Below are 230,686 nucleotides of genomic sequence, written 5' to 3'. Positions count from 1 at the left end.
GAATGGGTAACTTTTCCGCACAACCGGCAATTGCCCTCCGCTTTTCACCATCTGCCCCAGGCTGCCTGAGGGCTAACTTAGCGTTATTTGGGTGCAGAATATGCTATAATATCAGGCGCCATTAAAAATAGCATGGCCGGATAGATATCATCTGGCTTTATATTCACTATTCTGGGATAAGAAAATGAACTATCAGGCTGTTGTAGCCCAATTACTCAATGTAGAAGGTGCGCTGGCAGCTGCAGTGGTTGATTATGATAACGGTATGCTGATGGCTGGTAGTGCTATTAATAAAATTGATCTGGAAATTGCCGCTGCCAGCAGTACCGAAGTTATCCGGTCAAAGATCAAAACCATGCAGATGCTGGAGCTGAACGATGAAATCGAAGATATACTGATTACCCTTGGTCATCAATATCATCTTATCCGGCCACTGAAAAAGCTTGGCAGTCTGTTTTTGTATTCTGTACTTGACAGCAACAGAGCCAATCTGGCTCTGTCCCGCCGAGCGCTCATTGATGTTGAAAAACAGATGGCGCAGTAATGGTATGTGCTGTATCTGTTATTAAGCTGGCCGAAAATTTATTGATTTACAGACAGGCCTGATCCGTATGCTATCTGTTTTGACAGTATATTCATACGGCAATATATTTGCATATTAATCATAGCAGAATTCATGCCTGACTAAACGAATTGATAATTATTCTGATCCGGATTAACCGGCACAATTTTTTTATATGCTTCAAAACAGACAGATAGGCATTCAGTTTACGGCGTTTGGCAGATTGAATAAAAATAGTCGGATAGGGTACAAACCAGCTACTTTTTATACTGTGGTAAATTGTATTATTGCTTAGCTATAAGCAGAATAGACATTATAATATTCATTTAAAGCTGTTTTCAAAGTATAGCTGATACCATATTAGCCGGTTTTAAATAAAATTTGAATATTCATTTGTGTTATTAAATTTTATTATCATGCAGAACAATAAATGATTTCCTGCTGCGATTTAAATATATGTCAACCTGTGAATGATTCTTTTATCAGCATAAACATTCATTAATCGGGTAATTGTGGCGTTAATAAGACAATAATAATATCTAAACAATGTAGTTAATAAACATATATATACGTAAACCTAAAAAAACAAATCTTAAAAAATATATATATTTCAAATGTTTGTAATTGTATAAAAAGGTTAGTTATTAACCATGATAATTATTGGCTGGTTTATTTACTACATCCAAACAAATATTTATGTTATATTACCAAAAGATTTAAATTAAAATAATTTAACATTTAACTAAATATCTTTATATAGTTATCTAGAATTTTGTTTGACAGCATGATTTCTAATCAGGAGTAACCAATTGAATAAAATATATCGTGCTATATGGAATGAAACAACCCAGACATGGGTAGCAGCTTCCGAATTAGCGAAAAGCAGAACCAAGTCTGATACCGTTTCCTCTTTGCCCGCTGCTGCCTCGGTAAGCAGCAAATCCAAATTGGGTGCGCTTTTTAAACTGGGTCTTATAGCTTCATTTCTGAATATGTCGTTACTGTCATCACATGTATATGCTGCCAATGCAGCGATTATTGGTGGTAGTAATGTGGGTGATAATAGCCCACATCAAAACAACTACAAAGACCAGCAGGGAAATTTGCTGGCAAGTCATGGTTCCATTATTCTTAATGGAGCAAACGATTTTGCAGGTACAACTAAAACTTGTGGTGCAGATGAAGTTCAGGGCAGAGGCGTTACTGGCCGTACTATTACCGGTACTGAAATAACGGCACTAGACGAATATTTACGATTTGCTAAAAACCAAGCTTTTGAGGGCAAAAATCCCTACGGTACAACGAGTAACGCGACAAATGCTAATAATGCAGCCATGCAGGGGAACAAAACTGGCGGAGCTGAAAGTAAAATGCCTGTAGCTTATGGCGTGTATTCTTTTGCCTCTGGTTGTGGTTCTTTTACAACCGGTAACTATTCAATGGCTTTCGGCACCAATGCTACAGCTCTGGCGGGTGGCGCGATGGCTATTGGAACGGCGGCCTTAGCTTCTGGGCGTGCTTCGATTGCTTTTGGTGTTGGTGCCGAGGCTACTGGTGTTTCCAGTGTGGCTTTGGGTTCGGTAGCTTCGTCTAATGGAGTGGGCAGTGTGGCAGCTGGTCTGCTGTCGCAGGCCAAGGCAGATGGTACTGTCGCACTGGGTGTACAGGCGCAGGCTCTACAGCATTCAGCTGTGGCTATCGGTAATGCAGCACAGGCAACAGGCGAGCAGAGTATCAGTATTGGTTCGGCCAATCAGGTTAGCGGCAAGGCATCTGGTGCTATTGGCGGCTCTGTTGAAACTACTAGCTATGATAAGGATAATGGTACTCAGAAAACTGCTGCTACCGGTGTAACAATAGTAACAGGTGATGGAAGCTATTCTTTCGGTAATCAGAACGGCACCATCGCAGCTAATAATACTGGCGTATTTGGTAATTACAATACCATAGAAACTGATTCAACAGGTACAGATAAAGCCGACAATATCAGAATATTGGGTAACCACAACACCGTTTCTGCCAAAGCTAGCGGTGCCATGATAGTGGGTAATCGTGCTAATGTCAGTGCTGCCAATGGTCTGGCACTGGGTAACAATACCAAGGTTAGCGCCACTAATGGTGTGGCCTTGGGTGAAGGTGCAATGGCCAGCGTTGACGGCGGTGTCGCTCTGGGCAGCGGTTCTGTGGCTTCTACAGGGAGTGGTGTGGCTGGATTTAATCCTGACGTCAGTGCCGAAACAGCAGCAACACCCGTCTGGAAAAGCACAGCCAATGCAGTGGCTATTGGCGATGCTGCTAACGGCCACACCCGGCAGATTACCGGACTGGCAGCCGGTACGCAGGATACTGATGCTGTAAACGTGGCGCAGCTAAAAAGCTTAAGTAATGCCACATCAAATAGTATTGCTTCTCTGTCTACTTCCGCAGAATCCAGTTTAGGTACGGTCAACGAAAGATTAACTGAGCTAAGTAATTCTGCTTCTTCAAGTATTCTTTCAACTAGTAATAAGCTGGATTCTCTTTCAACTTCTGTAGATACACACATTAATGATACTCAAATTGCTTTAGATGAGTTACAAAGGTCAACCTCTACCAGCATTCAGCATCTGCAAGAAGATGCATTACAATGGAATGCAGGCGAAAATGCTTACGATGCAGCTCATCTTGCATCTGGCGCAAAAACCGCAAAGATTATTAATGTTACTGCTGGGGATATTAGCTCAGCAGCATCCACAGATGCTGTGAATGGTGGCCAGCTGTATACAACTAATGTGAGTCTGTCCACTTTAGACACCAAAGTTTCTGACGGACTACAGACTCTGCGAGAGCAGATGAACAATTTAAATATAGCAGATATTGGCAGTCTGTCTACAGTGGCCAGTAATATCAGTACTGATGTTGCTAGCCTGCAAAGTAATGCCCTGCTGTGGAAAAACGGCGCATATGATGCCAGCCATAATGATGCGCCACAAAAAATTACCAATGTTGAGGCTGGTAGTATTGCTCAAGGATCAACCGATGCGATTAACGGTGGCCAGTTATACAGTCTTTCTACAGCTACTGTAACCAACCTGGCTGAAATTACTGCTAAGCTGGATGACAATGACAATAAAATAACTGAAGTAAAAAATCAGGCACTGTTATGGAATCAAAGTCTAAATAATGGTGAAGGTGCATATGATGCTCGTGATCGGAAAATTACCGGTGTTGCCAGCGGCGCGTTAGATGCAACTTCTTCTGATGTGGTTATTGGTGCGCAGCTACATGAGACCAATACTGCTGTGAGCGCATTGTCTACATCAACTTCAACTGGTTTGCATAGCTTGAGCACGGCTTTACAGGATTCTTCCACATCAATTATCAACAGCCTGTCTTCACTTGTGGATGGTAGTAACGGCGATATCGCAGCCCTGCAAAAAACTGCTTTGCAATGGAGTAGTGCTGATCAGGCATACAGCGCCAAATATGAAAATGAAAATCAGCGCATTACCAATGTACTGGAGACAGAGCTTGCATCCAACTCAACCGATGTTGCAACGGGTAATCAGTTGTATACTCTTTCCACCGCGACACAAGAAAGTCTGACTAGCTTATCTTCTTCGCTAAATGGGATTTCTGCAGACGGGGTCAAAAGTTTATCTACTGGTTTGAGTACTGCTAATAGCAATATTACAACCTTGCAGCAGGATGCTTTACAATGGAATGGCCAAGCCTATGATGCCAGTCATGGTGTGACAGACGGGCGGGGAAAAATTACCAATGTAGCTGATGCCGATTTATTATCAACCTCAAGTGATGTAGTTACTGGTGGCCAGTTGTTTACCACCAATAGCAACTTGAGCAGTTTGTCCAGCACAGTTAATACCGAGCTGAATAATCTTTCCCAATCAACATCAACTAGTATTAATAGTCTATCCACTGCTCTGAATGATTTTGCCGATAACGCAGTAGGCAGTCTGTCTACAGTTTTTGATAACAAGCTGGCTGCAACCCACTCCAGCCTTTCGTCTCTGCAACAGAATGCATTGTTATGGAATGCTGACCTAGGAGCATATGATGCTACCCACAATGGGCAGGCTCAGCGCATTACCAATGTGCAGGCTGGAGATGCAACTGCCGGATCCAGTGATGTAGTTACCGGTGGCCAGTTGTTTACCACCAATAGCCAGCTTAGCTATTTGTCTGGCAGTGTAAGTACTACTCTCAATTCGTTGTCAAGTTCACTGCAGAACATTAGCGATACTAGTCTGGCCGGTTTGACCAATGAGTTGAGCGATACTAACAGGAAGCTGGCTGATCTGAGTTTGTCAACATCAATGTCTTTCATCAGTACCAATGCCAATATTGAGTCATTGCAGCAGAATGCACTGTTGTGGAATGAAGACTTAAATAATGGTAGTGGTGCCTATGATGCCGGCCATGGCGGTAGTAGTGCTCAGCTTATTACTCATGTCCGCGCTGGTGCTGTGGCTGAAGATTCTACTGATGCCATTAACGGCAGCCAGCTCTTTAGCCTGTCCAGCTCTACTTCAACAGGTTTGAGCAGTCTGTCGACCAGTCTGCAAACCTTTACCGATGCCCAGATGGGCGATCTGGGTAAGGTAACTAACAAGCTGAACACAGTTGAGAGCAATGTGGTTGCATTGCAGGGCAATGCATTGCAATGGAACAGTAACAGTGGTACTGAGGGTGCCTTTGATGCAACCCGTGGAGGCAAATCTCAGCAACTAACCGGTATTGCCAATGGCGCAATCAGTGAAACTTCAACTGATGCCATCAACGGTATGCAGATGCACAGCTTGTCAACGGCGACCTCATCTAGTCTGAGCAGTCTGTCGTCCAATCTGAATGACAGTCTGGGTAGTACTAATCAGAACCTGACGGCATTACAGCAGAATGCAATGCAGTGGAATAATTCGCTGAAGGCTTATGATGCCAGCCATAATATTAATGGTGAAGCTGTGGCACAGCGGATTACCAATGTGGCTGCCGGCCAGGAAGCTACCGATGCGGTTAATTTTGGCCAGCTCTCAACTCTGTCCAGCTCTACCTCATCCAGCGTCAACAGTTTGTCGACAGCAGTTTCAACGGCAATGACTGCTGAAATCGGTAACATCACTAACATCACTAACTCCCTGTCTAGCGGATACTCAGGTCTGTTAGAGAGCCTGAGTACAACAAATGATAGTCTGAATAATCTGGTGAGCGATACCAATACCCGCATAGACAGTCTGTCTACCGGTTATGTGGAAATGCACAACAATGTGGCTAAATTGCAAGAGGACAGCCAGAACAGCCTGAGATGGAATAGTGAGTATAATGGAGGTGAAGGCGCATTTGATGCCAGCAAACCAGGCAGCCTCACTCGTGCTTCTGAGCCTGGCAAGATTATTAATGTGGCCGATGGCGATATTAGTGAGCATTCGCATGATGCAGTAACAGGTGGACAGTTGTTTACTGTGAAAAGTGATCTGGCTAGTTTGTCTACCGCAACTTCAAGCAGTTTGTCTTCGATAAACAATGTGCTGCAAATAGGTGGGATTAGTAGCAGTATTTCTAGCCTGCAGGTAAATGCATTGCAGTGGAATAATTCGCTGCAAGCTTATGATGCCAGCCGTAATATTAATGGTGAAGTGGTGGCACAGCGGATTACCAATGTGGGGGATGGTCAGGAAACTACCGATGCAGTCAATTTTGGTCAGTTGTCATCTGTGAAAAACGATCTGGCTAATCTGTCTACAAGAGTAGATAACTTGCCCACAGACAGCGGTATTTCACAAGAGGCGCTGAACAGTCTGTCAACTGCACTGAGCAACCAAATTTCCTCCATAACATCAGGTCTGGGTGCTTCGTACAATCCGTCTGAAAACAAAGTTGCTTTGCATGACTATGAAATTACTAAGCCAGATGGTAGCAAAGAGATAGTAAATGATGTGGCTAAAGTACTGGAAAATATGCAGAATAATGGTACGATGTATGCCCGCTTCGGTTCGACAGATAGAGCCCCGGCAATGGCATCGCATGCTAATTCGATAGCAGTAGGCGGAGGAGCGGCTGCCGTTAGTACTTCGGCGATTGCGATAGGTGCAGGTGCAACCGCATCGGTGGAAAATGGTATAGCACTGGGTAGCGGCGCACAGGTAACGGAGACTGGAGGTATTGCTCTGGGAGCGGGTTCAATAGCGGACAAGAAAGCCGGAATAGTAGGTTATATACCGGGAACGGCAACCGAGGAGCAGGAAGATGCCATCCGTAAAACGACAAGTACTGCTGGCGCGGTATCTGTGGGTGATCCAAATGGTGATAAGCCAAAATATCGTCAGATAACCGGTGTTGCTGCGGGTTTTGACGATTCGGATGCTGTGAATGTGGCTCAGCTTAAAGGTGTTAATAATAAGATTGATAACATCAATAAGTATGTGAATAGAGTAAATGAACGTTTACAGCGTACGGAACGTCGTGCTTATTCAGGTACTGCTCTGGCCATGGCATTATCCGGTGCTTATCTGCCATCTCTGAATGCTGGTGAACAGGCTGTTGGTGTAGGTGTAGGTACTTACCGTGGCTATACTGCTGTAGGTGCCAACTATAAGGCAATCAGCAATAGCGGTAATATTGGCTGGGGTGCAGGTGTTTCCACCACCGGCAAAGAAGTTGGCTTTAATGGTGGTGTAGGCTTCAAATGGAGCAGTAACTAAACCATTTTGCTGCATAGCTAAAGTAACTTCCGGATTTCTTCTGAATCCGGAAGTTTTTTATGGCTTGGCAATACGCTAAAGTGCGAATGATTTTGGTGTGAAATATTTGCTTTAGCTAATTTGCACCTGCGTAGTCTGGCTGAATTAATGGCTTGAGCATATTGGGTTGCTGCGGCTAGTGAAGAGAAGAGTTAACCGGCTTGGCTGATTTTTACCTGCTAGACTGCTGTTTTAGCCGGTTGCGGGGGGTAGCTGTCCTGTCTGCTATAAGTATCCCAGATAACAATCTTATTAACTGGATAACAGCAGAATTGTTTACAGGCTTTGCTCGGTTTGTACTTGATATGCTGGGCTGTTCTGACTGTGGCGCTGGAAATTTTCAGTTAACTGTGCCGGTTTTCTTCAATCAAAGGGCTTGTGACGATATACAAGCTATTGTCTTTATTTTTTACTACTTATGGCAGAACAGTTTTGCTTGTACCGTGGAGGCTGTATAAAAATGCAGCTAATCTGGTGCAGGCTGTCATTATTGTGGGTGTTTACTCGCCGGATAGACAGAATAATGCTGCCAGAGGAGTATGTTTAAATGGTATGCTGATTGTTTTACTGGCAGATGTGTAAACGGGCAGGCTTAGGTGCTTGCAGGCAGCAGAACGCTGAGGTGAAACTACCTGCTGGAAGCTTCATTGATTTAATGCGGCTAGTATTATATATTTAATAATATTAATTTAACATTACATAAGAATGGAAATGGTAAATAATGCCTGATACTGAGCAGGAACCAGCCAGAACGCAGACTGCGCTGGTTGTGGAAGGCGGAGGGATGCGCGCTGCATTCAGTAGCGGGGTTACTGATGCTTTTTTGCAGGCAGAATTTAATCCATTTACTTTGCTGGTTGGGGTGTCTTCCGGAGCCAGTACCATTGCCAGCTATCTGGCCGGACAAGAGGGTCGCAATCTGGCTGTTCTGCTGGATCAGTCGTGCCGGCCGGAATTTATTCGCTGGTCACGCTTTATCCGCGGTGGTGATCTGATGGATATCGACTGGTTATGGCGGGTTGTACAGCAGGAAAATCCGCTGGATTGTGAGCGCATGTTTGCACAGCAGCGTGATTTCCGGATTGTGCTGAGTAATGCAGTTAGTGGTCTGCCACAATATGCTGTCGCCCAACCCGAATCTTTTCTGGACGTGTTGCGTGCTTCCAGCTCAATTCCCTTTATTATCCGCAAGCCAGTACAAATCGGTAGTGAATGTTATTATGACGGCGGCGTGGCAGATGCCCTGCCGGTACAGTGGGCGCTGTCGCAGCCGAATATCGGCCGTGTGGTGGTTATTCGCACCCGTACGTATGATTATATTAAGAATGGTGGCCTGAGTGATGCTTTGCTGGCACGGCGCTTACCTGCCGGTGGGTTTGCACAGGCGTTACGTCAGCGGGTAAAACATTATAATGCTACGCTGGCATGGATGCGGCAGCCTGAAAACTGTCGCTATATTATTGAAATTAATCCCCCAAATGATAGCAAAATGGCCGGACGCCTGTGTCGCGATGCCGGTCGTTTGCGTTATAGTTATGCAGCGGGTCTGGAATGCGGCCATGCCTTATTGCAACGATGGCCGCAAAATTAAATGGTTTCTTCAGTCTTAATCTGTAGGATTAAGGGTAACGGTAATTTGGTGAAGTAATGAAAACAGATTCGGCTGTATCGAAAACACAGCATCTACTAAGTCTTTTTGTGGCGATTCTGGCGCTGGCCTTGGTTTTGCGTGGGCCTCTGACTGGTGTGGGGCCTTTGTTGCAGAATATTCAGCTCCAGCTCCAGATTAGCAGTACGCTGGCCGGGCTGCTGACTACAGTACCGTTGCTGACATTTGGTCTGTTTTCTATTTTTATCCCCAGAATGGCAGCACGGCTGGGCGCGGAGCAAATGATATTTTTTGCTCTGTGGGTCTTAACTCTGGGGCTGGTGCTGCGTTGTGGCGGGGGGCTGTTTCTACTGCTCACCGGTACGGCTTTGCTTAGCTGTGCCATTGCGGTAGGGAATGTGCTGATTCCCAGCATGGTAAAACAGTATTTTCCATTAAAAATGGGGCTGGTTACGGCCTTATATGCACTGGCTATGAATGTTGGCGGGGCAGCAGGCTCTGCTTTGAGTGCGCCGCTGGCTCACGATAATCTGTGGGGCTGGCGCGGTGCGCTGGTAATCTGGGTGCTGCCGGCACTGGTGGCAATGGTTATCTGGTGGCTGCCGTTTAAGGCCGCCAATGCCATTCCCAGAGCTGCTGTCCGTTCGCGGCCGGTAACGGTACATTTGTGGCGTAATCCGCTGGCCTGGCAGGTAACCCTGTTTATGGGGTTTCAGTCATTTCTATTTTATTCAACGGTTAGCTGGCTGCCGCAGATTGTGGCCAAAGCCGGGGTGTCTGCAACAGAAGCCGGTGGCTGGCTTGGATTGATGCAGCTGGTGATGGTACCAACTAATTTGCTGATACCGATTTATGCAGCCAGATTAAAACAGCAGCACTGGATTGGTGCGATGTGCGGGGTGGCGTTGATATTGTCGGTATTATTGCTGATGTCGCCGTGGCGCAGTTGCTATTTACCAGCGGTATTGCTGCTGGGGCTGGGAATCAGTGGGGCTTTTTGTCTGAGTATGATGTTTTTCAGTCTGCGCAGCGGTAGTGTTACTGAGGGAGTACTGTTATCCGGAATGGCACAAACCTGTGGTTATCTGTTTGCGTCGGTGGGGCCGGTATTAATGGGTGCTTTGCACGATATCATTCATTCATGGTTTCCTGCATTATGGTTAATGCTGTTTGCCGCACTGGTGATTACTGTATCCGGCTGGAAAGCTGGACAGGATCGCAAGCTGTCTGATTTTCAGAAATAATACAGATATACACAACCTTATCCACAGGATTTTGTGGATAAGGCTGTTTGTCCACATACAGGGCAGTCCGGATTGGCCGCTAGCTGCAAACGTTGCCACTGAAAGCGATGAGCGTCAAAACAGTGTAACCAGCAGCCTACAGGATGAATACCAGCGATTACCTGCAATGCTTCACTTGCCTGTGCCGCACCCATTATGCCCAGTAACGGAGCAAAAACGCCGTTTTTGGCACAACTGGCGCCTTCATCATTCATTTCTTCTTCAAACAGACACTGATAACAGGGGCCGTGGCCGTTGCGGAAATCATATACGGCCAATTGGCCGGCAAATACTAAGGCTGAGGCTGAAACCAGTGGTTTGCGCGCATTGAAGCAGGCCTGATTAATCAGACGGCGGCTGGCAAAATTGTCGGTACAATCCAGAATAATGTCGGCATGTTGCACCAGTTGTTGTAACAGGCTGGCATCTGCTCTGGCCACAACCGACTGTAATTGAGCCTGCGGGTGATGTGCCTGTAGTAGCTGGCACAATACACGGGCTTTTGCCTCACCGATATCCCGATCACTAAACCAGTACTGGCGTTGTAAGTTGCTGATTTCGATGCTGTCGTTATCCACAACGGTGATGTGCCCTACTCCGCTGGACACCAGATACGTGAGTGCCGGATGTGCCAGGCCGCCGGCACCAATCACCAGTGCCCGCGCGGCAAGAATGGCTTCCTGTCCGGCAATATCCAGTTTATCCAGTAAAATATGACGGCTGTAACGCAATAGTTGTTCATCAGTAATCATGGTAGCCTCTGGCGATTGAATGCAGTATCTGGGGGCATGAGTAGTCTGGTTGATTCTGCACTGCTATTATAATAGTTTGGTTTATTTCTCTGAATATCTATGCGCCATCCTGTCCGGCCGGCCGGCCGGTTTTTACATCGTCTGCGCGCCCATCTGCATCGTGGCGGCCTGATTGCTTATCCGGCGGAAGGCAGTTATGGACTTGGTTGTCTGCCCGCTTATGCGCCGGCGCTGCGTAAGCTGATTGCGCTGAAGAAACGGCCGCAACATAAAGGCCTGATTGTTATTGCTGCTGATTTTGCGCAACTGCAATCTTTGCTGGCACCATTGTCTGCCACCGAAGTGGCGGCCGTCAGTCAGCAATGGCCGGCTGCTAAAACCTTGCTGTTACCGGTACGGCAGCGGGTGTTGCCAGTGTTACGCGGGCGAGGCCGGCAAACGCTGGCGGTACGCATTCCTGATCTGGCAACAGCGCGCTTTTTGTGCCGGGCTGTCGGTACGGCGCTAGTGTCTACTTCATGTAATCGAGCCGGAAAAAAAGCCTGTGGTACAGAACGGGAAGTCAGACGCCAGTTCGGGCGTCAGGTGATGATTGTAGGTGGGCGCACTGGCGGGCGCAAACAGCCCAGCCAGATTATTGACTGGGTATCCGGTAAGCGGCTGCGTTAGTTATTCCGGCTACTGGCTGATATCTGAATATCCGTACTGGTAGCTGCAACAGCAGAACGGGTATTGCACTGCTATGGTTGTTCACATCACGCATGGTGCGACTTTAGTGATTGCGGGCAACAACAAATTGGGCGAGTGCACGCAGATGAGCTGCACGCTGGTCAAAATCAGCCAGCGCATCAATGGCTTTTTGTACCAGATTTTCGGCATACCGGCGTGCGGTAGCCAGCCCCATCAGGCTAACGTAGGTGGGTTTGTTGGCCTGAGCATCTTTACCGGCGGTTTTGCCCAGGATGTCACTATCCTGTTCATAATCCAGAACATCATCAATAACCTGAAAGGCCAGTCCCAGATGGGTGGCATAACTGTCGAGTGCTGTCAGTGCCTGCTGGTTGATGTCCGGACAGCAAAGACCGCCCAGTGTGACGGCTGCCCGAATCAGTGCGCTGGTTTTCAACTGGTGCATGTGCTCGAGTTCGGTTTGATTCAGGCTGAGACCCACATGAGCCAGATCAATGGCCTGTCCGCCAGCCATGCCATTACAGCCAGCGGCCTGCGCCAGTGTCTGTATCATGCGTAGCTGGCGGGTGGCTTCAAGGCTGGTTGGCCGGCTCAGCAGGCTGAAAGCCATGCTTTGCAGGGCGTCGCCAACCAGTAAGGCTGTTGCCGGTGTGTATTGTATGTGGCAGGCGGCTTTGCCGTGGCGTAGGCTGTCGTTATCCATTTCCGGCATGTCGTCGTGCACGAGTGAATAAATATGAATGCATTCGACTGCGGCCAGAGCATAATCCACTGCTTCTGTGATGGCATTGCCCAGCTCGGCAGCAGCCAATACCAGCATCGGGCGCAAACGTTTGCCGCCATCCAGTGTGGCATAGCGCATGGCTTCAATCAGTGGGGCAGGAAGCTGTGTGGCTGGTGGTAATAGTCGGGTTAGGGTTTGTTCGGCATGTGTTTGTGCCTGTTTTTGCCAGCCGGTAAAATCACTCCTCTGCTTCAAGTTTAAGCTCCTTTAATTCACCGTGATCCAGTAGCTGTAGTTTTTGTTCTACTTCAGCCAGTTTCTGTTGGCAGTATTGCACCAGTTCCTGACCATATTCATAGGCTGCCAGTGATTCTTCTAAAGGCAAGTCGTTGTTTTGCATGGATTCGGTAATTTTTTCCAGTTGCTGGATGGCTTCTTCATAGCTTTTGGGCGTTATTTTCTTCATATCGTGGCTCTTTACGCGAATTTATGGCTATTGTAACACTCACGCTGTTGCTGTTGCTGTTGCTGTGGATATCTGTGAGATGAGATGGTAGCTTATCGGTTTAGGTAAGCTGCTGGCTGGTATGTTATCGGACTGTTTCTGCGGAAATAGGGCTGGTGTCTATATGCATGAGTATAAACATTAAGAATCCTAATGATACTTTTGTTAATGGTTTTCAGATGTATAACTAAATTGGCACAGGTATTTTCTTCAGAAGCTTTGCTTATTTAAATGATTAATTTTATTTAATTAATATTTTATTTTTTGAATATTAATAGTTTTATTTAAAATACTATTGTAATATTGAAGTTTATTTCAATGTAATTAATTTTTTCAGATGCTGATTGCGGATGATGCGATGGTTGTGGAAATATCAAACAGGCCTGATAGCTAAAAGCTGGTAAAATTTGGTTCTCTACAGCTTATATTAACAGCATAAATTTAGCACAATGGTCTGGTTTGCGGACATGTCTGCTTGTGTACTTTATCATTTTATTGATGATGTTTGGTTGGTTATTTGTTTGGCATGGTATAAATTTTTGCTTACTATTATGAATGGTATCAGATAAGAAGAGTTTTTACTGTTTATTTATCTGGTTTTAAAGCATAATATTGTTTAAAGCATAATTATGTTGTGCTAACTTTGAGTGATAGTTTTATTAAAAAATTAAAACATAGAATTATTTAATTTGTATGTTTTAATGGTTGACATATGGAGAACAGAAAAACCAGAGGGGAAGTAATAGTGAACTATTTGTACTGGCATGGCTGTATGGAAGCACAATGGTAGTTCCAGCGTAAAACTTGAAATGCTGTACATTCGTTTATAATCGAATAATTGGTGGTTTTTCAAACTGTTTTACAGGTTACTTGGGTAGTTTCTTTGGTTTAAGTAGGCGTTATGGGTAAACATATTTTTTATGAGGAGTCAGGTCAGTTTAAAGTAGCAGAGGTAGTGCAGAAAAACGATGCTACTTTTCTGGTTAATACACAGCACGGTAAACGGGCAAAAATCAAGGCCAGTCATGTTTTTCTGGCATTTGACAGCGATGCTGCACAGTTTTTACAGCAGGCCGCCGATGCTGCTGCGGGTATTGATATCAGTCTTCTGTGGGAAGCGGTGGGTAGTGAAGCTGAATTTACCGCAGCCAGTGCAGCTACGGAATATTTTGGCAGCAACAGCGGGAATGTTGAGCTGGCGGCCACATTAATGGCTCTGTATGCCGCACCCATGTATTTTTACAAGAAAAATAAAGGGGTATTTAAGGCTGCACCGGCAGAAACCTTACAGCAGGCTCTGGCGGCGATTGAACGGCGTAAACAGCAGGAAGCGCAAATGAATAGCTGGATACAGGAGTTGCTGGCTGGCAGCCTGCCTGCCGCTATTGCTGCTGATGCCAAAATGATTCTGCATGCGCCAGACAAACAGAGCCAGAGCTACAAGGCGGTGATAAAAGCTGCTGAACAGAAAAAAACATCACGCTTTGCCCTGCTCCAGAGTGTTGGCGCTGTGCCACCCCTGCCTGAATATTTTCTTGATGGCTTTTTGCTAACCCAGTTTCCTAAGGGCGTGGACTGTGGCGATTATGCAGTGCCAATTATCCACAACCTGCCTGCTGCTGATACAGCAGTGCAGGCATTTTCTATTGATGATATTGAAACCAGTGAGGTAGATGATGCATTCAGTGTGCGCGACCTGCCCAATGGTAACAAACTGGTCGGTATTCATATTGCTGCTCCTGCGCTGGCTATTACTGCTGAATCTCCGCTGGAGAAGCTGATATTTGAACGCCAGAGTACGGTGTATTATCCCGGTGGTAAAATCACGATGCTGCCGGATAATTGGATAGCTGCTTTCAGTCTGGATGAAGGTGCTGCACGGCCGGCAGTGAGTCTGTATGCTGAAGTTAATCCGCAGTTTGAGATTGTGCACTGTGAATCGCGGATTGAATCGGTTTATATAGACTGTAATTTACGTATTGAAAATATTGAGCAGGCATTTCAGCCCCAGCAGGCGCGCGGTGACACCGAAGTTTTTGCTCATCAGCATGAAATGAACTGGTTGTATGATTTTGCCATAGCCAGAATGCAGGCACGGGGTAAATATGATCCCGAACGCTTACCCCAATACGATTATGGGATTAAGCTGGAAACAGAAAACAAAGTGCGCATCAGTGTACGGGAACGTGGTGCCCCGATTGATACGCTGGTAAGTGAGCTGATGATTTTTGCCAACAGTACCTGGGCACAAATGCTGGATGAGGCGGGTATGGCTGGTCTGTTCCGGGTGCAGCCAACCGGCAGGGTGCGTATGAGTACCCAGTCTGAGCCACATATTGGTTTGGGTCTGAAACATTATGCCTGGTTTACTTCGCCGTTACGGCGTGCTACTGATTATATCAACCAGAAGCAATTAATCAGTTTACTTGACCAGGACGCCCCATCCCGCTTTGAACCACAGGATGCCATGCTGTTTGCGGTGCTGCGTGATTTTGAATCGGCTTACACTGCTTATAATGATTTCCAGCGTCATATGGAAGCGTACTGGAGCCTGATATATATCCAGCAGGAACAGTTGCAGGAACTGACTGCCCAGTTAATACGTGATGATTTGGTACGCATTGAGGGGCTGCCTCTGGTTAGCCGTGTTACTGGCGTGCCGATTGATGCCATGCCCAAATGCCAGATGAAGGTGGCGATAACCGGAATTGATCTGGAGCAGGTAAATGTCGGGCTTAATTATGTCAATGTTCTGGTGCCGGTAGCTGGTGGCTGATTGTGTGGGTGAATTATTAGGAAAGATTTTACGATTGGCGGCTGGCTGGTTATGAATTGATGCGCTGTTTTGCTGGCCGGATAAATATACTGTTGTATCCTTTGTGTTGTTTGTCTGTGTATTAAGTAAGTTGGCCGGTTGCCCGTGTTGCTACATTTAGAAATAAGTTTCGCTTAAAACCTTGTTTTTATACATGCAGCCCATATATGGGTTGCATTTCTATTATCCGGTTTTGCTTTTCAGGCAGCCTGCTGTACAGGAACAGGTTGCCTGCAAACATTTGGAATAAAATTATGACTGAAGTAGATTTTTATGAAGTGCTGGGTGTAACCCGTACTGCAGGGGATGAGGAAATCAAAAAAGCTTATCGCAAGCTGGCCATGAAATACCATCCCGACCGTAATCAGGGCGATAAGGGCGCTGAAGAGAAATTCAAGGAAATTCAGCGTGCTTATGAAGTATTGTCTGATGCGCAAAAACGTGCTGCGTATGACCAGTTTGGCCATGCCGGCGTAGATGGCAATATGGGCGCTGGTGGCGGTGGTTTTTCCGGTGGCTTTGATTTTGGTGATATTTTCAGCCAGATGTTTGGCGGCAGTGCTGGCGGACGGCAGCAGAATCATCAGGGTGCTGATTTACAATATCATGTGGAAATCAGTCTGGAAGAAGCGGCACGCGGTATCAAGAAAAAAATCACTATTCCTACGCATGAAGAATGTGATGTCTGTCATGGCAGTGGTGCCAAGGCCGGTACTTCTGCCACTACCTGTGGCATGTGTGGCGGTAGCGGGGTGGTGCATGTACGACAGGCCATTTTCCAGTTGCAGCAAACCTGCCCTACCTGTCGCGGCAGTGGCAAGCAGATTAAAGACCCGTGTGTTAAATGTCATGGCGAAGGGCTGGTAAAAACACGCAAGACGGTTGAGGTTTCCATTCCGGCCGGTATTGATGATGGCCAGCGTATCCGGCTAAGCGGCGAAGGTGAGCCGGGTAAGCATGGTGCACCGGCAGGTGATTTATATGTGATGGTGAATGTACGTCCGCATCAGGTATTTGAGCGTGACGGCATGGATTTGCACTGTGAATTGCCCATCAGCTTTACCACAGCAGCACTTGGCGGTGAGGTTGAAGTGCCAACGTTGGATGGTAAGGTAAAACTGAATATTCCGAAGGAAACACAAACCGGCCGCCGTATGCGCGTGCGGGGTAAAGGAATTAAATCCGTGCGTTCTGCTGCGGTAGGCGATTTATATTGTCATATTGTGGTAGAAACACCGGTAAATCTGACCGAGCGTCAGCGCGAACTGCTGGAAGAGTTTGAAAAAATCTCTACTGGTATGGATCGGGCGCAAACGCCGCGACAGAAATCCTTCATGGACAAGCTGCGCGACTTGTTTGAATAAATACTTGAAACAGCATAATTCAGGCGTGTTTATTCCAGATATGTAACACGTTAATACTGGTTATGCTGTGTAAATCCCGCTGATTGTAGGTAATCAGCGGGATTTTGTTATGCACAGAAAAGACATAAGCAGTTTAACGCTCAAGCTTGATGGTACTGGCTACTGAGGATGGTTTGTCGCTTTATTGTTGAGGAAAAGGGTAAGCCCAAGTTTGGACTGTTTAAAGTTTGCTAAATACGCAGGATGTGGCTGGTATGAAATAGCAAAGCTATTTAAGCTGCAATCTACTGATGAGCATAGCCCGATATAGATTGGGAAATAAATTATCGCTCCTCTACCTGAGTGGTACAGGAGCGATGTGGATGATTTGGCACAATAGATAATTTGTTGTGGACAAATTTAATGTTTTTGGCTGAATAAAATTCAGCATGTATGCTTAATCCCTTATAAAACAATGGGTATAGCGTAGAGGGTACTGTTTATTTTATTGCTTATCTGTGGATAAGGCTGTGGATAAATTATCAGTCAAAGTGGTAGCTCAGGCCAGCTCGGCGCGTAATTGTGCTGCCAGCTGTGCCAGTTCTGCCTGATCAGCAGCCACACTCTCGTGTTTTCCTAATTCATGAATATGACCGGGAATTAAATGGATATGATAATGAAATACAGATTGGCCAGCCTGCTCACCAGATAGCTGTAATTGAACAACGCCATCGCGGTGTAAAACTTTACGCTGTGCACCAATGATTTTCTTGGCTGCACTGAATACCGCAATGAGATAGTCTTGCGGCATATCGGTTAACTCGACTGCTTCGCATTTCGGAATCACCAGTACATGGCCGCGTGCCTGTGGCATCACGTCCATAAAGGCCAGTGTCTGTGTGTCTTCATAGACTTTATGGCAGGGAATTTCGCCGCGGATAATCCGCGCAAATATATTGTTACGGTCATATTGTTGCATTATCTGTCTCCTCTCAGGCCTGTTTGCTTACCAGCTGTTACCTGAGCAACGGTTTAAGAAATAATGGTTAGTTTGCTTTTGGCAAATACGGTATCCAGCTCTTTAATCCCCTGTTTGCCGAAGTTAATGGTCAGACGTGCGCCTTCAGCCTTGTGGGTAGCGTCTATAATCACGCCAGTACCAAAACGTTCATGGTGAACATTCTGTCCGAGCTGGAAGCCGTCAAAATCAGTACTGGCTGGTGTTTCTGCCAGTTTACTGCGACTGTGAAACGGATTGGTGCGCTGTGTCGTCTGTTGTCTGCTTACCAGAGAATTTTTATGTGCTGACAGATATTGCAGCACTGCCTCAGGTATTTCATCCACAAAGCGTGATGGCAGGGCAAAGTGAGTTTGCCCGTGTAACAGGCGCTGTTCCGCCATGGTTAAATACAGGCGTTTGCGTGCTCTGGTAATGGCTACATACATCAGGCGGCGTTCTTCTTCCAGCCCGTCCCGCTCAGCCATGCTGTATTCACTCGGGAACAAACCTTCTTCCAGCCCCGTGAGAAATACACCATCGAATTCCAGCCCTTTGGCCGCATGCACCGTCATTAACTGCAAGGCATCTTCGCCCTGCCCGGCCTGATGTTCACCTGCTTCCAGTGAGGCTGTGCTTAAAAAGGACAGTACGGCGAATAACGGGTCGTTTTCATCATATTCTGGCTCAAGATTAAAACCGGATTCCTGCGGCTTGAATGCTACGGCAGCATTCAGTAATTCTTCCAGATTATTGATACGCTCCTGCTGCTCGCCTTTCTGGGTGCGGTAATGTTCCATCAGGCCGCTATCATAAATGGCTGCGGCCATCAGTTCCGGCAGGGAAACTTGCGCAGCCTGTGCCTGCAAATTTTCAATCAGGTGCACAAAAGCAGCAATTTTACTGTTCTTGGCGGCCAGACTGGTGGCGGCCTGCCACAGTGAAATACCGGTTTCATTAGCTGCTGCCTGTATATTTTCAATGCTGCGTGCGCCGATACCGCGTGCGGGTACATTGATTACCCGCAATAATGCATTATCATCATTGGGATTGACCGCCAGCCGCAGATAAGCCAGTGCATGCTTGATTTCCTGACGCTCATAAAAGCGTAAACCGCCATAAATTTTGTAGGGTATGCCGGCGCGAAACAGAGCCTGTTCCAGCACACGGGATTGGGCATTACTGCGATAGAGCACCGCCATCTGCATGTAATTCAGCCCTTCACGGTGCAAAGCCCTGACTTCATCAACCACAAACTGAGCTTCTTCTATATCATTGATTGCCTGAAGTACGCGGATTTTTTCACCACTACCTGCTTCTGTACGCAGATTTTTACCCAGACGGCTGGCATTATGCGCAATCACGGCATTGGCTGCGGTAAGGATATTGCCTACGGAGCGGTAATTCTGCTCCAGCCGGATAGGTTCGCTTACACCGAATTCGTGCAGAAAACGCGTCATATTCGCGACTTCGGCGCCGCGAAAGCGGTAAATACTCTGATCATCGTCGCCGACGGCAAAAACCGCCGCATGTTCTCCGGCAAGCAGTTTTAACCAGGCATACTGTAATTTGTTTGTATCCTGAAATTCATCAATCAGAACATGATTAAAGCGGTTCTGGTAGTGGCTGCGCAGCACTTCATTGCTTTGCAGAATTTCATAACTGCGCAACATCAGCTCAGCAAAATCCACTACGCCTTCATTCTGGCACAGGCTATCGTAAGCAGCATAGCATTCAATCATCAGCCGTTCATGCGGGTCGCCTGCCGTCAACTGGGAAGCACGCAGGCCATTTTCTTTTTGTGCATTAATAAATCCCTGCAAACTGCGTGGCGCAATGACTTCATCGGCAATATTCAGCTGTTTGAGCAAACGCTTTACTACAGCCAGCTGGTCGCCAATATCAAGTATCTGGAATGTTTTCGGCAGGCCGGCTTCCTGATAGTGCAGGCGCAAAAAGCGATGGCACAGGCCATGAAAAGTACCCAGCCACATTGCGCGTACTGAAAATGGCAATAGCGCACTCAGGCGCAATTGCATTTCCTTGGCCGCTTTATTGGTAAAGGTTACGGCCAGAATACTGTGTACACTGGCCTGACCAGTATGCAACAACCAAGCAATACGGGTAGTCAAAACCCGGGTTTTACCACTTCCAGCCCCTGCCAGCACCAGCGCAGGTTGCGCGGGCCAAGTTACGGCAGCTAACTGTTCACTATTAAGGCCGGCCAGCAGACCGGCAGAAGATAAAATTTCCATAGTGCTTATTGTAGCTGATTAAGGCTGAAAAATCGCTGTGAAAAATATGCCTATAGCCTATGGTGTGAATATTTAAATAACTGAATAATAAAGTTTACTCTGCTGTTTGAGCGTACTAAGCCGAATCAGGGCAATACATGCAGGGTTAAACTCTGGTTGATAGCGCCAGTAAAATGAGCACTGTATTCCCCTGCCACCAGCTTATGGGTCAGAAAAAAGGCACCGGAAGATACCACCTCGCCTGCATGTAAACTCAGGCCATGCTCAGCCAGCTTTTTCAGTAACCATTGCAAAGCATACAATGGATTGTCCATTACCGCGCTGGCCTGAGCAGTGATCACTGTCTGGTTATCCAGAGTGAGCTCAACCTGAATATTGCTCAGTGCATCTACCTGTAAATCATGGCCGTCGATACGGTCACCATAGACAATATAACCACCTACTGCACCATCAGCTACAATCAGATATTTATTCAGCGCCGGAAACCAGTGTGCAAAGCGAGAGTCGGGAATCTCCATACAGCCGGTTACCCAGACACGCTTTAACAAATCCGCGTCGCTTATGCCGTAGCTTAAATCAGTTTTGGCAATAAAACCCAGCTCAGCTTCAATCAGTGGCGCATTCATCTGTGTCAGCGACAGCGTGGCCGGTGCACGCAATATCTGGCGCTGTTCTAGCTGCCCATACAATGGTTCCTCCATGCGGAGCAGCATCTGGGTAATTTTATTGGTCAGAGAAATTTTATAGCCGCCCAAAGGCGTAGTCTTGCCAGCAGTAAACATATGCTGTATCTGATAGGCATCATTTATATCACGTACACTTTCGGTATAGTTGAGCATGCTTAATGGCTGCTGCTGTTCGTACGCCTGTAGCAACGATGCAGCCAGTTTCTGATAATCCATCCTGCTCCTTTTTGTACCAGCCAGAGTTGCCAGTACAGATTAATCTGGTGTACTGAGCGGGCTAAGCCCCGGTAAATCGGCAAAACTGCGTTCGCGTACAATCTGGCAGAAATTATCCAGATAGCTTTTATTACCATCAGATTCGCGTATGGCTGCATATAGCTCACTTTGCAGCGGTTTATCGCCAATCTGCCGCGCAACCACATAGCCCTTTTCCAGATAGGGCATTACCGTCCAGTAAGGCAAGGCGGCAATACCACGCCGGCTTGATACCAGTTGGATAATGGCAATGGTTAACTCACTATTGCGGCGCGCGGGCTGCACACCAGCGGGTTTTAATACCTTGCGCAGTAAATCCAGCATATCGTCTGGTACCGGATAAGTGATAAGTGTTTCATCTACAAAATCCTGTGCTTGCCATACGCTTTTAGCGGCCAGCGGATGATCCTTGGCACAAATACCCACCATTTCATAAGCAAACAGCGGTTGAAAAATAATTCCCGGCTGCGGCGCATATTCAGACACAATCGCCAGATCAGCCCGATGAGTCAGCAACAGCCCCACTGGGTCTGCCTGAAAGCCGGACACAATATCCAGCTCCACTTTTGGCCACAGCGGCCGGAAAGCATCCATGGCCGGCATCAGCCAGTCAAAACAGGTGTGACATTCCACTGCCACGCGCAGCTCCCCTGCTTCCCCCTCAATAATCTGCGCCATATCCAGCTCGGCTACCGTTACCAGTGGCGTAATTTCGCGTGCCAGCTGCAACAGACGCACACCAACCGGCGTAAAGTGAATTGGGTTGGACTTACGTTCAAACAGCGGTGTACCATAAAATTGTTCCAGAACACGAATTTGATGTGACAGCGCAGACTGGGTCAAAAAAACCCGTTTGGCAGCCATTGATACACTACCGGTTTCTTCCAGAGCCAGCAAAGTGCGTAAATGACGCAGTTCAATAATCGACTCCATATTTTCCACCCTTGATTAGCATTTTAACTACGGACACAAGTTAAAAAATTCATAAACAGCCGCGCTGTTTATAAACAAAAATTATATGGCTAACATAATTATCATCTTGCTGGTAGCCACTTATCTGTTTCCAGACTAAACACCTACGTACCATATCATACTCTCGCATTGCATTGTACTGAAATACAGTATTAAAAATATTCATACGTAACCGCAAAATTTATCGCTTGTCGTCATGTTATAACTCACGCACACTGATAATTATTGAAATTCATCATCGCATAGGGAGAAATAAATATGAATACATTCCATCTGTCTGGTTACCCACGTGTTGGCGCCAAACGCGAACTAAAATTTGCGGTTGAAGCCTTCTGGAAAGGTAATAAAAGTGAAGCCGAGCTGCGCCAGACTGCCGCCGATATCCGCCAGAAAAACTGGGCTACCCAGATTGCTGCCGGCGCAGACTTGCTGCCTGTAGGTGATTTTTCCTATTACGACCACGTACTGGATACCCTGTGTGCACTCGGAGCCATTCCCGCACGCTTCGGTTTTGATGCAGCCAAGCTCACACTAAGCCAGTATTTCGAACTGGCACGCGGTAATGCCACTCAGGTAGCCATGGAAATGACCAAATGGTTTGATACCAACTACCATTACATCGTGCCAGAATGGCATCAGGATACCAGCTTCAAAGCCAACGCAGCCAACCTGATTGCCCAGATAGAAGAAGCCAAAGCCACCGGTCACGATATCAAACCCACTCTGGTAGGCCCGCTTACCCTATTATGGCTGGGTAAAGAAAAAGATGCCGGCCATAACCGGCTGCAATTATTGCCGCGCCTGTTGCCTGAATACCAGAAACTTTTACGTGAACTGGCCAATGCTGGTGTTGACTGGATTCAGATTGACGAACCGATTCTTGCCGTTGATATTGCCCGCGAATGGCTGGATGCTTTCGCACCTACCTATCAGGAGCTGGCCATCACCGGTACACGTATCATTATCGGCACTTATTTTGGCAGTGTTGCCGAACACCTTAATTTACTCAAAAGTCTGCCAGTAAACGGCGTACATATCGATTGCGTACGCGCACCGGAACAACTAGCCGAATTTGCCAACGCATGGCCGGAAAACAAAGTACTGTCTGTGGGCCTGATTGACGGACGCAACGTCTGGCGTGCCAATCTGCGTGAAGTGATTGATTTACTCGCACCAGTTGCTACCCAGCTAGGCAACAATTTGTGGATTGCCCCGAGCTGTTCATTGTTACACAGTCCGCAGGATTTAAGCGTAGAAGAGAAACTTAACCCCGAAATCAGAAACTGGCTTGCCTTTGCTGCCCAGAAATTGCAGGAACTGGGCATCATCAAACAGGCACTGGCACACGGTAAAGACACCGTACAGGAAGCACTTGCTGCTTCCGATGCGGCGGCTGCCGGACGCAAAACCAGCAAACTGATTCATAATGACAAGGTTGCAGAGCGCGTAGCCAGCCTGCGCGCTCATGCCGACCAACGCCACAGCCCGTTTGCACAGCGGATTGAAAAACAGCAGGCATGGATGAATCTACCTTTGCTGCCAACCACAACCATCGGTTCCTTCCCACAAACTCAAGAAATCCGTCAGGCACGTGCCGCCTTTAAAAAGGGCGAGCTGAGCGCGGCTGATTACGAAGCCGCCATGAAAAAAGACATTGCCTACTGTGTTAAACAGCAAGAACAACTGGATATCGATGTACTGGTGCATGGTGAAGCCGAGCGCAACGATATGGTGGAATACTTTGGTGAGCAACTGGATGGCTACTGCTTCACCCAGTATGGCTGGGTGCAAAGCTACGGTTCCCGCTGCGTTAAACCGCCGATTATTTTTGGTGATGTTGCACGCCCCAAAGCCATGACCGTTGCCTGGTCTGCCTATGCACAGTCTCTGACCAAACGGCCGATGAAAGGTATGTTAACTGGCCCCGTAACCATGATGAAATGGAGCTTTGTGCGTAACGACGTACCATTGAGTCTGGTATGCAAACAAATTGCGCTGGCACTGAACGACGAAGTGCTGGATCTGGAAAAAGCCGGCATCCGCGTTATCCAGATTGATGAGCCAGCCATTCGTGAAGCCTTGCCGCTGAAACGTGCACAATGGGATGAGTATCTGGCCTGGGCATGTGAATCATTCCGCCTTACCTCAACTGATGCCGACGACAGCACCCAGATTCACACCCATATGTGCTATTCCGAATTCAACGACATACTGCCCGCCATTGCCAGCATGGATGCCGATGTAATTACTATTGAAACCTCACGTTCCGATATGGAATTACTGGATGCCTTTGTGAAATTCAGCTATCCGAATGATATCGGCCCCGGCGTTTACGATATCCACAGTCCGCGTGTACCTACCGAAGCAGAAGTAGAACATCTGCTGCGTAAAGCACTAAAAGTAATCGACCAGCGCCGTTTATGGGTAAATCCGGATTGCGGCCTGAAAACCCGAGGCTGGCCAGAAACCACCGCAGCACTGGAAGTGATGGTGAAAGTAACCAAAAAACTGCGCGACGAATTAAGCGCCTAAACCCCGCTTAGCCCTGCACAACCCAGCCGCTCCGGCACAACCGGAGCGGTTTTCTGTATCCGCTTGCTAAATTAACGCTCAGGAAAATACAATAAATAATTAATTTAATAATTCCATAGGAATAAAATGCACATATAAAAGCCTCTATATTATTCAGGCACATTTCCTCAATAAATATGCAGTCATGCTACATGATGGCTATAAAGCCGTAACAAAAATGTAATGTAAGCCACCACTTTAATTTAATGCAAGCCACTTTCGCTATACTGGTAAACAGACCAGCATACACACCGCCAGTCTTGGGTACAGGATTATATTGTTGCAAGCTGAAAATATTGCAGCTCTTTAATAAAGCATCCTGTTATAGCCGATATCAGGCATAGTGCAAATGCAAATTTACTTAATATCAGTCAGATAAATATTAAACGCTTGCGGTTTAGCATCTGAAGCAACTGTATCGCTGAATAGTAACAGATTGATTGACATGCTACTTATTGCAAATTAATATTTTGGTATTGTAGCTATATTTATTCCAGACAAGAGACAGCAGGCAATAGCAGTAGTCAAGGAATAACAGGCAATCAATACGAAGCACATATTGCAGTCATAAAGAATTAATTTATCTGATTACCTTACAAAACCATAGCTTATATGGTCAAATTTTATACTTAACTATTATTAGAGGGAAGAAGTGGCTAAAGGATATTTTTTAAGGGTTGGGGATCGCACTACTTGTGGTGGCGAAATAATCAGTGGCGACAGTATGATTTTATGGCATGGTATTGCCGCAGCCTGGGAAGGAGATAAGGTTACCTGTGGACAACATAGCGGAACCTATCGCATATCAGGTGGTGTAAGCAATATGTTTAGTCCCGCTAGAAAATTAGCCGGCTCAATCAGCAGCATCAGTACCTGCCCATGTAATGCACGTTTTATTCCAACAGTTACCGACAGTTATATTGATGAAACAATGTCCAAACCTGTTGTTGAGAGCATGCCGCATTCACGCAGCTTTTATATTCAATCGCCAGAAAATATTAAAACCTATGGTGTGGCTTATGCCATCAAAACCTCTTCACGTCTGGTAGAAGGTGAATCAAGCCGGGATGGCTATCTGGAGTCGATACAAACCCCACAGCCCGAGTCGGTGGAAGTAAGCTATTTTATTCAGACTAAATTAGGAATTTAACTATGCCGGAATTGATTACCCATACCATGAAATCTGCGCCCAGAATTACCCTGAATGCAGATATTTTTTCCATAGATCAGATACCAGCCGCGATGGACAATATGGGTTGGAAAGTAGCACCGCAACTAATGCGGCACTGGTTTAGCGGAAAGCCGGCCAAAGGTTTTACTGAAGCCACAAAAAATACCTATATGACGGGATCGGCAATAAATATTCCATTACAGCATGTAAATGATTCTATTGTGAAAATGGAATGGGCGTTGAGATATAAACCTGTGCAAAAAGGGTTTGTAAAATTAAAAGAAAACTGGGCAAGTGAAAAGGGACGTGAAGAGTTACGCAAGCAGCTTGTAAAAAATAATGGTATTCTCAGGCATTATAAAGATGTTAGAGAGATTGATGCATTTACTGTAGTAAATTCAACTAAGATAGGCGATTATCTATGGGGTTTGGGTGAAACCATTGATGATTATTTCGGAGCATTAGGCAAGGCAAATTTAAAAGTTGCACCACAAGGGTATCAGGATAAATTTCAGGGCAAAGATGTTTTTATTACCGAAGCCATCGGGTTTTATATCAAAGACAGCTATGATTTTTTCGGTGATGAATTTCTCGGTATCTGGAATAAAAGAGGCATACTCAGCAAAAAACAGGCATTTCAATATATGAGTGCCTATGAGCTGAAAAAGTGGAAACTTTTATATGATATGGGAATGCAATGGACAGTGCCAGTATATAATAAGGATTTCAGGCAATGGCAGCAAATAAGGAATACGGGTATTGATTTTATTGTTTTTTCAGATATTCTCTGGATGCCTCCTTTATCTGGGGATAGAATTGTTAAATTATGAAGAAATAATCTTAAATATTCTTTGGTTTTATTGCTGGTTTTAGCTCTTTGGGTTGTTTGTTATTTTCTGCACTGCCCCTTAGACCAGCAGAATTATGGTTTTATCCATGTAATTCCTAAAGACAAATATGATTATATTGATTTAACAGAAAAACCAGACAAGGCAAAATTATTAATATGATGGTAATAATTGTGCTGATAGGTCTGAAAATGAAATCAAACCATAGGAAAGAAAAAGTGAAAGGCAATGCTTTTGCTGTATTTATTACAACTGTCTTGCAGAAAAATAGCAAATTTATTAAAAAATTAATATTTATAATTTTAACCATAGTTATGCTGATATGGTTGTTTTTTTTCTCCTCATCCAGCTTTTATGGTGATTTTAATCTGTGTTACACAGAAGAAGGCGATGATGGTGAGTATTACTTAAATATGTATCAACATCTGCCCACAACACCGATTGCGGTCTATAAGCTGATAGATGGATACAACAAATATTTTTGGGTTTTATATAATAAAGAGGGCAAGGAGATATGGCATTCACCTCATTATGCCTATTTAAGTGATATGGTAGGTGGTTTGGTTGTTCCTACTAAAAAAAACAATTTCTTAAGATATAAAAGTAATGAAGGATGGGAAACCGTCGATTTAACAGATAAAATTAATCAAGTAAACGGTAAAAAATAAGGAAATCAGCATAGATGGTTAGCAGTGAATTTAGCCAGCCTATCATCAGGTAGTGGAGTTTTAGATAATGAAAAAATTGATAAAAATCATAAAAGGGATATGCTATTTTGCATTTTTTTACTGGTTATGCCTGTTTTCGTCATCCAGTTTTTACGGAGATTTTAATCTTTACACAACAGTAAGGAGTGACGATGGCGAATATTATGCCAATATATATAAACATTTGCCCACATCACCTATTTCTATAGTGCAAATACTGGGAGGCAATAAATACTTCACTGTTTTATATAATAAAAAAGGAGAAGAGCTGTGGAGGGTATCCTACTTTGACTATATTGGTGAGGAATCACTGGTTGATATGATGGCTTTTCCTGATGAAAGTAGTAATACTTTCTTTTGTCCAACAAATCATGGACTGGATGGGTATAATTTTTCTAAAACCATACGTAATCATAAATTACAGTAAATCATTTTATATAGGTGGTTTATGAAAAAGATATTGCTAAAGCTCATTATCTTATCTTCGTCTTGCCTGGCTATTACATGGTTACTGCTATTTTCCTCATCCAGCTTTTATGGTGATTTCAATCTAAATTACACACAAGAAGGTCATGATGGTGAGTATTACCTGAATATGTATCGGCATCTGCCAACAACTCCCATTGCAGTATACAAACTGATAGAGGGAAAGAGATATTTTTGGGTTTTATATAATAAACAGGGTAAGGAGATATGGCATTCGCCTTATTATGCATATTTAAGTGATGATTTAGGTGGTCTGGTTATTCCCACGAAAAAAAGTAATTTGTTAAGATATTCAAGTAATGAAGGCTGGGAAGCCATCGATTTAACAGATGAAATAAATCAAGTAAACGGTAATAAATAAGAAAATCAGCATTGATTATTATCAGTGAATTTAACCAGTCTATAATAAAGTATCGGAGTGATTGCTAATGAAAAAAATTATAAATATCATAAAAGTGCTAGTTTATTCTGCATTTTCTTATTGGCTATGCCTGTTTTCGTCATCCAGTTTTTACGGAGATTTTAATCTTTATAAAACAATAAAAAGTGACAGTGGAGAATACTATGCCAATATATATAAACATTTGCCCACATCACCTATTTCTATAGTGCAAATACTGGGAGGCAATAAATACTTCACAGTTTTATATAATAAAAAGGGAGAAGAGCTGTGGAGGGTATCCTACTTTGACTATATTGATGAGGAATCAGTATTTGATATGATGTCTTTTCCAGATGATGTTGGAATGGACGGAAATTTTATTTGCCTAACAAATCATGGACTAGTTGGGTCTGATATTTCCAAAACCATACGTAATCATAAATTACAGTAAAGCATTTTATATAAGCTGCTTATGAAAAAGATATTGCTAAAGCTCATTATCTTATCTTCGTCTTGTCTGGCTATTACATGGTTACTGCTGTTTTCCTCATCCAGCTTTTATGGTGATTTTAATTTGCATTACACCAAAGAGGGAGATGATGGTGAGTATTACTTAAATATGTATAAACATCTGCCCACAACACCGATTGCGGTCTATAAGCTAATAGATGGATACGACAAATATTTTTGGGTTTTATATAATAAAGAGGGCAAGGAGATATGGCATTCACCTTATTATGCCTATTTAAGTGATACGATAGGTGGTCTGGTTATTCCTACTAAAAAAAGCAATTTATTAAGATATTCCGGTAATAAAGGGCGGGAAAACATCGATTTAACAGATGAGATAAATCGAGTAAACGGTAATAAACAAGAAAATCAGCATTGATTGTTATCAGTGGATTTAACCAGTCTATAATAAAGTATCGGAGCGATTGCTAATGAAAAAAATTATAAATATCATAAAAGTGCTAGTTTATCCTGTATTTTCTTATTGGCTATGCCTGTTTTCGTCATCCAGTTTTTTTATATAATAAAAAGGGCGAGGAATTATGGAGATGTTCTTATTTTGAATATGTTAGCGAACAGGCATTATTTGAAAAAATGTCTTTTCCTGATAAACAAGATAATGGTTTTACGTTTCCAACCAATCATGGTTATGACGGCCCTGATATTTCCAAAACCATACGTAATCATAAATTTCAGTAAAGCATTTGATATAAACAGCTTATGAAAAAAATATTGCTAAAGCTTATTATTTTATCTTCGTCTTGTCTGGCTATTACATGGTTACTGCTATTTTCATCATCCAGTTTTTGTTGTTTTACTTCTGACTGCATTGAGAAAATTATTATCTGAATCAATATCAATTGTGACCTTAATATTGATTCATCAATGTAACCGAATAATAGACCCTAAGACATAGAATCAAGCACAAACTCAATAAAAATATTAAGTTTTGATGGCCGTTGCCTGTCGGCAGGATAAAGTAAATGTACTTCTCTTGCTGGTGGTAAAAAATTTTGCAATATGGGTAGTAATTTATTTTGTGTGATAGCCTCTCTAAGCATTGATTCAGGAAGCATGGTGATACCTAATCCTTCGACTGCTGCGGTTGCTAACGCCAAAGTATCATTGCTTGTCAACGAACCTGATATGGGGAGGTGAACTAACTTTCCATTAATCGTGAAAGGCCAAAGATAATCTTTTTTACTTGGATTAACATATTGATAAATCAGGCACTGATGTTTTTTTATATCATTGGGAACAGATGGCACACCATATTGAGCCAGATAACTGGGCGAAGCCGCAAAAATGAGTTGATAAGGATTTAGTTTACGAGCAATTAAACCTGAATCAGTTAATTCACCAACGCGAAACACAATATCAAAATTTTCCTGAACTAAATCAACATAGCGATCATTCAATTGGATATCCACACTCATTTTTGGATAGCGTTTCATAAAATGGCTTATTACTGGTATTACATTAAAATGTCCGTAGCTTACCGGAGCACTAATTTTTAAATTTCCCCTCGGTTCATCACTATATTGTTGTGCAAGCGTTTTAGTTGCTTTAATTTCTCCTAAAATAAACAAACATCTTTCATAATATTGTTTGCCAAACTCGGTAAGATTTTGCGACCGAGTTGTTCTATTTAATAGCTTTAAGCCCAGATAATTTTCTAAAAATGCAATATATTTAGCGATCATTTGTGGCGATGTATTTAATGAAATAGACGTTGCCGCAAAAGAACCGGTTTTCACGGTCAAGACAAATGCCTCCATACATCTAAATAAATCCATATTGCCAACTCTAAGTTGTTAGTAAATCAATTATAACAATATTTATTATGTTTCAATTTGTAATGATAATACGAATAACTGTCCAAAAAAGGAAATATTATGCTGAAAAAGATTGGTATTATTGGTGCAGGATTTGTCGGCCAAGCCTGTGCGACCATATTTATGCGGGCAGGCTATCAGATTATGTTAAGTAACTCACGAGATAAAAATACACTATTTAGTGCGGGCAGTAACATAGGTTGTCAAATTGGCAGTCGAGATGAAGCCATTGAATTTGGAAATGTTATTTTGATCGCGATTCCATTTATTAATTATTCACAACTACCCGCTGATTTAATGGATAATAAAATAGTGCTTGATGCAATGAACTATTATCCTAATCGTGACGGGCACTTTCAGCAATTAGATAACTATGAAATCACAACCAGTGAATTGGTTGCTCAGCATCTTTCTAAATCCAAAATTGTTAAAGTCTTTAATGCAATTCTGGCAAAAGATATTGTTAAAGATGCCAAACCAGATGATAAGTTGAATAGAAGAGCAATTCCTGTGGCTGGCAATGATTTAGCAGCCAAACAAACTGTTTTTAATTTACTCGAACATGTCGGCTATGATTATGTTGATGTTGGTCTTTTATCTGATAGCTGGAAATTTGAACGGGCTAAGCCTGCGTATTGCTTCCCATTAAATGTTCAACAGTTACATGATGCACTAAAGCAAGCACAAAGAGACATCGAATTACCAGAAAATTCATGGAAATAAGTGATTAAAAATTTGAATATTACTAATCAGTAATCATAAATTATTATAAAAAGGTAAATAAGATATGAAAAGCAAAGATAATAAATATACTGTTATCACCGGTGCCAGCTCTGGAATAGGCTATGCAACAGCCATGGCTTTTGCCAAGCGAGATAAAAACCTTATTGTGATCGCCAGACGGAAAGAAAAACTGGAAGCATTAAAGCAAGAAATAGCAAGCATTAATGCTAATGTAGAGGTTGTGATTAAAGTATGCGATTTATCCAGCGCGACAAATACTCATTCGCTGTTTGATGATTTAGAAAACTATTTTATCGAAACGTGGATAAATAATGCCGGATTCGGACATTATGGAAGCGTTAAAGATCAGGATTTAGATAAAATAGAAACCATGCTTCATCTCAACATTGAAGCATTAACAATTCTCTCTACCCGTTATGTCAGTAAATATCAAAATGAGCCAGGCACTCAAATTATTAATATTTCATCGCGTGGAGGATATACAATCGTACCCAATGCGGTTACCTATTGTGCCACTAAATTTTATGTTAATGCCTTTACTGAGGGATTGGCACATGAATTAAAGCAGGCTAAAGCCAAATTGGTGGCAAAAGTACTTGCACCTGCTGCAACAGAAACAGAATTTGGTCACGTAGCAAATAACACATTTAAATATGATTATAAAAAACAGTTTAATCAGTTTCATACAGCCGATCAAATGGCGGGCTTTTTAATAGCACTTTATGATAGCGATAAAACGATTGGTGAAATCAGTACCAAAGACTTTTCATTTAGTCTAAAAGATGGCGTCTTGCCTTATTCTGATAATCCTTTGCAGAATCAAAAATTACCAAATCCGTATACATGCCCAAACAGCATTAGGTGGTGATAGCAGATAAACACCATCACTATTATTTTGAATACTTACACAAAGCACCATACTTTCTGCAATCTCAAAACACATTCTACGTGATAGCAAGTTGGTAATCACAATGATTAATTATCCAGTTAATACGTCTTGATTAGGATAATATTATGTGATGTCGGAAATTACATTACGGGTTGATTACCCATATCTAACATCAATTGTAATCATTTATAAGCTCATGACAAAAGTTGGTGGCTTTAATTATTGCCATAAACATATTAATATTGCTGCGTCTTTTTCTTCAGTTTTACTGGTTATTAGTATTTTGCTGACCGGCTTCTTCGTTATTCGAGTCTGTTTGTACTTTAAATTTTTTGACATTTTTAGGTGCAGCTGAAGCCATTCTGCCCATGGTTTCCCTGAGGATTTTTCCATCATCTAAGCTTATTATATGAAAAGAATAACCAAATTAAAATCAGGACAAGGGTGAAATTCATTAGCAAAAATTGAAAAAATTATTTATAATCAAATTTTTATAATTGAAACGTTTGATACCTGCCATTATTAAGCGTGCAAAAGAACACAGTGCAAATTAGCTTGTTATGAATTTGACTTTAATAAATCATTTTCCATAAACTCTTAATATTAATATATATATTTCACTTTTTATAATCTAGCTGAACTATCCGTTGATATACAGTTAAAAAGTAGAAAAATTTCTAGCATAAAAACATAAAAGAGGATCAAATATGAAAAATGACTGAGTGCCAAAGCGTATCCATATTAGAAGCATAAGCTGTATTTCCCATAATAAAATCTACTCTAAAAATGGCATGGATAATTCACTTTTTTATCCATAATGAAAAAATATGAGGTATGAAGACACTGATATTAGATTATGAATGGTTTTTAGGAACCAAAAGCGGAAACTTAAATAGATATTTGCGAAACTCATTTTAAAACCAAAGCCTCATGAAGGAATCGTAAAAATTTAACGGCTTCACCATAAGTATCGCATTGAGTGCTAGATTGGTTTTTTAATCATCTGTTCAAAGCTCAATCGAAACTAAACTATTAGTTGCTATATGCCATACTAATGTAACGATAAGATTTTCATGTTTATCGTGTCAGATTTAAAAATTTAACCATTATGTTTTATACCCGTTTCTTGGTTAAATACAGCGGTTAGATTTTTAGAAGTACCAACAGATATTGCTGAGTATGGGTAATAATTAATTGTGCTGCTTAATTAGCATTAAATTTCAGCTATTGATTTTACCCTGTTTTTAACAAAATTAACCTGAATAAAAACGCAGACTACCACATAGGCAGTCTGCGCCAGCTGTTTTTAATTTATATACCTAGTTAACCTGATATTTGGCCAGTACCGCGCGAATCTGTGGTAAAGCAGCACGTGCCGCCTGTTCACCTAGCTGGATAGCCTGAGTTTTCTGGTCAAAGCCGCCAACGGTACCCAGCTTCTGTACCTGCGGACTGATAATCACCTGTGCTTTGCCCAGCTCGCTGCTTAGCGCTGATGCACTCATGATGTTAAGGCTCTGGTCGAGGTAAGAGAAAAAACCTTCGCTGGTCAGGCGTGCGGGCTTGGCCGAAATATCTACAGCAATCACCACATTGGCGCCAAGCTGTCTGGCAGCACTAACGGGCACGGGGGCAACCAGACCGCCATCGACAAAACGTTTATTACCGATAACAGCAGGCTGAAAAATATTGGGAATACTGGCAGAAGCCCGTACCGCCTGCCCAGCATTGCCACTGGTGAAAACCGCCATGCGCCCAGTACCAAATTCAGTGGCTACTGCGCCAAAGCGGATAGGAAATTGCTGAATCGGTTTATTACGTACTTTGGCATTGATGTAATCTTGCAGTTTCTGCCCTTTGATAAAGCCGGAAGTAGACAGTACCGGATCGACCAGATCGGATTTATTCAGTATTTCGGCTTCCAGCTCCAGCCGGTCGGGGCTCATACCGGAAGCGTACATGCTGCCCACAAGCGCTCCGGCGCTGGTACCGGTAACAACACGTACCGGAATGTGATTTTCCTGTAACACCTTAATGACGCCAATATGGGCAAACCCTTTGGAAACGCCCCCACCAAGTGCCAGCCCGATAACGGCGCGAGGCTTGGCCGGTGCCGGTGGTGTGGCCGGAGCAGTGCTTTTGCAGGCAGTAATGGTAATAAATGTGGTAATAATCAGTACGCTATTGCGCAGCAACGCTGTGAATTTCATATGATATTAAGGTTCGGATGTTTTGGTTGCAGATGATGGATAAAATTGTATAGGTGCAGCATTCTCTGGCAGTACCTGTTTTTTAACGCCATGTCCATACACGAGCTCAAGCGTAACGTTATGGATATCATTGTTTTTCCAGGCCTGAGCCAGAATGCGCACCGCATCAATTTCGTTATCAAATTGCAGGCTCTGCCACAGGCCGGCCGTGCGCATATCATCAATAAAGCGCTCTGCCCTGGTGTATTGCAGGGTAAGCATGTTCATGTCCATCACTGGATCGTAAAAGCCGTGCTGGTACAGCATATCCCCAAGGTCGTGCATGTCAAGCAGGCGCGGAGTTTTGACAACTATACCCTCTGCGCGCCACAGTGTCAGAACTTCTTTCAGGGTATCCGGACCAAAATGGCTGAAAAACAACAAACCATCCGGCTGTAAAGCTTCTGCCCAGTTTTTTATCACCGCTATTGGATCCGCCTGATGAATCAGGCCGAGATTACTCCATACCATATCGGCAGTCTGATTGCCGGGAAGCTGGTCGGAAACAGTTTGTGCAGGCAGGCTGCCATTGAGTTTCTGCCACCAGCTCAGTTTGGCCTTGCGAATAGCCTGAGCCGCCTGTAAATAGGTATTGCGGCTGTCAAACTCCTGAAATTGAGCCTGAGGATAACGCATTTTGAGCAGCCGGTAGCTTTCATTGCCATCTGCGGCGGCCAGCAGGATGTGCTGCGGTGGTTGTCTCAGAATACTCAGGCGTTCGTCCAGAGTAGCGGCCAGATGTGCATGGAGAAACCAGTCTGGCTGGTGTGGCAGGGTTGTCATGAATGTTGTTCCCAAAACTGGCCCAGTACCCGGGCAAATTCATCAGGATGGCTTAAAAATGGTGTGTGTGCCGCCTGCGGCAGGAGACACCATTCGCTTTGCGGTAGCTGCTGATGCAGATATTCACCCATGCGTGGCGGGGTAATGGCATCGCGGCCGCCATAAATCAGTAATACCGGACAGTTTATGCTACTGAGTAACGGGCGTAAATCAGCCTGTTCCAGCGCATGCAAAGCAGCGTTAAGAGCAGTAGGCGGCCCATACTGGCAGATGGCGGCTACCAGACTGTCGAGACATGCATGTGCACAAGTATCTGCATACAGCATCTGCAATTGTAGAAACTGTTGCATGTATTTGGGATAATCTTCACTGAATTTGTTGGCCATCATATTAAGGCTAACGCGTTGCAGACCTTGCGGATAGTCGCTGCTGGCCATCAGTTTGGCCAGACTGGCCGTCAGGCACAGCGAGGCTACTTTGTCTGGATAGCGTGCCGCCAGACTTAATGCCACCATGCCACCCAGCGACCAGCCAAGTAAATGGGTACGGGCGGTTAGTTGCGCGGCCAGTTGGTCGGCAATGCTGTCTATATTAAAAGTACCATCAAATGGTGCACAGCCATGGCCGGGCAAATCTGGGATACACCAGTGTTTTTGCCATGTGGCCGGCAGATGTGCCAGCAAAGGGTCGAATATATGGTGATTGGCGCCCCAGCCGTGAATTAATAAAGTTTGGGAAGGTGTAGTCATGGGTATGATTTCATTACTCACTTCATTCTGGCACGCATGTATCGGTATGCCACATTGCTTATTATGCCACGATTATGCACATGTCTCAGGTTTGTGCCGGACGTGCTGGCATGATATGGTTGCTTTGCAGCGTACCGATACAGATATATGTCCGCGTTGCCGTGGTGGCCGACTATTGGCCGGACTTTGCGAGAAGTGTCAGCAGCAATGGCCGTTTACCACCTTGTATGCCAGTTACCGCTATGCAGCGCCATTGCAGCAGATGCTGAGCGCATTCAAGCATCAGCGGCAGCTCGCCTTGCTGGATACACTGGCGGCACTGATGCTGGCACAGCCGCCGCAATGGCTGGAGCAAGTAAAGATAGATGCTGTACTGGCCATGCCACTAAGCCGCAAACGTTTGTTTGAACGAGGTTTTAATCAGAGCCAGCTGCTTGCCGCAATCATTGCCCGGCATTACGCGCTGCCAGTGCTGCGGCCAGACTGCGTACAACGTTGTTACCGGCCGCCACAATCCACTTTGAAAAAATCGGCACGCCAGCGCAATGTACGCGGTGTATTTCGTCTTAATCATGCAGTAAAAAAACGTAACCTGTTGTTAATCGATGATGTTGTGACCACAGGCGCAACAATTACTGAATTGGCTCAAACCCTTAAGAAATCGGGCGCTTCACGGATTTATGTCTGGACACTGGCACATCCGGAATGAAAAATCTTTGACAGACAAAGGGCTATTTGGCATAGTGTCGCCCTGTTAAATAACTGATTCAATTATTAACTGCGTTACAATTTTGGCATTTTGCCAATTAGTAAGCAACTTTCTGAACCCGCCAATGTGCTGTAATAAATAACAGCCGGTGTTTGTTCTTGCCAATTGAGGTTACAGCCTCTCCCGCCACATTTTAAAGTGGCCGCCGCTGTTTTTTGCTGTCTTAGTATAAATTCAGTTTTTACCGGACAAAGTATTGTTGTGAACAACAATGGTTGTGCGTCTGGTTTTTGCGTCTTTTACTCAAAGAAACGGAAATACGGTTTGATCAGGATTAAAGTATTATTTGTTAGTGTGGCAATGATGTTTGGTTTCAGTATGGCTTATGCCAAACAAACCAGTAATTTGTCAGCGCCGGTTTATCATGCTAAAAAATCAGTATCTAATCTTACAGTAGTACCAGCAGAACATCTGCACAAAACAGCTAATCTTAGCTATCAGGTAGCGGGCAAACGTTATTACCCGCTGCAAAAAGTGGCCAGTTTCAGTCAGATAGGCCGAGCCTCCTACTATGGTCAGAATTTTCAAGGGCGCCGCACTTCATCTGGTGAACGTTTTAACAGCCAGATGCTTACTGCCGCTCACCCAACCTTGCCTATCCCCAGTTATGCCCGGGTAACCAATCTGTCCAATGGCAAGACAGTGGTCGTACGTGTTAACGATCGTGGCCCGTTTCACGCTAACCGGGTAATGGATTTATCCTATGCCGCAGCGCAGCAGTTAGGTTTCGTCCGTGCCGGTACCGCTCAGGTACGGGTAGAACAGATTGTGCCTGGGGAACGTATCCAGCCGGCTGGCACAGGTGGCAATATTTATGTAGACCTACAGCGGTTTGGCAGCAAAGAAAAAGCCCAGCAATATCTGAAAGCAACCTCACAGCATTTGCTGGCGGCCGGAAGCCAACATCAGGCCAAGCTGGTAAAAGTTAAAGACAGCTATGTTGTCCGCATGGGACCTTTTCAGCAACAGCAACGTGCTGATGAAGCGAAAAAATCAATGCTAACCGCATTGTAAACCCTGCTATCAGGTCGGAAAAAAGCCCGTGGTATCATGCACGGGCTTTTGTTTATTTGCTAGTTGGAAAAGGAATATAATGATTGGTCGTTTACGTGGAATTGTATTGGAAAAAAATCCGCCTGTAGTCGTACTCGATGTTCATGGCGTGGGCTACGAGGCTCAAGTATCCATGCAAACCTTTTACACCTTGCCGGCAGTGGGAGAAGAGACGGCACTGTATACACAGCTAGTGGTACGTGAAGACGCCCACCTGCTATTTGGCTTTGGCTCCCGCGAAGAACGGGAAACATTCCGGGCTCTGGTAAAAGTAAGCGGTATTGGAGCCAAAAGTGCTTTGGGTATTTTATCCACCCTTACCAGCGATGAACTGGCTAAGGCAGTTGCCTCCGAAGACATTAAACGCCTGACAGCCGCGCCTGGTATCGGTAAAAAAACTGCCGAACGCATGGTACTGGAATTACGTGGCAAGCTCGCCGGTAATGGCAATGCCGCTGGTCTGTTTACCCCGGAAGCCACTGATAGTAACGAAGATATTATCAATACACTGCTTGCCTTAGGCTATACCGACAAAGAAGCCCGTACTGCCTGCAAAAATATACCGGCGGGCACTGATATCAGTGAGGGCGTACGGCTGGCCTTAAAAAACATGCTATAACTATTTGTTTGATAATGACACAAGCCACCATAGGAATTTGTATGGCCTCTAAATTGATTTTGCTGGATCAGGATGGCGTTTTAGCCGACTTTGAACAGGGAGTACGGCAACTATGGCAGCAGACTTATGAACAACCACTGCCACTGGCTGAACGCAGGCATTTTTACCTGTGTGATGATATGGCACCCCAGTATCACCAACAGCTAGCCCGGATTTACAGCAGCAAAGGCTTTTTCGCCTCCTTACCACCCATGCTAGATGGTATTGCCGCGGCCAGACGCTTACTCGAAGCCGGTCATGATGTGCGTATCTGTACCTCACCCATTCAGGCTTATCATTACTGTGTAGCTGAAAAATTTGACTGGGTATGCCAGCATCTGGGCGAAGACTGGCTACAGCGCATTATTTTAGCCAAAGACAAAACATGGGTACGTGGCGATATTCTGATTGATGACAAACCACAGATAAGCGGCAGCCTGATACCGCAGTGGCAGCACTGGATTTACGATCAGCCTTACAATCGAACCCAGACCAGGCTGCACCGAGTAAACTGGGCGCAGCCGGAAACCTGGTCTGAATTATTGCAATAAAGACCATACAGGATAAATAGAAAGGTTGGAGACTAGCGGTGAAAACAATATTTTTAACCTCCTATATTGCCGGAATAACCCAGCAGCTTGCAGATTTTATTCAAAAAAATCGAATAAACAGTAAAAGTGTCCTGTTTATTCCCACTGCTGGCAATGTTGAAAGTTACACCGGATATATAGATGAAGGCAAAGCAGCACTGCAACAACTTGGATTTCAGCTTGAATTACTGGATATAGCCAGTGCCGATACCCAGCAGTGCCACCAGGCCTTTGCTGCCGCAGAAATAATCTGCATAGCCGGCGGCAATACATTTTATTTATTGCAGCAACTGAAAAGAAAAAATCTTGATCAGTTACTTGTACACAGAATTGCACAGGGCTGCATTTATATCGGCGAGTCGGCAGGCGCAATTATTCTGGCCGCAGACATTGAATATAGCAGTATGATGGACGACAGCAGTCTGGCTCCTCAACTGGAGAACTATGCCGGTTTAAATGTCATCGATTTCTATCCATTACCGCATTATATAGAAGAACCTTTTGCAGATTCAGTACAGCAAATCTATGCGAAGTATAGCAATCATTTAAAGCTAATACCTTTTAATAATCAGCAGGCTATTATTATAAGTAATCACGATTATACGGTGGTATAAATATCCATGAATATAAACAGCCAAAAGGATTGCGCGGATAAGCAAAACCGCCGGAATAACATGGCAATCATGTCATGATGTATTATCAAACAAGCATCTGCTTAGGCTACAATAGCACAATTAATTCATTACCAAAGACTAGTGTTTATTGAACTTTGGTTTACCCTAGTATCAGGAATACCCCATGTTTCGATTTTTTAAAAGAAAAAAAAATACTGAGCCAGCAGTGGAACAACCCGCGTCCACGCCCAGCCAGCCAGAGAATGTACAACAGCCACAGGAGGTAATTGTTGAATCAGCTCCGGCTGAAACAACTGTTAAAACTGAAGCGGAATCCAACCACCCTACCACAGCCGAAGCAGCACCAGCTGACGAAGCAACTGCCCAACCGGCCGCCGAGACAGCCGAAGAAATCATTGTACCGACAGTGGTGGATGAACCGGCCGCCATTGCCACAACCACAGAACCAGCACCAGCTCAGACACCGGCAGGCGAAAATGCCATGGTTATCCCGGTTGCACCAGCAGAAACCAGCAGCGAGGCAGATAAACCAGCCAAGCTGGGCTGGGCAGCACGCTTAAAACAGGGGCTGAGCAAATCGCGTAACCACATGGCCAAATCGCTGGCTTCCGTGTTTGGCGGCGGCAAAATCGACGAAGACCTGTACGAGGAGCTGGAAACCGTACTGCTCACCAGCGATATGGGTATCGAAGCCACCGAAAAACTACTGGCACAGGTACGCCAGCGTGTGACCCTGAAAGGGCTGAAAAACGGTAACGAACTGCGCAGTGCCCTGAAAGAAGCATTGTATGAATTACTACAGCCCCTACAGCAACCCCTGATTTTACCCACAGATAAAAAGCCGTTTGTTATCATGATGGCTGGTGTGAATGGCGCAGGCAAAACCACCAGCATCGGTAAACTGGCCAAATATTTCCAGAGCCAGGGTAAAAGCGTACTATTGGCCGCTGGTGACACTTTCCGAGCTGCTGCGCGCGAACAATTGCAGCAATGGGGTGAGCGCAATAACGTTACTGTAATCGCACAGGCTTCCGGCGATTCGGCTGCCGTTTGCTTTGATGCACTGGAAGCCGCCAAAGCACGCAGTATTGATGTGGTACTGGCCGATACCGCCGGCAGATTACCTACCCAGCTGCATCTGATGGAAGAAATCAAAAAAGTAAAACGCGTACTACAAAAATCCCTGCCCGAAGCGCCGCATGAAGTGATGCTGGTACTGGACGCCAACGTTGGCCAGAATGCCATTAATCAGGTAGTCGCATTCGATGACGCCCTTGGTTTAACCGGCCTGATTGTTTCCAAACTCGATGGCACCGCCAAAGGCGGTATTCTCGCCGCACTGGCGGCCAAACGCCCTATTCCGGTACGTTTTATTGGTGTAGGTGAAGGCATCGATGATTTACGCCCGTTTGATGCACGCGCGTTTGTGGATGCGTTGATTGAGGATGAGTAATCAAATCATACCAAATAAAAAAGCTGGCTATTAATATGAAATAGCCAGCTTTTTTATTGTTTCAGTATAAATTTAATATTCAGATAGCAAGACTTAATCATGTCCGCGAGCATATTGGAATAGCCGGGTAATCATGTAAATAAATACTATTGAAATTAAAAAATTTTACTTTAACTGTTTAATTTATATTAAAATAAATAATAAAAGAGGTTAATTCAAACAATAGAGATATTTATGACTCAGAATAATGACAATGTGCCACTGAGTAAATTGTTTTTACAGTACCAGCTATTTGGCTACAACATAATGGCGTATCTGAGTAAATCTCTTGCCAATGCTACATTAGGAGAGATTGATCATCATGCTGTAAACAATATAGATGGTTGTTACCAGAAAATAATCTTTCCTGACCAGACTTCGATTCGTTATACCACATGGAGAAATGGACGGCCGTTTTATATTATTTTATTTAACCCACAGAATGAATACCTATTTGAACTGGATTTATCCAGACTGGTTTGTATTGAAAACCGCTTTACCTGGTATCTGGGTATACCGACTAATCCCGATTCAAAAAAAATTTTGACAGATACACTGGAGCAGGTGCAACTGCCATTTGAGTATATGGCATGGGTAGAGGCTCAGAAGATAATGTTAAAACAGGGAAAAGTGGTTTTTAAAGAAGGATTTCTATTTCTTGAAGATAATAGTTGGGATGAACTGCTGGAAAAGCTCGCTGTACTTGTTCAGGCTGTGATGAGAAAACATAATATTGCCAACTACGGGTAAATTGTAAAATTAATAGTTTGCTACAGATAATGGTTTGATTAGTCAAACACTGTTTTGCGTAAACTGGATAAGATAATAGAAAAACTATTAGTAATAATTTTTATGTCATAATTTTAATTTATTATCAGAATAGCCGGGATGGAATGATGGATTCAGACATACAGAAATCTTATTCAGCCACATCGACAATGGCATAATAAATTCAGCAGATTTTTTCTGATCAGGCTGGATTCCTGACTTAAATCAATGGTACAAAATCTGAATTGATGGTTTTGAATAGTGACATATTCATTAATTGTGTCATTTATCACCGGATATAACAGCATTCCAGTTGCATTGCAGGATGGCGGATCGGCTGCATTTTCCTGACTTCTCAGATAAGCATATAGCTGATAGATATGGCTGCTTTTAAAAACCTTGTTTTTGTAGCGAGACTGATGATGAATGGATGTGCATTTGGTATCAATAATCAGACGATGATTGCAGTTGCGATGCTCAATAATCAGATCTGTTTGCATATTAGGCAAAAAATTTTTTATGCCAGAGCTAGCCTGTTCCTGCTGCCAGTATAACCGTTTGCCTGTGCTTGTTTTCCAGTCGTTGCTATTCAGGTTTACCCGGCAAAACCCAACCACTGCTTTTTCAAATAAACGCCGTAACCAGTGATCGGTTTTCTTTACCTGTTCGACCTGATGTACACCTGCCAGCTCAGTAGGAATGGCCAGATTAAAAATAAGCCGGCACAGGGTGAGCAGGGTTTTATCCTGTTTGCCTGATTGATCGAAATAGTCGGTTAAATAGTTATAGTGGGTTGACTGGCCTATTTTCAGCTCCTTAAAACGGCTGATGATTTTCTGGCATTGTCGAGTTAGTATTTTATCCTGTAACTGCGGCAGCAAGGCATGTGCAGCCGCATGGATATAACGGTTTTTAGGTGTATCAATGGTTAAAATATCAAAATGGCATTGAATTCGGCCTTTTTCCAGTAATTGCTGTCGTGCTGTGATAAGCATATCTATTTTTCCCCTGACACGATTCAGTACCTGAGTATGTTGCTGATAGCCACAGGATAATGAGCGCATCAGCCTTTTACCTACGGCCTGACAATACAGTTTGGCCACCAGCTTGATCAGATCCTCCGGATTATTTTCTAGCTGCACCCGTTGCTGTTTGCCAAGTGTCTGGTACAGGTCAGAAGCATAGAGTAAAAGCAGCCAAATGTTTCTAATAGGTACAGTGGCTACGGTAGTTTTTACTGTTGATTGATTAGACAGATTCATAACAGCTAGCTGACATCAGACAATAATAATTCTATGGCATCTTTAATTTTAGCCGGCTCATCAAACCAGTATTCCGCCAGTAAGGGCTGGATTTCAGTTTGAATGATATGCCTAAACCAGTTGTCAGCGTCCGCTATCGGCTTATTGCTGGTCAGGTAGCTGTGCCCGATCGTAAATGCAGCTCCCAGCATGGGATCGTCACTGATTAGCTGGTTCAGTTGGTGCATACGTTGCTGCCAATCCTGTAGTTTTTCTGGTGAAATATTAGTTTTTTCAGCCATGTATTTCCGCCACACATCACCAAAATTTGGGTGCAGACTGAAAAATGCAAAGCGGCGCCGCAAGGCAAAATCAACCATCGCCAGTGAACGATCGGCAATATTCATGGTACCGATTACATACAGATTATCTGGAATAAAAAAGCCCTTTTCATGTTCGCGTTTATAGGTTAATTCCAGTGCTTCTTGAGCAGTACGCTTATTAGCTTCCAGCAGGGTTAGCATTTCTCCAAAAATCTGTGCCGGATTACCACGGTTGATTTCCTCAATTACCATTACATAATTTGTATTAACATCGTTTCTTGCCTGATTGGCTATTTCGATAAAGGGGCCATCAATTAACTCAAGCTTGCCATTACTGGATGGGCGATAGCCACGGATAAAATCCTCGTATGACATATTCGGATGAAACTGGATCGCTTTAATATTATCAAAATCGCGATAGCCGACTATCACATGGGCTAGACGTTTGGCCAGCCAGGTTTTTCCTGTGCCGGGTGGCCCCTGTAAAATCAGGTTTTTCTTTTCAGTTAATCTTGCCTGAATGATTGCTAACTGATCCGGGTCGGTAAAGCAGCCTTCTGCTATTAAGTCGTTCAGGGTGTAAGGTTCTCTGATTACTGGCTGGTCAATACTTTTCATAATATCAGTATCTTTTTCATCAGTAGTATCAGAATTATAATCTGATAGTTTGTATTGCCCATTTCCCTTAAAAAACAAAATTTTTTTATCACGTAATTCCTGCAAGGTTCGGCTCACGGATTGGCCTATTGTATTATTATTTGGGAATAGTATTTGCAGCTGCTGCTGATACTGATTCAGAAATTGTTGCCGGGTAAAAATACCGCTATCATTTTGCTGACAAAGCTCCTGAATGAAACCCAGTACTGTTTGTTGCCATTCATTATTTTCCTGTACCTGATTTACAATGTCATTTAATTGTTGTTTGGCAAGATTGATATCACCAAAACGTTCCCGCCAATAGGGTGCGTTGCAAAATCTGTTGATATCCTGTGGCTGATTATGAAAGGTGAAATTAACCAATTGCTCAGATTGCCAGCTGGAAATATTTACCTGCCAGATGGTTTTTAAGCTGGTATAAAAATACCATTTTTTTTCAGGAGTGCATTTTTGCCACTCTATTTTCAGGGATTTACCATCGCCCGGATTGTCGATAACAGTACCGATGGCTTTAATTTTCATTACCGAAACAGGGTAGCCCTGAGTATCGAAAGGCAAATCATCCGTTTGTACGTAAGTAGTCTTGATTGCAACCTGATCACCGGCGCTAATTAAACGAACCAGCTCTATATCCCTGCTATTATTGCCGTTGTATAGCCACTCGCCTTTGTTGATGAAATTTTCACTCTGGTCATCATTATCATTAAAACAAGCCCCTAAAAACCAGTAGTTTTTATTTGTATTAACCATTTTCTTCATCTGTGCAAATTGTCACAAGCAGTAGCCAAATCATAGCATGTTAATTATTTTTTATTAATATGGCTAAGTTTTTAGCATGCTCAGGTTAAGGGTTAATAAGCTGGTTTTTAAGAATAGATTGTTTTTAAAATAAATTTTAATATATTGGCATGGATTTAATCGTTATCATTCTAAATACTGGCAGAGTTTCTGTCTGGTTCTAAATGGCTAACACAATATCTGCCCCAAACTCTGGTCAAATAAAAACGCGGTGTGATACACCGCGTTGTCTGTATTGAGCCTAAATTCAGGCTGCTTCATTAAAACCACAATGACGTAACAGCGCATCAATATTTGGCTCGCGGCCGCGGAAAGCTTTGAATGACGCCATGGCCGGGCGAGAGCCGCCTACCGCGAGGACTTCACGCCAGAAGCGCTTACCTGTGGTGGCTGCATCAGCTTCTTCCTCAAACGCAGCATAGATATCAGCAGAAAGCACTTCAGCCCAGCTATAGCTGTAGTAACCGGCAGAATAACCACCGGCAAAGATATGGCTGAAGGAATGGGCAAAACGGTTAAAGTCTGGCTGTGGCATCACCGCTACCCTGCGGCGCACTTCCTGCAAGGTTTGTTGCCAGTCGCAGCCCGGATGGCTGTAGATTTCCATATCAAACTGAGCAAATTCCATCTGGCGCAGCATAAACAGGCCGGTCTGGAAGTTTTTGGCCGCCAGCATTTTGTCGTAAAGCTCTTTTGGTAAAGGCGCGCCGGTATCCTGATGGCTACTCATGCCAGCCAGCACATCGTATTCCCAGACAAAGTTTTCCATAAACTGGCTGGGCATTTCTACAGCATCCCACTCCACGCCATTAATGCCGGATACACCCAGCTCATCTACCTGAGTAAGCAGATGATGCAGGCCGTGACCAGTTTCGTGGAACAGAGTCAGGATTTCATCATGGCTCAGGCGTGCAGTATTACCGGCTACGGGCGGGGTAAAGTTGCATACCAGATAGGCGATCGGTGTCTGGAGCTGGCCGGTATGATTTCCGGTGGTGAAACGGCGGCGGCCGCGGTAGTCATTCATCCATGCGCCACCGCGCTTACCGGCACGTGCATACAGATCCATGTATACACCACCAATGATGGCTCCGCCCTGTTCCAGCTCATAGTAGCGCACATCCGGGTGCCATACTGGTACCTGTTTTTCAATAAAATGCACGCCGTAGAGTTTGTCAATCTGGGCAAACAGGCCGGCCAGTACGCGGTCGGCGGGGAAATATTTTTTTACCTCAGTCTGGCTGAATGCATACTTGGCCTGACGCAGTTTTTCGCTGGCATAGGTAACATCCCATGGCTGTAAATCATCCAGTCCGAGCTGTTCGTGGGCAAATGCTTTAACTTCTGCCAAATCTTTTTCAGCAAATGGTTTGGCGCGACTGGCCAAGTCTTGCAGGAATGCCAGTACCTGCTGCGGCGTATCGGCCATTTTGGTGGCCAGAGACAGTTCGGCATAATTCTGAAAACCCAGTAATTGTGCTTCACGTGCAGCGATTTGCAGGATACGGTTGATATTGGCGGTATTATCCCATTTGGCTTCACCCAGCTCGCTGGCACGGGTTGAGTAGGCATGATAGAGTTGTTGGCGCAGTTCACGGTTGTGAGCGTATTGCATTACGGCCAGATAATGCGGCATTTGCAGGCCGATTTTATAGCCGGTTTTACCTTCGGCTTCGGCTGCGGCGGCAAACATGGCCAGTGCTTCTTCTGTCAGCCCGCTGATTTCGCTGTCGTGGGCAAAATCGGCAGTGCTGCTACTGTGGCTGGATGCATTCTCTTTACCGGCCAGTGCTTCACCATTGGCAAAATACAATGCAAACGCGTCGGTGGCATCAAGTACATTCTGGCTGAATGCCGCAGAAAGTTGCGCGCCTTCGGCCTGCAAGGCTGCAAATTCGGCCTGTTCCTGTGCCGGCAATTCGGCGCCACTCAGGACGAAATCGCGTAAATCATGATTCAGTTTGGTTTGCTGTGCTGCGCTCAATTGTGCATATTCTGCACTGGCCTTGATATTCTTGAAGCGCTCATATAAAGCGATATCCTGACTGATGGCAGTGAAAAATTCGCTTACTTTCGGCATCAGGGCATTATAGGCTGCGCGTAATTCAGGCGTATCGGCCACGCTGTTCAAATGGGCAACCACCCCCCAGATGCGGCCGACACGTTCGGTGATATTGGTTAATGCTTCTACCGTGTTATTCCAGTTTACGCCAGATTCTGCTTTCAGCGCGGTAATGGCGGCATTGGCCTGATTCATGGCTTCAGTCATGGCCGGTTCAATATCAGTGGCGCTGATGGCATCAAAGCGCGGTTCGCTATCCAGATTCAACAAAACATTTTCAGACATAGTATTCTCATGAGAAAAATACCTGTAAATTTGCGGTTTTTCAGGTAAATCGGGTGGAAAAGGCAGGAGCTGCTGTTTATCTTCTGCTCTAAATGATGTGTATAATGCAATAGGATAAGGTCAAAAACATGAAAAACAATATTCGTTCTTATTTGGATACGCAACCACAAATTGCTGATAGTTGTTATATAGATGATATGGCAGTGGTTATCGGGGATGTGGTGTTGCACGAACAGGTATCTGTGTGGCCGTTTGCGGTGATTCGTGCCGATGTGAACAGGATGCAGATTGGCGCCAGAAGCAATATTCAGGATCACTGTATGCTGCATGTAAGCCATAAAACAGCGGCAAAGCCAGATGGTTCACCCCTGCTGATTGGTGAAGATGTGACCATTGGTCATCATGTTAATCTGCATGGCTGCACCATTGGTAATCGCGTTCTGGTGGGTATCAATTCAATCGTGCTGGATGACGCTATTATTGAAGATGAGGTGATGATTGGTGCCGGCAGTTTGGTTCCGCCACGCAAACGGCTGGCCAGTGGCTATCTGTATATGGGTTCTCCCGTGCAGCAAATTCGCCCGTTAACAGAAAAAGAACGCGAGTTTTTGCCGTATTCTGCGGCGCATTATGTTAAATTGATGCAAAATTACCAAGTTAACCTTTAATGTAAGGATGATGGAATGAAGAAATTTTTGTCTTTAGGCTTGTTGTGCAGTGTACTGGTATTAGCTGGATGTGCCAGCCATGGCACAGGCGGTGGCCAGACTGAAGTATATGGCCAGCTCAAAGGTGGGGTGGAATCATCTCATACGGGTCATTAAACTTACTGCTTAAGTAACTTGGCAGTATAAACTATTGTCCTATATGAATTAATTAGTGTCGTAAATTGGGTATATTATGCGGTTGGAAAGTGCAAAATTTGTATGGACTGATTGTTATAGTGGTAGAGTTAAACTGGATTAGCAAAGCAGTTTTTCAAACCAATCACAAAGGACACTATGATGAAAAAATTATTAGGAATCGGCGCTTTATTGGCTGCTATGGCACTGTCAGCCTGTGCAACAACACATTCTGGTACTAAAGAAGCTCCGTATAGCGATGTACAGGCCGCAGTAGAATCTAATTAATTGTTGTATTGATTAAAAGTGGTTGTGTTTGCCAGAAATATTTATCTGGCGAATGCAACCACTTTTTTGTTTTTATATTATTGATTTTTGAATAATAAATAACAGTTATACAGTCTGGCAAACATTGTGATAATGGTTATAGATGACCAGTTAAGAAGCATATAGAACAATATGACAGCAGGTATTGGTTTAGCTTTAATGTCACGCTAATTATATAAATATAATCAGAATTGTGTGGCTTGAACTAGTAGCAGAAATATATCGCTGCTGACTATTTTGCTTAAATGCAGGGAAGCTTGAAATTTCATTCAGAAGTATCGGAGCACGCCTTCTTTTCCCGCTGCTATCCGCAAAATGTCTGACTGGCAGGTTTTTGTGAAGAGGGATAGATGGCTGCGGGTATTTTATTTACCCAGATAATTTCAAATTTTATATAAACGTTTAATTTTACCAGCCAGTGGCAATATAGCCAGTTGGCTGGCTTAAATCATTATGGCTATAGCCATCTTAAATCTGTGACTATGAACGTAATCTTGAATAAGGCAGCACTAGTTTGTAATTTTAGTGGTCAGCAGATTCTTCTACGTTAACCAATGGTGTCGTTGAACCATCTGCATTTACTTCCTGTAGAATCACGCCACACTGGGCAGATGTGGAAGCAGCAATAGCTTCGTAATCTCTACCTGGTCTGGCCACAAATGTGAGCTTGTTACTCTGGCATGATGGCTGGTAAGTAATTATTTTTCCATCATGATGGGTATCGTTAACATTAGTTAGGCCAATAATGGCGTTGGATATGGTAATGGGTACGTTGGCCGGGATAGTGAATTCACGGTAGTACAGCTTCGACAAATTGTGATTATGCTGCCTCATGGTATCCAGAGTGGTAGTGTCTGGTATGCCGATAGTGCTGTTACGGGCTACACCCAATAATGAAGCAAATGCACCGCCCATATTGCCACCGGTTGATTCTTTTACCACATGTCCCTGAAAGCTGTATTTCATATTAGTAGGCTTGCCGTTTTGCCCGAATATACGTATCCGCGCCTGTGGTGCTGCATCGTTCGGTATATCCTGCGCCATGGCAAGATTAAAGTTTAAACTTAATAAAGTGCTGACTATCAGGAACTTTATCAGGCTGGGCTTGGATTTGATTTTTCGGGTAACAAACATATGGCGGCTCACAGAATAGCTTAGGTTAAAGAAACAGCTTAAAAAAGGTGTTATGGAAACAATTAATAAATATTACTATTATGTCCCTGCAAACGAAACAAAATTTTGCTATATCAAAAATTTACTTGCAGAATATTTACCCGCATCGAAAATTGACCAGTTAAGGGGAGATACCAAATTGGTGTCGATAAATTTATGTACAAGCAGTAAGCCGGATAGTGCTGCTGTTGGCATTGGAACCACCTGCTCATTGTGACATAACGATAACCGATGACTATATCCAGCCGTATCGTGGTTATTGCGACAGTATTGCGGATAAAAAATTTGTTTGTGGTTTGTTGTGCCGAGAAAGCAAAGTATGTGTAGAAATCATTCCCAAGCATTACCGGCTGATGTTATGTGGTGGACGAGACATCAGTACAGTTCAGCCAGCACACTGCTGAAATCTGTATACTATGCTGATTGATGCGGGAAAAATAAACGTGTACACCTGCATCACAGTAATAAAAGCTTAATACAGCGTAAAGAAAAAAATCATCAGACTGCTTGTTCTGGTCATTAGCAACGCGAGTATTACTGTAGACAAATATTATCTGCATCAGAAAGAATGCGAATTTTACTTTAATAACCGCGATAAAAACCTGAATACGATTCTGCTCAGGCAATTTAAGCACAGGCCATGATAAAGTCACACCCATGACTAGATTAAAAACAAAAACGGGCGCAGAAATGCTCGCCCGTTTTTTACTGGTTTTGGTGCTGATTAGGTTTGGCTGCCGCCAACGGTAAGGCCCGCATCAATACGCAAAGTGGGCTGTCCCACACCTACCGGAACGCTCTGGCCGTCTTTACCACATACGCCTACACCACTGTCCAGACTGGTGTTATTGCCAATCATACTGACATGTTTTAATACCTCAGGGCCGCTGCCGATGATGGTGGCTCCTTTAACTGGGTACTGTAGCTTGCCGTTTTCAACCCACCATGCTTCCGAAGCACTGAATACAAACTTGCCGCTGGTAATGTCTACCTGTCCGCCACCAAAATTCACCGCATATAAGCCTTTATCGACAGAAGCAATAATTTCTTCAGGATTAAGCTGGCCGTTTTCCATATAGGTATTAGTCATACGCGGCATCGGTGCTGAAGCATAGTTTTCACGGCGGCCATTACCGGTAACCGGTACCCCCATCAGGCGGGCATTGGTTTCGTCCTGCAAATAACCACATAAAATACCGTCTTCAATAAGCACAGTGCGTCTGGTGGCGTTACCCTCATCATCGATGTTCAGAGAACCACGGCGTTCAGCAATATTCCCCTGATCCACCACTGTCACCCCTTTCGCGGCAACACGCTCACCCAGCCGGCCGGCAAATGCACTGGTACCCTTGCGGTTAAAATCACCTTCCAGACCATGGCCAACAGCTTCATGCAGCAATACACCCGGCCAGCCGTTACCCAAAACTACCGTCATCGAACCTGCTGGTGCCGGACGCGCCTCCAGATTAGTCAGCGCCTGTGCCACGGCCGTATCCACATACGATTTAAGCATGGCATCATCAAAATAGCCCAAGTCAAAGCGGCCGCCACCGCCACTGCTGCCCTGTTCACGCCGCTCACCCTGTTTGGCAATTACCGTCACCGACAAGCGTACCAGCGGGCGAATATCAGTATGTATCCGTCCATCCAGCCGTGCCAGATAAATCAGCTCGTGTTCGCATACCAGCCCGGCCATTACCTGCACAATGCGCGGATCTGCTGCTTTTGCCAGTGTTTCCACCCGCTGCAATAAAGCCACTTTGGCTGCCGCATCCAGACTCAGCATCGGATTAGCCATACCATACAGTAGCTTGGCCAGCGGTGGCGTACTCAGGCCAACTGAACGCTGCTGCCCGGCCTGACCAATCGCCCGTACCGCCTGCGCAGCATTGGTTAATGCCTGTACATTCAGATTATCGGCATAGGCAAACGCCGTTTTTTCCCCACTTACCGCGCGTACCCCCACGCCCTGCTCAATCTGGAAACTGCCTGATTTCACCATGCCCTCTTCCAGATGCCAGCTTTCATAGGTACTGCGCTGGCAGTAGATATCAGCATAATCAATGTGGTGAGCACCCATCAGTGACAATGCATGAGTAAAATCAGCCACGGCCAGCTCGTTATCGGCCAGTAGCTGTTGGTGAACAAGTTGAGCGGTTTGGGTAGAGATAGGCATGAGCAGTAAAAGGTTGAGTTGTGACAAAAGCACAAACAGGGAAATGGTTTAACCAGAATACAATTGTGGGCAATTATACCGAAAACAAGCTGTCTCTGTGTGACAGCCATCTGTCGCATCAAAAGCAGAAGCAGAATTGTTTTAGTGACAGGAAAAAACATTATGTAAAAATCACTACAATGATATTGATAATTATTATCATTATATTATAATGTGTCTTACCAGTTAGTTAGCGATAGTTAACCGGTAACGATCTCAAGTATCTTTAAACCTATTTTTCAGGAGCGGCTTAGCGATTAGCGTTAAATTTTGCATCAAAACTCAAAAACCGAAAACATCAAAGCCACTGATATCCTCAGTGGCTTTGATGTTTAAGCACAGGAATTGCAGCAATCAGGCCAAATCATCACAGCCATAACCTTGCGGATTGAGCTCTTGCCAGCGCCATGCATCGGCCATCATACAGGCCAGATCACGCTGTGCCTGCCAGCCCAGTTCCTGTGCAGCGCGCTCAGGATTGGCATAGCAGCTAGCTATGTCGCCGGCGCGGCGCGGAACAATCTGATAAGGAATTTTCTGGCCGCTGGCTGCTTCAAAAGCGCGCACAATTTCCAGTACCGAATAGCCCTGACCCGTACCCAGATTGTAAATATGTACACCCGGCCGATTGCCCGTAGCGCGCATAGCACTTAAATGCCCATCGGCCAAATCCATCACATGAATATAATCACGTACACCCGTACCATCGGCAGTAGGATAATCATCACCAAATACCGATAATTGTGCCAGCTTGCCTACCGCTACCTGACAGATATACGGCAGCAGATTATTCGGAATACCATTCGGGTCTTCACCAATCAGGCCGGATTCATGCGCACCAACCGGATTGAAATAACGCAGTAAGGTGATACTCCAGCGCGCATCTGCCGCCTGTATATCCATTAACATCCGCTCTACCATATATTTGGATGTACCATATGGATTGGTTGTGCCACCTGTCGCAGCGCTTTCATCAATCGGAACTGTATCCGGCGTACCATACACCGTGGCGGAAGAGCTGAACACCAGATTAAATACCCCGGCTTTCGCCATTTCTTCCACCAAAATCAAACTACCACTGACATTATTATCATAATATTTCAGTGGCTCGCGCACACTTTCACCTACCGCTTTCAAACCGGCAAAATGTAGCACATGCTCAATGCAGTGACGGGCAAAAATATCTTGCAGCAAACCGCGATCACGAATATCTCCCTGATAAAACGTTACTTCTTTACCAGTAATCCGGCTTAAACGCGGTAATACCGCAGGTGAAGCATTGCACAGATTATCAATAATAACCACATCGTGGCCGGCATTGAGTAACTGTACAGAGGTATGGGAGCCGATAAAGCCGGCGCCGCCTGTTACCAGAATGGCCATAAACTATCCGTAATGCCTTTTTGAACAAAACAAAGTAATAACCAGAAATCAGGCAGCAGTGTGCCACCTGTATAGTCTGACTATATCAATTAAAAACTCATGTGTGAGCAGCATCCTGTAATTATAGCGAGATTGAATTAATAAAAAGTGACTAATTTATAGCGGCAAAGGATGCTAGCCAGCATCGAAACGTAACAACATAATTTACCTGAATAAGCTCCGGCAGCAGTGTATGGATGACTATTCAAGATGTTTTTAACCAACACTTCGTAAATAGTGGCCCTTTATCATCAGAAGATTATTTACACATATTATTCTTTGGTGTACATTTGCGGAACCTCACTACTGCTAGAGCTAGCAGTTAAACAACTTTCAGCAATGTATTATTTCTATATTGTAGCTGTATTAATTTTCTTTCTTTCAACAACCACAAAAGCAGCCCGATTCCGGGTAATCTGCACGTGTTTATCTCTTTCTCAAATAAATAAAAATTATTTTTTTGAAGAAAAACACACAAAATTGTGTGCTATCTGATTACAGATTATATGTATTTAACATACTTATCAAATTAGTTTTGCATAAATATCATTGACTCAATGCATATTACATATGCATAACCAATCTGAATAAGTCCCTATATCATATTTTATTAATGTTTATAACTACACAGATTTAGACAAATGGAAAAATTTATAAAAATATTGGATGAAAAAGGCATTAGATATACGGTTGTAAGTGACGCTATCAGCGTACATCAAAACCTAGATTTTTTTCAAACCAATCTTAAAAATTTGCCTGATAATTTAACAATTTATGGTGGTCTAGTCTTATCTTCTACTAAAATAAAAAAGCTGCCTGATAATTTGACTGTTCAAGGTGAGCTATGCTTAGGACGTACACAAATTAAAGAACTACCGGCAGATTTAAAGGTTGGCGGTAATCTGTATTTGAATTATACGGATATTACAATATTGCCAGAAGATTTAACAGTGAATGGTGATTTGAGTATATGTTGCACTAAAATTGAGAAATTGCCAGAAAATTTAACTGTAGTCGGTAATTTTGACGCTTCAGAAACCGCCATTACCAAATTACCAGACAAATTCAATATAAAAGGTAGTATATGTCTGAAAGATAGCCAAATCAATATTTTACCTGATAATTTACAGGTAAATGGTGATCTGGATTTAAGCAATACACAAATTAATAAACTTCCGGCAAATCTCAATGTGGCCGGCAGCCTGAATCTGCATAATACTAGAATAAACAAACTCCCTGATGATTTGGTTGTAGGGGGAAGTCTGTATTTAAGTGGTACTGATATTAAAAAATTGCCGCCTAATTTAACTATTAATAGAAACTTGAGTCTGGATGGCACAAAAATAAAAAAATTACCGGCAAATCTTACAGTAAACGGCTGGCTGTCCTTGGCAGACACAAAAATCTATCAACTATTGAAAAATTATAATGGCACATTTAATAATCTGAATTTAACCTTTTACAGCATAAAGAAACTTCCAGATAATATAAGAATAAGAAATGATTTAAATCTGGAATTTTCCGATATCAAAAAATTGCCAGACAATCTAAACATAAATGGTGATTTAATTCTGGCGGAGTCGAGGATTGAGAAATTGCCAAAAAATTTAAGTGTAGGCGGGGCACTATATCTTGAATACACAGATATTAAAAAGCTGCCCAAAAACCTTAGCGTTGGTGGTACCCTAGACTTGCGAGGTACCAAAGTTAAAAAATTACCCAAAAATTTCAATGTTAAAAATGGACTGAATGTCAGTTTTACCGCAATTGACAGGCTACCGGAAAATCTGCAAGAAATAAATGAACTGGTTTTAACTGGTACCAAAATCAGAAATTTACCTGATAATCTGCGCATAGAAACTGATTTAAGAATAAGTGAAAGCAAAATAAAAAAACTGCCAGACAATCTATATGTAGGTGATACACTGGATATAAGCAAAACCAAAATTAAATCTTTGCCAGCAGGTTTGAAAGTAGGAAAATGCATGTTGCTGAATGACACTAGAATCAATAAATTGCCGAATAATTTGAAACTTAGTCATGGCATAAATCTAAAAAATACCGCCATCAGATATCTGCCTGAAAATCTGGATGTCAGATGGCTACGTCTGAGCCTTAACAAGATAAAAAACATTGCCTATCGAAAAAACTGTACTTCCAAAAAGAAAACGATTTTTGCTACCTATCTACATGAAGAATTTAAAATTTTTATGAATGAATTCCTCATTGGCAATCTGGAACAATTCGAACAGTATGCCGACAAAGAATTTTACAAGCCAGAAGCCAGTGAACTTAAACAGGCAGCAAGAGATTGTGTCGCGCAGTTGCAGCAAAAACTATCTGTTAAATAATATCTGCTGGTCTATGTGATTGTTTGATTCAGGTAATCATCAATTGATGGTTGCCTGAATTTAGCCAAATAGTAAACCACTAAATTCAGGCTGGCAAAGATTGTATATCGTAATATTGATGTTGTTAACAGCATAGATAAACAGCCTGAAAATATACATAAATATCTAATTAGCATTGTTATGTATTATTTATTTTAGAATTCAATCATTCAGCTTGATATAAGCTTTAGTAGCCGAAAAATAATCATCCATAAATACCCCGGATTTTAGTGCATTAAATCGGCTTAATTTTTTATTAACAACCTAAGTTAAAAACACAGAAAACTAAGTTATGGAACAATTTATCGCACTTCTCGACACACGTGAGATTAAATATTCTATTGAAGATGATACAGTAACAATATTTGAAAATCTTGATCTAACTGGGATGAGAATTGAAGTCTTACCGGATAATCTCATTGTTAATGGCGATCTCGATCTAAAAGTAACAAAGATAAAAAAATTGCCAGATAATTTAACAGTAAATGGTAGATTATGCGTGCGCGGTACCAAAATCAAGGCATTACCTGCTAATTTAAATGTAAAAGGCTCTATAGATTTACTGAAGACTAGAATTGCCTCATTACCGGATAACCTAACTGTAAATGGCGATTTGAATTTAGAGGGAACCCATATTAAATCCTTACCAGCCAATCTTATTGTAAAAGGAAATCTGGATTTGGGCGATTCGCATCTTTTATATTTACCGGAAAAATTACATATCGCTGGTAAACTGGATCTGTCAGATACTAAGATAGACAGATTGCCTGACAATTTAAACGTGCAGGGGGATCTGAATCTTGCGCGTACCCGAATTAAAAAATTACCTAAAAATCTAAATGTAGGGGGTAGTCTCAGACTGAATGATTCTAAAATTAAAATATTACCAGATAATCTGGATATTGCTGGCAATTTGGATTTGAGTAAGACACGAATTAAAAAATTGCCAAGCGGCTTAAAAGTAGGCGGTGAATTAGAACTATACGGTACCAGAATAAAAAAATTACCAAATGATTTAACTGTGACAAATGGCATTGCTTTAGGCGGTTCTAAAATTAGAAAGCTACCTGATAATTTAACCGTCAACAGCTATCTGGATTTAGGTTTTTCAAAAATAAAAAAGTTGCCAGATAATTTAATTGTAAACGGATATTTGGGATTACGCGGCACTAATGTCAAAAAATTATTAAAGCATTCAAATGTGCAATGCACCAGCCTAGGTTTAGAATACGCTAAGATAAAGCAATTGCCAGCTAATACAGAAGAAAAAAACAGTTTATATCTGGATTATTCCAAATTAAAAAAACTGCCGGATAATCTCTGTCTGAAAGGGGATTTAACATTACGCTATGCAGCTATTAAAAAATTACCGGATAATTTGATGGTAGGTGGTGATCTAGATATGAGCCGCACCAGAATTAAAAAATTGCCTGAAAATTTAAAAGTTGAGGGTAAGCTCAACTTTAGCTCAACCAAACTTGAAAAGTTACCGGATAATTTACATATTAGTAGCGATTTAGACTTACATAATAGCAAGGTTAGAAAAATCCCGGATAATTTAAAAGTAAATGGAACGCTGGATTTATATAACACAAAAATTAAAAAGCTTCCCAAAAATCTATTTGTAAAAAATAAATTGTACTTAAGCAATACCAGCATCAAAACTTTGCCGTCTGATTTAAAAGTAGAAGGTGATCTTTGGCTTAGTTATTCCAATATTAAAAAATTACCGGATAATTTAAAGTTAAATGGCGATTTAATTTTAAATAATACAAAAATTAAAAGACTTCCTAAAAATTTATCTGTGAAGAATACTTTAGATATCCGGCATACTAAAATCATTACTTTGCCTGAAGATTTGGCGTTTGGCCGTATCGAATTGAATCCTAAAAAAATAAAAAACATAGTTTATAAAAATTGTCCTTCAGTAAAAGCAACAATTTTTGCAGTCTATTTACAAGGAGAAATCAAAATTGTAGGCGGAAATACTCTGGTAGGTAATTTAGCGGAATTTGAACAGCGTACAGATAAATTATTTTTACAAGCAGAAGCTGATGAATGTAAACAGATTGCTCGAGATTGTGCAGCGCAATTGCAGCAAAAACTATCCCTTAACTAATCTGCTGGTTTATGTGGTGGATTGATTCAGGTAATCCTCAACCGATGATTGCCTGAATTTAGCCAAATAGCAAACCACTAAATTCAGGCCGGCAGTGGTTTTGTCTCGTAATAGCAAATGATATCAGCAGTATAGATAATCAGCCCAGAAACAATTACACTGCTCCTCGTACTGCTTGATTTTAAAACCCTAGCGCTAGTTTTATTAGTCAAACTACCAGCTACAGGAATTTAGTATTCTCTGCCAGAGAAACATTATTTATTAGCCTAAGTAGCAGATGCCATATACAACGACAGGGTACAAAATATATTTATAGCCTGTTGGTATTGAATCGAACTGTTTTTATCGCTACCTGAAAATTTCGGGGTTGAGGGAAATAATATTTATTATGGCTTAGCATCAGCTATCTTTATCCACAATAAAAAGCCTGCAAATATAATTTGCAGGCTTGTCTATACTACATACTTTTTGCTTAACCGCAGTTGGCCGCAAGAATATTCGGCGGGGCAAACTGCTTCACCTCATCCGCCGCCCATATCCGGCCTTCACTGCTGCCACTGGAGAAAGTAGCCATTGCTCCTACCAATTGCTGTACCTGTGCGGCTGTATAGTGCATACCATCCGCAGTATGAATCTGATACTGCCGGTATGACGCATCCGCAAACCAGTTATCCAGCCGTACCTGATCATGTGAACCAACATGGCCGATAAGCAGGTCATCCCCATTGCGGCTTAGCCGCAACTCATCACTACGGTAGTCAACAAAATCCAGAATATCGCCCTGCGATTCATTCGCCGCCTGATCAATCACCTCATCGTGTCCATAACCAGCTCGGAATACATAACGATCCCGCTGCCAGCTACCGCCAACCAGCAAATCATTACCGCTGCCACCTTCCAGAATATCCTCGCCGGCGCCACCAAATAACTGATCATCTCCGGCACCGCCATACAGAATATCATTGCCGTCGCCGCCATCAAGCAAATCATTGCCGCCATAGCCATGTAAAATATCATTACCGCCATAGCCATACATCAAATCCTTGCCGGCTGTACCAAAAAGCTCATTATCCCTATCATTGCCTTCAATAATGCGGTCATACTTGGCGGCATTATGATGCTGTAGGTTATCAGTCAGCTGCTGTAAAGAGCGCGTTATATAAGAATTACCACCATTAGGCTGGGCAAATAATAAATTATTCATATCCAGGCTGTTGGCACGTCCATCCAGATAATAGCCAACCAGATAGATTACATCCCCATTAACTCCATTGGTTACCTTAATGCCTTTTTCGTAAGCACTGATGGACAGATTATCCAGTGGCACATCCACAATCACTATCGACTGCCCACTGTAATCCTCAATTGTGGTAACACCGTCACCACTCTTGAACACAAAGTAATCATCACCTGTACCACCATTCAGATAATCATTGCCTTTGCCGCCCAGCAGCCAGTCACGCCCGTCGCCGCCGTAAAGCCGGTCGTTACCATTACCGCCACTGAGGTAATCATTTCCTTCATCGCCTTGCAGCAGATCATTGCCTTCGCCGCCAAGTATCGTATCATTGCCGGCGCCGCCATAAATCACATCATTACCACCGGCCGTATCCGTATCATTCATATTCATCGCATTACCGCCGCTGAGGAAATCATTGCCCTCCCCGCCATAGAGCACATCATTGCCGCCACCGCCAAAAACGGTGTCGTTGCCGGTACCACCATCAAGGTAATCATTGCCATAGCCACCATCTATATAATCATCACCTTCTTCGCCATAGATGGTGTCATTACCATTATCCTGCGGCCGGTTTTCTTTCGGATTCTTCCAGCCCAGATCGCCGAATAATTTATCATTACCCGCACCACCATAAATCAGGTCATCACCCAGCTGCCCCACCACCAGATCATTACCGTTACCAGCGTAAATAGTATCGTTATAGCTATTGTCTGTAGCCACAATATCCATACCGACACCAGAATTGAAATCACCGAATATCTGGTCATCACCATCGCCACCATAAATGGTATCGCGGCCACCACCACCAAAGAGAATGTCATCGTCGATGCCACCATCCAGTGTATCATCGCCATAGCCGCCAAAAATCATGTCATTGCCAGCGCCGCCGGAAAGATAATCATTCCCCGCCATGGTGGTATTTAGCTCATGGCCTTCACGACCATCATCACCCCATAGTATATCATCGCCATCACCACCGATAATCCAGTCATCACCACCACCGCCAGCCAGCTTATCATTGCCGGTGCCGCCGTCGATGAAATCATTACCATGTTCGGTAATATCTTTATCTAACCAGTCACCATAAATTTCGTCATCGCCAGCGTCGCCATACAGTTCATCATTGCCGGCGCCACCATAAATTTTGTCATTATCATCACCGCCATGAATCACATCATCGCCATAGCCACCATCGAGAATATCATTGCCGGCATCTCCCCAAATATGATCGTTGCCATTAAGCTCGGGATGGGGGCCTTTGGGGTCTGAATCATCACCCCAGATTATATCGTCGTCATCACCACCATAGAGATAATCATCACCACCACCGCCAATAATTTTGTCATTACCGGCACCGCCATAAATAGTGTCATTGCCATGATATTTAGCGTCCAGCATTTTTCCTGTTTCATAAATGCCATCATCGCCAAACAGGCGGTCATCTCCATCGCCGCCAATAATCACATCATTACCACCACCGCCAACTATCTCATCATTGCCGTCGCCGCCATCAATATAGTCATCCCCATGTAAGGCACCCGCCAGCGAGGTTAGGTAGCCTGGCGTTGTAATACCATCGCCATATAAAAAATCATTTCCTTTGCCTCCTACAATATAATCATTGCCAGCCATACCATAGATGATATCGTCACCCTGTTCCGTGCTGCCCGGAGCCACTGAATCACCTTCAATATAGTCATTCAGATTACCACCTACAATATAGTCACTGCCATCACCACCATATAAAAAGTCTCCGCCCACATCCGCAGCATCATCAACCGCTTTGCTGACACCATCAAATATCATAACGTCTCGCTGATCAATATATATGCCCCAGTTCGGGCCGGCATAAATCAGTTTTTTACCGGAAGCCGGCATCGTCCAGCGCTCATCCGGGCGGACACGATTACCCATGGTTAAATGATGATTAGCCCAGATAAAATCATCACCAGCACCACCTTTGATGATGTCGGAGCCGCCACCTCCAGCAAGCAAATCCGTGCCATCGCCGCCCAGAATAATATCGTTGCCGGCCATGCCGTCAATCGCATCTCCTCCATCAAGGCCACTAATCTCATCGGCGCCGTCTGTGCCCTTAATCACATCTTCAAAGCCTTTTTCTTCCACACCACCAATAATCGCACCTTTGGCATTGCGATTTTTCCAATCCCAGTAATATTGGCCGGCTAAACTCTGATCCTGTTCAAAGTGGCCTTCTTTATGAATAATTTTGGTGCGCCAGTCGCCAACAATTTTATTGATTTTATTGTTATTACTATCCTTGAATTTGGGCAGCCTGATACCAAGCTTGCCACCGCCCATATCATTCCAGCCGACAATGGTTAAAACATCATCTTTATTTTCCAGCGACTGAATCACCAGATTGCCGGTGATATTATCCAGATGTATACGCCATTTATTGTCGGCTGAAATCCAGACATTATTTTCTTTTGCTGTCCATTTTATTCTTGAAAATTGTTGATTATCAATAAAAATACTGCCCTTGCCGTCGGAGTCATAAATCTCATCTTTGCCATCGCCGCTATTGAAATAATACTTGTCTGCGCCATCACCGCCCACCAGAACATCATTGCCCTTACCGCCCCTGAGCGTATCATTGCCGGCACCCCCAAACAGATAATCATCACCCTCTCCGCCAGAGATATCATCACTGCCCTTGCCGCCAAAAATCACATCCGCCAGCTTGCCGCCCTCTATCTTGGTATTGCCATTGCCCAGCATCACCACCTGATGGGCGTCATCACCAGCCTTGGCAACCGTACTCCAGCTTTGCCCGGTTTGCTCATCACGAAATACAATCGCATCTTCGGCGCCGAAGCCGTATTGCTTACGAATCGATTCTATTATCGATTTTTGTTGCACATGACTGTAAGACTGAGTAATTTTTAAAGCCTTAGTTTCATGAGTTGACGGTCTATCCTCTAGGGCTTGTTTATATTCATTTGCCTGAGCAAAACGCATTTCCTGAATCATCCAGGTGCGTACCTTAATCCATTCTTCGCCTACATCATCAATTTTGCGTACCGCCGGCGTTTTGTCCGGATTGAGTATCACCACCGGATTAAGCTGCATCAGCGCATTCAGGTACAGCGATACCAGTTGTTGATTGCCTTTTTCTTCCCATGTCTGCAACTGCAATAATAATTTTTCTGGCAGCTCATCAATAAACGCCAGCTGATATTTAAATTCAAACTTGCCTGGCTGGCCGGCAAGTTCCTGGCGATGACCATTCACCGGATCAAAGACAAAACCCGCCCCTTTTTCTGCAAAGTTATCATCCTTAATGCTATTTATCCGCGGATTAGTAGGTTTAAAACAATTGGTATTTAATACCGCCGCCATAACCCATTGTGTTACTGCCTTGCCTCCAGCTACAGACCAGTTATATCTGAATTGTTGTCGTGCACCATCGGTATTTTTCTGATTGTTAAAATAGCTGCCGGTATGTTGGTAAGATGCAGCAGTATATTCCTTATACCATGAGTTTCGTGAACCCTCGTATCCTTTTTCTGCAAGAAAATCTTTAAATGTAGCAAGCATTTTTGTATTTTTTATCCAGCTTGCAGCCAGAGCCTGATCGGAGCCTGGAATAGCAATTTTTGTATAGCCATCATGTTGCGGATTTGGCGGAATATTGTCTGTACCTAAATTCTCATGATTCCAATACATAGTTATAGCAGTAGTTGATGTTGGCATTCCCGAAATTTTATCAATATAGATATTACCATTTTTAATATCTTTCATAATATTGAATAGTTCGTAACTAGCGACCGGACCACTTATTCCAGTTCCGCAGGTTTTCCACATCCTCTCCCACATTAATTCAACAATATCTTCGCCCGTTAATACCTTGCCATTGGGAAGCTTAGCCTTAGCATAGCGTTCGATAATGTTCATCGGCTCATACAGCGTCCAGTAATTAATATCAACATGATTATTTTCAAATACCTTAATATGGAATTTCTTCATTTCTTTATAACTGATATCATTACTTACGCTACCTGATCCGGCTTTCTCTTCTAACATATCCAGATAACCCAAGGCCATACCGCGGCGAATCTTATTGGTTTCGTCGTCCGTTAAAATATGGTGATGCTCTTTCGCCACTGCCTGCATAAATTCCAATGCGCCATTGCCGGTAATGGTATCCGCCGATGCTACCCCATACGCCCATTGAGCATAATGATAGCCACGTTTGGCCAGTTGCTGATACACTTCGCCAACATCGTTCAAATCTCCATTTTCAATCTGTTTACGCCATGCTCTGATTTCAGCTGCCGATACTTTTTGTGCTTCTAACATAGTGTTTTCCTTGAGATAATCAATAGGTTGTACCACTGCTAAAAACTAGGCCTTACCAATCTGTTTACCCAGCAGTTTGCCTTCCCGGCTTACCCGCCAGCTATTCAGTATATTGATAATATTGCCTTCCATCTCCTGCCACTGCGGCAGATAAGTCCGGTTATAACTAATCGATACTCTGATATGCCAGTCATCGTTATAAAACATATGGCTACAAAAATTTTTATACTGGGTGAATTCACACTTAATATAGGTTTTAATATTGCCTGCCTGATCTTTTTTGAGCAAAATATCCTTGGCATTGGCATCCGATTTCCACGGTTCGCCGGTTTCCGGATTAATACCATTATTTGCCCGATATACAGTTAAGTCATACAGCGGTCGTTCCTGCTGAATATAATCAAAATAGGTGATTTCTTTCGCCAATTTGAATTCATTCTGAACAGTGAAGTTAAAATTCAACGGCGCAGCAGCATCATATTCGCCATAGATAATGACATCAGCCCACGGAAAAGGTTTGCCATATGGGATTAAGGTTTCATTATCGCGACGATAATCCACTTCTGTTTGCCGGAATGAAGTATAGACATCACCATCAGTGATGCGATACAGAAAGCCAAACGATTCAATCGGTAAATCATAGGTTTTAGGTGGATGCTGGTATTTGGCTTTGATTTTAGGATCGGCAAAATCGCCCGGATCGCCCATATAACGTGCCCAGCCATCAATCACGCCCGCGGGGATGCTGATGGATTGAGTACCTAGTTTGCCAATGGTGTCATAACGTCCACGACTATCCTGATTGCGGAATGGTTCCGACACTTGCTCAACAATTTGTGTTTCCGGTTGTTTGCCAAAATCTTGGTCACAGCCGGCAAGCAGCAATATCTGCCACAGCAGCACCATGATAAGCACAATCTTTTTATATCCAGACTTCATAAGCAGCCCTGTTGCTCTATTTTATAGAGTAAAAATTAACAGAAATTTTACCAAAAGAAAAGAAAAATAATGCGATTTTAAAATTTTTATTGTTCTAAATTAAACGTTAAGCAACAGTTTAGTATTTATGTAAATGGAATATATTAATAAATATTTACATTGCACTAAACTCAACCAGCGCAGCGAATCATATTGGTTTCATCGGCCGTTAAAATATGATGATGTTCTTTCGCCACCGCCTGCATAAATTCCAGTGCGCCATTACCAGTAATGGTATCCGCGGATGCTACCCCATAAGCCCATTTGGCATAATGATAGCCACGTTTGGCCAGTTGCTGATACACCGCGCCAACATCGGATAAATCGCCATTTTCAATCTGCTTACGCCATGCTCTGATTTCAGCTGCCGATACTTTTTGTGCTTCTAACATGCTGTTCTCCCTAAGATAATCAATAGGTTGTACCACTATTAAAAACTAGGCCTTACCAATCTGTTTGCCCAGCAGTTTACCTTCCCGTGTTACCCGCCAGCTTTCCAGTATCTGCATAATCCTGTCCTCCATTTCCTGCCACTGCGGCAGATAACTACGGCTGTAACTAATCCATACTTGGATATGCCAGTTATCGTTATAAAACATATGGTCACAGGAATCTATATGATGGGTAAATTCACACTTGATATAGGTTTTAATATTGCCGACCTGATCTTTTTTGATAAAAATATCCTTGGCATTGTCATCCCATTTCCACGGCTCGCCGGTTTTTGGATCAATACCATTATTTGCCCGATATACGGTTAGGCCATACAGCGGTTGTGGCTGCTGGATATAATCAAAATAGGTGATTTCTTTCGCCAATTTGAATTCATTCTGAACTGTGAAGTTAAAATTCAACGGCGCAGTAGCATCATATTGACCATAGACACTTATGCTCGCCCACGGAAAGGGTTTGCCATATGGGATTAAGGTTTCATTATCGCGACGATAATCCTCTTCTGTTTGCCGGAATGAAGTATAGACATCGCCATCGCTAATGCGATACAGAAAGCCAAATGATTCAATTGGTAAATCATAGGTTTTAGGTGGGCGCTGGTATTTGGCTTTGATTTTCGGATCGGCAAAATCGCCCGGATCGCCCATATAACGCGCCCAGCCATCAATCACTCCCGCGGGGATGCTGATGGATTGAGTACCCAGCTTACCAATGGTGTCATAACGCCCACGACTATCCTGATTGCGGAATGGTTCCGGTACCTGCTGCGCTGGTTGTTTTTCCGGCTGTTCGCTCAAATAATAGTCACAGCCGGTAAGTAGCAATATCTGCCACAGCAGCACCACGATAAGCACAATCTTTTTGTATCCAGACTTCATAAGCAGCCCTTTTTCTCTATTTTATAAAGATAAATTAACATATTATTTACATTCAGGGAATGGCTGAATGTTGTTTGGTGTTTAAGTTTTCTGTTATTTGATAATTGTTAATGACTAAATAAGGTTTGTGAAATAATTATATTGTTAGGATATGTTATATATGGGGAATAAATATTTATATATGAATAATCTTGGGTTTTGATAATTGGTTATGCATAGATTTAGTTGAGGCATGTTATGCGCTAATTGCTATAGATTGATGTTGGATTCGGCAATGGATGTGATTATTATTTTTTGATACGTGTATATGGATGCGCAGTGCAGGCAGATTTCGATTGGTATGTAATTAAAGGAATTGAATAGATTATAGAAAATGGTGGTAAACAGAAGATTAAGCGATGTTATGAGTATTACTGCTTGGCTGTTTTGATGTTCGTGGTTTGCTTTTTGTTGGATTTATGGGTTTCTGTTTGTGTGTTGCAACGCTACCGGTAAGGTTTTACTGGTAGCGTTTTGTATGGGGATGGCTGGCTTAGCGTGCGCCGAAGCCGGTGAGCATGGTTTTGAGGGTTTTGAAGAATATGAGGATGTCGAGTGAGAAGGAGAAGTGTTTGATGTAGTAAAAATCGTGTTCAATTTTTATCTGGGTTTGTTCGGTGTCGGCGGCGTAGCCTTGGGTAACCTGCGCCCAGCCGGAGATGCCGGGTTTGACGATGTGGCGGTAGTCGTAGAAGGGGATTTCCTGAATAAACTGGTCGACAAAGATTTTTTGTTCGGGGCGAGGGCCGATAAGGCTCATGTCGCCTTTGAGGATATTCCAGAACTGGGGCAGTTCGTCGATGCGGGTTTTGCGGATGATGTGGCCGATGCGGGTGACGCGGGCGTCGCCCAGTTGCGCCATCTGGGCGCCGTTTTTTTCGGAGTCGCTGCACATGCTGCGGAATTTGTAGATGCAGAATTCGCGGCCGCCGCGGCCGACGCGGTTTTGGCGGAACAGGATGTCACCGGGGCTTTCGAGTTTGATGGCGATGGCGGTGATGAGCATTACCGGCAGGGTAAGGGGGGCAGACAGCAGGATAAGCAGGATGTCGGTAAGGCGTTTGATGAGGACATAGGTAGGCGATGGCAGGAGGGAGCCGAGGTCGTTTTCGTACAGGTGATGGATTTTTACGCGGCCGGTCAGGAATTCTTCTACCTGACGGATGTTGTAAACGGGCATGCCGTCGAGAGTTTGGCGGGCAAGGAATTTCTGCCAGTGGTGGTCGAGCTCGGGTTCGTGCAGGTCGGCTACGATGCCGTTGATGGTGGTGGCTGCGGGCAGACCGGGACTGGTGAGTTTTATCCAGTTGACGTTGGGTAGCTGGTCGGCATTGAGGGCGCGGCCATAGGGCAGGTAGGCGTAGGTAGTGATGAATTTGTTGCGGTAGTAGATGTAGGCTACGCACAAAAAGAGAGACAGGCAGCCGGCCATAAACAGGAACCACACGGTATAGGGCAGGTTGAAGAATTTGGCGGCCATCCACATGCCGAAAAACCAGAAGAAGGTATGCGGCAGGGCGATGACGGCGGATTTTCTGCCGGGAAAGTTGCTGAATACGGACAGGGATTTGGTGTTGAGCAGGTGGGCGATGCCAGCAAGGATAGTGCTGGTGATGAAGGCGGCACGCCCCTGCGAGAAGCCTTTGATGGGTTCCATGATGGCCAGTGGCAATAGCATAACCAGCAGGGTTCCGAAGAAGAGGCGGCTTTTATAGGACAGTAATTTTCGCATGATGTGTGGTTTATTTGTTCAGGCGCAAATGTTGGTAGAGGTGCCCCAGCAGACTGGTGGGCAGCAGGCGGCTGCTGCCGCGCAAGGCAAAGCAGCTTAGGGCAGCTAGCAGGGGCTGGCTGCGGAGGCGGCGTTTGAGCCGCAGTAGCTGCCATTCGCTACTGAGGTAGCGCAATCCGCGCCGGCGTGCATGCATATTGTGGCCGGCACGGGCGTAGACGAGGGTTTCGGGCAGGTTGGCAACCGAATAGCCGGCAGCCAGCAGACGCAGCCACAGGTTGTAGTCTTCCATCCACTGGTGGTGCTGATAGCCGCCTACTGCCTGTACGGCGCTTTTGCGGTAGGCCACAGCCATGTGGTTGATAGGGTTGCGCCACTGGGCATAGTGGCGGATGGCGCTGTCGGTAAGGGGTACTTGTCTGACGGCGCTGGTGTGTTCCGGAGTGGTGCTGAATTCGGCTATCTGGCCGCTGAACAGGGCAATTTCTGGATGTTGCTGGATATATGCCCATTGGTGCGCAAAGCGCTCAGGTGCGCAGATGTCGTCGGTATCCATGCGCATGATCCATTCGTGCCGGCAATGCTGCAAGCCGGCATTGAGGGCGTTGCCAAGGCCAACGTGCTGTGGCAGGGGGATGATTTTCAGCGGCAGGCGGGTTTGGTAGTGGCTAAGTACGTGCTGTAGTTCGGTGCCGATGGTGCCATCCAGTACCATGATGATTTCTTCGGCCTGTATGCTCTGGACACACAGGCTGTCCAGACAGGCGCTGAGCCAGCCGGGCTGTTCCTGTGCATACAGGGAAAGCAAAACGGAAAAAGGACGGGTTGTCATGATGTTGGCCGCAGTAGATGTGTATGCACGGGGTTTGTGAAGATTTGTTTATTATATCGCAACAATGTTGGCTGGTGCCGCCTGGCTGGCTGGCGCGGTGGGTTTGTGTAGTTAAATTAAGGCTAGGTGCTGATTTTTTTACATTTATGCACGCTGTTGTGGTGGCTGGCTGCTGTTTTGTTCAAATGAGGCTGGGTTGGGCAGGTAGTGTTCGTAGAATGCGCTCTGGGCGGCGTTGAGCTGTGCCAGTTCGTTGCTGTTGTTGCAGGTATCGTTGAGGCAGACGAAGCGGATTCCGGGGTGCTGGTGCAGGTGGTCGATGGCGCGGTTGAGTTCGGTTAGATTGCTGATATTGCGTACGAAGCCGTCGTTGTGTTTGTGGGGGATGAAGGCGCCGCTGGCCAGATGCCAGTAGCGGTTGAGGTAGATGGTGAGGTCGTTGCGGGCACGGAAGCGGTTGGTGGTGCAGGCGAGGATTTCGGGCTGGAAATGCTGGTAAACCTGTTGCAGGGTGCTGCGGGTATAGGGCTGGGGCTGGTGCCAGTGGGCAAACCAGAAGTAGTGGCGGTGGAGGTATTTAAGCAGGGCGTTGCTGAGTTTTTCGCGCAGGCTGTAGCTGGGGGCGAAAAGGTGCTGTGTGTTCAGGGTAGCGGGCTTATATACGCGGTTAATCAGGGCGATGTTGTTGTTGAGGGCGTCTACCCAGCTATTCTGGCCGCGCAGGCGGCGAAACAGGGCGTTGCGCTTTAGCCAGCCGTGACAGAGGAAGTCGACGGGCAGGCCGTGCTGGAACAGGCGTTCGCGTGGGGTGGGGCGCAGGATAACGGTGTCGTCGTTGAGGTAGACGAAGTGTTCGCTCAGGCCTTGAAGGTTGACCAGATTCATTTCGATGGCGGATGAGTTGAATACGGGCAGGTTCTGCGGCTGGATAAACAGTTGTGTGTGGTTGATGATTTCGATTCTGGGATGGTTGGTTTGCAGCCAGTGCGGGCGCTGGTTGGCGGTAATCAGGTAGATTTTGTGATACCACGGGCAGTTTTGTTCGATGGAACGCAGTACGTAGCGCAGGGTGCCGAAGTCCTGATAGCGGTTGCTGCTGGTGGCATCGCTGCGCCCATCATGCTGGGGCAGGTAGTGGTTTTTTTCGGCCTGCCATGCTGGATCGCTGCCATCTACCCATGGCAGGACGAAGTCAATCGGGGCATTGTCGGTGTTGGTGTTCATTAATGTTTCCGTTTGAGCAGGGCGATGAGTTTCTGGCTGTTGCGGGCGCCGAGGGTGGTACGCAGGAGGTTTAGCAGCCGGCGTTTGAGCTGGTCGATGCATTTGCTGTCGTTGAGCCATGTGCCATCGTAGTGATGAATGCAGACGGTGTTGGCGGTGCGGTTCAGTTCGTGGGTATAGGCGTTTTTGGCCATGAAGTAGTCGCTGGGGTAGACACAGACGTAGCCGGGGATTTCCTGCTGCTGGTTGTTGAGGATAATGCCGTGCTGCTGGTAGAGCTGTTTGAATAGCTGGTTGATGGTGATGAGCTGCTGTGGGTTGAATTCGAGGTTCTGGTATTGCTGCCAGATATCGTGCATCAGGGTGCTGCCGGCTTCGCAGCCCATGACGCCGGCCTGTGGGTTACAGGTGAGCTGGCGGGTGTAGGGATTCATGCCCTGTTCGAAACCGGTAAAGCAGTGATGGTGCAGGAAGGGGTCGAATGAGGCCACCATCTGTACGTCGGTGTCCAGATAGATGCCACCGTGCTGATACAGTGCCTGAATGCGGCAGACGTCGGCAACAAAGGCGTATTTGCCGGCGGCGTAGGCGGCGCGGGCGTAGGGGTTGGCCTGATAGTCGAAGTTGTGTTCGTTCCACAGCTGGATTTGGTAGTCGGGCAGAAACTGGCGCCAGCTATCCAGATAGCGCTGGGTGGTGGCAGGCAGTGGCTGGGGGCCAAACCAGCAGTAGTGAATCAGTTTGGGTATCATTGGGCAGGCCGGCGATAGATGAGAAATAGCAGGAGGCTGAAAGGTATGGCAGCGCTCAGGCCGGTAATGCAGCTGAGTTTAATCCAGTCCAGATAGTTGTGTACGCTGATGTTGCTGACGGGTTGCCAGCCGATGCTGATGCTGATGGTGATGGTGGCAAATACCACCAGCCATAACAGGTAGGGGCGTGCGCAGGACAGGGACAGGATATGCTTACAGGTGTAATGTACCATTTCGCTGCTGCGGTAAAGGAAAGATACCAGTGCAGCCAGCAGGATGCCGGCGCTGCCCCATAGCTGGATAAAGCACAGGGAGCAGGCGATATTGAGGCCTGCTTCAAGCAGTGCCTGTGGTTTGGTGGCCTTGTAGCGGCCGGCGGCCATGATGATGGTCATGCTGGGGATGCGGCTGTTTTCGATGATGCCTACCAGTAAAAACAGGATGGCCAGTAGTGGCTGGTGGTAGTTGGCATCGGTCATGTTGTGGGTGTAGAGCTGAATAAAGGGTGCCAGCAGCAGGCCGGTGCAGGTGTAAACCCAGCCGAGAAAGCACATGAAGAGGCGGTTATAGCGGCAGAAGTTGTGCCGGGTACGCTCGGGGTTGGTGGTGAGGCTGTGGCCGAATATGGCCTGCATACCCTGCGACAGGGACTGCAAGGCCATTTTGATGGCGCCAAAAATCAGGGCATAGACGGCGTAAATGCTGGCGTCTTTCAGTGACAGGAAAAGGGTAATCAGTACCAGCGGGGAGCTGAATATAAGCAGGCCGGTGAGCTGGTGGGTGAGTGCATCCCAGGTTTGTTGCAGCTGGTAGGCGTTGTGTTTGTTGTAGTGCTGGTTCAGGTTGCGGTAGTGGTGTTTGACATAGTGGCGGTACAGCAGGAATTTGCTCGCCTGTATCAGGGTGGAGGCTATTTGTACGGTGAGGATGTTGTAGCCGGCGCTGATCAGCCAGTAGCAGACGGTAATGTTGGCGAGGATGCTGCCGGCCTGTATGGTGGATATGATGTAGGTTTTCTGATCGGCGGTGAGCAGGGCGCGGTAGCTGCCGAAAAAGAAGAAGTCGAGGATGTTGACCGCACCCATTATCAGTACCATGTAGAAGGTGAGGCTGGCGCTGATTTCGTTGTGGGTAAGCCAGGCAAACAGGATGGCCAGTACCAGTAGTGCGATGGCAAACAGGCTGCCGGAAATGCGGTAAAAGTGATGGGTGGCGGCGAGAATGCGGTTGCGCAGCTGGTTGTCGCGGGCAGTTAGTGCCTGATAGAGGGCAACGATGGCAGCGGCGCCAATGCCAGCCTCAAGCAGGGTGAGGTAGGCAATGAACTGTTTGATGGAGGCGAGCATGCCGTTGGTAGCCGAACCATAGGTTACGACGATCAGTGGTGGCAGGATAAACCCGCCCAGTGCAGTTATCAGTTGCAGCAACAGATTGGCGGATATGTTTTTCAGGATAACTGCACGGGTGCTCATGAAGCCTCAAGAGGATTTGCTGACTGGCTTAGTGACAGTTACCGCTGCGCTGCATGCGGCCATAACGGCCGGTAATGGCGTTGATATCATGCATGGCAGAGTTGTCTACACCGCTGAATACAACGCGCATTTTGGCAATGCTGGTGGCGGCGTGGCCAGAATGGCTGTCACTTTCACTATCGCTGTCGCTACTGCTACCGCCTAAAGTGGTGATAAAGGCATCGCTGAATCCCTGCATTTTAGCGCGTGCCATTAGGCTTTCTGCGTCGTCACGCCGGTTGAATACACCGAGGCTAACTTTGCCCTGATTGATGCCGTAGTCAAAGCCATGTTCTTGCAGACGGGCACGGGTGTCGCTGTCGCCACTTGAAGAAAGTGCCACCATGTAACGGGTAGGTGTGGGCGCACGATGTGGTTTGGCTGGGCTGCTAACCTGCTCGATGAAGCGGCTGGTGGTAAACGGCCAGTGGTTAAGCAGGCCTTTGATGCGGTGAAAATCATCTTCTGGCAGGGTAACTGTGGCGGTACAGGTATTGGTTGTAGGTGTAGATGTAGGTGTAGCCGGTTTGTCGGCGTTGGCGGGCGCGTCAGTTTTTGGTTTGTTGGCCGCGGCGGTATCGGTTTTACTGGCGGGTTTGATGGCAGGCACGCTGCTGCTGGCGGCTGTTTCAGCTGCTTCAGTTGTATGGCGCACGCTGATGTCCGGGGTGGCTGGTGCGGCAGCTTCAACCACTTCCGCAGCAGGGCTGGCGGCGCTGGCGGCAGCGGGTGAGGCAGACACGCCATGTACCAGTTTACCAGCTATCATGCTGCCGAAAACAATAATATTTAATGCTACCAAGATTGCAAACAGCCATTTCATGCGTATTCAACCCAATTGAGTAAACCATAAATCACTAAATTATCCACAATTTCAATGCGGTTGTCTAAGACAAATGTATTAGGTAGTGCCTGAGCTACTTTATTGGCTCCGCCGCCGGTAATAATGATGTCGACAGGCTTGCCGTCGCCGACTTTCTGTTGCAGTCGTGCATGCATCAGGATGATGGCACCACAGACTGCATCCATGATGCCGCTGGCCATAGCATTCGGGGTGGTGGTGGCAAATGCATAGGGTTTGCCCAGCGGGCGGTTGAGGTTGGCTGTGCGTTTGGATAATGCTTCTTTCATTAAATGAAATCCTGGCAAGATGCTGCCACCCAGATAATGATTGTTATCGGTAAGTGCATCCACGGTGACGGCTGTACCACAGCTGACCACAACGCAGGCCTGACGGCTGTAGCGCCGGCTACCAATGACGTTAAACCAGCGGTCGGCGCCATGTTCGGCCGGCTTGCGGTAATGATTGTAGATGCCAAGCGCTTCTGGCATGGAAGGCAGCCACGTTACCGGGCTGGGCAGAATGCTGGCGATTTGCTGCTGGCGTGTTTTGCCACAAACAGCGCAGCCGATAATGCGCTGTACACCGGTACCATGTTGTGCCCAGTCCTGTATTAATGGTTGCAGGTCGTAATAGGCTGCTTTGCCATAGCTGAGTATACAGCCGTTTTCTACCCAGGCCCATTTGAGTTTGCTGTTGCCGGCGTCCAGCAGCAGGTAACGTTTTCTGCCGGCCTCTTCAGACTGGCTTTGTGCCGTACCGGGACGCAGGCTGATTTCGCCGGTGACAAAGCTGCGTTCACCGCTGGCGGTTTGCAGCAGCAGGGCACCGGAAGCGGCGATACCGCTGACTGTGCCTTCGGCAATGCTGCTGCCATTGGCTAACAGGTGTACCAGTTGTCCCTGATCGCGGTGCAGCTGGTTGTAATCGGCCAGAAAGGGGCTGAGTCCATCCTGATTGAAACGTGGCAGGTATTGTGCCAGTCGGGACAGAATGCCCTGAAAAATCTGTGTTACCTGCGCTTGTGGCAGCAGCGACAGGATAGCGGTGGCTGTGCCCACCTGATCGGGGATGCTGAAGTTTAAGCCGATGCCGATGATGGCGGTGGTTTGTTTCTGTTGTGGTACGGTTTCAATCAGAATGCCGCCAAGTTTGCTGTTATCCAGCATCAGGTCATTCGGCCATTTGATTTGTGCTGTTATGCCGAGTTCGCGCAGGGTTTGGGCTACGGCCAGTGCCACGACCAGTGCCAGACCGCCCAGTTGAGCCTGTGAGCGCTGAAATGACCAGCTCAGGCTAAACATCAGGCATTCGCCAATGCGGTTTTGCCATGTTTTGCCTTGTCGGCCGCGGCCGGCAGTCTGTTCATAGGCCAGACAGATTTGTGGTGGGGCGTCAGTAGGTGCGCGGCGCACTTGTTCCAGCAGGATGGTGTTGGTGGAAGTGGTTTGTACCAGCAGACGGGGATTAAACCCATACTGGCGGGCACAATTGTTGAAGATGTGTTCTGGTATCAGTGCCAGGGTTTTGGTGAGCTGCCAGACGTCATTGTGCTGGCGCAATAGATTCTGGATGTGGGCAGGCATCTCCTGCCAGGCTGCATTGAGCTGGGGAATTTTTTTATTCAGGGTATTTGCCAGTGTCTGGACATTATGTGCCAGACCATCGGCAAGTAGAGCCAGTAAAGGCCAAAACGGGGTGTTCATAAAATGGCATCACCATAGTTATTATCGATAACAATGGGTTAATTCGGTGTTGCTGCTTCTGCTATATGACCGGATACGGGTAGGCTGTGTCAACGGTTGTGCGGTCACAACCGTTGTGAATGTTATCGCATGGTTGGGGAATTGTCTCTGTTTGTTCGGGCTTACTCAACCACAATTTTGGGGAAACGCTGGCTATAGTCTTTGCCCTGATCCGCTAGTGCCTGTACCAGCTTCCATGCTGCCTGTTCATACAGGCTGGCGATTTGGGGCTGCTGTTGTGCCAGTATGCAGGCGCTGCCATTATCCATGGCTTCACGTACTGCCAGTGTTAACGGTAGCTGCCCCAGCAGGGGAACGCCGAGTCTGTCCGCCAGTTCTTTACCGCCATTGTGCCCGAAAATCGATTCGGCATGGCCGCATTGAGAACAGATATGCATGGACATGTTTTCGAGCACGCCGAAAATGGGAATATTCACTTTCTGGAACATATTCACAGCTTTGCGGGCATCAATCAGAGCCACATCTTGCGGTGTGGTGACCACTACTGCACCGGTAACCGGAATTTTCTGTGCCAGTGTGAGCTGGATATCGCCGGTACCGGGGGGTAAGTCGATAATCAGGTAATCCACATCGTCCCACTGGCTTTGAAACAATAGCTGCTGTAAAGCCTGACTTACCATCGGGCCGCGCCAGATAACTGCCTGATCGGTATCAACCAGAAAGCCCACTGACATCACCTGAATTTCACCGGCAGCCATCACGGGAATCATTTTGCCGTCATGCTGGCGTGGTTCCTGTGCGGCTACGCCAAGCATGGTAGGCTGGCTGGGGCCGTAAATATCGGCATCAAGTACGCCTACGCGTGCGCCCATACGGCTTAAAGCAACGGCCAGATTGGCGCTGGTGGTGGATTTGCCCACACCGCCTTTGCCTGAAGCTACGGCGATGATGTTTTTAACGCCGGCAATGGTTTGTACGCCGGGCTGTACTTTGTGTTTGCCTATAGCCAGCTGTACCTGTACAAATAAGGGGGTATCGCCAAATTCGGCAGTGATGGCCTGATCGATACGCTGTTGCAGTTCATCAATTAGGTGTGCAACGGGATAGGGAAAGGTGAGGTCAAGATGAATGCCATCGTTGGCGATGGTAACGTTACTCACGGCTTTTTCACTACCCAGGGTACGGCTACTGGCTGGAATGGTGATGCTGTTGAGTAAGGTGGTAATGGATTGTGTGTTCATGTAAGTTTAATCCGCAGCTGTATTTCTGGCGCATATTTTATCCTATATTGGCTTGCGGCCAGCATTTGCTTGAGGCAGTGCCGGGTAATCAGTATGGTGGCTGGGTACCGGCAGGCTGGATGAAATTGTCGGAATCATCTATGTTTTTGTGCTGCCGATGCCGAATCCAGAGTAAACGCAGGCACAGGCAGGCCGGATACAGTAACAGTATCGAAACGATGAGATAACGCAGATTGTGCCATTCGACTACCATCTGGCCATGAGCCAGTGCCCATAATGCCCATAGCCATTGCCACCAGGCGGGCAGACTGAAAGCCAGCACAATCAGCAGGGCGGAGATTCTTACTGGTGTCATTGGCCACAACTGATGCTGCTGCACGGCACGATTCAGTTGTAGCAGGATAGAGAAAGCAAAGCTAAGGGTAAGCACCATGCCGCCATTAGCGATTACCTGTAACCAGCTGAAAGCAATGTCTGGTGATACCGGTAAATTGTTTTGCGACGCTGGCGTTTGTTCTAGTGAGATGCTGGCAACAATATTCAGGATGAAACTGTAAATCAGATCCAGCCATAATAGTAATAGCGGCCAGGTGCGTTTCAGTCGTTGAAACATTGTTGTATAACCATGTAAACCGATAATAATGTGACAGTGTAACCATTGGTGCTGGCTGCTGTAAATGGCTGTCAGGCAGATGATTATGGTAAAAATGGCCGATATTGCGGTTGGGTTGTTGTGCTTGCGGTCTGCAACTGGGAAATATGCATGTATGCATGCCGGAATAGTTTATTGTATTTGTTGTTATAAAATGCCAAAGTGGCTGTATAAAAAATAATTAATGATTGCAAAGTCGGGCAAATACAGGGTTGGTGCGGTGATGAGGTTTTGATGTATGGCTGTACTTAGCTTTTGTGCCATTATTTTCTGGCTGTATTTATGTTTTGGGTATTTATGCCCTGTCTGTTGATTGGCAGTTGCTGCTGGCAAAGAATATCTGAGCTGCAATTTGTGCTGGGCAGATATGTTTCATGTTCGGGCTGGAAAAATCAGTTTATTGTTATTTGATTTTATATGTTTTTGAGTTGCAGGGCATTGTGCTGGTCTTAATCTTTTGAGTATAATTTGATGCTTGTGTATATTGTTGAAAATTATTGATTTTTATTTATGCTGGTGCGGTTGTAAACTGAATTTTTATGCTCTTTGGGTGAAAAATAATTGTATTTAGATATGGCGAATTTAATTTAATTGAAAAATTGTAAGGATGCTAAACGGCAATTTTGTTATTTTTGAGTTAGAATAAACACTCAAATTTAGCTGATTTTCAGTTTTTCTGAATATTTTTATTTATTTTCAGACCTTTAATTAAGGTCTTTTTTTATTTTCTGCCTTTGAGAAAAAACACAATGACAAGACGTTTGCCAGCTGTGATGAAAATAAGCGCTGTATTTATCAGTGCTGCAACGATTATTTCTCCTGTATATGCTTCTGGATATCATTTGGGTTTACAGTCTGTAACCGCGGTAGCTGCCGGTAATGCTGCGGCCGCTGAGGCTGCGGATGCGGCAACTATTGTGAATAACCCGGCCGGACTGGTGAATCTGGATGGTACACAGATTGAGACTAATTTATTTGTAATTAAACCCGATATTGAATATCGTCATGCCCGTGGTACGTTTGCGGATGGCTCTGCTGTGCAGGGGCCTGAGCGTGACAATATTGCTAATACGGCACAATTGGTGCCGCAATTGTATTTTTCCCATCGTCTGAATGATAAATGGGGCATGGGGCTGGGGGTGTATATTCCGTATGCGGCCAGAACCAATGACAGTTCCGATTCGGTGCTGCGCTATAACGTGAATAAAACCAATGTGAAGGCGCTGGATATTAATCCGGCTATTGCCTATAAAATCAATGACCGACACTCGGTTGGTGTCGGGCTGATTGCGCAGTACCTGCATGCGGAAGTACAGAAATATGCCGATTTTGCGCCGGTGGGCAGTGCACAGTCTGGCATTCCGCAGGCTGTATTACATCAGAAAGCACCGGGCGCATTTGATGCGCGTGCCACGGTGAAAGGCAATGACTGGGGCTATGGCTTCAATGCTGGCTGGCTGTGGGATATTAATGATGATGTGCGAGTAGGTGTTAGCTATCGTTCCAAGATTAAGCAGCATCTGCACGGTACCGCACGCTGGAAGCCAATGGGCAGCTATGCGCAAAACTATGCACCGCTGTTTGAGCAGTTTGGCTTTAAGGCTCTGGAAGGTGCGCAGGTACAAATTACCACGCCGGAAGTGATGTCGCTACATGGTATGTGGAAAGTGAATCCGCAGTGGAATGTGTTTGGTAATGTGAGCTGGACGCGTTCTTCGCGTCTGCATCAGCTGGATATTAATTTTGAGCACGACAAAGCGATTGATCCGGTACATGGGGCTACTTCGAATACCACGCATATTACTACTAATTGGCGTGATACCTATGCGGTGGGTGTAGGGGCTTCTTATCAGCAGAATCCGCGTCTACAGTGGCGCTTCGGGGTAAATTATGACCAGTCACCGGTGCGCAGCTCGGCTACGCGGCTGTCTACTATTCCTGACGGGAATCGCTGGCTGTTTGGTGCTGGTGCCAAATATGATGTAAATAAAAACGATACTGTGGCCGTGTCGTATGCTTATCTGCATATTCAGCAGACGCATATGAACCAGCAGGATCAAGGTATGCATGTTTCAAGCAATGTACGCGGTGAGGCGGATTACCGTTCACATGCACATATTGCTGGTATTTCGTATACGCATCGTTTCTGAGGTTTGTCCGGGCGGGCTGCTTATGCTGGATATGGATAATTATGTTTAGTATTCAGCCTGCTCTGGTTATTTTTTGTCATAATTTGTATAAAAATATCCAAGCCATTGAGATTAATAAATTTTAACTACAATATTGACATAAATTACAGGGGATTTTCTTTGCTCGCATCATAATCTGTCGTATGATGGTTTTGCTGTTCCATCTGGATAAAGCATTGTTAAACATGGAGATGTATTATGAATCATCAAGAAGGTTTACAAGATCCAAGAACCAAGTACTACCATCAGGATTTTTCTAAACAGTATCAGCCTGCCCCGGGCCTGCAAAGCAGGATGGATCCGGTACCGGATTGTGGCGAAAAAAGCTATGAAGGTCATGGCCGTTTGAGCGGACGCAAGATTCTGGTCACCGGTGCCGATTCGGGTATTGGGCGCGCTACAGCGATTGCCTACGCCCGCGAAGGCGCGGATCTGGCAATTAATTATTTGCCGGCTGAAGAGGAAGACGCTAAACAGGTTGCAGCTCTGATACAGGAAGCTGGCCGTAAAGTGGTGTGTATTCCCGGTGATTTGAGTGATGAGCATTTCTGCAAACAGCTAGTTGAAAAAGCGCATACCGAGCTGGGCGGACTGGATGGTTTGACTTTGGTTGCCGGCAAACAGACCGCAGTAGAGCGTTTCTGTGATATCAGTACGGAACAGTTGAAAAAAACATTTGAGATTAATGTATTTTCCTTGTTCTGGGTAATTCAGGCTGCTATGCCTCATTTACCTGCTGGTGCGACCATTGTTACCACCAGTTCTGTACAAGCCTTTGAGCCTAGTCCTAATCTGGTGGATTATGCTGCAACTAAAGCCGCGATTGTGGCCTTTACTCAGGCACTGGCCAAACAGGTGGCCGAAAAAGGTATCCGGGTAAATTCTGTGGCACCGGGCCCCGTCTGGACTCCACTGGAAATTACCGGTGGCCAGCCTACTGAAGCCATTCCGAAATTTGGCCAGAGTGAATCTGTACTTGGTCGCGCTGGTCAGCCTGCTGAACTTGCACCTACCTATGTTTTCTTGATGTCTAATGAAGCCAGCTATGTGACAGCTCAGGTATACGGGGTTACTGGCGGTATCGTGCTGTAAGGCAATAACTCGTCTGTAATCTAAATCAATCCGTACTGGAACTTTCTTTCCGTACTGGCTGTGTGCCAGCCGGAGAAATAAGTTCCAGTGCGGATTTTTTGATTTCTAATGACTAATGTAACTGGTTATTTTTATCCATGAATTAATTTATATGTAAACCCCTGTTTGAGATAGGTGTTATATAGGTTAATTTATGTTTCATGTTGTTAATTTGATACACATATTATTGTAGTTAAAGATAATTTTTTCAGAAAATTATTTCTTTGAAATATATTTTATTCAGGTTTGTCATAAAGTGCTGACTGACTAAAGATGCCGGATAGTGTGAAGTTTAGCTTAAAATTAAAAATGCCAATGGGTTTATTTATCTGTATGGGATTAAATTTGCTGTGATGAATTGATTAGAATAATCAGCTTCTTGGTTGATACTTGTGCTATATCAAAGTTTGTGCAAAAAATTATGTATACGCTAAATAATGTTGATTTTTATTATTTATTTTCAAGATGACTGTTAATGTACAGGAGAAGCGGATGGCGGCACAAAATTCAGTACGCGCAATTACACCATTAAAAATTCTTTCTACAGGTGCTGCTGTACCGGCACGATGTGTAACATCTGCTGAGATGGACAAGCGTTTTAACAAGCCTGATGGTTATGTACAGCGACGTTCCGGTATCGAGCACCGTTTTCATATTACTGACGATGTCGGTCAGGCACAGTTGGCTGTCGAGGCATTGAACGATGCGCTGCAACGCCAGCAGATTGCGCCGGAATCTATTGATTTGCTGATTTCTGCTTCGGCAATTGGTATTCAGGTATTACCGTATACTGCCGCGCATATTCTGAAAGTGAGCAACTTACCGCAGAATATTGCCTGTTTCGATATCAATAATACTTGTGTTAGTTTTATGACTGCGCTGGAAATGGCGGCCTGTCTGCTTAATCAGGGTGTGTACCGGCGCATTGCTATTGTTTCTGCCGATCTGCCTTCGCGCGGTCTTAACTGGGATGATGAGGAGTCTGCACTGATTTTTGGTGATGGTGCAGCTTGTGCAATTGTGGAAAAAGGCGATGGCAGCAGTGGTATTCTGTCGTTTTTGCTGGAAACCTATCCTGAGGGGCTCGAGTTGTGTGAGGTGCGTTGTGGTGGCACGCGACGCAATCTGCGAGTAGGGATGGACGACAGTGATTTTCTGTTTGATATGAAAGGCAAGCAATTATTCAGACTAGCCACCACGCTGATTGAGAGCTTTGCCGAGCGTCTGTTGCAGCAAGCCGGTTTGACTATGCCACAAGTAGATTGTGTGCTGATGCATCAGGCCAGCCATTTGGCGATTAAACACATTTGCAAGCAGCTACGTATCAGGCCGGATCAGTATGTGAATATTTACCGTTATCGCGGTAATCAGGTGGCGGCCTCTATTCCTACGGTAATGCATGAAGCATGGACAACAGGAAGGGTACATGCGGGCAAACCGTTGATGTTGTTTGGTACTGCTGCCGGACTGACACTTGGGGGTATGGTGCTGTTGCCATGAAAATACTGGTCACTGGTGCCACCAGTGGACTAGGGCGCAATGCGGCGGAATATCTATTACAGCAGGGACATCAAGTTCATGCCACCGGCCGCAATCAGGCGGCTGCGCAATGGCTGCACCAGTATCAGGCGCCATTTACTGCGCTTGATCTGGAGCAGGCCGGTGTCGAACAGTGTGTACAGTTAATGCAGGGCTGTGACGCCGTCTGGCATTGTGCTGCCAAGTCCTCTGCATGGGGGAGCTGGGCGGAATTCTATCAGGCCAACGTACTGGCCACACGCAAGTTGGCACAGGCTGCCGGAACAGCAGGAGTGGCGCGCTTTGTGCATATTTCCACACCATCGGTGTATTTTGATTACCGACCGCTTTATCAGCTTACCGAAGAACATCGTGCCAAGCGCTTTGCGAACTTCTATGCCGCCACTAAATATGCTGCCGAGCAGGAAATATTAGAATTATTACCCCGTTTTCCGGCAACAAGCTATATCATTCTGCGTCCGCGTGCCCTGTTTGGGCCGCATGACCGCGTGATTATGCCGTGGTTTCTGACCCAGTTGCAGGCCGGACGACAGCAATTACGTCTGCCCGGGGGCGGCAAAGTACTGTTAGACCTGACCTTTGTGCTGAATGTGGTGCAAGCGATGATGCTGGCTACTACTACAGCCGGGCTGGCTTCGGGGCGAATTTACAATATTACCAATCAGCAGCCACGGCAGCTGGTGGATGTGTTACACCAGTTGCTGACGGAGCAGTTGGGCTGGCATTATCAGATACGTTCTGTGCCCTATCCGCTTGTTTATGGTGTGGCCACGCTGTTGGAAAAAGTAGCGAAACTGACGGGCAAAGAGCCCTTATGGACGCGTTATGGAGTCGGTGCGCTGTATTACGATATGACGCTGGATAACAGCCGTGCCATTAGCGAACTGGGTTATCAGCCACAGTACAACCTAACGCAAGCAGTTGAGATAACAGCGCAGTGGCTGCGTCAGCAGGGCATGGCGGCCAAACATGGCTGAAATTCTGAGTCTTGATAGCGGGTACTGTACCCATTTGGGTTGCGTTGTTCTGCGTGGCGCACCTGTACGCAAATGTAAATTCCCGTCCCGCGCCTATCTGTTGAGCGCACATGGGCGGCACTGGTTGTGGGATACTGGCTATGCCAGCTATTTTGATGACTATACCAGAAAGGGCATATATCACCTCTACCGCTGGGTAACGCCTACCTATTTCAGCCCGCAGCAGACGATACTGGCGCAGTTGCAGCAGTTGGGTTTGGGGGCAGCAGATATAACGGCGATACTGATATCACATTTTCATGCCGACCATATTGCCGGTTTACGCGATTTCAGCAATTGTCGCATGATTTGTTCGGGTGAAGGCTGGCAGCAGTTGCGGCAGTTGCGCGGAATAGCGGCGTTAAGGCAGGCTTTTGTGCCCGGGCTGATACCAGATGGTTTTGAAAGCCAAATTCAGTTTGTGGAAACATTTCCGGTGCAGGCACTACCCGCCCAACTGGCGCCATTTCAATATGGCTATGCCTTGCCGGAAAGTGAGGGGGAAATTGTGATTGTGCCGCTGCCCGGTCATGCCGCCGGCCAGCTTGGCGCTTTTGTGGCCACAGATAATGGCTGGGCGCTGCTGGCCAGTGATGCAGCCTGGTCGCACCTGAATTATCAGCAGATGCGGCTACCGCTGAAACTGGCTAATCTGATTATGGATAATCCGCGTGCCTATGTAACTACCCTGCAAGCCTTACAACAATTACATCAGGGTGGTGCAGCCACCATTCACTTGAGTCATGAAGGGGAGGTATGAGTGCATTAATAACTTTGTGGTATTACTGGCGCCTCCGCGTATTTTGTCAGCCAGCAGCAGTACGCATACGCGACTAAATCTGCTCCCCTAAGCTGGGTAAGCTGAAGCATATCGTTGCAGAATATATTTTATTGGCCTATTTGCAGGCACCAGTTGTAGCTATCTGTACCACTGGTGCCCATTACATTTATACCAACAATAAATACCACAAAAAATATATGCATTGGCGGATATGGCATGAACAGGCAATAAATGCAAATGGTTATATTTTCTCTGGCATAACTTCATTATGACTATGTAATAATTTGGTTGTACAAGTATCTGTATAATAGTTAAATAAAGTTAATTTATATAAATGTTTTCTAATTTGGCTGGCTCAGGCAGGCCTGCTGATAGATTTTAATAAATGATGAGAACCATTATTATTCTAATGCTATGTTTTTGTTGAATATTTAAGTTAATTTTTGAATTTTTAGATGAATAATTATGAAAATTAGTTTTATTTAGATTAAAAATAGTGATGAAATTTAATGTTATGATAAGTTCAAATGGTTGTATTGATTATTGTACTGAAAATATTGCGTAATTAATACAACTGTTTAGCGGGGGATGGGATGGCAGATTAATTTAAGCCTGCAATTGACGGCTGCACAAAATACAGCGGCAAACTATTTATCCCCATTGGATACAGTACGGTGATGCAAATGTATGCTTAATCTACTGATAGGCTTAGTATACGCAGCACAGGTACGAAAACAACAGCATAAATTAATGCTATTTAAATGGTTTATCTGGTGATGACGGTTTCAGGGTCAGGCTGGATTGTTGATGACTGTTTAATAATTAATCAAAGCTGTCTGGCTATGCCAACAGAACAGCTTTGAGCAAAAAGGAAGCAAATATGGAAGGTAAAAAAGTTGTACTGGATTGTTTAAACCGCTTACTGGCAGGAGAGCTAGCCGCACGTGACCAGTATTTTGCGCACTCACGTATGTATGAAGATATGGGCTATATGCAGCTTTTTCAGCGCATAGACCATGAGATGCAGGAAGAAACCGACCACGCACACCAGTTTATCCACCGTATTCTGATGCTCAACGGCAAGCCAAACATGGTGCCGGATGCAGTCAATGTTGGTACCGATGTAGTGAGCATGTTGCAAAATGATCTGGCTACCGAGCTGAGTGTGCGCCAGAACCTGAAAGATGCAATTAAACTATGTGAACAGGAACAAGACTATGTCACCCGGCAATTTCTGGTGGCGCAGTTGAAAGATACCGAAGAAGACCATGCCCACTGGCTGGAACAGCAATTACGCCAGATTGAAGTAATGGGTTTGCCAAACTATCTGCAAAACCAGTTGTAAGGAGAAAAATATGCAGGGTGACCGTTTGGCCTTACAGGCACTGAATAAAAATCTGGGTTTGCTACTGGTATCCATCAATCAGTATTTTTTACATGCAAGAATTTTACGCAACTGGGGCTTTGCCGAGCTAGGCGAAGTGCTGTACAAACATTCCATTCGCGACATGAAAAGTGCCGATGCACTGATTGAACGCATACTGCTGCTGGAAGGACTGCCCAACTTGCAGGAATATGGCAAGATTCTGGTGGGTGAAAACATCACCGAGATTTTACAGTGTGACCAGCAGGCGGAACAGGCCAAGCATATCGCGCTGGCCGATGCGATTGCCGTGTGTGAAAACCAGCTTGATTTTGTGTCACGCGATTTGCTTGAACAGCAAAAAGCAGTAAATGAAGAATATCTCGACTGGCTGGGCACACAGCTAGACCTGATTGAAGAAATTGGCTTGGCCAATTATGCCCAGACAGCAGCACGGGCAGACTGATACAGATTATGCAGAAAACAACAACAGCACGTCTGCGCACGTGCTGTTTTTTTATGGCAGCAAGCACATCATGGCTAAGCTGCTGCCTCGTCGGCGACAGAATCGCCCTGTGGCTGAAACCACGCCAGTTGCTGCCGCAACCGTACCACCTCCCCAATAACCATCAGCGCCGGTGTGGCCGCCTGTTGAGCCAGTACCGCCAGTTGATGCAGTTCACCGGTTAATACACATTGATTGGCCTGAGTGCCATGCGAAATAATCGCTACCGGCGTACTGCCCGCCCGCCCGTGGGCAATTAACTGCCGGCTGATTTCCGCCGCTTGCAGCGTTCCCATATAAATCACCAGTGTTTGCCGTGCACAGGCCAGCGTCTGCCAGCCGTATGTCTGGCTGCCCAATTGCTGGTGGCCGGTAACGAACAAAACACTCTGGGCATAATCGCGATGCGTGAGTGGAATACCGGCATAGGCAGTGGCTCCCAAACCGGCACTGATGCCGGGAATAATACGAAAAGGAATGCCAGCCGCTTGCAATACCGCGCATTCCTCACCGCCACGGCCAAAGACAAACGGATCACCGCCTTTGAGGCGTACCACACGTTTACCCTGCTGTGCCCACTCTACCAGCAGCTCATTGGTTTGCTGCTGTTGCACCTGATGGCGTCCGCAGCGTTTGCCCACACTGATTTTTAAAGCATCGCGACGCACCAGCGCCAGCACTTCTGCCGATACCAGTGCATCGTATAACACCACATCCGCTGCCTGCATGGCTTGCAAAGCATGTAAAGTTAGCAGGCCGGCATCGCCTGGGCCGGCACCCACCAACGCCACTTCACCCTGCGGCAGCGGCTGGTGCTGAGTCAACTGTTGCTGCAACAGCGTTTCTGCCACAGCTTCATCGCCGCTGGCAATATACTGGCTAAAGCGGCTGTGCTGAAACAACTGCTCCCAGAAACGCCGCCGCTCACTGAGGCTGCGTAAGGCAGTTTTCACCTGTTTGCGCCAGCGTCCGGCTACCGCAGCCACCCGTCCCAGAGAGAAAGGCAGCAACACTTCAATCTGCTGGCGAATCAGGCGCGCCAGCACCGGCGCGTGGCCGCCGCTGCTCACCGCTACCTGTATCGGGCTGCGGTCAATCAGTGCCGGCACAATAAAAGAACAGCAGGCCGGCTGGTCGACACAGTTGCAAAATGTTGCCGCCGCTTCGGCCGCCTGAAAAATACGCCGATTCAGCGCATGGTCACTGGTGGCTGCAACCACCAGAAACACACCATTCAATAAATCGGGGCTGAACTCCGTACCAATGTATTCGGCCTGTTGTGCCGCAAACCACTCTGCAAACTGAGCAGTGGTTTGCTGCGCAACCACCTGTAGCCGTGCGCCGGCCTGTAACAGCGCGCTGGCCTTGCGTTCGGCCACCAGACCGCCGCCTACCAGTAATACCTTGCGCTGGTGTAAATGAGTAAATATCGGGTAGTGATTCATACTGGCTTATCGTTGTATTTAGCATGCCATCTTATAAGCACCAGTGCCCGCCTGAAAAAGAAGCAATTTTTCTAACCAAAGCGTTGGCAGTTATATCTGCCATCGCCATGCACAGACTGGGGATTTGGTTATAAAGAAAGAAATTTTTATTCTTTCCTTGCCGCTGCCTGCGCTTGCTACTATCCGTGTGATTCAGACAGTAATCTGCTTAAACAGTTGCAGTCATTAACAAATTATACATTCAGGATAGTCATAACCATGTTGCGCCCCCGCCTGTGGACACCACCGCATGATGCGGCCGCCACCAAACGCCTGCCGGCCTTAACCGCCCAGTTGCAGACACGTTTACAGCAGATTGTACGGCAGCATCAGCATATTAAATTTGCCTCCAGTCTGGCGGTTGAAGACATGGTCATCACCGATGTCATTGTGCGCGAGCAGCTACCAATTGAAGTATTTACCCTCAATACCGGCGCACTCAATAACGAAACACAGAACCTGCTGCGTGCCGCCTATGAGCATTGGGGTATCCGCATTGCCGAATACCGGCCGGATGAAGACGCTGTTGATGCCTATGTAGCCGCCCATGGCAAACAGGCTTTTTATGACAGCGTTGCCCTGCGGCGTGAATGCTGCCATATCCGCAAAATCGAACCGCTTGGCCGCGCCCTGAACAAGGCCGATGCATGGATAACCGGACAGCGGCGGGAGCAATCAACTACGCGCACAGCGTTAGCACTGGCGGAGCAGGATAAAGCGCATGGCATCGCCAAATACAATCCACTGGCCGACTGGCTGGAAACCGAAGTATGGGCGTATGCCCGGATGCAGCAGTTGCCAGTAAACCAGCTGTACCAGCAAGGCTATCCAAGCATTGGCTGTGAGCCCTGTACCCGTCCCGTAAAAGCCGGAGAAGACATTCGTGCCGGACGCTGGTGGTGGGAAAGTCAGGATAGCAAAGAATGTGGTTTGCACAAATAGGCAGAAATCAACCCAGCGTTGCAGGCATGGCCGACATGCTTGGCAGCCATAACGGAAACATCATGAGTATTCAAGACAAACATCTGGACTGGCTGGAAGCCGAATCGATTTACATCATCCGCGAAGTAGTGGCCGAAGCGCGCAATCCGGCGTTACTGTTTTCCGGCGGCAAAGATTCAGTAGTACTGCTGGCACTGGCCGTCAAAGCATTTCAGATTCCCGGACACAGCCTGCAATTACCGCTGACACTGGTACATATAGATACCGGACACAACTACCCAGAAGTCATCGCTTTTCGCGATGCCACCGTACAACAGTTGGGCGCACGGCTGATTGTTGGCAGCGTAGAAGATTCTATCCGCCGCGGCAGCGTTACCCTGCGCCGTGCTACCGATTCACGCAATGCCGCACAGGCCATCACCCTGCTGGAAACCATCGAAGCCAATGGCTTTGATGCACTAATGGGCGGCGCGCGGCGGGATGAGGAAAAAGCCCGCGCCAAAGAACGGATTTTCTCCTTTCGCGATGAATTTGGGCAGTGGGATCCCAAAAACCAGCGGCCGGAATTATGGGATTTATACAATACCCACCTGCACCCAGGCGAGAACATGCGCGTATTCCCGATTTCCAACTGGACAGAACTCGATATCTGGCAATACATCGCGCGCGAACAGCTTGCCTTGCCACCGATTTACTATGCACACCAGCGAGAAGTCGTAGAACGCGGCAATATGCTGGTACCAGTAACCGAGCTGACACCCAAAAAAGAAAACGAAGTGAGCGTAATCCGCAGCGTACGCTTCCGTACCGTAGGCGATATTTCCTGCACCTGCCCCGTAGCCAGCGTAGCGGCCACCGCAGCAGAAATCATAGCCGAAACCGCACAAACCACCATCTCCGAGCGCAACGCCACCCGCATGGATGATCAAGTATCAGAAGCAGCGATGGAAGAACGCAAGAAAGCAGGTTATTTCTGATGGCCAATACACCCACCACAGCACCGCCACACATATTTATCGTACACGGCTTTCAAAGTAGCCCGCATGATAACTGGTTTGACTGGCTGGCCACACAGGCACGCGCCGCCGGTAACACCGTAACCCAGCCGGCCATGCCCACACCAGACTATCCACAGGCCGCAGAGTGGCAGCAGACACTGGATGAAATTATCGGCCAGCCCCAAGCAAACACCTTTCTGATTGGCCACAGCCTTGGCGTCATCACCTTGCTGCACTTTCTCAGCCGGCACCGGCCGGCACAGCTGGGCGGGCTCATACTGGCGGCCGGCTTTGCCACCCAACTGCCCGAATTAAAAATACTGGATGACTATATCCATGCCAGCCAGCCCGATTTCACCGTTTTGCAGCACATCAGCATGAAGGTACACAGCATTATTTCCACCAATGACCCCTATGTTCCCGAAGCCGCCAGCAGCACCATCGCCCATGCATTGCATAGCAGCATCGATTATGTACCGTCTGGCGGCCACCTAATGGCCGAAGACGGATTCAGCGAATTACCACCCGTCTGGCAGAGCCTGCAACAGATGCTGGCGCAGGCAGCAACCCCACAGAAGTGAGACACCGATGAGCACCGATTCCGTATTGCGTTTTATAACTGCCGGCAGCGTGGATGATGGCAAATCTACCCTGATAGGGCGTCTACTATTTGACAGCCAGTCATTACTGGCCGATCAGGTGGCCGCGCTGTATCACGGCAAACACAAACGTACCGCCGATGGCGTCCCCGATTTTGCCCAGCTCACCGACGGGCTGGCCGCCGAGCGCGAGCAGGGCATAACCATCGACGTAGCCTACCGTTATTTTGCCACCCCGGCACGCAAATTCATCATTGCCGACACCCCCGGGCATGAACAATACACCCGCAATATGGTAACCGGAGCCTCAACCGCCGATGCCGCCATTATCCTGATAGATGCCACCCGGCTGGATTACAGCGAACACACACCGGCCTTATTACCACAAACCCGGCGCCACAGTGCCATCCTCAAACTGCTCGGAACAGCACACATCATCGTGGCCGTAAACAAACTGGATTTACTCGACTACAGCGAAGAAAAATTCAACGCCATCAAACGTGCCTATAACAAACTGGCTACCGCACTGGATTTGCACAATATTAACTACGTACCCATCTCCGCCCTCAATGGCGACAACATCGTAACCGCCAGCGCGCATATGCCGTGGTATCAGGGGCAGCCATTGTTACAACTGCTGGAAAGCCTGCCCGTGGCCAACCGCAACAGCCAGCTCTTGGCCGCACCGGCACTATTTCCAGTACAGCGCGTTGCGCGGCTGGATGGCAGCAGTGCCGATGATTTTCGCGGGTATCAGGGGCGGCTGGAACAGGGCTGCCTGCGCGTGGGCGACCCCGTGCGCATCGAACCGGCCGGCCAGACCAGCACCATTGCCGCCATATATACACCGGCCGGTCAGGTAGAGCAGGCACAGGCAGGTACCGTGCTCACCATAGTACTGGCTGATGATATAGATGTATCACGCGGCGACAGCATCGTTGCCGCAGACAGCACATTGCAGCCAGCCAAAAATCTCAGCGCTTCAATATGCTGGTTTGACAGCAAGCCATTGAATTGCGCCCGACGCTACTGGCTCAAACATAGCACACAGACCGTTTATACCAAAATCAGGCAGGTTGATTACCTGCTGGATGTACAAAGCCTGAATCACCGCCAAGACAGCGACAGCATACAACTGAATGATATCGGCCGCATACAGCTCAGCGTGCAGAAACCAATAGTAGCCACTACCTACCAAGCCAATCCGGCTACCGGTGCCTTTATCCTGATTGACGAAACCACCAATCACACCGTAGCCGCCGGCATGATTGCCTCACTGGCCTAAAACCGCACTCAAGTGCGTGTCTGTAGCCTGAAAAATCCGGCGCAGATAATTAACCGTCTCACATACACTGCCAGCCTCACTTCACACTGGCAGTATATGGTTATTCATTATTAACCACAGCAGCATTTACAGATGCTGGCAGCTAGCTATAGATTAAAACAGATATGAAGAATACATACCACGTAAACATTTATTTAAAGATTATTCACAGCACAGGCCTTAGAAGTAAGTATAAATGCATCAGTATAAACTGTGTATGTAAACAACACATAAGAATAATGTGTGAACATTAATCGAATATAGGTTATATTGCTATAACCAGTATGTGTTGTATAAATCCAATTGCAGGTTAACAACCTAAGACTATCGTAGATATGTAAATAACGTAAATATTACAAAGAATAACCAGAAAAATTGTCAAATCACATGTTGACAGTAACTATTTTTGTAAACAAAACATAACACCAATTAAGTTAACATTCTATTGTCTTTTAATCGGGAAATAACAGATGTTAAGTGATCGCATTAAACAGGCTCGGCAGCGTATTGGCCTGTCACAACAACAAATCGCCGATAAAATGGGCGTTTCCAAAACCGCCGTATTCAAGTGGGAATGCGGCCATTACGAACCTAAGAATCTCGATATACTTGCCAACATATTGAGTGTCAATTTAGCGTGGCTACGAGAAGGTCGAGGCAAACCGTTTCCGACACAGACTACCGGCGTGCCTGCTGTAATTAACATTGCCCCGTACAATCAGGATGAAACACAGGTATGCCTGTATCCATCGATTGAAATGGCCGGTTATGCACATTCAAAACAGCCATACGGACAGCATTGCAAAAAATTCAGCCTGAGTACCGAGCTTCTGGCGCGTAAAAAAATCAGCCCCGAAATGGTGGTGTGCTTTCCAGTGAGAGATAACAGCATGGATCCCATCATTCCGCACGGAACAATTTTTGCCGTAGATTTAAACCGTACCAATATAATTGACGGCAATCTGTATCTGATTAAACAGAATCACCAGTATCGCATCAGAAAACTGTATTCCATGCCTTACGATGAAGTACGCCTACATGCCTATAACAAAGAAGAGTATCAGGATGAATACGTATCGGTTAAACATATAGTTATAGTTGGCCGCGTATTCTATTATGCCGTAGGACTGTAAAACAGCTTTAGTATCACATGCCATTGCAGCCAGCCAGACACTGATAGAAATTAATGCACGCAGCTAATTCTATCGGGTATGGCTGGCTAAACCGGCTATAGCCAAGCTCATCATACCGAAACCGCTTATAACCTAAACCATTTTCCTGATGGAAATCACCCCATAAAACAGCAGAAACTCAAAGTCAGAAATCCTCCCCACAGCTCCAGTAAACATCTGATAGCGGATATATCCAGCGCGCCGTATTTTCCTGCCATTGATAAAAACAGAATCAGCCATGCCATATATACGGCAAAGGATATCCGCATGATAAAGCGCAGCAGAAGCAACATTTAAAAACCATTAAAACAACATAGATACACAAGAACAATTCACCATCACACTTGAAACACAACAGGCCTTTACAGCTTGTATCTAATGGTATAATCATAAACAATAGCATGTATAGTCAAGTTATCTGCCGCTCGCTGGTTTTAGCAAACCATCACCGCTTAACTTTATTGTTTAAAAGAGTATTGCCAGCCCAAATCAAACATTCTTTATCAACATGAATTATCGGTGTAGATTAACTACTGCTTAGCACATACAGAATACGTTATATTATTTTTAAGTTATTTTACATAGGGATAAGATGGATATTAAACTGACCAAAAATGACAAACGCTATATCCAGAACACAGACGACGTATACAGCATCATGCAGCGCGTATTATTGCGTGAAAACAAAATTGACCAAGAAAAAGAACATTTCTGGATCATCGGCATGAATCTGCGCGGTTATATCCTGTATATCGAACTGATTGCGCTCGGCACCTATAAAGCAGTCAACATCGAGCCCATGAACGTGTTTCGCGTAGCCGTAATGAAAAACGCTTCACGCGTGATTATCGTACATAACCATCCATCCGGCTCGCTAACCCCTTCTGAGGACGATAAAGACACCACCGACCGCTTAATTCAGGTTGCCCGCATTTTAAATATCGAGCTTACCGACCACCTGATTATCACCCCCAGAAGCTACATCAGCTTTCGCACCATCAGACTGATGGAAGAGCTCGAACAAAGCCTTAAATATGTACCGCCTTACCAAGTGGTTGAACGGATACGCAAAGAAGAGAAGAAAATCGCCAAAGAACAACTGGCAGTTGAAAAGAGCAAGACTAAAGCTGAAAGAGAAAAACGAGAAAAACTTATGCGGGCAACGGTAACTGCTTTATTAGATAAAGGCGTACCAACTGAAGATATTGCCAAGATTTTAGAAATCACGCCTAAAGCGATGGAAAGACTGATTAATAAAACAGAATGATGTAACAACAAATAAAATGGTAAACCGCAAGTCAGCTTGCGGCTTTATTATTTATTCCAGTGATTAACCCTTTTCAGGATGATGATATAGCCACAAAAATTGTCGTATAAGCAGCTCCCCTGCATTTGGATGTTCTTTCCGAGGATTTTTTGGAAAATCATCTGGTATATCAAGCAAATGAGAAAAATTATCTTCAATGCTTTTAATAAAAGCAGACACATCTATTTTTTCAGTTAAACTATTATAATACTGTCTTTTAAAATCAACCTTATGTTTACCTGCCTCATCCCATACCGTTGGCGTATATGCGGTAAGCAAACGTACAATGGCCATTGGGTCTTGAGTAATTAATGGCATAACATAATCATTAACACATTGATTGTTTACATACTTATGTAATATATTAAAGATATCAAATAAAACCCTAGAATAATTTATAGTGATATCTTCACCTTGAGCTATATGTTTTTCTATAATATTTCTACCTAAATATCTGCCAAATTGATTGATACATTCTTCTGAAAAGTATTTTTTTTCTGGTCTTTCTTTATCCTCTATATTAAGCCAGTAGAAAAGTGTTACCTTGAACGCAAGAGAAGAAGCACTATCAATACATGTATAAATTAATTCTGCTCTTTTATCTTTTTCAACATTTTGGATTAAATCACTTGATAAAATAGCGGATTGACCTAACGTTGTTAGCCAAAAGTCTATTCTTTCAGGATCAGGCATTAATTCACTTTTTTGGGCTATTGCAATTGTTAATGGATAAGAAATGTCACTTGGAATATTTTTGGCTTTATTTGTCAACTTTTGAATAATATTGCCCGCATTATCAGTATCTATTAAATCATTTAATGGATTTTCATTTTCATTAAAAGGAGGGTGCCAAGACGCTAAATTTGATAATAAAGAAGATATAGCCGAATCAGCAACATCGCCAGTTGGAATTGAATACAAAAAGTATCTTGAAAAATAATTTTTTGAACAGATACGTTGAGCCTTATTCCATTTTGAAAAATGATGTAAACTATAATGTTCTTTGTTATATACTTGATTTAATTTGGGAAATAATTGTTTTAATAAGTTGATAATATTTTCTTTATTAATATTCTGTTGTAAATCAAGTGCGGTATTAATAATATCTTCTATTTGCTTTTTTACTGATTCAGTATTTTCTTGCTGAAATATTCCCGTAAAAAATTCCTTATGCTTTCTAATGGCTTCATATAAAGATGGATAAAAAATTCTAACGCCCTCAATAAGCATTAAATCAACAGGATTAACTTCTCCTTTTAATAGAGGAAGAGAAAATAACAACGTATTACCATAGAGTTTAGCTCTACGAGGCGTACGTAATTGTTCATCAAAGCCAATAAAACATCGCTGAAACTCTTGAGATTGTTGATCAGTAAGCTTAATATCAGCCACTATTAAAGCACTATTGATATCATTAAAACAAAATTGTTGTAAAACTTCCTTATCCACTGCGGGTAAATGTAAGGGTATTTGGATGATTTTCTCTAGAAATGCTTCACCTGCATTATGATTAGCACCCGTATATCTCTCTTGTAATGATGAAGCCACAATATCTTTATCAAAGGCTAAAATATAGGCTGTATATTTAAAATCAGCGATTAATTTAACAATCTTAAATAATAATTGGATTTCTGCCTTATCCAATCTATCCACATCATCAATCAAAATAAGAACTCGTTTTTTGGCTTTTTCTAATGCAGCTTCAATTCTCTTTTTCAATTCATCTGTATCAACTTTTTTGATGAAGTGGCTAATTATATTACCCAGCCAGCCCAAATTTATAGCTTCTCCAGCATGTGGCGCTAAGTTTTTTACTAAATCCTTAAAATAATCACCCCTTCTAATTAATTCGGTATCTAATGCCTCCGCAATGGTAAAAAAGAACCCTTTTAATAAATCATCTTCAGTACCATAACGCCATGGATTAAACTTGATGCAAATAACTTTTTCTTCAGATTTGAGGGATTGCTGTATAAAGTTTAGAACGGAAGTTTTTCCATCTCCCCATACTCCATATAGCCCAATCACAAGACCACTTGGATCCTCTCTTCTCGCAATCACTTGTCCAACTCTTTCTGCAAATTTCCATCGAGAAAATTTATCTTCTTCTTTTGACGAAAGCGGAGCATCAGCAGAAAAATGTTGATTGGTCATATTGGTATCACCTCCATAATTGTTTGATGGGTTAACTATAATTATTCTTAACTTAACTTATTTTAGTCATTTTTAAATTATATATATTGCTTTAATTTAATTGAAATACCAGATATATAAAAATTTTTTCTCTGACAAAGCCATCACAAACCAGTCAAATACCACCCTTACGCACCTTGCACCGTAGAACGGCTGGTCAGAGGGTTTGTTTGAAATCCTCGCTAGCTGGTGTAACTATAGTACAGTTGTCAGCTTGGCTGATGTGAATATTGTTTGCCATTTAAGCACATGCCTCGCAGAATAATCAGCCTGTTGGTGGCTCTGTTTTTGGTATGGTAAAAACTCATTCAAAATTAAACATAAAAATAAATAAAATAAAAAAATCCATACAAAATGATATTTATATACATCATTTACCAAAATATGTAATCAAAGATGAATATTAATAAATTAAAAAATTGGCATGTGTGAACCTGCTACAATTTATGCATAAATTCGCATAGATTTGTATTTATCCATAGAAACGAGGTTGAATTATGTTGCAGCCCACTAATGCTAAAAACCATCAGAAAATTGTGCTGGTTGGTGCCGGTGCTGTTGGTTCTACTTTTGCTTATGCAGCTACTCTTCAAGGTATCGGTCAGGAGCTGGTGATTGTCGACGTTGCACGGGATAAGGCTCATGGTGATGCCAAAGATATTGCCGATGCTTTACTGTTTACCTACCCGAAAAACATTTACGCTGGCGATTACAGCGATGCTGCCGATGCTGATATCGTGGTGATTACCGCTGGTGCAGCACAGAAACCGGGTGAATCGCGTCTGGATTTGGTTAACCGCAACTTGCATATCATTAAAAGCATCGTAACTCGTATCGTGGAATCCGGCTTTAATGGTATTTTTCTGGTAGCGTCCAATCCAGTGGATATTCTTACCTATGCCACATGGAAACTATCCGGTTTTCCGGCAGAACGGGTAATCGGTTCCGGCACCTCGCTGGATTCTGCCCGTTTGTGTAAATATGTAGGCTATCTGTTTGATGTCGACCCGCGTACTGTGAATGGTTATATTCTTGGTGAACATGGCGACACCGAATTTCCGGCTTGGTCACACCTGAGTGTAGGCGGTTTGACTATGGAAGAATGGATTAAAAATGACCCGCGCTTTACCGAAGCCGATTTGGATAATATTGCCAACCGTGTAGTTAATGCTGCTTACGATATTATCCGTCTCAAGGGGGCAACTTATTATGGTGTCGGCGCGGCGCTGGCGCGTATCTGTCGTGCGCTCCTGGACGATGAAAACACCATCTTGCCTGTTTCCGCCTATCTGAACGGCCAGTATGGTGTTCAGGATATGTATATTGGTACGCCGGCCGTGCTCAACCGTCATGGTGTCCGTCAGGTAATTGAAATACCGCTGAATGAAAAAGAGCAGGGCTTAATGCTTGCCTCAGCCAGCCATCTGGATGGAGTGATGCGCAATACCTTTGCCGAAATCGGTATACAACGTTAGCACGACAGTCTGGAGAAGTCAGACTATGCGTTTCTGGGCAGCCCGCCGGCTGCCTTTTTACATATGCTTGTCGCTTCTAACTAAATAAGCGCCATTTCTTTCTCAAAAATCTTTGTGCTTGCTAGTATGGCTGAATTGTTTTTAGCAGCCTGTAAATGAAATTAATCATAATTTTATCGAGCACAAGCCATGACCATACCCCTATCCCCCGAATTGCTGCAATCACTCGCGCAGCTATCGCCCACGCAGCTAGCATGGCTATCTGGCTATGCATGGGCAACCAGCCAGCAGGGAAGTGCTGCTGCTCCGGTAGCCGTTCCTGTAGCCAGTGCTGCCGCAGCAGTTGTGGCACGTAAAGTACTGGTTTTATCCGCCTCACAAACCGGCAATGCCCGCCGTGTGGCAGAAAGTCTGCAACTGAAACTTGAAGCCGCGGGCATTAATGCTACCCTCTGTGCCAGTGGCGACTACAAAAGCAAGCAGCTTGCCAGTGAAGATATTCTGCTGCTGGTTACTTCCACTCAGGGTGAGGGTGAACCGCCGGAAGAAGTCTTACCGCTGTATAAATATCTGTTCGGTAAAAAAGCCCCTGCTCTTAATCAGCTTCATTTTGCCGTACTGGGACTGGGCGACAGCAGCTATCCGCAATTTTGTCAGTGTGGTAAAGATTTTGACCACCAACTGGCACAACTGGGCGCCCAGCGTCTTGCCGAGCGGGTAGATTGCGATGTTGACTATCAAAGCAGCGCAGCAGCGTGGCAGGATAAAATCGTTGCCCTGATTAGCGCCCTGAATAGCAGTCATGCCGGTGTGAGTAATGAGGTACAGCAAAGTGTGGTTGTCGCCCAGACGGCGGTATTTACTAAAGAAGCCCCTTTCACAGCCAGCCTGAGTGTACGGCAGAGAATTACAACGCCCAATGCCGGCAAAGACGTTGAGCACATTGAAATTGATTTGGCCGGTTCCGGTATCCGCTATCAGCCCGGTGATGCACTGGGTGTGTTTTATCAGAACGCCCCAGCGCTGGTCAGTGAAATTCTGCAACATACGCAGGTGGATAAGGATGCACCGGTGCGTCTGGCGGATGGCCGCGAGGTGACTATTGAACAGGCATTACAAAACGAGCTGGATATTACGCAGACTACACCAGCTTTGGTACAGGCTTATGCGCAGCAGGCACATATTGCCGAACTGGATGGCATCATTGCTGATGCTGCTGCCTTGCAACAGTTTATCGCCACCACACCGCCGGTAAGTGTTTTGGCCACCTATCCGCAGCTACTCAGTGCGCAGACACTGCATGATCTCTTCCGCCCGCTGACACCACGCCTGTATTCCATTGCCTCCAGTCAGGACGAGGTTGGGGAAGAAGTTCATTTAACGGTGGGTGTTGTGCGCTTTAGCCAGCGTGGCCGGCAATATACCGGCGGTGCTTCGGGTTTTCTCGGTGAATATTTGCAGGAGGGTGGGGCGGTACGGGTATTTGTGGAAGAAAATCACCGTTTCCGCTTACCCGAAGATGGTAATACGCCTATCATTATGATTGGTGCCGGCACCGGCATTGCCCCGTTCCGCGCATTTATGCAGCAGCGTGATGCCAATGGCGACGCGGGCGAAAACTGGCTGGTTTTCGGTAATCAGAAATTTACCGATGATTTTCTTTATCAGGCGGAATGGTTGCAATACCGCAAAAGCGGGTTATTGACTCGTTACGATTTTGCCTGGAGCCGGCAGGGTAATGAAAAAGTTTATGTGCAGCATAAATTGCGTGAACAGGCCGCGGATATCTGGGCATGGTTACAGCGAGGAGCACATATTTATGTTTGCGGCGATGCCAGCAAAATGGCACATGATGTTGAGCAGGCATTGCTGGATATCGTGGCCACTCACGGGCAGCTTAGCCTTGAAGATGCCGATGACTACCTGAGTGAGCTGCGGCAGCAGCAGCGTTATCAGCGGGATGTGTATTAACCGCCATGCATTATGATGGAAACGAGATTCACAAACCCTGACCAAACCCATTAATATCGGGTTGTGTCCAACCTTTGCCCGTTTGCAGGGATTATGCTTGAATCATATCAGATGTTTGGCTGGATACTGGGATTATTACTGCTGTGCTGGGCGGTATTCAGTTCGCGGCTGTTTGTATTTATGGATAATCCCGGCAGCCGGCGGATAGAGCGGCTGGATGGCCTGCGCTTTTTGCTGGCATTCAGCGTAGCCATGCATCATTATGTTTACAGCTATTATTATCTGCATGGCCAGTCATGGACACCGGCTGTATTTGCGCATAATCCGCTCAACCTGCGCATGGGCGTATTCGGCGTTACCCTGTTTTTCATGCTCTCAGGCTATCTGTTTGCCCAATCCAGCCCGGCATCGTGGCTGCATTTTTATCTGAAACGCTTCTTGCGCATTGCCCCGATATTTTATTTGTCTTCATGCTGTTGTGTGCTGCTGGCACTGTATCTGCAACGGCATACACTGGTAAGCCGCGATATGCTGCTAAACCTGTATTACTGGTTTGATGCCGGCATTACCGGTGTCAAACCGCCATTGTTTGGTATGCGGGATGCACGACTGATTAATGCTGGTGTAGCGTGGACATTATACTGGGAATGGGCTTTTTACTTTTCCCTGCCGCTGTTGTGCTTTGTGCGCCAGAAAACCGGCCAGCTACCACTGGCAATCAGCGTGCTATTTATCGCCGTCTATTGTGTCGCCCCGTTTAATCAGCCAAAAGCCTATTTCATAGCCTGCTTTGCCGTGGGCGCGCTGGCCAGAATAGTGTCAGAATCGATACAGATACCGAAAAAGCTGTGTGATAGCGCAATTGTGCTGTTATTAGTGCTGATTTTCAGCATCACCACTGGCCGCTACCACATCAACTTCCTGCCCCTGTTTGCCCTGCTGTTTATCCTGATAGCGCTGGGCGGCGATATATTTGGACTGCTCCGGCTGAAAGCCTTTGTACGGCTTGGTGATGCCAGTTACAGCATTTATTTGTTACACGGCATTGGGTGGTTCTGTTTGAATAAAGTGATTCAGCTAACTGCAATCAATCTGAATAAGGCCGAATATACCCTGCTTGCTACAGTGGTATTGATTGATTTAATGCTGATATGCACCTTAACTTATAGGTTTATTGAACAACCTTTTATGCAGTTGGGTAGGAGTAAACGGCATATTTGAGGATAAGAACAAGTAAAATAATTTGCTTATGTTAAAATAAATTAAACTAAAAAGGGTTTTAGTTTGTGCATCAAGATACGCACAAGTTATTTTTCAACTTCCTCAAAAATTTTATAAATGCTGATTCAATATAAATTTATCTTATGGATGTTCGGACTGATATTTCTTATCTGGCTGTTATTTGGCTCAAAATACTTTGCTTTTATGGACAAAGGCAATCAAACTCAATCTAGAGTAGAGCATTTGGATGGATTAAGATTTTTTCTGGCATTTATAGTGGCATTATTTCATTATATTTTGTGTTATTCCTATTTCCATGGGCAGGAATGGTCAGAGCAGGTTAATCGTGTTGCATATCCAAATCTTATAAACATGGGTGGCTTGGGGGTAGCTGTATTTTTCATGATTTCCGGTTATCTGTTTGCTTCTACTCAATCTTCTTCATGGTTGCAGTTTTATCAGAAACGCTTTTGCCGTATAGCTCCCGTTTTCTTCATCTCCTCAATATTCTGCATTATTATTGCTTTCTGTATTCAAAAAGATAATATAAATGCTGATAAGCTAGTTAACAACTTATACTACTGGCTTGATGTAGGTATTATTGGCAATAAACCACATTTATTTGGCTTAGAAAATGCCCATTTGATTAATGCCGGAGTCACATGGACGCTGTTCTGGGAGTGGGGATTTTATTTCTCATTGCCAGTTATCTGCATACTACGGGACAAAATAGGCTTAATGTCCTTAAGCATGGCAGTGCTGTTTATCTGTGTATATTTTGTTTCGCAATACAATCAAAATTATGCAGTATTTATATCTTATTTTGCTATTGGTGCTTTGGGCAGAAAATTACCTGAGAAAATACAAATACCCAAATATATCTGCAATATCGGGATTATATTAACTGTACTTTTCATGCTTACAGTTGCCGACAGAGTTTACAATATTGTCTATCTGCCGGTTATGGCATTGCTATTTATATTTATTACCATGGGTGGTGACGTTTTTGGTTTGTTAAGACAGAAAGCCTTTGTACGGCTTGGTGATGCCAGTTACAGTATCTATCTGCTGCATGGTCTTGCTTGGTATGGTATGAATAAATATATTGCGGTGCATAATCTGGTTTTAAACCGGACTCAGTACACATTGGTATCCACCGCAGTTATGTTTGTATTACTGATTATCTGTACCTTAACTTATCAGTATATCGAAAAGCCGTTTATGGCTTTGGGACGGCGTAAGTCTCCGTGGCTGAAAGAATAGGTTTCAGACATTACATAACATCTGCCCGGAATAGTTACACTATCCCGGGCAGTTTTCTTTATACAGTATCTGGGTGTTATTTCAGGGATAACTAATTGTCTGCTTGCTGTTGCTTTTCGGTATTCTGCAAGGTGGCTTGAACATGCTGTTCAGCACTGTCGACATCATACGGGGTATCGGTAGCATCATTGTTACGTGGGTCAAGTTCAGGAGCTATCGGCCCGACATTGCCGGATACGGGTACATAAACACTGCGCTCCGAAATCGGTACGGCTGGCTGCATAAAGGCATATACCGCCAGAACAGTGGCAATAATGGCATATACGCTGTAAAAGCCATAGTGATTAAATAGCTGCATCACTGCACCGAGAAGTAGTGGTGCTACCAGTGAGCCCAAGCCATACACAAACAGCAGACAGCGATTTACTTCTACTGTATTCATATTGGCGGGTAAAACATCATTGGCGCGCGCCAGCCCCAGTGCATACAGTGGGAAGCCGCTACAGCCGATAGCCAGTGCAATCACACATTGTGCCCAGATATTGCCCGGCATAACTAATAGCAGCAGCATACCACAGACTGCGGCTGCCGCAGCTACACAGGCACAGCCGAAAATGGTGCGCGGACGGCCGAATTTATTCGACAGCCAGGCGATAAACAATTGAATGGTGAAACCGCCAATCATTGCTGAACCAAGAAACAGGGATACTTTAGGCAGGCTGTAACCCAGTTTCAGTATGAATACGGAGCCCATGGTGAAAAAGCCATTAATAAAAATCCCGGCCATAAAACAGGCTAACCACGCCAGTGGGACAATGGAAAGGACATGTGGCAGGCTGATGCGCTCGCGCTTGGGAATTTCCGGCTGCTGCATACGTGTCAGCCCTACCGGTAATGTGGCGACGATTACCAGAATGGCTGCCAGCGTGAAGATATTGTTACTGGACATATTCAGGCTCAGCAACAATACACTGGTCGCTGATGATACGTAATACACCACTTCATACAGCGCCAGAATCTTGGCGCGGGTCTGTGGGACACTGCGTGCGGTAAACCAGCTTTCCACTACCATTAATAAGCTGTAATGACAAAATCCCAGTACCGCACGCAATATGCCCCACATCCACAATTGTTCCACCATCAGATGGGCGAGGGCGGCAATGGCAAACAGGGCACCAAACACACTGAAGCTGCGGATATGCCCTACGCGCGAAATAATGCGGTGTGACACGATGGCAGAAATGGTGCCACCAACAAAAAAGGCTGCATTCAGAATACCAATGGTGATATTGCTTACCCCCATTTGGGATGGCTTTACCCCAGCCGAATTCAGAAACAGCCCATAACCTGAAAACAGGAAAAAAAGGGAACCATATAAAGACAAAAACTGGCGCGTATGCATGCGGATACCGAAAAAGAAGAATAGCGAAGCCTGACATCAAACAGCTGTCAATGTACAGGAAGAGAGACTGTAAGATGCCAATTTATAAGTAAAAAACAGTTTATTTTGTGTAGACTAATGACACTGTCCGGTTAATGCTGCCAGTAAATCCCAACATATTCTTTGCAGCAGTTCATGGCATGCTATACAAGTAATATACAGGAGTTTTAAGGCTGATACCGGGTAGCGGTTACCGAGTAATCTATATTGTGCATGATTGTACAGCAAACTGGCAGTACATAGTCTGATAGAAATTTAAGCAGCCAGACGGATAAACAGCAATGCTGAGGGGGCACATCAGACAACCGATAAGCCGGGTTCTGTCTGGGACAGTCATTCATCTGGGCGACACATTACTGTGCCGCTCAAGCAACCTACCCGAATGCTCGGCGAGCAGCGTCAGCGCATTCTGTTTGGTCTTGCTCCGAATGGGGTTTGGCCTGCTACACGTTGTTACCAACGGCACGGTGCGCTCTTACCGCACCATTTCACCCTTACCTGTGCTATGGGTAAACCACAGCCATCGGCGGTTATGCTTTCTGTTCCACTTTCCGTCGCCTCACGACGCCCGGCTGTTAGCCGGCATTCTGCTCTGTGGAGCCCGGACTTTCCTCCATGCACGTATTGTACACAGCGACTGTCTGGTATGCTGATGTGCCGGCAGGATTTTAACACAAACCAATGAGAGCTGATTTATATTTCAGATTATGTATAATGATTTCGTTTATCATTTTTCTGGCTGCAATAATCGTTTGTGCGGCCGTTATGGCTCAATTATGCAGAAAGTCCACGCAGTATGTTATTGAACCGATTTTTAAGCTGGTTTGAAAACCGCATTGATGCTTATCCCGAGACGTTGCCACAGCCGTCGCGAAAGGGTGTGCTGCCGTTTATCTGGAGCTGTCTGGAGGGCGCACGCCTCTGGCTGCTGGTGATGGTAATCATGACCATTGGTACGGGGATTCTGGAGGCTTTGGTATTCCGGTTTCTCGGTACGGTGGTCGACTGGCTTGGTGGCTATGCACCAGACAGATTGTGGCCGGAAAAAGGACATGAGCTGATTCTGATGGCGGCGGTAATGATATTCAGTATTTTCTGGTCGTTTCTGTCTTCCAATGTGCAATTTCAAACCTTACAGGGCGCTTTCCCGATGCGCTTGCGCTGGAATTTTCACCGCCTGATGCTCGGGCAGAGTATGGGTTTTTATCAGGACGAATTTGCCGGACGGGTTTCCGCCAAAGTAATGCAAACGGCGCTGGCGGTGCGCGATACAGTGATGTCGGTGGCCAATATGCTGGTGTATGTACTGGTGTATTTTGTCACCAGCGGCATTATTCTGGCTGGTATGGATAGCTGGTTATTATTGCCATTTATCCTGTGGATTGTGCTGTTTGTGCTGGTACTGCGCTTTTTGATTCCGAAACTGTCTAAAACAGCCCAGCAGCAGGCGGATGCACGCAGCCTGATGACCGGCCGCATTACTGATGCCTATACCAATATTGCTACGGTAAAGCTGTTTTCTCATAGTGCACGTGAAGCTGCCTACGCCAAGGCATCCATGCAGGAATTTCTGGTGACGGTCAACGCGCAGATGCGGCTGGCTACTTTACTCGACAGTCTGAGTACCGCGATTAATATTATGCTGGTGGTCAGCTCCGCCGGTCTGGGTATCTGGTTATGGATAAATGGGCAGGTTGGTGTCGGTGCGATTGCCACCGCTACGGCAATGGCGTCGCGGATTAATGGGTTGTCACACTGGGTAATGTGGGAAAGTGCGCGCCTGTTTGAGAATATCGGCACGGTGGAAGATGGCATGAAAATCCTGTCCCGTCCCCATACAATTGTGGACAAGCCAAAAGCTCTGCCGTTAAAGGTTAATCAGGGCGCAATTGATTTTGAGCATGTGAATTTCGCCTATAGCGACGATAAACCGCTGTTGCGCGACTTTAATCTGCATATCCGTGCCGGTGAAAAAGTGGGTCTGGTAGGGCGCAGTGGTGCCGGTAAAACCACGCTGACTAATCTGTTGCTGCGTTTTTATGATGTAAAAGGCGGGCGCATTCTGATTGATGGTCAGGATATCCGTGATGTTACGCAGGACAGTCTGCGCGCGGCATTGGGGCTGGTAACGCAGGATACATCTCTGCTGCACCGTTCTGTGCGCGACAATATTGTCTATGGGCGCCCGGATGCCTCAGAAGAAGCGATGGTACAAGCGGCGCAACAGGCTGCTGCTGATGGCTTTATTCCGGCATTGAGCGATGCCAAGGCACGGCATGGCTATGATGCACATGTTGGCGAACGCGGGGTAAAACTGTCTGGCGGGCAGCGTCAGCGCATCGCCATTGCGCGGGTGATTCTGAAAGATGCCCCCATTCTGCTATTGGATGAGGCCACCAGTGCGCTGGATTCAGAAGTGGAAGCGGCCATTCAGGAAAATCTTACCCGGCTGATGCAGGGTAAAACCGTGGTGGCCATTGCGCATCGCTTGTCTACGATTGCAGCCATGGATCGGCTGATTGTGATGGATAAGGGGCAGATTGTCGAGCAGGGGACACATAGCGAGCTGCTGGCTAAAAATGGGGTTTATGCCATGCTGTGGCAGCGGCAGAGTGGAGGTTTTCTGCCTGAGGCCTGATGGCTACTGCCACATGTTAAAGTTCTTTCCGTTAACATATAATTGTTCTAAAATGGCCTGTACTGATTAGAAATAAGTAACTGTATACAAAAGGAGAAGTAATATGGATATCAATATACATACAGGCCTCGTTCATACATTACAGGCAATTGTCGGACAAGAACATACCCACACCGATCCGGCGCGTACTCTGCCTTACCGGCAGGGCATCCGTTTCGGTGTGGGCGATGCTATGGCTGTCGTGCTTCCGGGTACACTGGTTGAGCAGTGGCGCGTATTAAAAGCCTGTGTAGAAGCCGACGTGATTGTCATCACTCAATCCGCCAATACCGGCCTCACCGGTGGTTCTACTCCGGATGGTAACGATTATGACCGGCCGATTGTGATTGTCAGCACGCGCCGGCTGGATGGCATTCAGGTGATTGAAAATGGCGAACAGGTAATCTGTTTGCCGGGCAGTACCCTGTATCGTCTGGAAAAAGAGCTGAAAAAATACCAGCGTGGCCCGCATTCCGTGATTGGTTCATCCTGTATCGGCGCATCGGTTATGGGCGGTGTGTGCAACAATTCAGGCGGTGCGCTTATCCAGCGCGGCCCTGCCTATACCCAGATGGCCGTTTTTGCCCAGCTTGATGAAAACAGCCAGCTGCATCTGGTTAATCATCTTGGCATTGAGCTGGGGGATGACCCAGAAACCATTTTGCAGAATCTGCAAAATGGTCATTACAGTGATAAAGACATCAAGCGCGATGCCGGCATGGGACATGACCACGAATACCGCGACCATGTACGCGAGATTGATGCAGATACGCCAGCGCGCTTTAATGCCGATCCGGCACGCCACTATGAGGCTTCCGGCAGTGCCGGACGTCTGATGGTATTTGCCGTGCGTCTGGATACTTTCCCATTAGAAAAAAATTCTGCGGTTTTCTATATCGGCAGCAATGATACGCATGAGCTGGATGATATTCGCCGTCATATTCTCAGTACATTCAAAAATCTGCCGGTATCGGGCGAATATATGCACCGCGAGGCTTTTGATATTGCTGCGGTATATGGCAAGGATATTTTTGTTGCCATTCAGAAGTTCGGTACCGATGCCATGCCGCGCCTGTTTGCTTTCAAGAACTTTGTCGACCGTACCTTGGCAAAAATTCCGTTTTTCCCGAAGAATTTTTCAGACCGTTTTGCGGTATTCATGTGCAAATTCCTGCCTCAGCACTTACCTCAGTCAATCCGTGACTACCGCGACCGTTACGAGCATCACCTTATCTTGAAAATGGCTGACGATGGTATTGTCGAAGCAGAAGAATTTCTGCAAACCTTTTTCGAGCAAAAAACCGGCAGTTATTTCCGCTGTAATGAAAAAGAAGCCGAAGCAGCCATGCTGCATCGCTTTGCCGCAGCCGGCGCGGCTACTACCTACCGCAATGTGCATAGTGAGACGGTAGAAAACATTGTTGCGCTGGATGTGGCCTTGCGGCGCAATGACAGCGAATGGTTCGAAACATTGCCACAAAGCATCAATCAGCACTTTATCCATAAAATGTATTATGGCCACTTTTTCTGCCATGTTTTCCATCAGGATTATATTGCCAAAAAAGGTACCGACTGCAATAAGGTTGAAGATGAAATGCTGGTATTGCTGGATCAGCGTGGCGCGCAATATCCGGCAGAACATAATGTTGGCCATTTATATCATGCCAAGCCAGCCCTGAAAAAATTCTATCGCCAGCTTGACCCAACCAATAGCTTTAATCCCGGTATTGGTAAAACCTCGAAAAAGAAATACTGGGCTTAATCTAACAGCTTTTGCTACCAATACCGCCAGCGTTCAGCAACGTCTGGTGGTATTTTTTATTCAGCAGCAACAATTGGTGTTATGCAGGCAGATTGGTGAGTTTCTATTATAAATAATTGAAAATATGAATACTTAATCCATATGGATACATGGAATATGCTGTGTTTGATTACACCAGTGGCGTAACAGACAGAAAGGAGAGAGCAATATGCAATAGTGTTATCTGTGCAAAAGCGGGCAGGGAGTATCTGCTTTGGGTTTGGGCTGTATAGGATTAAGTTTATGGACATGGCTCAGCTACGGATACTACACAGGCCATTGAACTGATTCGTGCTGCGATGGGTGAGGGTGCAACTCTGTCTAATACAGATGAAGTTTATGCTCCCTATCAGAACGGGGAAGTAGTGGGGCAAGCCTTAAAGCTTTATCGTCAGCAGATGGTGATGGCCAACCCAATCCGGTATTACCAGCAATGAAAACAAATAGCAGATTTTAAATTGAAATTTTCTTTGAGCACAGCATATCATCCTGTCTACTGTGTGCCTGTATAGCATTAATACTGTTTCAGCGCAGGCAGGTGGCTGAGTTATTACTGCCGCTAATGTATATCCAAACAGGTAATGCAATACCTGTTTGAATCTGTATTACATGTTTGTCATTAATATTTAACTTCAAATCCTGACATAGCCTCACTATAGGTATATTAATACTTTCCATTGCTGATGCATATACAGCATAAAGTAACAGTATCTGGCTCAAATCCGTGTACAATAATATATCCATATAGCCTGCCGAAGCAGGCTTTAATTTATCTATCAGGCAAGTACTGCTGCATCAGGATATATGGCCTGTAGCATGGCAGTAACATCCTGAGTTACACAGTGCAACAATTAGGACAACGATACAATGGATAGCCATAGCAATCCCAGCGAGATGGAACGTCTGCATCTGGACACCGACCACATCTGTGAGCTGGTTGCTACCCTTTTACCGGTGGCCGAACATATCCATTCGCACACCCAGTCTTATTTACAGACACCAGAGCAGCAGCAGGCATTGGCTGAATTGATTGCTGCCCTGCACGAACTGCATCCTGCCGATATGGCCACCCTGCTGGAATCATTGCCATTGCAGGAACGTATGCTGGTGTGGAAGCTGGTGACTCCCGCTGAAGATGGTGAGGTGTTACTGGAAGTTTCTGATCCGGTACGTGAAACCCTGATTGAGAATATGGCACAGCAGGAGTTGCTGGCTGCTGTGGATAATCTGGATGCCGATGAGCTGGCTGAGCTGGCACCAGATTTGCCCAAAGAAGTGGTTTATGAAGCAATAAGCAGCCGCGATGAAGAAGAACGGGCACAAATTACCGCCGCCATGTCGTTTGAAGACAATCAGGTTGGCGCATTGATGGATTTTGAGCTGGTCAGTATCCGTGCTGACGTAAGCTGCGAAGTGGTATTGCGTTATCTGCGCCGGTTTGAGCGTCTGCCTGACCATACTGATAAAATCTTTGTTGTCGACAATTATGATGTATTGCAAGGCGTGTTGCCCATCCGCAGCCTGCTGGTAGCTGACCCTGATTTGCTGGTTTCTACCGTTATGGCCGATGATGTGGTTACTTTCCGTCCGGAAGACGATGCCGAAGAAGCGGCCGCAGCATTTGAACGCTATGACTTGGTAACGGCGCCGGTAGTAGACAATAACCGCAAATTAATCGGACGTATCACCGTAGATGAAATGGTGGACGTGATTCGCGAAGAATCTGAAACCGATATGCTGAATATGGCCGGTTTGCGCGAAGAGGAAGATTTATTTGCACCGGTAGTCGATTCGGTAAAAAACCGCTGGATTTGGCTGGCTGTCAATCTGTGTACGGCTTTTGTGGCCAGTCGCGTGATTGGCATGTTTGAAAACTCAATTGAAAAGATTGTGGCACTGGCTACCCTGATGCCGATTGTGGCCGGTATTGGTGGTAACTCCGGTAATCAGACCATTACCATGATTGTACGTGCCATGACTTATGGTCAGATTAGCAATAGTCAGGCATGGCGTCTACTGCGCAAAGAAGAGGGCGTTGCTCTCGTCAATGGCCTTATCTGGGGTTCAGTGATGGGCATAGTTTCCTATTTCCTCTATCACAGCGTTGGCATTGGTCTGGTGATGGTGGCTGCCATGACACTGAATCTGTTACTGGCCGCTACCGTTGGCGTGCTCATTCCCGTGTGTATGCAGAAAGCCGGCCGCGATCCGGCACTGGGCAGCAGTGTGCTGATTACTGCTGTCACCGATTCCGGCGGCTTTTTTATCTTTCTCGGTCTGGCCACCCTGTTTCTGTTATAAATCGGCTTTGCTAAATAAATAATGAATACGGATTTACCCATTACCATTGACGGCTGGTTACACAACTGCGGTTTACCACGACTGGAAGCGCGCATGTTGCTCCAGCAGGTGCTGGATATCAACCATACCTACATCATCGCTCATGGCCAGCAGCTACTGAGTACTGGTGAACAGGCCAGCCTGAATCAGTTGGCACAGCGACGGATGGCAGGTGAACCATTAGCCTATCTGCTTGGCTGGCGCGAATTTTACAGCCGGCGTTTTCAAGTTTCTTCAGCAGTACTGATTCCCCGCCCGGAAACCGAGCATCTGGTAGACGCTGCGCTGGCACATTTACCTGAACAGGGCACTCTGTGGGATTTGGGTACAGGCAGTGGTGTTATCGCCGTTACCATTGCCTGTGAACGTCCTGATGCGCAGGTATGGGCAGCAGACATCAGTACAGAGGCACTGGCAGTCGCAAGCAGCAATGCCACAGCCTTGCAGGCAAATGTACATTTCGGACAGGGTTCATGGTATCAGGCACAGCCACAGCCAGCACCGCATAGCGTAGATGTGATTGTATCCAATCCACCGTATATCGCCGCACACGACCAGCATTTGCAGCAGGGGGACTTGCGCTTTGAGCCGCAGCACGCACTAACAGATAATCATAATGGTTTGAGTGCATTGGCAATGATTATTTCTGGTGCCGCAGCCTTTCTGCGTCCGGCTGGCTGGCTGTTACTGGAACATGGGTTCGATCAGGGAGAAGCCGTGCGTGATATGTTGGCGCAACACAGTTTCAGCCAGATTCACACCTTACCTGATTTGGCCGGTATGGACAGAGTCACTTTGGGACAAAGCAATATCCATCCCTGATTTGCCCCGTAGCTTAACTTTTTCATTCAATATAAAAACATCAGGCCGCAGAAACAAAGTCTGCGGCCTGATACTATTCATCATTAATTATTGTGGCATCAATAATACTTAGAACAGGTTGATTAAAAACGTTATCATTGACGTAATCAGGTCAATTAAGACCGCCATCATCGACATAATCAAATTCATAAATGGCTCTAGTATAAAAGACAGTGCACCGCTGATAATCATAAATATAATAATCCATGTGCCATAGGGTTCCAGCTTACGGTATTGCATCGAAGCACGAGGCGACAGAAAGCTGTCAACGAAGCGGGCGCCCGGCTGCGGCGGAATCGGCAGCAGACTAAAAAAGCAGAACATGGCATTAAACCGCATACCCATTAACCCCATCAACATCATTGGTTCCTGAAAGTATTCCGGTACCCAGCGACTGATAATCACCACAATCGTCCAGCACAGACACATCAGCAGATTGGCCAGTGGGCTGGCAATAGCCACCAGACGCTCACCCTTGCGCAGATTAGTGAAATTACGCGGATCAATCGGTACCGGCTTGGCCCAGCCAATCATGAAATGACCCTGCAAAACAATCAGGGTAAAGGCTGGGACAATAATTGTTCCCATGATATCAATGTATTTGGCCGGATTCAGGCTTAGTCTGCCCATCGTCTCAGCCGTACGGTCTCCACAATAACGTGCCATATAGCCACAGGCCGCTTCCGAAAGAGTAATGGCCAGTAAAATCGGCAAAATAGCCAGCAATAAATAAGCCAGATCAAATTTCTGCAAGGTAAAATCCTTAAAACATAAACAAAAACTACCACACTGAGCACAACATAGTACCAGTTTGTCCTTTACAAACCAAATACAGCCGTATCACCTTTGCCTGCACGTATCAGCGAAATACCCTCGGTCATATCGATTACTGTTGTCGGCTCCGTACCGCACCAGCCACCATCTATCACCAAATCAACCGTATGTTCCAGTTGGTCACGTATCTCATACGGATCAGTTAAAGGTTCACTTTCGTGTGGCAGCATCAGTGTACACGATAACATCGGCTCACCCAGATTCTGTAATAACGCCAGCGCAATCCGATTATCCGGTACACGTAAACCAATGGTTTTACGTTTTGGATGCAGCGTACGGGCAGGTACTTCCTTAGTCGCCTGTAAAATAAAAGTATAACTGCCAGGCGTCGTGGCTTTGAGCAAGCGAAACTGACTATTATCTACTTTGGCATAAACACCCAGCTGGCTCAGATCATGGCACATCAGCGTAAGATGGTGTTTCTGGTCAATACCACGCAAACGCAGAATCCGTTCCATTGCCTCTTTATTACCCAGTTGACAACCCAGTGCATAACAGGAGTCAGTTGGATAAACAATCACACCGCCATGACGAACGATATCCGCTGCCTGAGCAATCAGGCGTTCCTGCGGATCAGTAGGATGGATAGCAAAAAACTGTGCCATAAATGATTTCCTCATCTTGTATTCATAATTGCAATCAGTTATTGTAAACATAAGCATGCCACACTGACAGACAATAATATGCCCGCCTAGCCATCAAGAAGTGCTACAGGCAGTAACAGCTGCAACAAATGCTTAGATGTGGCCATTAGTATAAACAGAAATTTTGCGGAAAAATTCACCATGCAGCCTGAAATCGTCTATGGAAATTTATTAGAGCAACCTGTTGATGTTATCGTCAACGCATGGAACCGGAACATCATTCCATGGTGGTTACTGTTGCCACAGGGTGTATCCGGTGCCATCAAGCGAAAAGCCGGCTATGCACCCTTTCGCCAGTTAGGCAGAGCCGGGGCGCTTAAATTAGGCTCCGCAGTCGTTACCAGTGCCGGTAAATTACCTTATCAGGCCATCATTCATGTGGCTGGCATCAATATGTTCTGGCGCGCCAGCGCTTATTCAATCCGCACATCAGTTATTTCCGCCATGGACATTGTTAATACCCAGAACTATGCTTCTGTTGCTTTCCCACTGATTGGCGCCGGTTCAGGCGGCTTTAGTCCGGAACAGGCACTTGAGCTTATGCAGGAAACATTGTTACCGATTGAAACCAACGCACGAGTTATTATTGTTAAATATATGCCCACTTAATCAATAACTGTACAAGGAATTATTAAATGGTTGATCAAGTTTCTATTGTTCGGGCAACATCAGACTTGATGCTGCTGCTTTACTGTTTGCCAGCTATCGCCAGTTTTACGGCCTGATAATCAAACAGAAAGCAGAAAATTTATTCAGGAAAGACTGGAAAAGCAGGATTCAGCCATCTTCATTGTCTATCATCAGCAACAAGCCTGCGGATTTGTACAGTTATATTTTTCCTTTTCTTCATTATCAATATCGCCCACTATAATCCTCAACGACTTGTATGTTCCTGTAAGCCACAGGCAAAAGGGCATCTCCACCCAGCTCATGCAATACGTAAAAAAATTTGCCCGTGATGGTGGCTACAGTGGCATTTCATTATGCACCGCCAGTGACAATCACAAGGCAAGAGCCCTATATGAACAGGCGGGATATCAAATTGATAACCAATTTGTTTATTATTTTTTAAACTTAAAATAAACCCATAACAACAGTGCCCGAAATAGCCAAACAGTAGTGAAATAGCCACACACCATTAATCATAATCAGCCTATCAGAATAAAAACGGCTGATTATTTTTGACTATCTGTAGAACATAATTTACAGTACGCCACTCTATCAAATCATCAACATTGCAATGGAAAGGAATAATTATGCTTGTACTACCTATCCCTTGCAGGTCAATCCAGGGCTAATCACCTCCTGATCCTTGGCTTCGGCCTGCCAATTTATTCTTCAGCACGCTAATCCTGTTCAGCCCCGATGAACATGGCTGACTATTGCTTGCTTATTACCAAATAAAATAATTGGAATGGATCAGAATGGGCAATTCTATTCAGCCGCTGGCGGACAACATCACCCTGATAGCAACACCAGAACTCTGGTTAGAGGGCGAAGCCATCCAGCAGCTACAAACAACAGCAACACTTCCCAATATTAAATTTGTAGCCGGTATGCCGGATTTACACCCCGGCCGTGGTTATCCGGTAGGTGCAGCTTTTTTTACTACACAATATCTTTATCCGGCGCTCATTGGCGGTGATATCGGCTGCGGCATGTCATTATGGCAAACCACAGTAAAAATCCGCGCTATGAATCAGGCCAAACTGATTAAACGTCTGGGCAATATCGACCAGCCCCTGTCTGAAGCAGAATGCATCAGCCTGTGGCCAGATATCCGGCCACTTGCGGAACACACGTATGCTTCCGGTACCATTGGCGGCGGCAATCACTTTGCTGAACTGCAAATGCTGGAAACCATTTATGCGCCGGAAACTGCACAGCAAATCGGGTTAAACCGGCAACATATGCAATTGATGGTGCATAGCGGTTCACGTGGTCTGGGCGGTGTGATTCTGGATAAACACGTCCGCCAGTATGGCCATCAAGGTTTAGTTGCCGATAGCGCTGCTGGCAGCACTTACCTGATGCAACACAATCAGGCTCTGGATTATGCACAACAAAACCGGGAGCTGATTGGCAGGCGCATACTGGCCAACCTGCGCGCGCAGGGACAAAAGCTGGTAGATATCAGCCACAACTTTATTGAGCCAGTCACCATTAACGGCGAATGCGGCTGGCTGCATCGTAAAGGTGCCGCAGCAGCCACGAAAGGACTGGTGATTATTCCGGGCTCACGCGGTGACTTCAGCTATCTGGTGCAGCCACTGGACACAGCATCCGCGCTGTATTCATTGGCACACGGCGCCGGACGCAAATGGCAGCGCTCAGCCTGCAAAGGCAGACTGGACGGGCGCTATACAGCTGACCAGCTCACCCGTACCGTACACGGCAGCCGCGTAATCTGCTGCGACCGTGAACTCCTGTATGAAGAAGCACCACAAGCCTATAAATCAATCGACAGTGTCATTGCTGCCATGGTTCAGGCCGATTTAATCCGGCCAATAGCACGCTTCAAACCGGTAATCACCTATAAAGTTCAAACGGAGAAAAAATAATGCAACTCTTGCAATTATCTGCCGCTTACGGACCGGCAGAATGTTGTCTGGCGGTGGTAAAAGCGTTGGCACGCTTACAATATGAAGCCAAACAAATGCAGGTTAAAGTAGAAATTGTGGAACAGGAACCAGCTAAACACGGGCTGCATTCAGTACTGGTTACCTTGGAGGGTGCACAGGCCAAGGCATTGGCTGATAGGTGGCAGGGCACCATTCAATGGATTTGCCCTAGTCCTTATCGCCCGCAGCACAAACGTAAAAACTGGTTTATCGGAGCAAGCTGTTTTAACCCAATTGTCCAGCAGCAGCCTGATGAAATTGTCTTCGAAACCATGCGCGCATCTGGAGCCGGTGGTCAGCACATTAACAAAACCGAATCAGCAGTCAGAGCCACTCATGTAGCCAGCGGTATCAGCGTTAAAGTGCAAACTGAGCGTAGCCAGCATGCCAACAAAAAACTCGCTGTGTTACTGCTTCAGCATAAACTGGCACAACAGGCGCAGCGGTTACAGGCAAAACATAAAGCCGCGCAACACAAGCACCACCATCAGATAGCGCGCGGTAATCCAGTGCGTATATTTACCCAGCTTGATTTCAAACCTTTATAGTCGTCTACAGGCAACCAGATATATTCATGGTTGCCTGCTAGATATAGCCTGCACATAGCCGTAACAATTGCTCTTAAACACGCAATTACAATAAGTATCTTTATGAAAAAAACAAAGTGCATCAGGAAAATAATGTAAATAAATCATAAAAAACAGGTGGCTACCATAGTCTGCTTCAGGCATAACAGATACAGTATCAGCACAATATCTGGCAAAACGCTATGATTGTAAAAGACAATCCATACAAATCATGTCCAGATAAAACACCTGTTGCGCAGACAAAGGAAGCCAAAATGAATCCCATCTATATCAATATCATCTGCAAAATGTTAGTAGCGTTTTGCATATTGCTGGTGTATATCAATTTATCTGGTAAAGGATCTCTGGCACCGATTTCTGCCATCGATCAAGTAGGTAATGTGGTTTTGGGGGCGATTATCGGCGGCCCTTTATATAATCCTTCCATCAGCATAATATTACTGATGAGTGCATCTATTTTCTGGGCAGGGCTGTTATTACTTGTGCGTTATGCTACATTCAAGCGCAATATCGCCAAAGACTTTGTCGATGGCACCTCAATACGCTTAATGGAAAACGGCATCGTACTATCACAGAATTTTCGCAAAGCCAAACTGTCTATCCGCGATTTCATCATGTTATTGCATCAGCGCGGCTATCCCAGCCTGGAAGTACTCAGTGATGTCTGGTTTGAATACAATGGCCAGATGACAGTCGTCAAAAAAGGCGATCCAGCCATGGCCGTGGTGGTGATCGAAAATGGTGTAATTAATTACCCCAGTCTGGAAGCATTGGGGCATGACGAAGAATGGCTGGACAAAGAATTAAACCGTCAGGGACAGAAGCTGGAAGAAGTCTTTCTGGCCGAAGTGCATGAACAGAAACTCTGGGTTTATCCGGATGTCAAAAAAGCCAGCTGAAATTACCACAGCATTCCTGCCTCACAGCCAGCCGGCAGCATTAATTCATGTATTTAAATGAAGAAAATAGATAATGAAATTAATATAGTGAAGAATAAACAATAAATTGACCAGACAGGCTGATTAATTTATAGCAAATGAACGCAATCTTAAATTTAATGACTACCTCAAATTGAAGAACAGACAGAAATAGTTAATTACCTATTTTTCAGACCAGAATCGTTAATTTACAGGTTGGCTGTAATACTGATTGCTACCAGCAATATGATAAAGATGTTGATATAGTTATTGGCCGAACAACGAAACAGCCTAAGCAGAATAAAGTTTAACGGTGTTACATAAACGTTAATGGCTTGTTATATACCAGCAAGCATTTATTGCCGCATGACCGGCCGCAAAAATCTGTATACAGCATGTCACAACAAAACCAGAGTCGGGCTGGTACCTGACCGCATTAAACATTGATTTCAATCGATTGGGCTATTATCTAAATTAAACAGACAAAATAAAATGCCCTGTTGAAACAGGGCATTTAAAAATCTGGTTGCGGGGGCAGGATTCGAACCTACGACCTTCGGGTTATGAGCCCGACGAGCTACCATGCTGCTCCACCCCGCGTCTGGTAAGAAAGTCATTATACGGATAACCAGCGCAATGTCAACTAAAAAGCGGATTAACCGTACATATTTCATCATGACTGTTGATTTTGCTGATGATTTTTCCAGCAATGTATCAAATCATATACCGCAGTCAGAGCCGCTTTAGGCGTCAACTCATCGGGATTAAGAGCATTTAGCTGAGCACATAAATCCGCCGGCATCATGGTTGCAGAAGAAGTGCCTGCATCGGCATTGGCTACCTCTGCTTCTACCACATCTTCTGACTGTGCCTGAAACATATCTAGTTGTGGCTGTTCATTAGCAGCATGCTGTTCCAGTGCCTGCAAATACCGGTAAGCAGCATTCAGTGCCCGTGCAGGCAGGCCGGCCAGTTTCGCCACCGCTATCCCATAGCTTTTACTGGCTGGTCCGGGTTCAATATGATGCAGAAAAACAATATCCTGTCCCTGCTCCAGTGCGGCCAGATGCATATTGAATGCATGCGCATACTGTTCCGGCAATCTGGTTAATTCAAAATAGTGAGTAGCAAAAAGAGTATAACTGCGGTTTTTTTGCAGCAAATGTTCAGCAATGGCCTGTGCCAGCGCCAAACCGTCAAACGTAGATGTACCACGGCCAACTTCATCCATTAATACCAGCGAGCGGTCAGTAGCATGATGCAAAATATAGGCAGTTTCCGACATTTCCACCATAAAGGTAGAACGGTTGCCTGCCAGATCATCCGAAGCGCCAATACGGGTAAATATCTGGTCAAACTCTCCCAGCGTACAGCTGTCTGCCGGCACCGGTGCACCAATATGCGCCAGCAACACAATTAAAGCTACCTGTCGCATATACGTCGATTTACCACCCATATTCGGGCCGGTCAGCAACATCAGGCGGCGTTTATCATCAAGCTGGGTATCATTAGCGGTAAACTGGCTAACCTGTGCCGCTACTACAGGATGGCGGCCATTACTAATCTGTAAACACGGATAATTCACCAATTTTGGAAAGCAGTAATGTTCAGTCTCAGCATAGCTAGCCAGCGTAGTTAATACATCCAGACTGGCCGCAGCGCGGGCACAACGTTGCAATACCGGCAGCTCAGCCTGTAACTGCAACAACAGAGCATCATATAACTGCTTTTCCCGGGCCAGTGCATTTTGTTGCGCACTCAGCACTTTCTCTTCAAAAGCCTTTAATTCAGGTGTGATATAACGTTCAGCATTTTTCAGGGTTTGGCGTCGTTGATAGTCTGCCGGCGCCTGTTCAGACTGCACCTTGCTTAATTCAATATAAAACCCATGCACACGATTAAATTCGACTTTCAGGCTGGATAAACCCGTGCGCTCCCGTTCCCGATTTTCCAACTGCTGCAAAAATTCATCGCCATGATTCTGCAAACGACGCAGCTCATCCAGCTCGGCATCAAAACCGTCATTAATCACCCCGCCATCGCGCAACCATATTGCTGGTTCAGGCATAATGGCCATAGTTAATTGTTGAGCAACAGGCATTGTCGGCGGAAATTGTTCCAATAGAGTCTGTACCAGACTACTTTGGTCAGATTCTTCCAAACGAAAAGCGGCCAAAACCGCCAGACTGTCACGCAAAGCTGATAAATCACGCGGCCGCGCACTGCCAATTGCAATACGTGCGGCGATACGCTCAATATCCGCCACCTGTTTTAACATCGCCGTGACTGGTGCACACTGTGGTGCCAGTGCTGCTACCGCCTGCTGGCGGGCAATAATTTGCTCACGCCCGCGTAACGGCTGGTGCAGCCACTGTGCCAGCAGACGACTACCCATATGCGTTGCACAATGATCCAAAACCGAAAACAGTGTCGGCGCTTTCTGGCCGCTTAACGTCTGGGTTAATTCCAGATTACGCCGAGTGGCTGCATCCATGCCGATATAAGCCGATTCCTGCTCCAGTGTCAGACTATCCAGATGTTTAGGTAACTGCATTTGTGTCTGCTGCACATAATTCAGCAAAGCCCCTGCCGCTCCAATAGCGGCATCATGTTCGCCTGACTGCAAGCCGAAAGCACGTAAATCCTGACTGCCAAAATAGCGCTGAATCATGCGGGCACCCGTATCAGCCGCAAATTGCCATGCATGTAAACGGGTCAGTTGCCGGTCTTGGCCGGCGAGATCCAGCTTGCCCTGTGTCTGGTCTGAAAGCAGAATTTCCGCAGCCTGCAAGCGAGCCAGTTCATGCGGCAGGGCTTCCGGCGAAATGATTTTGCAGCGAAATTCCCCGTTTTGCAGCGACAGCCAAGCTACACCAAGTTGTTTTTTCAACAGAGAAACCGCCACAATCCGGTTGGTTTCCTTATCTTCCAGCAATGCTGTATCAGTCAGCGTGCCTGGTGTAACAATCCGTACAACCTGCCGTTCTACCGGTCCCTTACTTGCGCCCACTTCACCAGTTTGCTCACAAATGGCCACACTTTTGCCCAGCTTTACCAGCTTGGCCAAATACTGTTCCACAGCATGATAGGGCACACCAGCCATTTTGATGGGCGCCCCGTTAATCTGCCCACGAGTAGTCAGCGTAATATCCAACAAACGTGCAGCTTCAACAGCATCATCCAGAAACAGCTCATAAAAGTCGCCCATCCGGTAAAATAGCAGCTTGTCCTGATGGTCAGCCTTAATGGCCAGATATTGCATCATCATCGGTGTCAGGGTGGGTTTACTCATTGCGTAACAAGATATTTGATTTGGCTAAAAAAGCTATTGTAACAGAGTGTTCAGCTTCCGTTTATGCACAAGCGGATATCCTGATAAAGATCCGGCGGCCTGTTGCCCTTGTTTAATGGCGTGAATGACTGTCATAATGGTGTGAAAATACGGCTTATGTCCGTATCGTCGTCTATTAAAGAATATGTCAAAGATTATGCCATCAATGAAATTCAGCTTAATTCGCCGTTGGGTGCTGTGGTTTAGTGTGTTATTTCTGGCTGCCTGTACCCTTAGTCATAAACCAGCAGATAAAATCCTGTCTGGTGGAGGAAGTGCATTGACACCGGGGACACCCTTGCCATTAAGCTATGCTTATACGCCGGGTAAAGCCGGCGTTAGCTATAGGGTAGTCTCCTATCAGGAGTTGCCGCAATGGTCTACCCAGTCATTTATCGATAGTCTGGAAGCATTTAAAACCAGCTGTAGCAAACTGCAAATGCAGCCAGCCTGGCAGACTGTGTGTCAGCAAGCAGCACGTACACCCAGGCACAATCATCAAGCCAAAGCATTTTTTGAAACTTATTTCACGCCATGGCAAGTCAGTCAGAACGGACAACTGGCCGGTACAGTAACCGGTTATTACGAACCCATGCTGCTGGGCGATACCAGACAGACAGCACAGGCGCGTTTTCCCATTTATGGTATTCCTAGTGACTTTGTCGTCGTACCACTCAGTTCAGGGCAGCGTCAGGGAATTGTTCGTATTCGCCTTACCGGCGCAAACAGTGGGGTTATTACGCCTAGTGGAAATTACACGGCCAATCTGGCCTCTTTTCATCTGAATGAGAAAACACGGGCACTGAAGGGCCGGATAAGCGGTAATCAGCTTGTCCCGTATTACACTCGGGCTCAAATCAATGCCGGAGCACTCAATGGCAAAGCGCCTGTTCTGGGTTATGCCAATGATGCAGTAGAGTTATTTTTTCTGCATGTGCAGGGGTCAGGGCAGCTGAAAACACCAGATGGACGGATGTTGCGTCTCAGTTTTGCCGATAAAAATGATTACCCTTATGTATCAATTGGTAAATACATGGCTAACAGGGGTTATTTGCCTCTGGCACAGACATCAATGCAGGGTATTAAGGCATGGTTACAACAACATCCGCAGCAGTTGGCCGAAGTATTAGGGCAAAATCCCAGCTATGTCTTCTTTCGCGCATCAGCAGAACCTGCCAGTGGGCCCACAGGTGCATTAGGCGTACCACTTACCAAAGGATATTCTGCTGCTGTAGACAGTCATTTTATTAACCTTGGTGCACCACTATTTGTGGCAACAACACATCCAGCCAGTGGTTATGGGTTAAATCGGCTACTCATGGCACAGGATACCGGTAGTGCCATCAATGGCGCAACAAGAGTAGATTATTTCTGGGGTTATGGCGATGATGCCGGCATTCTGGCCGGTAAAATGAAATATCCTGGTTACATATGGCAACTATTACCTAACGGAATGTTGCCTCAGGTTAAATAAAAATCTGGCGAACAAGTGCAAGCTAAGGTAAAATACTTAAAGTATTGACAATTGTATGTGAAGCGTTACCGTAAATGAAAAACATGCATTTAACCATGCGCTCATGCATCTGGCAGTTAACTACAATAAAAGGGATGTAAATTATGGAGTTATATTTGCCTATTGCCCTTTTAGTCATATTGCTGGTTGTATTGCTTGTGCTGAAAAAGCGGCAGAAAGCGGGAAGTCATGCCAAAGGCAAAAGTGCTACCCGCAAAAAACAATCTGCATCCAAACGTAATAAAGGTACAGGAAGCAAGGCTGCACCAGCTGGCGAAGAAGCGGCAGAACCGCTGGCAGATGAAGACTGGGACTGGCAAACCATGCAGCCAGACAAAGCTACAGTTTCTGTTGCCACTGTGGATCACCTTACTGAATATAAGGTTTATAAACAGTTTGGTTACTTCCAAAAAGCTGCTGATTCACTTGCCTCATATCTGGAGCAGAATGCTACTCAGCAGAGTCCGGCAATGGCCAATACACTGGTCAATGAACTGGCCGAGTTATGTGTAGAAGCCAAAAATACAGATAAGCTTGCTGAAGTAATTGATCAGTATCGCAATTATCTGCGACGGCCTGAGCTGGAAAATCTGATTCGCCAAGGTCTTGCCCTAGATGAGAATCACCTAGGCTTGCGTGTGTTGGCAGAAGATCTGCTGCAGTGGGACATTAAGGAAACGGAAAAAGAAGTCGGTATCAATCAGGGTAAAAAACCAGAAGATACCAGACCGGAAGTCGAGTCTGCCAGTAATGCCCAACATATCACTGAACAGCCACATGAATTACTGGTTAAAGGTAATATGGGTAATTTTAAAATTCGTGGCGACGAGCGTGATGTTCTGCTGAGCTTCTCCAAACCGGAAAACAGCTATGTATTGCTGAAAGAGCAATTGCCCTATGATGCAGCCATCCGCTGCCTGAACAAGGCTATTAAGACATCCAGAAAACCTGCCGGACTAATTATTGATGCCTTGGCGCTGGATTACCGACGCAATAATATCAATGTATTTGCTCAGCATCTGTGGCGTTTATACTATACTTTGGGCCAGTACGGTAATGTTATAAAGGAACGTATGCTGGGTTGGGGCTATAGTCTTGGACAGCATCCAATGTTTGAACAGCTTGAGGCCAAGCCTAATGAAACCGTGCTGCGCGATATTGGGATAACGCTGGGCTATTTGCCCGTGAATAGCAGTGCACTCAAAGCCAAACGCCTTTCTTTGGTCGACAAGGCAGCCTCAGATAATGACGTTGCCGAGACACCCGCAGAGCGTGTATTGCGTGATGTTGAATCATTGCTTACCTTTGGTCAGTTTGATGAAGCAACGGATTTACTGGAAAAATCAGTCCTGCTTTATCCACAGGAGTCACAGCTCTACATTACTTTATTTGACTTGTATGAACGTGCAGAAGAATGGACACGTTTGGAAAAAATGTTACAGGTAATCCGTGCTGAAATTCAGACGCCACCTGAAGAAGTTGTACTTGCTATGAGTCAATTATTGAAACGTATTAACCACGGTGGTGTGCAAAATCAATGATGAACAATTCAATACCTAAAGTAAAAACTGCCTATGTTTTGCTCGTCAATGTGGATGATCGCCAGACAGCCATGTTGCGCATGGCATTTAAAATGTACAATAGTGTTAACTACCAGCTGATTCAGCCTGAGGATAATGTACAGCCGGAACTAATTCTGGTAGATGGTGACGCAGCCGATGGTGAAGCGGTATGGCAAAAGGTAAAAAAGAAATATCCTGATGCTGTAGTCGTGTTTTTTGGTCGTAATTCACCCTCATTCACAGCACCATATCTGATGAAACCAATCAGATTCGATACCCTGTTTCAGCATCTGCGTAATTTGCAGCAGGGTAATGGTGTGTGGCTGGCTGATAATAAAGCAGCGGCACAGAAAGAAACCGCCACTGAGCAATCTGTGGCTAGTACTGCACAACAGGAGCACAATGCTGTGGATCATTCGCAGCAGGCAGTAACTGTAGTACGTTTCCATACAAATGGAACATTGCTGGGCATGGTACAAAAGCTGGCGCAGCAAACTGAAGACACTGCAATCCTGTTTGAAAACAAGCCTGTACTAATTGTTTTTCCAAGTGTTGAAAAAGTATTGCTGGCAGTTGAAAGTGACACTTTACAACAGTTGTGTATGCAAACAGATGTTGAATGGCAGACAAAGGCTGTTCCAGCATCTGCGCCAACCGCACAGCTGCACGATAAAGCCAAACTGACTCTACAAGCCTGTATATGGCAGTTGTCGATCTGGACGGCTCGTGGTCGCCTGATCGATCCTATTACACCTGATACAATTATCAAGCTGAAGGCTTGGCCAAATATGACTCGTATGGCTTATCTGCCTGAATCTATGCGCTTGTCAGCTTTTCTGGTGCGTACACCTGTAGCACTTAACACTTTATACAAGCTGTTGCCCGTTTCACTTGAAGATGTATTAAATTATATAGCTGCCACATATTCAATTGGTTCCCTGATTATCGAGCAGCCATTAACTCATTCTGCTACGCAACAGGAAGAAGGAATGACTCTGACCCGGAAAGCACCACAGGCTGTTACCAAACCAGCAGCTGGCGTACAAACGACAGAGCATAATGAAAGCGATGAAAACAAGCCGAAAGGTTTACTGGCACGTTTGATGGGTCGCTTGCGTGGCAATTAATACCTAAGCAGGGAGTAATTATGGTTGAAAATAAAATTATCTTTACCGGCCCAGTTGGGGTGGGAAAAACAACTGCTATCGCCGCATTATCGGATGATCCTCCGATACAGACTGATGCCAGTGCATCGGATATGACACAGGACAGAAAAGGTCATACTACTGTCGCTATGGACTATGGTGTTATTCGACTGGATGAGCATACTAAAGTCCATTTATATGGCACACCGGGTCAGGAACGCTTTGATTTCATGTGGAGCATTCTGAGTAGGGGTAGTATGGGGTTAATTCTGCTACTGGATAACACTCGTCAGAATCCGCTGAAAGACCTGAAATTTTTCCTTACTTCTTTTCACGACTTGCTGGAAGATGCTCCGGTTGTTGTAGGGGTTACCAAAATGGACTTAAATCCACAGCCTGGCGTGGATGTTTATCAGCAGTATCTGGCACAACACAATCTCAATGTACCTGTATTTGAGGTTGATGCCCGTAATGAGGACGATGTAAAACAACTGGTTACCGCTATGCTGTATTCTATTGATCCAGGTTTGGAAGGATAGTCAGTATGGAATCTACATTACAACTACATCATGATTTGTATCCGAAAGTGATGCCGGCGGGTGCATTTTATGCAGTATCTAGCCCAAGTCACAGTGCCAGCCGTATGTTACTGGCCAATATTCTGCAGGCAGATATTAATGCTAAATTAACAGAAGAGCGTTTGAGGCAATGGGCTGAAACAGATGATGTTCATACTGCATTAAATTTATTGTATCGTTTACAACGCCTCGAATTCTTATATGGAGAAACTAAACCCAGTTCACAACTGGTTAAGGTAACTTCTGATGGATTTGAAGATATTCTGGGTCAACTGTCAGACAGCCATAAGGCACTGCTGGTTGATCAGGATGGTTTTTACTTTGCTAATGTCGGTTTTAATCATGAAACTGCCGAAGAGGTGGCTAATCTGGCCAGTGAGGCAACTAGACTGACAGAAAAACACAGTCTGCTGATTAAAAATAACCTCAATATCTACAACAATGCTATCGGGATCTGTGATCCTGCTGGCCAGAGTGAATTGACATTCTTCCCATTATATATTGGTAATACCAAAAATATTTTGGTAACAGCTGGATTGCCATTACTTAACAGTGAAGCTTTCGTCACTATGGTACGCGGCCTGTTTGTATTGGCTGGTGAAGACATTCATGTAGTAAATGAATAAACATCAATAGAAAGACATCAAGATGCAAGAACAATTACTGGTTTCGGTATTAAGTGATTTAAATAGCTCTTCGGCTGACATTACTGCATCTGCTGTAATTTCCTCCGATGGTCTGCCGGTAGCAACCTTGTTACCGAATGGTGTTGATCCAGACCGCGTTGGTGCAATGGCAGCAGCTCTGCTTGCTTTGGGTAATCGTACTTCCCGTGAATTACAATGTGATGAGCTGGAACAGGTTATGGTTAAGGGTAAGCATGGTTACATTCTGCTGATTCAGGCGGGAGATACCAATGTATTGGCAGTGACTGCCAATGAAGGTGCCAAACTGGGACTAATTTTACTGGATGCCCGTCGCGCAGCCCGCAGTATCGTAGATATCTTACGTTAACTGATTATTATGATGAAAACCCTGTTTCTAGTAATTGGACAGGGTTAACGGGTTGTAATATCCAGAAGTAAATTGATAACTGTTTTAAAATAGCAGCACAATTCATAATTCTATAGGAAAAAATCAATTTACCACATGTCTTTTGCCATAAAAAAATTTATGTTTTAAAACTAAAACTGAATTTGCTTATGGATTTTATGTTATTGGTGAAACATATTCCTTAATCCCTGCCTAACCTAAGTGTATCTGCTGATAGTATTCCTGAATATATTTTGTTGTATTGATGTATTCAACTATATTATTCATATAATAATAAATAATTAGTCTAATCTTAAAATAAATTTAAATTTAGCTGTTGCATGAATTGTCTGAGCTATGCGGATACAGATAAGAAGTGCAGATTAAGCAATTATCAATATGTTTATCATTAATCATAATAAACTTTGTGATAAAACAGAGAAGCCTATATTAAACAGTTTTTTCATACAAACTACTGATAATTTAAATTAAATATTATATTTATTAGAACAGCTTAATGACGATTATCGCCAGATTTGGCCGGATAAGTGCATTTATCAGTTGTGCTTGCTAAAATATAATCATCAGGATTACAAATAAATTAAATGAAAGTTGCCAAGAAAAAGCCGGTTTTACAGCATTTGAATCAGGTATTCAGTTTAAATGTTGACAACCGCAGTAGTGCTAACCATATTCCAGTTCTCAATCAGTGGCGGCAGTGGATATGGCAAACCTGTAAAAATAGTTATAAACGTGCCAATATTGCTATATTGCTATGTGATGAAGAAGAAGCACGCCAGTTCAATCACGATTTCCGCCACAAAGATTATGCCACTAATGTATTAAGCTTTGCGCTCAACGAAGGTGAAAGCATGTATTTGCCTGACAGCGAAGGACTCAATGGCGATCTGATTTTTTGCCCTCAGGTTATAGAAAAAGAAGCAATGGCACAACATAAACCATTGATAGCGCATTATGCCCATCTGACTGTTCACGGGACTTTGCATCTTATGGGTTATGATCATATTGATGATGAAGAAGCTGAAATCATGGAAGCGCTTGAAATCCGTATCCTGCATCAGTTAGGATACGCGAATCCCTATACACAGGATGAATATTGATTATGGACGAAAGTTCGTCGAAACCAGGATTTTTTGAGCGATTGGTAAATCGTATATCTGGAGAGGCTCCAGATACTGAAGAAGAAGTATTGCAAACTCTGCGGGAAGCGCATGAGCGGCAGGTTTTTGATGCAGATACCTTACAGTGTCTGGAAAATGTACTGGATTTTGCTGATCTGGAAGTGCGTGATGCGATGATAACGCGCAGCCAGATGGACGTGATTAGAATAGAAGATCCGTTAGATAAAATTATTGCTTATATTATTGATACAACCCATTCACGCTTTCCAGTGATTGGTGAGGATAAAGATGAGATTCTGGGTATTCTGCATGCCAAGGATTTACTTAAATACTGGGGCAGAGGTGAACATTTCCAGCTAGAACAGGTACTACGTCCGGCTGTGTTTGTACCTGAGGGCAAATCTCTGAACACGCTGCTAAAAGAATTTCGTGAGCAACGCAATCACATGGCTATTGTGGTCGACGAATATGGTGGTACATCAGGACTGGTGACATTTGAAGATGTGATTGAACCCATTATCGGCGATATCGAAGACGAATTTGATGAAGATGATGGTGCGGATAATATCTTTGCTGTGTCCGCTGAACGCTTTCGCGTGAATGCTGTTACAGAAATCGAAGACATCAATACATTTTTTGGTACCGATTATTCTGATGATGAAGTAGACACCATTGGCGGTCTGGTGATTCAGGAATTAGGTCACATGCCAGTACGGGGTGAAAAAATTACCATTGGTAAATTGAATTTCACTGTAGCCAGAGCCGATGCACGGCGTTTACAGACATTAATGGTGACTGTAAAAAATAATGCTCATTAATATTTAAGTACCTGATATAGTTGTGTATGAAAATACCATTGGTTTGGCACTGCTTCTGAAATATACTGCTTTAGTACAGGTAGAAAATATGGGTTCAGACTAATAAATGCGAGTTTTTGCTGACAGTGGCTATAGTAATTAATCAGATTTGATTCGGCTGGCTAAAGGCTGTGGAGCTTTACGTGACTAATAAACTGGATATGTCTGCGCAACATCCTTTTGGCATGAAATATTATGCTGTTTTAGCAAGAGCATGGGTGTACTGGCCGCTATTATTATTGTCAGCAGCTCTGGTGCCATTTGCTTTTGCTCCCTATTATCATTACTGGCTGTTACCCGTTTTGCTGGCCGTGTTACTGATTTTACAGACTGCACGGCCACAATGGCGTGTTCGTTCTGCTTATCTTTGGGCGCTAACGGCCTATACAGCACTACTGTACTGGATAGATATTGCCTTACATGATATTGCCGGATTGCCACAGTTTTTAGCGTGGCCACTAACCATGCTGTTACCGGCCTATCTGGCTATTTATCCTGCTCTGGTATTCTGGTTGTTGGGAAAATTCAGGTTCTCCAGTACAACCTGTCATACTGTGGTATTACCACTATTATGGACACTGGCTGAATTTGTACGAGAACGTGCGCTAACCGGTTTTGGCTGGGGTAGTTGGGGCTATAGCCAGATAGCAAATTCGGCTTTAGCCGGTTTTGCGCCAGTAGGTGGTATTTTTCTGGTGACACTGGTTACTGTTGCCAGTGGTGCATGGCTGGCTGAACTGTTACTGGCAAAAAAACGCAAGGCAAAGATTGGTTGTGGTGTAAGCCTGATAAGCGTGTGGTTGCTAGGAGCGGTTTTATTACAATGCAGCTTTACACAGGCAGATGGTACCCATGCAACAGTTGCACTGGCGCAGGGTAATATTCCACAATCGCTTAAGTGGGATGAGCGTTTATTACAACCAACCCTACAGCGCTATCTTGATCAGATAGCCAGCACACGTGCCAATATTGTTATTCTGCCAGAGACAGCCATTCCGGTGATGCGGCAGGATATGGCACCAGAGCAGCTGGATATATTTGCCCATCTTGCACGTAAACATGGTTCAGCATTGGCCGTTGGTATTCCCCAGTATACGGCAGATGGAACCGGCTATCTGAACGCAGTGGTTAATTTTACTGCCACCCCGTCTGAAGCAGGGTTACCTTATTATGCTAAAAATCATCTGGTTCCATTTGGTGAGTATATTCCATTACCGCTATTGCTGGACTGGTTGTATCGCTGGATGGATATGCCACTGACAGGCTTTTCCAAAGGTGGTTCTGCTCAGGCGCCATTACAGTTAGCTAATCAGCTTGTTGCTTTTAATATCTGCTATGAAGACGGTTTTGGTGATGAATTAATCGCGGCGGCCAGACAGGCCAGTTTGCTGGCAAATGTAAGTAATATGGCCTGGTACGGGCATTCACATGCCATGCAGCAGCATTTGCAGCAGTCACAGGCACGGGCACTGGAAACCGGGCGCTATATAGTACGCGCTACCAATACCGGTATGACCGCCATTATTAATCCCAAGGGGCAAATTGTGGCACAGCTGAAACCTGATGCTGCTGCTGTACTGGAAGGAGAAATATCTGGTTATCGGGGTAATACGCCTTATATGTGGCTGGGGAGCAGCTGGCCTTTAGCCTTTATCAGTTTGTTTTTACTGTTAATAATCGGCGTGTATGGACGTTATCGCCATTGAATAAACCATAGCGATGTGTATAATAATAAATTTCTACAATCGAAATTTTCAATATACATTATTTTACCAATAATGAACGAATCATAAATAGTAATTGAAGTACATTCATATTTTAATTACAATGATAAATTATTAGCTTAGTTATAGATTTACTAGTTTTCCTGTAACAAACAACATGTTATTGTGTTGCAGCTGGCGTAATTAAAATAACTGGGCACACACAGAAAGGACAGGCATGAATACCGCTTTTGCATTACCCGTGCCGACCGGGCATGGTAGTTTGGAGCAATACATTCATACCGTAAACAATATTCCTATGCTTTCCCTTGAGGAAGAGCAGGATTTGGCAGTACGCCAGACCGAAGGGGATTTAGAGGCTGCTAAAAAACTGATTTTATCTCACCTGCGTGTCGTGGTTTCCATTGCACGTGGTTATGATGGTTATGGCCTGAATCAGGCGGATTTGATTCAGGAAGGCAATATTGGTTTGATGAAAGCGGTAAAACGCTTTCAGCCAAGCCGTGGCGTACGTCTGTTTTCGTTTGCGGTACACTGGATTAAAGCTGAGATTCACGAATTTATTTTACGTAACTGGCGTTTGGTGCGTGTCGCTACCACCAAGCCGCAGCGTAAGCTGTTTTTCAATTTACGCAGTATGCGTAAATCCATGGCTGCATTGAGTAATAAAGAAGCACAGTCGATTGCCGATGATTTGGGCGTAAAGCTCTCTGAAGTTCTGGAAATGGAACAGCGCATGACCGGCAAGGACATGTCGTTGCTGGCAGAGAATGATGATGAAGATAATTTTGCGCCGATAGACTGGTTAACTGATAGCACTACCGAGCCAACACAGGTACTGGAACAACAGGCACATTATGCGTTGCAGACTGAAGGCTTGCAGACAGCACTGGCCAAACTGGATGATCGCAGTCGCCATATTGTTGAAAGTCGCTGGCTGGCAGATGATGGTGGGTTAACCCTGCATGATCTTGCCGGTGAGTATGGTGTATCTGCGGAACGTATCCGTCAGATTGAAGCCAAAGCAATGCAGAAATTACGTGGCTATCTGGCAGAAGCCGAATAATTTGGGTTTGAATTTAAAAAAACTGCATAGATCAGATTTAGCTGATTTATGCAGTTTTTTTATAGAATAACGGATGCCTTGAGGGCAGTAAGTTCACTATACTCAGGTGATATAGCTACAAAGTAGAAACATTCTCAATTGGTTCAGAATATTAATACTCCAATATGATTGTTGTGCTAACTATGAGGTAATTACAATCATTTATAATGAATCCATTACATTCATAAGGCTTTGATAACTATTTACATCATGATATTTGACTTTACTGGTTGAAAGCTTGTTAAAAAGCTTTTTAGCGCACGAAATTTTTGCTTGCTCAATCGGCCTTAAATTTAAACTATCCATTGAACCTTTGGTTTCAGCTATAAAAAAGATATGTTTTACTTTTCCAGTATGAAAAGCAATTGCCCAATCGGGTGAGTAGTTACCAACAGGTGTTGGAATATAAAAGCCTTTCGGTAACTTTGCATATACGCACACTTCTTCTGCCGCATCAAGATCCTCAACAAATTTGCGTTCAATACTTTTTTCGGCTAAACCGTCGGTAAATACATAATCTTGAATTGCCTTTTTCGCTGAAAACGCTTTATCGTAATTTTGTGAACTTTTTTCCTGAGTGAAAATCGTACTGTCATATTTGCCCGAAGTTTTATTGTACGTAATATGTTCTACAATCGTAGTTGCTTTTTGTTCTTTAATTAATTTAATGGTTTTAGCAATAAATTCCTCTGGATTATACTTGAACATATCTAGTTTTTTTGAATCTAGTCCCTTCAATATGGCCACTACTGTTTTGCGGGTTAATGTGGCTTCTTGCGCAATTTGACCAATCAGATCATATTTTATCTGTCCAAAATGGGCATGATTTAAGGTAGCAGTATGTGTTTTTTCGGTTGTAAATGCATTATTTTGCTCAATACTTTGTGTTGTCATCTGTTCTTTAAGTTGACCTACAGTAGTAATGTATTGTAGCTGCGAGACAAATAACTTATCGTTGATATGAGCAATTGCTTTATTGATTAATTCATCGCTATCAAAGGCAACAGTATAGGCATATTGCTGATTAATTTGCTCCCATAATGCCTGGAATTCGGCTTTTTTGAAATTGTGATTAAGCGGATTATCTTTAATTTTTGTTTCATGACCATCGGTAAACATGGAATCTAAAACGCTATCATTATAAATAGCCTGAATTAAGCGATGAATTCCGTCACCCATTAGTTGTAATTCATCCGGTAATGGTGCCACTGAGTTCACTAAAACATCGTTGCGGTATTTATCGGTTATTTTACGCTCGATATCAACATAACCATGACTAATTAAATAAAATTCAATTTTATCAGCTGCTGCTTTATCGATAATGGTCGATACACCATTAACTTCTACATATTTACCGAAAAAGTACTCACTAGTGGCAACAGTTGGCCGATCATAAATAACGGTTTTGATATCGGCTTGAAGAGCACTAACAAAGTTTGTATAACTTTCACTAGCGATAACTGTTAACATGTTGATATCGTGGATTTGTTCGCCGCAACTTTCAATATCCATGCGATTACCATCTTGATTAACACATAAACGCAGTCCGCGGCCGACTTCTTGCCGTTTGGCTGTTTGGTTATCGGAGTGTTTTAATGTACAAATCTGGAAAACATTGGGATTATCCCAACCTTCACGCAGAGCTGAATGCGAAAAGATAAATCGCGTGGGCTCATCAAAACTTAACAGTTGTTCTTTATTTTTAAGAATCAGGTCGTAGGCTGAAATATCATCTGAAGATTCGCTACCGCGTTTTAACTGGCTATCAATACTTTTGCCGGTTTTTTTATCAATACTAAAGTAGCCTTTATGTACTTGGCTTACATCACTACACTTAGTCTTTAAATATCGTTGATAAGGCGTGTTGCTGGCTTGGTCTAAGTATTGTTGCAAAATCGTTAGGTATTCTTGTTCAAAGATTTGGCCATATTCGCCTAATATTTCGTTATTGTTATCATCATATTGGCGGTATTTAGCTACTTCATCAATAAAAAATAATGATAGTGACTTAATGCCCATATTGAACAGTTTTTCTTCTTTGTCAAAGTGGGATAATATGGTTTCTCTAATTTGAATGCGGCGCATATTTTCTTCAGAAATATCACCTATCACTTCACCGGTTTTAATTGAAACACCATTAGTAAAAGTGACCATTCCAGTCAGAGGATTGATTTCAGAAACCGTATATCCTTTGTATTGCTGCATCTGTTTTGAAACAGAATAAAGATTATCGCCCTCAGTGAAATGGCGAATTTCACGTTTGATACCATTACTGTGATTTATTTCCAGCTCAATTTTTGCCAGTGGTGGTTTTTTACTGGATAAGACGATTTGTTCTAAATATAAGTAGCTATCAGTTCCTCTTAGATTTTTAACTTCAAAGCCCTTTACTTCGATTTTTTTTACCAGTCTTTTATTGTATGCATCAAGTGCATCAAGAACATAAATTAGATTATTCTGTTTTTTATGGGTGGCAGAATAATTTAACGAAAATAAAGGATTAAAATTTTTTAAAGCTTTTTGCGTGACTTCGCCGCCCATTTTTTGGGGCTCATCCAAAATAATAATGGGATTATTGGCCGCTATAACATCAATCGGCCGGCGCGACGCAAATTCATCGCGTTTTGAGTAAATAATTCGTGCTTCTTTATTTTTGCCATCTTCTTTTAGCGAGGAAGCAAAAGCTTGGGTGTTAATGATCATAACATTAATGCCCGAATTTGCAGCAAAACTATCTAATAACGTTAAATTTTTACTGTCATAGACAAAAAAGCGAGCCTTTTGACCATAATGCTCCATAAAATGGTCTGTGGTTATTTCAAAGGTTTTCTTTACACCTTCACGAACGGCAATAGAGGGTACCACAACGATAAACTTGCTCCAGCCATAATGCTTGTTCAGTTCAAACATGGTTTTGAGGTAAACATAGGTTTTACCGGTACCGGTTTCCATTTCAATATCAAGACTACACCGACCTAAGTTTTTAATTAAATCAGCCGACTGTTTAATATTGTTTAAATTTTGTATTTTTTTAATATTAGCGAGTAACTCGTTATCGTTTAACGAAATAATTTCATTTTTAAAACCGATATCGATTGCGTTGTCATCTGATGTATAACTTGAATCAGTTTCATAAGTCATTTCAGCCTGAGTAGGTGCTTTACCTAAATCACGTACATAAGTTAGACTACGAAAACCTTGCCCGTTAAATACCTGAACAACTGCATTTACTGCATCTGTTTGATATTGCTGAATTTTAAAATTAAATTTCATTACAACACCTTCCTCTTGGTTTCAGGGCTGTAGGTATTAAAAATTTGTTCAAAATTGGTGGCAACACTATCATTTGCCATAGAGCTATCACGCATAACAAAATAGTAGGGTTTTTGTTTGGCAATAGTCTTGATGACTTCGTCATTAATGTCTGTATCAAAGCAAGCCATTAAAAAGTTATCTGCTACGTTAAACACGGTTTTACCGGCAATGGTGGTTTGTTTAATATCACTGGAGAGTAATACCCCCAAATCCAGCATAACTTGGAACAATAAATCTTCTGGCGTTCTATCGGCTTTGATATTGTCAATCAGGACATCAAGAAGATCGGTATTATATTCAACAGGGTTGTAATAAACCTCTTTCATATTACTGCTATCACACTTTAATACGCGAAAGCCTTTATCAAATTTAGCCTGTGGATTTTCTTGGGCAATTTTATTGCCTGCCCGGCGAATGCGTTCTTTACCAATTTCGCAGATATTTTTATAACCAGCCTTATAAGCTTCACTTTTCTCATCCGTTGGTTCTGGCAGTTGCACCATAATAAATTTGCGGTTGCCGCCGTCTTCTGCATTGAGTTGCATAACAGCGTGGGCGGTAGTAGAGGAACCTGAGAAGAAGTCTAATACTAAATCATTTGACTTTGTTATAATGTTGCTTAGAAAAGAAATTAATTCAATTGGTTTTGGGTAATTGAAGTAGCTAGTACTTAAAAGTTCTTCTATAGATTTTGTTCCTTGCTTAGTAGTTATGTCATTAATGATCGATTTAGGATGAATAGTACCTTTTTGCTTTTCATATTGTAAAACACCATTAGATTTGAAAAAAAATCTCGTTACTAATTGTCCTTTCTGGTCAATTACTTCATTTCCTTTCAACCAGTTCTCGATCATATCCTTCATAGCCCAAGCTGCTTCTATTGTTACATCGTTAGCTAGCTTTTTATTTTTACATTCAAAAATACCTTTTACTATTCTTACAGGCTCTTTATCACCAAATTGATTAGGGAAGATTTTGTCATCACATTCAAAATCCATTCCAGCTGGAAAATTTATCAGTGATATAGGGTTTTTACTAGATGGTTTTTTAATTGTTCTATCCGATGTAAGATCTTTACCGTCATAAGTAAATAAAGGCAGACATTGTTTATTTTTTGAAAAACAAATAATATATTCATGTTCATTAGTAAAATGTGCAGCAGCAGTTCTGCCACTTTTCCACACTAAAGTAGAAATAAAATTACTTGAACCAAAAATCTCATCACAAATTTTTTTCAAATTTTCTTGTTCATTAACACCGATACTAATAAAAATCACGCCATCATCAGTTAATAGATCTCTGGCGAGTTTTAAACGTGGATAAATCATATTCAGCCAATCAGTATGAAAGCGGCCATTGGTTTCTGTATTTTTTACTAAACGGTTGCCTTCATCATCAAATTGCCCACTGTTTTCAAGGTATTCAGAGGTATTTTGCGCAAAATCATCTTCATAAACAAAATCATTACCGGTATTGTAAGGCGGGTCGATATAGATCATTTTGACTTTGCCAAGATAAGTTTCCTGCAATAGTTTTAGTACTTCAAGATTATCACCTTCAATATATAAATTTTCGGTATTGTCAAAATCAACACTTTCTTCACGGCAAGGTCGTAAGGTTTTGGCAATGGGCGCATTAGCAAGTAGAATCGATTTCTTTTTGTCAGGCCAAGTAAATTGATAACGCTCTTCTCTGCCTTCAACAATGACTGATGAGAGTTCCTGTTTGAGCAGATCAAAATCAATAGCGTATTCCACTTCACCCTGTTGGTTTTTGCGTTCAGTAATACAGTTCGGGAATTGTGCACCGATTTTTTTGATATTTTCATCCACTTTATTTAGTGAATGCATCTTTAATTTATCCATTTAAAAATCCTTTAATTCTTGCTTCAATTGGTTGATTTTTTGCACCAATTCAAAAGCTTTTTTAGGCTGTAGCTCTTTTCTTGCTTGCTTTTCAAGATGTGCAATATTTAAAATCAGTTTTTGTCTTTTATCAGCAATGATAATCTGCTGCTCAAGGCTATTGCCTTGCTCAATGTCGAATTTGCCGATTTGTTGAATGATGTTTTGCCATACATTATCAAGATTTAATCCTTTTAATTCAATGTGTAATTCTTCTTTAGTTTGCCAATCGCTTTGTATCAATTTATGTTGAAAAACGGCCAATTTAGCCTGTTCGGCATATTGCAAAATAAATAGTATATTTTGCGGTATTAGTTTGGATAATAAAACAAGGCTCGTTTCATTAAAATCGATTTTTTTTAGTTGTACCTGTGCCACGAAAAAAGCATTGATGCTGTTTCCTGCTGCGAGATTTATCTTTGCTGCTGAAACCTCGTTAACAAGAGTAATTTTAGCTATATCCGCATCTATTTTTTGCCTAGCCGCATTGTTCAGTTGAAACTTTGTGAAGATTGTTTTTTTAGCTAGTTGTTGGTTTATTTCTGTTGTTTGTGGCAGGCCAAGCATTATGCTACCTTATTTTGTGCTTCACTGATAACTAAAAAGCATATTAATTCAAAGTCATCTAAATCTTTTATACTATCGGTAACAAAACTAACTGAGTTACCGTTTAAAAAGTTATCAACATCACTGTGTTTTTTTACTTCAATAATTGAATTTATGGCATCACCAAGTCGTTGTGAAAAATGAGTCATATTACTGCCATCGGCTGTGATTTTGTTAAAGTGCTGATACAATTTTGCAATGGGTTCTGTTTTGCCTTTGCAAAGTAAGCGTATTTTATCAAGTAATTGTTTTGGAGATAAATGATCACAAATAACTTCGCCATTATTAGCTACATACACCATGTAAAATGGATGAAGTCGATTTTGATTATTAATATTAATGCTGTTTGCCCGATTTTTTAATATATAAATAACACCTGCGGGTATATCTGGTGAAGCTGGTAAGACTGCATGTAATCCATACGGTGTTTTATCAAGCTCAGGATGGTTTTTGATATACTCCAGCAAATCAAGTCTAAATTCATTTAAGCCTAAATCCAAGATTGATATGCTATTTGTGATATCTTCAATATCAACCACTTCGTCTTGTAAGCGTTTGAGCTGTGCTTTACGGTAGGCTAAATCGGATTTTTCTTCTTCACTTAAAATATTGTCATCACCTGTTGCGGTCATGTCGACAATTTTCATGCGAGTTTCTACTTTGGCTTTCAGATCGATATATTCATCTAAGGTAACCTCTGGCCAAAAGTTAACTAGCTGAGTTGTCTGATTTTGGCTGCCTATACGATCAATGCGTCCAAAACGTTGTATGATTCGTACCGGATTCCAGTGTATATCGTAATTTATTAAATAATCACAATCTTGTAAGTTTTGCCCTTCAGAGATGCAATCGGTCGCAATCAATATATCAATTTCATGAGTGTTATTCGGCATTAACAGGTGTTTATCTTTTGATTTGGGTGAAAAGCAGGTTAAAACTGTGTTTAAGTCACAATGCAACTTTGGCACAGTAGATCTTCCGTCAACCGAACCTGTTATCATTGCGGTATGTAGGGAAAAGTTATTTTGTACATACTCGCTAACGTGATCAAACAAATAGCTTGCTGTATCGGCAAAAGCGGTAAATATAATCACTTTTTTGTTATTGTTGTTAATGGGGTTTAGTTGCTTGTTTTTAATGGTGGCAAGCAAATTTTGTAATTTAAGATCATATTCTGCTGTGATGTCACTTACCATATGAGTTAATAAGGATAAGATTTCATAATCTTTAGTGAAACAGTGTTTCCATGAGAGATAATCCATATCGGCTAAGGCAATTTTTACTTTTTTGCCAAATGTAAATAGTTCATTATTTTGTTCATCTTCATCAAAATCATTGAAATTGGTGATATCGGGTAGGTCGATTTCTTTTTTGATACTTTGATGATGAGATTCAATGGTGGCTATTGTTTGCTGAATGAAGTTTTTTATACGCTCTAATGTGTGATTAAATGAGAATACTGAGCTTTCCAGTCGTTTCATCAAGTTGATTGCCATTAAACGACGAATCCCTTGTTCTCGATTTGCCTGGGTAAACCCTACATTGATTGTGTTGTCCTCATATATTTCTGCATACTTTTCCATTTTACTTGGTAAGATAAAGTGTGTTGGCGTATATATTGATAGATTCAGTAACATTAATTGTTCGAAAATCTCTTTATAAATTATTGCGTTAGCTAAATCTGTTAGTTTTGGTCTTACTGAAATAGGCTTGAGCCTGGTTGGAAAAGTTCCTATATCGGTGGTATCGTAATATTTTTGAATGTGTTTGCGTGAACGGGCAATCGTAACAGAGTCCAGTACTTGGAAAAAGTCAAAATCCAGCATTCGTTGTAGATTTTCAGTTGTTCTTTCGGCTGTATCTTGTTTACTCCAAATATTAAATGCTTTTTGTGCATTCTTAAAAATCTCATCCAATGATCGATGAGTATGGAGGTTTTCATCGATATGGCTGGTTTTGCCTTCATAAGCAAGGGCTAGTTGATTTTTTAAATCATTGAAACGATTATTAACAGGTGTTGCAGAAAGCATCAATACTTTGGTTTTGACTCCTTTTCGGATCACTTGATTAAGTAGTTTTAGGTATCGATTTTCTTTTTCGTTGTCTTTGCCAGATAATCGGCCGCCATTACGGAAGTTATGTGATTCGTCAATCACTACAAAGTCGTAATTATTCCAATGAATCCGGTTTAAATCTATGCCGTTTGATTTACCGGTAAGGCGATTAAGATCCGTATGGAAAAGCACGTCATAACGTAATCGATCTTCGGCAATGAGGTTATTAATGTAATTTGCTTTGTAAGTGTTCCAGTTATTGTTCAATTTTTTGGGACATAATACCAGCACAGACTTATTTCGGTTTTCATAATATTTAATTACTGATAAAGCTGTAAATGTTTTACCCAGTCCAACACTGTCAGCTAAAATGCAACCATTATGTTTTTCAAGCTTATTGATGATTGCTAAGGCCGCATCTTTTTGGAAGTTGAACAGCATATTCCAGATTTTGCTACTTTTAAATCCAGTAGCTTCGTTGGGCAAGACACCTTCTGAAATATCTTCAAGAAATTCATTAAAAATATTATAGAGGATAACAAAATAGATAAACTCGGGAGAATTTTCATTGTAGGCACTGGCAATATTGTCGATAACAACGTTGGTTACATCCTGAAGTTTATTCTTATCTTGCCCCTGATAAATCTTCTTGGAGCGTTTTCGTTATGTTATCTATGATTCCCATTGTTTTGCTAGACTAGGTTGAGTTAATTTAAATTTAATTAAGTTGTAATCTGTATTTGATGTGGTATTTGTTTCGTTAAGATTACTTTGTTAGGTGATGGCTGATGTTTTAATTCTTATTTAAATTTTTGTTTAACAAGGATAAATCCAAATCAGATTTATCCTTGTTAAGTTTGGATTATCTCTGAGATTGTGATGTTCAAGTTAATTGGTAGGTGAATAGGTGACTATTTAATGTGAAGCCATGCTTGAGATATAGATGATGTATATTATTGCTGTCTGTCGCTACGCTGGAGTTTGCATGAATGCTGGTGCAGTGTTCTTGATGAGCAATTTTTTTCAGTTCAGTTAATATTGTATGGATATCGCTGTCAGCAATAGGCTGATGGTAGCTGCCAAAATCTTCGATATTCAGGTGTTTTCCTGCTATCAGGGTGGTTTGTATGCGGAAACCACAAATGGTTACGGCATTTTGTTTGCCTTCTTCGAATATGCCTAATAGGCGATAGCCTTCCGCTCGTTGGGTCTGTATCAGTTCTTGAAATTGTCCAATACCACGAATATAAGTATGCAGGCGGTGTAGTGCAGGGAATGCGGCAGTATCTTCCTCTGGTGTAAGCTCCCGTAATGATGTAATGATATTTTTTGTTGCTGTGTTTGTTGCTGACTGGTCGGTAACGGTTGCTTGTTGTATGGAATTTTCCTGTTTGATTGCGTTTTTTAATGGAATCTGAGTATGTTCCTGCTCTTCTAATAAGGCTTTGCAATCCAGAATACGTAAATCATTGTCACGGGCAAAATCCATCAGGAAATTAAAAGCAGTAGCGCTGATTTGTTCCAGTTTGCGGTCGACGGCAACACAGCGGATATTGTCTACCAGAATCGGCCGAACCCACTGATGGTAGGACAGACGGTGTCCCTGATCAAAAGAAGACAGGACTCCGCACAGACGTTCAGCCCAGTCGCTAGGGCGAAAACGTTTATTATTATTTGTCATGCCCTGAATAACAATTTCATATGGATTGCAAATTAGCATGTTGGCCTCTTGACAGAAACAAAAGTCTCAATGATGTGTATGTATTTATTTTGCTGTTAGCGTGCAATTATACCTGATAGTAACTGTTTGATGTATGCCACTTGTAAGTATCATTAGTCAGAATGATTAGCTATTTAATGGCTATATGTAGTTTTATAACATCTGTACAGATTTTTTTGGCAGATGTAATTAGAACCAAATGATAGCATCTGCAGAAACAAAGTACGGGCAATCATTGGTAGGCGTGAATTAATATCCATAATTGATATTCTGGATTTTATATCTTCTTAATTGTATTTACTATGTTCTGTGGCTTGTACAGGAATTATGACAGTAGTTGATAATGAACAAAACAACAAAAAGCAGAAATCAATACACCAGTAATTTTGATACATCTTTGCAAATTTAAAAGAAAGATGTAAGGTTTGATGAGTTACTGTTGATTGCTGTAAACCGAACTGCATAGTTAAGTGAAACTGGGTAGTTTACTACTTCGGAATGTTTGGTTGACGATAGATAGTTGGTTTCAATAAAGAGGTGTTATATGAAAAAAATCACAGCGATGATTAAACCTTTCAAACTGGATGATGTCCGCGAAGCTCTGGCTGAAATAGGGGTGCAGGGAATGACAGTAAGCGAAGTGAAAGGTTTTGGCCGACAAAAGGGTCATACCGAAATCTATCGCGGTGCTGAATATGAAGTGGACTTTTTACCCAAGATCAAAATAGAAATTGTGCTGGTGGATGAGCTGGTAGAGCGTGCTGTTGAAGCCATTATTACCAGTGCTAGAACGGGTAAAGTGGGTGATGGCAAGATTTTTGTTTCACCTGTAGATGAGGTGGTGCGAATCCGCACCGGTGAGTCAGGCTCAGCAGCTGTATAGACAGTAGCAGATAATCAATAAGGGAGAGAAAATGAATCGGATTAAAAACTGTGTTATACCCGCAGTACTGTTATTGCCATTACCGCTATTGGCTGCTGATTTGTCCAGCTGGTGGCGGCCACTGTCGGAGATAAACGCGGGTAACACGGCATGGGTAATGACTTCTGCGGTACTGGTATTATTGATGACAGTGCCTGGATTAGCGTTATTTTATGGTGGGATGGTACGCAAAAAAAATGTGCTAGGCACCATGATGCACAGTTTTGTGGTTGCTGCGTTGGTAAGTGTACTGTGGATGATAATAGGCTATTCATTTGCTTTTACGCCGGGTAACGCATTTATTGGTGGTTTTGACCGTTTTATGCTTGGTGGTATGGGATTGGATCAAACCAGAGAGATGACTACCATTGTTAATGGAGACGGTACTGTTCCCGAGTCGGTATTTATGTTTTTTCAAATGACCTTTGCAATTATATCTACTGCTATTGTAACCGGAGCTTTTGCTGAGCGTTTGAAATTTTCAGCCTTATTATTGTTTTCCGGTCTCTGGGTAATTTTTGTTTATGCGCCAGTTTGTCATTGGGTCTGGGGCGGCGGTTTTATGGCTGATACACATACGCCAGTTCTGGATTTTGCCGGTGGAACAGTGGTACATATTAATGCCGGTATTGCCGGTTTGGTAGCCGCATTGGTGATTGGTAAACGTCTGGGTTATGGTAAAGATGTGATGGCACCACATAATATGGTGTTAACTTTAACCGGTGCTGCCATGCTATGGGTGGGTTGGTTTGGCTTTAATGCCGGCTCTGCCGGTGCTGCGGATGCTTCTGCTGGTATGGCCATGGCAGTTACTCAAGTGGCTGCCGCGGCGGCTGCACTAACGTGGATGTTGTGTGAAAAACTGGCCGGGCATAAGCCATCTGCTTTAGGGATGGCTTCCGGTGCCGTATCCGGTCTGGTGGGAATTACACCTGCTGCTGGTTTTGTTGGCCCACAGGCAGCGCTGGTGATTGGCGTGGTAACGGCTATTGCTGCTTATTTTGCTGCGGTATTTTTAAAACGCAGATTTGGTTATGATGACTCACTTGATGCTTTTGGTATTCATGGCTTTGGTGGTATTGTGGGTTCAATTCTAACTGGTTTGCTGTTCAGTAATGCCATTTTTGGCGGAGAAGCCACGATTGGCACTCAGCTACTGGTACAAATTAAGGATGTAGTCATTACCATTGTGTATAGTGTGATAATGACTTATCTGATTCTTAAAATTGTAGCAATTGCGTGTCGCGGTTTACGTATTGACCATGATGCAGAACGCGAAGGTATGGACGTGAGTATCCATGGCGAGCATATTGAATAAAAACGGTTAACTTTGCGAACTAAGAAATGAAAAACTGGCCGGTTTTGAATAACCAGCCAGTTTTAATTTATCTGTTCAATTTTTTGCTTGATATAATCCAGCCTAGCGGTATAAATACTGACGTAAAAAACGCAATGCATATTCTACTGCCTGTGTTCGAATCATATCACGATCACCATTAAACTGGTGATGTTTGGCCCAGATGCGTTGTTTGGTTGCCAGTCCAAACCATACAGTGCCTACAGGTTTTTCAGCACTGCCACCAGCTGGCCCTGCAATACCGGAAACAGAAAGGGCATAATCCGCCTTGGCATCAATCAATGCACCTAAAGCCATTTCGCGCACACATTCTTCACTAACAGCACCATAATGGCGCAAAGTTGTATCATTAACATTAAGCAGTTGCTGTTTAGCCTGATTACTATAAGTAATGTAACCGATATTAAACCAGCTGGAACTGCCCGGTAGACGGGTGAGTTCTGCTGCCAGCAGGCCACCAGTACACGATTCGGCGCAGGTGACGGTATGCCCCAGTGCATCCAGTTTGGTGGTGATATCAAGCAAGGTTTGTGTCATGGTGATGTTTTCTAAAATAGTTAATAAGGCCGTTAGTAGAAGCATCATGGTGTAGCGGGTCGCCTGTGCTCAACTCCGGCTCAATATTTTTGGCCAAAACTTTGCCGTATTCCACACCCCACTGATCGAACGAATTAATCCCCCAGATTACTCCCTGTACAAACACTTTATGTTCATACATGGCCAGTAGCATACCCAGATTAAATGGGTTGATTTCATCCAGTAGCAGTGTATTGGAAGGCTGATTGCCGGGGAATACTTTCTGTGGTGCCATGATATCACGATATTTATTGTCAAGATGAACAAGTTCTGCATATGCTTCTGTCAATGTTTTCCCACGCATTAATGCTTCAGTCTGAGCAAAGGCATTGGCTACCAGAACTTTATGCTGGGTACTGACATGGTAAAAACTGTTGATCGGAACAATAAAATCAGAGGAAATTAGTCGTGGCCCCTGATGAAGCAGCTGGAAAAAAGCATGCTGGCAGTTAACACCTTCTTCACCCCAGATAATCGGGCCAGTATCAAAGTCCAGACGCTCACCATAACGGCTTACCTGTTTACCATTACTTTCCATGTCCAGCTGCTGCAAATGTGCGGCCAGACGGCGTAGCCCATGATCATAAGGAATAATGGCATGGCTGGTAGTGGTATAAAAGGTGTGATACCACAAACCAATCAGGCCAAGTAATACCGGGATATTATGTCGTAAAGGCGCATGAAAAAAATGTTCATCCATCGCCCGTCCACCAGCAAGAAAATTCTGGAAATTTTCTTTACCAATAGCACAAATTACCGATAGACCAATAGTAGACCAGACGGAATAGCGGCCTCCTACCCAGTCGAACATAGTAAATATATGTTCCAAAGTAATGCCAAAGGCCTGTGCTTTATCAACAGCACTGGTAATGGCAGTAAAATGACGGCTGATATCGGCTTCGCGCATCCCCTGCTGTAGAAACCAGTTGCGTGCGGTTTGCGCATTAAGCAAAGTTTCAGGTGTGGTGAAAGATTTACTGGCAATAATGAAAATGGTAGTAGCCGGATTAACGCTGTCCAGTACCTGCATTAAATTGGCACCATCAACATTGACGACATAATGGATATTTAGCCCCGTCTGCTGAAATGGACGCAATGCCAGTGTGACCATTTCTGGACCAAGATGGGAACCACCAATACCAATATTGATAATATCGGTAATGCGCTCACCATGAGCGCCTACATATTCACCATTGCGCACTGATTCGGCAAAGCTGTAGGCACGTTCGAGTTCACAATGAATATCCGGTACGATATTGTGATTGTCGACATATACTTTAGCGTATGGTGGCAGCCTAAGTGCTGTATGCAGCACGGCACGGTTTTCACTGATATTGATTTTATCGCCACGGCGCATCTTATCAGTCCAGCCACGTACATCGGCAATGTTTGCCAGTTCAATTAATAACGTCAGAGTATCTTCAGTGATGCGATTTTTGCTGTAATCCAGTAGCAGGCCATTTAATTGCTCATGCATTTGTGCAAAACGATCTGGCTGTTGCCGAAATAAATCGCGCATATGCAAAAAACGGGTACTTCGCTGGTGTTGATGCAGCTGTGCCCAAATGGCTGTCTGATTAATAGGACAGGATGGATTCATCATAACTGGTGTTGATTTCAGCAAAAATTAATGGCGCAGTCTACAAAATCAGGCCGATATAGTTAAGAAATGTTCGCGGTAATAGGCCATTTCTTCAATGCTTTCCTTAATATCATCCAGAGCCTGATGTGCGCCCTTTTTGCTGACACCTTTGGCAACGGCAGGGTTCCAGCGTTTAGCTAATTCTTTCAATGTCGATACATCTAGATTTCGATAGTGGAAGTAAGCTTCCAGCCGTGGCATATAGCGCACCATAAAGCGGCGATCCTGATGAATGGAATTGCCACACATTGGTGAAGCTTTTTCCGGTATCCACTCACTGATAAAGGCCAGCAATTTGTCTTCGGCCTCAGCTTCGGTCAGAGTAGATGCTTTTACCTTATCCACCAGACCAGTACGGGTATGGGTGGCAGTATTCCATTTATCCATGTGATCAATAATACTGTCAGGCTGGTGAATAACCAGTACTTCAGATTGTGCCAGTACATTCAGGTCACTATCGGTAATGATCATGGCCACTTCTATAATCCGGTCAGTATCTGGATTTAATCCGGTCATTTCCATATCCAGCCAGGCAAGATTTTTATCGTTTTGCATATTTTAATCTTGATTAATAATAAAACATCATTTTAGCTTTTTTCTGTTATGGTTGATAGTTTAACCTCATTTTTTACCTGCAAATGTGCCATCAATTGAGTCGCTGTAATCGTTTTAAAAGAAGATAAGTTGCAACTGATAAAACCGATTGATTTGCATGAGTATTATACAGACAGATTATTTTATCATTCTGGTGTAACTGGTATTCGGTACAGCCACAAGATTATATTCAGGCAGAACACATCATTATTAATACTGGTAATCGTGGTGATATCTGGCTGATCACCGATTATTGTGCTGCTTTATTAACCAGTAATGGATAAACTCCGCTACAATTATTATTTTCAAGCATAGTGTATTTTTATGGCGTTTTATCTTTCTGTCCAAACAGTTTATATGCTGTTTTTACTCTTTTTTGTATGCAGTACATGTGTCCAGCTGTATCTGTCTGTGCGCCAGAGCAAGGCTGTGTTGGCGCATCGTAACCATGTACCTGCGGCTTTTGCACAAAGTGTATCACTGGCGGAACATCAGAAAGCGGCAGATTATACTTTGGCCAAGCAACGTCTGGCACGTTATGAAATTCTGTTTCAGGCGTTATTATTGCTGCTGTTCACAATCGGTGGCGGGCTGGATTTGCTGGCGCGTTTAAGTCAGAAATGGGTACATTATAATATTGCCCAAGGAATCGTACTTATTGGTTTATTTGCGCTGGTTAACATGGTTCTGGGCTGGCCAATGGCCTGGTATCGCAGCTTTTGTCTGGAAGCTAAATTTGGCTTTAATAAAATGACATTGGCCACATTTTTTGCTGATCAGTTCAAGGGTTGCCTGTTAGCCATTATTGTTGGTTTACCCTTAGTGTATATTGTTCTTTTTTTGATGCAAACCCTGATTGAGGCACACTGGCTTGGTGGCGTTTGGTGGCTGGTTGTGTGGTTAGTATGGGTAATTTTTTCTCTGTTGCTGATGTGGGCATTTCCCAAATGGATTGCTCCGCTTTTCAATAAGTTTGAACCATTGAAAGATGATGTAATGCGCACACGAATCGAAAATCTGTTGCAACGTACAGGTTTTCACAGTGATGGTATTTTTGTTATGGATGGTTCCAAACGCAGCGGGCATGGCAACGCTTATTTTACGGGGTTGGGAAAACACAAACGTATAGTATTTTTTGATACCTTGTTGAAAGATATGCAGATAAGCGAAGTTGAGGCAGTTCTGGCACATGAGTTGGGGCATTTTGCGCATAAACATGTATTTAAACAGATGATTGTCACATTTATACTGGCGTTAATCGTATTTGCAGTTTTGGGCTGGTTATTACCACAGTCGGGCTTTTATCTTGGTTTAGGTGTACATGAACCCAGCCATGCCATGGCTTTATTATTATTTATGCTGGTGCTGCCGGTTTTTACCTTCCCGTTTTCACCATTAGCAAGTGTATTGTCGCGCAAGAATGAGTTTGAAGCAGACCGATTTGCGGCAAAATATGCTAATGCCAATGATTTGATTCAGGCCTTAACCAAACTTTATCGTACCAATGCAGCCAGTCTGGTTAGTGATATCTGGTATTCGCGGTTTTACGATTCACACCCAGGTGCGCGGGAACGCATTGCTGCATTGCAGGCAGCCACAAAGGCAGATTAAGTATGGTGCAGCAAATAAATGAGTTGTTGACAGCGCAGATTATCACTAGTTTTGGACGACGCTTTATAGTACGCACGTCTGCTGGTAAAATTTATGAAGCTACTACCCGTAAAAAAAGAATTGATTTTGCCTGCGGTGATGAGGTTCATATCGGGCATATCAATCAGCAGCAGGCTGTGATTGAAGATTACTTACCACGGCGCAGCCTGCTTTACCGTCAGGATGCCACGCGCAGCAAGCTCATTGCTGCCAATGTGACGTTGATGCTAATCGTACTGGCCGCTGTACCCACTCCGAGTGAATTACTGTTACAGCGCGCACTACTGGCCGCAGAAGCAGCAAACATACCGCCACTAATAATATTAAACAAGGCAGATTTGCCCCAGAATGCGCAATGGCTGGAAAAATTGGTGTTTTATCAGGGTTTAGGCTATGAGGTGATAAATATCAGTGCTTTGTGTGATGTAGCCGCGTTGCGTCAGCATTTGCAGGGAGAATGTGCAATCCTGTTAGGCCAGTCTGGTATGGGTAAATCTACATTAACCAATGCCTTGCTGGGTAATGAACAGGCACGGGTAGGTGCCATTTCAGCAGCACTGGATTCCGGCCGTCATACCACAACCCATGCACAATTGTATGATCTGGATGCACACAGTCAGCTTATCGACTCTCCCGGTTTACAGGCATTTGGTCTGCACCATTTGCAGGTGAGCGATTTGCTACATTATTTCCCCGATATGCGCCAGTATATTGGACAGTGCCGTTTTCATAATTGCAGCCATCGTCAGGAACCAGGCTGCGCCCTTAAGCAGGCTGTGGCAGATGGAAAACTGAAACCGGAGCGGCTCCAATTTCTGCAAAATATCACCGATGAGTTAACCAGATAAAATTTGCCAAAAGCAAAAAATCATATTGTATTAAATGTATATATGATGGCAGAAAAATCCAAAAAACCGCATAAGCAGTCATATATAAAACATAAGCGTTGTTTTTTTATCTAAAAATCCGTGCTTTACTTGCATAAAAAATTGATTCAGGCAGAATAAACATGATACTATCGCCATCTTGCCGATTTTACGTCGGCAAGATTCTTTATTTGTGCGAGGCCAATCAATCGTAATTGGTCCCTTTATAAAAGGAAATAACTATGACTTTAGGTCTGGTTGGGCGCAAAGTAGGCATGACGCGCGTGTTCGATGAGAACGGCGCTTCAGTTCCAGTAACTGTACTAGACATGTCTGCTAACCGCGTCACTCAACTCAAATCCGAAGCTACCGACGGCTACACTGCCGTACAGGTGACTTTCGGTCAGAAAAAAGCCAATCGCGTCAGCAAGGCGCAGGCAGGTCACTTTGCCAAAGCTGGTGTTGAAGCCGGTCGTGGCTTGGTAGAATTTGCCGTTTCTGAAGAAAAATTGGCTGAATTGTCTGCGGGTGCTGAAATTAATGTCAGCATTTTTGCAGCAGGTCAGTTGATTGATGTCACTGGTACCAGCAAAGGTAAAGGCTTTTCTGGCACCATCAAACGTCACAATTTTGGTTCTCAGCGTGCTTCTCACGGTAACTCCCGTTCCCATCGTGTGCCAGGTTCAACCGGTATGGCACAGGATCCGGGTCGCGTATTCCCAGGTAAACGTATGGCTGGTCAGTACGGTAACGTTAAATCCACCATCCAGAATCTGGAAATCGTACGCGTAGATACCGAACGTCAGCTGTTGCTGGTGAAAGGTGCAGTGCCCGGTGCGGTTAACAGCGACGTTGTCGTGCGTCCGAGCGTGAAGGTAGGTGCGTAATGGAACTGAAATTAATTGATGCTCAAGGTCAGGTTGCAGGTGCAGTTGCTGCTTCTGACGCATTGTTTGCACGTGAATACAATGAAGATCTGGTTCACCAGCTGGTTACTGCCTTTCTGGCCAATGCCCGCTCCGGTAACCGTTCACAGTTGACTCGTGCCGAAGTAAAACACTCTACTAAAAAGCCATGGCGTCAGAAAGGAACTGGCCGCGCCCGTTCCGGTATGACATCTTCTCCGCTGTGGCGCAGTGGTGGTCGTGCGTTCCCGAATAAACCAGATGAAAACTTTACCCAGAAAGTAAATCGCAAGATGTACCGCGCGGGTATGGCTGCCATCCTGTCTCAGCTGGTACGTGACGAACGCCTGTTTGTTATTGATGAATTGTCTGCTGCTACACCTAAAACCAAAGCGTTTGCCGAACAGGTAAAAAATCTGGGTATGGAGCAGGTATTATTCATCACCAAACAGCTGGATGAAAACGTTTACTTGTCTAGCCGCAACCTGCCGAATGTACTGGTTCTGGAAGCACAGCAAACTGATCCGTACAATCTGTTACGCTTTAAGAAAGTAGTGCTTACCAAAGCAGCAGTTGCACAACTTGAGGAGCAATGGGTATGAATCAACAACGTTTAATGCAAGTGCTCTTGGCTCCTGTTGTTTCTGAAAAAAGCAACATGCTGGCTGAAAAACGCAACCAGATGACGTTTAAAGTATTGCCAAACGCCACCAAGCCAGAAATCAAGGCTGCTGTGGAACTGTTGTTTAATGTAAAAGTGGATTCTGTAGCCACCACCCTCATTAAAGGCAAAAGTAAACGTTTTGGCCGTACCATCGGTAAGCGCAGTGATGTGAAAAAAGCTTATGTCAGCCTGGCGGCTGGTCAAGAGCTGGACATCGAATCTGCTGCCGCTTCTGCAGATAAGGAATAAGCACTATGGCTATTGTTAAAATGAAGCCGACTTCTGCTGGCCGTCGCGGCATGGTACGCGTGGTAACAGAAGGCTTGCACAAAGGTGCACCATATGCACCATTATTGGAAAAACAGTCTTCAACCGCAGGTCGTAACCACGGTGGACGGATTACCACCCGTCATAAAGGTGGTGGCCATAAACATCATTACCGTGTTGTAGACTTCAAACGTAACGACAAAGACGGTATTGCTGCCAAAGTAGAACGCATTGAGTACGATCCAAACCGTACTGCACACATTGCACTGTTGTGTTTCGCCGATGGTGAACGCCGTTACATTATTGCTCCGCGCAATGTACAGGTAGGTGCCGTACTGGTTTCTGGTTCCGAAGCGGCAATCAAGGCTGGTAATAATCTGCCAATTCGCAATATTCCGGTTGGTACAACGCTCCACTGTATCGAAATGAAACCGGGTAAAGGTGCTCAGATTGCTCGCTCAGCTGGCGCATCTGCCGTACTGTTGGCTAAAGAAGGTGTATATGCCCAGTTGCGTCTGCGTTCTGGCGAAGTACGTAAAATTCACGTTGACTGCCGTGCCACCATTGGTGAAGTAGGCAACGAAGAACAAAGCCTGCAAAAACTGGGTAAAGCCGGTGCCAAGCGCTGGCGCGGTATCCGTCCTACCGTACGCGGTGTGGTAATGAACCCGGTAGATCACCCGCATGGTGGTGGTGAAGGCCGTACTGGTGAAGCTCGTGAACCGGTTAGCCCATGGGGTACACCAACCAAAGGCTATCGTACTCGTCGTAATAAACGCACGAACAACATGATTGTTCGCCGCCGTTACTCAAATAAAGGTTAACTGATATGGCTCGTTCATTAAAAAAAGGCCCATATGTCGACCTGCATTTACTGAAAAAAGTCGATGCGGCTCGTGCTACTAACGACAAGCGCCCGATTAAAACCTGGTCACGTCGTTCCACTATTCTGCCTGATTTTATCGGTCTGACCATTGCTGTACACAACGGCCGTACCCACGTGCCAGTATTCATCAGCGACAATATGGTTGGTCACAAATTAGGTGAGTTCTCATTGACCCGTACCTTCAAAGGCCATCTGGCTGACAAGAAGGCTAAAAAATAAGGGATAAAACATGAGAGTTAGTGCACAACATAAAAATGCCCGCATTTCTGCGCAAAAAGCCCGTTTGGTTGCTGATCTGGTGCGAGGCAAAGATATTGCCCAAGCGTTGAATATTTTGACATTCAGCCCGAAAAAAGGTGCTGAGTTGATCAAAAAGGTACTGGAATCTGCTGTGGCTAATGCCGAGCATAACGAAGGTGCTGATATCGACGAATTGAAAGTGGTTACCATCTATGTCGACAAAGGTCCAAGTCTGAAACGTTTTCAGGCGCGTGCCAAAGGTCGTGGTAATCGCATCGAGAAACAAACTTGTCACATCAACGTGATTGTGGGCAACTAAGGAAAAGCGATGGGACAAAAAATTAACCCTACAGGCTTTCGCCTGGCAGTGAATAAAGATTGGTCTTCCAAGTGGTTTGCCAAAAGCGGCGACTTTTCCAAAGTGCTGAAAGAAGATATCGACGTACGTAATTTTTTACGTAAACGTCTGGCTAATGCTTCTGTTGGTCGTGTTGTAATTGAACGTCCGGCTAAATCTGCACGCATTACCATTTATAGCGCCCGTCCAGGGATTGTAATTGGTAAAAAAGGCGAAGACATTGAAGTATTAAAACGTGATTTGCAGAAAATCATGGGTGTGCCGGTACATGTCAACATCGAAGAAATCCGCAAACCGGAAATCGATGCGCAAATCATTGCAGACAATATCGCTGCACAGCTGGAAAAACGTGTAATGTTTCGCCGTGCCATGAAACGTGCTATGCAAAATGCCATGCGCGTTGGTGCTAAAGGTATCAAAATCATGTCTTCCGGCCGTTTGAACGGTATCGAAATTGCCCGCACCGAATGGTATCGTGAGGGTCGTGTACCTTTGCATACCCTGCGTGCCAATGTTGACTACGCAACTAGCGAAGCCAAAACCACATATGGCATTATCGGTATCAAGGTCTGGGTTTATAAGGGTGAATTAACCCCGGGTGAAATTCAGGCCAAGCCGGAACAGGACAAGAAACACAGCAGAAAGGCAGGTGGTCGAAATGCTGCAGCCAACTAGAATGAAATACCGCAAACAGCAAAAAGGCCGCAACACCGGTATTGCTACTCGTGGCAATAAAGTTAGCTTTGGTGATTTTGGTCTGAAAGCTGTGGGTCGTGGTCGTTTGACTGCACGCCAGATTGAGGCAGCACGTCGTGCAATGACCCGTCACATTAAACGTGGTGGTCGTATCTGGATTCGCGTATTCCCGGATAAACCCATTACTGAAAAACCAATTCAGGTACGTATGGGTGGCGGTAAAGGTAATGTGGAATATTACATTGCCGAAATCCAGCCGGGCAAAATGCTCTACGAAATGGATGGTGTAGATGAAACTTTGGCACGTCAGGCTTTCGAGCTGGCAGCAGCCAAATTGCCGATTCAGACCGTATTTGTTAAACGCCAGGTAGGTCAATAATGAAAACCAGTGAATTGAAAGACAAATCTGTTGAGCAGTTAAACGAAGAACTGGTTGGCCTGTTGAAAGCGCAGTTTGGACTGCGCATGCAGCATGCCACCGGCCAGCTGGGTAAAAACAGTGAGCTGAAAAAAGTGCGTCGTAATATTGCTCGTGTAAAAACCATTTTGCACCAGAAGGATGGTGAATGATGACTGAAGCTAAAAACGTACGTACTTTGCAGGGCAAAGTCGTGAGCGACAAAATGGATAAAACTGTAACCGTACTGGTGGAACGTAAGGTAAAACACCCGCTGTATGGCAAAGTGATTCGCCGTTCTACTAAAATCCATGCACACGATGAGCAGAACCAATACGGTATTGGTGACGTTGTTGTCATTTCCGAAGGTCGCCCATTGTCAAAAACCAAAAGCTGGGTTGTAACAGAGCTGATTGAAAAAGCACGCAATGTGTAATTAACACAACAATGTGCTACAATTAGGGAACGAAGTCTTGCGACAATCGGATATTGTCTGTAAACTTCGTTCCTTAACTTTCAGTTTCTTGAAAGTATCCGGCGATCGCCGGGGCTCTCCCTTCGGGACCCAAGACTGGTTTACTAGAACCGTTAATGGTTTCAAACAGCTATAAAGTAGTAGCAGGCTGATTGAAAGCGGTAAATTAAGTTGGATTTTAAAAGGTAATAACATGATTCAAATGCAGACCATCTTAGATGTGGCTGACAACTCTGGTGCGCGCCGTGTAATGTGCATCAAAGTATTAGGTGGATCTAAGCGTCGCTACGCATCTGTAGGCGACATTATCAAAGTGGCCGTAAAAGACGCAGCTCCTCGTGGTCGCGTTAAAAAGGGCGATGTATATAACGCTGTGGTCGTACGTACAGCTAAAGGTGTGCGTCGTAACGACGGAGCACTGATCAAATTTGATAACAATGCAGCCGTGCTGTTGAATACCAAGCTGGAACCAATTGGTACCCGTATTTTTGGCCCGGTAACCCGTGAGCTACGTACTGAGCGATTCATGAAAATCGTTTCATTGGCTCCTGAAGTGCTGTAAGTGAGGTTGCAATGAAAAAGATTAAAACTGGTGATCAGGTGATCATCATTGCCGGTAAAGATAAGGGCAAACAGGGTAAAGTAGTGCGTGTTCTGGGTGATAAAGTGATTGTTGACGGTGTTAACCGTGTTAAACGTCACCAGAAACCTAACCCCATGCGTGGGATTGAAGGTGGTGTAATCACCAAAGATGCGCCATTGGCTATTTCCAATGTAGCGATTTTCAATCCGGAAACCCAAAAAGCTGACCGCGTAGGTATCAAGGTAGAAACAGTAGACGGAAAAGTGGTACGTACCCGTGTATACAAATCTACCGGTGCCACCGTGGGAGCTTAAGGAGTAATCAATGGCTCGTTTAAAAGACTTTTATAACACCACTGTTGTTCCTGAGTTGACCAAACAGTTTGGTTACAAATCTATCATGGAAGTACCGCGTATTGAAAAAATCACCCTGAATATGGGTGTAGGTGAAGCGGTCGCCGATAAAAAAGTAATGGAACATGCAGTTGGTGATCTGGAAAAAATTGCTGGTCAGAAACCGGTAGTAACCGTAGCACGCAAGTCAATTGCAGGTTTCAAAATCCGTGATAACTATCCAATCGGTTGTAAGGTAACCTTGCGTCGTGACCGTATGTATGAGTTTCTGGATCGCCTGATTGCCATTGCTCTGCCACGTGTACGTGACTTCCGTGGCGTAAATGGTAAATCATTCGATGGCCGTGGTAACTATAACATGGGCGTGCGTGAACAAATTATTTTCCCGGAAATTGAATACGATAAAATCGATGCTTTGCGTGGTTTGAATATTACCATTACCACAACTGCTAAAACTGATGCAGAAGCCAAAGCACTGCTGTCTCTGTTCAAATTTCCGTTTAAGGGTTAATTATGGCTAAGAAAGCACTTATTAATCGTGAGCTGAAGCGTGAAGCTTTGGCAAAAAAATATGCTGCCAAACGCGAAGCCATTTTCGCTATCATCAATGATGCCAATGCGACTGATGAAGAGCAATTTCAGGCACGCCTGAAATTACAGGCTATTCCGCGTAATGCTGCTCCGATTCGTCAACGTCGTCGCTGCGCTTTGACTGGTCGTCCGCGTGGTAATTTCCGTAAATTCGGCTTGGCCCGTACCAAAATCCGTGAAATCGCCATGCGTGGTGAAATTCCGGGCGTAATCAAAGCCAGCTGGTAATAGGAGTATAAAATATGAGTATGCATGATCCTATTTCCGATATGTTGACCCGCATTCGCAACGCTCAGCGTGCGAATAAAGCTACTGTAAACATGCCTTCTTCCAAATTAAAAGTGGCTATCGCCAAAGTTTTGAAAGAGGAAGGTTATGTAGAAGACTTCGTTGTATCTGCTGAAACCAAGGCGACATTGGAAATACAATTGAAATACTACGCTGGTCAGCCTGTGATTGAACGCATTCAACGCGTATCACGTCCTGGTCTGCGTGTGTATAAAGGTTCCAACGACATCCCTTCTGTAATGAATGGTTTGGGCGTTGTGATTGTGAGCACTTCTAAAGGCGTAATGACTGACCGTAAAGCCCGTGCCAATGGTATTGGCGGTGAGTTATTGTGCGTGGTTGCCTAAGGGGAAAACATGTCTCGAATTGCAAAACATCCGGTAGTGGTTCCGGCTGGCGTTGACGTTAAGTTTTCTCCAGAGGCTATTATCGTTAAAGGTAAAAACGGCGAATTATCCCTGCATCAACACGCTGAAGTAAATGTAGCACTGAATGATGGCCAGTTGGTTATTACCGCTAACGACAACAGTACAAAAGCAAATGCATTGTCTGGTACTGTACGTGCGTTATTACACAACATGGTTGTAGGCGTAAGCAGTGGTTTTGAGAAAAAACTGCAACTGATTGGTGTAGGTTATCGCGCTCAGGCTCAAGGTAAAGTATTGAACCTTTCTTTGGGTTACTCTCATCCGATTAACTATGAATTACCAGAAGGTATCACTGCCACAACTCCTTCAGCTACCGAAGTAATTATTGCCGGTGCTGATAAGCAGGTGGTAGGGCAGGTGGCCGCTGAAATTCGTGGATTCCGTCCGCCAGAACCTTACAAAGGTAAAGGTGTACGTTATGCTGATGAGCGCGTCGTTATTAAAGAAACCAAGAAAAAATAATTGAGGCTCACTGATGGATAAAAATGTAGCAAGACTGCGTCGTGCACGTAAAACCCGTGCCAAAATTGCAGCTCTGAACAAAGTGAGATTGTGCGTTTTCCGCACCAATAATCACATTTATGCCCAGGTTATTAGCGCTGAAGGTGATCGAGTATTGGCTCAGGCCTCTACTCTGGAAGCTGATGTGCGTTCCAGCATTAAATATGGCAGCAATGTTGACGCTGCTGTAGTAGTTGGTAAACGCATTGCTGAAAAAGCCAAAGCAGCTGGCATTGATGCAGTGGCATTTGACCGTTCAGGTTTTCAATACCATGGTCGCGTTAAAGCCTTGGCTGAGGCAGCTCGTGAAAACGGCTTGAGCTTCTAATAAACTGGAGACCAGAAATATGGCAAAACACGAAACTGAAGAACGCGGTGACGGCCTGATCGAAAAAATGGTTGCCGTAAACCGTGTGACCAAAGTGGTTAAAGGTGGCCGCATTATGGCTTTCTCGGCTTTAACCGTAGTTGGTGATGGCGATGGTCGTATCGGCATGGGTAAAGGTAAATCCAAAGAAGTACCTGTAGCTGTACAAAAAGCTATGGATCAAGCCCGTCGTAATATGATTAAAGTGCCTTTAAACGGCCGTACTATTCACCACGAAGTAATTGGTCGTCATGGCGCTACCCGCGTATTCATGCAGCCTGCTAAAGAAGGTAATGGCGTGAAAGCTGGCGGCCCAATGCGTTTGGTATTTGATGCAATGGGTATTCACAATATCTCTGCTAAAGTACACGGTTCAACCAATCCATACAATATTGTTCGCGCAACTCTGGATGGCTTGTCCAAACTGTATACACCAGCTGAAATTGCAGCCAAACGTGGCCTGACCGTAGAAGAAATTTTAGGAGCAGAGCATGAGTGAGCAAAAAACCGTACGCATTACATTGGTTAAAAGCCTGATTGGTACTATTGCCTCTCATCGTGCCTGCGCACGCGGTCTGGGTTTGCGTCACCGTGAGCATACTGTTGAGGTGCTTGATACCCCCGAAAATCGTGGCATGATCAATAAAATCAGCTACCTTTTGAAAGTGGAGAAGTAACATGCTTTTGAATACCATTCAACCTGCTGAAGGTGCTAAACATGCGGCTCGCCGTGTGGGTCGTGGCATTGGCAGCGGTTTAGGCAAAACCTGTGGTCGTGGCCACAAAGGTCAGAAAAGCCGTAAAGGTGGTTATCATAAAGTTGGTTTCGAAGGTGGTCAGATGCCTTTGCAGCGTCGCCTGCCGAAACGTGGCTTTAAATCTTTAACCGCCGGTTTTAATGCTCAAGTGCGTTTGGATGATCTGGCTAAAGTTGCAGTTGACGAAATTGATGTTTTGGTACTGAAACAGGCCGGACTGGTGCCTGCTACTGCCTTAAATGTTAAAATCATTGCATCAGGCAGTATTGATAAGGCGGTAACTTTAAATGGTATTAAAGCCACCAAAGGTGCGCAACAGGCCATTGAAGCTGCCGGTGGTAAAGTAGCAGAATAAGGCAAGGAATCAAGTGGCTAATCCGCAATCCGCAACAGGACTTTCAAAGTTCGGTGATTTAAAAAATCGTCTGTTGTTTTTACTTGGTGCGTTGGTTGTATTCCGCATCGGTTCACATATCCCAGTGCCCGGTGTGGATGGTGCTGCTTTGACCAAACTGTATGAAAGTGCCGGCGGAGGCATATTAAGTATGCTTAATATGTTTTCCGGCGGTTCACTGCAACGATTCAGTATCTTTGCAATAGGTGTGATGCCTTATATTTCAGCCTCAATTATTGTACAACTGGCTTCCGAAATCATTCCTTCCTTGAAAGCGCTTAAAAAGGAAGGGGAGGCCGGACGTCGTACTTTGACTAAATATACGCGTTATGGCACCGTTTTGCTGGCTACCTTGCAAAGTTTTGGAGCTGCTGCATTTGTTTATCAACAAAATGTAGTAGTTTCTGGCCAATTCGAGTTTTATCTTTCAACCATGGTATGTCTGGTTACCGGAACCATGTTTTTAATGTGGTTGGGTGAACAGATTACTGAACGTGGTATTGGTAATGGTATTTCGCTGATTATTACTGCCGGTATTGCAGCAAGTCTGCCTGCCGGTATTGGTCGTCTATTGACATTAACCAGTCAGGGTTCCATCAGTTATCTGATGGCTATTGCACTGATAGTTGGTGCTTTGGCGTTGATATATGTAGTTGTATATATAGAAAGCGCGCAGCGCAAAGTGCCTGTGCAGTATGCCAAGCGACAGGTTGGTAATCGCATTATGCAGGCGCAAAATTCCCATTTGCCATTTAAATTGAATATGGCTGGCGTTATTCCGCCGATTTTTGCATCCAGCATTATTCTGTTTCCGTCTACTCTGTTAAGCTGGTTTGGTTCGGCAAATCAGGATGGATGGCTACAGAAACTGGCCAGTTTGTTACAGCATGGTCAGCCTGTTTATATTTTGCTATTTGCAGCTACTATCATCTTCTTTTGTTATTTCTATACGGCTCTTGTATTTAGTCCAAGAGAAATGGCAGAAAATCTGAAGAAAAGTGGTGCTTTCGTGCCGGGTATCCGCCCTGGTGAACAAACCAGCCGTTATCTGGAGAAAGTTGTATTGCGTTTGACTTTTTGGGGCGCAATTTATATAGCTATCGTGTGCCTGATTCCAGAAGTACTGACTTCTGCGATGAATGTACCTTTCTACCTAGGTGGCACCTCACTACTTATTCTGGTGGTGGTGACCATGGATTTTAAAACGCAAATTGCTTCATATGTCATGAGTAGTCAGTACGAACATTTGATGAAGCGATCTGCGATGAAATCATTATCATCACGTCGTTAGTATTATGGCCAAAGAAGATACCATACAGATGCAGGGTGAAATTCTTGAAACCCTGCCCAACGCAACTTTTAAAGTTAAACTTGAAAACGATCACGTCGTTTTAGGTCATATTTCTGGAAAAATGCGCATGCACTACATACGCATTTCTCCTGGAGATAAAGTGACTGTGGAATTGACTCCGTACGATTTGACTCGTGCTCGCATCGTTTTCCGCGCCCGCTAAGAGTAGAAAGGAAATAATATGCGCGTTCAGCCGTCGGTAAAAAAAATTTGCCGCAATTGTAAAATCATTCGTCGCAACCGTGTTGTGCGTGTGATTTGTACTGACCCTCGTCATAAACAACGCCAAGGCTAATTGGATAACCATAAGTCTTTGTGTTATAGTGACAGACTTTTTGCCCTAAGGAAAAAATATGGCTCGTATTGCAGGGGTAAATATCCCTAACAATGCCCATATCGTAATTGGCCTTCAGGCTATTTATGGTATTGGTTCGTCTCGCGCTAAACTGGTTTGCGAAGCTGCCGGCGTTGTGCCGAGCACTAAAGTAAAAGATTTGGACGAGACTCAACTTGATGCTTTACGTGAACAGATTGCCAAATACCATGTAGAAGGTGATTTGCGTCGTGAAGTGACCATGAACATCAAACGCTTGATGGACATGGGCTGTTATCGTGGTCTGCGTCATCGTCGCGGTTTACCGTGTCGTGGTCAGCGTACCCGTACCAATGCACGTACGCGTAAAGGTCCGCGTAAGGCGATTGCAGGCAAGAAATAATTGATAAGGAACAATAATGGCTAAAGCAAACACAGCTCGTGTGCGCAAGAAAGTACGTAAATCCGTAAGTGAAGGTATTGTGCATGTTCATGCATCTTTCAATAATACCATCATTACTATCACTGATCGTCAGGGCAATGCATTATCTTGGGCTACCTCTGGCGGTGCTGGTTTTAAAGGTTCACGTAAGAGCACACCATTTGCCGCTCAGGTTGCGGCAGAAGCAGCTGGTAAAGTTGCCCAAGAGTATGGCGTAAAAAATCTGGAAGTTCGCATTAAGGGGCCGGGTCCTGGTCGCGAATCTTCTGTACGTGCGCTCAACGCTCTTGGTTTTAAGATTACCAGTATTACAGACGTTACTCCATTGCCACACAATGGTTGTCGGCCACCTAAAAAACGTCGTATCTAACAGGAGTATTTGAGTATGGCACGTTATACCGGCCCGAAATGTAAATTAGCCCGTCGTGAGGGCACTGATCTGTTTCTGAAGAGTGCACGTCGCTCTCTGGATTCTAAATGTAAACTGGACTCTGCTCCTGGTCAGCATGGTGCGAAAAAACCCCGCTTGTCTGGCTATGGTCTGCAGTTGCGTGAAAAACAGAAAATCCGCCGTATTTACGGTGTTTTAGAACGTCAGTTTCGCCGTTATTTTGCTGAAGCAGCCCGTCGTAAAGGTTCGACTGGTGAACTGCTGCTTCAGTTGTTGGAATCTCGTTTAGATAATGTGGTATACCGTATGGGTTTTGGCTCTACCCGCGCCGAAGCCCGTCAGTTGGTATCTCACAAAGCCATTACCGTGAACGGCCAGGTTGTGAACATCCCTTCTTTTCAAGTGAAAGCCGGTGATGTTGTTGCAGTTCGCGAAAAAGCCAAAAAACAGGTGCGTATTCAGGAGGCATTCAGCCTTGCCAGCCAGATTGGCTTACCAAGCTGGGTTTCTGTTGAAGAAGGCAAGCTGGAAGGTGTTTTCAAAAACATGCCAGATCGCACTGAATTGAGTGGCGATATTAATGAACAGCTGGTGGTAGAGTTTTACTCTAAATAAAGCTGGTTAAGTGAGGACAGTTAAATGCAAAACACATCCGAATTCTTGAAGCCGCGTCAAATTGACGTTGACACCTTGTCTGCAACCCGTGCCAAAGTGTCTATGGAGCCTTTTGAACGTGGTTTCGGCCATACATTGGGTAATGCTTTGCGTCGTATCTTACTGTCATCAATGAATGGTTATGCGTCGACAGAAGTAACGATTGAAGGCGTATTGCATGAATACTCTACGCTTGACAGTGTGCAGGAGGATGTTGTTGATATCCTTCTGAATCTGAAGGGCGTGGTGTTTAAGGTGCATGGTCGTACAGAGGTAACTTTAAGTCTGAAAAAATCAGGTGCTGGTGTTGTCACTGCTGCTGATATTGAGTTACCGCATGATGTCGAAATTGTTAACCCTGATTATGTTATCTGCCACCTTTCTGAAGGTGGTAGTATCAATATGGAAATTAAGGTTGAACAAGGTCGGGGTTATGAATCTGTGTCTGGCCGTCGGAATAAAGACGACCACAAACGTATCGGCGCTATTCAACTAGATGCAAGCTTTTCGCCTATCAGTCGTGTCAGCTTTGAAGTGGAACCTGCCCGTGTGGAACAACGCACTGACTTAGACCGTCTGGTTCTGGATATTGAAACCAATGGTGCTATCGATCCAGAAGAAGCGGTTCGCAGTGCGGCCTGTATCTTAATTGACCAGATGTCAATTTTTGCAGATTTACAGGGTACACCGGTTGCAGTGGTGGAAGAAAAAGAACCACCGATCGATCCGATTTTACTTCGTCCAGTTGATGATCTGGAGTTGACCGTTCGTTCAGCAAACTGCTTGAAAGCTGAAGATATTTACTATATTGGCGATTTGATTCAACGCACAGAGACAGAATTATTGAAGACCCCAAATTTGGGTAGAAAATCTCTGAACGAAATCAAGGAAGTTCTGGCTTCCAAAGGTTTGACGTTGGGTTCAAAACTGGAAGCCTGGCCGCCGGCCAGTCTGGAAAAGCCACAAGTTTGATGATTAAAGGATAATGACATGCGTCATCGTAATGGTAACCGCAAATTAAACCGCACAAGTAGTCACCGTGCTGCTATGTTGCGTAATATGGCCAATTCTTTGTTGACTCACGAAGCAATTGTAACTACTTTGCCTAAAGCAAAAGAGTTACGCCGCGTAGCTGAACCATTGATTACTTTAGGTAAAAAACCTTCATTGGCTAATCACCGTTTAGCTTTTAATCGTACGCGTGATCGTGATGTTGTTGTAAAATTATTTAATGAGTTAGGCCCGCGCTTCGCTAATCGTAATGGTGGCTATCTGCGCATTTTGAAGTATGGTTTTCGCAAAGGTGATAATGCTCCACTAGCTTTGGTTGAGTTAGTTGAGAAAGCTCCCGAAACAGAAGCTGTAGCTGAGTAATCAAGCTTCACGGACAAGCCAGCCCTTTAGGCTGGCTTGTTTCATTTTGATGTTTTGTTTTCCAGTGTGCTTAGTGAGTTTAATAAATTTCTTTTCTTAATCAGTGTCTTTTGTACATTAGCTTAATATTTCTGATTCATTCATGGTATTTGCCGATAAGTAATGTATACAGATTTTATTAAATATTATGTGAGCATTAAACTCTTACTGGATAGCGAAAGCTTCGTTTTTATATGGTTGGCTGGTGGTCTTTTGTTATTGGTGCTCTAATGTAGCAAATATTTAAAATACTGACTTTAGCTGGGAATTGTATAGATATTGGGAACTGGCAGATTTCCTTGTTTAAGTTTAACCATATTTCTAAGTTAATAGTATTTCTCGAATTTTAGTAAGATATTTTCTTGTTTGCATTAATACAATTGTGTTTACTATCCAATTACTTAGATTTTAAAAAGACTATTTTTCATTTTGAAAGCTGCTTGTAATTTGTCTTCTGCGTATAATTATTGTCTGTAACTTGACCATTGTTATTAAAGGAGAAACCATGAAGTACTTGCGTTTGGCTCTATACTGTTTGATTTTCCTGACTTCCTCATTTGCATGGGCTGGCCGTGTTTTACCTAGCGATGTTCATATTGCTGTATTGAAGAATGCTAAAGGACAGCAGGTGGTGTTGGGAACGGCAAAAAAGGCCTGGTTACGTACTTTGAGTCTGGGTTTGGTGAATGGTAATAAAACATTTCAGTTAAGCAGGGCAGTACGGGTGCATGATACTAATAATCGTTTTGTAACCTATAATAATTTGTATAGGTTTAAGAATGCACCGATAGCCGTACGGTTTGACAGAGCAAATCAGATTCAAGAGATTTGGGTATTGACGGATGAGGAGCAGAAAGCATTAGTTCGTCCGAATAATCCTCAGGTTGATTAATATTGTTAGGTGTTATGAAAAAAGTATTTATACGAACCTTTGGTTGTCAGATGAATGAGTATGACAGTGACAAAATGCTGTCTGTACTTGCTGAAGGACAACCACTAGAACGTACTGACAGAGCTGAAGATGCAGATATTATTCTTTTTAATACCTGCTCAGTACGGGAAAAAGCTCAGGAAAAAGTATTTTCGGATTTGGGACGCATCAGGCCATTAAAAGCTAAAAATCCGGATTTGATTATCGGGGTTGGTGGTTGTGTTGCTTCACAGGAAGGTGAAGCCATTATTCAGCGGGCGCCTTATGTAGATGTGGTGTTTGGTCCACAGACTCTACATCGTTTGCCACAGATGATTCTGGATAAGGAAACCAGTGGCCTGTCACAAGTAGATATCTCTTTTCCGGAAATTGAAAAGTTTGATCATCTGCCACCCGCACGGGTTGAAGGTGGTGCAGCGTTTGTATCCATTATGGAAGGCTGCTCCAAGTATTGCAGTTTTTGTGTTGTACCTTATACCCGTGGGGAAGAGTTTTCACGTCCGCTGGAAGATGTATTAACTGAAATAGCTGGTTTAGCGCAACAGGGGGTTAAGGAAATTAATCTTCTTGGGCAAAATGTGAATGCTTATCGCGGTGATATGGGTGACGGTGAAATCTGCGATTTTGCTACTTTGTTACGCATAGTTCACGAGATACCCGGTATTGAGCGCATACGCTTTACCACTAGCCATCCACGTGAATTTTCCGATGCCATTATTGAATGCTATCGCGATTTACCAAAGCTGGTATCGCATTTGCATTTGCCAGTGCAGTCTGGTTCGGATCGTGTGCTAACGGCGATGAAGCGTGGCTATACAGCATTGGAGTATAAACATATTATTCGTAAATTACGCGCTATCCGACCGGATTTATGTTTAAGCTCAGACTTTATTGTTGGTTTTCCAGGGGAAACTGAACGTGAGTTTGAGCAAACTCTGAAACTGGTACAGGACTTGGCTTTTGATTTGAGCTTTGTATTTATTTATAGCCCGCGTCCAGGTACGCCGGCAGCAAATTTGCCGGATGATACACCACATGCTGAAAAAGTACGCCGCTTGGAAGCATTGAATATGGTGATTGAGGCTGAAACAGCACGAATTAATCAGTCTATGCTTGGTAGTGTACAACGTTGTCTAGTAGAGGGTGTATCGAAAAAAGACCCAGATCAGCTACAGGCGCGTACGGCAAATAATCGGGTAGTTAATTTTACGGGACATCCTCGTTTAATCAATCAAATGGTGGAGCTGGAAATCACCGAAGCGCATACATTTTCTTTGCGTGGGAAAATGGTTTTAGCCGAGTAAGTTATCAATTTGCAAAATAGAGGGAAAACGCCGTATTAATCCATTTGTGTGGATACAGGTACATGTACGTATTAATACAGATATAAAGGCTGTGCATGTTGTCGGATTATGATGCAAGATTTATTTGAGTTTTTTATTATTCGGTTACCGGTAAAGATTGTTTACGGTAGCCGGTTTTATCTGGCCTTTTTTCGGTATTAAAAGGAATTGGCATGAGCCCAGCGGGTACTTCTTTTTTGGATCGTTTTTTTAAAATTAAAGAAAGTGGCAGCAGTGTGCGCACTGAGGTGTTAGCCGGCCTGACCACTTTTTTGGCAATGAGTTATATTTTGGTGGTTAATCCCACTATTCTCGAAGAAGCGGGTATGGATTTCGGTGCGGTTTTTGTGGCTACCTGTATTTCTTCTGCCTTTGCTTGCATGATGATGGGGCTGATAGCAAACTATCCGATTGCTCTGGCACCCGGAATGGGATTGAATGCTTATTTCACTTATGCTGTGGTAAAAGGGATGGGTATTCCATGGCAGGTGGCATTGGGAGCGGTTTGTGTTTCCGGTATCATTTTTATTATTCTGAGCCTGTTTAAAGTGCGCGAGGCGATTGTTAATTCGCTACCGAATTCTCTCAAATATTCTATTGGCGGCGGCATTGGTTTGTTTCTGGCCTTGGTGGCTCTAAAAAGTGCTGGTGTCGTGGTATCCAATCCAGCTACACTGGTTAGTTTGGGCGATATCCATTCTCCTAAGGTGCTTTTGACAATTGTTGGTTTCTGTCTGATTGTTGCACTGGAACATTTTCGGGTGCGTGGCGGGATTATTATTGGGATTTTGGTAATTACTGCTATTGCCTCGGTGCTGGGAATCAATCAGTTTCAGGGTGTATTCGCTCCAGTTCCTTCGTTAGCTCCGACTTTTTTACAGCTAGACTTTCATGATTTATTTACCATGAGTCTGGTTAGTGTTATTTTTGTATTTTTCTTTGTGGATTTGTTTGACAGTACCGGTGTTCTGATTGGTGTTTCGGGTCGTGCAGGTTTGCTGGTAGATGGTAAGCTGCCACGAGTAAAAAAAGCGTTGCTGGCTGACTCGACGGCAATTGTGGTCGGTGCCGGCCTCGGTACTTCTTCTACAACTGCCTATGTGGAATCAGCAGCTGGAGCTGCTGTCGGTGGCCGCACAGGTTTGACAGCAGTAGTAGTTGGCATTTTGATGCTGGTAAGTTTATGGTTTTCTAAGCTGGCGGCTAGTGTTCCAGAGTATGCTACTGCTCCTGCATTGCTATATGTAGGGGTGCTGATGATGCGTAGTATGACGGAAATTGACTGGAAAGATGTTACTGAGGCTGCGCCAGCATTCTTTACTCTGATTTTTATGCCTTTTGCCTATTCTATTGCAGATGGTATTGCGATGGGCTTCATTAGTTACGCACTGATTAAATTGTTCTGTGGTAAGGTTAAAGAAGTATCTTACATGGTGTGGATTATTGCTATATTGTGGGCATTTAAATTGCTCTGGCTAGGGGCGTAAGATAATCCGGTTTGTAACAGGCAGCCGTTGCGGCTGCCTGAATACTTTAGAGCTATATATTCTGGGGGCTGATGTGCCAATATTTTGAGCCGAGTGCAACTATTATATAAATGAAAAGGGAGAAATTATGTCTTTAATTGATGAGATTATGGACTTTAATCAGAAATTTGTTGATGCTGAAGAGTATGAGCAGTTTTTTACGGACAAGTATCCAGAAAAGAATCTGGCCATTGTTTCCTGTATGGATGCACGAATTCTGGATTTGTTACCGCGTGCTCTGGGGCTGAAAAATGGAGATGCCAAGGTGATTCGTAATGCGGGTGCTTTGGTTACTCATCCGTGGGGTTCAGTGATGCGCTCATTGTTGGTGGCTGTATATGAGATGCATGTATATGAAATTATGGTGATCGGGCATTATGATTGTGGTATGCAGGAGTTGCATGTTCCCGATATGCTTGATCGAATGCGTGCCCGGGGGGTCAGTGATGAGCGTCTTGAAATTCTGGAGAATGCAGGTGTAGATTTTCATAAGTGGCTCACCGATTTTGATAGTGTGGAAGATGCGATTATGCATTCGGTTAATATGATACGAAAACACCCACTGATGCCCAGTGAGATTAAAGTACATGGTCTGGTCATTCACCCCATTACCGGTAAGCTGAATATTGTGGTTAATGGAAATAAAATATGAAACGTATCGGTTTATTTGGTGGTACTTTTGATCCGCCACACAATGGCCATATTCATATCGCGCAGGCTTTTGCTGATGAATTAAAGTTGGATAGTGTTATTTTTATTCCAGCAGGTGATCCATACCATAAACAGGTTGCTACTCGTACTACAGCTGCACAACGTCTGGCTATGGTGGAGCAGACGATTGTCGTAGATGAACGCTTTAGTGTGTCTGACTGTGATGTGGCACGCAATGGACCCACTTATACGATTGATACTGTATCTCTGTTTCGTCAGGTATTTACGCAGGCACAGTTATGGTGGTTACTGGGAATGGATTCATTGTTACAACTGCCAGACTGGCATCGTTATCGGGCTTTATTGCAAAGTGTTAATCTGGCTATTGCTCAACGTGGCGGGCAGGGCTTAGCTGCTTTGCCGGTGGTATTACAGCAATGGTTGCCTGATGCATTAGCCAAAAATCTGACTACACCGGACGGTAATGATGGCGGACGCGCGGTGTTATTGCAGGCGTCTTTTTTACCGGTAAGTTCGACTGATATTCGTGTGCAATGGTCGATGGGCAATCATGATGACGTTCCGGCTGGTGTGGCGGAATATATCGACCGCGAACACCTTTATCAGGCATAATTTGCATATTTATAAGGTGTTTCTGAGCAGGAAATGCTTTCAACTCAATAGGATATTTACTGTATGGATGAAAATCTTATCGCTCAATGGGACAATATGGTAGCCATTAGCGTTAATGCACTTGAAGATGTTAAAGGTAAGGACATTATTGTACTGGATACATCGGCACAAACTTCGCTGTTTTCCCGGATGATTATTGCCAGTGGTGACAGTACGCGTCAGGTAAAGGCGCTGGCAAATAATGTTGCTGTAGATTTAAAAGAGGCTGGTTACGAAATCATTAGCACGGAAGGCCTTGATAGTGGTGAATGGGCACTGGTTGATGCTGGTGATCTGGTTGTACATGTGATGCAGCCTGCGGTGCGTGACTATTATGATATTGAAGCTTTATGGGGCGGAGAAAAGCCTTCTTTTCATGCAGGTGCGGCTAAACCATGGCAAGCAGTAGATTGATGTTTGCTGGATGCTACATTTATTGGAATTGAATGAATATTACAGTGCTGGCGGTGGGAACGAAAATGCCGCAATGGGTGGATTATGCGGTGGCCGATTATAGTAAGAGGTTTGGCCGTGAGATTCAGTTTCAGCTCAGGGAAATCAAACCGGAAAAACGCGGTGCGGGTGTTAATGCGGCACAGGCAATGGCAGCTGAAGAGGAACGCATTGTTGCGGCAATTCCACCACATAGTTATCTGATTGTACTGGATGAACGTGGGAAAGCACCAACGTCCATGGAACTGGCGGACTGGTTAAAAAAATGGCAGCAGCAGGGGGATAATCTGTGTTTTGTTATTGGTGGTGCTGATGGGATGACTGCGAGTTTAAAACAGCGGGCAAATCTGTTAGTGCGCCTTTCCAGCCTGACTTTACCACATGGCATGGTGCGCGTACTGTTGACTGAACAGCTTTATCGGGCCCAGTCGATTTTACATAATCATCCGTATCATCGTGAGTAATCCTGATGAAAACCAGATAACTTGAATGCATGTCTTAACAGCCTTGATGTATACAGCTTATTTTAATTAATCACGATAGAAATAATTTCTTGACATAGAATGAATACCCCCGTGCAGGGGGTATTGTAGTATATAATTACCGTGCACTTAGTTTGGCAGGTATATATGGCCTGTTATCTTGCATTAATAACAAGTAAAGTCTGATTATGAATCCTACCTCTCTGCTTGATACCATTGATCTACCACAGGATGTGCGCCGTTTGCAAAAGAGCCAGTTACCCCAGCTGGCAAATGAGTTACGCGCTTATTTACTGGAATCAGTAAGCAAAACGGGAGGACACTTTGCCAGTAATCTGGGTGCAGTTGAGCTAACAGTTGCCTTGCACTATGTATATCAGACTCCGCAAGATCATCTGATCTGGGATGTGGGGCATCAGAGTTATCCGCACAAAATCCTGACTGGACGTAAAAGACGTATGGCTACTATGCGGCAATATGGTGGTTTGGCCGGTTTTCCCAAGCGCAGCGAGTCGGAATACGATGTGTTTGGTGTTGGTCATTCGTCCACCTCGATTGGTGCGGCGCTGGGTATGGCGGTAGCCGATAAATTACAGCATAAAACCAACCGCAGTGTTGCTATTATTGGTGACGGTGCGATGACGGCGGGGCAGGCATTTGAAGCATTAAATAATGCCGGTGATATGGATATTGATTTGCTGGTTATTCTTAATGACAATGAGATGTCCATTTCACCAAATGTTGGCGCTTTGCCCAAGTATCTGGCAAAAAATCCTTTGCATGATGTTAAGGGATTGGTGAAATCAATCAAGCATAAATCAGAAAAGGTATTAGGTTTAGTACCGGGTGCGCTGGATGTAGCGCAGCGGGTTGAAAATAAAATCAAAGGTTTGATTGAAGAGAGTACCAGTTCTGAAACGCTGTCATTATTCGATAATTTCGGTTTTACTTATTCAGGGCCGATTGATGGGCATGATGTCATTCAACTAGTAGATGTGCTTCAGGAAATGCGTAACCGTAAAGGGCCGCAATTGTTGCATATCATTACTAAAAAAGGTCATGGTTATAAACTGGCGGAAAATGACCCAGTCAGTTTTCATGCTGTCAGTGCGTTTGATCCGCAGCAGGGCTTGCATGTGTCAGGGGCGGCGACTAAACCTACGTATACACAAATTTTCGGCCAATGGATAATAGATCAGGCAGCAGTCGATCAAAATTTGCTGGCGATTACGCCAGCCATGCGTGAGGGTAGTGGTCTGGTAGAATTTGCCCAGCGATATCCAGAACGTTATTTTGATGTCGGTATTGCTGAGCAGCATGCCGTGACTTTTGCTGCTGGATTGGCTTGTGAACAGATGAAACCGGTGGTAGCGATTTACTCAACTTTCCTGCAACGGGCTTATGATCAGCTGATTCACGATGTGGCATTACAAAATTTGCCGGTTTTGTTTGCAATTGATCGCGGCGGAATTGTTGGGGCAGATGGCCCAACACATGCTGGTGTTTATGATTTGAGCTATCTGCGCTGTGTGCCTAATCTGGTCATTGCAGTGCCCAGTGATGAGCGTGAATGCCGTTTGTTGCTATCAAGCTGCTATCAGCTTAATCAGCCTGCTGCCGTACGTTATCCTCGTGGTACAGGTACGGGTATTGATGCAGGAGTTGATTTGGCTACGGTAGCGATTGGCAAAGGAATACTACGCCGTCAGGGAAGTAAAATTGCTTTAATCGCATTTGGCAGTATGGTGCAACCCGCCCTTACTGTGGGTGATGCAATTGATGCTACAGTAGCAGACATGCGCTTCGTTAAGCCACTGGATACGGAGCTGCTACTACAGCTGGCTGCAAAACATGATTATTTGGTTACGCTGGAAGAAAACAGTAAGATTGGCGGTGCAGGAAGCGCTGTTCTTGAATTACTGGCCCAGCATAATCAGAACAAACCGGTATTGACGCTGGGGATACCTGATATATTTACTGAACATGGTGATACAGCACAACTACTCAATCAAGTAGGATTAAGTGCTGACAAAATTCAGCAACAAATTCTTCAATGGATGGCGTAGCATTCAGCCGAATCAATACAGGCAGCATGATATCGTTTCATGTGTTGATGAAACGATATCATTTATCCTTAACGAAATTGCAGAGAGTGGCAAGGCTTAGATCAGCTGAAGCTTACAGAATAACTAATGTGTTCTTTAAGAAATTATTATATTTATTAATTTAATTATGAATATAAAGAGCTATATAAATTTGCTAGTTTGCGCTCAATATGTTGCTTATTATATCTTCCAATAAATTTTTGCTTATAAATCATCTATTCTAATATATTAAATCGTGTACCTACAGGTAATTGGCAAATTCCATAAGTAAGGATCACAGCTAGTTGTTAGCGGCTTGCCAATTATTTAAGGTGTTTATTCAGCCTTGTGGTTCTGGTCTGATACCAATTCATTATGCTCCGCAATACTATTCTCATGTTGTGCAATCGTATGACTGATACCATCCAATTCTGCTGAAATTATTTATTAATTTAATCAATATTTTAGTTAAATAATGGTATTTGTATTTGGAGTGGCTGCCTAAAAATTGTACAATAATTCATATCCGAATATTATTTTTTCATTTGATTTACTCATTATGCAAATTGGTTGTTATCAGCTTACTGCTCCTTTTGCGCTAGCGCCAATGGCGGGCATAACTGATAAGCCATTTCGCCAGCTATGTCGTGAATTTGGTGCAGGCTGGGCAGTGAGTGAAATGATTACCAGTGATCCGAGTCTACAGCAAACACGCAAGACTCTACAGCGCGCTAATTATGAGGATGAAAACGGTATCAGGGTGGTACAGATTGCCGGTAGTGACCCGCAGCAGCTGGCAGATGCGGCACGCTATAATGTAGCCCGTGGTGCAGAAGTTATTGATATCAATATGGGCTGTCCGGCAAAAAAAGTTTGTAATGTGCTGGCAGGTAGTGCCTTATTACAAAATGAATCGCTGGTTGAGGCAATTTTGCAGGCAGTTGTGGATGCTGTTGATGTACCGGTAACTCTGAAAACTCGTCTGGGCTGGGATGATGAGCATCGCAATATTTTGACTATTGCGAATATGGCAGAACAGGCAGGAATTACTGCTCTTGCTGTACATGGCCGTACACGTACACAAATGTATCGTGGAGAGGCCCGTTATGAGCTAATTACACAGGTACGACAGCAGGTAAACCTGCCATTGTGGGTTAATGGAGATATTACCAGTCCGCAAAAAGCATTAAGAGTATGGCAGGAAACTGGTGCGGATGGTGTGATGATTGGACGCGCAGCTCAGGGGCAACCATGGCTGTTTCGCGACCTTGTCCATTACCATAAGTATGGTTGTTTGCCACCTTCGCTGAGCGTAGCAGAGCATGCACAGGTTATCGTACGTCATGTAGCTGCCATGCATGATTTTTATGGCAAGATTATGGGTGTACGTATTGCCCGTAAGCATATTGGCTGGTATGTAACTGCATTGCCGGAAGGGGAGCATTTTCGCAGACAGGTTAATACAGTAGATGATGCGCAAATGCAGTTGCAGCTGGTTAATGACTTTTTAGACAGGCAGGTAGCACAATTAGCTGCGTGGCCGTGTGCCTATAGGGAACAGTAAGCAGTTTGTCCTGTTATATAAGGAAAATGTAAATGAGTGAAGCACCTAAAGTTAGTATCGCTCAATGTATAGAGGCAAATGTACGGCAATATTTTGCGGATCTGGATGGTGAAACACCTTGTGCAGTCTATGATATGGTGTTGCAGCAGATGGAATTACCGCTATTGCGTTGTGTAATGGAGGTTTGTGAGCATAATCAGACTCGTGCTGCGCAGATTCTCGGGTTGAACCGCAATACACTACGTAAAAAATTAACGCAATATAATTTGCTGGATTGAATCAGAAATTTTTGTATTTTAAGGGAGACGTCATGGCTGTAATCAAACGGGCACTGTTAAGTGTGTCAGACAAAACCGGTGTGATTGATTTTGCACACCAGCTAACGCAACTGGGCGTCGAATTACTCTCAACAGGGGGGACAGCCAGTTTATTGGCCGACGCGGGTATTGCAGTGACTGAAGTTGCAGATTATACCGGCTTTCCAGAAATGCTAGATGGACGGGTAAAGACATTACATCCCAAAATCCATGGTGGTATTCTGGGGCGGCGCGATTGCCCTGAGCACAAAGCACAAATGGCAGCGCATGATATCGGTGCCATAGACCTTGTATGTGTAAATCTATATCCGTTTGCTGCAACAGTGGCGAAACCGGGCTGTACACTGGAAGAAGCTATCGAAAATATTGATATTGGTGGTCCGACAATGGTGCGTTCAGCTGCTAAAAACTGGCGAGATGTGGCCATTGTTACAGATTGTAATGATTATGCAGCAATTATTACCGAATTGCAGCAGCAGAGCTGCCTGTCAGCGCAGACCCGTTTCAGCCTGGCCCGAAAAGCTTTTGCACACACCGCTCAATACGATGGCATGATTGCTAATTATCTGACTCGGGTTGACGATAAAAGTTTGGCTGGAAAACCGGATTTACATACTTTCCCACAGCAATATAATCAAAGCTGGCTAAAAGTACAGGATTTACGTTATGGCGAAAATCCGCATCAGCAAGCTGCTTTTTATCGTGATTCGCAGCCGGCTGCTGGTAGTTTGGCCAATTATCGGCAATTACAAGGAAAAGAGCTGTCATATAACAATATTGCTGACGCCGATGCCGCATGGGAAGCAGTTAAATCTTTTACCCAGCCTGCCTGTGTTATCGTTAAGCATGCTAATCCATGTGGAGTTGCAGTGGCTGCCGATACCTTAACTGCATACCGACTGGCCTTTGCCACAGATACAACCAGTGCTTTTGGCGGCATCATTGCTTTTAACCGCGAAGTAGATGCAGCAACAGTAGAAGCCGTTACCGGCCAGTTTCTTGAAGTATTAATGGCTCCCGGATTCACTACCGAAGCAAAAGCCATCATAGCTGCTAAAAAGAATGTGCGTGTACTGGAAATTCCCTTATCTGCCGGAGCAAATCAGTTTGAACTAAAACGTGTTGGCGGCGGTTTGCTGGTACAGACCCCAGACAATCATCAAATAGAAGCGAATCAATTACAGGTTGTAACAACGCGTACACCCACTGAACAGGAAATACAGGATTTACTATTCGTATGGAAAGTAGCCAAATACGTGAAATCCAATGCAATTGTGTTTGGTAAGGGTGGGCAAACCTACGGTATAGGTGCCGGACAAATGAGTCGGGTAGATTCAACGCGGATTGCTGCGCGTAAAGCACAGGATGCAGGCTTTGAACTTGCTGGTGCCTGCGCTGCTTCAGATGCATTTTTCCCGTTTAGAGATGGGGTGGATGTGATTGCTCAGCAAGGTATTAAGGCCATTATCCAGCCTGGTGGTTCAGTACGGGATGAAGAAGTAATTGCTGCTGCTAATGAACATGGTATTGCCATGGTAGTAACCGGAGTACGTCACTTCCGCCATTAATATCAGGCTATTATCTTGCAGAAATAATGCAATTTCAGCTTAATCATTAGCAGATAACAGCATTACTGTTTAATCAACTTGCCTATGGAACTGCTTACTTATTTATTAATAGGTGCTGTAGCAGGCTTTGCCGCCGGCCTGTTTGGGGTTGGCGGTGGATTGATTGTCGTACCTGTTTTGTATATCGTTTTTATGCATGCTGGCTATGGCGAGGCTGTAAGCATGCATCTGGCTCTGGGAACATCACTGGCTACCATCATGGTTACTTCCATCAGTTCCATGCTGGCCCACAATAAAAACCATGCAGTACTGTGGCTGGTACTAGGGCGGTTAACTCCCGGGCTCATACTGGGTTCATTCGGAGGTGCAGCCATTGCTGATGCTTTATCTGGTCAGAAGCTACAACTGGTTATTGGTATTTTTACCCTGTTTGTTGGTATCAACATGTTTCGAAGTGCTCAGATAAAAATCAGTGTGCAGCATAGACAATCAATTAATCCAAACTGGCATTGGTTTGCTGGCGCTGTTATCGGCATAGCCTCCGCCTTATTTGGCATTGGTGGCGGCAGCTTAACCGTGCCCTATCTGAATCGCAGCGGGCTGGCCATGCAACAGGCTGTCGGTACCTCTGCTGCCTGTGGCTTGCCAATTGCAGTTGCAGGTGCTTTAGGCTTTATGTTTTTTGGTGTGCATGAGCAAATTCATATAGCCCATACCATTGGCTATGTCCATATTTATGCTTTTATTGGCATCAGTATAATGAGCTTTATCACGGCTAGACAGGGAGCAAAAATAGCACATCGGCTTTCACCAGCTATATTGAAAAAATGTTTTGCCTGTTTATTATTGTTTATGAGCATGTATTTTTTAAGCAAGGCTCTGTTATTATAGATGGGTAGCGAGGTAAAGGAAAAATGGCTTTACAAATGCAAGTTATACCCGTGACACCGTTTCAACAGAATGCGGCGTTACTATGGGATGATGTTAGCTGCGACGCAGTATTAACAGATGTTGGTGGCGAGGCTGAACGTTTACTAAGCGCAGTAGACAAGCATCAGCTTAAACTACAGGCAATCTGGTTAACACATGGCCACCTTGACCATGCTAGTGGCGTAGCAGATTTAATTGCCCAGCACACTGTTCCAGTATTGGGGCCACATCAGGCAGACGATTACTGGTTGCAGGCATTGCCAGAAGTTACTGCTAATTATGGTTTTCCTATTAGTCAGCCGTTTACGCCTACCCGTTGGTTACAGGATGGTGATAAATTAACTGTTGGTGAACATACATTTGTTGTCTATCACATACCTGGGCATACACCCGGCCATGTCGTATTTTACAGCCAGGCCAATAGCCTGCTAATTGCTGGTGATGTTTTATTTCGGGAATCTATTGGCCGTACTGACCTCCCGGGTGGGAATCATACTGATTTAATCCGTGGGATTCAGAGTAAATTGTTTACTCTGCCCGATGATACTCGGGTTTTGCCGGGGCATGGATTCATGACTACTATTGGTCATGAAAAAGAACACAATCCATTTTTGCGGTAATCAGGCTACTACTTATTTTTATCATACTCAAATTTAAATATCGGAAAATAACCAGAAGTATAGAGAATGTTTATAATAGTGTCTTGATAAATGTAATTTATATATAAATCAACAATTTAGTTAATGCATATCAATTGCAGGCAAATATCTGGTAATGCTTCTTGCGCATTAAATCACGGGTAATAAATATTCAAACATTGGTTACTCTTTATTCCATGGCGCAACTTTCACTAATAGCAGCATACCCGGTAAGGCCAGAAAAAAACATAACCAGAAAAAGCTCACATAGCCCATCCATTTAATCAAATAGCCTGTGGTCGCGTTAATCAAGGTCCTTGGTGCCGCAGCGAGACTGGTAAACAGTGCCAGTTGTGTCGCCGTAAAGGTGGGATTAGTTTCCCGCGCCATATAAGCCACAAAAGCAGCCGTACCCAAGCCTACACCAATAGCTTCAAATCCAATAACCGCAGCCAATATCAACAGCTGTTTTGTGCCGATAACCGTAAAAGGCCCAAGACTAGCCAGCCAGGCAAAACCCAGAATAGAAAAAACCTGTACCAATCCGAATAGCCATAAAGCACGATTAATGCCTAGTTTAATCATCCAGATACCGCCCAGAATGCCAGCAATAATCGTTGGCCACAAACCAGCATTTTTGGCAATCAGGCCAATATCTTTCTTACTAAAGCCCATATCCAGATAAAAAGGCGTAGCCAGCGCAGTAGCCATACTGTCACCAAGTTTATACAGGAAAATAAAAAACAGTACCAGCAAGGCATTTTCAACACCCTTGCGTACAAAAAATTCTTTAAAAGGCTCAATAACTGTTTGCTCAAGAGACTTAGGTGTCGTTGCTGGCAACTTTGGTTCGTTTGCCAGCAAGAGCGTCATCAACATACCCGGCAGCATAAATAATGCTGTAATAGCAAATACCGTTGACCATGGATATATATCAGCCAGAATGAGCGCCAAAGAGCCAGGTACCAGTGCAGCGATACGATAGGCATTAACATGAATCGCATTGCCCAACCCTAACTCATTGTTCTGTAATATTTCGCGCCGGAAAGCATCCAGCACAATATCCTGACTGGCGGCAAAAAAAGCCACAAACAGAGACAGAATTATAATTGCAGTTTTGTTCTGCTGCGGATTAAGCTCCGTATAGCCTAGTAGTGTCAGCAATAGGGCAACCTGTGTGACAAACATCCAGCCACGTCGTCTTCCCAACCATGGAAAATGAACCGCATCCATCAGTGGCGACCATAAAAATTTCCAGGTAAAAGGTAAACCAACGATTGAAAACAGACCAATAGTAGCTAAATCTACACCTTCATCACGCAGCCATGCCGGAATCAGATTAATCAGAAAATATAACGGTAAACCAGAACTGAAACCGGTAAACACACAAATCAGCATATGACGGCTAAAAATTTTATGCCATAAAGATTCAGTTAATTGAGTATTGTTCTGATTCATACAGATATAATCCAACAGCAAATCACACATGCCCGAAAAATCTGCATAAATCTCAATTTTTTATGCAATTGGCACAAATTGTTAAAAAAGAAAACAGAATAGTTATAAATAACTATTGTACGCTAGTTTGAAATAGCATAAAGCTCTGTGTACTCTGGCTTATAGCAGGTGCTATTTAAATCATTAATATAAAACAGATAATTAAATCATAAATCCATAGAGCTTTTTCAGAGAGAATCTGTAGTGGCTACAGGAAATTCTTCTTCGTCCTCTTCCGGACATTGATAGTGTTCAGGCAAATTTTTACTGCTTTGCACACCCAATTGACGCAATTTATTGGCCTTGCTCACCAGATTCCCGCGGCCACTTACCAATTGGCCCATGGCTTTCTGAAATTGTCCCTGTGCCTGATCCAGATTTTTACCTACACCTTCCAGAGTATTTACAAATCCAACAAATTTGTCATACAACTTGCCACCTTCTTTGGCAATAGTCAAAGCATTCTGATTTTGTTGTTCGCTACGCCAGATATGAGCAATCGTACGAAGCGTAGCCAGCAAAGTACTGGGGCCAACCAGCATAATCCGCTTTTGAAAGCAGTCATCAAATAGCTGATTATCCTGTTGCAGGGCAAGTAAATAGGCAGGTTCAACCGGAATAAACATAAACACAAAATCCAGCGTATTTAGTCCATCTATTTCATCATAGCATTTGGCCGAAAGCTCTTTAATGTGCTGGCGTACCGATTGAATATGCGCGGCCAGTGCCTTATCAGCACTACTGGCATCAGTGGCCTGAGTATAGCGAACATATGCTGTAAGCGAGGTTTTGGCATCAATAACTATCTGTTTATTTTCCGGTAAATTTACCAGCACATCCGGTTGCAAGCGGCGCTGGCGGCCAAACTCATCAATAACAGAGGAAGATGCCTGTAAAACATATTCACGCCCCTTATGCAAACCAGAATTTTCCAATACCTTTTCCAGAATCATTTCGCCCCAATTACCCTGATTCTTATTCTGGGTACCAGACAGAGCTTCAGTAAGTGCTTTGGCATCACTATGTAATTGTGCATTAAGCTGCTGCAAGTGTTTCAGCTCAGTTTCCAGAGTAGTCCGCTCTTTAGCTTCTTTTTCATAGGTATTTTGCACCAACTGACTAAACCCTTTCATGCGTTCGTGCAAAGGATTCAGCAATTGGCTAAGACTGGCCTGATTCTGCTCACTGAAGCGTTTACTCTTCTCTTCCAGAATATCATTAGCCAGCGACTTAAACTGATCACTGAGACTAGCACGAGCCTCATTTAAAAGCGCCAGTTTTTCTTCATATGCCTCACGTTCATGCTGAAGCTGCGTCGCCAGACGGCTATTTTCCACACGGGCATGATTTAATTCTGCCTGAACCTGCGTATACTCTTCTTCACGCAAGCGCCATTCCTCACTTCGCAATAGCCAGTCCTGTAACTGTTGTTCTGCTGCAGCCAGTTTAGTAGAAATAGCTTGATATTGTTCCGAGGCTAAACGATATTGCTGCCGCTCGTGTTGTAATGTTTCTTGAACATTGATTAATTGGGTATTAACAGCCTCAGCAGCACTCAAACGCTTGTGAACAAGCTGTAATTCCTGACGGCAGTGGCTCAGTTCAGTTTCATTATTCTGATTAATTTGTTGTAAATTATTTGCTTCTGTTTGAATACGAACCAGTTCATTTGTTGCTTCCGATAGACGCACGTGCCCAGCCTGACGTTCCTGCAATAATTTTTGGCGTGAAATTAAATGGACAACAGCAGAAACCAGTATAAGTGCAATAATCCAAATCAGCCAGATGCCTAAAGTAACAGCTGTCATAATAAAATAATACCAAAAACTAATGCAAAGAGAGCAATAATAATATCATGGCCGTATTTTTACAGGAACTTATTTAAAAATAGGGATTCAACAATCTGAATAAATCAGCTTTCTCAGCAAATTTGTCTTTAGACTTTAATTTGAATATTTATAAAAAAATAAATAGTTAACTGATATTATGATTAATACTAAAAGAGTGCAAGCAATAACACTTTTAATGTGGTTCCAAGAGGCTAACTATATGATGTACGTTTTAAAATGTGCGAAATTTGGAGCCTGAGCATCTTTAATTGTCTGATTAACTACCATATCTGAGCTTATAGGCCAAGAAATAGCTAGTTCAGGATCATTCCAGAGCAGACTGCGCTCACATTCTGTGGAATAAAAATCAGTTGTTTTATATAAAAACTGAGTATTATTTTCCATGGCGATAAAACCATGGGCAAAGCCTGCAGGTATCCAGAATTGTCGAAGATTGGTTGCAGAAAGTTCAACTCCATACCATTGGCCAAATGTAGGGGAGTCTGGGCGTATATCAACTGCTACATCCCAAACACTCCCCTGAACAACACGAACCAGCTTACCCTGTTCATGTGGTGAGATTTGATAATGCAAGCCCCGTATCACACCTTTGTGCGATAGGGAGTGATTGTCCTGCACAAAAATTGGACAAGGCAGATCGCGCTCTTGCAAAGCCTGCTCAAACTGGTTTTGATTGAAGCTTTCCATAAACCAGCCGCGATCATCTGCAAAAACATCTGGTTCAAAAATTAATAAGTCTTTAATAGGCGTATCAATGATATTCATATTTACTTTACTTGGTAAATTCATTATATACTTTCAATAAGTATTGTCCATAACATGTTTTGTGCAGAAATTTACCACGTTCATACAATTGCTCAGCAGTTATCCAACCATTATTGAAAGCAATTTCTTCTAAACATGCTATTTTTAACCCCTGACGCTTCTCTATAGTTTGGACAAACTGGCTGGCATCAATTAGAGAATCATGTGTACCAGTGTCTAACCAAGTAAAACCTCTTCCCAATAATTGAATATTTAGTTGCTGTTGACGTAAATAAAAATTATTTATATCAGTAATTTCAAGTTCTGATCTTGCAGAAGGACGGATTTGCTTTGCTATTTCAACTACCTGATTGTCATAAAAATATAAGCCAGTAACTGCATAATTAGATTTTGGCTGAACTGGTTTTTCTTCAATCGATAATACTTTACCATCAGAGCCAAATTCAACTACACCAAATCTGTTGGGATCATTAACATAGTATCCAAATATGGTAGCACCAACGGTCTGATTACAGGCAATTTGTAATTGCTGACCAAAACTTTGTCCGTAGAATATATTGTCACCTAGAATCAAAGCAACGCTCTCATCACCGATAAATTCTTCACCTAAAATAAAAGCCTGAGCTAATCCATCAGGGGACGGCTGAATTTTGTACTTAATTTTTATACCGATAGAACTGCCATCATTGAATAATTTTTGAAAATTTGACAAATCCTCTGGAGTTGAGATAATCAGTATTTCATTGATTCCTGCCATCATCAATATTGATAAAGGATAATAAATCATAGGTTTATCATAAACTGGCAATAATTGTTTTGAAGTACCTAATGTGATGGGATAGAGGCGAGTACCAGAACCTCCCGCAAGAATAATACCCTTACGTTTCATAATTTTCTTTCTAATTAAATTTTCTAATTTCTATAAACTGTTTAATGTTAAGTAGGCGGTTAGTATTATAACCTTATTAAAAATATTTCTATATTAAATTAAAATTTATGTATTAGTTTAAACTACAACTTATTAACAAATGAAACCAAACCATTACTATAATTTGATAATTAATATTAATAAATATAAAAATTATAATATGATTTAATTAAATTAATTGGCATAAATCTATATTCTATAGTGAACAGGTATACTGATTCCTGAGCCAGTTTTGATACTCGCCTGTCTGGATATTTCTAACCCATTGTGGATTTTCTATATACCAACTAACTGTTTTAGCCAGACCAGAATTAAAACTTTCTTGTGGTATCCAACCTAGCTCATTTTGAATTTTGCTCGCATCAATAGCGTAGCGAACATCATGGCCGGGTCTGTCTTTAATATAAGTAATTAAATCTTTATATTTGTTAATTCCATTGGGTTTTATGGGAGCTAACTCCTCAAGTAAAGCACAGATACTTTCGACAACATCAATATTTTTTTGTTCGTTGTGGCCACCAATATTGTAACTTTCTCCAATTGTACCTCGAGTTAAAACCATATAAAGAGCACGAACATGATCTTCGACATATAACCAATCCCGAATTTGTTTACCATTGCCATATACCGTTAAGGGTTTTCCGGCTAACGCATTTAAGATGGTAAGTGGAATGAGTTTCTCTGGAAAATGATAAGGGCCATAGTTATTTGAACAGTTGGTGATAAGTATAGGAAGACCATATGTCCGATACCAGGCACGAACAAGGTGATCCGAGCTTGCTTTACTGGCCGAATAAGGAGAACTTGGTGCATAAGGCGTGTTTTCTGTAAAGTAATTGCTGGTAGCATTAAGATCACCAAACACTTCATCTGTTGATATATGATGAAAGCGAAAAGTTGAATGTTTATCCTTGGCAGCACGCTGCCAATATAGACGTGATGCTTCCAATAGCTGGAATGTACCCAGAATATTAGTATAAATAAAATCGTCAGCCGCACTGATTGATCTATCGACATGAGTTTCGGCTGCAAGGTGCATTACTGCATCTGGTTGAAAATTGTCAAATATAGTTGATAAAGCATTTTGATCAGTAATATCAGTTTGAGAAAAATGGTAACGTGGATTATTTATGACGATTGATAGTGATTCTAAATTACCTGCATATGTCAATTTATCAAGATTCAGTACTTGGTGTTCTGTGTGCTGGATAATAAACCTAATAAGGGCTGAACCTATAAAACCGGCACCACCTGTTATTAATATATTCATTCTGCTACTTCCGCAATAATTATAAAATCAATTTCAATTTATTAATAAAATAGTTAATTTATATCTTGTATAAATTTTAAACTAAAAACAAAATACAAATTATAGTATATTATAGATTTTTATATTTAAGTTTGCAGCAAAATAAGCATTGAAGTTGAGTATAAGAATATAAAAAATGGTTATATTTTCATATCTATGGCTGTAGTAAAGTATAATTGAAAAATTGATTTCAAGTATCTGAGGCTTGCTAATGGGTAAAAAACGTATTATTCTTGGAATGCCCAAGCATAATAATATTGTAGCTGAAATAAAGAAAAATTTAGAATACTACGATTATGACGTAACTTTTGTTGACAGTAATCCTGATTATATCAAACAATTTAAATATCAGAATAACATGGATAGGGTGCATCATGCTATTCGGAAAGTTTTTTATCGTGATAAATCTTATAAAAGCCAATTAAAAGAAAAATTGCTTCTGGAGAAAACCGATAAATATTTAGCTATGAAACAATATGATTATTCATTAATCATACGGCCCGATACTTATCCTTTGAGTCTTTTGCAGTTGATTAAAAGCTATACTTGTAAAAATATGGTAGGCTATCAGTGGGATGGTTTGAATCGATTTCCTGAAGTTATACCTATGATTGATTTATTTGACAATTTTTTTGTATTTGATGCAAATGATACAAAAAATATTGATTTTAAAAATTATCCTTTGAAAGGAATAACTAATTTTTATTTTGATATGTATAAACCTGAACCTGTGAAACATACTGGTACAATAGCATATTTTGTTGGTTCACATATTCTTGAACGTGTTTCTGCAGTAAATACTTGTATTAAGGAACTATACAAGAATAATATAAAATTAAATTTTATTATTCCAACAAATGATATTAATAAGATTCAACAATATAATCTACATCATTTAATTACTTTCGGTATGGAGAATAAGGTTTCATTTTATGAAAATCTACGTAATGTAAATAAATCTGATATACTTGTAGACATCATTAATCCAGTGCATAACGGATTATCCTTTAGAGTATATGAAGCTTTATATTTTCAGAAAAAATTAATAACTAATAATCCTTTAGTTAGAAATTATGATTTTTATAACCCAGCCAATATACTTATTTGGGATAATGAAACTTTAGCAAAAACTCTTCCAGATTTCTTGGCTAGCCCAATGAAGATTATAAATCCCGAAATTGTAAAAAAATATAGTTTTGGTAATTGGATAAAAAACATATTAAATTTATCTCCAAATCAAAAGATCAAGTTACCTTTATAGTATTAATATGATATTATGCAATAGTTATATTTGTCAACATGTAATATATTCTGCTAATTTTGTATATTATAGTGAGTAAAAGTACAATACCGTTACTCACCTTATTAGAATAAGCTATTATTTATTTCGCCATTTTCTAATTCTTTTCCTTAAATGCGCAGCCAACCGTTTTAAAGGAAAAGATTTTCTTTTTAAATATGTTACCGTTTGATAAATATCATTTAATTTTTTTGAATTCTCAAATTCTGCAATACGATAATCCAAATGCTGAAGTTTGTTCATTAATACATCTGTTTTTTGCGCATTACTAAGCAGGATTGCCTGTAATAGTTTTTGGTTTATATCATTATCCACTATATCTCTTATTATGCTATTAAAAAATCTATTTTTTTGTTCATTAAAATTATTATGATTAATTATCTTTGCGTTCCCATAATTATTTATGGCAGTCAATCGTTGATGATAGTAAGCAAGTGTTTTATTGAGTGTGATAATTTCACCAAATTTAATTAATCTTAAATTATAATCCCAATCACAAATTAATGGTAAATTTTCATTAAATAAACCAATTTTTTTTACTACTGTCATACGGATTAATAAACTTATTGGTAAAATAAAATTGTCCTGTATTAGATTAGCTATTCCAATTTGATCTTGCCACTTATACCATGGATATGTATTTAGTTGTTTGATTATATTATTCGTGATTTCCTCATTTACAATAGTACAATTAGCAACTACTGCTACTGCATCTTGATTATTTTTTAAGCAAAATACCGTATGTTCTAAAAACTCGGGATGCCAAGTATCATCATCGTCGTGTATTGCTAGAAAATCTTCTTTAACGATATTTAGCCCACAATTTAATGCTGACCCCATTCCTAAACAATGTTCATTATGAATAATCGTAATTTTATTCGCCAAGTCGGCTATATTTAACTGAACAATTTTTTCTACAGATTCTTGTTCTCCACCATCATTTATAAGATATATGTGCCATTTTTTATAAGATTGTTGAATTATACTTGCTAAAGCCCTAGTTAATGTAACAGGCCTTTTTTTTGTACGTAATATAATACCGACAGAATCATTCATATAGCCATCTAATTGGTTAATTGAAAAGTCATTAGTAATAGTTAGGTTATTATCCATATTTTTATCTCATCAAGAAAGTTTTAATTAAAGAAGGATAGTAATTATAATTAAAGTGTTCTTGAATAGTTTGATATAATCCTTTTTTAAATTCAGATTTATGCTGTTTCCAATAAGATAAAAGCCCACATGGCCATTCACTTTGATGTATTAATTTTCTAACTGCCTGTTGATTTTGAGGAATTGATAATTCAATTAACCTGCTGAAATAAGAATGGTCATATAACGCAGAATGGCGAATGCTACCTAAATATAGTTGTTCGTTTGAGTTTGGTGAAATGCATATCTGGGCAATCGCCGCAGTTGCATATTCACATTTTATCCATTCTTTTGTGATCCCATAAACATTTTCATTTTTTTGCCATTTTGAAATACTGTGAAATATACCTTTTTGAAAATTAATAATCTTCTTATTAAAGTACTTTAAATGATTCTGATTTTTATCTTCTTTAAAAATAGGTTCATATCTGTTGGTTTCACCATTTTTAGTGAAACCAATAGTGGTTTCATGATTTGCGGAATGTAGATTTTCAAGAATAACTACGGAATTGAGATGTAGAAATTGTTCCTCAGGACCCCAAAATATATTGAAAAAAGCAGATTTCATTGGACCACTTTTGTAGAGTTTACCTACAGCATTTTGATTTAACAAACCATAATAATATCCGTAAAGTTTGTTTGGAACATTCATATGAGTACGTAAATCTTCTATTGCCATCTGTATAGTTCCACCCCATCCTATATCAACGATTGCAATTTTTTTTGATAAATCAAATAAGCCTTCCTGTTGACAATAAGCTAATGTATTTTTATAGTGTTCATAAAAATAAGGTTTCAATACTGGAAGCAATTCTTTTTGGAGAAATGATTTTAGTTCATTTAATTTATTGAAGTTTACTTCGGAATCTAATGTTCCGAATTTTTTGTTGAAACTGGTCTTTGTAATATAATTTAAATCAATATTTAGTCTTTTAAAATATGTTCGATAGGTATCAGTGTGTCGGATTGATTCATTTACAAGAAAGGATAAGGAGCTTTCTGACAATTTATTGTAATTATTTAATTCTATATGACATACGGGTAATCTTAAAACTTTTCTAGATAAGTATAGATAACTTGATTTAGTATTACATTTATTATCATAATTTAATATATTCCATATATTATAAATAATTTGAGCATCTCTTGCGCAAAAATAAATGTGTTCAATCTTATTTTTTATTATTTCTTCGCTTAACCATGAAGTGAAACTCTGTAATAGCATACCTCCTAAGGTTATACCCAAATTTGTCCAAAATGATACTTCTTTATCTTTCTCTTCAATATTAATATTGCTATATAGATAATTCATTTTACTCATTAATGAAAAAGGTATTAAATTAGTGGATAATTGGGCTCCAATACGCCTCTCTCCCAATAATCTTGTATAATGGTAAGTATCTATGCCGGATTTCTTTGGTTGAATGACATCTGCATGAATATTATCTCCAATATGCAATATTTTCTGATTAGGATTATTTTTTATAACTGTTTGCCAGATTCGACCAGAATGTTTGGTTTGCATTAATTCAGCAGAAACATATAATTCATCATATTCAGTAAAGTTTTTATCTTTCAAAAGTTTTGCTATAAATTTTTTTGAAAGATAAATATCAGAAACAAAAATAATTTTTTTTCCAAGTTCTTTGAGTTTACGAATCAAAGTCTGATTATCTACAGATGGAACAATACATTGCATTTCAACTGTAAACTCCAATTCTCGTGCTTGAATCAGTTCTTTTTCTTTGCAAGGATAAATAATTGCGAGTTGATTATAAATATCGTCAACTGTTATTTCTTCGCGAAATTCTTGTTGCGATGCACAAATTCTGGCCTCTTCTTCCGCTTTAACACGGTTAATAGCGAAATTATCAAGAAATATTTTTTGTTCATAAAGTAATTTTTCTACATAAGAGAATACATCAATTGGACATTCAAATAATCTGGTTAGTATGGTATCGAAAATGTCAAATGATATTACTGAATAATCTTTTACTTGATGACAAATTTTAGAAATATATTGGTGATCAATTGCTAATTTATTTTCATAATAGTATTGACAAACAGAATGTAAAAGAGTATTTGCGTTAGTATAATTCATAATAGTCGTCATTCAATAAGAGTTGATTTGCTAAGCGAATAGTGATACCAAAATGTTTCTATATTGTACGATAGTTATAATGTTAATTGTTAGTGTAACCTAGTTTATAATTTATTGTGTTCAGGGAAAGTAATTACAAAATATGTAATTATAAATTTTATAAGTGAACTAAGAAAAACAGTTTTCCTTATGGTTATGGTTCTAAATATAATATCCTTGAACTAGTAGAATTAAGAGATATTTTAAAATTGGTCAATACCCAAAATTTTTTTTATCCAGTTTTTGAAACTATATTTTTCTACAATATGAGTATCTATTTGGATAAATGGTTTTGCAAGAAATTCCTGTATTTCATCTAGATTTCTTTCACCCCATATGAATATGTTATTTGGGTGGTAGAAGTCATAATATTGAACGTGTGTGTTAGTAGTAATCAATTTCTTCTGATAATAGAGTGCCTCAAAATGACGAAATGATAGCCCATTGTGCCCGGCAATAACAAAATCAACCAAAATATCTGCTGAATTGACATGCTTTAAATTCTCATAATAGGAGAGTCGTTTTTGTTTACCAAAAGTAATGTGCTTTGATTTATAGCATTTAATATCTTTAGCCTTGCTCGTAGGTATAACAAATTTGATATCAACTCCATTTTCAGCTAATTTTTCGGCACAATGTTCTATTGCTGCGACACGACAGGCTTGATGGTTACCGATATAGTAAGCTTGTAGTTTGTTATTTTTGACGCGGTGTGGCTGTACCATATCAAAATAAAAATTGGTAATGTTATGAAGTTGATGGTTTTGGTAGTCTGGGTTAGTTAAATCGGTATGATCGAAAATATAAAACTGGTCAAATAGATGAATAATATTTTTTACTGGAAATCGTTTTAGTCCATCCCATTGATAGCCAATAAATTTGTTCTTGGTGTGTTGTTTTAATAAAGTTAGAACATTCTGTGGGTAAATATCCGGACGAATGACTAAGGTATAGTCATAATGATTATTTGCAAGCAGTTGTTGTGCTTTATAAAAACTTTGTTTTACTTTCAGTTTCTTTTTATATGTGTTGCTCTTGGTAATGTGTTTGTGAAAAAACTGGTATGTGCGTTCCCAAAGATTGTTGTATTTGAATTTTAAAATACTATCTATACGTAATACCTCGTATCCATGAAATCGAAGATTTTTTTCAATTAATTCTACTATACCATTGCTCGGCGGCATGGCTAATATTATGGTTTTACGGGTCATGAAATGCAACAGATAAAAGATTAACAACGGATTTAGGCAACTTATTTTAAATGTTTATGTATGCTTTAATCAATATTGGATGATTATTTGATATTTTAATTTATTTTGTATATCGCTATATATTGGGCTTATTTGGATTGATTTTTCAGACTGAAATTAGTCTGTAGCACTTTTGTATTTGGAATATAAGGTATAGGAACGGTTTAATCGATATTTAACTAAATTCAAGCGACACACAAACTTGCTATCTTTATATGGGTTGTAGCTACGCGGAGTTATGATTTTATATCAATCACAGATATAATTATATGTTAAGTATTTCATGCAGGTTGTTTTTGATTTGGTAGAATACTGCTAATGTATAGTCTTGAGAGTTTTATACTCTAGATATAGTTTTAGTCTGGATATTTACTCATTGCAATAGATTTGTGCTGTGTTTATGTGTGCGAATAGCAAAGTAATTTGGTGAGCACGCTCTTTTATCGTGTTTCGTATTTTAATTTATATGAAATTTTTTATGTATTTGATTGTTCTGGGCAGCGAATGAAAAAAAGTAAAGAAACCAATTCTTATTCACCGCAGAATCTATATAAAAGACTGTTTCCATATATGCGCGGATTGGTAAAGTTTTTCTTTATTTCCGTGCTGGCAATGGTTGTTGTAGGCGTAACAGGGCCTCTTTTTGCCTATTTACTGAAACCTATTATTGATAATGGTTTCGTTGAAAAAAATATTGAAGCCATGAAATGGGTTCCATTTGAAATTGTAGGCTTGTTTATTTTCCGTGGCATCGCCAATTATATTAATGAATATACCAGTGCTTATATTTCTAACCAGATGGTGCAGGTAATTCAGCGTGATTTGTTTGCAAAGATGATGATGCTACCGATTGGCTATTATCAAGAAAATAGTCGTGGCCGCATGATGTCGCGCATTACCAATGATGCTAAAGGGATAACAGCTGCAGGCTTTGATGTGATTACCGTGTTTGCTAAAGATGGTGTTACTGTTCTGGGTCTTCTCATTTGGTTGTTTTATCTTGACTGGCAATTGACACTGATTACTTTCGTTACGATTCCGTTGATTGCCTGGTGTGTACGGATAATTAATAAGCGTATCCGTCGGTTGGTAACGAGAAGTCAGAATGATCTTGGTCAAGTCATGCAGATTTTGTCTGAGTCTATTGATGGTACGCGGGTTGTCCGTATTTATGGTGGACAACATTATGAACAGAGCCGTCTGGAAAAGACAAATCGGGCACTACGTAGTCTGGCCGTTCGGAGGCAGTCATATACTTCAATTGGTAGTGCTGTAACCCAGCTATTAATTGCCACGTCGCTGTCGATTATTTTATATGTCGCCGCTAAAAGGGCTAGTCATGCGGGTTTTACTGCTGGTGATTTTATGTCTTTTCTATCGGCTATGTTGATGATGTTTGACCCGTTAAAACGGATTACCAATATGTCTAGTGTGCTACAGACAGGATTGATGGCTGCTGACAGTGTATTCCGTTTTCTGGATGTACCTGAAGAAAAAAATCAGGGTGCAAAACAGCTGGTTTCACCTATAGGTGACATTGTTTTTCAGGATGTAACCTTGCGTTATCCGCAGGCAGATAAAAATGCAGTTGATCATTTGAATCTGACGATTGAACAAGGCAGTGTTGTTGCGCTGGTAGGGGAATCTGGTTGTGGCAAAACTTCTACAGTAAATCTGATTCCACGGTTTTATGATGTTACTAGTGGACGGTTAAGTATTGGCGGAATTGATGTAGAGGATTTTGAGTTGAGAAATCTTCGTTCCCAGATGGCGCTGGTTAGTCAGGACGTTGTTTTGTTTAATGATACGATTGCCAATAATATTGCTTATGGTTCCCCTCAAGCAACAGAAGCAGATATTATTCAGGCAGCCAAAGCCGCGAATGCGTGGGCGTTTATTAGTAATATGCCAGAAGGTTTGAAGACTGAAGTGGGTGATCAGGGAATGAAACTTTCTGGTGGGCAACGACAGCGTTTGGCTATTGCACGGGCATTGTTAAAAGATGCACCAATTTTGATTTTGGATGAGGCTACTAGTGCGCTGGATACTGAATCTGAGCGATTAGTACAATCGGCATTGGAAACTTTAATGAAAAACCGGACAACAATTGTCATTGCTCATCGGCTTTCGACTATTGAAAATGCTGATAATATTGTGGTGATGCATCAGGGCAAGATTGTGGAGCAGGGTAAACATGAGGCTTTGCTGAAGAAAAATGGTCGTTATGCGTTTTTGCACCGTATGCAGTTTGGCGAACACCGTAATCCAGCTGAAGGTGCTTTATTAAAGTAATTGATAAAATAAAATTTTCTATATAAGTTATTCCGTGTTTGAAAGTAATTTTTGATTTATGTATGTTGTACATTTTAATGTAGGTTGAATACGGCTAATTTGCTGTATTTATATGCTTTTGGAGTGTGATAAAGTATCCATATCTAGATGTTGCGATTTTGGAAAGTAATAGCATTTGGCAGGTTTTATAGTTTTGAAGAGAATTGAAGTTGATGTCTGTAGAGTTGGAGACATATGGTTGATTGACTGACATCAATGCCTAAGTAGAAAAGAGTTTTTTTAGGTTTTTATTATGGCATGAAATCATTGCTAAATAATTTGTGCATATGCGGTTTTGAAGAGCAATTCTGAGCTAATTTTTCTGATGGCAGATACATTGAACGTGCTGTAGCTGAATTCTGTATGAGCAAAGCTTCGGCTACAGTTTGGTTTTAGCAAATATTGTCTACTATATAATTGATATCGGCTGAAAGGGCGGTTTATTTAGAATATTTTTTATCCAGTTTGCAAAACTATATTTTTGTACAATATCTGGATTGATGCTAATCAGTGGTTTTGCCAGAAAGTCTGCAATTTGCTGTAATTCTTCTGCTTCCCTCCAGATAAAGATGTTATCTGGATGGTAGAAATCATAACTTTTTATTTGTGGGTTATTAGTGATTAATTTCTTTTGATAATATAGGGCTTCAAATACACGGAACGATAAACCGTAATGCACGGGATTGACGATATCGATGAGTATATCTGCCATGTTAACATGCTGTAAGTTATCTTCAAAAGTAATATTTTCTGGAATAGCATGAATCTGTCTGCATGAATACTGGGCAGCTTTGTAGGCTTCAGATGGGCGAAATTTGATATTGAAATTTAAGCTCACGCCATTTTGTATTAGGGCATTAGCACAGGCCTCTATGGCTGCAATGCGGGTGTCTACATGTAATCCAACGAAATAGGCAATGGAACCGCTATGGGGGATAGGTTGTGGCTGGTACATGTCAAAATAAAAATTACTGATTCCATTGAGGTGGTACTGGCTGTATTCTAGATTATTCAAATCCGCAGAGTCGAATACGAAAAAACGGTCAAATAAAGCTATTGTGGGAATGGTTTTGGGAAATCGTTTGATTCCATTCCATTGATAACCTACAAAATTTGTTTTTGTATGGTTTTTCAATAACTGTAAAGCTGGTAGAGAAAACAGATCAGGGCGAATAACCAGAGTATAGTCATAAAGATTATTACCCAGAATACTATGTATATTTTGCTGTAATTTTTGGTTGTATATCTGTTCTTTCAGATGAGTTTTATAGGAATAGTCTGACAGAAAAATTTTTCGAGCTGTGTGAATTAGGTGTGCTTTCAGGCTGGGGTAGCGAAAATTGGTATCTATCTGTTTTCTCAGCTTTTCTGAGGTGCTGTCAATAAAGGTAACTTGGAAATTATGATATTCTAAATGGGTTTTAATGGCACAGGCAAAGTCGCTGTAGCTAGACATGGCCAGAATAATAGTATGTTGCGACATTGTTAAATTAACTTGGTAAGGTTCGGTGTTTTTGATAATTGTGAAGTTGCAATAGAATAGGGAGTATGGTGTCAGACTGGTATTTTAACAGTTTATATTACTGGTTGTGTCTGAATGCAGGATTTATCAGTTAATGGTGGAGCTGTTTTTGGTTATAATTTATGAATAATATGCGATTAAAGTGTGTATGGTGTTGGATAAATGCTCAAAACTTTTTTAATTAATCTGGATCGTCGTCCAGATAGATTAATGTTTGTTAAACAACAATTGGAAAATCTGGGTATTGCTTTTGAAAGAGTAAGTGCTGTTGATGGTAATTGTTTAACTGATGAGCAGAAAGCTTTTTTTAATCAGCAAAGATTTGCACTGGAATGTAAGCGTAAGGCTGTAAATGGGGAGATTGGCTGTGCTTTGTCTCATCAGGCAGTTTGGCAGCGAATAGTGGCTGAAAATATACCTTATGCTCTGATTCTGGAAGATGATATCCAGCTTAAACCTGAGCTGGTTTCTTTGTTAGCTGATAAAAGAAATTATGAGTCATTTGATTTTTTGAATCTGACTTTAAAAAGACCTTTTTATGATATTGATGTTACAGCTGTTAATTTTTGCGTTACCCAACAGCAGTTTATTCGCCCACGATTCTGGCAATTTCTTAAACGCAGGTCATGGCATTCAATGGAAAGTAAGGCGATTGTCAGGTGGAAGATTTTTCGTTTGCATGCTTTGAGTAATGGTATGACTGCTTGTGAATGTGATATTGCTCCGTCATTGGCCTGTTGTTATATTGTATCTTTACAGGGGGCTAAAAACATGCTTTCAGCAAGTAAAACCCTTTTTTATCCTATTGATAAGGTGTGGCATTATAGTGGTGGCCAGTTAAAAGAAGCATTTCTGGTTGAACCGCTGGCGTTCCAGTCTTTGGACTCGGATATTCCTAACCGTACGCGCTTTAAACTGACTTTAGTACAAAGAGTTAAAAGATTTTTTGTTAAGGGACGACATTGGCAGCGCCTGCTTGATGTTGTGCGTATGTATGGCTGGACACGGTTATAATGAATATTTGGTAATGTTAGAGAATAGTAATAATGGTTAAACTGGGTAGGGAATATGCATGGCGTGCCAAGAATCGTCGTGTTGTGGTTCCGCTGGCTGAGGTGGTTACTGAGGACATGAAAGCGTCAGCAGGTGATGGTGTAACGGTTGTGGCCTATCATACTGACGATGAGTTTTACACTCATGAAGCTAAACGTATGTGTGCTTCAGCTGAGCGTTTGGGGATTGGCGTTAAAACAACAACGATTCCAAGTCAGGGGGGATGGGAGGCCAATACATCTTTTAAATCGGCTTATTTGCTGCGTGAACGTGATTTGGTCAGTGGTCCTATGCTTTATGTGGATGTTGATGCAGTTTTCCATGTTTCTCCACTGAAATATCTGGCTGGCTTAGATTGTGATATAGCAGTTTATTATGATCTGGGCGATGGACATTTAGTATCTGCAACTCTGTTTTTACAGGATACGGAGGCTATAAGACATTTACTGGCAGAATGGAATCGGCAGTGTATAGCCCATCCAGAAATATGGGATCAGGAAGTATTGCAGTCGGTCATTGCTGCTGATCAGGCTTCAGCCCAGCCTCGTTATAAGGTTTTTCACTTGCCAGTTGGCTTTTGCTGGATATTTGATCGTGAAGATAATTTACGTGCGCCGAAGCAGCAGGTTTATATTGAGCAATTGCAGGCAGCACGAGTGGTTCATGAAAATCTGAGAACCAGTGGGAAATTATTTTCAATTCGTAAAAGCAAAGTACAGCGCCGTATGGACCGGATACGTGAGATTGAGGATATTCTGTTCCGGCGCAGTTCTGATGGTTCACTGTAATATCTGTAGCGAAGGAAACAGATGATTTCTGCTTTGGTAATTAATCTGGACCATTCATCTGAGCGGTTGGAATTTCAGCGCAAGCAACTGGCTCATTTACAGATACCGATGCAGCGTCTGGCTGCTATTAACAGTTCTGATATTCTGATTGAGAGATATGAACAACTGGCAAATGGTTGGGAACGTAAAATGCGCCCGGCTGAGGTAGCCTGTTTTTTGAGTCATAAGGCTGCTTGGCAGTATGTGCTTGATACTGGCAAGCCGTGGTTGATTCTTGAAGATGATGCTTTGCTTTCACATAAGATTGCTGATATTTTGGAAGGATTAGTTTCCCGAATTAGTGAAGTGGATTATGTGAATCTGGAAACACGCCATCGCCGTAAGTGGTTGAGTAAAAAAAACGATATTTTTATTGCTGGCTATGAATTACGTCAGTTATATCAGGATCGTACTGGTGCGGCTGCATATATTCTATTTCCCTCAGGTGCACAGAAATTGTTAAATAGAGCAGAACATTCGGCGCCGGCATTGGCAGATGCATTTTTATGTCGTTCATATGAGTTAAATGCTTGGCAGGTCTATCCGGCCGCTGCGATTCAGCTGGATCAGTGTATTAATTATGGCTTGAACCCACCAGTTTTTTTTGTTTCGACGATAACGCCACAGAATAATCTGAAACCACGATCAAATAATTTTTATAGTAGTGTATGCTTTAAATATCGCCGTTTAGCTGCACAAATTCGTATGGGATGGCGACAGCTGTCGGTGCTGGGATATGCGCAACGTATGATGGTACCTATAATAAAAAGTGACTTTGAGGAATAGGTTTATGAAGGGGATAAAGGATAGTTATGCGGGTGTAGGCAGGATGGATTTAAGTATTCTGATTCCTGTATTTAATGTGGAATCTTATCTTTCTGAATTGTTGGATACCTTGTTACCAGATTTACCTGCTCTAACTGAAGTTATATTTTATGATGATTATTCGCCGGATAATTCACTTGCTGTTATCCGTCAATATCAGCAAAGTTATCCAAATGTAAATATTCGTGTTTTGTGTGGGCAGAAAAATCTGGGCATTACTCAGGTTCGCAAGTGTTTGTTACAGGCTAGCCACGCTGAATATGTTTGGTTTATTGATTCGGATGACCGGATTGAACGACAGGCTGTTGAGCAGATACAGGCTATTCTGAATCAGCATCATCCTGATGTTGTGCTATTTGATTATGATGTGTTTTTGGATGGCTGTGGAAAAGTTAAATATCATGAGCATTTATCTATTGCTCCTGCCAATACTTTGCTGCATCAGAAAAGCGGGGAGTTGTACCGCTTTGCTATTATGGATGGTAAGCATTATTTCTGGAATAAGGTTTTTCGGCGAATTTTGGTAACAGATGTGAGTCATTTTACTATTCCTGCCTATGAGGATATTGCGAATACGCCGACGGTTCTGAATCAGTGTCAAACATATTTTTATTATCCGCGAACTTTGGTGCATTATCGTATCTGGCCGGATTCTATTGTGCAGAAAATGAGCCTGAAACAGGCTTATGGTATTGAGGCATATCTGATACAGGCAGACTACGCCGATGTTGTGGTGGGCGATAAAAAATGTTGTGCCTATTTATTATATAAGGCTCATCTGTATTATTTTCGGTTGTGTCGTAAACTGGCAAAAATTAACCTGCCTGAGAAGGAAAAAGCGGCTATTTTGCTTTTGGCTAAACAGCTATATGCGAGAAAACGTTTGTCAACTTGTGCTACAGCTTCACTACTGATGCGTACGGGTATGTGGGGCAAAGCGGCTAAACTGATGTTGAAATCAGGTTTAGCCAGACTTTCTGGTAAATAAAACAATTTCTGTTCAGATCGCAATTATATTACCTGCGGTAATCCATTTATGTATTAATTGCTTTTCGTCATCCCAGTTATGTCCGGTCCAGCCTTCACTGGTGAAGTTATGAATATAGATTTTGTTTCTGGGGTAGTGCTGGCAAATATAATCAATGGCTAACAGGCCAGTGCTGGGCTGGTGACAGCCTAATGTATTGGCACAGTGCTGATAGATATCTGTGGGTATAGTATTGATTTGATATTGATCCAGATGTGAGCGTTTTATCCACTTGGGAAAGCGCCAGCGATATTTGATTCTTTTATGTAAGGGTATTTTTTGGTAACGGCTGTACCAGATATCATTTTTGTTGTAGCGAAAAAAAATCTGAGTATTCGGTTTAAAGAATTGATGCTCAATAGTGAGGTGACGAATTTGAGTATAGCCATTGGCTATAAACACCCAGTCTGCCATGAGTGTACAGTTTGGATTAGGATTGTTAAAGCGGACTACGATGTCGTCTTCATTAATCAGGTGTGCAATAGAGTTCTGTTCGTTAGCATTGCCGATGATAAAGAATTTACTGTGTGGTTGTACTGTTTTCATGGTAGTGGTGTTTTTATTGCCAATAATTTTTTAGCCATGGGGCTGGTAAGACTTTACGGTACCATTTTCCGCCGCCGCCTCTGATGGCATCTGGCGGGTTAACCTCGCCATGAAAAACGATGATTTTGCCGTAATTCGGTTTTTCCGGCGGCTGCCATAAAGCATAAGGCATTTTTTTTAATACATTATATTTATAGCTCAGACACCAGTTATCCGGCCAGTAGCTGAGTTGGTGGTTTTCACGCACATACCAGGATAAAAATGCCTGCTCATGGCGAAATTGCTGCCGGATGTGTTGGAAATGCTTACGGAAGTAATCCATTAAATCTGGTAATGCACCAATCTGGAATCGATATACCGAGCTGTTGCCAACTTTTCGCCATGGTTTTTTCCAGTCACGGATAATCCATACTTCGTCGTCTTGGCTGGAAGGGTGGGTGAAGAAACAGTCAATGTTATCGATAATAACAATGTCAATGTCAAGAAACAGGGCTGTACCCTGTAATCCGTACAGGTTGGCACTAAAGGTGGTGAGTTTGTTCCAGCCGCGTTCTGGCAGGCCATTGGGCAAGTCTAAAGGTATCAGTGGATGACACTGAACAGCTGGATCGATGCCTTTGGTGTCATCGGTCAAGCAAATCATGGTAAACGGGAGTGTCAAGTGGCGTTTTACCATGTTGTAGAGACGATTGACGTATTCGGCACCGTATTTTTGCCCCCATTTCATACATAGAATGTAATTTTGTGAAGGTTTGTCCATTGTTTGTTTTGTCTGGGCGATTCTGGGTGGTGCAGTATAACATTTTAGAATTATATGCTGTTTGATCTGCACAATATATGTTAATAAATAACTGATATTTTTTAACTGTTTCTAGCTGTTTTATTGATTATTCGTTGTTTTAGGCTAGTTTAATGCTAAACTTGTTATTCTGCCGATAAGCTGAAATGGGTTTCTGTTAAGGTTTAATGGCGCTATGAAAATGAATTGAAACGGGTTTTATGGGGCATGATTTGCTACTGGTGAATTTGTGTGTTTGGCCGAGTGATTTTTAAAATCTGTTTTTAAATATGTTTGTTTCCGGCTATAACCAAGGATTGTGAATGAAGAAGCTTTTATGGGTATTGTTTAAGAGTAATCTGATTGTACGCATGCTGGTATGTATGATTATTGGCGCGTTTATTGCGGCCTTTTTACCGCAATATGGAGTTAAACTGGAGTTTCTGGGTAGGGTATTTATTCAGGCTTTGCGTGCAGCTGCACCTATGCTGGTGTTTGTGTTGGTGATATCTTCTATTGTTAATAATAAGTTTGATAATGTTTCCAGTATTAAATCGGTGGCCTGGTTATATGCAGTAACTGTTCTGATTTCCGCAATATTGGCTTCAACTGTAAGTTATTTATATCCGCTGCATCTGGTGATGGATGTCCCGCCGATATCAGAGAAACCACCGGAAGGTGTGGCAGAGATTCTCATGAATATTATCCTCAAATTTGTGGATAATCCGGTTGATGCTTTGGCAAATGGTAATTTCCTGAGTATTCTGGCCTGGTCTACGGCACTGGGTATTGCTTTACGCCAGAGTAGTGAAGCAACGAAGTCGGTTATTAAAAACTGGTCGGATGCGACTATCTGGGTAGTTCGTCTGGTGGTGGCTATTGCGCCTTACGGGGTGCTGGGTCTGGTTGCTTCGCACTTTACCAGTGATGGTCTGGCCAAGTTAAAAAACTATCTGGAGCTGATCGGGGTATTATTGGGGTTGATGGTGTTTGTGGCACTGGTGATTAACCCGCTAATTGTATTCCTGAATTTTCGTAAAAACCCTTATCCGCTGGTATTTACCTGCTTACGTTATAGTGGGATTACGGCTTTCTTTACCCGTAGTTCGGCAGCCAATATTCCGGTAAATATCCGCTTGGCTCAGCGTATGCAATTGCCGGAAGAAATTTATTCGCTGTCTATCCCGCTGGGAGTAACGATGAGTATGAATGGTGCGGCGATTACCATTACTACGATGACGATGGCCACTGTGCATACTTTGGGTATGGATATTAGTTTTATTCAGACTTTATTGCTGAGTATTCTGGCTACGGTATGTGCTCTGGGTGCTTCTGGTGTACCGGGTGGCTCGTTACTGCTGATTCCGGTTGCGTGCAGTATGTTTGGTATTGATCCGACTATAGCTGCACAGGTAGTGGCAATTGGATTTGTAATCAGTGAAATTCAGGATTCTGCCGAGACGGTTTTGAATTCTTCCAGTGATATGCTGTTTACTTCGGTGGTGTCGCTGAAGCAGCAGGGCAGGGATCCGAGTAAAATTGAGTTGTTACCAGAATAAGCCTGTATTAGGACTGTGTTTGAAACCGCTGTGTACTCTGGCAGCGGTTTTTTGTATTTGGACCGAATATATTTGCTCTTGGGTGTAACACGGATTAATTTAGTTCTGTTGGGTATTTGAATATGAGATGTTGTATGGCTATACAAGATATGCTGTGTCTGATATAGGAGGCTGAGCTGTTAGGCTTTGTACACTTACTGGATTGCTGTGCGTCATATGACGACATGGGAGAACTGTGCTTGAGTGTTATCATATTTTTAAGGCTGTGACGGATATGGCTAGCTAAGAAGTTAAGCAGCAAAATTACATGGATTAATAGCTGAATCGCTGAATCTGGTTTGGCGGATTTTGGTAAAGTTAGATGCTGTTGCTTGTTTTATATCAAGTGGTATTTGATTAATGTTATCATTTGTCTTGGTATTTTTTGCGTTAATATTACAATGATATTTATTTTGTAAGCAAAATTGGGAGTTTATGCATGAGCAACGATGTTATTAAGGTTTTTGTGGGTTGTGACCCGAATAACTGTGATCTGGAGCAGATGATGGTGGTGGATTACAGTATCCATAAACATACATCGCGGCCAGTAGAAATCGTCTGGATGCAGTTAAGTCATGATCCAGACAGTCCTTGGTATTCTGATCCGCAATCTGGCGCTGGCTGGCATACTGAGAAGTGGGCAACGCCGTTTTCCGGTTTCCGCTGGGGTATTCCTGCTGCCTGTAATTATCAGGGACGTGCCATTTATATGGATGCGGACATGATTGTACTGGCTGATTTGGCTGAGTTGTGGGAACATCCTATTGAAGGTGAAGCGATTGTTGCTGCCAAGGAAGTGCATGATCATGCCAAGGGCAAACGTTTTACCCGTTTATGTACTTGTGTCTGGGATTGTGCCAAAGCAAAAGCCAAACTACCTGAACAGGCTACTTTGCGTGCTGATCCTGATTCGCATAAGAAAATGATGGCTAAATTTAAGCAACATCCAGAATGGGTGCAGGCTTATACTGCAGCCTGGAACTGTGTTGATGGTGAAGGTCTGCCAATTGAGCAGATGAAAATTTTGCACTATTCAGATATGGGCACGCAGTTCAGTCATAAGTATTCAATTCCGCGTTTAACTGCCGCTGGGCAGAAACACTGGTTTGATAGTGATATTCTGCCACATCCGCGCAAGGATTTGGTTGAGCTGTTTGACCAGTATTATCAGGAAGCTCTGGATGCTGGCTATAAGCTGGAAAATTATGCTGTTGAACCTTTCGGTGCTTTCCCCAAGGAGTCGCAGGTCGGCTATGACGGTAATGAAGTTACGCGCCAAAAAAAACCAAAATCTTTGCTTTCGCGTGTCTGGCATAGCTTGAGTGGTCGCAAGTAAATTTTGAATTAAATCTGACTGGTCGTCTGCTGATATGGCTGACGACCAGATTTTTTTGAAATGACAGCATTATTAAATAGAGTGGATGAGTGCTGTCTGAAATAAAATCATTATTGCTCAAATGGCGTTGGCTTGGTAAACCGATATTGCAATGGGGTAGATACATAAGTAATGCATCGAAGATGTTTATTATGTACAAGGGAATAAGATTACATTTCCAGTGGATCAACATCAATCAGCCAGCGTGTGTGTGGATAGATTTTTTCCAGATGTTGTAGCCAGCTTTGCCATATGGAGATGCTGTGGTGAAGATCACGCCGGTTTTTACTTTCCAGAAATACTTGTGCCCGTTCGTAACCGGCCAGTCGTGCCATGAGCATCGGTACTGGCCCGAAAGCACTAACATTGGCCGGTAATGACTGTTGCTGCTCAATGCCCTGTAATGCCTGACGCAGTAGTTCCTGTGCTTCGTGCATGGTTTTGGCATCGGCACGAATGGCTGCCATATGCCTGAATGGTGGCATGCCCAGCTCCTGTCTTTCCGCCAGTTCGGCTGTGGCAAAGGTGACATAATTTTGTGCGGCCAGAGCCTGATAAACTTTGTGTTCAGGTTGCCGTGTTTGTACCCATACATCACCTCTGCAATCCGCACGGCCGGCACGGCCACTCACCTGCATTAGTTCGGCAAATAAACGTTCTGGAGCACGAAAGTCGGCACTGTAGAGGCTGTTATCAGCATTTAAAACCACTACCAGATTCAGATGGGGGAAATCATGGCCTTTGGCCAGCATCTGGGTGCCAACCAGTACATCAACCTGCCGTTGCGTAATGCTGCTATAGATTTCTGCCCAATCCTGCCGGTGTGCGGTACTGTCGCGATCAACGCGCAAAATGCGCGCATCGGGCAGTAAATGTTGCAGGTTTTCTTCAATTCGTTGTGTTCCTTGACCCACGGCGGTTAAATCCTGATTACCGCATTCTGGACAACAGTGCGGGATACGCTGGTGATAATCACAATGATGGCAGCGTAATTGGCCGGCATGCTGATGTAAAACCATTTTGGCCGAGCAGTTTGGACAACCGAATGTATGTCCGCAGGCTGCGCAAAATAGAGCTGGAGCAAAGCCACGCCGATTCAGGTATACCATGCTTAAGCCACCGTTAGCGAAATTGGCCTGTAGCTTTTGCTTGATGATGTCGCTAAGGCCGTTATCCAGTGCCAGCCGGCGAATATCCAGTAAATGAATCTGTGGCAATTGGGCGCTGGCATGGGCGCGTTCACTCAGTTGGAGTAATTGGTAGTCTCCCTGCTGGGTTTTGTACCAGCTTTCCAGTGATGGGGTGGCACTGCCCAGTACAATCTGACAATTTGTCTGCCGGGCACGCCAGACAGCCAGATCACGTGCCTGATAGCGCAGCTCACTTTCCTGTTTGAATGAGTAATCATGCTCTTCGTCGACGACAATTAATCCCAGATTGTGCATGGGCGTAAACACGGCCAGTCGTGTGCCAATTACCAGAGCAGCCTGCCCCAGTGCAGCCTTAAGATAATTGCTGGTACGCTGGCCGGCAGCAGTCTGGCTATGTAATACGGCAGTGACGGTATGCGGAAAGCGCTGGTGCACGCGTTGCATTAATTGCGGTGTGAGGTTGATTTCCGGTAGCAGAAACAGAACCTGTTCGCCCTGCTGTAATACTTTGGCCATGATGTCGAAATAGACTTCGGTTTTGCCACTGCCGGTAATGCCATATAGCAAAAATGGGGCAAACTGGCCGGCTTTGGCCTGTATTGATGTACTGGCGTGCTGTTGTTGCTGATTAAGCTGATGCTGACTGGCCGGAATGCTACCGCAGGCTGGAACAGGCGTAGTCTGTACCCAGCCCTGTTGTTGCCACTGGTTGAGGTAATGCGCGGCCTGAGTATGCCTTGCTTTGAGCTGTTGCAGTGTGGCTGGTGCTGATTGCAGACATTGCCATAAAGCATGCTGTTTGTGAAAACGTGCCGGTGGTGGTGGCTGGAGGCGGCCACTGGTGCTGAGTGTATACATCATCTCCTGACGCGGTAATGGTACCGCTTCCGGCTGGCGCAGGCCTTTGGGCAAGGCTGCCATGACTGCCTGTCCAAGCGGATAGTGATAATAGCGGGCAGTAAAACTGAGTAAGGCACGCCAGTCTGCGGGTAATTGCCAGCCGTCAGAGAATATGGTTTCAATTGGCAGTATTTTACTGATATCAATTTCTGGCTGCACATTGCTTTCCCATACAATTGCTGCCACCAGACGTTTGCGAAAACGCACGGCCACACGTGTACCTGCCGGCAGGGCTGTGCGATGCGCGTAGGTAAGCAAAGAGTATAGGGGCACGTTTAGCGCCAGTTGATGATAAATCAATGTAAACAGAAATAAAAATACAATGAACTGTTTATTGTAACTCAAAGTGGCTGGCTTTTATCATTGCGCTGTTTATGCGATAATTGGTACCAGTTTATTATGGGATTACTGTGTGATGAGGATGCTTGCAGCAGGCTTTACAATTTGTCTGGAGCAGATATTACATGCAAGTAGTTAATTACCGTATGCTTACCCGTTTGTGAACGGGTTTTTTTTTGCCTATTGATAAATGCTGAAGGTTAAATTATGGCTAATCCGCTGTATCGCCAACATTTCATTTCTATTAATGATTTATCTACTGCGCAGCTGGAATTTTTGCTGGCGCTTGCTTTGCAGTTAAAACAGCAGCCACAGGCTGATTTATTGAATGGGCGTTTGGTTGGTTCGTGTTTTTTTGAGCCATCTACCCGTACCCGCTTATCATTTGAAACGGCTATTCAGCGGTTGGGCGGTAAGGTAATCGGTTTTGCCGATGGTGCCAATACCAGCGCTAAAAAAGGGGAAACGCTGGCTGATACGGCACGGATTATCAGTAATTATGCTGATGCAATTGTGATGCGTCATCCGAAAGATGGCGCGGCGCGAGTGGTGAGTGAGTTTGCTCATGTACCGGTGATTAATGCTGGTGACGGGACTAATCAGCATCCGTCGCAAACGCTGCTTGATTTGGTGACGATATATGAAACACAGGGATGTTTGCAAAATTTAAAAATTGCGTTGGTGGGCGACTTGAAATATGGTCGCACGGTACATTCACTGGCGCAGGCGCTCAGCCGCTGGGGCTGTGAGTTTATTTTTGTTTCTCCGCCAACGCTGGCGATGCCTGCTTATATCTGTGAACAGCTGGATGATAACGGTGTAGTCTATCGAACCTCCGGCAGTCTGGAAGAGGCACTGGCATGGGCCGATATTCTGTATATGACGCGTATTCAGCGTGAACGTTTTGATGAGCAGGAATTTGCCAGAATTAGTGGTCACTTTAGTCTGTGTGCTGCCATGCTAAAACAGGCTAAACCGAATATGCGTATTCTGCATCCTTTGCCGCGAGTGGATGAGATTCATGCAGATGTCGATAATAGTCCTCATGCCTATTACTTTCAGCAGGCCAATAATGGTATGTATGCGCGTCAGGCTATTCTGGCAGCGATTCTGAATGAACATATTGATGCAGTCAGTGCAAAAGGATAAACAAATGATGAATCAGACCAAGCTGAGTGTTGAGGCCATAAAAGACGGCACAGTGATTGATCACATTCCGGTAGGGCAGGGGCTGACCATTTTGCGCCAGTTCAGGCTACTGCATTCTGGTAATGCGGTTACTGTGGGTTTTAATCTGAGCAGCCAGTCTAGCGGCAGCAAGGATATTATTAAAATATCCGGCCAGTTTCTTGATGATGCGGCTGCCAATCGCTTAGCCCTGTTTGCACCACAGGCTACAGTTAATGATATTGAGAATTTTCGTGTGGTACGCAAACGCACACTCACTTTGCCGGAAAACATTACCGAAGTGTTTCGTTGTCCAAACAGCAATTGTGCCAGCCATGGTGAACCGGTACAAAGCCGTTTTTCGGTGCGGGTTAGTCATGGCGAAACACGTTTGCGCTGTCATTACTGTGAAAAGACGTTTGCGCGCGAATCGGTGATTGACGCTTAGCTATTCCTTTATAACCCAAATGCTTCGGCATGAAAGCTGATATGGCTTTCGATAAAGGTGCTAACAAAATAGTAACTGTGATCGTAGTTTTCGCGCAGGTGATAACGGATATTGATTCCTTTGCTTCTGGCAGCCTGAACGAAATCCTGTGGATGTAATTGTGCAGGATAGTATTCATCCACACTGCCCTGATCGATAAGAATGGGTAATGATGGCGAATTTTGGGTAAGCAGCTCCGTACTGTCGTATGCAGCCCAGTCTGCCTGATTACTTCCCAGATAGGTGGTGAATGCTTCCTGCCCCCATGCTCCGGCACTCGGATGAGCAATGGGGGCAAATGCTGATACCGCGAGATAACGTTGCGGGTTTTTCAGGGCAATCATCAACGCACCATGGCCACCCATGCTGTGCCCGCACAGACTGCGCTGCTCATTGACTGGAAAATGTTTTTCGATGAGTTCGGGTAATTCTGTTACCACATAATCGTACATCTGATAATGCTGTGCCCATGGCTGTTGAGTGGCGTTAACATAAAATCCGGCACCTTGTCCCAAGCTGTAGATATCTGCATTGGCTACATCAGCGCCACGTGGACTGGTATCTGGCATAACCAGTACTATGCCCCATTCAGCAGCAAAACGTTGTGCGCCACTTTTAACGGAAAAATTTTCATCGGTACAGGTAAGCCCGCCCAGACAGTACACTACGGGTAGCTGATAACCCTGTAGGGCGCGTGATGGCAGGTACACGGAAAAAGTCATGTCACACTGGTTGTAGCGACTGTAATGCCGATAACGCCGTTGTTCGCCGTTAAACAGTTTGTGGGTAGCCAGCAGAGTGATTTCAGCCATATCAGTTTATCTATGTTGATTTAATGTAAATAGATTATGTACACAACTTGTGTGTTAGTAGTAAATAACGGTGCGTATGGATTCACCAGTATGCATCAGCTCAAATGCCTGATTGATATCCGATAGGGGTAAGGTGTGGGTGATAAATGGTGATAGCTCAATTTTGCCTTGCATTGCCTCTTCTACCATCCTCGGCAGTTGTGAACGGCCTTTAACCCCACCAAATGCAGATCCTTTCCATACCCGTCCGGTAACCAGTTGAAAAGGTCGTGTGGCTATTTCCTGACCAGCACCAGCTACGCCGATAATAATGCTTTGTCCCCAGCCACGATGTGCACATTCCAGTGCCGCGCGCATAACGTCCACATTGCCGATACATTCAAAGCTGTGGTCTACGCCCCATTCAGTCAGGCGGATAATGACCTGCTGTATCGGTTCCTGATAATCATGCGGATTGATGCATTCGGTGGCACCAAAATGTTTGGCCAGCGCAAATTTGGCCGGATTGGTATCAATCGCAATAATCCGTCCGGCACCAGCCTGTCGTGCACCCTGTACCACGGCCAGCCCGATACCGCCCAGTCCGAATACAGCAACCGTATCGCCAGCCTGCACCTTCGCTGTATTGTGTACCGCACCGATGCCGGTAGTTACCCCACAGCCGAGCAGACACACCTGCTCATGTCTGGCTTCAGGATTGATTTTGGCCAGTGATACTTCTGCTACTACGGTATATTCGCTGAAAGTAGAACAGCCCATGTAGTGATAAATCGGCTGTCCCTGATAGGAAAAGCGCGTAGTGCCGTCCGGCATCAGCCCTTTGCCCTGTGTGGCTCGCACTGCGGTACACAGGTTGGTTTTGCCTGAACGGCAGAACAAGCATTCGCCGCACTCGGCGGTGTACAGGGGAATCACATGATCACCCGGTTTGACCGAAGTTACGCCCTCACCAACTTCCACGACAATACCAGCGCCTTCATGGCCAAGGATGGCAGGAAATACGCCTTCTGGGTCAGCACCAGACAGAGTAAATGCATCAGTATGGCATACACCGGTGTGGGTGATTTTCACCAGTACTTCACCTGCCTTGGGCGGCGCGACATCTACTTCGACAATTTTCAATGCTTCACCCGGAGCGAAAGCAACTGCGGCACGAGATTTCATGATTTATCCTGTTGGCAACTAATTGGCTTGAGTGAAATGATAGCAGGTAGACAGTTATCATACATCCTGTAACAGTCTCACAGATATAATTTATCTTCGGCTATAGATTTTAATCAGATAGTGTTCTGAAACGAGGCTGATATGCTTTTTTTGACAAGGTTGTTAGGCGCTTTCAGATTCTATTCAGCAATCCGCTGATTATTCTGCATTGCAGTAAGATGTTGTTTTGGCACCTATGGTCAGGCTGCTCATGTTGGCTACTTGTGTGCAAGTGTTGCAGGTTTAAGTTACCGGAATGGTTATTTTATCAATATAGCTATTATTGATATCAATAATAGCTATTCATTTTAGTGGTTGTGTAAAAGGATGGCTTAAATTATGAATCAGGCAGTTTTTGTTATTTTGAACGAATGTCCAGATTGAGAAAGCGCATAACGTCAATTGGAAGATTCAAAAACAAAGGTTGATTATTGGCTGGAGAAAATTCGCTGTGATTGTAATCTGGTAACAGTTAATCAGAATCGAATAACTGTAATTTTTATTTTAAATCATGAAGATGCTTGAATGTAGCAATAAGCGGCGTTAAAGCAATATCTAGACTTGCATAGCTTGTATTGTTATCAAGTGTGTAATAAATATGCTCATCTTTTTGCTTAAAATAAAGCAAAATCAATGATTATATTTTCATTGTTAGTCTGGTTGTTCAGATTCACGGTGATGATTAAGTAAAATGAGACCACACTGGCTGGCATATTGGTGGCAATGGTGGGCAGGAGCCAATCAGACCACCGCCAAAATCACCATCGCGGTGAAAATCACTGCCGCAGCTGGCTAAAAATCCGAATTGTTGTGCCAGCAAGGCATAGTTCAGACGGTCGTTCAGACCGGAACGCCCGCTGTGTACTTCTATGGCAGCGCCACCACAGGCCTTAAAATCACTAAACAGATTGCGGCGGGCAGTAGCAGAGAGTTCATAGCGCATTGGGTGCGCAATAACCGCAATACCGCCAGCGTGCCGGATAGCAGCGACAACGTCAGCTAATTCAGCCCACTGATGTCTGATGCTACAGGATTTACCATCGCCCAGATATTTGCGAAAAGCATCCGCTTTTTTGCTCACATAGCCGGTGTTGACCAGAAAATCAGCAATATGCGTCCGGGTTACCATATCTATATTGGTAGCCAGTGCCAGTGTACCTTCATAGGCACCACTTATGCCTTTTTTGGCCAGCTTGTCGGCAATAGCCTGTAAGCGCAGCAGGCGGCCACTGCGCAGGCGCTGGAGCAGGGTTTGTAATACCTCGTCTTCCAGAGCGATATTCAGGCCCACTATATGGATGGTGCGTCCGCGCCAGCTTACCGAGATTTCCACGCCATTAATCAAAGTTATTCCTGATTGCGCTGCCTGCAAGCGTGCCGCAGCCACACCACCAGTGTGATCGTGGTCTGTCAGTGCCAGCAGGGTACAGCCATTGGTATGCGCCCGTAGTACAACTTCTGCTGGTGTCAGAGCACCATCGGAAACAGTAGAATGGCAGTGTAAATCAATACTCATGGGTTATTTCCATCTGTATGAGATGATGTGGCCTGTTGCGCCTGTTGTGCTTGATAGGCAGCTTTTTCGCGGTAATAAATCTGCCAGACGCAGGCATCGCCACAATCGCTGTTACAGCACGCCCAGTCTTCCGGTGGCACTGGTGCAGTTAATAATTCTGGTGTATTCATACCTGACTGTTAATGACACAGATTTCATTGTCTGCCAGTTGGATACAGTCACCAGCAATAATTTTTGCTGTTTTGCGGGTTTCTGGCTGGTGATTACGCAGCACCCTGCCTTCGGCAATCAGTTGCTTGGCACGGCCTCCGCTCTCTGCCAGTCCGGCCAGTTTAAGTAAATCACATAACGCAATATGAGGATGTCCGGCTAAATCGAATTGCTGTTTCATTTGTTGTGCCTTTAAATAAATGGCTATTGTAGCGATTATCTGCGTTAAACAGGATACTGTATGCAGCAGTAACTACGTTAGAGGCATAAAATATGTTATGGTTAAAGCAGAATTTACTGGAGAATTGTTGTGGATACCCTTAACTGGTTACGTCAGCTCATTGCTTTTGATACCACCAGCCGCCAGAGTAATCTGGCCCTGATTAACCATGTGGCCGGTTATCTGGAAAGCCGGAAACTGTCGCCATGGCTGGCACATAACGCAAGCGGTGACAAAGCTAACCTGTTTGTAACCATTGCTGCGGCTGATGGCAGTACCTCTGGCGGACTGGTGTTTTCCGGTCATACCGATGTGGTGCCGGTGGATGGACAAAACTGGCTGTCTGACCCGTTTGTGGCCGATGTGCGTGATGGTTGTGTATATGGCCGCGGCAGTAGTGACATGAAGGGTTTTATTGCCAGCGTGTTAGCTGCGGTTCCGGCTATGCAGGCGGCCAAGCTGAAAATACCGTTACATATCGCCTTGTCTTTTGATGAAGAAATCGGCTGTCTGGGTGCACCAGTTATGCTAGCGGAGCTGGAGAAACGAGGTTTGCAGCCACAATCCTGTATTGTGGGTGAACCCACATCCATGCAGATGGTCGTGGCTCACAAAGGTATCCATACGTTCTGTTGTGAAGTACACGGTAAGAATGCTCATTCTTCGCTTACGCCCAATGGCGTGAATGCCATTGAGTATGCTGCCCGCCTGATTGTATTTATCAACCAGCTGGCACAACAGTTACAGCAACGTGCTGATTTGGATCATGCGTTTGATGTACCGTTTGCTACGGTATCTACCGGCCTGATTCGAGGTGGTACGGCCATCAATATTGTGCCTGATTACTGTGCCTTTGAGTTTGATTACCGTAATCTGCCGCATATGACAGTGGAAGAGCTGATTGAACCTGTTCAGCACTACATTACCACCCAGCTCTTGCCTGCCATGCAGGCAGTTGCACCAGAAGCAGCAATTAAATTAACGCATAATGTTCAGGTACCGGCCTTAAATGATGCGAATAATCAGCAGTTACATGCACTGATTGCTCAACTGGTAGATACTGACCAGCGTGCTAAAGTAGCCTATGCTACTGAAGGTGGCCAGTTTCAGCATAGCGGTATCAGCACGGTTGTGTGTGGTCCCGGCAGCATTGCGGTGGCACATAAAGCCAATGAATATATCGAACTGGAACAGCTGAATCGTTGTGATCATTTTTTGCGCAGGCTGATCCAGGCACAAAGTCTGTAACACTTGTAACAAGGCGAAATTCTTAGTTTCTGCTACATAACGGCATATTGCTGTTAAAATATTTCATCAGAGTATGCTGGCTATAAACACGATTGAAAAGAGTTCAATCCGTACTACTAAATATATTTGCTGGTTTGATTATTGGCTGGTAAGGGTTAACTGAATAACAGGAAAATCAAATGACACTGAAACGCTTTCTGTCTACTGGGATATTGTCATTATCTCTGGTGCTATCCGCTGTGGCTGTACAGGCTAATGAAGTAAATATGTATATGAGTGCGATTACGATGAGCTATGCGCGCTTTAATGCAGCGCAAACGGTGGCTGATGCCAGCAAGGCTTTAGCCAGTATGCGTACTGCTGCCGTGGCGGCTCGTGCACAAAAACCATACGGGCTGACAAATGCTGCGGCAAATAACCCTAAACTGCGGGTATATCAGTCAGAAATAGATAAATTAATTGCTGAAATCGATAAAACCAGCAAGCTGGTGAAGGCTGGGAAAATGGTCCAAGCCAAAACTGAGGGCAAGAAAATACTGCAATTGCGTGATGAAGGTCATGCAGCAATGAAACGCTGAAATGACTATAGACTATGCTGTTGATAGGTTATTATGAAAATAATGCTGCTATAGAATGTAAAAAGCCTGGTTCCGCCCCTTAAAAGCTAAAGAACCAGGAAACATAGACAAACAATGCGGTAGTGGATAATGACTAGAATTTGTGATTCTGAACTGACATTATCCGAAATTCTTTAGAAAATTCCTTTTTTGAAACATTTCTTCAACCCTTTGCTACACTCTGAAAATTGTAGCGATTAATACCAAATAATATACTAAATGCAATAAATATAATATGTTATAAAAATTGACTATTCCGTTACCAATTGTAATACCTAATTAGTCACGCTGTTAGGCTTCACAGGGTAAATAATCAGTTTTTTAGGTATTTCAGTTTATATCTGATAAATGGGCATCTATCAGGTTTAAAAGTGTTGTTTTCACGCAAATTAATATGACAAAACTTCGATGAAACCTGCGTGCTGTTCATTAAAACCATCGCTGGAGGAAACAGGCGTAACATGTACGCTTCCAAATGGCGGTTTCTCGCCACAAAAGTAGTCATAAACACTGCCTTTCCTGATTATTCTAACCAAACCGCTATGCGCTTCCAGACGCATGGGGCGGCAGAAGAATGGCAAGGCTGGAAGACCGTTAATCAGAACCGGCAGGCATAAAGCCTCCCTGCCATTGTCTACCATGGGAGAGGTATGTCAATGACTTGGTAAACAGAATATGAGACACCATCATATGAAAATATCAATGGTTTATCTGCCTGATAAAACAGCCTTCCAGAGCTGACCGTACTATTTAATACGGCTTGGTTATCATACTGGTGGATAATTATATTTGTCAAGAATTCGTTAAATTAATATTGTAATCAATAATAAATGTAATATTAAAGACATATGTTGAAAATATTGTAAGTTGTACATAAGTCTGCGATAAAAAGTTGTTTTATCTATGGATTAGCTGGTAGTTGTGTAGAAATTGTACCATATTATGATATTAATGCAATTTAAATATGCTGTATGTTTAAAATTCAACTTTGTCTGTGAATTAGCAGACTAGCCTATTTATTAGCTTTTTAAGCAAATAGGATAAATATATTCTGTCTGCCATTTATCTCCTCATAATTGGTTTGAATTAGTGGAATGGCTACACTAAGTCATACAAATTTTTAGGGGCAAGGTAAACTTAACTCTAAAACTAAAAAGGAAAAGATGATATATCAATAAAAAACCCGCACAACGCACTATTAGTGCTGGTTTCAAAGGGCAAATAGTTAAACTAGGTCAATAGGGAAAGTCGCGCAGTGAAGTGCTCAAGGAATATGATTTGATGCCATCCGCTTTAGACAGCTGGATAAACCAATCAAGTAAAAGTGATTCATTTAATACTAAAGATAACCGCACTCCAGAACAAAATGAACTGATTGCGTTACGAAAAGAGCTGAAACAGCTACGGATGGAAAACGTTATTCCAAAGTAGGCTGTACTGATCATGGGATGAAAATTAAAACCCTGAAAGTAAAACAACATTGTTATGCTGTAGCGGTACTATGTCGCTGCTTGGGGATAGCCAGACATTATGTCTATAATCAGTGCAAAGCAACCAAACAGAAATCGATTGCCAATTACGCCGACAAGATATTAGCTATTTTTAATCGCAGCTATTAATCATACGGAACCAGACGCATTCGTTTGCCTTATAACAAGCGGGCATCAGTGTTTTCCTTCGTTACATTGCCTGGGTAATGAGGTCGCTAACATTGATATCAAAGTACACAATTAAACGTTATTGAGGATATCAAACGGCAAGCAATGACGCAGCAACAGCTAATCATTTACAGCGTCAGTTGGATGCAGGTGCCTAACAATAGATTATAGTGGCATACTTAACCTTTCCATCACTGGATTTATTTATGTGTGTTACTGAATTTATCTAATCGACAGATTGCCGACTATGGTGTTGGTTAATATAAAACAGCAGTTGTAGTGATGTGTGTATTAAGTCAGTTTAAGCTACCGCAATCATCATTAAATCTATTTCATTCAGATAGAGAAAAGAGTTTAACAATCAGTTGCTAGATGAGTGTTTTAATACATTTAATATTCAACGATCGCTAATTAAAAGCTGATTAAAAAAGGGTTTTCCGTATGACGATACAGTAGTGAAAGCAACATTTAAAAGCATTAAAACTAAGTTTGTTAAAGGAGAAAAATTCATGACAACCCAAGAATTACAACAAGGTTTTGCGGCTGATACTTATTGATACAATCCCAAACGGTTGCATTCCTCGTTAAGCTATTTGTTTCCGATGGAATTTTACAAATGGCCACTCCTTAGCTTTGTTTCTTGAATATGTGTTGCCATTCCAATCACCATACGAATAATAATAAATTAATATATGAAATTGATAGTCACTTCCATAAATTTCAAACAATAAACTGCTTTTATCTGATTTTTAATTAATCAGTTTAAGTGAATAGGTATTAGAAAAATTAACAAAGCCGCATATTGCGCCATCCCATATTGCTTTGAGTTAACAGTATATATGAGCTGATTAAAATAGCCACGATGCTACTTGTCACTGTGGCGCAGTAATTATTATTCAGCCAGCGCGTAAATTTCATCCAGATTGCGCCATTTGCCTTCGGCATCCATGCCATAGCCAAATACATAGCGGTTAGGGACATCCAGTCCGACAAAATCGGCCATAATCGGTTTGTCTTTTTCAATCAGCTTGTTGGCAAAAACAGCAGTGGAGCAACTGGCTGCGCCCATTTCCAGTATCTGTTTTTTTACTGCGGCCAGCGTATGGCCTTCATCGAGAATATCATCCAGTACCAGAATATGGCGTCCTGCTACGGCGTTTTGCGGGGCACGCAGCCACTGATAGCTACCCCCCTGAAGTTTGTCACCATAGCGTGAAATATGGATGTAATCGAAATCCAGCGGAAAACGCAGCAATGGTAATAATTTGCCGGTAAAGACCACTGCACCACCCATTACCGGTAATACCAGCGGGTATTTGTCACTCAGTGCAGCGGTGATGTCCGCAGCCATCTGTTCCAGTCTGGTTTCACAGGTGCTACGGTCAAACAGCAAGTCTGCTTTATCCAGCATTGCCTGAGTTTCGGCGCGTTTGGCGGTTAAATCAATTGTGCTCATTGGCGTTTTCCATGTTTGTCTGGGTAAAGTAAAACCATTTTGCCACTTTCGGCTGTCCAGCAATATGTACAGGATAGGAGCAGGTGGCGTTGGCTACTGTTTAATTAGGTAAATTTGTGCTGCTGAGGTGATGTTGCTGCACTGAGGTTGATGTGATTTATTGGCTTTATGCAGATAAAAGATAAATTATTCCCAAATTTAACTTGCAAGACGCGCATTTTATGCGATTTCCGGTGGTTGCGGGCAGTCTGCGGATGAGGAGTGTTGATAACTGGCTAGTTTGTTAATGTAATTTTTCTGGCCAGAATAAGAAAATGCACCGTTGTGATTAGACGGGAGTAATCGGTCAATCGCAATGGTGCAGAACGCTTTGGGTTATGCGGGGCGCAGGTAATGAATCTCCTGATTACTGCTGCCGCGCCAAAGTAGTGACGGGTCTTTCAGTTCCTGTATAAATTTGCCGTCAATCAGGGTGTTAATTTCATCAATGACCCGTCTTTGGGCTGCGGATAGTTCTGATAGGGAGTAGCCGGTCCACAACCAGATATCTTTATGCTCGGTTTCCTGCCGTACTCGTTTAACCAGATGCAGGATGGTACTCAGATTGTGTGGATGCAACGGGTCACCGCCGGTTAGTGACAAACCCTGACGCACAATACGACTGTCGTTGAGGTCGCTGATGATGCGGTCTTCCAGTTGCTGGTCGAACGGCTTGCCGGAATCTACCCGCCATGTGGTGGCGTTATAGCAGCCGCGGCATTTGTGTTCGCAGCCAGCTACAAACAAGGTGCAGCGAGTACCGGGGCCGTTGACTACGTCAACCGGATAATACTGATGGTAGTTCATGCTTACAGTGCGCCACACTGTTGGCCAAGGTGTTTGACCCGCCGTTTGACTTCTTCCTGTTTGCCCGTGTTAAATGGTCTGGCATCCGGACTGCCCAGATAGCCGCAGACACGACGGGTAACAGATACCCGTGCCGGGTCGTGGTTGCCACATTTAGGGCAGACAAAGCCTTTGCTGGTACAGGAAAATTCACCACTGAAGCCGCAATCGTAGCATTCATCGATGGGGGTATTGGTGCCGTAATAAGGCACACGGCGATAGCTGTAGTCCCATACATCTTCCAGCGCTTTGAGGTTATGTTGCAGGTTGGGATATTCACCGTAGCAGATGAAGCCGCCGCTGGCCATTTTCGGATAGGGAGCCTCGAAGTCGATTTTGTCGTACGGGTTCACTTTTTTCTCTACGTCCAAATGGAAGCTGTTGGTGTAGTAGCCTTTGTCAGTTACGCCGCTAATCACGCCGAATTCAGCGGTGTCAAGACGGCAGAAGCGATTGCACAGGTTTTCACTCGGGGTGCTGTAGAGGCTGAAGCCATAGCCGGTTTCAGCTTTCCACTGGTCGGCAGTGGTGCGCAGTTTCTGCACGATGGCAATGGCTTTCTGGCGTAAGGTTTCGCTGTCAAAGACATGGCTATCGCTACCATATAGGGCGTTGATGGTTTCATGCAGGCCAATATAGCCCAGAGAAATGGAGGCGCGGCCATTTTTAAATATCTGCGCTACTGAATCATCGGCATTCAGGCGTACGCCACAGGCACCTTCCATATACAGAATCGGCGCCACCCGTGCTTTGACGTTTTCAAAACGGGCAATGCGCGTCATCAGTGCAGTGCGACACAGTTGCAGGCGCTCATCCAGTAGTTGCCAGAAACGTGCTTCATCATGTTTGGCTTCGATGGCAATGCGCGGCAGGTTTAGGCTGATAACGCCCAGATTGTTACGCCCTTCGTGAATTTGTTCGCCATTTTCTTCGTAGACACCCAAAAAGCTGCGGCAGCCCATTGGAGTTTTGAAGGAACCGGTAACAGCCACTACCTGATCGTAGTTGAGAATATCGGGATACATGCGTTTGGAAGCACATTCCAGCGCCAGCTGCTTGATGTCATAGTTAATGTCTTCGGCTTTGTGGTTAATGCCATCTTTGATGCTGAATACCAGCTTCGGAAAAACCGCTGTCTTACCATTTTTGCCCAAGCCGGCCAGACGATTGCGCAGAATAGCGGTTTGGATCAGCCGGCTTTCCCAGCTGGTGCCCAGACCAAAGCCAAAGGTCACAAAGGGTGTCTGACCATTGGCAGTATGCAAAGTATTAACTTCATATTCCAGTGACTGGAATGCGTCGTAGCATTCTTTTTCGGTACGGTTGCGGGCATAAGCCTCAATATCGGCAATCTGCCATTCTGTTGCGACGGCAAGGTGTTTGTTGTAGCTGGCACGGACAAAGGGTGCCAGTATTTCATCGATACGGTTGATGGTGCTGCCACCGTAAATATGGCTGGCTACCTGAGCAATAATCTGTGCGGTAACGGCGGTGGCGGTGGCAATCGATTTCGGGGGTTCGATTTCGGCATTGCCCATTTTGAAACCGTTGGTAAGCATGCCGTTCAGGTCAATCAGCATACAGTTGAACATCGGGAAAAAGGGTGCGTAGTCCAAATCATGGTAATGGATTTCGCCACGTTCATGTGCCAGTACCACGTCGCGCGGTAACAGGTGCTGCTGCGCATAGTGTTTGGCTACGATACCGGCGAGTAAGTCGCGCTGAGTGGGGATGACCTTGCTGTCTTTATTAGCATTTTCATTGAGCAGGCTGAAATTAGTTTGTTCTACCAGTCCCTGAATTTCACGATTGAGACGGCCGCGCGATTCGCGTGCCACATCACGGGAGTGGCGGTACTCAATGTAGGCACGTGCCAGTTCTTTATACTGGCCAGCCATTAACTGGTCTTCCACAGCCTGCTGAATATCATGAATATCAACATATTCGCGGCTGGCAATGATGCTGGTGACGCGTGCAGCTACCTGTGTACAGTAGGCACTGTCATCAATATGTACGGCGCTGGCGGCTCGCTGTATGGCATCCTGAATTCGGGCTGCATCAAAGGGGACGCGACAGCCGTCTCTTTTAATTACAATGGGTTTCATGCTGATTATCCTTCTGCTACTACCTGCCATAACAGGCAGCAGTTACTGCTTTGCTATTAACTAATAACAATTTGCCTGATCCGGGTATTTATATATCGTAGATACTATATTTAGTATCAAAGTGCCATTGCGGTCTTTTTTTTTACTATATATGGGATTGGTGTGGTGAATAAAGCGGCATTTTTCGCTTTTATTTGACATAGCGCATCAAGTAGGGTTGACATGGCTATTTCATTTATAAAAATCATATGTTTATATAAATGAAAGGGAAGTGTAAAAAATGGTCATTTCTTGCTGGCTGGCGTAGATGCCGGTTTCCTTGGCAAAGATTGTCTGATGCCCCAATTTAAATAGAATATGCACGACTAATTACGAGTATGCTTTAAATATGGCGCTTAGCGTACTGTGTGTAGAGCGAAGTGATAGTCGTGCTAATAAACAGCGACATAATAATCGTCACTATTAGATGGCCACTGCGCAGGCAATCTGGATTGAAGCTGATGCGAATACCTGCAATCAGTAAAGCATTCACAGCAATCAGCAGCCAGTAACGATAGTTAATCTGCACAACAGGCAGGTTTGATTGGGGCATGTACAAAATAAAAGCAGCAATGCACAGCAGGCCACCGATTGAGCTGCCATGCTGTAATAGTTTGTAGACAGGCACTGGTTGCAAAAATGGCAGTGTTATTTCCTGCTGTAGCCACAGGCTGTGGCTGACAAACCAGCCGGACGGATGAGTGAATGCATCCCAGAATACATGCGACAGACTACCGAGAAATAGTGAAAAGATAACAATCAGGTAGTGCCGGCAGAAATATTGCGTCCAGTTGAATGTCAGATAAACATTAAAGCGCCGCTGTAAACTGGACGGCAGGTGTCGAATTAATGGATTGCGGATGATGAGGTGAAAAATAAAAGCCACAGTCAGGCCGGTAAGGATATTGAGTAGGCAGATACCGGTATAGGCGTGTCCATATATGCCGGACATTTTCATGCGAATATAATATTCAAAATCTGGTGACATGCTGCCAACAATCAGCCCAGTCATGGAAAACCATTTGCTGTAACGATACAAAGGCAGAATGATGGCCGGATGAGAGAGGGTAAAAGGCATGAGGAAGGCACCCTGAGAAAATAAGTTAATCAGTTAGCGGTATGAATGGCGTGTACTGGCTGCTATTGCGCCCATTCGCGGCACAGAGCCAGAATATCTGTACCAAAATTTCTGATTTTACTTTCGCCCAGTCCATAAATATGATTTAAATCAGCTAGTGTGGCAGGTGGATGCTGTACCAAATCCTGCAAGGTGCGGTCGGCAAAAATGGTATAGGCAGGTACATTATTCTCGCTGGCGCGCTCTTTACGCCAGCGGCGCAAGGTTTGCCACAGACGTTCTTCGCGTTCGGTGCGCAGCCAGATATCATTACTGCGGCTGCTGCGGGTTTTGTCATGTTTCAGTGGGCGCAACCAGACCTGCTGCTGGTTTTTTAATACTGCGCGTGCCTGTTCAGTCAGTTGCAGGGCTTGATTGGCCATATCAACGTTCAGGTAGCCGGCAGCAACACATTGTCGTACCACTGTGCGCCATTCCTTGACACTCAATTCACGGCCGATGCCAAAGGTGGATAATTGCTGATGACCATAGCGTAGTACCCACTCCGATTCACGGCCACGCAAAACATCAATCACATGGCCGGTAGCAAAACGCTGCCCCACCCGATACACGCAGGAAAGTAGTTTTTGCGCCAGTATGGTACCGTCAAATCGGCTGGGCGGGTCAATGCAGTTATCGCAATGCCCACAGGGCTGGCTGTCCTCTCCAAAATAGCGCAGCAGCAGCTGGCGGCGGCAGTCGGCAGTTTCACAAAAGGCCAGCATTGCATCTAATTTTTGCAAATCTATGCGTTTTTGTGTTTCATCCCGCTCGGCTAGCTGAATCCGTTCGCGCAGCAATACCCAGTCATTCAGGCCATAACATAGCCAGCTGGTGGCCGGTAGGCCATCACGGCCGGCACGTCCCGACTCCTGATAAAAATGTTCAATACTGGCCGGCATGTCCAGATGGGCTACAAAACGCACATCCGGCTTGTCTATACCCATGCCAAAAGCCACTGTAGCCACTACGATAATGCCGTCTTCCTGCGTAAAACGGCGTTGGTTCTGGCTGCGGGTATCCCAGTCTAGTCCGGCATGGTAGGGCAGGGCAGTTAGCCCGTTTTCCCCCAGAAAAGCAGCAATATCTTCCACACGTTTGCGCGACAGGCAGTAGACAATACCGTTCTCACCATGCATCTGGCTGCGGATAAATTGCAGTAGCTGTTTTTTACCATTATTTTTTTCAACAACCTGATAATCAATATTCGGGCGATTAAAGCTGGAAATAAATACCTGTGCATCTGTTAAATCCAGATAATGCTGAATATCGGCACGAGTGGCATTATCGGCTGTAGCAGTTAGTGCAATTCGCGGTATGCTAGGAAACTCATCCGCCAGTACGGATAACTGTTGATACTCTGGCCGAAAGTCATGCCCCCATTGACTAACGCAATGAGCCTCATCAATCGCAAACAGACTGATGCGGGTATTATGTAAAAACTGTAAAAAACGCGGCATAACCAGCCGTTCCGGAGCCACGTACAATAGCTGCAAATGTTCGGCTGCGATTTCATCGGCGATACGCTGCACTTCCTCGCCACTGGTACCACCATGCACACAGGCTGCGGCAATACCATTGATATTTAAGGCCGTCACCTGATCCTGCATCAGTGCAATCAACGGCGATACCACGATGGCGACACCATCGCGCATTAACGCCGGAATTTGATAACATAAAGACTTACCCGCGCCGGTGGGCATCAGTACCAATGCATTATTGCCCTTTGCCACGGTGTTAATAATTTCGGATTGTTGGCCGCGAAATTCCGGATAGCCGAAAACATCGTGTAAAATTTGCTCAGCATGGGTCACATAACACCTGTTACACTTAATCTGAAACGGGCATTGTACTGCAACTTACCTTTATTTCCGACAGCCACCCACCGGCTGTTGCAAGGAATTAGCATGAAAATCATTTATCTTCGTCAACTGATGGCCAGTTTGACTGTTTGTACCATACTGGCTGCATGTACAACAACCAGCGTGCCCAAAAAAGCAGATGGTAGCTGGATTGAGCTGGGCGTATCTGCCAGCGGTAATGTTCAGCATGCACTGGATAGCAACAGCATCAAACGTCAGGGCAATCTGGTTACTTTCCGTGACCGTAAAACCGTTATCGACCCGAAACAGCAGTATTACAGCAATACACCGGCCTATAAAACAGCACTGAGCACCACCCAGATTGACTGTAGCCGCAAACTGTTCCGGGTACTGGATGTAGAGCTGCTGGATGCACATGGTGAACTGATTCGTCAGGACCATTTTGGCGAAACTGATTTGCGCCCGATGGGTATTACCAGTGGTTCAGCCTCCGAGCAGCAATATCAGCGAGTATGTAGTCATCAACTCTGAATAGAGAAAGTGATCAGGCATGAAAGCAAAATATAGCTTGTGGTTATTTTTGAGTCTGGCTGTTACGGCATGGGCTGAGTCTCCTGCCGATGTAGAGCTGCTCAGTGCGCAGAAAGCCTATCAGGCTGCACTCTCAGGGCAAAGTGCCAGTCAGAACAGAGCTTTGCAACTTCAAACCCAGTTACAATCGGCACAGTTACAGCTGAAAAATGCACAGGATAATGTTACCCGTCTGCAAAGTGATTTTAATCAGGCCGATGTTCAGCGTCAGCAGGCAGATGCTGCATTGCAGGCTGCTGGAGCCAGACTGGATGCCGCATGGCAGGCCGTACACAGCCGTTAAAACAGCATACGACAACAGCAAGGTCTGTGGTAAAAATCTCTTTGCATTTTTACCGGCCTGACAAATAGCAATAGCTCGCGTAAAATAACAACCTTTTGCTTAAACGTTGTTCCGTGAAAAAACAACGTTATGGAATCAACTGTTGTCAAAATGAATTATCCGATTGAATACGATGTGATTGTGGTAGGTGGCGGCCATGCCGGTACCGAAGCCGCTCTGGCCGCCGCACGCATGGGCGCAAATACATTATTGCTTACCCACAATATCGAAACGCTGGGACAAATGTCATGCAATCCGTCTATTGGCGGCATTGGCAAAGGTCATCTGGTGCGCGAACTGGATGCACTGGGCGGAGCAATGGCATTAGCTGCCGATCACAGCGGTATTCAATTTCGGCGTCTGAATGCATCAAAAGGGCCGGCAGTACGCGCCACACGCGCGCAGGCTGACCGCATTTTATATAAAGCCGCTATCCGTTCCGTATTGGAAAGCCAGCCGAATTTGCAATTATTCCAGCAACAGGTGGAAGATATTATTGTCGAACATGGCCGTGCCGTTGGTGTGATGACATCAATGGGTGTTTCGTTCCGAGGTCGGGCGGTGGTGCTGACCGCCGGTACTTTTCTGGCCGGTAAAATTCATATTGGTCTGGAAAACTATGCTGGTGGCCGTGCCGGCGACCCAGCCGCCCAGCGGCTGTCTGGCTGCCTGAAAGAACTGAATTTACCGCAGGGACGCCTGAAAACCGGTACGCCGCCGCGGATTGATGGCCGCAGCATTGATTTCAGTCAGCTCAAAGAACAGCCTGGTGATAGTCCAGCGCCGGTATTTTCTGTGCGTGGCAGCCGTGCCATGCACCCACAGCAGATTTCCTGCTGGATTACCCATACCAATAGCCATACCCACGATATTATTCGCAGCGGCTTCGACCGCAGCCCGATGTTTACCGGCAAGATTGAAGGAGTTGGGCCACGCTACTGTCCTTCTATCGAAGACAAAATCAATCGTTTTGCCGATAAAGACAGTCACCAGATTTTTCTGGAGCCGGAAGGATTAACCACACACGAGTATTACCCTAACGGTATTTCCACCAGCCTGCCGTTTGATATCCAGCTGCAACTGGTACATTCTATGCCCGGATTACAAAATGCACATATCCTGCGTCCTGGATACGCCATAGAATATGATTACTTCGACCCGCGCAACCTCAAGGCTAGTCTAGAAACCAAAAGTGTAGCCGGTCTGTTTTTTGCAGGACAAATTAATGGTACCACCGGTTATGAAGAGGCTGCCGCACAAGGATTACTGGCCGGAGCCAATGCAGTGCTTTATACCCGTGAAGCCGAACCACTGGTGTTGCAGCGTGATCAGGCTTATTTAGGCGTACTGGTTGATGATTTGATTACCAAAGGCGTAACCGAACCCTATCGCATGTTTACCAGTCGTGCCGAATACCGCCTGCAACTGCGTGAAGATAATGCCGATATGCGATTAACCGAGCTGGGGCGGGCAGTAGGGCTGGTGGGTGATGAACAGTGGCAAATGTTCCAGCAGAAACAGGAAGCAGTAGAGCGTGAACTTCAACGCCTAAGCCATACCTGGTATACCCCACTGAATCTGCCCATGAGTGAACAGCAGCGCGTACTGGGACAGCCATTAAGTAAGGAATCCAGTCTGCTGGACATGTTGCGCCGGCCAAATGTCAGCTATGCCGCCTTAATGACTTTACCAAATGCGCAGCAGGAAACACTCAGTACAGATGCCGCAGAACAGGTAGAAATTCAGGCAAAATATCAGGGCTATATCGAACGGCAAAACGAGGAAATCAGTCACCGCCAGAATCTGGAAAAACTGAAATTGCCAGCCAGTATCGATTACACACTGGTGAAAGGCCTTTCCGCTGAAGTACAACAAAAACTGAATCAGTTCCGCCCCGAAACTGTAGGGCAGGCATCACGTATATCCGGCATCACGCCAGCAGCGGTGGCATTATTGATGGTACATCTGAAACGGGGTTTTGAGGGAGCAAAAACAGCATGAGCGACATGAAAACCATGCTGCAACAAGGTTTGCAGCAGATGAATATCAACCTGACAGTGCCACAGCAATTACAGTTGCTGGCTTTTGTAGAACTGTTAAAAAAATGGAACAGCACCTACAACCTGACTGCACTACGTAACGATCAGGATGTCATCAGCCATCATATTCTCGACAGCCTAACCCTGTTGCCCTATGTAGAACGTGCCCGTGGCCTGATTGACGTGGGTAGTGGTGGCGGCATGCCCGGAATCCCCGTGGCCATTGCCCGTCCGGATTTGCCCGTAGCCCTGCTAGACGCCAACAGCAAAAAAACCTCATTTCTACAACAGGCAGTTATCGAGCTGGGCTTAAGCAACGTACAGGTGATTACCGCACGGGTAGAAGCTATGGTGGGTGAACAGTTTGATGTCATTACCAGCCGAGCTTTTGCCGAATTAAACGACTTTGTCACCATCACCAAACAGCTAATGGCAAAAGGTGGTTACTGGGCAGCCATGAAGGGCGTGTATCCGTATGAAGAAATTGAGCGCCTGCCAGAAAATGTAGAATTGGTTCAGGTAGACAAACTCAATGTTCCCCATCTGGATGCAGAACGCCATATGGTGCTGGTACGCAAGAAAGATCATGCATGAGTGCACATATTATTGCCGTAGCCAATCAAAAGGGTGGTGTGGGTAAAACCACCACAGTCGTTAATCTGGCCGCTTCACTGGTAGAAAAAAAGTCCAGAGTCCTGATTGTTGACCTCGACCCTCAGGGCAATGCCACTACCGGTAGCGGCATTAACAAAGGCAACGTAACTAGCGGTGTTTATGCCGTATTGCTGGGCAATGAAGAAATTCACAACGCCATTATGCCCGCCCAAAATGGTGGTTTTGATGTTCTGCCGGCCAATCGAGCTCTGGCAGGTGCCGAAGTAGAGCTGGTGCAGGAACTGGCTCGCGAAATGCGCCTGAAAAACGCCCTGGCGCAGGTAGTAGGTCAATACGATTATATTATTATTGATTGCCCGCCAACATTAACCTTGCTAACCATCAATGGCCTAGTAGCGGCACGACACATCATTGTACCCATGTTGTGTGAATATTATGCTCTGGAAGGTATTTCCGACCTGATTGCCACTGTGCGTAAAATTCGTCAGGCAATCAATCCGCAACTGGATATACTAGGTATTGTCCGTACATTATATGACCCGCGCAGCCTGCTGGCCAAACAGGTAGATGAACAGCTAAGTGCCCATTTCCCGGATAAACTGTTCAGCACACCTATTCCGCGTAATATCCGTTTGGCCGAAGCACCCAGTCATGGGATGCCGGCACTGCAATATGACCCGCGTGCTACCGGTACCAAAGCTTATCTGGCACTTGCCGATGAAATTTTGGTACGTACAGCGGTGAAACAAGCATAAAATCACTTATTCAACCTAACAACAGCATCGACACAGCAGATAGTGTCAACCAACAAATTTAAAGAGTAATACATGGTAAAAGCAAAAGGTTTGGGCGCAGGATTGGATGCCTTACTCGGTTCCGGCAGTGACATCACCGGTGGAGATCGTTTAACCAGAGTAGCGATTACCGATATTATTCCCGGGCGTTACCAGCCGCGCACCCAGATTGATGATGAATCCTTGCAGGAATTGGCCGAGTCGATACGCGCGCAAGGTATTATTCAACCGATAATCGTGCGCGAAATGGGTTTGCAGCAATACGAGCTGATTGCCGGTGAGCGCCGTTGGCGCGCTGCACAACTGGCAGAGTTGCAGGAAATTCCCGTGGTTGTTAAAAGCATTTCCGATGAAGCTGCTCTGGCCATGGGGCTGATTGAAAATATTCAGCGTCAGAACCTCAACCCAATTGAAGAAGCACAAGGTTTAAAACGTCTGGTAGATGAATTCGGCCTCACCCATGATACTGTTGCCAAAGCAGTTGGCCGCAGCCGTAGCAGTATTTCCAACAGCCTGCGCTTACTTAATCTGCCTCAGCCAGTTCAGGATCTGATGTATAGCCGACAACTGGAAATGGGGCATGCACGCGCTTTATTAACCTTACCGGTTATTCAGCAGATTGATCTGGCACAAAAAGCAGCACAAAATGGCTGGTCAGTTCGGGAAGTAGAACGCCGTTGTCAGCAGGCACAGGCCAAACCGGAAACAGACGCACGTCATCCGGCTGAAAAAAGTAGCGAAATACAACAGATTGAAGCCGCACTAGAGCAGCGTTTTTCCGTACCAGTGCAGGTACAAAGCCGCAATCAGCGCAGCGGCCGGATTATTCTGCAATTTGATAATCCTGAAACATTAAGCCATATATTACAAAGATTGGGACTGGAATAAGTCTGACAAACAGAGACTAACTGCACAAAACTGTTCAGATAGGTTATCAATTCTGTCAATGTTAATGTTATAGAAATATATAGAAAAATTAATTAATTAGCTAAGGTTTATTTAACGAAATTTCACAAAATCACTTGACGATATTGTATTAGTTGATTATATTAGCGCAGCTTACCGTAGCGTTTTTTAGGGTAACAGAATGAAGTCAATCATGTTTTGGCAAACAGTCATGTTGTTTGCCGCAGTTTTTGTGTCTGCATGGTTGTGGGATTATTCTGCTATCTGGTCAGCAGTATTGGGTGGACTCAGTTATCTGATACCTACATTACTGGCGATATTAACCATTATCGCTGCAAAAAAATTACCGGCGCTATTACCTGCAACACTGTTAATGGCTGAAATCAGCAAAATCCTCATGATATGCCTGATGATGTTGCTGGTGTATATATGCTATTCTTCTGTTAACTGGTTTGCTTACCTGACAGGACTGATACTGGTCAGTCAGGCTGGATTGTTCACATTTAGAAAAAGATTGTTACTATGAGCGGCACAGAGATGACTCCGGGCGAATATATTAGCCATCACTTAATCAATTACACCCAGAAATCACCAGATTATCAGACAAATATGGTTGATTTCTCGTTTCTTAATCTGGATACCCTGTTTTTTTCCATCCTAACTGGTGTTATCGCTTCTGCCATTCTGTTTGCGGCAGCGCGACGCATGAAAGTAGGTGTACCCACCCGCTTTCAGGCGGCCATAGAATTACTGATTGAGTTTGTAGATGGTATCTGCAAGGATATGGTTCACAATGAAAAGTCCCGTAAAATCATTGCCCCGCTGGGGTTGACCGTATTTATGTGGATTCTGTTCATGAATATGATGGATCTGTTGCCAGTGGATCTGTTGCCATGGGCTTGGCAACATACCACAGGTGATCATCATGCCTATCTGCGTGTCGTGCCTACTGCAGACCTAAATACTACCATGGCCATGGCCATTTCCGTTTTGTTTTTATGTATTGTTTATAATATCAAAATCAAAGGTTTGGGTGGTTGGGTACATGAATTGTTCAGCGCACCATTTGGTAACAAGGTTTGGTTGTTCATCCCCAACTTTTTAATGAATATCATTGAATTCTTTTCCAAAACCCTCTCGCATGGTATGCGACTGTTCGGTAACATGTATGCGGGTGAAATTTTGTTTATGGTTATTGCCTTGATGGGTGGTGCCTGGGGTATGTCTGGTGCTGCTGGTGTTAGCGATGTGGTTCTCTTCATCCTGCAAATCATTGCTGGTCTGGCTTGGGCTATATTCCATATTCTGGTGATTGCCTTGCAGGCGTATCTCTTTATGGTACTGACCTTTGTTTATCTGGGTCAGGCTCACGATTCCCATTAAGGGTAGTTTATTTGTTGTAGTATTCTTTTCTTTTATTTAAGGAGTGAAGTAAATGGGTGGTTTAATCGCTATCGCTTGTGGTTTGATGATTGGTATTTCTGCCATGGGTGCCTCTATCGGTATTGGTATGCTGGGTGCAAAATACATGGAATCTTCTGCCCGTCAGCCTGAATTAATGAACTCATTGCTGGGTAAATTCTTCATTATCATGGGTATGATTGATGCTGCGTTCATTATCTCCCTGGGCGTATCATTCTTGTACTTCGCCAAAATCGGCGGCTGATAAACTTGGATTTGCTGGTTGTTAACTGTTTTAATTAATAAACACAAATTCTAAAGGTTTAATCGTGAATATCAACGCAACCCTAATTGCACAAGTGCTCGTTTTTGTCATGTTTGTGCTATTTACGATGAAATTCGTATGGCCACCCATCGTCAAAGTACTTGATGCCCGTGCCGACAAAATTGCCGAAGGTTTGGCTGCTGCCGAACGTGGAAAAAACGATTTTGCCCAGGCGGAAAAACGTGTTGCTGATATCTTGGCCGAGGGCCGCAGTCAGGTCTCCGAAATGGTGGCCAATGCGGAAAAGCGTGCCGCGCAGATTGTTGAAGATGCCAAAACACAGGCATCGGAAGAAGCTGCCCGCATCATGGCTCAGGCAAAAGCTGATGTTGAGCAGGAAGCCAATCGGGCCCGTGAAGCACTGCGTCAGCAGGTAGCAGATTTGGTTGTTAAAGGTGCCGAATCCATCCTGCGCAGCGAAGTTAATCCTTCACGTCACGCTGATTTACTGGCGAACCTGAAACAGGAGCTGTAATCCCATGGCTGAGTTCGCAACCATAGCCAGACCATATGCCAAGGCATTGTTCAGTCTGGCACAAGAACAGAATCAGATTGAGTCTTGGTTGGACGAACTGAAAACACTGGCTGAAATTATCCTGCAACCAAAAGTGCAGTTACTGATTGACGAGCCGGAATGCGAATACGCACAAAAGGCAAAAGAAATCCTGTCATTAGTCGATTTTACGCCTGCTGATGAACTGAAAAATTTCATCTTTGTGTTGGCGCAGAACAAACGCTTAACAGTTTTGCCAGAAATTTATACGTTATTCCAAGACTATGCTTTGTCCCTTAACGACATAAAAGAAGCCACCGTATATACGGCCTATCCCATTGATAAGGTGCAGTTTGCACAAGTCGTTGTGGATCTGGAAGCCCATTTCAACAGCCGGTTGAAAGCGCATCAGGTGGTTGCCCCGGAATTAATTGGTGGCGTAAAAGTAGAAGTTGGTGACCGAGTATTGGATTTGTCGGTGCAAGGCAGATTAAACAGCCTGCATGCGGCATTGATGAATTAGGAGAGTTTTCATGCAGCTTAATCCTGCTGAAATTAGCGATTTGATTAAAGCTAAAATCGCAAACCTGAACGTAGATACAGAATTACGTACCCGTGGTACCGTAATGTCTGTAACTGACGGGATTGTGCGCGTTCACGGCTTGTCAGACGTGATGCAAGGTGAAATGCTCGAGTTTCCCGGCAATACATTTGGTCTCGCCATGAACCTGGAGCGCGATTCTGTAGGTGCCGTGATTCTGGGTGAATCAGAACATATTAAAGAAGGCGACGAAGTTACCTGTACCGGTCGTATTCTGGAAGTACCGGTAGGCCGTGAGCTGGTAGGCCGTGTGGTTGATGCACTGGGTCGTCCGATTGATGGCAAAGGCCCAATCAATGCCACACACACAGCTCCGGTAGAAAAAATTGCCCCGGGTGTGATTGCACGTCAGTCTGTGGATCAGCCCATGCAAACTGGTCTGAAAGCCATTGACTCAATGGTGCCGATTGGTCGCGGCCAGCGCGAGCTGATCATTGGTGACCGTCAGACCGGTAAAACCGCCGTAGCTCTGGATGCCATTGTTAACCAGAAAGATACCGGCGTAATCTGTATTTATGTAGCTATCGGCCAGAAAGCTTCTTCCATTGCCAGCGTAGTACGCAAACTGGAAGAGCATGGTGCGATGGATCACACCATTATTGTTGCTGCTACTGCTTCTGAAGCAGCTGCTCTGCAATATATTGCCCCATATGCTGGTTGCAGCATGGGTGAATTTTTCCGTGATAACGGTGAAGATGCGCTGATTGTTTATGATGACCTGTCTAAACAGGCTGTAGCATACCGTCAGATTTCCCTGTTGTTGCGCCGTCCACCTGGCCGTGAAGCTTATCCGGGTGACGTATTCTACCTGCATTCACGTCTGCTGGAACGTGCTTCCCGCATTAATGCACATGAGGTAGAAGAGCTTACTAAGGGTGCAGTAAAAGGCAAAACCGGTTCATTAACCGCCCTGCCGATTATTGAAACTCAGGCTGGTGACGTATCTGCATTCGTACCAACCAACGTTATTTCTATTACAGACGGCCAGATATTTCTGGAAACAGATCTGTTCAACTCTGGTATCCGTCCTGCCATCAATGCCGGTATCTCTGTATCCCGTGTAGGTGGTGCAGCACAGACCAAAGTTATCAAAAAACTGGGCGGTGGTATTCGTCTGGCACTGGCTCAGTACCGCGAACTGGCTGCATTCTCACAGTTTGCTTCTGATTTGGACGAAGCAACCCGAAAACAGCTGCGTCATGGTGAAGTTGTGACAGAACTGATGAAACAGAAACAGTTCAGCACCCTGAGCACTGGTGAAATGGCGCTAACCCTGTGGGCGATAAACAACGGTTCTTATGATGATGTGCCAGTGTCAAAAGCTTTGGGCTTTGAAGCAGAGTTTTTAGGCTATGTGCGTACCCAGTGTCCGAACGTATTGCAGGACATCGATGTAACCGGTGCCTTGAGCGATGATAATGCCAAAGCATTGGACAACGCCATGAAGACCTTCAAATCGTCTTATAGCTTTCAGGCGTAAGCGTGTCATTGAAAGGAGTCTGAAATGGCAGTAGGAAAAGAGATTCTCACCAGAATTCGCAGTGTTCAGAATACCCAAAAGATCACTAAAGCGATGCAGATGGTGTCAACCTCTAAAATGCGGAAGACTCAGGAGCGGATGCGTCAGGCGCGTCCGTATGCCGATAAAATTCGTCTGGTAATGAGCCATCTGGCACAAACCCATTCCAGTCATAACATACCTTTATTGCGTAGTACTAATGATAGCAAGCGTGTTGGCTTCATTGTTATTACTACCGACAAGGGCTTGTGTGGCGGTTTGAATGCCAATATCTTGAAAGCATTTTTCAGTAAAGTGCAAGAATGCAATCAGCAGGGGCTAGATGCCGAAGTTGTGTGCCTGGGCAGCAAAGGCCTGGCAGCATGCAACCGAGTAGGTTTGAATGTCATTGCCAGTGCTGTGGGCTTGGGTGATACACCCAGAGTAGCTACATTATTGGGTCCGTTGACGGAAATTTTTCAGCGTTACGCCGAAGGTAAACTGGATGCAATTTATCTGGTTTATGCCGGCTTTATCAATACCATGCGTCAGGAAGCACGTCTGGAAACACTATTGCCAATCGGGCAGAATGTTCTGGATCAAGTACCCGAAAGCAAGGAATACGGCTGGGAATACGTGTACGAACCTTCACCACAGCAGGTGTTGGAATTTTTAGTCCGCCGTTATTTAGAGTCTGTGGTTTATCAGGCCTTATCTGAAAACATGGCTGCCGAACAGGCCGCGCGTATGGTAGCGATGAAAGCAGCTACCGATAATGCGAGCAATGCCATTAAAGAATTGCGTCTGGTGTATAACAAATCGCGTCAGGCAGCGATTACCACAGAGTTGTCAGAAATTGTGGCCGGTGCTGCTGCTGTTTAAGCAGTACGGGTCAAATAAACTTAGGATGCGATAATGAGCCAAGGCAAAATCGTACAAATCATTGGTGCGGTAGTGGACGTTGAATTCCCACATGACTCCATTCCCAATGTGTATGACGCTCTTAAACTGGTTGATACTGATTTAACTCTCGAAGTTGAACAGTTACTGGGTGATGGTATCGTGCGTACCATTCCCATGGGTACTTCCGATGGTCTGAAACGCGGTATGGCCGTGGTCAATACTGGCGCCCCGATTACTGTTCCAGTAGGTACAGCCACTCTGGGTCGGATTATGGACGTTCTGGGTCATCCAGTTGATGAAGCTGGTGAAATTCAAACCAGCACCACCCGTTCCATTCACCAGCAGGCACCAAAATTTGATGAGCTTTCCAGCTCTACCGAATTGCTGGAAACCGGTATTAAAGTGATTGACCTGCTATGCCCGTTTGCTAAAGGTGGTAAAGTCGGTCTGTTTGGCGGTGCCGGTGTAGGTAAAACCGTGAACATGATGGAACTGATTAACAACATTGCCAAAGCACACAGCGGTTTGTCTGTGTTTGCCGGTGTAGGTGAGCGTACTCGTGAAGGTAACGACTTCTATCACGAGATGAAAGACTCAAACGTACTGGACAAAGTGGCAATGGTGTATGGTCAGATGAACGAACCACCAGGTAACCGTTTACGCGTGGCATTAACTGGTCTGACCATGGCGGAATATTTCCGTGATGAAAAAGACGAAAATGGTAAAGGCCGCGATGTATTGTTGTTTATCGACAACATTTACCGTTATACACTGGCCGGTACCGAAGTATCAGCACTGTTAGGCCGTATGCCGTCTGCTGTGGGTTATCAGCCAACATTGGCCGAAGAAATGGGTCGTTTGCAGGAGCGTATTGCTTCTACCAAAACCGGTTCCATTACTTCTATTCAGGCCGTATACGTACCTGCGGATGACTTGACCGACCCGTCTCCGGCAACAACGTTTGCCCACTTGGATGCGACCGTGGTGTTGAGCCGTGATATTGCTTCTTTAGGTATCTATCCGGCGGTAGACCCACTGGATTCCACTTCACGTCAGCTTGACCCAGCAGTAATTGGTCAGGAGCACTACGACGTTGCACGTGGAGTGCAGACTACTCTGCAAAAATACAAAGAGCTGAATGATATTATTGCAATTCTGGGTATGGACGAATTGTCTGATGAAGACAAGCTGACCGTAAACCGCGCACGTAAAATTCAGCGCTTTTTATCACAGCCTTTCCACGTGGCCGAAGTGTTTACTGGTGCACCGGGTAAATACGTATCCCTGCGTGATACTATTGCTGGCTTTAAAGCAATTCTGAATGGTGAATACGATCACCTGCCGGAACAGGCTTTCTACATGGTAGGCAATATCGAAGAAGCTGCTGAAAAAGCGAAAACCCTAAACTAAGGAGCGCTTGATGAGTACCATGCAAGTGGAAGTGGTGAGTAATGAAGAGAACATCTATTCTGGAGAGGCCAGTTTTATTGTTGTGCCAACTCTGGAAGGTGAGCTGGGTATTTATCCTCGCCATGAACCCATTATGAGCCTGGTGCGTCCTGGTGCCCTGCGTTTGACAGTTCCTGGCCAGAAAGAAGAAATTCTGGTGGCGGTATCAGGCGGTGTTCTGGAAGTGCAACCGAATAAGCTAACACTTTTAGCAGATGTGGCCGTTCGCAGTGAAGAAATGGATCAGCAACGTGCCGAAGAAGCTAAAAAAGCAGCCGAATCCGGTATCCATGAGGCCAAAGATGATGTTTCTCTGGCCAAAGCACATGTGGCTTTAGCTGCGGCAATAGCCCAACTGAAAACGCTGGATTACCTGCGCACACATCGAAAATAAACAGCCATAATAGTAGCCACCAAACTGGCTTGGTTACTATAAGGAAATGTTTAAAAAGCCCGGCAGATTGTCCGGGCTTTTCTACATGTGGGAAAATATAATGGCACAGCACAAATTAATGTTTGATATCAGCGATGACCAATGCGAGAATCAAGCTTCAATTTTCGTAAATGGTGTTGCACTACAGCGATTAAAACCAAAATTCAGTGCTGACCAATCTATCAGAAATTTCAGCTGATATATAATTAAACATATTGCAGAATTTAATCATCTGCATATCTTTAAATATGCGGGTTAATTAAAATTTAATGGGCTATTAAGCATATTTCTAGAATTAATCGCCCAACAGGCTTTTAAGTTTCACATTCCCGCAAAGTAAAAGCTATATCCGCTCGTGCAGGCTGGGAATGCGACTGCTATTTGCTTCCCTTGCCTAGTTACACCTGTTTGGTTGGGTAGATGATAGTCAGCTCAGAGATATTGGTATCTTCTGGCTGTTCTATAGCAAAGTTTACAACACGGGCAATAGCATCAGGGCTAATGCCTACCTGTTTATAGAGTTCGGTCATACTTTGCAAGACTGTAGTATCAGTGATGCTCTGCAACAGTTCAGTATTAATCGCTGCCGGATACAGAGTAGTGGTGCGGATGTTAATTTGTTCGGTAGCACTTTCCTGCCGGATAACTTGCATCAGGTTGCGTACCGCAAATTTAGTGGCACTATAAACCCAACAATCCATAAAGCTTTTGATGCCGGCAATAGAGGATGTGGTAATGATATGACCAGATTTCTGCTTGATGAAAATCGGCATTACCGCCGCTATACCATTAAGTACCCCTTTCAGATTGACATCAATCATATCATTCCATTGTTGTGTATGCAGGCCACTAATGCGGGAATTAGGCATAATTTCCGCAAAGCCATGGCTCTTTACCGCCATTGTAGTCTGGAGCAACCTCGCCCGATTGAGGATAAACCGCTCTTTCAGTCTATGCTGGATAATGCCAATCTGATTATTACAGCATGAAATGATGGTAGGCTAGTTGGCATGGCTCGCTGTATAACGAATTTTGTGTATGTGACTTATCTGGCCGATATTGCAGTGAATGACTGTTGTCAGAGGCAGAGTATGGACAAGCAGTTGATTAGGGAAATTCAGAAAAAATACTGGTGCTAATACCAAAATAATATCAATTGCGGCACCGTAGGTGGTGGATTATTATGACCATATTTGCTTTGTTGCTCATCTATGAGCATGGATTTTAAATAAACTGCTCCAGTAAATAGTCTCTAGTTATTAGTACTTTGTATAAATTGATATACAAAAGTAACCATTTTTTCTTGTAATTACTCTCCTAAAAAGTTGTATGAATCAGTGTAGCCTATTCAGATTCTTCTAAAGGGATTTTATGTCTATTAGAAATATCAAGTTTGTGAATTTGCCGAAGATAAGTTTAATCCTGAATTTAATAAATTAAATTTTTACAAAAGGCCCATACTTAACATGAACTGAAATAGCTTTGGATAAATAATAATTATATTTAAAGTGGCAATTAATCAGAATGCGACACTACAGAAACGACAATACCAAATAAAGCGCTTTATTTCTTTATTTAAAGTGCGACTGATACAGAAAAAGCCGAAAAACCGATACTAAATGGAGTCAAAAGCAGCCGGTAATGACTATGGCGAAAGAAAAAGCGCGAAGATAAAAGGCAAAGGGGGGTAAAAAGT

At 44.0% G+C, this 230,686-nt stretch carries 209 protein-coding genes, 1 tRNA gene, 1 other RNA gene and 1 pseudogene (1 of these 212 cut by a window edge); 142 read left to right on the top strand and 70 right to left on the bottom strand.

Translation table 11 applies throughout. The features are described from left to right. The 6 genes from lpxC to GYX26_RS02910 form a co-directional block, all read left to right on the top strand. On the top strand, nucleotides 1-69 hold the 3' portion of the coding sequence (lpxC, locus tag GYX26_RS02935; protein WP_174827966.1) for a UDP-3-O-acyl-N-acetylglucosamine deacetylase. The gene continues 849 nt to the left of window position 1, outside the view; only the last 69 of its 918 coding nucleotides appear in the window; its start codon lies beyond the left edge, outside the window; the stop codon is at nucleotides 67-69. 115 nt (nucleotides 70-184) lie between these two features. Further along, nucleotides 185-544: a hypothetical protein gene (locus tag GYX26_RS02930; protein WP_037408098.1), complete on the top strand. Its 360-nt coding sequence runs from the start codon at nucleotides 185-187 to the stop codon at nucleotides 542-544. 827 nt (nucleotides 545-1,371) lie between these two features. Continuing rightward, on the top strand, nucleotides 1,372-7,260 hold the full coding sequence (locus GYX26_RS02925) for an ESPR-type extended signal peptide-containing protein (RefSeq protein ID WP_174827965.1): 5,889 nt from the start codon (nucleotides 1,372-1,374) through the stop codon (nucleotides 7,258-7,260). Between the two features lie 471 nt (nucleotides 7,261-7,731). Continuing rightward, nucleotides 7,732-7,881, top strand: a complete 150-nt coding sequence (locus GYX26_RS02920) for a hypothetical protein (protein WP_174827964.1) — start codon at nucleotides 7,732-7,734, stop codon at nucleotides 7,879-7,881. Between the two features lie 139 nt (nucleotides 7,882-8,020). Then, complete coding sequence (locus tag GYX26_RS02915) at nucleotides 8,021-8,890, top strand: patatin family protein (RefSeq protein ID WP_174827963.1); 870 nt, start codon at nucleotides 8,021-8,023, stop codon at nucleotides 8,888-8,890. A 56-nt stretch (nucleotides 8,891-8,946) separates the two neighbouring features. Then, the gene (locus tag GYX26_RS02910; protein ID WP_100091085.1) at nucleotides 8,947-10,152 is read left to right on the top strand and encodes an MFS transporter; all 1,206 of its coding nucleotides are present in this window, start codon (nucleotides 8,947-8,949) and stop codon (nucleotides 10,150-10,152) included. A gap of 17 nt (nucleotides 10,153-10,169) precedes the next feature. Here the strand turns inward: GYX26_RS02910 and GYX26_RS02905 are convergent, their stop codons facing one another. Continuing rightward, entirely contained in the window at nucleotides 10,170-10,943 is a 774-nt protein-coding gene (locus GYX26_RS02905) for a HesA/MoeB/ThiF family protein (protein ID WP_194240682.1), read from the bottom strand. Nucleotides 10,944-11,042: 99 nt separating this feature from the next. On the opposite strand from GYX26_RS02905, the gene GYX26_RS02900 reads away from it, so the two are divergent. Next, the gene (locus GYX26_RS02900) at nucleotides 11,043-11,612 is read left to right on the top strand and encodes an L-threonylcarbamoyladenylate synthase (RefSeq protein ID WP_174827962.1); all 570 of its coding nucleotides are present in this window, start codon (nucleotides 11,043-11,045) and stop codon (nucleotides 11,610-11,612) included. Nucleotides 11,613-11,715: 103 nt separating this feature from the next. On the opposite strand, the gene GYX26_RS02895 is transcribed toward GYX26_RS02900, so the two are convergent. Beyond that, nucleotides 11,716-12,612, bottom strand: a complete 897-nt coding sequence (locus GYX26_RS02895) for a polyprenyl synthetase family protein (protein WP_238791215.1) — start codon at nucleotides 12,610-12,612, stop codon at nucleotides 11,716-11,718. Next, complete coding sequence (locus GYX26_RS02890) at nucleotides 12,596-12,823, bottom strand: exodeoxyribonuclease VII small subunit (RefSeq protein ID WP_100091087.1); 228 nt, start codon at nucleotides 12,821-12,823, stop codon at nucleotides 12,596-12,598. The genes GYX26_RS02895 and GYX26_RS02890 overlap by 17 nt, the downstream gene beginning before the upstream one ends. 940 nt (nucleotides 12,824-13,763) lie before the next feature. Between GYX26_RS02890 and GYX26_RS02885 the strand changes: the two genes are divergently transcribed. Both GYX26_RS02885 and dnaJ read left to right on the top strand, forming a co-directional pair. Further along, entirely contained in the window at nucleotides 13,764-15,638 is a 1,875-nt protein-coding gene (locus GYX26_RS02885; protein ID WP_174827961.1) for a ribonuclease catalytic domain-containing protein, read from the top strand. Nucleotides 15,639-15,931: 293 nt separating this feature from the next. Then, on the top strand, nucleotides 15,932-17,041 hold the full coding sequence (dnaJ, locus tag GYX26_RS02880; RefSeq protein ID WP_174827960.1) for a molecular chaperone DnaJ: 1,110 nt from the start codon (nucleotides 15,932-15,934) through the stop codon (nucleotides 17,039-17,041). A gap of 538 nt (nucleotides 17,042-17,579) precedes the next feature. Here the strand turns inward: dnaJ and GYX26_RS02875 are convergent. The 4 genes from GYX26_RS02875 to GYX26_RS02860 form a co-directional block, all read right to left on the bottom strand. Beyond that, entirely contained in the window at nucleotides 17,580-17,999 is a 420-nt protein-coding gene (locus GYX26_RS02875; protein WP_174827959.1) for an HIT family protein, read from the bottom strand. A gap of 53 nt (nucleotides 18,000-18,052) precedes the next feature. Next, on the bottom strand, nucleotides 18,053-20,272 hold the full coding sequence (locus GYX26_RS02870) for a UvrD-helicase domain-containing protein (RefSeq protein ID WP_174827958.1): 2,220 nt from the start codon (nucleotides 20,270-20,272) through the stop codon (nucleotides 18,053-18,055). A 125-nt stretch (nucleotides 20,273-20,397) separates the two neighbouring features. Next, nucleotides 20,398-21,174: a 2-keto-4-pentenoate hydratase gene (locus GYX26_RS02865; protein WP_174827957.1), complete on the bottom strand. Its 777-nt coding sequence runs from the start codon at nucleotides 21,172-21,174 to the stop codon at nucleotides 20,398-20,400. A 39-nt stretch (nucleotides 21,175-21,213) separates the two neighbouring features. Beyond that, nucleotides 21,214-22,146 (bottom strand): LysR family transcriptional regulator, encoded by a 933-nt coding sequence (locus tag GYX26_RS02860; RefSeq protein ID WP_100091093.1) that lies wholly within the window; start codon nucleotides 22,144-22,146, stop codon nucleotides 21,214-21,216. Nucleotides 22,147-22,443: 297 nt separating this feature from the next. Here GYX26_RS02860 and metE point away from each other — a divergent pair, with 297 nt between their 5' ends. From metE to GYX26_RS02820, 8 genes are all read left to right on the top strand, one after another. After that, nucleotides 22,444-24,717, top strand: a complete 2,274-nt coding sequence (metE, locus tag GYX26_RS02855; RefSeq protein ID WP_174827956.1) for a 5-methyltetrahydropteroyltriglutamate--homocysteine S-methyltransferase — start codon at nucleotides 22,444-22,446, stop codon at nucleotides 24,715-24,717. Between the two features lie 691 nt (nucleotides 24,718-25,408). Next, nucleotides 25,409-25,906, top strand: coding sequence for a PAAR domain-containing protein (locus GYX26_RS02850; protein WP_174827955.1), 498 nt, complete (start codon nucleotides 25,409-25,411; stop codon nucleotides 25,904-25,906). A 2-nt stretch (nucleotides 25,907-25,908) separates the two neighbouring features. Beyond that, nucleotides 25,909-26,757 carry a DUF6402 family protein gene (locus GYX26_RS02845; protein ID WP_370520832.1) on the top strand — a complete coding sequence of 283 codons (849 nt, stop codon included), beginning with the start codon at nucleotides 25,909-25,911 and terminating at the stop codon, nucleotides 26,755-26,757. Between the two features lie 236 nt (nucleotides 26,758-26,993). Continuing rightward, nucleotides 26,994-27,443, top strand: coding sequence for a DUF6201 family protein (locus tag GYX26_RS02840; RefSeq protein WP_370520831.1), 450 nt, complete (start codon nucleotides 26,994-26,996; stop codon nucleotides 27,441-27,443). A 67-nt stretch (nucleotides 27,444-27,510) separates the two neighbouring features. After that, nucleotides 27,511-27,909, top strand: coding sequence for a DUF6201 family protein (locus tag GYX26_RS02835; RefSeq protein WP_174827952.1), 399 nt, complete (start codon nucleotides 27,511-27,513; stop codon nucleotides 27,907-27,909). A gap of 21 nt (nucleotides 27,910-27,930) precedes the next feature. Continuing rightward, a complete protein-coding gene (locus GYX26_RS02830) occupies nucleotides 27,931-28,329 on the top strand; it encodes a DUF6201 family protein (protein ID WP_174827951.1) in 399 nt (132 codons plus the stop codon). Between the two features lie 67 nt (nucleotides 28,330-28,396). Next, complete coding sequence (locus GYX26_RS02825; RefSeq protein ID WP_174827950.1) at nucleotides 28,397-28,801, top strand: DUF6201 family protein; 405 nt, start codon at nucleotides 28,397-28,399, stop codon at nucleotides 28,799-28,801. A 21-nt stretch (nucleotides 28,802-28,822) separates the two neighbouring features. Then, a complete protein-coding gene (locus GYX26_RS02820) occupies nucleotides 28,823-29,239 on the top strand; it encodes a DUF6201 family protein (protein WP_174827949.1) in 417 nt (138 codons plus the stop codon). Between the two features lie 526 nt (nucleotides 29,240-29,765). Here the strand turns inward: GYX26_RS02820 and GYX26_RS02815 are convergent. Continuing rightward, the gene (locus tag GYX26_RS02815; protein WP_255453833.1) at nucleotides 29,766-30,638 is read right to left on the bottom strand and encodes a LysR family transcriptional regulator; all 873 of its coding nucleotides are present in this window, start codon (nucleotides 30,636-30,638) and stop codon (nucleotides 29,766-29,768) included. 117 nt (nucleotides 30,639-30,755) lie between these two features. Here GYX26_RS02815 and GYX26_RS02810 point away from each other — a divergent pair, with 117 nt between their 5' ends. Both GYX26_RS02810 and GYX26_RS02805 read left to right on the top strand, forming a co-directional pair. After that, complete coding sequence (locus tag GYX26_RS02810) at nucleotides 30,756-31,418, top strand: NADPH-dependent F420 reductase (RefSeq protein WP_174827947.1); 663 nt, start codon at nucleotides 30,756-30,758, stop codon at nucleotides 31,416-31,418. A 64-nt stretch (nucleotides 31,419-31,482) separates the two neighbouring features. Further along, the gene (locus tag GYX26_RS02805; RefSeq protein WP_174827946.1) at nucleotides 31,483-32,307 is read left to right on the top strand and encodes an SDR family oxidoreductase; all 825 of its coding nucleotides are present in this window, start codon (nucleotides 31,483-31,485) and stop codon (nucleotides 32,305-32,307) included. Between the two features lie 1,340 nt (nucleotides 32,308-33,647). On the opposite strand, the gene GYX26_RS02800 is transcribed toward GYX26_RS02805, so the two are convergent. From GYX26_RS02800 to bioH, 3 genes are read right to left on the bottom strand one after another with little or no spacing between them, the layout of a single operon-like run. Beyond that, nucleotides 33,648-34,538, bottom strand: coding sequence for a patatin-like phospholipase family protein (locus tag GYX26_RS02800; RefSeq protein ID WP_100091098.1), 891 nt, complete (start codon nucleotides 34,536-34,538; stop codon nucleotides 33,648-33,650). Between the two features lie 6 nt (nucleotides 34,539-34,544). Beyond that, on the bottom strand, nucleotides 34,545-35,360 hold the full coding sequence (locus GYX26_RS02795) for a methyltransferase (protein WP_100091099.1): 816 nt from the start codon (nucleotides 35,358-35,360) through the stop codon (nucleotides 34,545-34,547). Further along, a complete protein-coding gene (bioH, locus tag GYX26_RS02790; RefSeq protein WP_174827945.1) occupies nucleotides 35,357-36,109 on the bottom strand; it encodes a pimeloyl-ACP methyl ester esterase BioH in 753 nt (250 codons plus the stop codon). Before bioH ends, GYX26_RS02795 begins: the two co-directional genes overlap by 4 nt. Here bioH and GYX26_RS11360 point away from each other — a divergent pair. From GYX26_RS11360 to GYX26_RS02755, 7 genes are all read left to right on the top strand, one after another. After that, nucleotides 36,108-36,818: a ComF family protein gene (locus GYX26_RS11360; RefSeq protein ID WP_238791214.1), complete on the top strand. Its 711-nt coding sequence runs from the start codon at nucleotides 36,108-36,110 to the stop codon at nucleotides 36,816-36,818. The genes bioH and GYX26_RS11360 overlap by 2 nt on opposite strands. Nucleotides 36,819-37,142: 324 nt before the next feature. After that, the gene (locus tag GYX26_RS02780; protein ID WP_370520830.1) at nucleotides 37,143-37,892 is read left to right on the top strand and encodes a septal ring lytic transglycosylase RlpA family protein; all 750 of its coding nucleotides are present in this window, start codon (nucleotides 37,143-37,145) and stop codon (nucleotides 37,890-37,892) included. A gap of 79 nt (nucleotides 37,893-37,971) precedes the next feature. Further along, a complete protein-coding gene (gene ruvA, locus GYX26_RS02775) occupies nucleotides 37,972-38,550 on the top strand; it encodes a Holliday junction branch migration protein RuvA (RefSeq protein WP_174827944.1) in 579 nt (192 codons plus the stop codon). A gap of 41 nt (nucleotides 38,551-38,591) precedes the next feature. Beyond that, nucleotides 38,592-39,140, top strand: a complete 549-nt coding sequence (locus GYX26_RS02770; RefSeq protein ID WP_174827943.1) for a 5'-3'-deoxyribonucleotidase — start codon at nucleotides 38,592-38,594, stop codon at nucleotides 39,138-39,140. Between the two features lie 38 nt (nucleotides 39,141-39,178). Beyond that, nucleotides 39,179-39,793 carry a Type 1 glutamine amidotransferase-like domain-containing protein gene (locus GYX26_RS02765; protein WP_174827942.1) on the top strand — a complete coding sequence of 205 codons (615 nt, stop codon included), beginning with the start codon at nucleotides 39,179-39,181 and terminating at the stop codon, nucleotides 39,791-39,793. A gap of 184 nt (nucleotides 39,794-39,977) precedes the next feature. Beyond that, nucleotides 39,978-41,267: a signal recognition particle-docking protein FtsY gene (gene ftsY, locus GYX26_RS02760; RefSeq protein ID WP_174827941.1), complete on the top strand. Its 1,290-nt coding sequence runs from the start codon at nucleotides 39,978-39,980 to the stop codon at nucleotides 41,265-41,267. A gap of 234 nt (nucleotides 41,268-41,501) precedes the next feature. Beyond that, nucleotides 41,502-42,056: a hypothetical protein gene (locus GYX26_RS02755; protein ID WP_174827940.1), complete on the top strand. Its 555-nt coding sequence runs from the start codon at nucleotides 41,502-41,504 to the stop codon at nucleotides 42,054-42,056. Nucleotides 42,057-42,229: 173 nt separating this feature from the next. Here GYX26_RS02755 and GYX26_RS02750 read toward each other — a convergent pair whose 3' ends face one another. The 3 genes from GYX26_RS02750 to GYX26_RS02740 form a co-directional block, all read right to left on the bottom strand. Further along, nucleotides 42,230-43,336, bottom strand: a complete 1,107-nt coding sequence (locus tag GYX26_RS02750) for a 5-methylcytosine-specific restriction endonuclease system specificity protein McrC (RefSeq protein ID WP_174827939.1) — start codon at nucleotides 43,334-43,336, stop codon at nucleotides 42,230-42,232. 5 nt (nucleotides 43,337-43,341) lie between these two features. After that, nucleotides 43,342-45,045, bottom strand: coding sequence for an AAA family ATPase (locus GYX26_RS02745; protein ID WP_174827938.1), 1,704 nt, complete (start codon nucleotides 45,043-45,045; stop codon nucleotides 43,342-43,344). Nucleotides 45,046-45,340: 295 nt separating this feature from the next. Continuing rightward, nucleotides 45,341-47,440: a M3 family metallopeptidase gene (locus GYX26_RS02740; protein WP_174827937.1), complete on the bottom strand. Its 2,100-nt coding sequence runs from the start codon at nucleotides 47,438-47,440 to the stop codon at nucleotides 45,341-45,343. Between the two features lie 128 nt (nucleotides 47,441-47,568). On the opposite strand from GYX26_RS02740, the gene GYX26_RS02735 reads away from it, so the two are divergent. The 3 genes from GYX26_RS02735 to GYX26_RS11525 all read left to right on the top strand — a co-directional run bounded on the left by GYX26_RS02735 (nucleotide 47,569) and on the right by GYX26_RS11525 (nucleotide 48,570). Next, complete coding sequence (locus GYX26_RS02735) at nucleotides 47,569-48,108, top strand: gamma carbonic anhydrase family protein (protein WP_174827936.1); 540 nt, start codon at nucleotides 47,569-47,571, stop codon at nucleotides 48,106-48,108. Between the two features lie 15 nt (nucleotides 48,109-48,123). Next, on the top strand, nucleotides 48,124-48,264 hold the full coding sequence (locus GYX26_RS02730) for a hypothetical protein (RefSeq protein ID WP_174827935.1): 141 nt from the start codon (nucleotides 48,124-48,126) through the stop codon (nucleotides 48,262-48,264). A gap of 180 nt (nucleotides 48,265-48,444) precedes the next feature. Continuing rightward, nucleotides 48,445-48,570 (top strand): hypothetical protein, encoded by a 126-nt coding sequence (locus GYX26_RS11525; protein ID WP_255453832.1) that lies wholly within the window; start codon nucleotides 48,445-48,447, stop codon nucleotides 48,568-48,570. Between the two features lie 561 nt (nucleotides 48,571-49,131). Here the strand turns inward: GYX26_RS11525 and GYX26_RS02725 are convergent. Further along, nucleotides 49,132-49,755: a hypothetical protein gene (locus tag GYX26_RS02725; RefSeq protein WP_174827934.1), complete on the bottom strand. Its 624-nt coding sequence runs from the start codon at nucleotides 49,753-49,755 to the stop codon at nucleotides 49,132-49,134. A 215-nt stretch (nucleotides 49,756-49,970) separates the two neighbouring features. Here GYX26_RS02725 and GYX26_RS02720 point away from each other — a divergent pair, with 215 nt between their 5' ends. Beyond that, nucleotides 49,971-50,186, top strand: coding sequence for a hypothetical protein (locus GYX26_RS02720; RefSeq protein ID WP_174827933.1), 216 nt, complete (start codon nucleotides 49,971-49,973; stop codon nucleotides 50,184-50,186). Nucleotides 50,187-50,506: 320 nt separating this feature from the next. Here GYX26_RS02720 and tldD read toward each other — a convergent pair whose 3' ends face one another. Together tldD and galE are read right to left on the bottom strand one after the other, a co-directional pair. Further along, on the bottom strand, nucleotides 50,507-51,958 hold the full coding sequence (tldD, locus tag GYX26_RS02715; protein ID WP_174827932.1) for a metalloprotease TldD: 1,452 nt from the start codon (nucleotides 51,956-51,958) through the stop codon (nucleotides 50,507-50,509). A gap of 393 nt (nucleotides 51,959-52,351) precedes the next feature. Continuing rightward, entirely contained in the window at nucleotides 52,352-53,380 is a 1,029-nt protein-coding gene (galE, locus tag GYX26_RS02710) for a UDP-glucose 4-epimerase GalE (RefSeq protein ID WP_174827931.1), read from the bottom strand. A gap of 680 nt (nucleotides 53,381-54,060) precedes the next feature. Between galE and GYX26_RS02705 the strand changes: the two genes are divergently transcribed. Then, nucleotides 54,061-55,770, top strand: coding sequence for a hypothetical protein (locus GYX26_RS02705; RefSeq protein WP_174827930.1), 1,710 nt, complete (start codon nucleotides 54,061-54,063; stop codon nucleotides 55,768-55,770). Between the two features lie 331 nt (nucleotides 55,771-56,101). After that, complete coding sequence (locus GYX26_RS02700) at nucleotides 56,102-57,928, top strand: hypothetical protein (RefSeq protein WP_174827929.1); 1,827 nt, start codon at nucleotides 56,102-56,104, stop codon at nucleotides 57,926-57,928. A gap of 472 nt (nucleotides 57,929-58,400) precedes the next feature. Here GYX26_RS02700 and GYX26_RS11590 read toward each other — a convergent pair whose 3' ends face one another. From GYX26_RS11590 to GYX26_RS02635, 13 genes are all read right to left on the bottom strand, one after another. Next, nucleotides 58,401-63,491: a calcium-binding protein gene (locus tag GYX26_RS11590; protein WP_174827928.1), complete on the bottom strand. Its 5,091-nt coding sequence runs from the start codon at nucleotides 63,489-63,491 to the stop codon at nucleotides 58,401-58,403. Nucleotides 63,492-63,536: 45 nt separating this feature from the next. Next, on the bottom strand, nucleotides 63,537-64,430 hold the full coding sequence (locus GYX26_RS02690) for a hypothetical protein (RefSeq protein WP_174827927.1): 894 nt from the start codon (nucleotides 64,428-64,430) through the stop codon (nucleotides 63,537-63,539). Nucleotides 64,431-64,600: 170 nt separating this feature from the next. Beyond that, nucleotides 64,601-64,861 (bottom strand): hypothetical protein, encoded by a 261-nt coding sequence (locus GYX26_RS02685; RefSeq protein WP_174827926.1) that lies wholly within the window; start codon nucleotides 64,859-64,861, stop codon nucleotides 64,601-64,603. 45 nt (nucleotides 64,862-64,906) lie between these two features. Next, nucleotides 64,907-65,800: a hypothetical protein gene (locus GYX26_RS02680; protein ID WP_174827925.1), complete on the bottom strand. Its 894-nt coding sequence runs from the start codon at nucleotides 65,798-65,800 to the stop codon at nucleotides 64,907-64,909. Between the two features lie 532 nt (nucleotides 65,801-66,332). Then, the gene (locus GYX26_RS02675) at nucleotides 66,333-67,571 is read right to left on the bottom strand and encodes an exopolysaccharide biosynthesis polyprenyl glycosylphosphotransferase (protein ID WP_238791213.1); all 1,239 of its coding nucleotides are present in this window, start codon (nucleotides 67,569-67,571) and stop codon (nucleotides 66,333-66,335) included. A gap of 10 nt (nucleotides 67,572-67,581) precedes the next feature. Beyond that, nucleotides 67,582-68,403: a glycosyltransferase gene (locus GYX26_RS02670; RefSeq protein WP_174827924.1), complete on the bottom strand. Its 822-nt coding sequence runs from the start codon at nucleotides 68,401-68,403 to the stop codon at nucleotides 67,582-67,584. A gap of 144 nt (nucleotides 68,404-68,547) precedes the next feature. Continuing rightward, nucleotides 68,548-69,729 (bottom strand): stealth family protein, encoded by a 1,182-nt coding sequence (locus tag GYX26_RS02665; protein ID WP_174827923.1) that lies wholly within the window; start codon nucleotides 69,727-69,729, stop codon nucleotides 68,548-68,550. Then, nucleotides 69,627-70,379 carry a glycosyltransferase family 32 protein gene (locus GYX26_RS02660; protein WP_100091124.1) on the bottom strand — a complete coding sequence of 251 codons (753 nt, stop codon included), beginning with the start codon at nucleotides 70,377-70,379 and terminating at the stop codon, nucleotides 69,627-69,629. The genes GYX26_RS02665 and GYX26_RS02660 overlap by 103 nt, the downstream gene beginning before the upstream one ends. Continuing rightward, the gene (locus GYX26_RS02655; protein ID WP_174827922.1) at nucleotides 70,376-71,851 is read right to left on the bottom strand and encodes a lipopolysaccharide biosynthesis protein; all 1,476 of its coding nucleotides are present in this window, start codon (nucleotides 71,849-71,851) and stop codon (nucleotides 70,376-70,378) included. The genes GYX26_RS02660 and GYX26_RS02655 overlap by 4 nt, the downstream gene beginning before the upstream one ends. A gap of 28 nt (nucleotides 71,852-71,879) precedes the next feature. Beyond that, entirely contained in the window at nucleotides 71,880-72,713 is an 834-nt protein-coding gene (locus tag GYX26_RS02650) for a hypothetical protein (protein ID WP_174827921.1), read from the bottom strand. Further along, nucleotides 72,710-74,437 (bottom strand): biotin--[acetyl-CoA-carboxylase] ligase, encoded by a 1,728-nt coding sequence (locus GYX26_RS02645; protein ID WP_174827920.1) that lies wholly within the window; start codon nucleotides 74,435-74,437, stop codon nucleotides 72,710-72,712. Before GYX26_RS02645 ends, GYX26_RS02650 begins: the two co-directional genes overlap by 4 nt. Before the next feature lie 161 nt (nucleotides 74,438-74,598). Next, complete coding sequence (apbC, locus tag GYX26_RS02640) at nucleotides 74,599-75,678, bottom strand: iron-sulfur cluster carrier protein ApbC (protein ID WP_174827919.1); 1,080 nt, start codon at nucleotides 75,676-75,678, stop codon at nucleotides 74,599-74,601. A gap of 88 nt (nucleotides 75,679-75,766) precedes the next feature. Then, the gene (locus tag GYX26_RS02635) at nucleotides 75,767-76,291 is read right to left on the bottom strand and encodes a hypothetical protein (RefSeq protein ID WP_174827918.1); all 525 of its coding nucleotides are present in this window, start codon (nucleotides 76,289-76,291) and stop codon (nucleotides 75,767-75,769) included. An 812-nt stretch (nucleotides 76,292-77,103) separates the two neighbouring features. On the opposite strand from GYX26_RS02635, the gene GYX26_RS02630 reads away from it, so the two are divergent. The 7 genes from GYX26_RS02630 (at nucleotide 77,104) to bfr (GYX26_RS02600) (ending at nucleotide 84,815) form a co-directional block, all read left to right on the top strand. Then, nucleotides 77,104-78,480 carry an OmpP1/FadL family transporter gene (locus tag GYX26_RS02630; protein ID WP_174827917.1) on the top strand — a complete coding sequence of 459 codons (1,377 nt, stop codon included), beginning with the start codon at nucleotides 77,104-77,106 and terminating at the stop codon, nucleotides 78,478-78,480. A gap of 237 nt (nucleotides 78,481-78,717) precedes the next feature. Continuing rightward, the gene (locus GYX26_RS02625) at nucleotides 78,718-79,611 is read left to right on the top strand and encodes an SDR family oxidoreductase (RefSeq protein ID WP_174827916.1); all 894 of its coding nucleotides are present in this window, start codon (nucleotides 78,718-78,720) and stop codon (nucleotides 79,609-79,611) included. A gap of 531 nt (nucleotides 79,612-80,142) precedes the next feature. Further along, entirely contained in the window at nucleotides 80,143-81,150 is a 1,008-nt protein-coding gene (locus tag GYX26_RS02620; protein WP_174827915.1) for a 3-oxoacyl-[acyl-carrier-protein] synthase III C-terminal domain-containing protein, read from the top strand. Further along, a complete protein-coding gene (locus GYX26_RS02615; protein WP_174827914.1) occupies nucleotides 81,147-82,166 on the top strand; it encodes an NAD(P)-dependent oxidoreductase in 1,020 nt (339 codons plus the stop codon). The genes GYX26_RS02620 and GYX26_RS02615 overlap by 4 nt, the downstream gene beginning before the upstream one ends. Continuing rightward, a complete protein-coding gene (locus GYX26_RS02610) occupies nucleotides 82,159-82,965 on the top strand; it encodes an MBL fold metallo-hydrolase (protein ID WP_174827913.1) in 807 nt (268 codons plus the stop codon). The genes GYX26_RS02615 and GYX26_RS02610 overlap by 8 nt, the downstream gene beginning before the upstream one ends. Before the next feature lie 901 nt (nucleotides 82,966-83,866). Then, the gene (gene bfr / locus GYX26_RS02605) at nucleotides 83,867-84,331 is read left to right on the top strand and encodes a bacterioferritin (protein WP_100091139.1); all 465 of its coding nucleotides are present in this window, start codon (nucleotides 83,867-83,869) and stop codon (nucleotides 84,329-84,331) included. 10 nt (nucleotides 84,332-84,341) lie between these two features. Continuing rightward, on the top strand, nucleotides 84,342-84,815 hold the full coding sequence (gene bfr, locus GYX26_RS02600) for a bacterioferritin (protein WP_100091140.1): 474 nt from the start codon (nucleotides 84,342-84,344) through the stop codon (nucleotides 84,813-84,815). 74 nt (nucleotides 84,816-84,889) lie between these two features. Here the strand turns inward: bfr (GYX26_RS02600) and cysG are convergent, their stop codons facing one another. Further along, entirely contained in the window at nucleotides 84,890-86,299 is a 1,410-nt protein-coding gene (cysG, locus tag GYX26_RS02595; protein ID WP_174827912.1) for a siroheme synthase CysG, read from the bottom strand. Nucleotides 86,300-86,551: 252 nt separating this feature from the next. Between cysG and GYX26_RS02590 the strand changes: the two genes are divergently transcribed. The 5 genes from GYX26_RS02590 to GYX26_RS02570 all read left to right on the top strand — a co-directional run bounded on the left by GYX26_RS02590 (nucleotide 86,552) and on the right by GYX26_RS02570 (nucleotide 91,334). Continuing rightward, nucleotides 86,552-87,280, top strand: a complete 729-nt coding sequence (locus GYX26_RS02590; RefSeq protein WP_370520835.1) for a phosphoadenylyl-sulfate reductase — start codon at nucleotides 86,552-86,554, stop codon at nucleotides 87,278-87,280. A gap of 62 nt (nucleotides 87,281-87,342) precedes the next feature. Further along, entirely contained in the window at nucleotides 87,343-88,257 is a 915-nt protein-coding gene (gene cysD / locus GYX26_RS02585; protein WP_174828015.1) for a sulfate adenylyltransferase subunit CysD, read from the top strand. Continuing rightward, nucleotides 88,257-88,859: an alpha/beta hydrolase gene (locus tag GYX26_RS02580; RefSeq protein ID WP_174827910.1), complete on the top strand. Its 603-nt coding sequence runs from the start codon at nucleotides 88,257-88,259 to the stop codon at nucleotides 88,857-88,859. Before cysD ends, GYX26_RS02580 begins: the two co-directional genes overlap by 1 nt. Nucleotides 88,860-88,866: 7 nt before the next feature. Continuing rightward, the gene (locus GYX26_RS02575) at nucleotides 88,867-90,162 is read left to right on the top strand and encodes a sulfate adenylyltransferase subunit 1 (RefSeq protein WP_174827909.1); all 1,296 of its coding nucleotides are present in this window, start codon (nucleotides 88,867-88,869) and stop codon (nucleotides 90,160-90,162) included. A 509-nt stretch (nucleotides 90,163-90,671) separates the two neighbouring features. Beyond that, complete coding sequence (locus GYX26_RS02570) at nucleotides 90,672-91,334, top strand: XRE family transcriptional regulator (protein WP_174827908.1); 663 nt, start codon at nucleotides 90,672-90,674, stop codon at nucleotides 91,332-91,334. A gap of 155 nt (nucleotides 91,335-91,489) precedes the next feature. Here the strand turns inward: GYX26_RS02570 and GYX26_RS02565 are convergent, their stop codons facing one another. Continuing rightward, nucleotides 91,490-91,666, bottom strand: a complete 177-nt coding sequence (locus GYX26_RS02565) for a hypothetical protein (protein WP_174827907.1) — start codon at nucleotides 91,664-91,666, stop codon at nucleotides 91,490-91,492. A gap of 299 nt (nucleotides 91,667-91,965) precedes the next feature. On the opposite strand from GYX26_RS02565, the gene GYX26_RS02560 reads away from it, so the two are divergent. Next, nucleotides 91,966-92,640 (top strand): JAB domain-containing protein, encoded by a 675-nt coding sequence (locus tag GYX26_RS02560; protein WP_174827906.1) that lies wholly within the window; start codon nucleotides 91,966-91,968, stop codon nucleotides 92,638-92,640. A gap of 63 nt (nucleotides 92,641-92,703) precedes the next feature. On the opposite strand, the gene GYX26_RS02555 is transcribed toward GYX26_RS02560, so the two are convergent. Continuing rightward, nucleotides 92,704-94,833, bottom strand: a complete 2,130-nt coding sequence (locus GYX26_RS02555) for a P-loop NTPase fold protein (protein ID WP_174827905.1) — start codon at nucleotides 94,831-94,833, stop codon at nucleotides 92,704-92,706. Between the two features lie 536 nt (nucleotides 94,834-95,369). On the opposite strand from GYX26_RS02555, the gene GYX26_RS02550 reads away from it, so the two are divergent. From GYX26_RS02550 to GYX26_RS02535, 4 genes are all read left to right on the top strand, one after another. Beyond that, entirely contained in the window at nucleotides 95,370-96,347 is a 978-nt protein-coding gene (locus GYX26_RS02550; protein WP_174827904.1) for an L-lactate dehydrogenase, read from the top strand. Between the two features lie 189 nt (nucleotides 96,348-96,536). Continuing rightward, on the top strand, nucleotides 96,537-98,318 hold the full coding sequence (locus GYX26_RS02545) for an assimilatory sulfite reductase (NADPH) flavoprotein subunit (RefSeq protein ID WP_174827903.1): 1,782 nt from the start codon (nucleotides 96,537-96,539) through the stop codon (nucleotides 98,316-98,318). 93 nt (nucleotides 98,319-98,411) lie between these two features. Continuing rightward, nucleotides 98,412-99,539: an acyltransferase gene (locus tag GYX26_RS02540; RefSeq protein WP_174827902.1), complete on the top strand. Its 1,128-nt coding sequence runs from the start codon at nucleotides 98,412-98,414 to the stop codon at nucleotides 99,537-99,539. A 117-nt stretch (nucleotides 99,540-99,656) separates the two neighbouring features. Then, nucleotides 99,657-100,802, top strand: coding sequence for an acyltransferase family protein (locus GYX26_RS02535; protein ID WP_370520829.1), 1,146 nt, complete (start codon nucleotides 99,657-99,659; stop codon nucleotides 100,800-100,802). 91 nt (nucleotides 100,803-100,893) lie between these two features. On the opposite strand, the gene GYX26_RS02530 is transcribed toward GYX26_RS02535, so the two are convergent. Continuing rightward, on the bottom strand, nucleotides 100,894-102,204 hold the full coding sequence (locus GYX26_RS02530) for an MFS transporter (RefSeq protein WP_174827900.1): 1,311 nt from the start codon (nucleotides 102,202-102,204) through the stop codon (nucleotides 100,894-100,896). A gap of 332 nt (nucleotides 102,205-102,536) precedes the next feature. Next, an RNA gene (gene rnpB, locus GYX26_RS02525) (RNase P RNA component class A) lies at nucleotides 102,537-102,896 on the bottom strand. 143 nt (nucleotides 102,897-103,039) lie between these two features. On the opposite strand from rnpB, the gene GYX26_RS02520 reads away from it, so the two are divergent. The 5 genes from GYX26_RS02520 (at nucleotide 103,040) to prmC (ending at nucleotide 109,883) form a co-directional block, all read left to right on the top strand. Further along, a complete protein-coding gene (locus GYX26_RS02520) occupies nucleotides 103,040-104,881 on the top strand; it encodes an ABC transporter ATP-binding protein (RefSeq protein ID WP_174827899.1) in 1,842 nt (613 codons plus the stop codon). 103 nt (nucleotides 104,882-104,984) lie between these two features. Beyond that, nucleotides 104,985-106,682 (top strand): D-lactate dehydrogenase, encoded by a 1,698-nt coding sequence (gene dld / locus GYX26_RS02515; RefSeq protein WP_194240681.1) that lies wholly within the window; start codon nucleotides 104,985-104,987, stop codon nucleotides 106,680-106,682. A gap of 338 nt (nucleotides 106,683-107,020) precedes the next feature. After that, entirely contained in the window at nucleotides 107,021-107,158 is a 138-nt protein-coding gene (locus tag GYX26_RS02510) for a hypothetical protein (RefSeq protein WP_174827898.1), read from the top strand. 430 nt (nucleotides 107,159-107,588) lie between these two features. Next, nucleotides 107,589-109,022 carry a magnesium transporter gene (gene mgtE, locus GYX26_RS02505; protein ID WP_174827897.1) on the top strand — a complete coding sequence of 478 codons (1,434 nt, stop codon included), beginning with the start codon at nucleotides 107,589-107,591 and terminating at the stop codon, nucleotides 109,020-109,022. Nucleotides 109,023-109,061: 39 nt separating this feature from the next. Then, nucleotides 109,062-109,883: a peptide chain release factor N(5)-glutamine methyltransferase gene (gene prmC, locus GYX26_RS02500; RefSeq protein ID WP_370520834.1), complete on the top strand. Its 822-nt coding sequence runs from the start codon at nucleotides 109,062-109,064 to the stop codon at nucleotides 109,881-109,883. Between the two features lie 108 nt (nucleotides 109,884-109,991). Here prmC and GYX26_RS02495 read toward each other — a convergent pair whose 3' ends face one another. Then, nucleotides 109,992-110,675, bottom strand: a complete 684-nt coding sequence (locus GYX26_RS02495; protein WP_174827895.1) for a site-2 protease family protein — start codon at nucleotides 110,673-110,675, stop codon at nucleotides 109,992-109,994. Nucleotides 110,676-110,740: 65 nt separating this feature from the next. Continuing rightward, entirely contained in the window at nucleotides 110,741-111,361 is a 621-nt protein-coding gene (locus tag GYX26_RS02490; RefSeq protein WP_100100585.1) for an L-threonylcarbamoyladenylate synthase, read from the bottom strand. A gap of 180 nt (nucleotides 111,362-111,541) precedes the next feature. On the opposite strand from GYX26_RS02490, the gene GYX26_RS02485 reads away from it, so the two are divergent. The 5 genes and pseudogenes from GYX26_RS02485 (at nucleotide 111,542) to GYX26_RS02465 (ending at nucleotide 115,507) form a co-directional block, all read left to right on the top strand. Further along, nucleotides 111,542-112,009 (top strand): macro domain-containing protein, encoded by a 468-nt coding sequence (locus GYX26_RS02485; RefSeq protein ID WP_174827894.1) that lies wholly within the window; start codon nucleotides 111,542-111,544, stop codon nucleotides 112,007-112,009. Between the two features lie 129 nt (nucleotides 112,010-112,138). Beyond that, nucleotides 112,139-112,483: pseudogene (locus GYX26_RS11635) on the top strand (GNAT family N-acetyltransferase); the annotation flags it as partial. A 341-nt stretch (nucleotides 112,484-112,824) separates the two neighbouring features. Continuing rightward, nucleotides 112,825-113,961: an RNA ligase RtcB family protein gene (locus tag GYX26_RS02475; protein WP_174827893.1), complete on the top strand. Its 1,137-nt coding sequence runs from the start codon at nucleotides 112,825-112,827 to the stop codon at nucleotides 113,959-113,961. Next, nucleotides 113,961-114,569, top strand: a complete 609-nt coding sequence (prfH, locus tag GYX26_RS02470) for a peptide chain release factor H (RefSeq protein WP_174827892.1) — start codon at nucleotides 113,961-113,963, stop codon at nucleotides 114,567-114,569. The genes GYX26_RS02475 and prfH overlap by 1 nt, the downstream gene beginning before the upstream one ends. A gap of 293 nt (nucleotides 114,570-114,862) precedes the next feature. Continuing rightward, nucleotides 114,863-115,507 (top strand): DUF421 domain-containing protein, encoded by a 645-nt coding sequence (locus GYX26_RS02465; protein ID WP_174827891.1) that lies wholly within the window; start codon nucleotides 114,863-114,865, stop codon nucleotides 115,505-115,507. 541 nt (nucleotides 115,508-116,048) lie between these two features. On the opposite strand, the gene GYX26_RS02460 is transcribed toward GYX26_RS02465, so the two are convergent. Together GYX26_RS02460 and mutS are read right to left on the bottom strand one after the other, a co-directional pair. Further along, nucleotides 116,049-116,125 (bottom strand) — tRNA-Met (locus GYX26_RS02460). 73 nt (nucleotides 116,126-116,198) lie between these two features. Further along, a complete protein-coding gene (gene mutS, locus GYX26_RS02455) occupies nucleotides 116,199-118,817 on the bottom strand; it encodes a DNA mismatch repair protein MutS (protein WP_174827890.1) in 2,619 nt (872 codons plus the stop codon). Between the two features lie 205 nt (nucleotides 118,818-119,022). On the opposite strand from mutS, the gene GYX26_RS02450 reads away from it, so the two are divergent. From GYX26_RS02450 to rpoH, 10 genes are all read left to right on the top strand, one after another. Continuing rightward, nucleotides 119,023-120,330, top strand: a complete 1,308-nt coding sequence (locus GYX26_RS02450) for a murein transglycosylase A (protein WP_174827889.1) — start codon at nucleotides 119,023-119,025, stop codon at nucleotides 120,328-120,330. Nucleotides 120,331-120,473: 143 nt separating this feature from the next. Beyond that, nucleotides 120,474-121,910, top strand: a complete 1,437-nt coding sequence (locus GYX26_RS02445) for a hypothetical protein (protein ID WP_174827888.1) — start codon at nucleotides 120,474-120,476, stop codon at nucleotides 121,908-121,910. After that, nucleotides 121,907-123,058: an alpha-glucan phosphorylase gene (locus tag GYX26_RS02440; protein ID WP_174827887.1), complete on the top strand. Its 1,152-nt coding sequence runs from the start codon at nucleotides 121,907-121,909 to the stop codon at nucleotides 123,056-123,058. Before GYX26_RS02445 ends, GYX26_RS02440 begins: the two co-directional genes overlap by 4 nt. A gap of 20 nt (nucleotides 123,059-123,078) precedes the next feature. Further along, on the top strand, nucleotides 123,079-123,615 hold the full coding sequence (locus GYX26_RS02435) for an ATP/GTP-binding protein (RefSeq protein WP_100091174.1): 537 nt from the start codon (nucleotides 123,079-123,081) through the stop codon (nucleotides 123,613-123,615). Nucleotides 123,616-123,620: 5 nt separating this feature from the next. Then, complete coding sequence (locus GYX26_RS02430; protein WP_100091175.1) at nucleotides 123,621-124,280, top strand: peptidase M23; 660 nt, start codon at nucleotides 123,621-123,623, stop codon at nucleotides 124,278-124,280. A 22-nt stretch (nucleotides 124,281-124,302) separates the two neighbouring features. Continuing rightward, entirely contained in the window at nucleotides 124,303-124,668 is a 366-nt protein-coding gene (locus GYX26_RS02425) for a roadblock/LC7 domain-containing protein (RefSeq protein WP_100091176.1), read from the top strand. A gap of 623 nt (nucleotides 124,669-125,291) precedes the next feature. Further along, entirely contained in the window at nucleotides 125,292-125,807 is a 516-nt protein-coding gene (gene ybeY / locus GYX26_RS02420) for an rRNA maturation RNase YbeY (RefSeq protein ID WP_174827886.1), read from the top strand. A 2-nt stretch (nucleotides 125,808-125,809) separates the two neighbouring features. After that, complete coding sequence (locus tag GYX26_RS02415; RefSeq protein WP_100091178.1) at nucleotides 125,810-126,646, top strand: HlyC/CorC family transporter; 837 nt, start codon at nucleotides 125,810-125,812, stop codon at nucleotides 126,644-126,646. A 224-nt stretch (nucleotides 126,647-126,870) separates the two neighbouring features. Beyond that, a complete protein-coding gene (gene lnt / locus GYX26_RS02410; RefSeq protein ID WP_238791219.1) occupies nucleotides 126,871-128,391 on the top strand; it encodes an apolipoprotein N-acyltransferase in 1,521 nt (506 codons plus the stop codon). Between the two features lie 235 nt (nucleotides 128,392-128,626). After that, nucleotides 128,627-129,475 carry an RNA polymerase sigma factor RpoH gene (gene rpoH / locus GYX26_RS02405; protein WP_174827885.1) on the top strand — a complete coding sequence of 283 codons (849 nt, stop codon included), beginning with the start codon at nucleotides 128,627-128,629 and terminating at the stop codon, nucleotides 129,473-129,475. 201 nt (nucleotides 129,476-129,676) lie between these two features. Here rpoH and GYX26_RS02400 read toward each other — a convergent pair whose 3' ends face one another. The 5 genes from GYX26_RS02400 to GYX26_RS02380 all read right to left on the bottom strand — a co-directional run bounded on the left by GYX26_RS02400 (nucleotide 129,677) and on the right by GYX26_RS02380 (nucleotide 139,113). Beyond that, nucleotides 129,677-132,787, bottom strand: coding sequence for a type III restriction-modification system endonuclease (locus GYX26_RS02400; RefSeq protein ID WP_174827884.1), 3,111 nt, complete (start codon nucleotides 132,785-132,787; stop codon nucleotides 129,677-129,679). Further along, nucleotides 132,787-134,694, bottom strand: coding sequence for a site-specific DNA-methyltransferase (locus GYX26_RS02395; protein ID WP_174827883.1), 1,908 nt, complete (start codon nucleotides 134,692-134,694; stop codon nucleotides 132,787-132,789). Before GYX26_RS02395 ends, GYX26_RS02400 begins: the two co-directional genes overlap by 1 nt. Next, entirely contained in the window at nucleotides 134,695-135,300 is a 606-nt protein-coding gene (locus tag GYX26_RS02390) for a DUF4391 domain-containing protein (protein ID WP_174827882.1), read from the bottom strand. Further along, the gene (locus tag GYX26_RS02385) at nucleotides 135,300-137,879 is read right to left on the bottom strand and encodes a DEAD/DEAH box helicase (RefSeq protein WP_202984270.1); all 2,580 of its coding nucleotides are present in this window, start codon (nucleotides 137,877-137,879) and stop codon (nucleotides 135,300-135,302) included. Before GYX26_RS02385 ends, GYX26_RS02390 begins: the two co-directional genes overlap by 1 nt. A gap of 397 nt (nucleotides 137,880-138,276) precedes the next feature. Next, nucleotides 138,277-139,113, bottom strand: a complete 837-nt coding sequence (locus GYX26_RS02380) for a DUF3579 domain-containing protein (protein WP_174827881.1) — start codon at nucleotides 139,111-139,113, stop codon at nucleotides 138,277-138,279. A 544-nt stretch (nucleotides 139,114-139,657) separates the two neighbouring features. Between GYX26_RS02380 and GYX26_RS02375 the strand changes: the two genes are divergently transcribed. Next, on the top strand, nucleotides 139,658-139,996 hold the full coding sequence (locus GYX26_RS02375) for a P-II family nitrogen regulator (RefSeq protein ID WP_174827880.1): 339 nt from the start codon (nucleotides 139,658-139,660) through the stop codon (nucleotides 139,994-139,996). A gap of 31 nt (nucleotides 139,997-140,027) precedes the next feature. After that, the gene (locus tag GYX26_RS02370) at nucleotides 140,028-141,353 is read left to right on the top strand and encodes an ammonium transporter (RefSeq protein ID WP_174827879.1); all 1,326 of its coding nucleotides are present in this window, start codon (nucleotides 140,028-140,030) and stop codon (nucleotides 141,351-141,353) included. A 102-nt stretch (nucleotides 141,354-141,455) separates the two neighbouring features. On the opposite strand, the gene GYX26_RS02365 is transcribed toward GYX26_RS02370, so the two are convergent. Genes GYX26_RS02365 through orn form a run of 3 tightly spaced genes read right to left on the bottom strand, consistent with a single transcriptional unit; the run spans nucleotide 141,456 to nucleotide 144,165 of the window. Beyond that, the gene (locus GYX26_RS02365; protein ID WP_174827878.1) at nucleotides 141,456-141,929 is read right to left on the bottom strand and encodes a CinA family protein; all 474 of its coding nucleotides are present in this window, start codon (nucleotides 141,927-141,929) and stop codon (nucleotides 141,456-141,458) included. Beyond that, nucleotides 141,910-143,568, bottom strand: coding sequence for a glucose-6-phosphate isomerase (pgi, locus tag GYX26_RS02360; RefSeq protein WP_174828006.1), 1,659 nt, complete (start codon nucleotides 143,566-143,568; stop codon nucleotides 141,910-141,912). The genes GYX26_RS02365 and pgi overlap by 20 nt, the downstream gene beginning before the upstream one ends. A gap of 48 nt (nucleotides 143,569-143,616) precedes the next feature. Beyond that, nucleotides 143,617-144,165: an oligoribonuclease gene (gene orn, locus GYX26_RS02355; RefSeq protein WP_174827877.1), complete on the bottom strand. Its 549-nt coding sequence runs from the start codon at nucleotides 144,163-144,165 to the stop codon at nucleotides 143,617-143,619. Between the two features lie 450 nt (nucleotides 144,166-144,615). On the opposite strand from orn, the gene GYX26_RS02350 reads away from it, so the two are divergent. The 43 genes from GYX26_RS02350 to GYX26_RS02140 all read left to right on the top strand — a co-directional run bounded on the left by GYX26_RS02350 (nucleotide 144,616) and on the right by GYX26_RS02140 (nucleotide 173,576). Next, on the top strand, nucleotides 144,616-145,815 hold the full coding sequence (locus GYX26_RS02350) for a M48 family metallopeptidase (protein WP_370520828.1): 1,200 nt from the start codon (nucleotides 144,616-144,618) through the stop codon (nucleotides 145,813-145,815). Between the two features lie 2 nt (nucleotides 145,816-145,817). Then, nucleotides 145,818-146,702, top strand: a complete 885-nt coding sequence (gene rsgA, locus GYX26_RS02345) for a ribosome small subunit-dependent GTPase A (RefSeq protein ID WP_174827875.1) — start codon at nucleotides 145,818-145,820, stop codon at nucleotides 146,700-146,702. 260 nt (nucleotides 146,703-146,962) lie between these two features. Continuing rightward, nucleotides 146,963-147,607 (top strand): 50S ribosomal protein L3, encoded by a 645-nt coding sequence (rplC, locus tag GYX26_RS02340; RefSeq protein ID WP_100091191.1) that lies wholly within the window; start codon nucleotides 146,963-146,965, stop codon nucleotides 147,605-147,607. Beyond that, nucleotides 147,607-148,227: a 50S ribosomal protein L4 gene (gene rplD / locus GYX26_RS02335; protein WP_025331819.1), complete on the top strand. Its 621-nt coding sequence runs from the start codon at nucleotides 147,607-147,609 to the stop codon at nucleotides 148,225-148,227. The genes rplC and rplD overlap by 1 nt, the downstream gene beginning before the upstream one ends. Continuing rightward, nucleotides 148,224-148,538: a 50S ribosomal protein L23 gene (gene rplW, locus GYX26_RS02330; protein WP_174827874.1), complete on the top strand. Its 315-nt coding sequence runs from the start codon at nucleotides 148,224-148,226 to the stop codon at nucleotides 148,536-148,538. Before rplD ends, rplW begins: the two co-directional genes overlap by 4 nt. Nucleotides 148,539-148,543: 5 nt before the next feature. Next, a complete protein-coding gene (gene rplB / locus GYX26_RS02325) occupies nucleotides 148,544-149,380 on the top strand; it encodes a 50S ribosomal protein L2 (RefSeq protein WP_100091193.1) in 837 nt (278 codons plus the stop codon). A 5-nt stretch (nucleotides 149,381-149,385) separates the two neighbouring features. Next, nucleotides 149,386-149,661 (top strand): 30S ribosomal protein S19, encoded by a 276-nt coding sequence (rpsS, locus tag GYX26_RS02320; protein ID WP_037406960.1) that lies wholly within the window; start codon nucleotides 149,386-149,388, stop codon nucleotides 149,659-149,661. A gap of 10 nt (nucleotides 149,662-149,671) precedes the next feature. Continuing rightward, complete coding sequence (rplV, locus tag GYX26_RS02315) at nucleotides 149,672-150,001, top strand: 50S ribosomal protein L22 (protein WP_037406961.1); 330 nt, start codon at nucleotides 149,672-149,674, stop codon at nucleotides 149,999-150,001. A gap of 9 nt (nucleotides 150,002-150,010) precedes the next feature. Beyond that, on the top strand, nucleotides 150,011-150,715 hold the full coding sequence (gene rpsC / locus GYX26_RS02310) for a 30S ribosomal protein S3 (protein WP_093092414.1): 705 nt from the start codon (nucleotides 150,011-150,013) through the stop codon (nucleotides 150,713-150,715). Further along, nucleotides 150,699-151,115 (top strand): 50S ribosomal protein L16, encoded by a 417-nt coding sequence (rplP, locus tag GYX26_RS02305; RefSeq protein WP_037394618.1) that lies wholly within the window; start codon nucleotides 150,699-150,701, stop codon nucleotides 151,113-151,115. Before rpsC ends, rplP begins: the two co-directional genes overlap by 17 nt. Then, nucleotides 151,115-151,306, top strand: coding sequence for a 50S ribosomal protein L29 (rpmC, locus tag GYX26_RS02300; protein ID WP_025331702.1), 192 nt, complete (start codon nucleotides 151,115-151,117; stop codon nucleotides 151,304-151,306). Before rplP ends, rpmC begins: the two co-directional genes overlap by 1 nt. Continuing rightward, nucleotides 151,306-151,569, top strand: a complete 264-nt coding sequence (gene rpsQ, locus GYX26_RS02295; RefSeq protein ID WP_025331701.1) for a 30S ribosomal protein S17 — start codon at nucleotides 151,306-151,308, stop codon at nucleotides 151,567-151,569. The genes rpmC and rpsQ overlap by 1 nt, the downstream gene beginning before the upstream one ends. Before the next feature lie 232 nt (nucleotides 151,570-151,801). Beyond that, nucleotides 151,802-152,170 carry a 50S ribosomal protein L14 gene (gene rplN, locus GYX26_RS02290; protein ID WP_025331700.1) on the top strand — a complete coding sequence of 123 codons (369 nt, stop codon included), beginning with the start codon at nucleotides 151,802-151,804 and terminating at the stop codon, nucleotides 152,168-152,170. An 11-nt stretch (nucleotides 152,171-152,181) separates the two neighbouring features. Beyond that, complete coding sequence (gene rplX / locus GYX26_RS02285) at nucleotides 152,182-152,505, top strand: 50S ribosomal protein L24 (RefSeq protein WP_100091194.1); 324 nt, start codon at nucleotides 152,182-152,184, stop codon at nucleotides 152,503-152,505. Between the two features lie 10 nt (nucleotides 152,506-152,515). After that, nucleotides 152,516-153,055, top strand: a complete 540-nt coding sequence (gene rplE / locus GYX26_RS02280; RefSeq protein WP_025331698.1) for a 50S ribosomal protein L5 — start codon at nucleotides 152,516-152,518, stop codon at nucleotides 153,053-153,055. 2 nt (nucleotides 153,056-153,057) lie between these two features. Then, nucleotides 153,058-153,363, top strand: a complete 306-nt coding sequence (gene rpsN / locus GYX26_RS02275) for a 30S ribosomal protein S14 (RefSeq protein ID WP_100091195.1) — start codon at nucleotides 153,058-153,060, stop codon at nucleotides 153,361-153,363. Between the two features lie 14 nt (nucleotides 153,364-153,377). Next, nucleotides 153,378-153,770 (top strand): 30S ribosomal protein S8, encoded by a 393-nt coding sequence (rpsH, locus tag GYX26_RS02270; RefSeq protein ID WP_100091197.1) that lies wholly within the window; start codon nucleotides 153,378-153,380, stop codon nucleotides 153,768-153,770. A gap of 9 nt (nucleotides 153,771-153,779) precedes the next feature. Further along, nucleotides 153,780-154,313, top strand: coding sequence for a 50S ribosomal protein L6 (rplF, locus tag GYX26_RS02265; protein ID WP_100091198.1), 534 nt, complete (start codon nucleotides 153,780-153,782; stop codon nucleotides 154,311-154,313). A 13-nt stretch (nucleotides 154,314-154,326) separates the two neighbouring features. Further along, a complete protein-coding gene (rplR, locus tag GYX26_RS02260) occupies nucleotides 154,327-154,680 on the top strand; it encodes a 50S ribosomal protein L18 (RefSeq protein ID WP_100091200.1) in 354 nt (117 codons plus the stop codon). Between the two features lie 19 nt (nucleotides 154,681-154,699). Beyond that, nucleotides 154,700-155,218, top strand: coding sequence for a 30S ribosomal protein S5 (gene rpsE / locus GYX26_RS02255; RefSeq protein ID WP_100091201.1), 519 nt, complete (start codon nucleotides 154,700-154,702; stop codon nucleotides 155,216-155,218). After that, the gene (rpmD, locus tag GYX26_RS02250; RefSeq protein ID WP_100091203.1) at nucleotides 155,211-155,396 is read left to right on the top strand and encodes a 50S ribosomal protein L30; all 186 of its coding nucleotides are present in this window, start codon (nucleotides 155,211-155,213) and stop codon (nucleotides 155,394-155,396) included. Before rpsE ends, rpmD begins: the two co-directional genes overlap by 8 nt. A gap of 1 nt (nucleotide 155,397) precedes the next feature. Further along, on the top strand, nucleotides 155,398-155,832 hold the full coding sequence (gene rplO, locus GYX26_RS02245; protein WP_100138096.1) for a 50S ribosomal protein L15: 435 nt from the start codon (nucleotides 155,398-155,400) through the stop codon (nucleotides 155,830-155,832). 13 nt (nucleotides 155,833-155,845) lie between these two features. Next, complete coding sequence (gene secY, locus GYX26_RS02240) at nucleotides 155,846-157,162, top strand: preprotein translocase subunit SecY (protein ID WP_174827873.1); 1,317 nt, start codon at nucleotides 155,846-155,848, stop codon at nucleotides 157,160-157,162. 4 nt (nucleotides 157,163-157,166) lie between these two features. Further along, on the top strand, nucleotides 157,167-157,385 hold the full coding sequence (infA, locus tag GYX26_RS02235) for a translation initiation factor IF-1 (RefSeq protein ID WP_003684714.1): 219 nt from the start codon (nucleotides 157,167-157,169) through the stop codon (nucleotides 157,383-157,385). A gap of 18 nt (nucleotides 157,386-157,403) precedes the next feature. Further along, nucleotides 157,404-157,517 carry a 50S ribosomal protein L36 gene (gene rpmJ / locus GYX26_RS02230; RefSeq protein WP_003697674.1) on the top strand — a complete coding sequence of 38 codons (114 nt, stop codon included), beginning with the start codon at nucleotides 157,404-157,406 and terminating at the stop codon, nucleotides 157,515-157,517. Nucleotides 157,518-157,575: 58 nt separating this feature from the next. Beyond that, nucleotides 157,576-157,938, top strand: coding sequence for a 30S ribosomal protein S13 (rpsM, locus tag GYX26_RS02225; protein ID WP_025331689.1), 363 nt, complete (start codon nucleotides 157,576-157,578; stop codon nucleotides 157,936-157,938). Between the two features lie 16 nt (nucleotides 157,939-157,954). Next, nucleotides 157,955-158,347, top strand: coding sequence for a 30S ribosomal protein S11 (gene rpsK, locus GYX26_RS02220; protein ID WP_025331688.1), 393 nt, complete (start codon nucleotides 157,955-157,957; stop codon nucleotides 158,345-158,347). Nucleotides 158,348-158,362: 15 nt separating this feature from the next. After that, the gene (rpsD, locus tag GYX26_RS02215; protein WP_025331687.1) at nucleotides 158,363-158,983 is read left to right on the top strand and encodes a 30S ribosomal protein S4; all 621 of its coding nucleotides are present in this window, start codon (nucleotides 158,363-158,365) and stop codon (nucleotides 158,981-158,983) included. Between the two features lie 24 nt (nucleotides 158,984-159,007). Further along, a complete protein-coding gene (rpoA, locus tag GYX26_RS02210; protein ID WP_093092405.1) occupies nucleotides 159,008-159,994 on the top strand; it encodes a DNA-directed RNA polymerase subunit alpha in 987 nt (328 codons plus the stop codon). A gap of 18 nt (nucleotides 159,995-160,012) precedes the next feature. Continuing rightward, nucleotides 160,013-160,396 (top strand): 50S ribosomal protein L17, encoded by a 384-nt coding sequence (gene rplQ / locus GYX26_RS02205; protein WP_037487099.1) that lies wholly within the window; start codon nucleotides 160,013-160,015, stop codon nucleotides 160,394-160,396. Nucleotides 160,397-160,940: 544 nt separating this feature from the next. Further along, nucleotides 160,941-161,327: a hypothetical protein gene (locus GYX26_RS02200; protein WP_100091206.1), complete on the top strand. Its 387-nt coding sequence runs from the start codon at nucleotides 160,941-160,943 to the stop codon at nucleotides 161,325-161,327. A 14-nt stretch (nucleotides 161,328-161,341) separates the two neighbouring features. Then, the gene (miaB, locus tag GYX26_RS02195; protein WP_100154991.1) at nucleotides 161,342-162,670 is read left to right on the top strand and encodes a tRNA (N6-isopentenyl adenosine(37)-C2)-methylthiotransferase MiaB; all 1,329 of its coding nucleotides are present in this window, start codon (nucleotides 161,342-161,344) and stop codon (nucleotides 162,668-162,670) included. A 212-nt stretch (nucleotides 162,671-162,882) separates the two neighbouring features. Further along, the gene (locus GYX26_RS02190; protein WP_174827872.1) at nucleotides 162,883-164,196 is read left to right on the top strand and encodes an NCS2 family permease; all 1,314 of its coding nucleotides are present in this window, start codon (nucleotides 162,883-162,885) and stop codon (nucleotides 164,194-164,196) included. Nucleotides 164,197-164,323: 127 nt separating this feature from the next. Further along, nucleotides 164,324-164,887, top strand: a complete 564-nt coding sequence (locus GYX26_RS02185; protein WP_174827871.1) for a carbonic anhydrase — start codon at nucleotides 164,324-164,326, stop codon at nucleotides 164,885-164,887. Continuing rightward, a complete protein-coding gene (gene nadD, locus GYX26_RS02180) occupies nucleotides 164,884-165,519 on the top strand; it encodes a nicotinate-nucleotide adenylyltransferase (protein WP_174827870.1) in 636 nt (211 codons plus the stop codon). The genes GYX26_RS02185 and nadD overlap by 4 nt, the downstream gene beginning before the upstream one ends. Before the next feature lie 63 nt (nucleotides 165,520-165,582). Then, a complete protein-coding gene (rsfS, locus tag GYX26_RS02175) occupies nucleotides 165,583-165,972 on the top strand; it encodes a ribosome silencing factor (RefSeq protein WP_100112997.1) in 390 nt (129 codons plus the stop codon). A gap of 32 nt (nucleotides 165,973-166,004) precedes the next feature. Beyond that, the gene (gene rlmH, locus GYX26_RS02170) at nucleotides 166,005-166,475 is read left to right on the top strand and encodes a 23S rRNA (pseudouridine(1915)-N(3))-methyltransferase RlmH (protein ID WP_100124004.1); all 471 of its coding nucleotides are present in this window, start codon (nucleotides 166,005-166,007) and stop codon (nucleotides 166,473-166,475) included. Nucleotides 166,476-166,681: 206 nt separating this feature from the next. Then, nucleotides 166,682-168,559 (top strand): 1-deoxy-D-xylulose-5-phosphate synthase, encoded by a 1,878-nt coding sequence (gene dxs / locus GYX26_RS02165; protein ID WP_174827869.1) that lies wholly within the window; start codon nucleotides 166,682-166,684, stop codon nucleotides 168,557-168,559. Between the two features lie 577 nt (nucleotides 168,560-169,136). Further along, nucleotides 169,137-170,141, top strand: coding sequence for a tRNA dihydrouridine synthase DusB (gene dusB / locus GYX26_RS02160; RefSeq protein ID WP_174827868.1), 1,005 nt, complete (start codon nucleotides 169,137-169,139; stop codon nucleotides 170,139-170,141). Between the two features lie 32 nt (nucleotides 170,142-170,173). Next, nucleotides 170,174-170,419, top strand: a complete 246-nt coding sequence (locus GYX26_RS02155) for a helix-turn-helix domain-containing protein (RefSeq protein ID WP_100091219.1) — start codon at nucleotides 170,174-170,176, stop codon at nucleotides 170,417-170,419. A 32-nt stretch (nucleotides 170,420-170,451) separates the two neighbouring features. Continuing rightward, entirely contained in the window at nucleotides 170,452-172,026 is a 1,575-nt protein-coding gene (gene purH, locus GYX26_RS02150; RefSeq protein WP_174827867.1) for a bifunctional phosphoribosylaminoimidazolecarboxamide formyltransferase/IMP cyclohydrolase, read from the top strand. Nucleotides 172,027-172,110: 84 nt separating this feature from the next. Then, on the top strand, nucleotides 172,111-172,917 hold the full coding sequence (locus GYX26_RS02145; RefSeq protein ID WP_174827866.1) for a sulfite exporter TauE/SafE family protein: 807 nt from the start codon (nucleotides 172,111-172,113) through the stop codon (nucleotides 172,915-172,917). Between the two features lie 23 nt (nucleotides 172,918-172,940). Further along, nucleotides 172,941-173,576, top strand: a complete 636-nt coding sequence (locus GYX26_RS02140; RefSeq protein WP_174827865.1) for an MBL fold metallo-hydrolase — start codon at nucleotides 172,941-172,943, stop codon at nucleotides 173,574-173,576. Nucleotides 173,577-173,777: 201 nt separating this feature from the next. Here GYX26_RS02140 and GYX26_RS02135 read toward each other — a convergent pair whose 3' ends face one another. The 5 genes from GYX26_RS02135 to rfbB all read right to left on the bottom strand — a co-directional run bounded on the left by GYX26_RS02135 (nucleotide 173,778) and on the right by rfbB (nucleotide 179,904). Beyond that, entirely contained in the window at nucleotides 173,778-175,052 is a 1,275-nt protein-coding gene (locus GYX26_RS02135; protein WP_174827864.1) for an AmpG family muropeptide MFS transporter, read from the bottom strand. A 227-nt stretch (nucleotides 175,053-175,279) separates the two neighbouring features. After that, nucleotides 175,280-176,899, bottom strand: coding sequence for a DNA recombination protein RmuC (rmuC, locus tag GYX26_RS02130; RefSeq protein WP_174827863.1), 1,620 nt, complete (start codon nucleotides 176,897-176,899; stop codon nucleotides 175,280-175,282). A gap of 237 nt (nucleotides 176,900-177,136) precedes the next feature. Further along, entirely contained in the window at nucleotides 177,137-177,706 is a 570-nt protein-coding gene (gene rfbC, locus GYX26_RS02125) for a dTDP-4-dehydrorhamnose 3,5-epimerase (RefSeq protein ID WP_174827862.1), read from the bottom strand. 7 nt (nucleotides 177,707-177,713) lie between these two features. Further along, nucleotides 177,714-178,595, bottom strand: coding sequence for a glucose-1-phosphate thymidylyltransferase RfbA (rfbA, locus tag GYX26_RS02120; protein ID WP_174827861.1), 882 nt, complete (start codon nucleotides 178,593-178,595; stop codon nucleotides 177,714-177,716). A 235-nt stretch (nucleotides 178,596-178,830) separates the two neighbouring features. Beyond that, nucleotides 178,831-179,904, bottom strand: coding sequence for a dTDP-glucose 4,6-dehydratase (gene rfbB / locus GYX26_RS02115; protein WP_174827860.1), 1,074 nt, complete (start codon nucleotides 179,902-179,904; stop codon nucleotides 178,831-178,833). A gap of 250 nt (nucleotides 179,905-180,154) precedes the next feature. Here rfbB and GYX26_RS02110 point away from each other — a divergent pair, with 250 nt between their 5' ends. Beyond that, nucleotides 180,155-181,204 carry a hypothetical protein gene (locus GYX26_RS02110; protein ID WP_174827859.1) on the top strand — a complete coding sequence of 350 codons (1,050 nt, stop codon included), beginning with the start codon at nucleotides 180,155-180,157 and terminating at the stop codon, nucleotides 181,202-181,204. A gap of 117 nt (nucleotides 181,205-181,321) precedes the next feature. On the opposite strand, the gene GYX26_RS02105 is transcribed toward GYX26_RS02110, so the two are convergent. From GYX26_RS02105 to GYX26_RS02095, 3 genes are all read right to left on the bottom strand, one after another. Next, nucleotides 181,322-182,356, bottom strand: coding sequence for a glycosyltransferase family A protein (locus GYX26_RS02105; protein ID WP_174827858.1), 1,035 nt, complete (start codon nucleotides 182,354-182,356; stop codon nucleotides 181,322-181,324). Between the two features lie 4 nt (nucleotides 182,357-182,360). Then, nucleotides 182,361-184,496 carry a hypothetical protein gene (locus GYX26_RS02100; RefSeq protein ID WP_174827857.1) on the bottom strand — a complete coding sequence of 712 codons (2,136 nt, stop codon included), beginning with the start codon at nucleotides 184,494-184,496 and terminating at the stop codon, nucleotides 182,361-182,363. 242 nt (nucleotides 184,497-184,738) lie between these two features. After that, nucleotides 184,739-185,746: a hypothetical protein gene (locus tag GYX26_RS02095; protein ID WP_174827856.1), complete on the bottom strand. Its 1,008-nt coding sequence runs from the start codon at nucleotides 185,744-185,746 to the stop codon at nucleotides 184,739-184,741. A gap of 543 nt (nucleotides 185,747-186,289) precedes the next feature. Here GYX26_RS02095 and msbA point away from each other — a divergent pair. Next, nucleotides 186,290-188,077, top strand: a complete 1,788-nt coding sequence (gene msbA / locus GYX26_RS02090) for a lipid A export permease/ATP-binding protein MsbA (protein ID WP_174827855.1) — start codon at nucleotides 186,290-186,292, stop codon at nucleotides 188,075-188,077. Between the two features lie 448 nt (nucleotides 188,078-188,525). On the opposite strand, the gene GYX26_RS02085 is transcribed toward msbA, so the two are convergent. Further along, entirely contained in the window at nucleotides 188,526-189,251 is a 726-nt protein-coding gene (locus tag GYX26_RS02085; protein WP_202984269.1) for a hypothetical protein, read from the bottom strand. 549 nt (nucleotides 189,252-189,800) lie between these two features. Between GYX26_RS02085 and GYX26_RS02080 the strand changes: the two genes are divergently transcribed. From GYX26_RS02080 to GYX26_RS02065, 4 genes are read left to right on the top strand one after another with little or no spacing between them, the layout of a single operon-like run. Then, nucleotides 189,801-190,652, top strand: a complete 852-nt coding sequence (locus tag GYX26_RS02080; RefSeq protein WP_174827853.1) for a glycosyltransferase family 25 protein — start codon at nucleotides 189,801-189,803, stop codon at nucleotides 190,650-190,652. 32 nt (nucleotides 190,653-190,684) lie between these two features. Further along, on the top strand, nucleotides 190,685-191,479 hold the full coding sequence (locus GYX26_RS02075; protein WP_202984268.1) for a putative nucleotide-diphospho-sugar transferase: 795 nt from the start codon (nucleotides 190,685-190,687) through the stop codon (nucleotides 191,477-191,479). 21 nt (nucleotides 191,480-191,500) lie between these two features. Next, the gene (locus tag GYX26_RS02070) at nucleotides 191,501-192,304 is read left to right on the top strand and encodes a glycosyltransferase family 25 protein (RefSeq protein ID WP_174827852.1); all 804 of its coding nucleotides are present in this window, start codon (nucleotides 191,501-191,503) and stop codon (nucleotides 192,302-192,304) included. Between the two features lie 4 nt (nucleotides 192,305-192,308). Continuing rightward, nucleotides 192,309-193,331, top strand: a complete 1,023-nt coding sequence (locus GYX26_RS02065; protein WP_174827851.1) for a glycosyltransferase family 2 protein — start codon at nucleotides 192,309-192,311, stop codon at nucleotides 193,329-193,331. 12 nt (nucleotides 193,332-193,343) lie between these two features. On the opposite strand, the gene GYX26_RS02060 is transcribed toward GYX26_RS02065, so the two are convergent. Together GYX26_RS02060 and GYX26_RS02055 are read right to left on the bottom strand one after the other, a co-directional pair. Then, nucleotides 193,344-193,916: a hypothetical protein gene (locus tag GYX26_RS02060; protein ID WP_174827850.1), complete on the bottom strand. Its 573-nt coding sequence runs from the start codon at nucleotides 193,914-193,916 to the stop codon at nucleotides 193,344-193,346. A 13-nt stretch (nucleotides 193,917-193,929) separates the two neighbouring features. After that, nucleotides 193,930-194,643 (bottom strand): hypothetical protein, encoded by a 714-nt coding sequence (locus GYX26_RS02055; protein WP_202984267.1) that lies wholly within the window; start codon nucleotides 194,641-194,643, stop codon nucleotides 193,930-193,932. Nucleotides 194,644-195,017: 374 nt separating this feature from the next. Here GYX26_RS02055 and sstT point away from each other — a divergent pair, with 374 nt between their 5' ends. Continuing rightward, a complete protein-coding gene (gene sstT, locus GYX26_RS02050) occupies nucleotides 195,018-196,253 on the top strand; it encodes a serine/threonine transporter SstT (protein ID WP_174827848.1) in 1,236 nt (411 codons plus the stop codon). Between the two features lie 478 nt (nucleotides 196,254-196,731). Further along, nucleotides 196,732-197,628: a glycosyl transferase gene (locus GYX26_RS02045; RefSeq protein ID WP_174827847.1), complete on the top strand. Its 897-nt coding sequence runs from the start codon at nucleotides 196,732-196,734 to the stop codon at nucleotides 197,626-197,628. A gap of 209 nt (nucleotides 197,629-197,837) precedes the next feature. On the opposite strand, the gene GYX26_RS02040 is transcribed toward GYX26_RS02045, so the two are convergent. Then, complete coding sequence (locus tag GYX26_RS02040) at nucleotides 197,838-200,018, bottom strand: primosomal protein N' (RefSeq protein WP_174828004.1); 2,181 nt, start codon at nucleotides 200,016-200,018, stop codon at nucleotides 197,838-197,840. A 246-nt stretch (nucleotides 200,019-200,264) separates the two neighbouring features. Here GYX26_RS02040 and pyrB point away from each other — a divergent pair, with 246 nt between their 5' ends. Both pyrB and pyrI read left to right on the top strand, forming a co-directional pair. Then, nucleotides 200,265-201,206, top strand: coding sequence for an aspartate carbamoyltransferase (gene pyrB / locus GYX26_RS02035; RefSeq protein ID WP_174827846.1), 942 nt, complete (start codon nucleotides 200,265-200,267; stop codon nucleotides 201,204-201,206). A gap of 7 nt (nucleotides 201,207-201,213) precedes the next feature. Then, a complete protein-coding gene (gene pyrI, locus GYX26_RS02030) occupies nucleotides 201,214-201,672 on the top strand; it encodes an aspartate carbamoyltransferase regulatory subunit (RefSeq protein WP_100090516.1) in 459 nt (152 codons plus the stop codon). 8 nt (nucleotides 201,673-201,680) lie between these two features. Here the strand turns inward: pyrI and fghA are convergent, their stop codons facing one another. The 5 genes from fghA to GYX26_RS02005 form a co-directional block, all read right to left on the bottom strand. Beyond that, the gene (gene fghA, locus GYX26_RS02025; RefSeq protein WP_174828003.1) at nucleotides 201,681-202,514 is read right to left on the bottom strand and encodes an S-formylglutathione hydrolase; all 834 of its coding nucleotides are present in this window, start codon (nucleotides 202,512-202,514) and stop codon (nucleotides 201,681-201,683) included. A 63-nt stretch (nucleotides 202,515-202,577) separates the two neighbouring features. Beyond that, a complete protein-coding gene (locus GYX26_RS02020; protein WP_174827845.1) occupies nucleotides 202,578-203,687 on the bottom strand; it encodes an S-(hydroxymethyl)glutathione dehydrogenase/class III alcohol dehydrogenase in 1,110 nt (369 codons plus the stop codon). Nucleotides 203,688-204,408: 721 nt separating this feature from the next. Next, the gene (locus GYX26_RS02015; protein ID WP_174827844.1) at nucleotides 204,409-205,242 is read right to left on the bottom strand and encodes a PHP domain-containing protein; all 834 of its coding nucleotides are present in this window, start codon (nucleotides 205,240-205,242) and stop codon (nucleotides 204,409-204,411) included. Further along, nucleotides 205,239-205,412 carry an oxidoreductase-like domain-containing protein gene (locus GYX26_RS02010; protein ID WP_174827843.1) on the bottom strand — a complete coding sequence of 58 codons (174 nt, stop codon included), beginning with the start codon at nucleotides 205,410-205,412 and terminating at the stop codon, nucleotides 205,239-205,241. The genes GYX26_RS02015 and GYX26_RS02010 overlap by 4 nt, the downstream gene beginning before the upstream one ends. Then, entirely contained in the window at nucleotides 205,409-205,633 is a 225-nt protein-coding gene (locus GYX26_RS02005; RefSeq protein ID WP_100090509.1) for an RNA-binding S4 domain-containing protein, read from the bottom strand. The genes GYX26_RS02010 and GYX26_RS02005 overlap by 4 nt, the downstream gene beginning before the upstream one ends. 129 nt (nucleotides 205,634-205,762) lie before the next feature. Here GYX26_RS02005 and argE point away from each other — a divergent pair, with 129 nt between their 5' ends. The 3 genes from argE to GYX26_RS01990 all read left to right on the top strand — a co-directional run bounded on the left by argE (nucleotide 205,763) and on the right by GYX26_RS01990 (nucleotide 208,154). Next, nucleotides 205,763-206,920 carry an acetylornithine deacetylase gene (argE, locus tag GYX26_RS02000; RefSeq protein ID WP_174827842.1) on the top strand — a complete coding sequence of 386 codons (1,158 nt, stop codon included), beginning with the start codon at nucleotides 205,763-205,765 and terminating at the stop codon, nucleotides 206,918-206,920. A 179-nt stretch (nucleotides 206,921-207,099) separates the two neighbouring features. Then, nucleotides 207,100-207,498 carry a cytochrome b562 gene (locus GYX26_RS01995; protein ID WP_174827841.1) on the top strand — a complete coding sequence of 133 codons (399 nt, stop codon included), beginning with the start codon at nucleotides 207,100-207,102 and terminating at the stop codon, nucleotides 207,496-207,498. Nucleotides 207,499-207,998: 500 nt separating this feature from the next. Continuing rightward, a complete protein-coding gene (locus GYX26_RS01990) occupies nucleotides 207,999-208,154 on the top strand; it encodes a hypothetical protein (RefSeq protein ID WP_174827840.1) in 156 nt (51 codons plus the stop codon). A 1,933-nt stretch (nucleotides 208,155-210,087) separates the two neighbouring features. On the opposite strand, the gene GYX26_RS01985 is transcribed toward GYX26_RS01990, so the two are convergent. The 5 genes from GYX26_RS01985 to recQ form a co-directional block, all read right to left on the bottom strand. Further along, a complete protein-coding gene (locus GYX26_RS01985) occupies nucleotides 210,088-210,651 on the bottom strand; it encodes a hypoxanthine-guanine phosphoribosyltransferase (RefSeq protein WP_174827839.1) in 564 nt (187 codons plus the stop codon). Nucleotides 210,652-211,026: 375 nt separating this feature from the next. Beyond that, nucleotides 211,027-211,497, bottom strand: coding sequence for an anaerobic ribonucleoside-triphosphate reductase-activating protein (nrdG, locus tag GYX26_RS01980; protein WP_100113552.1), 471 nt, complete (start codon nucleotides 211,495-211,497; stop codon nucleotides 211,027-211,029). Between the two features lie 2 nt (nucleotides 211,498-211,499). Then, entirely contained in the window at nucleotides 211,500-213,641 is a 2,142-nt protein-coding gene (gene nrdD, locus GYX26_RS01975; RefSeq protein WP_174827838.1) for an anaerobic ribonucleoside-triphosphate reductase, read from the bottom strand. A gap of 382 nt (nucleotides 213,642-214,023) precedes the next feature. Next, on the bottom strand, nucleotides 214,024-214,758 hold the full coding sequence (locus GYX26_RS01970; protein WP_174827837.1) for a DUF4184 family protein: 735 nt from the start codon (nucleotides 214,756-214,758) through the stop codon (nucleotides 214,024-214,026). 62 nt (nucleotides 214,759-214,820) lie between these two features. Then, the gene (gene recQ / locus GYX26_RS01965) at nucleotides 214,821-216,611 is read right to left on the bottom strand and encodes a DNA helicase RecQ (RefSeq protein WP_174827836.1); all 1,791 of its coding nucleotides are present in this window, start codon (nucleotides 216,609-216,611) and stop codon (nucleotides 214,821-214,823) included. 93 nt (nucleotides 216,612-216,704) lie between these two features. On the opposite strand from recQ, the gene GYX26_RS01960 reads away from it, so the two are divergent. The 15 genes from GYX26_RS01960 (at nucleotide 216,705) to GYX26_RS01890 (ending at nucleotide 228,951) form a co-directional block, all read left to right on the top strand. After that, the gene (locus tag GYX26_RS01960; RefSeq protein ID WP_174827835.1) at nucleotides 216,705-217,151 is read left to right on the top strand and encodes a surface-adhesin E family protein; all 447 of its coding nucleotides are present in this window, start codon (nucleotides 216,705-216,707) and stop codon (nucleotides 217,149-217,151) included. Nucleotides 217,152-217,170: 19 nt separating this feature from the next. Next, on the top strand, nucleotides 217,171-217,494 hold the full coding sequence (locus GYX26_RS01955) for a hypothetical protein (protein WP_100089801.1): 324 nt from the start codon (nucleotides 217,171-217,173) through the stop codon (nucleotides 217,492-217,494). A gap of 150 nt (nucleotides 217,495-217,644) precedes the next feature. After that, nucleotides 217,645-219,534 carry a tRNA uridine-5-carboxymethylaminomethyl(34) synthesis enzyme MnmG gene (mnmG, locus tag GYX26_RS01950; RefSeq protein WP_174828002.1) on the top strand — a complete coding sequence of 630 codons (1,890 nt, stop codon included), beginning with the start codon at nucleotides 217,645-217,647 and terminating at the stop codon, nucleotides 219,532-219,534. Further along, on the top strand, nucleotides 219,531-220,166 hold the full coding sequence (gene rsmG / locus GYX26_RS01945; RefSeq protein ID WP_100089803.1) for a 16S rRNA (guanine(527)-N(7))-methyltransferase RsmG: 636 nt from the start codon (nucleotides 219,531-219,533) through the stop codon (nucleotides 220,164-220,166). The genes mnmG and rsmG overlap by 4 nt, the downstream gene beginning before the upstream one ends. Beyond that, on the top strand, nucleotides 220,163-220,942 hold the full coding sequence (locus tag GYX26_RS01940) for a ParA family protein (RefSeq protein WP_100113559.1): 780 nt from the start codon (nucleotides 220,163-220,165) through the stop codon (nucleotides 220,940-220,942). The genes rsmG and GYX26_RS01940 overlap by 4 nt, the downstream gene beginning before the upstream one ends. Before the next feature lie 72 nt (nucleotides 220,943-221,014). Beyond that, on the top strand, nucleotides 221,015-221,869 hold the full coding sequence (locus tag GYX26_RS01935) for a ParB/RepB/Spo0J family partition protein (protein WP_100089805.1): 855 nt from the start codon (nucleotides 221,015-221,017) through the stop codon (nucleotides 221,867-221,869). A gap of 211 nt (nucleotides 221,870-222,080) precedes the next feature. Further along, the gene (locus tag GYX26_RS01930; RefSeq protein WP_174827834.1) at nucleotides 222,081-222,413 is read left to right on the top strand and encodes an ATP synthase subunit I; all 333 of its coding nucleotides are present in this window, start codon (nucleotides 222,081-222,083) and stop codon (nucleotides 222,411-222,413) included. Further along, on the top strand, nucleotides 222,410-223,270 hold the full coding sequence (gene atpB / locus GYX26_RS01925) for a F0F1 ATP synthase subunit A (protein ID WP_174827833.1): 861 nt from the start codon (nucleotides 222,410-222,412) through the stop codon (nucleotides 223,268-223,270). The genes GYX26_RS01930 and atpB overlap by 4 nt, the downstream gene beginning before the upstream one ends. A gap of 52 nt (nucleotides 223,271-223,322) precedes the next feature. Beyond that, nucleotides 223,323-223,553, top strand: coding sequence for a F0F1 ATP synthase subunit C (gene atpE, locus GYX26_RS01920; protein ID WP_025331627.1), 231 nt, complete (start codon nucleotides 223,323-223,325; stop codon nucleotides 223,551-223,553). Between the two features lie 64 nt (nucleotides 223,554-223,617). Beyond that, the gene (locus GYX26_RS01915; RefSeq protein WP_025331626.1) at nucleotides 223,618-224,088 is read left to right on the top strand and encodes a F0F1 ATP synthase subunit B; all 471 of its coding nucleotides are present in this window, start codon (nucleotides 223,618-223,620) and stop codon (nucleotides 224,086-224,088) included. 4 nt (nucleotides 224,089-224,092) lie between these two features. Continuing rightward, entirely contained in the window at nucleotides 224,093-224,629 is a 537-nt protein-coding gene (locus GYX26_RS01910; protein ID WP_100089808.1) for a F0F1 ATP synthase subunit delta, read from the top strand. A 10-nt stretch (nucleotides 224,630-224,639) separates the two neighbouring features. Further along, the gene (atpA, locus tag GYX26_RS01905) at nucleotides 224,640-226,187 is read left to right on the top strand and encodes a F0F1 ATP synthase subunit alpha (RefSeq protein ID WP_174827832.1); all 1,548 of its coding nucleotides are present in this window, start codon (nucleotides 224,640-224,642) and stop codon (nucleotides 226,185-226,187) included. A gap of 24 nt (nucleotides 226,188-226,211) precedes the next feature. Beyond that, a complete protein-coding gene (atpG, locus tag GYX26_RS01900) occupies nucleotides 226,212-227,087 on the top strand; it encodes a F0F1 ATP synthase subunit gamma (protein ID WP_100089810.1) in 876 nt (291 codons plus the stop codon). Nucleotides 227,088-227,120: 33 nt separating this feature from the next. After that, a complete protein-coding gene (atpD, locus tag GYX26_RS01895; RefSeq protein ID WP_100100496.1) occupies nucleotides 227,121-228,518 on the top strand; it encodes a F0F1 ATP synthase subunit beta in 1,398 nt (465 codons plus the stop codon). 10 nt (nucleotides 228,519-228,528) lie between these two features. After that, entirely contained in the window at nucleotides 228,529-228,951 is a 423-nt protein-coding gene (locus tag GYX26_RS01890; protein ID WP_100089812.1) for a F0F1 ATP synthase subunit epsilon, read from the top strand. A gap of 437 nt (nucleotides 228,952-229,388) precedes the next feature. On the opposite strand, the gene GYX26_RS01885 is transcribed toward GYX26_RS01890, so the two are convergent. Continuing rightward, nucleotides 229,389-229,859 carry an SDR family oxidoreductase gene (locus GYX26_RS01885; RefSeq protein WP_238791210.1) on the bottom strand — a complete coding sequence of 157 codons (471 nt, stop codon included), beginning with the start codon at nucleotides 229,857-229,859 and terminating at the stop codon, nucleotides 229,389-229,391. Between the last annotated feature and the right edge of the window lie 827 nt (nucleotides 229,860-230,686).

The organism is Snodgrassella sp. ESL0253 (genome assembly GCF_013344965.1).
Taxonomy (GTDB): Bacteria; Pseudomonadota; Gammaproteobacteria; order Burkholderiales; family Neisseriaceae; genus Snodgrassella; species Snodgrassella alvi_B.
Note: the sequence above shows the minus strand (reverse complement) of the source record. Positions and strands in the feature narration are given on the sequence as shown.

Coding starts and splice junctions, on each gene's coding strand:
- atpA (WP_174827832.1), top strand. CDS start 224,640: ATGCAGCTTAATCCTGCTGAAATTAGCGATTTGATTAAAGCTAAAATC.
- GYX26_RS02550 (WP_174827904.1), top strand. CDS start 95,370: ATGTTGCAGCCCACTAATGCTAAAAACCATCAGAAAATTGTGCTGGTT.
- GYX26_RS02665 (WP_174827923.1), bottom strand. CDS start 69,729: ATGCATCGACCAGCTCAAACGCCGGCTGCTAAACCTCCTGCGTACCAC.
- purH (WP_174827867.1), top strand. CDS start 170,452: ATGGCTGTAATCAAACGGGCACTGTTAAGTGTGTCAGACAAAACCGGT.
- GYX26_RS02675 (WP_238791213.1), bottom strand. CDS start 67,571: ATGCGAAAATTACTGTCCTATAAAAGCCGCCTCTTCTTCGGAACCCTG.
- rlmH (WP_100124004.1), top strand. CDS start 166,005: ATGAATATTACAGTGCTGGCGGTGGGAACGAAAATGCCGCAATGGGTG.
- GYX26_RS02650 (WP_174827921.1), bottom strand. CDS start 72,713: ATGAAATGGCTGTTTGCAATCTTGGTAGCATTAAATATTATTGTTTTC.
- tldD (WP_174827932.1), bottom strand. CDS start 51,958: ATGCCTATCTCTACCCAAACCGCTCAACTTGTTCACCAACAGCTACTG.
- rplC (WP_100091191.1), top strand. CDS start 146,963: ATGACTTTAGGTCTGGTTGGGCGCAAAGTAGGCATGACGCGCGTGTTC.
- GYX26_RS02705 (WP_174827930.1), top strand. CDS start 54,061: ATGGAAAAATTTATAAAAATATTGGATGAAAAAGGCATTAGATATACG.
- GYX26_RS02750 (WP_174827939.1), bottom strand. CDS start 43,336: ATGAATCTGTCTAATCAATCAACAGTAAAAACTACCGTAGCCACTGTA.
- GYX26_RS02870 (WP_174827958.1), bottom strand. CDS start 20,272: ATGGAAATTTTATCTTCTGCCGGTCTGCTGGCCGGCCTTAATAGTGAA.
- GYX26_RS01970 (WP_174827837.1), bottom strand. CDS start 214,758: ATGCCTTTTACCCTCTCTCATCCGGCCATCATTCTGCCTTTGTATCGT.
- GYX26_RS02795 (WP_100091099.1), bottom strand. CDS start 35,360: ATGACAACCCTGCCACACCAGCCAGACTGGTTTCTCCATGCACATCTG.
- GYX26_RS02580 (WP_174827910.1), top strand. CDS start 88,257: ATGGCCAATACACCCACCACAGCACCGCCACACATATTTATCGTACAC.
- GYX26_RS02745 (WP_174827938.1), bottom strand. CDS start 45,045: ATGGTTAATACAAATAAAAACTACTGGTTTTTAGGGGCTTGTTTTAAT.
- GYX26_RS01885 (WP_238791210.1), bottom strand. CDS start 229,859: ATGCCTAATTCCCGCATTAGTGGCCTGCATACACAACAATGGAATGAT.
- GYX26_RS02445 (WP_174827888.1), top strand. CDS start 120,474: ATGGAGTTATATTTGCCTATTGCCCTTTTAGTCATATTGCTGGTTGTA.
- GYX26_RS02530 (WP_174827900.1), bottom strand. CDS start 102,204: ATGCATACGCGCCAGTTTTTGTCTTTATATGGTTCCCTTTTTTTCCTG.
- GYX26_RS11590 (WP_174827928.1), bottom strand. CDS start 63,491: ATGTTAGAAGCACAAAAAGTATCGGCAGCTGAAATCAGAGCATGGCGT.
- GYX26_RS02630 (WP_174827917.1), top strand. CDS start 77,104: ATGAAAATAAGCGCTGTATTTATCAGTGCTGCAACGATTATTTCTCCT.
- infA (WP_003684714.1), top strand. CDS start 157,167: ATGGCCAAAGAAGATACCATACAGATGCAGGGTGAAATTCTTGAAACC.
- rplV (WP_037406961.1), top strand. CDS start 149,672: ATGAGAGTTAGTGCACAACATAAAAATGCCCGCATTTCTGCGCAAAAA.
- GYX26_RS02435 (WP_100091174.1), top strand. CDS start 123,079: ATGGTTGAAAATAAAATTATCTTTACCGGCCCAGTTGGGGTGGGAAAA.
- ybeY (WP_174827886.1), top strand. CDS start 125,292: ATGAAAGTTGCCAAGAAAAAGCCGGTTTTACAGCATTTGAATCAGGTA.
- GYX26_RS01910 (WP_100089808.1), top strand. CDS start 224,093: ATGGCTGAGTTCGCAACCATAGCCAGACCATATGCCAAGGCATTGTTC.
- nrdD (WP_174827838.1), bottom strand. CDS start 213,641: ATGAAACCCATTGTAATTAAAAGAGACGGCTGTCGCGTCCCCTTTGAT.
- GYX26_RS02830 (WP_174827951.1), top strand. CDS start 27,931: ATGAAAAAGATATTGCTAAAGCTCATTATCTTATCTTCGTCTTGCCTG.
- rplW (WP_174827874.1), top strand. CDS start 148,224: ATGAATCAACAACGTTTAATGCAAGTGCTCTTGGCTCCTGTTGTTTCT.
- GYX26_RS02105 (WP_174827858.1), bottom strand. CDS start 182,356: ATGGATAATAACCTAACTATTACTAATGACTTTTCAATTAACCAATTA.
- GYX26_RS02890 (WP_100091087.1), bottom strand. CDS start 12,823: ATGAAGAAAATAACGCCCAAAAGCTATGAAGAAGCCATCCAGCAACTG.
- GYX26_RS01890 (WP_100089812.1), top strand. CDS start 228,529: ATGAGTACCATGCAAGTGGAAGTGGTGAGTAATGAAGAGAACATCTAT.
- GYX26_RS02905 (WP_194240682.1), bottom strand. CDS start 10,943: ATGATTACTGATGAACAACTATTGCGTTACAGCCGTCATATTTTACTG.
- GYX26_RS02930 (WP_037408098.1), top strand. CDS start 185: ATGAACTATCAGGCTGTTGTAGCCCAATTACTCAATGTAGAAGGTGCG.
- GYX26_RS02700 (WP_174827929.1), top strand. CDS start 56,102: ATGGAACAATTTATCGCACTTCTCGACACACGTGAGATTAAATATTCT.
- GYX26_RS02545 (WP_174827903.1), top strand. CDS start 96,537: ATGACCATACCCCTATCCCCCGAATTGCTGCAATCACTCGCGCAGCTA.
- GYX26_RS02075 (WP_202984268.1), top strand. CDS start 190,685: ATGGTTAAACTGGGTAGGGAATATGCATGGCGTGCCAAGAATCGTCGT.
- GYX26_RS02390 (WP_174827882.1), bottom strand. CDS start 135,300: ATGCTTGGCCTGCCACAAACAACAGAAATAAACCAACAACTAGCTAAA.
- cysD (WP_174828015.1), top strand. CDS start 87,343: ATGAGTATTCAAGACAAACATCTGGACTGGCTGGAAGCCGAATCGATT.
- GYX26_RS02615 (WP_174827914.1), top strand. CDS start 81,147: ATGAAAATACTGGTCACTGGTGCCACCAGTGGACTAGGGCGCAATGCG.
- GYX26_RS02095 (WP_174827856.1), bottom strand. CDS start 185,746: ATGACCCGTAAAACCATAATATTAGCCATGCCGCCGAGCAATGGTATA.
- GYX26_RS02670 (WP_174827924.1), bottom strand. CDS start 68,403: ATGACAACCCGTCCTTTTTCCGTTTTGCTTTCCCTGTATGCACAGGAA.
- sstT (WP_174827848.1), top strand. CDS start 195,018: ATGAAGAAGCTTTTATGGGTATTGTTTAAGAGTAATCTGATTGTACGC.
- rplQ (WP_037487099.1), top strand. CDS start 160,013: ATGCGTCATCGTAATGGTAACCGCAAATTAAACCGCACAAGTAGTCAC.
- GYX26_RS02425 (WP_100091176.1), top strand. CDS start 124,303: ATGCAAGAACAATTACTGGTTTCGGTATTAAGTGATTTAAATAGCTCT.
- GYX26_RS02190 (WP_174827872.1), top strand. CDS start 162,883: ATGAGCCCAGCGGGTACTTCTTTTTTGGATCGTTTTTTTAAAATTAAA.
- dld (WP_194240681.1), top strand. CDS start 104,985: ATGGATATCAATATACATACAGGCCTCGTTCATACATTACAGGCAATT.
- rplO (WP_100138096.1), top strand. CDS start 155,398: ATGCTTTTGAATACCATTCAACCTGCTGAAGGTGCTAAACATGCGGCT.
- GYX26_RS02520 (WP_174827899.1), top strand. CDS start 103,040: ATGTTATTGAACCGATTTTTAAGCTGGTTTGAAAACCGCATTGATGCT.
- atpG (WP_100089810.1), top strand. CDS start 226,212: ATGGCAGTAGGAAAAGAGATTCTCACCAGAATTCGCAGTGTTCAGAAT.
- rplR (WP_100091200.1), top strand. CDS start 154,327: ATGGATAAAAATGTAGCAAGACTGCGTCGTGCACGTAAAACCCGTGCC.
- rmuC (WP_174827863.1), bottom strand. CDS start 176,899: ATGACAGCTGTTACTTTAGGCATCTGGCTGATTTGGATTATTGCACTT.
- GYX26_RS02060 (WP_174827850.1), bottom strand. CDS start 193,916: ATGAAAACAGTACAACCACACAGTAAATTCTTTATCATCGGCAATGCT.
- GYX26_RS02430 (WP_100091175.1), top strand. CDS start 123,621: ATGGAATCTACATTACAACTACATCATGATTTGTATCCGAAAGTGATG.
- mnmG (WP_174828002.1), top strand. CDS start 217,645: ATGAATTATCCGATTGAATACGATGTGATTGTGGTAGGTGGCGGCCAT.
- lnt (WP_238791219.1), top strand. CDS start 126,871: ATGAAATATTATGCTGTTTTAGCAAGAGCATGGGTGTACTGGCCGCTA.
- miaB (WP_100154991.1), top strand. CDS start 161,342: ATGAAAAAAGTATTTATACGAACCTTTGGTTGTCAGATGAATGAGTAT.
- dnaJ (WP_174827960.1), top strand. CDS start 15,932: ATGACTGAAGTAGATTTTTATGAAGTGCTGGGTGTAACCCGTACTGCA.
- GYX26_RS02655 (WP_174827922.1), bottom strand. CDS start 71,851: ATGAGCACCCGTGCAGTTATCCTGAAAAACATATCCGCCAATCTGTTG.
- pyrI (WP_100090516.1), top strand. CDS start 201,214: ATGAATCAGACCAAGCTGAGTGTTGAGGCCATAAAAGACGGCACAGTG.
- GYX26_RS02660 (WP_100091124.1), bottom strand. CDS start 70,379: ATGATACCCAAACTGATTCACTACTGCTGGTTTGGCCCCCAGCCACTG.
- GYX26_RS02845 (WP_370520832.1), top strand. CDS start 25,909: ATGCCGGAATTGATTACCCATACCATGAAATCTGCGCCCAGAATTACC.
- GYX26_RS02690 (WP_174827927.1), bottom strand. CDS start 64,430: ATGAAGTCTGGATATAAAAAGATTGTGCTTATCATGGTGCTGCTGTGG.
- GYX26_RS02915 (WP_174827963.1), top strand. CDS start 8,021: ATGCCTGATACTGAGCAGGAACCAGCCAGAACGCAGACTGCGCTGGTT.
- GYX26_RS02100 (WP_174827857.1), bottom strand. CDS start 184,496: ATGAATTATACTAACGCAAATACTCTTTTACATTCTGTTTGTCAATAC.
- dusB (WP_174827868.1), top strand. CDS start 169,137: ATGCAAATTGGTTGTTATCAGCTTACTGCTCCTTTTGCGCTAGCGCCA.
- GYX26_RS02815 (WP_255453833.1), bottom strand. CDS start 30,638: ATGGAGGCATTTGTCTTGACCGTGAAAACCGGTTCTTTTGCGGCAACG.
- GYX26_RS02620 (WP_174827915.1), top strand. CDS start 80,143: ATGGCGGCACAAAATTCAGTACGCGCAATTACACCATTAAAAATTCTT.
- apbC (WP_174827919.1), bottom strand. CDS start 75,678: ATGAACACACAATCCATTACCACCTTACTCAACAGCATCACCATTCCA.
- GYX26_RS02860 (WP_100091093.1), bottom strand. CDS start 22,146: ATGGAGTCGATTATTGAACTGCGTCATTTACGCACTTTGCTGGCTCTG.
- bioH (WP_174827945.1), bottom strand. CDS start 36,109: ATGACTACACCTTCCCAAACTTTATTAATTCACGGCTGGGGCGCCAAT.
- GYX26_RS02535 (WP_370520829.1), top strand. CDS start 99,657: ATGCTGATTCAATATAAATTTATCTTATGGATGTTCGGACTGATATTT.
- rplB (WP_100091193.1), top strand. CDS start 148,544: ATGGCTATTGTTAAAATGAAGCCGACTTCTGCTGGCCGTCGCGGCATG.
- rpsN (WP_100091195.1), top strand. CDS start 153,058: ATGGCTAAGAAAGCACTTATTAATCGTGAGCTGAAGCGTGAAGCTTTG.
- GYX26_RS02770 (WP_174827943.1), top strand. CDS start 38,592: ATGGCCTCTAAATTGATTTTGCTGGATCAGGATGGCGTTTTAGCCGAC.
- rpmC (WP_025331702.1), top strand. CDS start 151,115: ATGAAAACCAGTGAATTGAAAGACAAATCTGTTGAGCAGTTAAACGAA.
- atpE (WP_025331627.1), top strand. CDS start 223,323: ATGGGTGGTTTAATCGCTATCGCTTGTGGTTTGATGATTGGTATTTCT.
- GYX26_RS01930 (WP_174827834.1), top strand. CDS start 222,081: ATGTTTTGGCAAACAGTCATGTTGTTTGCCGCAGTTTTTGTGTCTGCA.
- GYX26_RS02465 (WP_174827891.1), top strand. CDS start 114,863: ATGAATCCCATCTATATCAATATCATCTGCAAAATGTTAGTAGCGTTT.
- GYX26_RS02610 (WP_174827913.1), top strand. CDS start 82,159: ATGGCTGAAATTCTGAGTCTTGATAGCGGGTACTGTACCCATTTGGGT.
- rpmD (WP_100091203.1), top strand. CDS start 155,211: ATGAGTGAGCAAAAAACCGTACGCATTACATTGGTTAAAAGCCTGATT.
- rpoA (WP_093092405.1), top strand. CDS start 159,008: ATGCAAAACACATCCGAATTCTTGAAGCCGCGTCAAATTGACGTTGAC.
- rpsQ (WP_025331701.1), top strand. CDS start 151,306: ATGACTGAAGCTAAAAACGTACGTACTTTGCAGGGCAAAGTCGTGAGC.
- galE (WP_174827931.1), bottom strand. CDS start 53,380: ATGGCCATTCTGGTAACAGGCGGCGCCGGCTTTATCGGCTCCCATACC.
- rpsM (WP_025331689.1), top strand. CDS start 157,576: ATGGCTCGTATTGCAGGGGTAAATATCCCTAACAATGCCCATATCGTA.
- GYX26_RS02510 (WP_174827898.1), top strand. CDS start 107,021: ATGGGTGAGGGTGCAACTCTGTCTAATACAGATGAAGTTTATGCTCCC.
- GYX26_RS02560 (WP_174827906.1), top strand. CDS start 91,966: ATGGATATTAAACTGACCAAAAATGACAAACGCTATATCCAGAACACA.
- GYX26_RS02540 (WP_174827902.1), top strand. CDS start 98,412: ATGCTTGAATCATATCAGATGTTTGGCTGGATACTGGGATTATTACTG.
- rpsC (WP_093092414.1), top strand. CDS start 150,011: ATGGGACAAAAAATTAACCCTACAGGCTTTCGCCTGGCAGTGAATAAA.
- rfbC (WP_174827862.1), bottom strand. CDS start 177,706: ATGAATATCATTGATACGCCTATTAAAGACTTATTAATTTTTGAACCA.
- GYX26_RS02625 (WP_174827916.1), top strand. CDS start 78,718: ATGAATCATCAAGAAGGTTTACAAGATCCAAGAACCAAGTACTACCAT.
- GYX26_RS01990 (WP_174827840.1), top strand. CDS start 207,999: ATGTACGCTTCCAAATGGCGGTTTCTCGCCACAAAAGTAGTCATAAAC.
- rsfS (WP_100112997.1), top strand. CDS start 165,583: ATGGATGAAAATCTTATCGCTCAATGGGACAATATGGTAGCCATTAGC.
- GYX26_RS01985 (WP_174827839.1), bottom strand. CDS start 210,651: ATGAGCACAATTGATTTAACCGCCAAACGCGCCGAAACTCAGGCAATG.
- GYX26_RS02565 (WP_174827907.1), bottom strand. CDS start 91,666: ATGTTGCTTCTGCTGCGCTTTATCATGCGGATATCCTTTGCCGTATAT.
- GYX26_RS02375 (WP_174827880.1), top strand. CDS start 139,658: ATGAAAAAAATCACAGCGATGATTAAACCTTTCAAACTGGATGATGTC.
- GYX26_RS02080 (WP_174827853.1), top strand. CDS start 189,801: ATGCTCAAAACTTTTTTAATTAATCTGGATCGTCGTCCAGATAGATTA.
- rplE (WP_025331698.1), top strand. CDS start 152,516: ATGGCTCGTTTAAAAGACTTTTATAACACCACTGTTGTTCCTGAGTTG.
- GYX26_RS02900 (WP_174827962.1), top strand. CDS start 11,043: ATGCGCCATCCTGTCCGGCCGGCCGGCCGGTTTTTACATCGTCTGCGC.
- prfH (WP_174827892.1), top strand. CDS start 113,961: ATGCAACTCTTGCAATTATCTGCCGCTTACGGACCGGCAGAATGTTGT.
- GYX26_RS02490 (WP_100100585.1), bottom strand. CDS start 111,361: ATGGCACAGTTTTTTGCTATCCATCCTACTGATCCGCAGGAACGCCTG.
- orn (WP_174827877.1), bottom strand. CDS start 144,165: ATGCAAAACGATAAAAATCTTGCCTGGCTGGATATGGAAATGACCGGA.
- rsgA (WP_174827875.1), top strand. CDS start 145,818: ATGGTGCAGCAAATAAATGAGTTGTTGACAGCGCAGATTATCACTAGT.
- nadD (WP_174827870.1), top strand. CDS start 164,884: ATGAAACGTATCGGTTTATTTGGTGGTACTTTTGATCCGCCACACAAT.
- GYX26_RS02400 (WP_174827884.1), bottom strand. CDS start 132,787: ATGAAATTTAATTTTAAAATTCAGCAATATCAAACAGATGCAGTAAAT.
- GYX26_RS02740 (WP_174827937.1), bottom strand. CDS start 47,440: ATGTCTGAAAATGTTTTGTTGAATCTGGATAGCGAACCGCGCTTTGAT.
- metE (WP_174827956.1), top strand. CDS start 22,444: ATGAATACATTCCATCTGTCTGGTTACCCACGTGTTGGCGCCAAACGC.
- GYX26_RS02045 (WP_174827847.1), top strand. CDS start 196,732: ATGAGCAACGATGTTATTAAGGTTTTTGTGGGTTGTGACCCGAATAAC.
- GYX26_RS02440 (WP_174827887.1), top strand. CDS start 121,907: ATGATGAACAATTCAATACCTAAAGTAAAAACTGCCTATGTTTTGCTC.
- GYX26_RS02020 (WP_174827845.1), bottom strand. CDS start 203,687: ATGAAATCTCGTGCCGCAGTTGCTTTCGCTCCGGGTGAAGCATTGAAA.
- GYX26_RS02110 (WP_174827859.1), top strand. CDS start 180,155: ATGGGTAAAAAACGTATTATTCTTGGAATGCCCAAGCATAATAATATT.
- GYX26_RS02065 (WP_174827851.1), top strand. CDS start 192,309: ATGAAGGGGATAAAGGATAGTTATGCGGGTGTAGGCAGGATGGATTTA.
- ruvA (WP_174827944.1), top strand. CDS start 37,972: ATGATTGGTCGTTTACGTGGAATTGTATTGGAAAAAAATCCGCCTGTA.
- rpoH (WP_174827885.1), top strand. CDS start 128,627: ATGAATACCGCTTTTGCATTACCCGTGCCGACCGGGCATGGTAGTTTG.
- GYX26_RS01955 (WP_100089801.1), top strand. CDS start 217,171: ATGAAAGCAAAATATAGCTTGTGGTTATTTTTGAGTCTGGCTGTTACG.
- GYX26_RS01940 (WP_100113559.1), top strand. CDS start 220,163: ATGAGTGCACATATTATTGCCGTAGCCAATCAAAAGGGTGGTGTGGGT.
- pgi (WP_174828006.1), bottom strand. CDS start 143,568: ATGAATCCATCCTGTCCTATTAATCAGACAGCCATTTGGGCACAGCTG.
- rplX (WP_100091194.1), top strand. CDS start 152,182: ATGAAAAAGATTAAAACTGGTGATCAGGTGATCATCATTGCCGGTAAA.
- GYX26_RS02135 (WP_174827864.1), bottom strand. CDS start 175,052: ATGAATCAGAACAATACTCAATTAACTGAATCTTTATGGCATAAAATT.
- GYX26_RS02395 (WP_174827883.1), bottom strand. CDS start 134,694: ATGGATAAATTAAAGATGCATTCACTAAATAAAGTGGATGAAAATATC.
- GYX26_RS02010 (WP_174827843.1), bottom strand. CDS start 205,412: ATGAATACACCAGAATTATTAACTGCACCAGTGCCACCGGAAGACTGG.
- rplD (WP_025331819.1), top strand. CDS start 147,607: ATGGAACTGAAATTAATTGATGCTCAAGGTCAGGTTGCAGGTGCAGTT.
- GYX26_RS02450 (WP_174827889.1), top strand. CDS start 119,023: ATGAAATTCAGCTTAATTCGCCGTTGGGTGCTGTGGTTTAGTGTGTTA.
- rpsE (WP_100091201.1), top strand. CDS start 154,700: ATGGCAAAACACGAAACTGAAGAACGCGGTGACGGCCTGATCGAAAAA.
- rpsH (WP_100091197.1), top strand. CDS start 153,378: ATGAGTATGCATGATCCTATTTCCGATATGTTGACCCGCATTCGCAAC.
- GYX26_RS01995 (WP_174827841.1), top strand. CDS start 207,100: ATGACACTGAAACGCTTTCTGTCTACTGGGATATTGTCATTATCTCTG.
- rpsS (WP_037406960.1), top strand. CDS start 149,386: ATGGCTCGTTCATTAAAAAAAGGCCCATATGTCGACCTGCATTTACTG.
- GYX26_RS02820 (WP_174827949.1), top strand. CDS start 28,823: ATGAAAAAGATATTGCTAAAGCTCATTATCTTATCTTCGTCTTGTCTG.
- GYX26_RS02885 (WP_174827961.1), top strand. CDS start 13,764: ATGGGTAAACATATTTTTTATGAGGAGTCAGGTCAGTTTAAAGTAGCA.
- GYX26_RS02415 (WP_100091178.1), top strand. CDS start 125,810: ATGGACGAAAGTTCGTCGAAACCAGGATTTTTTGAGCGATTGGTAAAT.
- rfbB (WP_174827860.1), bottom strand. CDS start 179,904: ATGAATATATTAATAACAGGTGGTGCCGGTTTTATAGGTTCAGCCCTT.
- cysG (WP_174827912.1), bottom strand. CDS start 86,299: ATGAATCACTACCCGATATTTACTCATTTACACCAGCGCAAGGTATTA.
- GYX26_RS02865 (WP_174827957.1), bottom strand. CDS start 21,174: ATGGATTATCAGAAACTGGCTGCATCGTTGCTACAGGCGTACGAACAG.
- rplP (WP_037394618.1), top strand. CDS start 150,699: ATGCTGCAGCCAACTAGAATGAAATACCGCAAACAGCAAAAAGGCCGC.
- GYX26_RS02365 (WP_174827878.1), bottom strand. CDS start 141,929: ATGACACAAACCTTGCTTGATATCACCACCAAACTGGATGCACTGGGG.
- dxs (WP_174827869.1), top strand. CDS start 166,682: ATGAATCCTACCTCTCTGCTTGATACCATTGATCTACCACAGGATGTG.
- GYX26_RS02200 (WP_100091206.1), top strand. CDS start 160,941: ATGAAGTACTTGCGTTTGGCTCTATACTGTTTGATTTTCCTGACTTCC.
- GYX26_RS02910 (WP_100091085.1), top strand. CDS start 8,947: ATGAAAACAGATTCGGCTGTATCGAAAACACAGCATCTACTAAGTCTT.
- atpD (WP_100100496.1), top strand. CDS start 227,121: ATGAGCCAAGGCAAAATCGTACAAATCATTGGTGCGGTAGTGGACGTT.
- GYX26_RS02070 (WP_174827852.1), top strand. CDS start 191,501: ATGATTTCTGCTTTGGTAATTAATCTGGACCATTCATCTGAGCGGTTG.
- GYX26_RS02635 (WP_174827918.1), bottom strand. CDS start 76,291: ATGTTTCAACGACTGAAACGCACCTGGCCGCTATTACTATTATGGCTG.
- GYX26_RS01960 (WP_174827835.1), top strand. CDS start 216,705: ATGAAAATCATTTATCTTCGTCAACTGATGGCCAGTTTGACTGTTTGT.
- mgtE (WP_174827897.1), top strand. CDS start 107,589: ATGGATAGCCATAGCAATCCCAGCGAGATGGAACGTCTGCATCTGGAC.
- GYX26_RS02005 (WP_100090509.1), bottom strand. CDS start 205,633: ATGAAACAGCAATTCGATTTAGCCGGACATCCTCATATTGCGTTATGT.
- GYX26_RS02730 (WP_174827935.1), top strand. CDS start 48,124: ATGAAGAAATTTTTGTCTTTAGGCTTGTTGTGCAGTGTACTGGTATTA.
- GYX26_RS02735 (WP_174827936.1), top strand. CDS start 47,569: ATGAAAAACAATATTCGTTCTTATTTGGATACGCAACCACAAATTGCT.
- rpmJ (WP_003697674.1), top strand. CDS start 157,404: ATGCGCGTTCAGCCGTCGGTAAAAAAAATTTGCCGCAATTGTAAAATC.
- GYX26_RS02875 (WP_174827959.1), bottom strand. CDS start 17,999: ATGCAACAATATGACCGTAACAATATATTTGCGCGGATTATCCGCGGC.
- mutS (WP_174827890.1), bottom strand. CDS start 118,817: ATGAGTAAACCCACCCTGACACCGATGATGATGCAATATCTGGCCATT.
- GYX26_RS01935 (WP_100089805.1), top strand. CDS start 221,015: ATGGTAAAAGCAAAAGGTTTGGGCGCAGGATTGGATGCCTTACTCGGT.
- rfbA (WP_174827861.1), bottom strand. CDS start 178,595: ATGAAACGTAAGGGTATTATTCTTGCGGGAGGTTCTGGTACTCGCCTC.
- rsmG (WP_100089803.1), top strand. CDS start 219,531: ATGAGCGACATGAAAACCATGCTGCAACAAGGTTTGCAGCAGATGAAT.
- GYX26_RS11360 (WP_238791214.1), top strand. CDS start 36,108: ATGGGTATGATTTCATTACTCACTTCATTCTGGCACGCATGTATCGGT.
- GYX26_RS02140 (WP_174827865.1), top strand. CDS start 172,941: ATGGCTTTACAAATGCAAGTTATACCCGTGACACCGTTTCAACAGAAT.
- GYX26_RS02575 (WP_174827909.1), top strand. CDS start 88,867: ATGAGCACCGATTCCGTATTGCGTTTTATAACTGCCGGCAGCGTGGAT.
- bfr (WP_100091140.1), top strand. CDS start 84,342: ATGCAGGGTGACCGTTTGGCCTTACAGGCACTGAATAAAAATCTGGGT.
- ftsY (WP_174827941.1), top strand. CDS start 39,978: ATGTTTCGATTTTTTAAAAGAAAAAAAAATACTGAGCCAGCAGTGGAA.
- rplF (WP_100091198.1), top strand. CDS start 153,780: ATGTCTCGAATTGCAAAACATCCGGTAGTGGTTCCGGCTGGCGTTGAC.
- GYX26_RS02015 (WP_174827844.1), bottom strand. CDS start 205,242: ATGAGTATTGATTTACACTGCCATTCTACTGTTTCCGATGGTGCTCTG.
- GYX26_RS02145 (WP_174827866.1), top strand. CDS start 172,111: ATGGAACTGCTTACTTATTTATTAATAGGTGCTGTAGCAGGCTTTGCC.
- GYX26_RS02380 (WP_174827881.1), bottom strand. CDS start 139,113: ATGCTAATTTGCAATCCATATGAAATTGTTATTCAGGGCATGACAAAT.
- rpsK (WP_025331688.1), top strand. CDS start 157,955: ATGGCTAAAGCAAACACAGCTCGTGTGCGCAAGAAAGTACGTAAATCC.
- pyrB (WP_174827846.1), top strand. CDS start 200,265: ATGGCTAATCCGCTGTATCGCCAACATTTCATTTCTATTAATGATTTA.
- GYX26_RS02055 (WP_202984267.1), bottom strand. CDS start 194,643: ATGAAATGGGGGCAAAAATACGGTGCCGAATACGTCAATCGTCTCTAC.
- GYX26_RS02570 (WP_174827908.1), top strand. CDS start 90,672: ATGTTAAGTGATCGCATTAAACAGGCTCGGCAGCGTATTGGCCTGTCA.
- GYX26_RS02645 (WP_174827920.1), bottom strand. CDS start 74,437: ATGAACACCCCGTTTTGGCCTTTACTGGCTCTACTTGCCGATGGTCTG.
- GYX26_RS02555 (WP_174827905.1), bottom strand. CDS start 94,833: ATGACCAATCAACATTTTTCTGCTGATGCTCCGCTTTCGTCAAAAGAA.
- msbA (WP_174827855.1), top strand. CDS start 186,290: ATGAAAAAAAGTAAAGAAACCAATTCTTATTCACCGCAGAATCTATAT.
- GYX26_RS02155 (WP_100091219.1), top strand. CDS start 170,174: ATGAGTGAAGCACCTAAAGTTAGTATCGCTCAATGTATAGAGGCAAAT.
- bfr (WP_100091139.1), top strand. CDS start 83,867: ATGGAAGGTAAAAAAGTTGTACTGGATTGTTTAAACCGCTTACTGGCA.
- GYX26_RS02755 (WP_174827940.1), top strand. CDS start 41,502: ATGACTCAGAATAATGACAATGTGCCACTGAGTAAATTGTTTTTACAG.
- nrdG (WP_100113552.1), bottom strand. CDS start 211,497: ATGAACTACCATCAGTATTATCCGGTTGACGTAGTCAACGGCCCCGGT.
- GYX26_RS02185 (WP_174827871.1), top strand. CDS start 164,324: ATGTCTTTAATTGATGAGATTATGGACTTTAATCAGAAATTTGTTGAT.
- GYX26_RS11525 (WP_255453832.1), top strand. CDS start 48,445: ATGAAAAAATTATTAGGAATCGGCGCTTTATTGGCTGCTATGGCACTG.
- rplN (WP_025331700.1), top strand. CDS start 151,802: ATGATTCAAATGCAGACCATCTTAGATGTGGCTGACAACTCTGGTGCG.
- GYX26_RS02800 (WP_100091098.1), bottom strand. CDS start 34,538: ATGAAATTCACAGCGTTGCTGCGCAATAGCGTACTGATTATTACCACA.
- GYX26_RS02475 (WP_174827893.1), top strand. CDS start 112,825: ATGGGCAATTCTATTCAGCCGCTGGCGGACAACATCACCCTGATAGCA.
- atpB (WP_174827833.1), top strand. CDS start 222,410: ATGAGCGGCACAGAGATGACTCCGGGCGAATATATTAGCCATCACTTA.
- GYX26_RS02835 (WP_174827952.1), top strand. CDS start 27,511: ATGAAAAAATTGATAAAAATCATAAAAGGGATATGCTATTTTGCATTT.
- rpsD (WP_025331687.1), top strand. CDS start 158,363: ATGGCACGTTATACCGGCCCGAAATGTAAATTAGCCCGTCGTGAGGGC.
- GYX26_RS02680 (WP_174827925.1), bottom strand. CDS start 65,800: ATGAAGTCTGGATACAAAAAGATTGTGCTTATCGTGGTGCTGCTGTGG.
- GYX26_RS02485 (WP_174827894.1), top strand. CDS start 111,542: ATGCAGCCTGAAATCGTCTATGGAAATTTATTAGAGCAACCTGTTGAT.
- GYX26_RS02685 (WP_174827926.1), bottom strand. CDS start 64,861: ATGTTAGAAGCACAAAAAGTATCGGCAGCTGAAATCAGAGCATGGCGT.
- GYX26_RS02825 (WP_174827950.1), top strand. CDS start 28,397: ATGAAAAAAATTATAAATATCATAAAAGTGCTAGTTTATTCTGCATTT.
- GYX26_RS02810 (WP_174827947.1), top strand. CDS start 30,756: ATGCTGAAAAAGATTGGTATTATTGGTGCAGGATTTGTCGGCCAAGCC.
- GYX26_RS02805 (WP_174827946.1), top strand. CDS start 31,483: ATGAAAAGCAAAGATAATAAATATACTGTTATCACCGGTGCCAGCTCT.
- GYX26_RS02370 (WP_174827879.1), top strand. CDS start 140,028: ATGAATCGGATTAAAAACTGTGTTATACCCGCAGTACTGTTATTGCCA.